This window comes from Ralstonia pickettii, from assembly GCF_001699815.1.
GTDB lineage: Bacteria > Pseudomonadota > Gammaproteobacteria > Burkholderiales > Burkholderiaceae > Ralstonia > Ralstonia thomasii.
In genome coordinates, this window is the sequence record NZ_MCGB01000057.1 from 1 (window position 1) to 225880 (window position 225880).

The 225880-nt window shown below is 63.1% G+C and carries 226 protein-coding genes, 6 tRNA genes and 2 pseudogenes; 107 read left to right on the top strand and 127 right to left on the bottom strand.

Translation table 11 applies throughout. The features are described 5' to 3' along the window. Together BEK68_RS07805 and aceE are read right to left on the bottom strand one after the other, a co-directional pair. A partial coding sequence (locus BEK68_RS07805; protein WP_283159863.1) for a biotin/lipoyl-containing protein occupies nt 1–254 on the bottom strand: 254 nt, incomplete at its 3' end. A gap of 152 nt (nt 255–406) precedes the next feature. After that, nucleotides 407–3097: a pyruvate dehydrogenase (acetyl-transferring), homodimeric type gene (gene aceE / locus BEK68_RS07810; RefSeq protein WP_004635948.1), complete on the bottom strand. Its 2691-nt coding sequence runs from the start codon at nt 3095–3097 to the stop codon at nt 407–409. A 313-nt stretch (nt 3098–3410) separates the two neighbouring features. On the opposite strand from aceE, the gene BEK68_RS07815 reads away from it, so the two are divergent. From BEK68_RS07815 to hpaR, 6 genes are all read left to right on the top strand, one after another. Continuing rightward, the gene (locus BEK68_RS07815; RefSeq protein ID WP_012435904.1) at nt 3411–5987 is read left to right on the top strand and encodes a PAS domain-containing sensor histidine kinase; all 2577 of its coding nucleotides are present in this window, start codon (nt 3411–3413) and stop codon (nt 5985–5987) included. A 40-nt stretch (nt 5988–6027) separates the two neighbouring features. Next, complete coding sequence (locus tag BEK68_RS07820) at nt 6028–6663, top strand: response regulator transcription factor (RefSeq protein WP_004635952.1); 636 nt, start codon at nt 6028–6030, stop codon at nt 6661–6663. A gap of 95 nt (nt 6664–6758) precedes the next feature. Next, nucleotides 6759–7628 (top strand): bifunctional methylenetetrahydrofolate dehydrogenase/methenyltetrahydrofolate cyclohydrolase FolD, encoded by an 870-nt coding sequence (folD, locus tag BEK68_RS07825; protein ID WP_004635954.1) that lies wholly within the window; start codon nt 6759–6761, stop codon nt 7626–7628. A 94-nt stretch (nt 7629–7722) separates the two neighbouring features. After that, nucleotides 7723–9837 (top strand): M3 family metallopeptidase, encoded by a 2115-nt coding sequence (locus BEK68_RS07830; protein ID WP_012435905.1) that lies wholly within the window; start codon nt 7723–7725, stop codon nt 9835–9837. A gap of 150 nt (nt 9838–9987) precedes the next feature. Continuing rightward, a complete protein-coding gene (xth, locus tag BEK68_RS07835) occupies nt 9988–10797 on the top strand; it encodes an exodeoxyribonuclease III (RefSeq protein ID WP_004635959.1) in 810 nt (269 codons plus the stop codon). Between the two features lie 12 nt (nt 10798–10809). Further along, nucleotides 10810–11274, top strand: a complete 465-nt coding sequence (gene hpaR, locus BEK68_RS07840) for a homoprotocatechuate degradation operon regulator HpaR (RefSeq protein WP_004635961.1) — start codon at nt 10810–10812, stop codon at nt 11272–11274. 6 nt (nt 11275–11280) lie between these two features. Here hpaR and hpaI read toward each other — a convergent pair whose 3' ends face one another. The 11 genes and pseudogenes from hpaI to BEK68_RS07895 all read right to left on the bottom strand — a co-directional run bounded on the left by hpaI (nt 11281) and on the right by BEK68_RS07895 (nt 21481). After that, nucleotides 11281–12087 carry a 4-hydroxy-2-oxoheptanedioate aldolase gene (gene hpaI / locus BEK68_RS07845; RefSeq protein WP_012435906.1) on the bottom strand — a complete coding sequence of 269 codons (807 nt, stop codon included), beginning with the start codon at nt 12085–12087 and terminating at the stop codon, nt 11281–11283. A 29-nt stretch (nt 12088–12116) separates the two neighbouring features. Beyond that, nucleotides 12117–12920 carry a 2-oxo-hept-4-ene-1,7-dioate hydratase gene (gene hpaH, locus BEK68_RS07850; RefSeq protein ID WP_012435907.1) on the bottom strand — a complete coding sequence of 268 codons (804 nt, stop codon included), beginning with the start codon at nt 12918–12920 and terminating at the stop codon, nt 12117–12119. A 3-nt stretch (nt 12921–12923) separates the two neighbouring features. Then, nucleotides 12924–13313, bottom strand: coding sequence for a 5-carboxymethyl-2-hydroxymuconate Delta-isomerase (locus BEK68_RS07855; protein ID WP_012435908.1), 390 nt, complete (start codon nt 13311–13313; stop codon nt 12924–12926). A 10-nt stretch (nt 13314–13323) separates the two neighbouring features. Then, nucleotides 13324–14193, bottom strand: a complete 870-nt coding sequence (gene hpaD / locus BEK68_RS07860; protein WP_012435909.1) for a 3,4-dihydroxyphenylacetate 2,3-dioxygenase — start codon at nt 14191–14193, stop codon at nt 13324–13326. A gap of 41 nt (nt 14194–14234) precedes the next feature. Then, nucleotides 14235–15716 carry a 5-carboxymethyl-2-hydroxymuconate semialdehyde dehydrogenase gene (hpaE, locus tag BEK68_RS07865; RefSeq protein ID WP_012435910.1) on the bottom strand — a complete coding sequence of 494 codons (1482 nt, stop codon included), beginning with the start codon at nt 15714–15716 and terminating at the stop codon, nt 14235–14237. After that, on the bottom strand, nt 15713–16483 hold the full coding sequence (locus tag BEK68_RS07870; RefSeq protein ID WP_012435911.1) for a fumarylacetoacetate hydrolase family protein: 771 nt from the start codon (nt 16481–16483) through the stop codon (nt 15713–15715). Before BEK68_RS07870 ends, hpaE begins: the two co-directional genes overlap by 4 nt. Beyond that, nucleotides 16480–17232, bottom strand: coding sequence for a fumarylacetoacetate hydrolase family protein (locus tag BEK68_RS07875; RefSeq protein ID WP_012435912.1), 753 nt, complete (start codon nt 17230–17232; stop codon nt 16480–16482). The genes BEK68_RS07870 and BEK68_RS07875 overlap by 4 nt, the downstream gene beginning before the upstream one ends. A gap of 187 nt (nt 17233–17419) precedes the next feature. Further along, complete coding sequence (locus tag BEK68_RS07880) at nt 17420–17710, bottom strand: DUF1488 family protein (protein WP_004635971.1); 291 nt, start codon at nt 17708–17710, stop codon at nt 17420–17422. 530 nt (nt 17711–18240) lie between these two features. Further along, nucleotides 18241–19671, bottom strand: a complete 1431-nt coding sequence (locus BEK68_RS07885; protein ID WP_004635973.1) for an amino acid permease — start codon at nt 19669–19671, stop codon at nt 18241–18243. A gap of 189 nt (nt 19672–19860) precedes the next feature. Then, on the bottom strand, nt 19861–20934 hold the full coding sequence (dinB, locus tag BEK68_RS07890; RefSeq protein ID WP_012435913.1) for a DNA polymerase IV: 1074 nt from the start codon (nt 20932–20934) through the stop codon (nt 19861–19863). 170 nt (nt 20935–21104) lie between these two features. Beyond that, nucleotides 21105–21481: pseudogene (locus BEK68_RS07895) on the bottom strand (hypothetical protein). 314 nt (nt 21482–21795) lie between these two features. Between BEK68_RS07895 and BEK68_RS07900 the strand changes: the two are divergent. Then, nucleotides 21796–22734, top strand: coding sequence for an aldose 1-epimerase (locus BEK68_RS07900; protein WP_012435914.1), 939 nt, complete (start codon nt 21796–21798; stop codon nt 22732–22734). Between the two features lie 9 nt (nt 22735–22743). On the opposite strand, the gene BEK68_RS07905 is transcribed toward BEK68_RS07900, so the two are convergent. Next, the gene (locus BEK68_RS07905; RefSeq protein WP_012435915.1) at nt 22744–23079 is read right to left on the bottom strand and encodes a carboxymuconolactone decarboxylase family protein; all 336 of its coding nucleotides are present in this window, start codon (nt 23077–23079) and stop codon (nt 22744–22746) included. A gap of 115 nt (nt 23080–23194) precedes the next feature. Here BEK68_RS07905 and BEK68_RS07910 point away from each other — a divergent pair, with 115 nt between their 5' ends. Continuing rightward, on the top strand, nt 23195–24109 hold the full coding sequence (locus BEK68_RS07910) for a cupin domain-containing protein (RefSeq protein WP_065851709.1): 915 nt from the start codon (nt 23195–23197) through the stop codon (nt 24107–24109). A gap of 25 nt (nt 24110–24134) precedes the next feature. On the opposite strand, the gene BEK68_RS07915 is transcribed toward BEK68_RS07910, so the two are convergent. Beyond that, on the bottom strand, nt 24135–24590 hold the full coding sequence (locus BEK68_RS07915) for a MerR family transcriptional regulator (RefSeq protein ID WP_012435917.1): 456 nt from the start codon (nt 24588–24590) through the stop codon (nt 24135–24137). Beyond that, complete coding sequence (locus BEK68_RS07920) at nt 24583–25008, bottom strand: nuclear transport factor 2 family protein (protein ID WP_012435918.1); 426 nt, start codon at nt 25006–25008, stop codon at nt 24583–24585. The genes BEK68_RS07915 and BEK68_RS07920 overlap by 8 nt, the downstream gene beginning before the upstream one ends. A gap of 164 nt (nt 25009–25172) precedes the next feature. Between BEK68_RS07920 and BEK68_RS07925 the strand changes: the two genes are divergently transcribed. Continuing rightward, a tRNA-Pro gene (locus BEK68_RS07925) sits at nt 25173–25249 on the top strand. A gap of 79 nt (nt 25250–25328) precedes the next feature. Here the strand turns inward: BEK68_RS07925 and BEK68_RS07930 are convergent. From BEK68_RS07930 to BEK68_RS08000, 15 genes are all read right to left on the bottom strand, one after another. Beyond that, the gene (locus BEK68_RS07930; protein ID WP_012435919.1) at nt 25329–25760 is read right to left on the bottom strand and encodes a MerR family transcriptional regulator; all 432 of its coding nucleotides are present in this window, start codon (nt 25758–25760) and stop codon (nt 25329–25331) included. Nucleotides 25761–25834: 74 nt separating this feature from the next. Next, a complete protein-coding gene (locus BEK68_RS07935) occupies nt 25835–26251 on the bottom strand; it encodes an integration host factor subunit alpha (protein ID WP_004635994.1) in 417 nt (138 codons plus the stop codon). A 78-nt stretch (nt 26252–26329) separates the two neighbouring features. Next, the gene (pheT, locus tag BEK68_RS07940) at nt 26330–28759 is read right to left on the bottom strand and encodes a phenylalanine--tRNA ligase subunit beta (RefSeq protein WP_012435920.1); all 2430 of its coding nucleotides are present in this window, start codon (nt 28757–28759) and stop codon (nt 26330–26332) included. A 63-nt stretch (nt 28760–28822) separates the two neighbouring features. Then, nucleotides 28823–29851 (bottom strand): phenylalanine--tRNA ligase subunit alpha, encoded by a 1029-nt coding sequence (gene pheS / locus BEK68_RS07945; RefSeq protein WP_024541701.1) that lies wholly within the window; start codon nt 29849–29851, stop codon nt 28823–28825. 147 nt (nt 29852–29998) lie between these two features. Beyond that, entirely contained in the window at nt 29999–30355 is a 357-nt protein-coding gene (gene rplT, locus BEK68_RS07950; RefSeq protein ID WP_004636001.1) for a 50S ribosomal protein L20, read from the bottom strand. Nucleotides 30356–30383: 28 nt separating this feature from the next. Then, a complete protein-coding gene (gene rpmI / locus BEK68_RS07955) occupies nt 30384–30581 on the bottom strand; it encodes a 50S ribosomal protein L35 (protein WP_004636003.1) in 198 nt (65 codons plus the stop codon). Nucleotides 30582–30748: 167 nt separating this feature from the next. Continuing rightward, nucleotides 30749–31270 carry a translation initiation factor IF-3 gene (gene infC / locus BEK68_RS07960; RefSeq protein WP_012435921.1) on the bottom strand — a complete coding sequence of 174 codons (522 nt, stop codon included), beginning with the start codon at nt 31268–31270 and terminating at the stop codon, nt 30749–30751. 42 nt (nt 31271–31312) lie between these two features. Continuing rightward, on the bottom strand, nt 31313–33220 hold the full coding sequence (gene thrS / locus BEK68_RS07965; RefSeq protein ID WP_012435922.1) for a threonine--tRNA ligase: 1908 nt from the start codon (nt 33218–33220) through the stop codon (nt 31313–31315). A 382-nt stretch (nt 33221–33602) separates the two neighbouring features. Further along, a tRNA-Val gene (locus tag BEK68_RS07970) sits at nt 33603–33679 on the bottom strand. Between the two features lie 22 nt (nt 33680–33701). Further along, complete coding sequence (locus BEK68_RS07975) at nt 33702–35927, bottom strand: RelA/SpoT family protein (protein WP_012435923.1); 2226 nt, start codon at nt 35925–35927, stop codon at nt 33702–33704. A 38-nt stretch (nt 35928–35965) separates the two neighbouring features. Next, entirely contained in the window at nt 35966–36334 is a 369-nt protein-coding gene (locus BEK68_RS07980; protein ID WP_012435924.1) for a RidA family protein, read from the bottom strand. Between the two features lie 30 nt (nt 36335–36364). Further along, on the bottom strand, nt 36365–37234 hold the full coding sequence (locus BEK68_RS07985; protein ID WP_012435925.1) for an alpha/beta fold hydrolase: 870 nt from the start codon (nt 37232–37234) through the stop codon (nt 36365–36367). Between the two features lie 144 nt (nt 37235–37378). Further along, the gene (locus BEK68_RS07990; protein ID WP_004636015.1) at nt 37379–38158 is read right to left on the bottom strand and encodes a 3-hydroxybutyrate dehydrogenase; all 780 of its coding nucleotides are present in this window, start codon (nt 38156–38158) and stop codon (nt 37379–37381) included. A 22-nt stretch (nt 38159–38180) separates the two neighbouring features. Beyond that, the gene (locus BEK68_RS07995) at nt 38181–38816 is read right to left on the bottom strand and encodes a 3-oxoacid CoA-transferase subunit B (protein ID WP_004636018.1); all 636 of its coding nucleotides are present in this window, start codon (nt 38814–38816) and stop codon (nt 38181–38183) included. Nucleotides 38817–38826: 10 nt separating this feature from the next. Further along, complete coding sequence (locus BEK68_RS08000; protein ID WP_012435926.1) at nt 38827–39528, bottom strand: CoA transferase subunit A; 702 nt, start codon at nt 39526–39528, stop codon at nt 38827–38829. 153 nt (nt 39529–39681) lie between these two features. Here BEK68_RS08000 and BEK68_RS08005 point away from each other — a divergent pair, with 153 nt between their 5' ends. After that, the gene (locus tag BEK68_RS08005) at nt 39682–40227 is read left to right on the top strand and encodes a LuxR C-terminal-related transcriptional regulator (RefSeq protein WP_004636022.1); all 546 of its coding nucleotides are present in this window, start codon (nt 39682–39684) and stop codon (nt 40225–40227) included. Nucleotides 40228–40240: 13 nt separating this feature from the next. Here the strand turns inward: BEK68_RS08005 and BEK68_RS08010 are convergent, their stop codons facing one another. Continuing rightward, nucleotides 40241–41026 (bottom strand): SDR family oxidoreductase, encoded by a 786-nt coding sequence (locus tag BEK68_RS08010; protein WP_004636023.1) that lies wholly within the window; start codon nt 41024–41026, stop codon nt 40241–40243. 210 nt (nt 41027–41236) lie between these two features. Between BEK68_RS08010 and BEK68_RS08015 the strand changes: the two genes are divergently transcribed. Further along, nucleotides 41237–42922: an electron transfer flavoprotein-ubiquinone oxidoreductase gene (locus tag BEK68_RS08015; RefSeq protein ID WP_004636026.1), complete on the top strand. Its 1686-nt coding sequence runs from the start codon at nt 41237–41239 to the stop codon at nt 42920–42922. Between the two features lie 68 nt (nt 42923–42990). On the opposite strand, the gene aroC is transcribed toward BEK68_RS08015, so the two are convergent. The 4 genes from aroC to BEK68_RS08035 all read right to left on the bottom strand — a co-directional run bounded on the left by aroC (nt 42991) and on the right by BEK68_RS08035 (nt 47131). Continuing rightward, complete coding sequence (aroC, locus tag BEK68_RS08020) at nt 42991–44091, bottom strand: chorismate synthase (RefSeq protein ID WP_004634170.1); 1101 nt, start codon at nt 44089–44091, stop codon at nt 42991–42993. An 85-nt stretch (nt 44092–44176) separates the two neighbouring features. Further along, the gene (locus tag BEK68_RS08025) at nt 44177–44590 is read right to left on the bottom strand and encodes an FKBP-type peptidyl-prolyl cis-trans isomerase (RefSeq protein ID WP_004634173.1); all 414 of its coding nucleotides are present in this window, start codon (nt 44588–44590) and stop codon (nt 44177–44179) included. Nucleotides 44591–44685: 95 nt separating this feature from the next. Next, the gene (locus BEK68_RS08030; RefSeq protein ID WP_012435927.1) at nt 44686–46593 is read right to left on the bottom strand and encodes an MFS transporter; all 1908 of its coding nucleotides are present in this window, start codon (nt 46591–46593) and stop codon (nt 44686–44688) included. Between the two features lie 82 nt (nt 46594–46675). Next, nucleotides 46676–47131 (bottom strand): CBS domain-containing protein, encoded by a 456-nt coding sequence (locus BEK68_RS08035; RefSeq protein ID WP_004634176.1) that lies wholly within the window; start codon nt 47129–47131, stop codon nt 46676–46678. A 239-nt stretch (nt 47132–47370) separates the two neighbouring features. Between BEK68_RS08035 and BEK68_RS08040 the strand changes: the two genes are divergently transcribed. From BEK68_RS08040 to BEK68_RS08050, 3 genes are read left to right on the top strand one after another with little or no spacing between them, the layout of a single operon-like run. Next, nucleotides 47371–48705 (top strand): O-acetylhomoserine aminocarboxypropyltransferase, encoded by a 1335-nt coding sequence (locus BEK68_RS08040; protein WP_024541702.1) that lies wholly within the window; start codon nt 47371–47373, stop codon nt 48703–48705. Further along, the gene (locus tag BEK68_RS08045) at nt 48705–49529 is read left to right on the top strand and encodes an alpha/beta fold hydrolase (RefSeq protein WP_012435929.1); all 825 of its coding nucleotides are present in this window, start codon (nt 48705–48707) and stop codon (nt 49527–49529) included. Before BEK68_RS08040 ends, BEK68_RS08045 begins: the two co-directional genes overlap by 1 nt. A 21-nt stretch (nt 49530–49550) precedes the next feature. Then, nucleotides 49551–49868, top strand: a complete 318-nt coding sequence (locus tag BEK68_RS08050) for an Mpo1-like protein (RefSeq protein ID WP_012435930.1) — start codon at nt 49551–49553, stop codon at nt 49866–49868. Nucleotides 49869–49872: 4 nt separating this feature from the next. On the opposite strand, the gene BEK68_RS08055 is transcribed toward BEK68_RS08050, so the two are convergent. After that, on the bottom strand, nt 49873–51204 hold the full coding sequence (locus tag BEK68_RS08055; protein WP_012435931.1) for a YihY family inner membrane protein: 1332 nt from the start codon (nt 51202–51204) through the stop codon (nt 49873–49875). A 68-nt stretch (nt 51205–51272) separates the two neighbouring features. On the opposite strand from BEK68_RS08055, the gene wrbA reads away from it, so the two are divergent. From wrbA to BEK68_RS08070, 3 genes are read left to right on the top strand one after another with little or no spacing between them, the layout of a single operon-like run. After that, nucleotides 51273–51866, top strand: a complete 594-nt coding sequence (gene wrbA / locus BEK68_RS08060) for an NAD(P)H:quinone oxidoreductase (RefSeq protein WP_012435932.1) — start codon at nt 51273–51275, stop codon at nt 51864–51866. Then, on the top strand, nt 51863–52255 hold the full coding sequence (locus tag BEK68_RS08065; protein WP_012435933.1) for a DUF2069 domain-containing protein: 393 nt from the start codon (nt 51863–51865) through the stop codon (nt 52253–52255). Before wrbA ends, BEK68_RS08065 begins: the two co-directional genes overlap by 4 nt. A gap of 6 nt (nt 52256–52261) precedes the next feature. Next, entirely contained in the window at nt 52262–53674 is a 1413-nt protein-coding gene (locus tag BEK68_RS08070) for an FAD-binding oxidoreductase (RefSeq protein WP_012435934.1), read from the top strand. Nucleotides 53675–53691: 17 nt separating this feature from the next. On the opposite strand, the gene BEK68_RS08075 is transcribed toward BEK68_RS08070, so the two are convergent. Next, nucleotides 53692–53895 carry a hypothetical protein gene (locus tag BEK68_RS08075; protein ID WP_004634192.1) on the bottom strand — a complete coding sequence of 68 codons (204 nt, stop codon included), beginning with the start codon at nt 53893–53895 and terminating at the stop codon, nt 53692–53694. Nucleotides 53896–54265: 370 nt separating this feature from the next. Here BEK68_RS08075 and BEK68_RS24780 point away from each other — a divergent pair, with 370 nt between their 5' ends. Both BEK68_RS24780 and BEK68_RS08080 read left to right on the top strand, forming a co-directional pair. Continuing rightward, entirely contained in the window at nt 54266–54463 is a 198-nt protein-coding gene (locus BEK68_RS24780; RefSeq protein WP_012435935.1) for a hypothetical protein, read from the top strand. A gap of 96 nt (nt 54464–54559) precedes the next feature. Beyond that, nucleotides 54560–54636 (top strand) — tRNA-Arg (locus BEK68_RS08080). A 170-nt stretch (nt 54637–54806) separates the two neighbouring features. Here BEK68_RS08080 and BEK68_RS08085 read toward each other — a convergent pair. Together BEK68_RS08085 and BEK68_RS08090 are read right to left on the bottom strand one after the other, a co-directional pair. After that, nucleotides 54807–55310, bottom strand: a complete 504-nt coding sequence (locus BEK68_RS08085; protein ID WP_012435936.1) for an OmpA/MotB family protein — start codon at nt 55308–55310, stop codon at nt 54807–54809. An 8-nt stretch (nt 55311–55318) separates the two neighbouring features. Beyond that, complete coding sequence (locus BEK68_RS08090) at nt 55319–55789, bottom strand: Lrp/AsnC family transcriptional regulator (protein WP_012435937.1); 471 nt, start codon at nt 55787–55789, stop codon at nt 55319–55321. Between the two features lie 145 nt (nt 55790–55934). On the opposite strand from BEK68_RS08090, the gene BEK68_RS08095 reads away from it, so the two are divergent. Beyond that, nucleotides 55935–57413, top strand: coding sequence for an aminotransferase class V-fold PLP-dependent enzyme (locus BEK68_RS08095; RefSeq protein WP_012435938.1), 1479 nt, complete (start codon nt 55935–55937; stop codon nt 57411–57413). Between the two features lie 27 nt (nt 57414–57440). Here the strand turns inward: BEK68_RS08095 and BEK68_RS08100 are convergent, their stop codons facing one another. After that, complete coding sequence (locus tag BEK68_RS08100; protein ID WP_004634206.1) at nt 57441–57962, bottom strand: Lrp/AsnC family transcriptional regulator; 522 nt, start codon at nt 57960–57962, stop codon at nt 57441–57443. A gap of 145 nt (nt 57963–58107) precedes the next feature. Between BEK68_RS08100 and BEK68_RS08105 the strand changes: the two genes are divergently transcribed. Then, complete coding sequence (locus BEK68_RS08105) at nt 58108–59124, top strand: 1-aminocyclopropane-1-carboxylate deaminase (protein ID WP_012435939.1); 1017 nt, start codon at nt 58108–58110, stop codon at nt 59122–59124. A gap of 568 nt (nt 59125–59692) precedes the next feature. After that, the gene (locus tag BEK68_RS08115) at nt 59693–60112 is read left to right on the top strand and encodes a hypothetical protein (protein WP_004634211.1); all 420 of its coding nucleotides are present in this window, start codon (nt 59693–59695) and stop codon (nt 60110–60112) included. Between the two features lie 4 nt (nt 60113–60116). On the opposite strand, the gene BEK68_RS08120 is transcribed toward BEK68_RS08115, so the two are convergent. Together BEK68_RS08120 and BEK68_RS08125 are read right to left on the bottom strand one after the other, a co-directional pair. Next, nucleotides 60117–60950: an aldo/keto reductase gene (locus BEK68_RS08120; protein WP_012435940.1), complete on the bottom strand. Its 834-nt coding sequence runs from the start codon at nt 60948–60950 to the stop codon at nt 60117–60119. A gap of 89 nt (nt 60951–61039) precedes the next feature. Then, the gene (locus BEK68_RS08125) at nt 61040–62275 is read right to left on the bottom strand and encodes an NADH:flavin oxidoreductase/NADH oxidase family protein (RefSeq protein WP_012435941.1); all 1236 of its coding nucleotides are present in this window, start codon (nt 62273–62275) and stop codon (nt 61040–61042) included. A gap of 88 nt (nt 62276–62363) precedes the next feature. Here BEK68_RS08125 and BEK68_RS08130 point away from each other — a divergent pair, with 88 nt between their 5' ends. Then, nucleotides 62364–62822, top strand: coding sequence for a MerR family transcriptional regulator (locus BEK68_RS08130; RefSeq protein WP_012435942.1), 459 nt, complete (start codon nt 62364–62366; stop codon nt 62820–62822). Between the two features lie 89 nt (nt 62823–62911). Beyond that, the gene (locus BEK68_RS08135) at nt 62912–63211 is read left to right on the top strand and encodes a hypothetical protein (protein ID WP_012435943.1); all 300 of its coding nucleotides are present in this window, start codon (nt 62912–62914) and stop codon (nt 63209–63211) included. A gap of 17 nt (nt 63212–63228) precedes the next feature. On the opposite strand, the gene BEK68_RS08140 is transcribed toward BEK68_RS08135, so the two are convergent. Continuing rightward, nucleotides 63229–63870, bottom strand: coding sequence for a LysE/ArgO family amino acid transporter (locus BEK68_RS08140; protein WP_012435944.1), 642 nt, complete (start codon nt 63868–63870; stop codon nt 63229–63231). A 74-nt stretch (nt 63871–63944) separates the two neighbouring features. On the opposite strand from BEK68_RS08140, the gene BEK68_RS08145 reads away from it, so the two are divergent. Next, complete coding sequence (locus BEK68_RS08145) at nt 63945–64841, top strand: LysR family transcriptional regulator ArgP (protein ID WP_012435945.1); 897 nt, start codon at nt 63945–63947, stop codon at nt 64839–64841. 4 nt (nt 64842–64845) lie between these two features. Here the strand turns inward: BEK68_RS08145 and BEK68_RS08150 are convergent, their stop codons facing one another. Further along, complete coding sequence (locus BEK68_RS08150) at nt 64846–65706, bottom strand: MBL fold metallo-hydrolase (RefSeq protein WP_012435946.1); 861 nt, start codon at nt 65704–65706, stop codon at nt 64846–64848. Nucleotides 65707–65807: 101 nt separating this feature from the next. Here BEK68_RS08150 and BEK68_RS08155 point away from each other — a divergent pair, with 101 nt between their 5' ends. From BEK68_RS08155 to BEK68_RS08175, 5 genes are all read left to right on the top strand, one after another. Beyond that, nucleotides 65808–66173, top strand: coding sequence for an ArsR/SmtB family transcription factor (locus BEK68_RS08155; RefSeq protein WP_012435947.1), 366 nt, complete (start codon nt 65808–65810; stop codon nt 66171–66173). Nucleotides 66174–66175: 2 nt separating this feature from the next. Continuing rightward, nucleotides 66176–66997, top strand: a complete 822-nt coding sequence (locus BEK68_RS08160; RefSeq protein ID WP_004634226.1) for a sulfite exporter TauE/SafE family protein — start codon at nt 66176–66178, stop codon at nt 66995–66997. A 35-nt stretch (nt 66998–67032) separates the two neighbouring features. Further along, nucleotides 67033–67109: transfer RNA gene (locus BEK68_RS08165), tRNA-Pro, on the top strand. Nucleotides 67110–67246: 137 nt separating this feature from the next. Further along, nucleotides 67247–67720, top strand: coding sequence for a phosphohistidine phosphatase SixA (sixA, locus tag BEK68_RS08170; RefSeq protein ID WP_004634229.1), 474 nt, complete (start codon nt 67247–67249; stop codon nt 67718–67720). Nucleotides 67721–67847: 127 nt separating this feature from the next. Next, a complete protein-coding gene (locus tag BEK68_RS08175; protein WP_004634231.1) occupies nt 67848–68681 on the top strand; it encodes a GNAT family N-acetyltransferase in 834 nt (277 codons plus the stop codon). Nucleotides 68682–68761: 80 nt separating this feature from the next. Here the strand turns inward: BEK68_RS08175 and ppx are convergent, their stop codons facing one another. Beyond that, nucleotides 68762–70300 carry an exopolyphosphatase gene (gene ppx / locus BEK68_RS08180; protein WP_004634233.1) on the bottom strand — a complete coding sequence of 513 codons (1539 nt, stop codon included), beginning with the start codon at nt 70298–70300 and terminating at the stop codon, nt 68762–68764. Between the two features lie 169 nt (nt 70301–70469). Here ppx and ppk1 point away from each other — a divergent pair, with 169 nt between their 5' ends. Further along, nucleotides 70470–72641: a polyphosphate kinase 1 gene (ppk1, locus tag BEK68_RS08185; protein ID WP_004634234.1), complete on the top strand. Its 2172-nt coding sequence runs from the start codon at nt 70470–70472 to the stop codon at nt 72639–72641. A gap of 82 nt (nt 72642–72723) precedes the next feature. On the opposite strand, the gene phoR is transcribed toward ppk1, so the two are convergent. The 11 genes from phoR to BEK68_RS08240 form a co-directional block, all read right to left on the bottom strand. After that, a complete protein-coding gene (gene phoR, locus BEK68_RS08190; protein WP_012435948.1) occupies nt 72724–74052 on the bottom strand; it encodes a phosphate regulon sensor histidine kinase PhoR in 1329 nt (442 codons plus the stop codon). A gap of 94 nt (nt 74053–74146) precedes the next feature. Beyond that, nucleotides 74147–74860 (bottom strand): phosphate regulon transcriptional regulator PhoB, encoded by a 714-nt coding sequence (phoB, locus tag BEK68_RS08195; RefSeq protein ID WP_004634238.1) that lies wholly within the window; start codon nt 74858–74860, stop codon nt 74147–74149. 24 nt (nt 74861–74884) lie between these two features. Further along, nucleotides 74885–75598, bottom strand: coding sequence for a phosphate signaling complex protein PhoU (gene phoU / locus BEK68_RS08200; protein ID WP_004634240.1), 714 nt, complete (start codon nt 75596–75598; stop codon nt 74885–74887). A gap of 40 nt (nt 75599–75638) precedes the next feature. Next, nucleotides 75639–76430 (bottom strand): phosphate ABC transporter ATP-binding protein PstB, encoded by a 792-nt coding sequence (pstB, locus tag BEK68_RS08205; protein ID WP_004634243.1) that lies wholly within the window; start codon nt 76428–76430, stop codon nt 75639–75641. Further along, nucleotides 76427–77311: a phosphate ABC transporter permease PstA gene (gene pstA / locus BEK68_RS08210; RefSeq protein ID WP_009240891.1), complete on the bottom strand. Its 885-nt coding sequence runs from the start codon at nt 77309–77311 to the stop codon at nt 76427–76429. The genes pstB and pstA overlap by 4 nt, the downstream gene beginning before the upstream one ends. Before the next feature lie 38 nt (nt 77312–77349). Then, the gene (gene pstC / locus BEK68_RS08215) at nt 77350–78324 is read right to left on the bottom strand and encodes a phosphate ABC transporter permease PstC (protein WP_009240892.1); all 975 of its coding nucleotides are present in this window, start codon (nt 78322–78324) and stop codon (nt 77350–77352) included. A 120-nt stretch (nt 78325–78444) separates the two neighbouring features. Then, the gene (gene pstS / locus BEK68_RS08220) at nt 78445–79476 is read right to left on the bottom strand and encodes a phosphate ABC transporter substrate-binding protein PstS (protein ID WP_004634249.1); all 1032 of its coding nucleotides are present in this window, start codon (nt 79474–79476) and stop codon (nt 78445–78447) included. A gap of 191 nt (nt 79477–79667) precedes the next feature. After that, nucleotides 79668–81011, bottom strand: coding sequence for a phosphoglucosamine mutase (gene glmM / locus BEK68_RS08225; RefSeq protein WP_004634251.1), 1344 nt, complete (start codon nt 81009–81011; stop codon nt 79668–79670). Between the two features lie 109 nt (nt 81012–81120). After that, a complete protein-coding gene (folP, locus tag BEK68_RS08230) occupies nt 81121–81984 on the bottom strand; it encodes a dihydropteroate synthase (RefSeq protein ID WP_137910853.1) in 864 nt (287 codons plus the stop codon). A 153-nt stretch (nt 81985–82137) separates the two neighbouring features. Further along, complete coding sequence (gene ftsH / locus BEK68_RS08235) at nt 82138–84024, bottom strand: ATP-dependent zinc metalloprotease FtsH (protein WP_004634256.1); 1887 nt, start codon at nt 84022–84024, stop codon at nt 82138–82140. Nucleotides 84025–84156: 132 nt separating this feature from the next. Beyond that, the gene (locus BEK68_RS08240) at nt 84157–84822 is read right to left on the bottom strand and encodes an RlmE family RNA methyltransferase (protein ID WP_012435950.1); all 666 of its coding nucleotides are present in this window, start codon (nt 84820–84822) and stop codon (nt 84157–84159) included. 108 nt (nt 84823–84930) lie between these two features. Here BEK68_RS08240 and BEK68_RS08245 point away from each other — a divergent pair, with 108 nt between their 5' ends. Continuing rightward, nucleotides 84931–85431, top strand: coding sequence for a YhbY family RNA-binding protein (locus BEK68_RS08245; RefSeq protein WP_004634261.1), 501 nt, complete (start codon nt 84931–84933; stop codon nt 85429–85431). 57 nt (nt 85432–85488) lie between these two features. Here BEK68_RS08245 and BEK68_RS08250 read toward each other — a convergent pair whose 3' ends face one another. The 8 genes from BEK68_RS08250 to gloB form a co-directional block, all read right to left on the bottom strand. Continuing rightward, on the bottom strand, nt 85489–85956 hold the full coding sequence (locus tag BEK68_RS08250) for a DUF4149 domain-containing protein (RefSeq protein ID WP_012435951.1): 468 nt from the start codon (nt 85954–85956) through the stop codon (nt 85489–85491). 20 nt (nt 85957–85976) lie between these two features. Beyond that, the gene (gene greA / locus BEK68_RS08255; protein ID WP_004634264.1) at nt 85977–86453 is read right to left on the bottom strand and encodes a transcription elongation factor GreA; all 477 of its coding nucleotides are present in this window, start codon (nt 86451–86453) and stop codon (nt 85977–85979) included. Nucleotides 86454–86652: 199 nt separating this feature from the next. Next, nucleotides 86653–89898 carry a carbamoyl-phosphate synthase large subunit gene (gene carB, locus BEK68_RS08260; RefSeq protein ID WP_004634266.1) on the bottom strand — a complete coding sequence of 1082 codons (3246 nt, stop codon included), beginning with the start codon at nt 89896–89898 and terminating at the stop codon, nt 86653–86655. A 16-nt stretch (nt 89899–89914) separates the two neighbouring features. Continuing rightward, nucleotides 89915–90589: a leucine efflux protein LeuE gene (gene leuE, locus BEK68_RS08265; protein WP_012435952.1), complete on the bottom strand. Its 675-nt coding sequence runs from the start codon at nt 90587–90589 to the stop codon at nt 89915–89917. 21 nt (nt 90590–90610) lie between these two features. Beyond that, complete coding sequence (gene carA, locus BEK68_RS08270; protein ID WP_012435953.1) at nt 90611–91747, bottom strand: glutamine-hydrolyzing carbamoyl-phosphate synthase small subunit; 1137 nt, start codon at nt 91745–91747, stop codon at nt 90611–90613. A gap of 345 nt (nt 91748–92092) precedes the next feature. Next, nucleotides 92093–93994, bottom strand: a complete 1902-nt coding sequence (gene prpE, locus BEK68_RS08275; RefSeq protein WP_012435954.1) for a propionate--CoA ligase — start codon at nt 93992–93994, stop codon at nt 92093–92095. Between the two features lie 144 nt (nt 93995–94138). After that, nucleotides 94139–95689: a transglycosylase SLT domain-containing protein gene (locus BEK68_RS08280; protein ID WP_012435955.1), complete on the bottom strand. Its 1551-nt coding sequence runs from the start codon at nt 95687–95689 to the stop codon at nt 94139–94141. A 138-nt stretch (nt 95690–95827) separates the two neighbouring features. Beyond that, nucleotides 95828–96667: a hydroxyacylglutathione hydrolase gene (gene gloB, locus BEK68_RS08285; RefSeq protein ID WP_012435956.1), complete on the bottom strand. Its 840-nt coding sequence runs from the start codon at nt 96665–96667 to the stop codon at nt 95828–95830. Here gloB and BEK68_RS08290 point away from each other — a divergent pair. Next, a complete protein-coding gene (locus tag BEK68_RS08290) occupies nt 96666–97571 on the top strand; it encodes a class I SAM-dependent methyltransferase (RefSeq protein WP_170816377.1) in 906 nt (301 codons plus the stop codon). The two genes, gloB and BEK68_RS08290, sit on opposite strands and share 2 nt — an antisense overlap. Nucleotides 97572–97610: 39 nt before the next feature. After that, complete coding sequence (rnhA, locus tag BEK68_RS08295) at nt 97611–98057, top strand: ribonuclease HI (RefSeq protein WP_004634278.1); 447 nt, start codon at nt 97611–97613, stop codon at nt 98055–98057. 106 nt (nt 98058–98163) lie between these two features. Here the strand turns inward: rnhA and BEK68_RS08300 are convergent, their stop codons facing one another. The 4 genes from BEK68_RS08300 to BEK68_RS08315 form a co-directional block, all read right to left on the bottom strand. Next, nucleotides 98164–98583, bottom strand: a complete 420-nt coding sequence (locus BEK68_RS08300; protein WP_249262912.1) for a hypothetical protein — start codon at nt 98581–98583, stop codon at nt 98164–98166. 41 nt (nt 98584–98624) lie between these two features. Further along, nucleotides 98625–99077 carry a lysozyme gene (locus tag BEK68_RS08305; protein ID WP_004634281.1) on the bottom strand — a complete coding sequence of 151 codons (453 nt, stop codon included), beginning with the start codon at nt 99075–99077 and terminating at the stop codon, nt 98625–98627. Then, nucleotides 99067–99819, bottom strand: coding sequence for a DUF2589 domain-containing protein (locus BEK68_RS08310; protein ID WP_012435958.1), 753 nt, complete (start codon nt 99817–99819; stop codon nt 99067–99069). The genes BEK68_RS08305 and BEK68_RS08310 overlap by 11 nt, the downstream gene beginning before the upstream one ends. 109 nt (nt 99820–99928) lie before the next feature. Then, the gene (locus BEK68_RS08315; RefSeq protein WP_004634285.1) at nt 99929–100597 is read right to left on the bottom strand and encodes a DUF2589 domain-containing protein; all 669 of its coding nucleotides are present in this window, start codon (nt 100595–100597) and stop codon (nt 99929–99931) included. A gap of 248 nt (nt 100598–100845) precedes the next feature. Between BEK68_RS08315 and BEK68_RS08320 the strand changes: the two genes are divergently transcribed. Together BEK68_RS08320 and BEK68_RS08325 are read left to right on the top strand one after the other, a co-directional pair. Beyond that, nucleotides 100846–101505, top strand: coding sequence for a response regulator transcription factor (locus tag BEK68_RS08320; protein ID WP_004634286.1), 660 nt, complete (start codon nt 100846–100848; stop codon nt 101503–101505). A gap of 172 nt (nt 101506–101677) precedes the next feature. Then, entirely contained in the window at nt 101678–101956 is a 279-nt protein-coding gene (locus tag BEK68_RS08325; protein WP_012435959.1) for a DUF1488 domain-containing protein, read from the top strand. A 90-nt stretch (nt 101957–102046) separates the two neighbouring features. Here the strand turns inward: BEK68_RS08325 and BEK68_RS08330 are convergent, their stop codons facing one another. The 4 genes from BEK68_RS08330 to BEK68_RS08345 all read right to left on the bottom strand — a co-directional run bounded on the left by BEK68_RS08330 (nt 102047) and on the right by BEK68_RS08345 (nt 108684). After that, nucleotides 102047–103555, bottom strand: coding sequence for a SpoVR family protein (locus BEK68_RS08330; RefSeq protein ID WP_004634291.1), 1509 nt, complete (start codon nt 103553–103555; stop codon nt 102047–102049). Between the two features lie 117 nt (nt 103556–103672). Then, nucleotides 103673–104935, bottom strand: a complete 1263-nt coding sequence (locus BEK68_RS08335; RefSeq protein ID WP_012435960.1) for a YeaH/YhbH family protein — start codon at nt 104933–104935, stop codon at nt 103673–103675. Nucleotides 104936–104990: 55 nt separating this feature from the next. Further along, nucleotides 104991–106913, bottom strand: a complete 1923-nt coding sequence (locus BEK68_RS08340; RefSeq protein ID WP_004634293.1) for a PrkA family serine protein kinase — start codon at nt 106911–106913, stop codon at nt 104991–104993. Between the two features lie 868 nt (nt 106914–107781). Continuing rightward, nucleotides 107782–108684 carry a LysR family transcriptional regulator gene (locus BEK68_RS08345; RefSeq protein WP_004634294.1) on the bottom strand — a complete coding sequence of 301 codons (903 nt, stop codon included), beginning with the start codon at nt 108682–108684 and terminating at the stop codon, nt 107782–107784. 278 nt (nt 108685–108962) lie between these two features. On the opposite strand from BEK68_RS08345, the gene BEK68_RS08350 reads away from it, so the two are divergent. The 8 genes from BEK68_RS08350 (at nt 108963) to BEK68_RS08380 (ending at nt 117283) form a co-directional block, all read left to right on the top strand. Continuing rightward, on the top strand, nt 108963–111998 hold the full coding sequence (locus BEK68_RS08350; RefSeq protein WP_012435961.1) for a xanthine dehydrogenase family protein molybdopterin-binding subunit: 3036 nt from the start codon (nt 108963–108965) through the stop codon (nt 111996–111998). Further along, on the top strand, nt 111995–112810 hold the full coding sequence (locus BEK68_RS08355) for an FAD binding domain-containing protein (RefSeq protein ID WP_012435962.1): 816 nt from the start codon (nt 111995–111997) through the stop codon (nt 112808–112810). The genes BEK68_RS08350 and BEK68_RS08355 overlap by 4 nt, the downstream gene beginning before the upstream one ends. Next, nucleotides 112807–113382 (top strand): (2Fe-2S)-binding protein, encoded by a 576-nt coding sequence (locus tag BEK68_RS08360; protein ID WP_012435963.1) that lies wholly within the window; start codon nt 112807–112809, stop codon nt 113380–113382. The genes BEK68_RS08355 and BEK68_RS08360 overlap by 4 nt, the downstream gene beginning before the upstream one ends. Beyond that, nucleotides 113375–114793: an AMP-binding protein gene (locus BEK68_RS08365; RefSeq protein WP_012435964.1), complete on the top strand. Its 1419-nt coding sequence runs from the start codon at nt 113375–113377 to the stop codon at nt 114791–114793. Before BEK68_RS08360 ends, BEK68_RS08365 begins: the two co-directional genes overlap by 8 nt. Beyond that, nucleotides 114763–114942: a hypothetical protein gene (locus BEK68_RS25450; RefSeq protein ID WP_024541706.1), complete on the top strand. Its 180-nt coding sequence runs from the start codon at nt 114763–114765 to the stop codon at nt 114940–114942. Before BEK68_RS08365 ends, BEK68_RS25450 begins: the two co-directional genes overlap by 31 nt. Then, complete coding sequence (locus tag BEK68_RS08370; protein WP_012435966.1) at nt 114939–115196, top strand: hypothetical protein; 258 nt, start codon at nt 114939–114941, stop codon at nt 115194–115196. Before BEK68_RS25450 ends, BEK68_RS08370 begins: the two co-directional genes overlap by 4 nt. Nucleotides 115197–115581: 385 nt before the next feature. Further along, a complete protein-coding gene (locus tag BEK68_RS08375) occupies nt 115582–116106 on the top strand; it encodes a gamma carbonic anhydrase family protein (RefSeq protein WP_012435967.1) in 525 nt (174 codons plus the stop codon). Between the two features lie 121 nt (nt 116107–116227). Beyond that, nucleotides 116228–117283, top strand: a complete 1056-nt coding sequence (locus BEK68_RS08380; protein ID WP_012435968.1) for a porin — start codon at nt 116228–116230, stop codon at nt 117281–117283. Between the two features lie 87 nt (nt 117284–117370). Here BEK68_RS08380 and BEK68_RS08385 read toward each other — a convergent pair whose 3' ends face one another. Further along, complete coding sequence (locus tag BEK68_RS08385) at nt 117371–118525, bottom strand: CaiB/BaiF CoA transferase family protein (RefSeq protein WP_012435969.1); 1155 nt, start codon at nt 118523–118525, stop codon at nt 117371–117373. Between the two features lie 5 nt (nt 118526–118530). Continuing rightward, nucleotides 118531–119502 carry a hydroxymethylglutaryl-CoA lyase gene (locus tag BEK68_RS08390; protein ID WP_024541707.1) on the bottom strand — a complete coding sequence of 324 codons (972 nt, stop codon included), beginning with the start codon at nt 119500–119502 and terminating at the stop codon, nt 118531–118533. A gap of 206 nt (nt 119503–119708) precedes the next feature. On the opposite strand from BEK68_RS08390, the gene BEK68_RS08395 reads away from it, so the two are divergent. Continuing rightward, nucleotides 119709–120677 carry a LysR family transcriptional regulator gene (locus BEK68_RS08395; RefSeq protein ID WP_012435971.1) on the top strand — a complete coding sequence of 323 codons (969 nt, stop codon included), beginning with the start codon at nt 119709–119711 and terminating at the stop codon, nt 120675–120677. 22 nt (nt 120678–120699) lie between these two features. Here BEK68_RS08395 and BEK68_RS08400 read toward each other — a convergent pair whose 3' ends face one another. Together BEK68_RS08400 and BEK68_RS08405 are read right to left on the bottom strand one after the other, a co-directional pair. Next, nucleotides 120700–122139, bottom strand: coding sequence for an MFS transporter (locus tag BEK68_RS08400; RefSeq protein ID WP_012435972.1), 1440 nt, complete (start codon nt 122137–122139; stop codon nt 120700–120702). 346 nt (nt 122140–122485) lie between these two features. Then, nucleotides 122486–124447: a DotA/TraY family protein gene (locus BEK68_RS08405; RefSeq protein WP_012435973.1), complete on the bottom strand. Its 1962-nt coding sequence runs from the start codon at nt 124445–124447 to the stop codon at nt 122486–122488. Between BEK68_RS08405 and BEK68_RS25700 the strand changes: the two genes are divergently transcribed. After that, nucleotides 124434–124571 carry a hypothetical protein gene (locus BEK68_RS25700; RefSeq protein WP_157042469.1) on the top strand — a complete coding sequence of 46 codons (138 nt, stop codon included), beginning with the start codon at nt 124434–124436 and terminating at the stop codon, nt 124569–124571. The two genes, BEK68_RS08405 and BEK68_RS25700, sit on opposite strands and share 14 nt — an antisense overlap. 9 nt (nt 124572–124580) lie before the next feature. Beyond that, complete coding sequence (locus BEK68_RS08410) at nt 124581–124832, top strand: hypothetical protein (RefSeq protein WP_012435974.1); 252 nt, start codon at nt 124581–124583, stop codon at nt 124830–124832. A 481-nt stretch (nt 124833–125313) separates the two neighbouring features. Here the strand turns inward: BEK68_RS08410 and BEK68_RS08415 are convergent. After that, nucleotides 125314–125663, bottom strand: a pseudogene (locus tag BEK68_RS08415) (transposase); the annotation flags it as partial. Nucleotides 125664–126040: 377 nt separating this feature from the next. On the opposite strand from BEK68_RS08415, the gene BEK68_RS25705 reads away from it, so the two are divergent. Next, complete coding sequence (locus BEK68_RS25705; RefSeq protein WP_157042470.1) at nt 126041–126208, top strand: hypothetical protein; 168 nt, start codon at nt 126041–126043, stop codon at nt 126206–126208. Nucleotides 126209–126356: 148 nt separating this feature from the next. On the opposite strand, the gene BEK68_RS24785 is transcribed toward BEK68_RS25705, so the two are convergent. The 7 genes from BEK68_RS24785 to BEK68_RS08445 form a co-directional block, all read right to left on the bottom strand. Next, the gene (locus BEK68_RS24785; RefSeq protein WP_012435979.1) at nt 126357–126587 is read right to left on the bottom strand and encodes a helix-turn-helix transcriptional regulator; all 231 of its coding nucleotides are present in this window, start codon (nt 126585–126587) and stop codon (nt 126357–126359) included. A gap of 83 nt (nt 126588–126670) precedes the next feature. Further along, nucleotides 126671–127465: a hypothetical protein gene (locus tag BEK68_RS08420; RefSeq protein WP_012435980.1), complete on the bottom strand. Its 795-nt coding sequence runs from the start codon at nt 127463–127465 to the stop codon at nt 126671–126673. Between the two features lie 21 nt (nt 127466–127486). After that, nucleotides 127487–128710 carry a tyrosine-type recombinase/integrase gene (locus BEK68_RS08425; RefSeq protein WP_012435981.1) on the bottom strand — a complete coding sequence of 408 codons (1224 nt, stop codon included), beginning with the start codon at nt 128708–128710 and terminating at the stop codon, nt 127487–127489. A gap of 165 nt (nt 128711–128875) precedes the next feature. Further along, nucleotides 128876–128950: transfer RNA gene (locus tag BEK68_RS08430), tRNA-Val, on the bottom strand. 71 nt (nt 128951–129021) lie between these two features. Beyond that, nucleotides 129022–129750 carry a DNA polymerase III subunit epsilon gene (gene dnaQ / locus BEK68_RS08435; RefSeq protein WP_004634302.1) on the bottom strand — a complete coding sequence of 243 codons (729 nt, stop codon included), beginning with the start codon at nt 129748–129750 and terminating at the stop codon, nt 129022–129024. 23 nt (nt 129751–129773) lie between these two features. Continuing rightward, entirely contained in the window at nt 129774–130640 is an 867-nt protein-coding gene (gene purU, locus BEK68_RS08440) for a formyltetrahydrofolate deformylase (RefSeq protein ID WP_004634303.1), read from the bottom strand. Between the two features lie 8 nt (nt 130641–130648). Beyond that, nucleotides 130649–131503, bottom strand: coding sequence for an NUDIX hydrolase (locus BEK68_RS08445; RefSeq protein ID WP_012435982.1), 855 nt, complete (start codon nt 131501–131503; stop codon nt 130649–130651). 104 nt (nt 131504–131607) lie between these two features. Here BEK68_RS08445 and BEK68_RS08450 point away from each other — a divergent pair, with 104 nt between their 5' ends. Then, complete coding sequence (locus BEK68_RS08450) at nt 131608–132003, top strand: hypothetical protein (protein ID WP_004634308.1); 396 nt, start codon at nt 131608–131610, stop codon at nt 132001–132003. 25 nt (nt 132004–132028) lie between these two features. Here the strand turns inward: BEK68_RS08450 and BEK68_RS08455 are convergent, their stop codons facing one another. Beyond that, the gene (locus tag BEK68_RS08455) at nt 132029–132589 is read right to left on the bottom strand and encodes a hypothetical protein (RefSeq protein WP_012435983.1); all 561 of its coding nucleotides are present in this window, start codon (nt 132587–132589) and stop codon (nt 132029–132031) included. 260 nt (nt 132590–132849) lie between these two features. On the opposite strand from BEK68_RS08455, the gene lpxO reads away from it, so the two are divergent. The 12 genes from lpxO to BEK68_RS08515 all read left to right on the top strand — a co-directional run bounded on the left by lpxO (nt 132850) and on the right by BEK68_RS08515 (nt 146677). Beyond that, nucleotides 132850–133752, top strand: coding sequence for a lipid A hydroxylase LpxO (gene lpxO / locus BEK68_RS08460; protein WP_012435984.1), 903 nt, complete (start codon nt 132850–132852; stop codon nt 133750–133752). Nucleotides 133753–134064: 312 nt separating this feature from the next. Then, nucleotides 134065–134682, top strand: coding sequence for a BPSL1445 family SYLF domain-containing lipoprotein (locus tag BEK68_RS08465; RefSeq protein WP_012435985.1), 618 nt, complete (start codon nt 134065–134067; stop codon nt 134680–134682). 213 nt (nt 134683–134895) lie between these two features. Further along, nucleotides 134896–136047, top strand: a complete 1152-nt coding sequence (locus BEK68_RS08470) for an ABC transporter substrate-binding protein (protein ID WP_012435986.1) — start codon at nt 134896–134898, stop codon at nt 136045–136047. A 162-nt stretch (nt 136048–136209) separates the two neighbouring features. Next, nucleotides 136210–137184 carry a LysR family transcriptional regulator gene (locus BEK68_RS08475; protein ID WP_004634317.1) on the top strand — a complete coding sequence of 325 codons (975 nt, stop codon included), beginning with the start codon at nt 136210–136212 and terminating at the stop codon, nt 137182–137184. Then, a complete protein-coding gene (locus tag BEK68_RS08480) occupies nt 137181–138680 on the top strand; it encodes a flavin-containing monooxygenase (RefSeq protein ID WP_012435987.1) in 1500 nt (499 codons plus the stop codon). The genes BEK68_RS08475 and BEK68_RS08480 overlap by 4 nt, the downstream gene beginning before the upstream one ends. Next, entirely contained in the window at nt 138677–139660 is a 984-nt protein-coding gene (locus BEK68_RS08485; protein ID WP_012435988.1) for an ABC transporter permease, read from the top strand. The genes BEK68_RS08480 and BEK68_RS08485 overlap by 4 nt, the downstream gene beginning before the upstream one ends. Beyond that, a complete protein-coding gene (locus BEK68_RS08490) occupies nt 139657–140586 on the top strand; it encodes an ABC transporter permease (protein ID WP_012435989.1) in 930 nt (309 codons plus the stop codon). The genes BEK68_RS08485 and BEK68_RS08490 overlap by 4 nt, the downstream gene beginning before the upstream one ends. Next, nucleotides 140583–141587: an ABC transporter ATP-binding protein gene (locus BEK68_RS08495; RefSeq protein ID WP_012435990.1), complete on the top strand. Its 1005-nt coding sequence runs from the start codon at nt 140583–140585 to the stop codon at nt 141585–141587. Before BEK68_RS08490 ends, BEK68_RS08495 begins: the two co-directional genes overlap by 4 nt. Then, on the top strand, nt 141584–142585 hold the full coding sequence (locus BEK68_RS08500; RefSeq protein WP_004634326.1) for an ABC transporter ATP-binding protein: 1002 nt from the start codon (nt 141584–141586) through the stop codon (nt 142583–142585). The genes BEK68_RS08495 and BEK68_RS08500 overlap by 4 nt, the downstream gene beginning before the upstream one ends. A 50-nt stretch (nt 142586–142635) precedes the next feature. Then, complete coding sequence (locus BEK68_RS08505) at nt 142636–144204, top strand: ABC transporter substrate-binding protein (RefSeq protein WP_004634329.1); 1569 nt, start codon at nt 142636–142638, stop codon at nt 144202–144204. A 5-nt stretch (nt 144205–144209) separates the two neighbouring features. Further along, nucleotides 144210–146090: a bile acid-CoA:amino acid N-acyltransferase gene (locus BEK68_RS08510; RefSeq protein ID WP_012435991.1), complete on the top strand. Its 1881-nt coding sequence runs from the start codon at nt 144210–144212 to the stop codon at nt 146088–146090. After that, nucleotides 146087–146677, top strand: coding sequence for a peroxidase-related enzyme (locus BEK68_RS08515; RefSeq protein WP_012435992.1), 591 nt, complete (start codon nt 146087–146089; stop codon nt 146675–146677). Before BEK68_RS08510 ends, BEK68_RS08515 begins: the two co-directional genes overlap by 4 nt. 72 nt (nt 146678–146749) lie before the next feature. Here the strand turns inward: BEK68_RS08515 and BEK68_RS08520 are convergent, their stop codons facing one another. Both BEK68_RS08520 and BEK68_RS08525 read right to left on the bottom strand, forming a co-directional pair. Continuing rightward, a complete protein-coding gene (locus BEK68_RS08520) occupies nt 146750–149047 on the bottom strand; it encodes a xanthine dehydrogenase family protein molybdopterin-binding subunit (protein ID WP_012435993.1) in 2298 nt (765 codons plus the stop codon). Then, complete coding sequence (locus tag BEK68_RS08525) at nt 149044–149511, bottom strand: (2Fe-2S)-binding protein (protein WP_012435994.1); 468 nt, start codon at nt 149509–149511, stop codon at nt 149044–149046. The genes BEK68_RS08520 and BEK68_RS08525 overlap by 4 nt, the downstream gene beginning before the upstream one ends. Before the next feature lie 325 nt (nt 149512–149836). Here BEK68_RS08525 and BEK68_RS08530 point away from each other — a divergent pair, with 325 nt between their 5' ends. From BEK68_RS08530 to BEK68_RS08630, 23 genes are all read left to right on the top strand, one after another. Next, nucleotides 149837–151081, top strand: coding sequence for a tyrosine-type recombinase/integrase (locus BEK68_RS08530; protein WP_024541711.1), 1245 nt, complete (start codon nt 149837–149839; stop codon nt 151079–151081). After that, nucleotides 151078–151638: a hypothetical protein gene (locus BEK68_RS08535; protein WP_024541712.1), complete on the top strand. Its 561-nt coding sequence runs from the start codon at nt 151078–151080 to the stop codon at nt 151636–151638. Before BEK68_RS08530 ends, BEK68_RS08535 begins: the two co-directional genes overlap by 4 nt. 95 nt (nt 151639–151733) lie before the next feature. Beyond that, nucleotides 151734–151937, top strand: coding sequence for a helix-turn-helix transcriptional regulator (locus BEK68_RS08540; protein ID WP_024541713.1), 204 nt, complete (start codon nt 151734–151736; stop codon nt 151935–151937). Nucleotides 151938–151947: 10 nt separating this feature from the next. Continuing rightward, nucleotides 151948–152352: a helix-turn-helix domain-containing protein gene (locus BEK68_RS08545; RefSeq protein ID WP_024541714.1), complete on the top strand. Its 405-nt coding sequence runs from the start codon at nt 151948–151950 to the stop codon at nt 152350–152352. After that, nucleotides 152349–152777: a hypothetical protein gene (locus tag BEK68_RS08550; RefSeq protein WP_024541715.1), complete on the top strand. Its 429-nt coding sequence runs from the start codon at nt 152349–152351 to the stop codon at nt 152775–152777. Before BEK68_RS08545 ends, BEK68_RS08550 begins: the two co-directional genes overlap by 4 nt. 331 nt (nt 152778–153108) lie before the next feature. Next, the gene (locus tag BEK68_RS08555) at nt 153109–153474 is read left to right on the top strand and encodes a hypothetical protein (RefSeq protein ID WP_024541716.1); all 366 of its coding nucleotides are present in this window, start codon (nt 153109–153111) and stop codon (nt 153472–153474) included. A 9-nt stretch (nt 153475–153483) separates the two neighbouring features. Next, entirely contained in the window at nt 153484–153627 is a 144-nt protein-coding gene (locus tag BEK68_RS25710; protein ID WP_170816378.1) for a hypothetical protein, read from the top strand. Nucleotide 153628: 1 nt separating this feature from the next. After that, complete coding sequence (locus BEK68_RS08560) at nt 153629–154456, top strand: hypothetical protein (RefSeq protein ID WP_024541717.1); 828 nt, start codon at nt 153629–153631, stop codon at nt 154454–154456. After that, on the top strand, nt 154453–154629 hold the full coding sequence (locus tag BEK68_RS25715; protein ID WP_170816379.1) for a hypothetical protein: 177 nt from the start codon (nt 154453–154455) through the stop codon (nt 154627–154629). Before BEK68_RS08560 ends, BEK68_RS25715 begins: the two co-directional genes overlap by 4 nt. A 127-nt stretch (nt 154630–154756) precedes the next feature. Beyond that, the gene (locus BEK68_RS08565) at nt 154757–155251 is read left to right on the top strand and encodes a hypothetical protein (RefSeq protein ID WP_065851712.1); all 495 of its coding nucleotides are present in this window, start codon (nt 154757–154759) and stop codon (nt 155249–155251) included. Between the two features lie 148 nt (nt 155252–155399). Continuing rightward, the gene (locus BEK68_RS08570; RefSeq protein WP_065851713.1) at nt 155400–155693 is read left to right on the top strand and encodes a helix-turn-helix transcriptional regulator; all 294 of its coding nucleotides are present in this window, start codon (nt 155400–155402) and stop codon (nt 155691–155693) included. Between the two features lie 131 nt (nt 155694–155824). Beyond that, complete coding sequence (locus tag BEK68_RS08575; RefSeq protein WP_139111349.1) at nt 155825–156622, top strand: gp53-like domain-containing protein; 798 nt, start codon at nt 155825–155827, stop codon at nt 156620–156622. An 8-nt stretch (nt 156623–156630) separates the two neighbouring features. Further along, a complete protein-coding gene (locus BEK68_RS26120; RefSeq protein ID WP_065851717.1) occupies nt 156631–157053 on the top strand; it encodes a hypothetical protein in 423 nt (140 codons plus the stop codon). A gap of 75 nt (nt 157054–157128) precedes the next feature. After that, the gene (locus BEK68_RS08585) at nt 157129–157749 is read left to right on the top strand and encodes a phage baseplate protein (protein WP_065851728.1); all 621 of its coding nucleotides are present in this window, start codon (nt 157129–157131) and stop codon (nt 157747–157749) included. Between the two features lie 62 nt (nt 157750–157811). Continuing rightward, nucleotides 157812–158216 carry a DUF5681 domain-containing protein gene (locus BEK68_RS08590; protein ID WP_065851719.1) on the top strand — a complete coding sequence of 135 codons (405 nt, stop codon included), beginning with the start codon at nt 157812–157814 and terminating at the stop codon, nt 158214–158216. Then, a complete protein-coding gene (locus BEK68_RS08595) occupies nt 158200–158379 on the top strand; it encodes a hypothetical protein (protein ID WP_065851722.1) in 180 nt (59 codons plus the stop codon). The genes BEK68_RS08590 and BEK68_RS08595 overlap by 17 nt, the downstream gene beginning before the upstream one ends. After that, nucleotides 158376–158729: a hypothetical protein gene (locus tag BEK68_RS08600; protein WP_024541720.1), complete on the top strand. Its 354-nt coding sequence runs from the start codon at nt 158376–158378 to the stop codon at nt 158727–158729. Before BEK68_RS08595 ends, BEK68_RS08600 begins: the two co-directional genes overlap by 4 nt. A 304-nt stretch (nt 158730–159033) precedes the next feature. Beyond that, complete coding sequence (locus tag BEK68_RS08605; RefSeq protein WP_024541721.1) at nt 159034–159894, top strand: hypothetical protein; 861 nt, start codon at nt 159034–159036, stop codon at nt 159892–159894. 89 nt (nt 159895–159983) lie between these two features. Beyond that, nucleotides 159984–160277: a helix-turn-helix transcriptional regulator gene (locus BEK68_RS08610; protein ID WP_024541722.1), complete on the top strand. Its 294-nt coding sequence runs from the start codon at nt 159984–159986 to the stop codon at nt 160275–160277. Between the two features lie 222 nt (nt 160278–160499). Then, a complete protein-coding gene (locus tag BEK68_RS08615) occupies nt 160500–160829 on the top strand; it encodes a helix-turn-helix domain-containing protein (RefSeq protein WP_081311583.1) in 330 nt (109 codons plus the stop codon). A gap of 307 nt (nt 160830–161136) precedes the next feature. Continuing rightward, complete coding sequence (locus tag BEK68_RS26560) at nt 161137–161466, top strand: helix-turn-helix domain-containing protein (RefSeq protein WP_024541725.1); 330 nt, start codon at nt 161137–161139, stop codon at nt 161464–161466. Nucleotides 161467–161723: 257 nt separating this feature from the next. After that, nucleotides 161724–162314 (top strand): recombinase family protein, encoded by a 591-nt coding sequence (locus tag BEK68_RS08625; RefSeq protein ID WP_024541726.1) that lies wholly within the window; start codon nt 161724–161726, stop codon nt 162312–162314. A 93-nt stretch (nt 162315–162407) separates the two neighbouring features. Further along, nucleotides 162408–162671 (top strand): hypothetical protein, encoded by a 264-nt coding sequence (locus BEK68_RS08630; protein ID WP_065851724.1) that lies wholly within the window; start codon nt 162408–162410, stop codon nt 162669–162671. A gap of 608 nt (nt 162672–163279) precedes the next feature. On the opposite strand, the gene BEK68_RS08635 is transcribed toward BEK68_RS08630, so the two are convergent. Together BEK68_RS08635 and BEK68_RS08640 are read right to left on the bottom strand one after the other, a co-directional pair. After that, nucleotides 163280–163370 (bottom strand) — tRNA-Ser (locus BEK68_RS08635). Nucleotides 163371–163502: 132 nt separating this feature from the next. Beyond that, the gene (locus BEK68_RS08640; protein WP_004634341.1) at nt 163503–163784 is read right to left on the bottom strand and encodes a DUF7696 family protein; all 282 of its coding nucleotides are present in this window, start codon (nt 163782–163784) and stop codon (nt 163503–163505) included. 527 nt (nt 163785–164311) lie between these two features. On the opposite strand from BEK68_RS08640, the gene BEK68_RS08645 reads away from it, so the two are divergent. The 5 genes from BEK68_RS08645 (at nt 164312) to BEK68_RS08660 (ending at nt 170559) form a co-directional block, all read left to right on the top strand. After that, nucleotides 164312–166318, top strand: a complete 2007-nt coding sequence (locus tag BEK68_RS08645; RefSeq protein ID WP_012435995.1) for a CocE/NonD family hydrolase — start codon at nt 164312–164314, stop codon at nt 166316–166318. A gap of 217 nt (nt 166319–166535) precedes the next feature. After that, nucleotides 166536–166703, top strand: a complete 168-nt coding sequence (locus BEK68_RS25720) for a hypothetical protein (RefSeq protein WP_012435996.1) — start codon at nt 166536–166538, stop codon at nt 166701–166703. 140 nt (nt 166704–166843) lie between these two features. After that, nucleotides 166844–168406, top strand: a complete 1563-nt coding sequence (locus BEK68_RS08650) for a methyl-accepting chemotaxis protein (protein ID WP_012435997.1) — start codon at nt 166844–166846, stop codon at nt 168404–168406. Between the two features lie 316 nt (nt 168407–168722). Next, nucleotides 168723–169751: a hypothetical protein gene (locus BEK68_RS08655; RefSeq protein WP_012435998.1), complete on the top strand. Its 1029-nt coding sequence runs from the start codon at nt 168723–168725 to the stop codon at nt 169749–169751. A 4-nt stretch (nt 169752–169755) separates the two neighbouring features. Next, nucleotides 169756–170559, top strand: a complete 804-nt coding sequence (locus BEK68_RS08660; RefSeq protein ID WP_012435999.1) for a DUF4239 domain-containing protein — start codon at nt 169756–169758, stop codon at nt 170557–170559. Between the two features lie 121 nt (nt 170560–170680). On the opposite strand, the gene BEK68_RS08665 is transcribed toward BEK68_RS08660, so the two are convergent. Next, complete coding sequence (locus tag BEK68_RS08665; RefSeq protein WP_012436000.1) at nt 170681–172744, bottom strand: sodium:solute symporter family protein; 2064 nt, start codon at nt 172742–172744, stop codon at nt 170681–170683. 22 nt (nt 172745–172766) lie between these two features. Continuing rightward, the gene (gene acs, locus BEK68_RS08670; RefSeq protein WP_004634351.1) at nt 172767–174749 is read right to left on the bottom strand and encodes an acetate--CoA ligase; all 1983 of its coding nucleotides are present in this window, start codon (nt 174747–174749) and stop codon (nt 172767–172769) included. Nucleotides 174750–174952: 203 nt separating this feature from the next. Here acs and BEK68_RS08675 point away from each other — a divergent pair, with 203 nt between their 5' ends. From BEK68_RS08675 to murI, 4 genes are all read left to right on the top strand, one after another. Beyond that, the gene (locus tag BEK68_RS08675) at nt 174953–175924 is read left to right on the top strand and encodes a DMT family transporter (RefSeq protein WP_080515826.1); all 972 of its coding nucleotides are present in this window, start codon (nt 174953–174955) and stop codon (nt 175922–175924) included. An 89-nt stretch (nt 175925–176013) separates the two neighbouring features. Then, a complete protein-coding gene (locus tag BEK68_RS08680) occupies nt 176014–176553 on the top strand; it encodes a TIGR00645 family protein (protein ID WP_012436002.1) in 540 nt (179 codons plus the stop codon). Between the two features lie 189 nt (nt 176554–176742). Then, nucleotides 176743–178266, top strand: coding sequence for a fumarate hydratase (locus tag BEK68_RS08685; RefSeq protein WP_004634356.1), 1524 nt, complete (start codon nt 176743–176745; stop codon nt 178264–178266). Between the two features lie 20 nt (nt 178267–178286). Then, the gene (murI, locus tag BEK68_RS08690) at nt 178287–179135 is read left to right on the top strand and encodes a glutamate racemase (RefSeq protein WP_012436003.1); all 849 of its coding nucleotides are present in this window, start codon (nt 178287–178289) and stop codon (nt 179133–179135) included. Between the two features lie 60 nt (nt 179136–179195). Here the strand turns inward: murI and BEK68_RS08695 are convergent, their stop codons facing one another. Further along, nucleotides 179196–180473: a dicarboxylate/amino acid:cation symporter gene (locus BEK68_RS08695; RefSeq protein ID WP_012436004.1), complete on the bottom strand. Its 1278-nt coding sequence runs from the start codon at nt 180471–180473 to the stop codon at nt 179196–179198. 368 nt (nt 180474–180841) lie between these two features. Here BEK68_RS08695 and BEK68_RS08700 point away from each other — a divergent pair, with 368 nt between their 5' ends. The 5 genes from BEK68_RS08700 to BEK68_RS08715 all read left to right on the top strand — a co-directional run bounded on the left by BEK68_RS08700 (nt 180842) and on the right by BEK68_RS08715 (nt 184914). Continuing rightward, nucleotides 180842–181183: a DHCW motif cupin fold protein gene (locus tag BEK68_RS08700; protein WP_012436005.1), complete on the top strand. Its 342-nt coding sequence runs from the start codon at nt 180842–180844 to the stop codon at nt 181181–181183. Nucleotides 181184–181319: 136 nt separating this feature from the next. After that, a complete protein-coding gene (locus BEK68_RS08705) occupies nt 181320–183383 on the top strand; it encodes a ribonucleoside triphosphate reductase (protein ID WP_012436006.1) in 2064 nt (687 codons plus the stop codon). After that, nucleotides 183380–183556: an anaerobic ribonucleoside-triphosphate reductase gene (nrdD, locus tag BEK68_RS25460; protein ID WP_004634363.1), complete on the top strand. Its 177-nt coding sequence runs from the start codon at nt 183380–183382 to the stop codon at nt 183554–183556. Before BEK68_RS08705 ends, nrdD begins: the two co-directional genes overlap by 4 nt. Then, entirely contained in the window at nt 183519–184232 is a 714-nt protein-coding gene (locus BEK68_RS08710; protein ID WP_012436007.1) for an anaerobic ribonucleoside-triphosphate reductase activating protein, read from the top strand. The genes nrdD and BEK68_RS08710 overlap by 38 nt, the downstream gene beginning before the upstream one ends. A 4-nt stretch (nt 184233–184236) precedes the next feature. After that, on the top strand, nt 184237–184914 hold the full coding sequence (locus BEK68_RS08715; protein ID WP_012436008.1) for a Crp/Fnr family transcriptional regulator: 678 nt from the start codon (nt 184237–184239) through the stop codon (nt 184912–184914). A 20-nt stretch (nt 184915–184934) separates the two neighbouring features. Here the strand turns inward: BEK68_RS08715 and BEK68_RS08720 are convergent, their stop codons facing one another. From BEK68_RS08720 to BEK68_RS08745, 6 genes are all read right to left on the bottom strand, one after another. Further along, nucleotides 184935–185324 (bottom strand): putative zinc-binding protein, encoded by a 390-nt coding sequence (locus tag BEK68_RS08720; RefSeq protein WP_004634366.1) that lies wholly within the window; start codon nt 185322–185324, stop codon nt 184935–184937. A 13-nt stretch (nt 185325–185337) separates the two neighbouring features. Then, the gene (gene ubiT / locus BEK68_RS08725; protein WP_004634367.1) at nt 185338–185763 is read right to left on the bottom strand and encodes a ubiquinone anaerobic biosynthesis accessory factor UbiT; all 426 of its coding nucleotides are present in this window, start codon (nt 185761–185763) and stop codon (nt 185338–185340) included. Beyond that, nucleotides 185760–186644, bottom strand: a complete 885-nt coding sequence (locus BEK68_RS08730) for a U32 family peptidase (RefSeq protein WP_012436009.1) — start codon at nt 186642–186644, stop codon at nt 185760–185762. Before BEK68_RS08730 ends, ubiT begins: the two co-directional genes overlap by 4 nt. 10 nt (nt 186645–186654) lie before the next feature. Beyond that, nucleotides 186655–187671: a ubiquinone anaerobic biosynthesis protein UbiU gene (ubiU, locus tag BEK68_RS08735; protein ID WP_004634371.1), complete on the bottom strand. Its 1017-nt coding sequence runs from the start codon at nt 187669–187671 to the stop codon at nt 186655–186657. Nucleotides 187672–187716: 45 nt separating this feature from the next. After that, on the bottom strand, nt 187717–188997 hold the full coding sequence (locus BEK68_RS08740; protein ID WP_012436010.1) for a hypothetical protein: 1281 nt from the start codon (nt 188995–188997) through the stop codon (nt 187717–187719). Nucleotides 188998–189072: 75 nt separating this feature from the next. After that, nucleotides 189073–191394 (bottom strand): AAA family ATPase, encoded by a 2322-nt coding sequence (locus BEK68_RS08745; RefSeq protein ID WP_004634374.1) that lies wholly within the window; start codon nt 191392–191394, stop codon nt 189073–189075. Between the two features lie 515 nt (nt 191395–191909). Here BEK68_RS08745 and BEK68_RS08750 point away from each other — a divergent pair. From BEK68_RS08750 to hemP, 4 genes are all read left to right on the top strand, one after another. Continuing rightward, nucleotides 191910–192566 carry an energy transducer TonB gene (locus BEK68_RS08750; protein WP_012436011.1) on the top strand — a complete coding sequence of 219 codons (657 nt, stop codon included), beginning with the start codon at nt 191910–191912 and terminating at the stop codon, nt 192564–192566. A 49-nt stretch (nt 192567–192615) separates the two neighbouring features. Beyond that, nucleotides 192616–193344: a MotA/TolQ/ExbB proton channel family protein gene (locus tag BEK68_RS08755; protein ID WP_004634378.1), complete on the top strand. Its 729-nt coding sequence runs from the start codon at nt 192616–192618 to the stop codon at nt 193342–193344. 9 nt (nt 193345–193353) lie between these two features. Beyond that, nucleotides 193354–193764 (top strand): ExbD/TolR family protein, encoded by a 411-nt coding sequence (locus BEK68_RS08760; protein WP_004634380.1) that lies wholly within the window; start codon nt 193354–193356, stop codon nt 193762–193764. A 247-nt stretch (nt 193765–194011) separates the two neighbouring features. Next, on the top strand, nt 194012–194293 hold the full coding sequence (gene hemP / locus BEK68_RS08765; RefSeq protein WP_024542459.1) for a hemin uptake protein HemP: 282 nt from the start codon (nt 194012–194014) through the stop codon (nt 194291–194293). A 257-nt stretch (nt 194294–194550) separates the two neighbouring features. Here hemP and BEK68_RS08770 read toward each other — a convergent pair whose 3' ends face one another. The 5 genes from BEK68_RS08770 to BEK68_RS08790 form a co-directional block, all read right to left on the bottom strand. Continuing rightward, the gene (locus BEK68_RS08770; protein WP_012436013.1) at nt 194551–194964 is read right to left on the bottom strand and encodes a GlcG/HbpS family heme-binding protein; all 414 of its coding nucleotides are present in this window, start codon (nt 194962–194964) and stop codon (nt 194551–194553) included. A 309-nt stretch (nt 194965–195273) separates the two neighbouring features. Beyond that, entirely contained in the window at nt 195274–195525 is a 252-nt protein-coding gene (locus tag BEK68_RS08775; protein ID WP_004634389.1) for a hypothetical protein, read from the bottom strand. A gap of 248 nt (nt 195526–195773) precedes the next feature. Further along, on the bottom strand, nt 195774–196109 hold the full coding sequence (locus BEK68_RS08780; RefSeq protein WP_024542460.1) for a hypothetical protein: 336 nt from the start codon (nt 196107–196109) through the stop codon (nt 195774–195776). A 146-nt stretch (nt 196110–196255) separates the two neighbouring features. Beyond that, the gene (locus tag BEK68_RS08785) at nt 196256–196495 is read right to left on the bottom strand and encodes a hypothetical protein (RefSeq protein ID WP_004634394.1); all 240 of its coding nucleotides are present in this window, start codon (nt 196493–196495) and stop codon (nt 196256–196258) included. Nucleotides 196496–196755: 260 nt separating this feature from the next. After that, complete coding sequence (locus BEK68_RS08790) at nt 196756–197265, bottom strand: phasin family protein (protein ID WP_012436015.1); 510 nt, start codon at nt 197263–197265, stop codon at nt 196756–196758. 189 nt (nt 197266–197454) lie between these two features. On the opposite strand from BEK68_RS08790, the gene BEK68_RS08795 reads away from it, so the two are divergent. The 4 genes from BEK68_RS08795 (at nt 197455) to BEK68_RS08810 (ending at nt 200160) form a co-directional block, all read left to right on the top strand. Then, nucleotides 197455–197865, top strand: a complete 411-nt coding sequence (locus tag BEK68_RS08795) for a PRC-barrel domain-containing protein (protein WP_012436016.1) — start codon at nt 197455–197457, stop codon at nt 197863–197865. A 139-nt stretch (nt 197866–198004) separates the two neighbouring features. Continuing rightward, the gene (locus BEK68_RS08800) at nt 198005–198205 is read left to right on the top strand and encodes a glycine zipper 2TM domain-containing protein (RefSeq protein WP_004634401.1); all 201 of its coding nucleotides are present in this window, start codon (nt 198005–198007) and stop codon (nt 198203–198205) included. 159 nt (nt 198206–198364) lie between these two features. Beyond that, the gene (nodI, locus tag BEK68_RS08805; protein ID WP_012436017.1) at nt 198365–199327 is read left to right on the top strand and encodes a nodulation factor ABC transporter ATP-binding protein NodI; all 963 of its coding nucleotides are present in this window, start codon (nt 198365–198367) and stop codon (nt 199325–199327) included. 11 nt (nt 199328–199338) lie between these two features. Then, nucleotides 199339–200160: an ABC transporter permease gene (locus BEK68_RS08810; RefSeq protein ID WP_012436018.1), complete on the top strand. Its 822-nt coding sequence runs from the start codon at nt 199339–199341 to the stop codon at nt 200158–200160. A 66-nt stretch (nt 200161–200226) separates the two neighbouring features. Here the strand turns inward: BEK68_RS08810 and purF are convergent, their stop codons facing one another. The 23 genes from purF to BEK68_RS08920 all read right to left on the bottom strand — a co-directional run bounded on the left by purF (nt 200227) and on the right by BEK68_RS08920 (nt 224451). Beyond that, nucleotides 200227–201762: an amidophosphoribosyltransferase gene (purF, locus tag BEK68_RS08815; protein ID WP_004634404.1), complete on the bottom strand. Its 1536-nt coding sequence runs from the start codon at nt 201760–201762 to the stop codon at nt 200227–200229. Nucleotides 201763–201860: 98 nt separating this feature from the next. Further along, nucleotides 201861–202358: a CvpA family protein gene (locus BEK68_RS08820; RefSeq protein WP_004634405.1), complete on the bottom strand. Its 498-nt coding sequence runs from the start codon at nt 202356–202358 to the stop codon at nt 201861–201863. 90 nt (nt 202359–202448) lie between these two features. Beyond that, entirely contained in the window at nt 202449–203309 is an 861-nt protein-coding gene (locus tag BEK68_RS08825) for an SPOR domain-containing protein (protein ID WP_012436019.1), read from the bottom strand. A gap of 13 nt (nt 203310–203322) precedes the next feature. Next, nucleotides 203323–204621 carry a bifunctional tetrahydrofolate synthase/dihydrofolate synthase gene (folC, locus tag BEK68_RS08830; protein ID WP_004634409.1) on the bottom strand — a complete coding sequence of 433 codons (1299 nt, stop codon included), beginning with the start codon at nt 204619–204621 and terminating at the stop codon, nt 203323–203325. A gap of 93 nt (nt 204622–204714) precedes the next feature. Next, entirely contained in the window at nt 204715–205587 is an 873-nt protein-coding gene (accD, locus tag BEK68_RS08835; RefSeq protein WP_004634411.1) for an acetyl-CoA carboxylase, carboxyltransferase subunit beta, read from the bottom strand. A 30-nt stretch (nt 205588–205617) separates the two neighbouring features. After that, on the bottom strand, nt 205618–206415 hold the full coding sequence (gene trpA, locus BEK68_RS08840; RefSeq protein ID WP_012436020.1) for a tryptophan synthase subunit alpha: 798 nt from the start codon (nt 206413–206415) through the stop codon (nt 205618–205620). A 14-nt stretch (nt 206416–206429) separates the two neighbouring features. Continuing rightward, nucleotides 206430–207251 (bottom strand): DNA-methyltransferase, encoded by an 822-nt coding sequence (locus BEK68_RS08845; RefSeq protein WP_012436021.1) that lies wholly within the window; start codon nt 207249–207251, stop codon nt 206430–206432. Nucleotides 207252–207267: 16 nt separating this feature from the next. Next, nucleotides 207268–208461, bottom strand: coding sequence for a tryptophan synthase subunit beta (trpB, locus tag BEK68_RS08850; protein WP_004634417.1), 1194 nt, complete (start codon nt 208459–208461; stop codon nt 207268–207270). A 96-nt stretch (nt 208462–208557) separates the two neighbouring features. Next, nucleotides 208558–209259 (bottom strand): phosphoribosylanthranilate isomerase, encoded by a 702-nt coding sequence (locus BEK68_RS08855; RefSeq protein WP_012436022.1) that lies wholly within the window; start codon nt 209257–209259, stop codon nt 208558–208560. A gap of 14 nt (nt 209260–209273) precedes the next feature. Next, on the bottom strand, nt 209274–210098 hold the full coding sequence (truA, locus tag BEK68_RS08860; protein ID WP_012436023.1) for a tRNA pseudouridine(38-40) synthase TruA: 825 nt from the start codon (nt 210096–210098) through the stop codon (nt 209274–209276). Between the two features lie 83 nt (nt 210099–210181). Next, complete coding sequence (gene tapV, locus BEK68_RS08865) at nt 210182–213088, bottom strand: FimV/HubP family polar landmark-like protein TapV (protein WP_012436024.1); 2907 nt, start codon at nt 213086–213088, stop codon at nt 210182–210184. Nucleotides 213089–213475: 387 nt separating this feature from the next. After that, nucleotides 213476–214579, bottom strand: coding sequence for an aspartate-semialdehyde dehydrogenase (asd, locus tag BEK68_RS08870; protein ID WP_004634424.1), 1104 nt, complete (start codon nt 214577–214579; stop codon nt 213476–213478). Between the two features lie 82 nt (nt 214580–214661). Further along, nucleotides 214662–214838 carry a hypothetical protein gene (locus BEK68_RS25725; protein WP_157042471.1) on the bottom strand — a complete coding sequence of 59 codons (177 nt, stop codon included), beginning with the start codon at nt 214836–214838 and terminating at the stop codon, nt 214662–214664. 81 nt (nt 214839–214919) lie between these two features. Next, entirely contained in the window at nt 214920–215990 is a 1071-nt protein-coding gene (gene leuB, locus BEK68_RS08875; protein ID WP_004634428.1) for a 3-isopropylmalate dehydrogenase, read from the bottom strand. A 29-nt stretch (nt 215991–216019) separates the two neighbouring features. Further along, nucleotides 216020–216670 (bottom strand): 3-isopropylmalate dehydratase small subunit, encoded by a 651-nt coding sequence (gene leuD / locus BEK68_RS08880; RefSeq protein WP_004634429.1) that lies wholly within the window; start codon nt 216668–216670, stop codon nt 216020–216022. 23 nt (nt 216671–216693) lie between these two features. Beyond that, nucleotides 216694–218103 (bottom strand): 3-isopropylmalate dehydratase large subunit, encoded by a 1410-nt coding sequence (leuC, locus tag BEK68_RS08885; RefSeq protein ID WP_012436026.1) that lies wholly within the window; start codon nt 218101–218103, stop codon nt 216694–216696. Between the two features lie 224 nt (nt 218104–218327). Continuing rightward, the gene (gene gltA, locus BEK68_RS08890; protein WP_004634431.1) at nt 218328–219629 is read right to left on the bottom strand and encodes a citrate synthase; all 1302 of its coding nucleotides are present in this window, start codon (nt 219627–219629) and stop codon (nt 218328–218330) included. Nucleotides 219630–219750: 121 nt separating this feature from the next. Beyond that, nucleotides 219751–220038, bottom strand: a complete 288-nt coding sequence (locus BEK68_RS08895; RefSeq protein WP_012436027.1) for a succinate dehydrogenase assembly factor 2 — start codon at nt 220036–220038, stop codon at nt 219751–219753. Between the two features lie 71 nt (nt 220039–220109). Beyond that, a complete protein-coding gene (locus BEK68_RS08900; protein WP_009241007.1) occupies nt 220110–220811 on the bottom strand; it encodes a succinate dehydrogenase iron-sulfur subunit in 702 nt (233 codons plus the stop codon). A 22-nt stretch (nt 220812–220833) separates the two neighbouring features. Then, entirely contained in the window at nt 220834–222612 is a 1779-nt protein-coding gene (gene sdhA / locus BEK68_RS08905) for a succinate dehydrogenase flavoprotein subunit (RefSeq protein WP_012430370.1), read from the bottom strand. A gap of 3 nt (nt 222613–222615) precedes the next feature. Then, a complete protein-coding gene (sdhD, locus tag BEK68_RS08910; RefSeq protein WP_004637532.1) occupies nt 222616–222981 on the bottom strand; it encodes a succinate dehydrogenase, hydrophobic membrane anchor protein in 366 nt (121 codons plus the stop codon). Nucleotides 222982–222991: 10 nt separating this feature from the next. Next, a complete protein-coding gene (gene sdhC, locus BEK68_RS08915) occupies nt 222992–223402 on the bottom strand; it encodes a succinate dehydrogenase, cytochrome b556 subunit (RefSeq protein WP_012436028.1) in 411 nt (136 codons plus the stop codon). A 272-nt stretch (nt 223403–223674) separates the two neighbouring features. Further along, nucleotides 223675–224451: a GntR family transcriptional regulator gene (locus BEK68_RS08920; protein ID WP_004636459.1), complete on the bottom strand. Its 777-nt coding sequence runs from the start codon at nt 224449–224451 to the stop codon at nt 223675–223677. Between the two features lie 385 nt (nt 224452–224836). Between BEK68_RS08920 and BEK68_RS08925 the strand changes: the two genes are divergently transcribed. After that, nucleotides 224837–225823, top strand: coding sequence for a malate dehydrogenase (locus BEK68_RS08925; RefSeq protein WP_012436029.1), 987 nt, complete (start codon nt 224837–224839; stop codon nt 225821–225823). Nucleotides 225824–225880: the final 57 nt, after the last annotated feature.

Here is a 225880-nt window from a genome sequence, read left to right on the forward strand (position 1 = left end):
GCGGCAGCAGCGCCCTGCTCTTCGAGCAACAGCACCAGCGAGCCTTCCGACACGGTGTCACCCACCTTGATCTTCACTTCCTTGACGACGCCGCTCTTGGGCGAGGGCACGTCCATGGTCGCCTTGTCCGATTCCAGCGTAACCAGCGAATCTTCGGCGTTGACGGTATCGCCCGCCTTGACCAGCACTTCGATCACCGGGACGTCTTTGTAGTCGCCGATGTCCGGCACCTTGATTTCTACGACTTGACTCATTCTTCTGTCTCCAGAGGGTCTGGCGGCGAGAGCATCCGGCGGCGGACACGCGGTGCCCGCAGGCTACCGCATCGTGCAGGCAAATGCACGTTGCGGAAAGTCTGTCAGGGCGGTGCCCAGCCGGAACGCAACCCGCGCGCCCGGCGGCTCCGTTATACGGTCATCGGGTTGGGCTTGTTCGGATCGAGGTTGTACTTCTTCAGTGCCTCGGCCACCTTCTCGCGCGGCAGCACGCCTTCATCGGCGAGCGCCTTGAGCGACGCAACCGTCACCCAGTAGCGATCCACCTCGAAGAAGTGACGCAGCTTCTCGCGGGTATCCGAGCGGCCGAAGCCGTCGGTGCCCAGCACCACATAGCGACGCGGCACGAAGGCGCGGATCTGCTCGGCGAAAGTACGGACGTAGTCGGTCGAAGCGATGACCGGACCGCGTGCGTTCTTGAGGAGCTTCTCGACGTGCGACTCGCGTTGCGGTGCCGTCGGGTTGAGCAGGTTCCAGCGCGCGATGGCGTTGCCTTCACGGGCCAGCTCGGTAAAGCTCGGGCAGCCCCACAGGTCGGATTCCACGCCCCAGTCCTTCTTGAGCAGCTCGGCGGCGGCGATCACCTCGCGGAAGATCGTGCCCGAACCCAGCAGTTGCACGCGCGGTGCGTTGCTGTTTTCGACGCCCTTCTTGAACTGGTACATCCCCTTGATGATGTCCGCCTCGACACCCGCCGGCATTTCCGGGTGCTCGTAGTTTTCGTTCATCACCGTCAGGTAGTAATAGACGTCTTCCTGCTCGACATACATGCGACGCAGGCCGTCTTGCATCACCACCGCCAGTTCGTACTGGAAGGTCGGGTCATACGAGATGCAGTTCGGGATGGCAGCGTGGTACACGTGCGAGTGGCCGTCTTCGTGCTGCAGGCCTTCGCCGTTCAGCGTGGTACGGCCAGCTGTGCCGCCCAGCAGGAAGCCGCGCGAGCGCATGTCGCCGGCGGCCCAGCAGAGGTCGCCGATACGCTGGATGCCGAACATCGAGTAGTAGATGTAGAACGGGATCATCGCCACGCCATGCGTCGAATACGACGTAGCGGCCGCGATCCAGTCGCACATGGCACCGGCTTCGTTGATGCCTTCCTGCAGCACCTGACCCGTCTGCGATTCCTTGTAGAACATCAGTTGGTCGTGATCCTGCGGCACGTACTTCTGGCCTTCCTGGTTCCAGATACCCACCTGGCGGAACAGACCTTCCATGCCGAACGTACGCGACTCATCGGGCACGATGGGCACAACATGCTTACCGATGTTCTTGTCCTTCAGCAGGATGTTCAGAATGCGCACAAAGGCCATCGTCGTGGACACTTCGCGGCCTTCACCGGTGGCTTTGAGCAACGCGTCGAACGCAGCCAGCGCGGGAATCTGCAGCGCGTCGGCCTTCTGGCGACGGGCCGGCAGGTAGCCGCCCAGGTCCATACGGGCCTTGCGCATGTATTCGAGTTCCTTCGAGCCTTCTTCGAACTTGACGTACGGCACGTGCTCGAGCTGGTCGTCGGCAACCGGAATGTTGAAGCGATCACGCAGCTTGCGGATGGCGTCCACCGGCATCTTCTTCTGCTGGTGGGCGATGTTCATCGCTTCGCCGGCCTCACCCATGCCATAGCCCTTGATGGTCTTGGCGAGAATGACGGTCGGCTGACCCTTGTGGTTGGTCGCCGACTGGAATGCCGCGTAGATCTTGTGCGGATCATGGCCGCCACGGTTCAGCGCCCAGATGTCGTCGTCGGACCAATCGGCCACCATGGCCTTGAGTTCCGGCGTGTTGAAGAAGAACTCGCGCACATAAGCGCCGCTCTTCGATTTGAAGGTCTGGTACTCGCCGTCGACGCATTCCATCATGCGGCTCATCAGCAGGCCCTTCGTGTCGCGGGCAAGCAGCTGATCCCAGCGGCTGCCCCAGATGACCTTGATGACGTTCCAGCCTGCGCCGCGGAATTCCGATTCCAGCTCCTGGATGATCTTGCCGTTGCCGCGCACCGGACCATCCAGGCGCTGCAGGTTGCAGTTGATCACGAAGACGAGGTTGTCCAGCTTTTCACGGCCGGCCATGCCAATCGCTCCCAGCGATTCCGGCTCGTCGGTTTCGCCGTCGCCCAGGAACGCCCAGACCTTGCGGTTTTCCCAGTTCTGGATCAGGCCGCGGCTGGCCAGGTACTTGGTAAAGCGCGCCTGGTAGATCGCCATGATCGGGCCCAGGCCCATCGACACGGTCGGGAATTGCCAGAAATCCGGCATCAGCCACGGGTGCGGGTACGACGAGATGCCCTTGCCGTCGACTTCCTGGCGGAAGCTGTCGAGTTGCTCCTCGCTTAGACGGCCCAGCAGGAATGCGCGCGAGTACACGCCCGGCGCCGAGTGCCCCTGCACGAAAACCATGTCGCCGCCGTGCTTGTCCGACGGGGCGTGCCAGAAGTGGTTGTAGCCGACGTCATACAGCGTGGCCGCCGAAGCGAACGACGAGATATGCCCGCCGACGTTGGTGTCCTTGTTCGCGCGCAGCACCATCGCCATGGCGTTCCAGCGCGTATACGAACGGATGCGATGCTCGATTTCCTGGTTGCCAGGAATGCGGTCCTGGTTCTCGACCGGGATCGTATTGATATAGGGGGTTTCTGCGTGCAGCGGAGACGTCACGCCGTTGATGCGCGCGTACTCGATCTGCTTGTCGAGGAGGAATGCCGCGCGCTGCGGGCCTTCCGCGCCGATGACGCCTTGCAGCGCCTCCAGCCATTCCTTGGTTTCCTGGGGATCAACGTCGCTGGCGCTCGTGGCACCCAGGACTTGTTCTGGTACGGCCGACATGGCGGTCTCCTTGGTAGCAGTAACGGTAGTTGCGTCTCTTGTGAGGCGCCCACTGGCACGCGCGTTCACACGCACGCAAGGGCCACCCCGACTTTTGCGCTGATTCTATGGGCACCCGCAAACGCAGCACAAGCGGAATTTTCAAATTGCGATATGGTTTTTTATAATGTGGAATATTGCCGCGACGCAAAACAAATCACCTTTGACATTGCAGCGCAGCATTTTCCGAGCGAACAAGACACCTCACCAAGCGGTTTCCCCAAGCGACCCGCAGGTTGATTGCCGTTACACTTAGTTTTGCGCAGTTGCACAGATGTCCACTCCTTTACCTCCGCAGAATTCCGGCGTTCGTCCGCCCATCATGCTTGCCCCCTCCCACGCTTCGCAGGACCCGGCCGCCAAGTCCGAGCCGTCAACGCCTGCGGCGCCTGCGCCCATTTCCGTGAACGCGTCCGAACAGCCGTCGGACGAGGCCGTTCGCCCGAACATGCCCCGCCGCCTGTGGCTGACCCGCCTGGGCCGGCTGTGGACGACCAACTGGTTCATGTTCATCCCGCTGGTGGCAATCGTCCTGTTTGCTGGCGCGATGATTTTCATCCTGTATCAATTGCACGCCACGGAGGTGCAGCAGCAGCGCGACGCCCTCTACCGCGATGCCGCCTGGGCCGAGCAGAAGGTTCGCCTGTCCCTGCAGAGCAACCAGGATCAGGTGGCCGCCCTGGCACGCGACATCGGTGCTGCGCAGCTTGACCCGAGCGCCTATCGCGATGCCGCCCGCCAGCTCCTGCGCGAGAACCCGGAGCTTGTCTTCATCAACTGGCTGGATGCCACGCGCCGCCCGCGCTGGGCGTTCCCGTCCACCTCCGAATTCACGGCGCGCGTGCGCGAAACACGCGACCATCCGCTCGAACCCGAAATCCAATCTGCCTACGATGCCGCGCGTGAAACGCAGCGTGCCGTCTATTCGCGCCCCATCCAGAACGAGCGCGGCGAGAGCTTCATGCTGATGGAAGTCCCGATCGTGCGCGACAACGAATTCCTCGGCACGGTGGGCGCCATGTATTCGGTCACGGGCATCCTCACGCAACTGCTGCCGGGCGAGTTGACAGACCGCTACCGCTTCTCGCTGGTCGACAAGAACAACGTGGTCCGCGCAAGCACGTCGTTGCGGCCGGTGCCCAAGGCGGCGGCGTCGTACGAGGTGCTGCTCGACCCACCGGGACATTCGCTCTCGCTGCGGGCCGAGGCGTATCCCGCTCCGTCCAACCTGCCCAACAACATGCTGATGTGGCTGGTGGCCGGCCTGTCGTGCTTCGTGATCTGGAGCCTCTGGAGCGTGTGGCGCCACACCAGCCGCCGCTCTGAAGCGCAGCGCGCGTTGCTGGCGGAAACGTCGTTCCGCCGCGCTATGGAAAACTCCATGGTGATCGGCATGCGTTCGCTCGACCTCAACGGCCGCATCACCTACGTGAACCCGGCGTTCTGCCGCATGATCGGCTGGACGGAAGCCGAGCTGGTCGGGCGCATGCCGCCCTTCCCGTATTGGCCGCCCAATGAGATCGGCGAGATGCAGAAGCACATCGAGCTGACCTTGCGTGGCAAGGCGCCCGCCAACGGCATGGAATTGCGCATGATGCGCCGCGACGGTACGAGCTTCTATGCGCGGATGTACGTCTCGCCGCTGATCGATGCGCGCGGCCGGCACACGGGGTGGATGAGTTCCATCACGGACATTACTGAGCCCAAACGCGCCCGTGAAGACTTGGCCGCCGCGCACGACCGCTTCACCACGGTGCTGGAGAGCCTGGATGCGGCCGTGTCCGTGCTCTCGACCGACAAGGCGGAGCTGCTGTTCGCCAACCGCTACTACCGCCAGCTTTTCGGCTGGGAGGCGTTCGGCCACCTGCAGCTCTCCGGCAACGACGTCAACACGGAAGACGTTTCCAGCGATGCACTCGACCTGGTGGACGCCTACGCCGGCCTGCCCGCGTCCGAGTTGACACCGCACGCGGCAGATGCGCGCGAAATCTATGTGCCATCGATGCAGAAGTGGTTTGAAGTGCGGCGCCGCTACATCCAGTGGGTCGACGGCCACCTCGCACAGATGCAGATCGCCACCGACATCACCGTGCGCAAGGCCGCCGAAGAGATGACGCGCCAGCACGAAGAGCGCCTGCAGTTCACCAGCCGCCTGACGACGATGGGCGAGATGGCCTCATCGCTGGCGCACGAGCTGAACCAGCCGCTGGCTGCCATCAACAACTACTGCATGGGCGCCGTCGGCCGCCTGAAGAGCGGACGCAGCACGCCGGAAGAGCTGATCCCGGTGCTTGAGAAGACCTCCGCCCAGGCCGTGCGTGCCGGCACCATCATCCAGCGCATCCGCGGCTTCGTGAAACGCAGCCAGCCGCAGCGGCGCGAATCCGACCTGCGCGAGATCGTTGCCGACGCCGTGGGTCTGGCCGAACTCGAAGCCACGCGGCGCGGCATCACCATTCTCACGCGCCTGCCAGGCGACTTGCCGCATCTGTATGTCGATCCGGTGCTCATCGAGCAGGTGCTCGTCAATCTGCTCAAGAACGCCGCCGAAGCCATGGCCGCCCACCCGCGCCTGCGCGCCGCCAGCGTGCTGCGCCTGCACGCCAACCTGATCAACGACCCGGAAAATTCCGTGCTGATCGAGGTGATCGACCAGGGCCCGGGCGTGGACGACAGCACTAAGGAGCGGCTGTTCGAGCCGTTCTTCAGTACAAAATCCGACGGCATGGGTATGGGACTGAATATCTGCCGCTCCATCATAGAATCCCACCTCGGCAGGCTCTGGGTAGAAAACAACGCCGATGGCATCGGCTGTACGTTTAAAATCATCTTGCCGCTGAATCCGCTGTAAATCGTTTTTAAAACATAGAACGTAGACCGAGGACTCCTCCATGAGCACAACGCCCGCCGCAGTTGCGCCGCGCAACGAAACCGTGTTCGTCGTCGATGACGATGAAGCCATGCGTGACTCGTTGACGTGGCTGCTCGAAGGCAACGGCTACACCGTCCGCACCTACCGCAGCGCAGAAGAATTCCTGGTCGACGACAAGCGCGGCGAAGGCGTCGGCTGCCTGATCCTTGACGTGCGCATGCAAGGCATGAGCGGCCCCGAGCTGCAAGACCGCCTGTTGGCAGAGAACAACCGCATGCCGATCGTCTTCGTCACGGGCCACGGCGACGTGCCGTTGGCCGTGTCGACCATGAAGAAAGGCGCGGTCGACTTCATTGAAAAGCCGTTCGACGAATCCGAACTGCGCGAGCTGGTGGAACGCATGCTCAGCAAGGCGCGCAGCGAAGACTCGGTCGCCCGCGAGCAAAAGGCCGCCAAGGACCTGCTCGGCCGCCTGACCACACGCGAGCAGCAAGTGCTGGAGCGCATCGTCGCCGGCCGCCTGAACAAGCAGATCGCCGACGATCTGGGCATTTCCATCAAGACGGTGGAAGCACACCGCGCCAACATCATGGAAAAGCTCAACGTGAATACGGTGGCAGACCTGCTGCGCCTGGCCCTGTCGCGCAACGCCTGATTCGGCTGCAGGAAAAACCAAGCGATCATCCGGGCGGCCGGAAGGGAGGCGGCGATTTATAATCGCGGTTTGCCCTCTCCCTCCTCCGCCCAGCCATGACCGCCCAACTCATTGACGGCAACGCGCTTGCCAAACAACTCCGCGCCGAGGCCGCACAGCGCGCCGCCGCCCTGACCGCGCGCGGCCACCAGCCCGGCCTCGCCGTCATCCTCGTCGGCGAAGACCCGGCCAGCCAGGTCTACGTGCGCAACAAGATCAAGGCCTGCGAAGACAACGGCTTTCTGTCCAGCTTCGACCGCTACCCCGCCGACCTGTCCGAAGCCGACTTGCTCGGCCGCATCGACGCCCTGAACCGCGACCCGCGCATCCACGGCATCCTGGTCCAGCTGCCGCTGCCCAAGCACATCGACAGCCACAAGGTGCTCGAAGCCATCGCGCCCGAGAAAGACGTGGACGGTTTCCACGTGGCCAATGCCGGCGCCCTGATGACCGGCGCCCCGCTGTTCCGCCCGTGCACGCCGTACGGCTGCATGAAGATGCTGGAATCGATCAACTACCCGGTGCGCGGCGCCAATGCGGTGGTGGTCGGCGCCTCGAACATCGTCGGCAAACCGATGGCGATGCTGCTGCTGCAATCCGGCGCCACCATCACGATCTGCAACAGCAAGACGCGTGACCTTGCCGCCCACACGCGTGAGGCCGACATCATCGTGGCCGCCGTCGGGCGCCGCAACATCATTACCGCCGACATGGTCAAGCCGGGCGCGGTCGTCATCGACGTGGGCATGAACCGCGACGACGCCGGCAAGCTGTGCGGCGACGTCGACTTTGCCGGCGTCAAGGAAGTCGCCGGCTACATCACGCCGGTGCCGGGCGGTGTCGGCCCGATGACGATCACCATGCTGCTGATCAACACCCTGGAAGCCGCCGAGCGCGCTGCTGAAGGAGCCGCGCTGGCGGCGTAAGCTTCACCCTGATCCAGTTGGAAACGGAAAAAGCGTCCCCACCTGTTGGATCGGACGCTTTTTTTGTCCCCCGAGTTTCTCTACCGAGCCCGCCATGACCGACATTTCGCCCAAGGTTGCCACTCCGGCCAACAATCCGCTGCTCGATTTTTCTGGTCTGCCGCGCTTCGCGGACATCCGCCCGGAACACATCACGCCGGCCGTCGACGTGCTGCTCGAGCGTGCCGCATCCGCGGTGGCGCAGGTCAAGGACCCCGCCACGCCTGTCAGCTGGAACACCGTCGTGACCGCACTGGAAGAGGCCACCGAGCCACTGGGCCGCGCCTGGGGCATCGTCAGCCACCTGAGCGCCGTCGCCGACACGCCAGAGCTGCGCGAAGCCCATGCCGCCAATCTGCCGCGCGTGACCGAATTCTGGTCGGGCCTCGGCCAGGATCTGGAGCTGTTCGAGAAGTACAAGGCGATTGCCGACAGCGCGGAATACGCCACGCTGTCGCCCGCGCGCAAGAAGCTGCTTGAGAACGAACTGCGCGGTTTCCGCCTGGGCGGCGCGGAGCTGCCCGAAGACCAGAAGCCGCGCTTTGCCGCCATTCAGGAACAGCAGGCGCAACTGACCAAGGCCTTCAGCGATCACGTCCTGGATGCGACCAACGCCTACGCTCTCGTCATCGACGACGAAGCCCGCCTCGCCGGCTTGCCCGACGACGCCAAGCAGGCTGCGCAGGAAGCTGCACGCCGCGACAACCCTGATGCGACGGGCTGGAAGTTCTCGCTGCACTTCCCGTCGTATTTCCCGGTGCTGCAATACGCGGATGACCGCGCGCTGCGCCGCACGCTGTACGAAGCCAACGTCACGCGTGCGTCCGAACTGGGCGCGCAGTACGGCGGCGGCAAGGCCGAGTGGGACAACACCGCCAACATGGCCGAGCAGCTCACGCTGCGCACCGAAGAAGCGCACATGCTGGGCTATCGCAATTTTGGCGAAGTGTCCCTCGTGCCCAAGATGGCCGATTCGCCCGAAGACGTGCTGCGCTTCCTAGGTGAACTGGCCGACCGCGCCCGTCCGTTTGCCGAGAAGGATTGGGAAGAGCTCCAGGCCTTCGCCAAGACCACGCTCGGCATCGACAAGCTCGAACCGTGGGACATGGCCTACGCGTCGGAAAAGCTGCGCGAGGCACGCTACGCATTCTCCGAGCAGGAGGTGAAGCAGTACTTCCCGGAACCGGCCGTGCTGGATGGCCTGTTCAATGTCGTGCAGACGCTGTTCTCGGTGAAGATCCGGCCAGAGGCAGCGGCGGTGTGGCACCCCGACGTACGCTTCTTCCGGGTCGAATCGCCCCAGGGTGAGCTGCTCGCACAGTTCTACGTCGACCTGTACGCGCGCGAAGGCAAGCGTGGCGGTGCATGGATGGACGACGCGCGCGGCCGCAAGCTGCTGGGCGATGCGGGTGTGCAAACCCCCGTGGCTTACCTCACCTGCAACTTCTCCGGCCCGGTCGGCAACAAGCCCGCGCTGTTCACCCACGACGAGGTCATCACGCTCTTCCACGAGTTCGGCCACGGCCTGCACCACATGCTCACGCAGGTGGATGAGCTGGGCGTATCGGGCATCAACGGCGTTGAATGGGATGCGGTGGAGCTGCCGTCGCAGTTCATGGAGAACTTCTGCTGGGAATGGGAAGTGCTCTCGCGCATGACCCGCCATGTGAATTCCGGCGAACCGCTGCCGCGCAAGCTGTACGACAGCATGCTGGCCGCGAAGAACTTCCAGAACGGCATGGCGACGCTGCGCCAGATCGTGTTCTCGACGTTCGACATGCACCTGCACACGGACTTCGACCCGAAGGGCGCGACGTCGGTGCTGGAGCTATCGCGCCAGATCAACAATCGCTTCCACGTGGTACCGCAGGCCGAGTTGTCGCGCTGGCCGAACACGTTCAGCCACATCTTTGCGGGCGGCTATGCGGCGGGCTACTACAGCTACAAGTGGGCCGAGGTGCTGTCCGCCGATGCCTATGCGGCGTTCGAAGAGGCCAGTAAGCTGGGCGGCTCGGTGCTCGATGCGGAAACCGGGGCACGCTATCGCCGTGAAGTACTGGCCGTTGGTGGCAGCCGCCCGGCCATCGAATCGTTCACGGCTTTCCGCGGCCGCGCTCCCAGCATCGACGCACTGCTGCGCCATGGCGGCATGATGGCGGAAGCCGCGTAACGGCCTGCTCGGCCAGCCGTGACAACGCCGCTTCGCGCCTCGTACCGAAGCGGCGTTTTCATTCGGGCCCGCAGCGCTTGATGGCACAATATCGCACCCCTGGACGGCGCCAAAGTGCGCGCCGTCGCCATTTGCAAGGACCGAGCCCTCATGCGTGTCGCCACCTGGAACGTCAACTCTTTGAAGGTCCGCCTACCGCACGTGCTGCAGTGGCTGGCTGAGCGCGAAGCCGACGCCACGCCCATCGACCTGCTCTGCCTCCAAGAGCTCAAGCTGCCCGATGACCGCTATCCGCTCGCCGAACTGGACGCAGCGGGCTATACGTCGTTGTTCACAGGCCAGAAGACCTACAACGGCGTTGCCATCCTCTCGCGCAAGGCCTCTGTGCCAGAAGGCCGCGATGTGGTGAAGAACATCCCGGGCTTTGCCGACGAGCAGCAGCGCATCGTAGCCGCCACGTATGACGTGGACGGTGGCCCGGTCCGCGTGATTTCTGCCTACATCCCAAATGGACAAGCACTCGATTCCGACAAATTCGTCTACAAGCTGCGCTGGCTGGAGGCACTGCAGGCATGGCTGACGAGCGAGTTGGCGGCAAACCCACGCCTGATGCTGCTGGGCGATTTCAACATCGCTCCCGAAGATCGCGACGTGCACGACCCGAAAAAGTGGGAAGGCCAGAACCTGGTGTCTCCGGAGGAGCGGGCGGCGTTTCGAGCGATGCAAGGCGCCGGGCTGGTCGATGCCTTCCGCATGTTCGAGCAGGAAGACAAGCTGTTCTCGTGGTGGGATTACCGCATGTTCGGCTTCAAGCGCAACGCCGGCCTGCGGATCGACCACATCATGCTGTCGCCTGAACTCGCCAAGCTGTGCGAGTCGTGCCATATCGACCGCGTGCCACGCACGTGGGAGCAGCCTTCGGACCACACACCCGTGGTCGCCGCCCTGCGCCGCGCATAAGGAGTGCCCGGCATGGCTTCCGCCTTCAAGCACCGCAATCTTCCGCATCTCCTGCTGCGCGCGCGTGAGACCTTCATGGCGCGCTTTCGGCCGATCCTGCGCGAGCATGGCATCACCGAACAGCAATGGCGCGTGTTGCGTACGCTCAACGATACCGGCGACATGGAGCCCAACCAACTCGCCGATGCATGCCTGATCCTGAGCCCAAGCCTGACGCGCATGCTGGCGGCGATGGAACAATCCGAGATGATCGTGCGGACGAAGTCGTCGGTGGACCAGCGCCGGCAGGTGATTTCACTCACGCCTAAGAGCCGCCAGTTCCTGGCCGACGTGGAACCGCAGGTGGATGCCGAGTACGCGCGCATTGAGGCGCAGCTGGGCCGCGCGCGGCTGGACGCGCTCTACGCCGCCATCGATGAGTCGATCCACGTCATGGAAACGCGCACGCCGATGGGGCGCTTCACTGGCGACGCGTAACACCCGTCAATACACGCTGCCGGCCGGCTGCGGCTTGGCACCGCCCTCTTCCTTGAATGCCTGCGCCAGCTGTTCGGCGCTGCGCGCCAGCAGGGTGACATCCGTCCCTACCGCAACAAAGGTCGCACCGAGCGACAGGTAGTGCTTCGCTTGCGCCTGATTCGCCGACAGAATGCCCGCCGCCTTGCCCGACGCGACGATGCGTTGAATCGCGCCGTCGATCGCCTGGCTGACTTCCGGATGCCCCGGCGCGCCGAGGTGCCCCATGGACGCCGCGAGATCGCCCGGGCCGATGAAGACGCCGTCCACGCCTTGCACAGCAAGAATCGCGTCGAGATGCTCCAGGCTCTCTGCAGTTTCGACCTGGACGAGCGTGCACATCTGCGCATCGGCCTGGTGGAGGTAATCGCCCACGCGGTTCCAGCGCGATGCGCGAGCCAACGCGCTGCCAACGCCGCGAACACCGTTGGGCGGATAGCGCATCGCTTCCACGGCGGCACGCGCTTCGTCGGCGTTCTGGACCATCGGCACCAGCAGGGTCTGCGCGCCGATATCCAGCAGGCGCTTGATCTCGACCGAATCGTTCCAGGCAGGCCGCACGATGGGATGCGAAGCATACGGCGCAACCGCCTGCAATTGCGCGAGCGTCGATTGCAGTTGGTTTGGCGCGTGCTCGTTGTCGATCAGCAGCCAGTCAAAGCCGGCGCCCGCGACGATCTCCGCCGGGTACGGATGCGTCATTGCCAGCCACAGGCCGATCTGCGGCCGGCGTTCGGCCAGCGCGCGCTTGAAGTTGTTCACCGGAAGTTGCATGGCGAGGCCATCCTTTGAGCGTTAGACGGTTAGGCGAAATGACAGGCGATGCTGCCAAGCGGACCGTAGTCGCAATGGAATGTATCACCGGGCCGAGCGGCCACCGGCCGCGTGAACGAGCCGCCAAGGATGACCTGCCCGGGCTCCAGCGCCACGCCGTGCGGCGCCAGCTTGTTGGCCAGCCAGACGACACCGTTGGCCGGGTGATTCAGCACGCCGGCCGCCACACCCGTCTCTTCGATGACGGCGTTGCGTGAAAAGATGGCGCTGACCCAGCGCAGATCCACATCGCGCATGCGGATGGGCCGGCCGCCCATCACGACGCCGGCATTGGCGGCGTTGTCGGCGATCGTGTCAAACACCTTGCGTGGACGCCCGCTGTCGGGATCGATCGATTGCGAGCGCGCGTCGATGATCTCCAGCGCGGGAATCACGTGATCCACCGCGTCATACACGTCGAACAGCGTCACCTCCGGCCCCTCCAGCTGCTTACCGAGCACGAAGGCGAGTTCCACTTCCACACGCGGCACGATGAAACGGCTGGCGGGGATCTCACTGCGCTCGGCAAAGAACATGTCGTCGAGCAGCGCACCGTAGTCCGGCTCGTCGATCTGTGACGACTGCTGCATCGCACGTGAGGTCAGTCCGATCTTGTGCCCCTTCAGGCGTCGCCCCTCTGCCTGCTTCATCGCGACCCATTCGCGCTGGATGGCGTAGGCGTCTTCGATGGTGATCTCGGGGTGGTCAAGCGAAACCTGGCGGATCTGCTTGCGATCGATCTCGGCCTGGTGCAAGCGGCGCGCGATGGTTTGGATGGTCGTGGTGTCGAGCATGCGTCAAGCCTTGCGAAAACGCGCGTGGATGTTGTTGTGCTTGTAGCTGCCGCCCTCGTCAAACTCGGTCAACTCCATCGACAGCGCCAGATAACGGCGCGCAAAGGCCTCGGCAAAATGTGCCTTGACTGCCTCGAACAGCGCGTCGCACGCGGCTTTCTTGACCTCGGGCGTACGGCCCGCTGCGATCTTGAGCGTGACATGGACGAAGGCGTCGTCCTCTTTTCCGTCGGCCACGCGGTAGTCGGTCAGCTTGATGGCGCGCGAACGGATCCCGCCGGTCGGAAACACACCGTTCTGCGCCATCAGCGTCTCGTTCATCGCCTGCAGCAATTGCGGGATGCGGGCGTCATCGCCCAGGTTGTCGGTGTATTCGACGATGACATGCGGCATGTCGATCTCCTCAGGCTTGAACTTGATCACGTCCGGGCAACGGAAAGATCGCGTTGATCTGGCCCGTGCCGGAACTGGCGAAATATTCGGTGACGATCTCGACCCCTTTGTCGTAGGCATCCCAACCAAGCAGGCCGAGCAGCATGGCGGTGTCGTGCATGCCGCCCTCGCCTTCACACAGCGATGCGTACTCGGGCAGCATCGCGCAGAAGGTCTTCCAGTCACCCTGCTTCCATAGCTCGACCACGCGCAAATCGACCTGCCTGAAGAACTCGCGGCTGATCTGGTGAATGGATTCTTCGGGGCTGCCGTTGTCGTTGAAACGGTGCGAGAGCGATCCGCTGGCGAGAAATGCGACGGTGCTGTCGCTGGCCTCGATGGCCTCGAGCAGCGCTGCGCCGAAGCGGTGGCTTTCTTCCAGTGTGTGCCACGCACACCACCCGGCAATCGACACGACCTTGAAGTGCTGTTCGCTGTTCATGTACCGCATCGGCACAAGCGTGCCGTATTCGAGTTCGAGGCTGTTGATCTCGTGCGCACGGGTGAACACGCCGCGCGCCGTTGCCGTCTCTGCAATCAATCGGCCCAGCGCCGGATTGCCGGGATACGCATATCGCATGTCCTTGATGAAATGCGGCAGCTCGTTGCTCGTATAGACGCCTTCGAAGCGCGCGTTGCAATTGACGTGGTAACCGGCGTTGACGAGCCAGTGCACGTCGGACACGACGATGGTGTCCACGCCCATATCGCGGCAACGCTGTCCGATGATGCGGTGGCCCTCGATGGCCGCCTCGCGGCAGCCATGATGCTTGCCCGGCAGCTCCGACAGGTACATCGACGGCACGTGGGTGATCTTCGCAGCCAAGGCCAGCTTGCCCATGGTGTCTCCTTCCGCCCTTGTTGTGGTGTGTCGGCCGCGCGTCAAACGCCCCAGCGCGGGATAGGGTGACTGCCCATTGAGATGCAGACGTTCTTGATTTCGGCAAACACCTCCAGACTGTACTCGCCGCCCTCACGCCCCGTGCCGGACGCTTTGACACCGCCGAAAGGCTGACGCAGGTCGCGCACGTTCTGGCTATTGACGAATACCATGCCGGCCTCGATACCGCGCGCCACGCGGTGCACCTTGCCGACGTCCTGCGTCCAGATGTACGAGGCCAGACCGTATTCCACGTCATTGGCCAGTTTCAGGCCATCGGCCTCATCCTTGAACGGGATCAGGCAAGCCACGGGGCCAAAGATTTCTTCCTGCGCCACCCGCATGCGGTTGTCGACGTTGGCCAGCACCGTGGGCGCCACGAAGTTGCCGTTCTGCAGGTGGCCGGGCAGGCCAGCGGGCTTCTCCGCGCCGCCGGCCAGAACCTTCGCGCCCTCCTGTTCGCCCAGACGGATGTAGCCCGTGACCTTCTCCCAATGTGCGCGCGTGATCATCGAGCCGACATGGGTTGTCTCATCCGCCGGGTCGCCCACCACAAGCCGCTTGGCACGTTCGGCAAACTTGCGTACGAAATCATCGTAGACGCTCTCTTGCACGAAGATGCGCGAGCCGGCCGTACATCGCTCACCGTTGATCGAGAAGATGGTGAACAGCGACGCATCCAGCGCGCGATCCAGGTCCGCATCGTCGAAGACCAGCACGGGCGATTTACCGCCCAGCTCCATCGAGAATTTCTTCAGGCCCGCACGCTCCATGATGCGCTTGCCGGTCGTCGTACCGCCGGTGAAGGACACCACCCGCACATCCGGATGACGCACCAGCGCATCGCCAGCCGTCGCGCCATAGCCTTGCACCACGTTCAGCACGCCCGGCGGAATGCCGGCTTCCAGCGCCAGACGGCCGAGTTGGTCCGCTGTCAGCGGCGACAACTCCGACATCTTGAGCACGGCCGTATTGCCCAGCGCCAGGCACGGTGCGACCTTCCACGTGGCGGTCATGAACGGCACGTTCCACGGCGAGATCAACGCGCAAACGCCCACCGGCTGATACAGCGTGTAGTTCAGCATCTGGTCATCGACCGGATACGTGTGACCGTTAACTTGCGTGCACACCTCGGCGAAGAAATGGAAGTTCTCGGAAGCGCGCGGAATGAGCTGCTTGCTCGTCTGCGCGATCGGCAGCCCGGTGTCCATCGTCTCTAGCGCGGCCAGGTGCGGCACGTTCTGCTCGATCAGCTCGCCCAGTCGGCGCATCAGCTTGGCGCGCTGCTTGGCTGGCGTGTTGGCCCAGGCCGGAAATGCCGCCTTGGCCGCCGCAACCGCCGCGTTGATCTCCGCCTCACCGCCCGATGCCACCTCGGTAATGGCCTCGCCCGTGGCCGGATTGGTCGTGACGAAACGCTCGACGCTGTCGACCTGGCGACCGTTGATCCAATGCTTGACAGGGTCCATGTTGACGCGACTCATGCGGGCTCCTTGTTCGATTCTTCGGCAACGATGGTGCTCACCAGCCTGCCGATGCCTTCAATTTCGGTGATGACTTCGTCGCCGGGTTGCGTGTCCGCCAAACCCTCGGGCGTGCCGGTCAGGATCATGTCGCCGGGGCTGAGCGTCATGAAACTCGAGAACCACGCGATCAACGCGGGAATGTCGAAGATCATGTCGCGCGTGCTGCCTTCTTGCGTGACACGGCCGTTGACGGTGGTGCGCAGCGCGAGGTGCATCGGATCGGGCACATCGTCACGGTCAACGAGCCATGGCCCGATGGGCGTACAGGTGTCGCGGCTTTTCACCCGCAGGTTCGGGCGGTAGTAGTTCTCGAGGTAGTCGCGGATAGCGTAATCGTTGGCCACCGTATATCCGGCCACGTAGTCATAGGCATGCTCGCGCGGCACATTGCGCGCGGTCTTGCCAATCACCATGACCAGCTCGCATTCGTAGTGCATGAACGTCACGCCATCCGGGCGTACGGTGCGGGCGCGATGGCCGATCAGCGTATTCGGCCCTTTCAGGAACGCGAGCGGCTCCTCGGGCGCCTTGAAGGCCAGTTCCTTGGCGTGGTCGGCATAGTTCAGGCCCAGTGCGAAAACCGTGCGCGGCTCGATCGGCGGCAACCAGACGACTTCGCTTTCATGCAAGACGCGGCCGTCGGCCAGTCGCAGGTGAGCGTCGTCGCCGGGCATGGCCGTGGCGTGATGGATCGCGCCGTCATAGGCAATACGCGCGTGTTTCATCGCGAAGCTTCCTGCGCGTGGCGAATCAACGCCGTCGTCAGCGTGCCAATGTGGGCGATGTCGATATCGATGCGATCACCGGCCCGCGCCAGCGGTGGATTCTCCGGCATGCCAACGAGCAGCACATCGCCAGATTCAAGCGTCATGAATGCCGTCACGTCGGCAAGCAGCTGCGCGATTGGCCGCACCAGCGTCGACGTATTTGCGCGCTGCTTGACCTCGCCGTTGATGCGCACGGTGATATCGAGTGCATCGGCGTTAGGAACATCGTCGCGGTCGACCATCCAGGGCCCCATCGGGCAAAAACCATCGCGGCACTTGTGGCGGATCGCCGGTCGGTAGTAGCTCGCATGCGGCACGGTCAGGTCGTTGACGATGGTGTAGCCGGCGATGAAATCCGCGGCGTGCTGCGCAGGCACACGCGTGGCAGTACAACTGATCGCCACGCCCAGGCAAGCTCCAGCCCAAACGCCATCGACGTCTGCCGGCAGCGCAACCTCGTGACCATGGCCGATACGCGTGTTGGCCGGCTTCAGATACAGGATGGGCGCCTTGGGCGGCGCTTGGTATGGCGGCGCAGACAGCGTGTCACTCAGCGCATCGAGTTCTCCGCGGTAGTTGAGCAAGGCCCCGACGACCGTGCCTTCGACTGGCGGCAGCCAGCGCCAAGAATCTGCGGGTTCCGTGGCAGACGCAAACAGGGTTTCCCGTACCCGGCCGTCCGGCAATGTCACTCTGGCTCGCCGCATTGCGCCTCCTCCTCTCTCATGTAATTAACATGTTAATAATCAAATCGGATTGCGTCCATGTCAAGTCAGGAAACTTCGGCGCAATGAAAAAGCCGGCCACGCGGACCGGCTTTTCAGGCGGCGGACGAAGTGTCCGCCATGCACAGGCATCGGACACGCCGATGTCTACACGAGCAATCGATCAGACTCAAGCCACGGCAATATGCGCGCGCTTGACCACGATCGGTTGCGGCAAATCTTCTAATCCATGAGATCGCTGCACGCCGTCAGCAATCAGCACGCGCGCGGCATCCTGGATCCGCTCTTGGCCAGCCTCGAAGGCTGCCTGAAGCGACAACACCTGGTCACCTTCCAGGCCTTCCCAAAGCGCCTCGCGCGTTGCCACGCAAGTCACCTTTTCACCGTCGACGAGTGCGTCGAACAGCAGGCCTTCGTTGTTGATGTCGTACGCCTCTTTCTTTTCGAACTTGATTTCCATCGTCAAAGCCCTCCGATTGCAATGGACAACAACGCACACGCTGTTGCGTGGAAACCGTGCGGGGGGGCCGGCAAGGTTTCGTCAGACATGTGTCTGACTGCACAGATCATTTTAACCACAGCTTGCAATGCACGTGCGAGCGTCATATGCGGCATCGCAGCCGTTAAGCCGTGGCTCGATGCCGCCATCCCAGGCGGCATCAGGCCTCGCGCGCCCCTCGTCGTAGCTATGCTTTTTTGTCAGGGTCGCGCATTGGCTCGTTTGAGCAAAGCGAGAGCCACATGCAAGGCGCGTGCCGGACGCGCAGCCACGGTGTGCTTGCTAATGCAACCACATAGTTTGCGACACGTTGATGTCAGCGCCAGATGCGTTGGAACCATCGCCCCAAAAAGCGCGGCGGTTGAACGCAATACATCGGCGTTGTAATAGTTGCGCGCCGACTGAGGGAAAAACCGCTCAGCCGGCGCCCTGAACGACAGTGTTCAGCCGCGTGGCAACCATGTCGTCAGGGAATGGACGCGCCTTCCTGATCAGTGCACCGTTTCGGAAACGGGTGCAGCGCCATGCTCCGACGTGTGCAGCAGCGAGCGGCGGCGCGCGTAGCCGAAGTACACCAGCAAGCCGATCGCGACCCACACCAAAAAGGCGATCCAGGTGACGGCCTGCAGGTGGCTCATCAGGAACAGGCACATGCCGATGGCCAGCAGCGGCACCACCGGCACGCCTGGGCAACGGAAGCCGCGATGAAGGTCTGGACGGGTACGGCGCAGCACCAGCACGGCAACGGCAATCAGCGAGAACGCTGCCAGCGTTCCGATGTTGATCAGCTCAGCCAACACGTTCAGCGGCACGAATGCGGCGATCACCGCGAAGACGATGCCGACCACCCAGGTGTTCAGGAACGGCGTCGCGTAGCGCGGATGAATGTGCGACAGGCGCTTGGGCAGCAGACCGTCGCGCGACATCGCGAAGATGATGCGAGTCTGGCCATACGCCATCACCAGGATCACCGTGGTCATGCCAATGATGGCGCCCAGATCAACAAAGCCTGCCACCCAGCTTTCGCCGGCCACTTGCAGCGCCAGCGACACGGGGTGATCCACGCCTGCAAACTTCGCGAACGGCACGATGCCCGTCATGATGGCGGCCACCAGTACATAGAGAATCGTGCAGACCGCCAGTGAACCGATGATGCCGATCGGCAAGTCGCGCTTGGGATTGCGCACCTCTTCGGCCGCGGACGTCACCGCATCGAAGCCGATGAAAGCGAAGAACACGATGGCCGCCGCGCCAAACACGCCTTCCATGCCGAACGGCATGAACGGCTGCCAGTTGGCCGGCTGCACATGGCGCACACCCACGACGATGAACAGCACCACCACCGTTACCTTGATCGCCACCATGATGTTGTTGGCACGCGCCGATTCGCGAATGCCAAACGACAGCAGCGTCGTGATCAGCAGCATGATCACCAGCGCCGGAAGGTTGAACAGTGTCTGCACGCCCGGGATTGCGCCCGGAGCGGCAGTGAGCGCCACCGGCAGATGAAGGCCGAAGCCCGACAGCAGCGACTGGAAATAGCCGGACCAACCCACCGAAACAGCAGATGTGGCCAAGCCATATTCGAGCATCAGATCCCAGCCGATGATCCAGGCGACCAGCTCGCCCATCGTGGCGTAGGCATACGTATAGATGGAGCCCGACACGGGAATGGTCGAGGCGAATTCGGCGTAGCACAGCGCGGCAAACCCGCATGCAAGCGCTGCGATGATGAAGGACAGCGTGAGCGCCGGCCCTGCCGTCAGCGCGCCGGTGCCGGTCAGCACGAAGATGCCGGTTCCGATGATGGCGCCGACACCCAGGAAGGTCAGGTCGAGGGGCCCGAGGACTTTCTTCAGGCCGGTGTCGCTGTGGCCCGTGCGGATCATGTGATCCACGTTTTTGGTACGAAACAAACTCATTACTGCGTCTCCTGTCTGCGTGCGGCCGAATGTGACGGCATGCACTGTCGCGCACGTTTGATGCGCGGCGGCGGATTATGCAAAAAAGCGAGCATTTTACCCGCAGGCGACATTCCGCCCTTCTATCGCCGTCGTGCAGACAGGAAAATAGGACAATTCGCACCCGATTGCCGGGTCGAGGGGGCAACCTCAGCTGGTGGCGGCCGGGTCTTCGGCAAACAGCGGTTGCTGGCGCGCGTGCGCGTCGGACTCGTACAAGCGCACGCCCACGCCGAGCAACCGCACGGGAATGCCGCGGCGCTCAAACCCCTGCGCCAGCAACTTGGAGAACACCGGCAAGGACACCTGGGGCGAGATGCACTCCACCGTCGTGCCACGAAAATCGGCAAAACGCAGCTTGACGTAGGTTTTGTGGATCATGTTGCCTGCGCGCGCACGCTCGACGCGGGCGGCAAGCTGCTCGACGAGGATGATCAGCTCACGCTGGCAGTCGTCGAGCGTGCGCAGATCGGTGGCGTACGTTTCTTCCACACTGACCGACTTGCGGATCTGCGAAGGTTGCACCTGCCGATGGTCGATGCCTCGGCAAAGGTCGTGGAGCCGGAAACCGAACACGCCGAAATGCTGCTGCAAGCGGTCGGTGCCCCAGGCGCGCAAGTCACCACAGGTTTCTGCGCCCAGGCGACGCAGCTTCGCAGCGGTCACCTTGCCCACCCCGAACAGGCGGTCCACCGGCAACTCCGCAACAAACGCGTCGATCTGCTCCGGCCGCACGACGAACAGGCCATCGGGCTTGTTCCAGTCGCTGGCAATCTTGGCGATGAACTTGTTGGGCGCAACGCCCGCCGATACGGTAATGCCGATCTCTTCGCGCACGCGGCGGCGGATGTCTTCTGCGATGCGGGTGCCGCTGCCGGCGAGCATCGGGCTGTCGGTCACATCCAGATATGCCTCGTCCAGCGAGAGCGGCTCCACCAGCGGCGTGTAGCTGTGATAGATGGCGAAGATCTGGCGCGCAACCTGGCGGTACTTCTCCATGGACGGCGGCACGATCAGCAAGTCCGGGCAGCGCTTGACGGCCTGCGCCATGGGCATCGCCGAATGAATGCCGAACTTGCGCGCTTCGTAGTTGCAAGTCGCGACCACGCCGCGCCGCTCCGGCCGTCCACCGACAGCCAGCGGCTTGCCAACGAGGCGCGGATCGTCGCGCATTTCGATGGCAGCGTAAAAACAGTCGCAGTCGCAGTGGATGATCTTTCGCACGGCACAAGGCCAGAACCGGCTGCAGGAAGCTGCGTCGGTGTCGGGCTTGCTCGTTCAGGAGGACCGCAAGCGTATCAGCTTCCGCCGGCTGCGCACGCAACGCGGCGCAACAATGCATTTCGCCGATATTGCGACGCAGCATCGGCGAATGCAGGAATCGGAAAAGCGGCTTAGCGGCCGATATCGTGCGCGACGGCGCCGAGTTCGTCGTTCAGGGCGCGCTGCTCGTCGCCAGACAAGCCGCCGCGATGCTGGCTGGCCATGTCGTTGGCTTCCTGGCGGATGCGGCGCAGGCGGTCGCGCAGGCCATCCGCGCGGTACGGATCGATGTAGCCCTCCGATTGGCGAACGTCGATACGGTGGAATTCTTCTGCGAGGCGGCCCTGCACCTGATCAAAGCGCGCGCGCGGGTCCACGGGTGCAGCGCCGCGACCGGAACCGGCTCACGCACCACCACCGTTCGCGTGGGCTGCGGCGGCGCCACGACACAGCCGGTCATGGAGGCCGCCAGTACAGCACACAGGGTCACACGCGGAAGAATCGACATGATTGGGCTCGTATTGTCGTTGTAGAAGCGCGCAGTCGCGCGGGAACTGGCGCTATCTTACGAACCGCTTCACGCAAAGCTGTGACGATTGGTAACAGCAGATTACTTCCGCGACACCTCCGGTGGCTCGACGGGCGGCGGTGGCTCATCGGGCGATGGCAGATCGGGAGGAATCCCCGGCGGCGAAGGCTCGTCGGGTGGGGGAACGGTATGTGCGGGCAGCACGCAATTGACGGACATGGTTTCCCTCCGGGCAAAACGCATTGACAATCTAGTACGCGATTCCCATGCCAACAAGTCACTCCACCCCAGCCATGCACGACCTGCCCACCGCCTGCTTCCAGGACCGCACGCTCATCCGCATCGGCGAGCCGCACACCGATGGCTCCATGCTGCTGCTCGCGCCTGAAGCCGGCGGCCGGCTGGTGCGCTGGCGCCATCGCGGCGAAGACATCCTCTTCTGGCCCGAGCCGGCCGATTGGTCCAATCCGGCCAAGGTCCGTGGCGGCAATCCGCTGCTGTTTCCCTTCATCGGCCGGCATTTCGTGGAGGGCGAAGTCGGCCGCTGGCGCGATGCGCGCGGTCGACTTTACACACTGCCGCAGCACGGCTTCGCCCGCGACTTGCCGTTCGAGGTGGAAGACGCAAGCGATGCGCACATCGTCCTGTTGCTGCGCGACAGCCCCCACACGCGCCAAGGCTATCCGTTCGCCTTTGAATTTCGCGTGACGTACCAACTGATCCACGATGGGCTGGAAGCAACCCTCTCCGTCAAGCATCTGGACGAAAGCGACGCGCATGCCCCGATGCCCTTCTACGCCGGTCATCATTTCTACCTGGCGCTCCCGCATGCATTGCGTGGCGCCACCGAGCTGCTGATGCCGCCGGCTCGGCTGTCGCGCCAACTGCCCGATGGCAGTCTAGACAGACCCGAGCCAGGGCGCCGGACCTACCAGCTCGACGACCCGGCGCTGCAAGACCGCTATCACCTGCTCGACGACACCGGCGTGGCCACGCTCGTCATCCCGCCGCATGCGCAAGCGCCGCTCGGCCGGCGCATTCGTATCGAGGTAGACGGCGCACCGGTGCCCTGGCACGCCATCACCACCTGGACAGAAAACGCCACGTCGGACTTCTACTGCGTCGAACCATGGATGGGCCTGCCGAATGCGATCCACCACGGCGAGGGCTTGCACCTGCTCGCGCCCGGTGAGACCCGACAGGCAACCTGTCGCATGCGGATCGCACGGTAGCCGACGCGGTCAGGCCTTCTCGTAGGCCTGCACGGCGTCCATCACGCGCGCCGAGTACACCAACGCTGCCCCGGCATTGAGCGAGATCGCCACGCTCAGCGCGTCGGCAATCTCCTCATGCGTTGCGCCATGCTTGATCGCCTCGGCCGTGTGCACAGTGATACAGCCATCGCAACGCGTGGTCACCGCCACGGCCAGCGCGATCAGCTCACGCGTCTTCGCGTCGAGACTGCCCGTCGTGGCAGCCGACAGCGTCTTATAGCCCTTGACGGTATCCGGCGTGATCTGACCGATCTCGCCAATGCGACCCAGCAATTCCTTCCGATACTCGACCCAGTTCAGCATGATGTGCTCCGGTGGTGTGGCGCTGGCCTGATGTCGGCGCCGTTGGAAAGAGTATTGTCTTTAAGGGCGATCCACTGAATACTTCTTTCACGCAATTTCTGTCGAAATCGTCTCAATGGACGCGCTCAGTCAATTCATACAGCTCACCCGGCCGCAGGCCAGCCTCGATTTGCGCTGCCTGTTCCAGGGACCGTTCTCGATCCCACATGATCCGGAGCCGAATGGTCAGGTGCCGTTCCACCTGGTGCTCTCGGGCAGATGCCTCGTCGACACCGGCGGCCGCACGCTCTCACTGCACGAAGGCGATTTCATCCTGTTCCCGCACGGCGAGGCACACACGATTCACGACCCCGGCGCTGCCGACGCACCCACGCGAAAACCCCGCGCATCGCACGATGGCATGCTGCCGGTTCGCCAAACTGGCCGCGGTGCCGCGGAGGTCGATCTGCTGTGCGGCCGCTTCGTCCACGAACACGGCTCGACCACGCTGCTGGTGCGTACGCTGCCCGACCCACTGCACGTGTCATTGAGTGATAGCGCGTCGTTTCCGGCGCTGCAAGCACTCATTGGGCTGATGCGCGACGAAGCCGAAACGCGCGCGCCCGGCACGCTGGCGATCGTTACCTCACTGAGCCAGGCGTTGCTCACAATGGCACTGCGCGTCTACGGCCAGCGGGAAAACGCGAGCCCCGGCACGCTGACGCTGCTATCAGACGCGCGCCTCGGCCCATCCGTACAAGCCATGCTCGGTGCGCCCGAACGCGCATGGACCATCGACAGCCTCGCCGATCTGGCGGCCATGTCCCGCGCCACCTACGCGCGACACTTCAAGGCGCGCGCCGATATGACGGTGTGGGACTTTCTCACGCGCGTGCGCATGACGCTCGCGTGCGACGCGTTGATCCATACGCGGCTCAGCGCAGGCGAAATCGGCGCGCGTGTCGGCTATCAATCGGAGGCGGCGTTCGGCAAGGCGTTCAAGCAACAACTGGGAATGACGCCAGCGCGGTATCGGCGGGCGACGAGTTGATCATCCTCCCGCGTCGCCACCTTCGCTAGCGCTCTGGCTTGCGGCGAATGCCCGTTTTCGCGGTGCCTTGCGGCAGGTTGGACTCGCGTGCAGGGCGCGTTCCGGTCGCCACCCATTCGCCGTAGAAATCGATCTTGCTGTCGATCAACGCGAGCGAGCGCGTCCACTCGGCAATCGTCTGCGTCACCTGCGCGCGGTGTGCAACCAGCAGCGCATGCCGAGCTTTCAGGGCGCTGCGGCCCTCGCACACCAGCGCCGTATATTCGCGCATCTGCGCGACCGACATCCCCGAACTGCGCAGGCGCTCCATCAACTCGAGCCAGTTGACGTGCTGCTCGGTATACACACGTCGGACCGCCGCATCGCGCGCAACGCCAGGAATCAACCCCTGCGTCTCGTACCAACGAATCGTATGAATGCTGCGGCCCGTGCGTTCAGCCAGGGCACCGATCAGCAATCGAGCCGGGTCGCGCTCAGCCATGGGACTCGATGCAGACGACCGCCGGATCGCCGAGTGCCCGGTTGACGAGATCGGTGTCGAAGTATTCGATCAGTTCGCGCATCTTGCCCTCCGGCATGTGGATGACGAAACAGTACTGATTGTTATAGGCAACACCATCGCGCGTCGTGTTGCGACCTTGCGCTTCGACGACCACGGTCTCGCCATCGGCAGTGAAGCGGCTGGCAACCGTAGTGATGCGCCCGAGCTTCGCGCGTAGCGGAGCGAACAGTTCGCCCGGCACCGCCTGCTTGCCAGCATAGCGTCGCGACCACAGCGTCGTACCGGTGCAAACCCAACAGAAATCATCCGTCATGAGATCAACGAAGGGCTTGGCGTAGCTGGTAGCGAGCTCGGCAAAAGCGGCCTGCAATATCGGCTTGTTCTCGAGCGCGTTCATGGGAGTCTCCTGGTGTGAACGCTTCGATTACAGGTGCTAGAGCGCACTCTAGCGCAAGGACTTTCTCCGTCGCTGCCATGAGCAACCCGCCCCCACGGTGCTTGCTCAAACTGCGAGCGAACTACTAGTCATCGGCGCCACGCCTCTGTTATACTTTCAGGCTTCGGGGCGTAGCGCAGCCTGGTAGCGTACCTGCATGGGGTGCAGGTGGTCGGAGGTTCAAATCCTCTCGCCCCGACCAAAACAAAAGCCCGCGTAACGGATCACGTTACGCGGGCTTTTTCGTTTCTATCTGCGCGCTTCTTGTCTGCAATATCGGCTTATGGCTTGTCGGTACGCAGCAATTCCAACACGGCCGACAACGCACGCCGCAAGCTCTGAACGTCAACCGAACCGCTTGCAGCAGCGGGCGTCGATGCCGCAACATCCATCTCCGGCTCATCGGCCTCGACCGGCGACGCAGCCGCCGTACCATGCCGCAACTCATCCAGCCGATTCCGCGCGCCATTGATCGTGAAGCCCTGCTCGTACAGCAGCTCGCGAATACGCCGGATCAGCAGCACCTCATGATGCTGGTAGTAGCGCCGATTGCCGCGCCGCTTGACGGGCTTGAGCTGAGTGAACTCCTGCTCCCAGTAGCGCAGCACGTGCGGCTTGACAGCGCACAAGTCACTGACCTCACCAATGGTGAAGTAGCGTTTGGCAGGAATCGGCGGCAGGTTGACCCGCTCCGTGTGTTTATCGGCGGCCATACAGGGCTGAGCTACAGGGCTGGCGAAAGAGGCGGATTGAACAGACGGCGGCTGAACGAAATCACGTAGCAGAATTACCCGATGTCGACCGGCAGCGGCTCGACGCGCTCTTCAACGAGCGCCTTGAGCTTTTGGCTCGCGTGGAACGTAACGACGCGACGCGCGGTGATGGGAATGATCTCGCCCGTCTTCGGATTTCGGCCCGGGCGCTGCGGCTTGTCGCGCAACTGGAAGTTGCCGAAGCCAGACAGCTTGACGCTGTCACCCTGCTCGAGCGCCTCGCGAATCACGTCGAAAAACGCTTCGACCATGTCCTTCGATTCACGCTTGTTCAAGCCGACCTGCTCGAACAGCATCTCGGCAAGCTCGGCCTTGGTAAGCGTCGGCACATCCTGACCGCGCGCATCACGCGCGTCGGCCAGAGCAGACGAAGAGGAACCGAGCGAGTCGTCCAAGGAGGCTGCCAATGCAGGCGCGTGTTGATCGTTCATAGGATTCGCTTGGCGTATTCGATCCGAATGCGGAGGTTCGTTCGAGCTGTCTCTAGCGCAGTGCGGACGTCTGCGACGTCAGCCGCGCAGGCGCGCGCCGAATGCATCGCCGGCCGCTCGAATCAGTTGCTGTGTGGCGGCCTCGACAATGTCGTCCTGAAGGGTGCTGTCAGTATCTTGCAACGTAATTCTGAAGGCAAGGCTTTTCTCCTGCGCCCCAATGGCAGCCGTGGCGGCCTTCGGACGGAATTCATCGAACAGCACAACGCCCTGCAGATAACGCTGCCACGGCGCGCCGACAGCCGCTTTCTCAAACGTGTCGACCAGATCCTGCACCGCCACATCCTGCCGCACGACCAGCGCGATGTCGCGCGTCACAGCCGGCACACGCGGCACTTCCCGATACTTCGGCAGACCCACCGCGGTGATGGCGTCGAGCTCCACTTCCCACACCACCGGCGCAGTCGGCAAATCGTACTTCTGCAGCCAACGCGGATGCAGCTCACCAATCCAGCCGACGGCGCGGCCATTCAGCACCACGCGCGCGGAGCGTCCCGGATGCAGCGCGGGATGCTCAGCGCGCTCGAAGCGCGCCTTCAGCGGCCACAGCAGTGACTCGACATCGCCTTTCACATCGAAGAAATCAACCGGGCGTGTCTGCACGCCCCACTGCTCTTCCTTGGACGGACCATACGCAATGCCGCCCGCCATCATCGGCTGTGCGTAGCCCGCGATCGACAGACCACCGTCGGCGACGTCTGCATCACGGTGGAACACACGTCCCACCTCGAACAAGCGCACGCGCGAAGCCTTGCGGTTCACGTTGTAGCGCACCTTGTCGAGCAAGCCGCCGATGAGCGTGCTGCGCAACACCGAGTACTGGCTGGCAATCGGGTTCAACAGCGGAATCGGATTGGTGTTGCCGGCAAAGTCGGCTTCCCATTCCGCCTCGACAAAGGCGAAGTTGACGACCTCGTGGTAATCGCGCGCGGCAACGGCGTGACGCACGTCGTGCATCGTCCGGCGTGCCTCGTCGGTCGGGCGCATCGCGCTCTCGGCCACGGGCGGCTTGGCGGGAATCCGCTCGAAACCATAGATACGGGCGACCTCTTCGATCAGGTCTTCCTCGATTTCCAAGTCGAAGCGGTACGACGGCGGCTCGACGATGAACACATCGCCGTCCACGCTGAACGTAAGGCCGAGGCGCTTGAACACGTCCGCCACGACGTCGTGCGACAGCGGAATACCGAGCACGCGCGCAGCACGTGCAACGCGCATGCGCACCGGCTCGCGCTTCGGCAAGTTGACGATCTGATCGTCGATCGGGCCAGCCTGGCCGCCGCAGATTTCGAGGATCAGCGCGCTGATGCGCTCGATGTGTTCAACGGTGGTCGCATAGTCAACGCCGCGCTCGAAGCGATGGCCCGCATCGGTCGAGAAGTTGTAGCGGCGCGCGCGGCCCTGGATGGCTTCCGGCCACCAGAATGCGGCTTCGACGTAGATGTTCTGCGTATCGAGCGTGACGGCCGTCTTGTCGCCGCCCATGATACCGGCGAGGCTTTCAATGGCCTGCTCGTCCGAGATCACGCCGACCTTTTCGTCGACGGTGATGGTGTCGCCGTTGAGCAGCTTCAGCTGTTCGCCAGCCTTGCCCCAGCGCACCGTCAGGCCGCCGTGGATCTTGTCCAGGTCGAACACGTGCGACGGACGGCCCAGCTCCAGCATCACGTAATTCGAAATATCGACCAGCGCCGACACGCTGCGCATGCCTGCGCGCTCGATGCGCGACACCATCCAGGCCGGCGTCTTCGCGTGTGCATTCACGCCGCGGATGATGCGACCCGAAAAGCGGCCGCACAGGTCCGGCGCCACAACCTTGACGGGCAGCCTGTCAGCCAGCGTCACCGCCACGGGCGCCATCGACGGCATCGTGATCGGCGCGCCCGTCAGCGCGGACACTTCACGCGCCACACCATGGATCGACAGGCAGTCGGCCTTGTTCGGCGTGAGCTTAATGATGAAGACCTGGTCGTCCAGATCGAGCACCTTGCGGATGTCCTCGCCCACCGGCGTGTCTTCCGGCAGGATCAGCAGTCCGCCGTGGTCTTCCGACAGCTTCAGCTCGCGCGCCGAACACAGCATGCCGTAGCTCTCCACGCCACGCAGTTTGCCGATCTTGATCTTGAACGGCTTGCCATCTTCGCCGGGCGGCAACTCGGCGCCGACCATCGCGCACGGCACCTTGATGCCCACCGACACGTTCGGCGCGCCGCAGACGATCTGCAGCAGTTCGCCCGTGCCGGCATCGACCTTACACACGTTGAGGCGATCGGCGTCCGGATGCTTGTTCACCTCGACCACATGGCCGACAACGATCTGCGAGAACGGCGGCGCAACGGGGTCGACCTCTTCCACCTCGAGGCCAGCCATCGTCAGGCGATGGGAGAGTTCATCCGTGGTGATCGACGGATTGACGAAACTGCGAAGCCAGGATTCCGGAAATTGCATGGCGCGACAGGAAAGAGAATTCGATTAACGGGGCGATGAAGTACCAGTGCGAGCGCTTGGCGCTTACGCGAACTGACGCAGGAAACGCACATCGCCCTCGAAGAACAGGCGCAGATCGTTGATGCCATAGCGCAGCATCGTCAGACGCTCCAGGCCGGAGCCGAATGCAAAGCCGATGTAGCGCTCAGGGTCCAGGCCCATGTTGCGCACCACGGTCGGATGCACCTGGCCGGAACCGGAAATCTCCAGCCATTTGCCGTTGCCGAACGCCATGTCGATCTCGGCCGACGGCTCGGTGAACGGGAAATACGATGGGCGGAAACGCACCTGGATGTCGTCGCGCTCGAAGAAGTTCCGCAGGAAATCGGTGTACACGCCCTTCAGATCGGCAAAGCTGATGTTGTCGGCAATCCAGAGGCCTTCGACCTGATGGAACATCGGCGAGTGCGTAGCATCGCTGTCGACACGGTATGTGCGGCCCGGCGCGATGACCTTGATGGGGGGGATACGGTCGAGATGCTTGTACTTCTCGACGTGCATGCGGGCATAGCGCACCTGCATCGGGCTGGTGTGCGTGCGCAGCAGCAGGAGCTTGTCTTCGCTGTCGCGACCGTCGATGTAGAACGTGTCCTGCATCGAGCGCGCCGGATGGTTGTCCGGGTTGTTCAGCGCCGTGAAGTTCATCCAGTCGGATTCGATTTCGGGGCCGTCAGCCACATCGAAACCGATCGAGCCGAAGATCTTGGCGACGCGCTCCCAGGTGTTCATCACCGGGTGCAAGCTGCCCTCGGCCACGTCGCGGCCGGGCAGCGTTACGTCGATCGCCTCGGCTGCGAGGCGTGCGTTCATCAGCGCGTCGGCCAACGCCTGGCGGCGGGCCGTCAATGCCTCTTCAACGCGGCTCTTGGCTTGGTTGATACGCGCGCCTTCGGTCTTGCGTGTCTCCGGATCGAGCTTGCCCAAGCCTTTGAGCAAGTCGGTCAGCACGCCGGACTTACCGAGAAAGCGTGCCTTCTCGTTTTCCAGCGAGGCGTTGTCCTCCACCGAGGCAAACGCATTTTGGGCATCGACGACGACTTGATCCAGATCCAGTGACATGGGAAGGCGAGCGAAAAAATTCGGGTGATTCGGGTCCGCGAAATGCGCGGAATAAAAAACGGGGCTCGGTGAGAGCCCCGTCAGGGTGATCAGCCGGCAAAGTTACTGGGCAACTCCAGCAGCCCGCCCGGCCGATCCAATTCAGGCGACGTTGGCTTTCACCTGGTTCACGATGGCAGCAAAAGCCACCTTGTCGTGAATGGCCATGTCCGACAGCACCTTGCGGTCCAGCTCGATGGACGCCTTCTTCAGGCCGTTCATGAACTTGCTGTAGGTCAGACCATGCTCGCGTGCGCCAGCGTTGATACGTGCAATCCAGAGCGCACGGAACACGCGCTTCTTGTTGCGACGATCGCGGTAGGCGTACTGGCCAGCACGCATGACCGCCTGCTTGGCGATGCGATAAACGTTATTGCGGCGGCCGCGGAAACCCTTGGCTGCGCTGATAACCTTCTTATGACGGGCCCGCGCTGTGACCCCACGTTTTACTCGAGGCATGAAATGCTCCTTTCGTAGTTAGTTAGGGTTAGGCGTACGGCATCATTGCGCGAACGGACTTCAGGTTCGTCTCATGGACGCCCTCGGTACCGCGCAGGTGACGCTTGTTCTTGGTGGTCTTCTTGGTCAGGATGTGACGCTTGAAGGCTTGGCCACGTTTGATCGTGCCACCAGGACGGGCAGTAAAGCGCTTGGACGCGCTTTTCTTCGTCTTCATCTTCGGCATGGAACAACTCCGTTTTTGACATGAAGCCAGGTGGACGGCTGGCGCCGACACTTGCAAGACCCGGGCTCACTTGTTGTATCGCGGCAGGCTTTGACATCTGCCGCGTCTTCCGACGTTTCCGTCTGGAACCTGCTCAGCGCAGCCGGAACCGCCCGGCCGCCGCTGCATTATTTTTTCTTCTTGGGCGCCAACATCATCACTGCCTGGCGACCTTCCATCTTAGGCATCTGCTCAACCTGACCGAATTCCTCCAGGTCAGACTTGATACGCTCCAGCACGCGCATGCCGAGTTCCTGGTGAGCCATTTCGCGGCCGCGGAAACGCAAGGTCACCTTTACCCTGTCGCCATCCTCCAGGAAGCGCGTCGCGTTGCGCAGCTTGACGCCGTAGTCGTTGTCGTCGGTGCCAGGGCGGAACTTGACTTCCTTCACCTGGATCACCTTCTGCTTCAGCTTGGCGTCATGGGCCTTTTTCTGCTCCTGATACTTGAACTTGCCATAGTCCATCAGGCGGCAGACGGGCGGCTGCGCGGTCGGCGCGATCTCGACCAGGTCGACGTCTTTCTCTTCTGCCAGACGCAGCGCGTCGAACAGCTTGACGATGCCGAGCGCTTCTCCCTCAACCCCGGTCAGCCGGACTTCCGGTGCGCTGATCTCGCGGTTGATGCGGTGAGATTTCTCAGTAGCGATGTTGATGTCCTCAAAGAATCAAAAAAACAGGCCGTGCCCAGCTCATGACTTGTTGGCGAGATCGTTCTTCAGTCGCTCAACGAACGCCGACAACGGCATGGAGCCTAGATCGACGTTGCCACGGGCACGCACGGCCACCTGATTTTCATCCCGTTCTTTATCGCCAACCACAACCTGGTATGGGACCTTCTGCACGGAATGCTCGCGGATTTTATACCCAATCTTCTCATTCCGCAAATCGACGACCGCCCTAAATCCTTGTTTTTGCAGGGATTGCGCAACGGATTGTGCGTATTCGGCGTGCGAATCGGTGATGCTGAGCACCACGACCTGCACCGGGGAAAGCCACGTCGGCAGCGCTCCGGCATATTGCTCGATCAAGATACCGATAAAGCGCTCGAGGCTGCCAACGATGGCTCGGTGCAGCATGATCGGGCGATGGCGCGCGCCATCTTCGCCGACAAATTCAGCATCCAGGCGCTCCGGCAGGTTCGGGTCGACTTGGATCGTGCCGCACTGCCACTGGCGACCAAGTGCATCTTTAAGCACATACTCGATCTTGGGACCGTAGAACGCCCCCTCACCCGGCAGGTACTCAAATTCGCAACCCGACGCACGCAAGCCCTCGGCCAATGCCGCTTCGGCGCGATCCCAGCTTTCTTCCGTGCCGATGCGCTTGTCCGGACGCGTCGACAGCTTGTAAAGAATCTCGGTAAAGCCGAAATCCTTGTAGACCTTCTGCAGCAACGTCGTAAACGCCGTCACCTCGGCCTGGATCATGTCTTCCGTACAAAAGATGTGGCCGTCGTCCTGCGTGAAGCCGCGCACGCGCATGATGCCGTGCAAGCCACCTGAAGGCTCGTTGCGGTGGCACGCGCCGAATTCGCCGAAGCGAAGCGGCAGGTCGCGGTAACTCTTGATGCCTTGCTTGTAGATGAGGATGTGGCCGGGGCAGTTCATCGGCTTCAGCGCGTATTCGCGCTTTTCCGATTCCGTGATGAACATGTTCTCGCGGTACTTGTCCCAGTGGCCGGTCTTCTCCCACAGGGTCTTGTCGAGAATCTGCGGCCCCTTCACTTCCTGGTAGCCGTTCTCGCGATAGACGCGGCGCATGTACTGCTCGATCTCCTGCCACAGCGTCCAGCCCTTGGGGTGCCAGAACACAGTGCCGGGCGAGTACTCGTCGATGTGGAACAGGTCGAGCTCACGGCCGAGCTTGCGGTGGTCACGCTTCTCGGCCTCTTCCAGCATGTGCAGGTAGGCGTCCTGGTCTTCCCTCTTGGCCCAGGCCGTGCCGTAGATGCGCTGGAGCATCTCGTTGTTGTGGTCGCCACGCCAGTAGGCACCGGCCACCTTCATCAGCTTGAAGACCTTGAGCTTGCCCGTGGACGGCACGTGCGGGCCACGGCAGAGGTCGACGAAATTGCCCTCGCGGTACAGGCCAATCTCCTGGTCTTCCGGAATGGAGGCGATGATCTCGGCCTTGTACTTCTCGCCCATGCCCTGGAACAGCTTGACGGCGTCGTCGCGGCTCAGCACTTCCCGCGTGACCTTCTCGTCTTTCTTGGCGAGTTCGCCCATCTTCTTTTCAATGGCAACAAGGTCATCGGGCGTGAAGGGGCGCTTGTAGGCGAAGTCGTAGTAAAAGCCGTTCTCGATGACCGGACCGATGGTGACCTGCGCGTCCGGATACAGCTCCTTGACGGCGTAGGCCAGCAAGTGCGCCGTAGAGTGACGGATCACGTCGACGCCGTCGGCGTCCTTGTCGGTGATGATGGCGAGCTTGGCATCATGATCGATCGTGTAGCTCGTGTCGACCATCTGGCCGTCCACGCGGCCCGCCAGGGCTGCCTTGGCCAGGCCTGCACCGATGCTTTGCGCCACTTCTGCGACAGTCACCGGGCCGGGAAACTCACGCCGGGAACCATCCGGCAACGTGATTGCGATCATGCTTGCTCCTGTGGAGTCACCGTCGCGCATTTCAGGTTTCAGAGATGCACAGCGGTCGTTATTCTGTCGTGCGCCGCGCCAAGTCAGCGCAGCAGGTTGTCGAATCGAATGCTTCGAAGCGCTTTCAGCTTGATCGCCACGCGTGACACGAAACTGCGGACGAAAAAAAACGCGGCCAAGGCCGCGTTTTCATTTGCGCTATCCACTGCTTGGGTGGACCGCAAAGGGCGAAAAACGCACCTTGACTACTGTCGCTCCGAAGCGGTTGTAGTTCGCGGTGCCTGAATCATATTTCGCCTTGTGTTCTGTTGTACGGGACAAACCCGGGAATTGCGAGGATGACGGCTTGGACACCCTACCCGACGCGTCCTGCCAAATGCGTTGGTAGGCTCGATTGGACTCGAACCAACGACCCCCACCATGTCAAGGTGGTGCTCTAACCAGCTGAGCTACGAGCCTGCCGAAGAACGAAACTATACCGTCACTTCCTTCGAGCTGTCAACACCCCCTGCACCTCTTCGATCAAAGTCAGCGCGCGCTGCAGCTGTGTCGCCTCTGCCACCTCCGCGGTGAACTGCATTTTTGCGACGCCTTTGCTCGACAGCGTGCGCACGCCGGTCACGTTGATCTTCTCGCGCGAGAGGATTTCCGAGATGTCACGCAACAATCCCTGCCGGTCCAGCGCCTCGACCTGGATGTCGATCGGATAGACCGAATCGCTGCGCTGGCCCCATTCCGTCTGGATTACACGGCCGGGCGCCCGGGCAGCCAGTTGCTGAAAGGTCGCGCAGCTCTGACGGTGGATCGATACGCCGCGCCCACGCGTGACAAAACCAACGATGGGGTCCGGCGGTGCCGGCTTGCAGCAACGCGACATCTGCGTGAGGAGCGAATCGACGCCCACCACGAGCACGCCGCTCTTGGCGCCACGAGCCACGCTGGTGGCGCGGCTCTTCTTGGTGATGGCCGCTTCGTCGTCGACGGGCGCGGGCGGCGGCGCCCCATCCGAGCGCAAAACGGCCTCGATGCGGCGCAGGCTCAGTTCGTCCTTGGCGACCACGGCATAGAGATCGTCCGACGTCTTGTAGCCGAGCTTGGCGGCCAGTTCTTCCAGGTTGACGGCGGTCTTGCCCTCACGCTGCAGCGTCTTGTCGATAAGCGCCCGGCCCTGCGCGAGCGTCTCTTCCAGTTCCATCGCGTTGAACCACGCGCGCACTTTCGTGCGGGCGCGCGGGCTGACAAGATAGTGCAGCTCGGTGTTCAGCCAATCACGTGACGGCCCGCCGTGCTTGACGGTAACAATCTCGACGGTCTGGCCGTTCTTGAGCGGCGTGTTCAGCGGCACCATCGTGCCGTCGACGCGCGCGCCGCGGCAGCGGTGGCCGAGATCGCTATGCAGGTAATACGCAAAATCGACGGGCGTCGCACCTTGCGGCAACGCGATCACGCGCGCCTGCGGCGTCAGCACGTAAATGTGGTCATCCAGCTCGGTGTGCTTGAGCTGCTCCCACGGCGAATCCTCGTGCGCGACGGTGTGCTCGGCGTCATCTTTCCAGGCGAGCAACTGGCGCAGCCACGCGATCTTCTCGTCGTAGCGCTCGCTGGCAGAGAACTGGCCGGCGTAGCCCTTGTTGCCCGCCTCCTTGTAGCGCCAGTGCGCAGCCACGCCGTACTCGGCAAAGTGGTGCATCTCGCGCGTGCGAATCTGCACCTCGAGCGCACGGCCGTCGTCGCCGATCACCACCGTGTGCAGCGACATGTAGCCGTTGGCCTTTGGGCGTGAGATGTAGTCGTCGAACTCTTTCGGGATCGGCTGCCACATGTGGTGCACGAAACCGAGCACCGTGTAGCAATCCTTGATGTCGTCGACGATGACACGGAAGGCGCGCACGTCGTACAGATCGGCAAAGTCCAGTTCCTTGCCTCGCATCTTCTTCCAGATGCTGTAGATGTGCTTGGGCCGACCGCTGACCTCAGCCTGAATGCCGGCATCGTGCAATGTCTTTTGGAGTTGCTCGATGGCCTGGCCGATGAACTTCTCGCGCTCGATGCGCTTTTCGTCCAGCAGGCGCGCGATGCGCTTATAGGTATCGGGATCCTCAAAGCGGAAGCCGAGGTCTTCAAGCTCCCACTTCAGCTGCCAGATGCCCAGGCGGTTTGCGAGCGGCGCGTAGATATCCAGCGTCTCGCGCGCCATGCCTTCCGGCGCCGACCGCTTCGTCTGGGCCAGCCAGCGAAGCGACTGCAACCGCGACGCCAGGCGGATCATCACCACGCGAATGTCTTGCGCGAACGCGAGCAACATCTTGCGCAACGCCTCGACTTGCGCGCGGCGTGCTTCGGCTTCGTTCTTGCGCGTAATGCTGGCATCGGTCGGGCTGACGAGGCCCGCAATCGCGCCAATGCGCAGCAGTTGCCGCACGTCGTGCACGAGCTTGACGACCTCGGCACCGAATGCAGGCTCGAGCGCCTTTTCGCTGTCCATTGCCAGCGTGGGCAACAGAAACAGCGCGGCCGCCTGCAACGACGGCGTGTCGACACGCAACCCTTCAAGGATGGCGATCGTGCCGCGCGCATGCGACTCCAGCGGCTCGCCGGTCAGCGTGACGCTGTCTGCGGCATTGGCCGCGAGGTATTCGATCGCCCGAGCGACCTGCTCTGCCGTCGATCCGGGCAACTCGGCCGGCCGTTCGGTCTTGTTCTCCATGATGCGTCCTGCTTGCGTCCTGCTGTGACGCGACGGGCTCAGCTTTTCTGCGCGGCCGTCACGACGATTTCGATACGGTACTTCGGATTGGCCAGCGCGGCCTCAACGGTGGCGCGCGGCGGCGAGTTCTTGGAATCAGCGGCGACCCACTGGTCCCACACCTTGTTCATCTCACCAATCTCGCCGATGTCTTTGAGGAAGATCTGGCACATCAGGATGCGCGTCTTGTCGCTGCCGTTGGCGGCCAGCACGCGATCGATGATGGCGAGCACTTCCGCCGTCTGCTCGGCAATGCCGGCGTCCAGCGTGGTCTCGGGCACCTGGCCGGCCACGTAGACGACGCCGTTGTAGACGGCCGCGTCGGAATAGCGATGTTCGACGTTGTAACGCTTCAGTTCAGTGCTCATCTTGCAAATCGAATGGGGTCAGACAAACGGTCATTGACCGAGGAAGAACTTGCGGGCGATCGCCACCTGATCTGGCTGGATGAAGGTCGGCGCGTGGCCCACATCTGGAATTTCCACCGTGTTCACATGTTGGCCGCGCTGCATCATGGCCTCGACGGTCTCGCGCGTGAGCAAATCTGAATGCGCGCCGCGTACGACCAGGACCTCGCCGGGAATCGCCTCGAACAGCTTCCAGAGCGTCGCTTCGCCGGCAGCAATCATCTCGGGCGTGGTGTTCTTGAACGGCTCGGCCAGGCGCGGATCGTAATGCAGAATCCACTCGCCGCCCTGCGGTTTCAGGATCGCGGTATTCAACTCACGCCATTGCTCCGGCGTGTGGGGGCCGAATGAAGCGCTGATCGTCTTGAGGTATGTCAGCCCTTCATCAAACGTCTTGAAGCGGACGTTCAGTCCGAGATACGCGCCGATGCGCGTCAACGACGATTCCGTCACGCGCGGGCCCACATCGTTGAGCAGCAGCTTGCGAATCGGCGATTTCGGCAAGCCTGCCAAGCCAATGCCGATCAGGCCACCCATCGAGGTACCGAACCAGTCGACGGACTCGGCATTCAGGCGCGCGAGTAGCGTGACCATGTCGGAGGCGTACTGCGGCAGCACATAGCCCTTCGGATCGGCCAGCCAATCGGAGCGCCCACGGCCCACCACATCGGGGCAGACGACGCGATAGTCATTGCACAGCGCCTGCGCCAGCACGTCGAAATCGCGCCCCGTGCGCGAGAGGCCGTGCACGCAAACCAGCACACGCGGATTCTGCGAATCGCCCCACTCGTGATAAGCCATCCGGTGCAAGCCGGACGGACTCAGGCACTGCACGAAGGCAAGGCGCGGCGAAACTGGCATGAACAACTCCTACATGTGAATGACGGAGACAGCGAAGCCTGATTGTACGCGGGCCCGCAGGCATGCGGCGGCGCAGCAAACATTCACGCCGGCCAAAAACAAAAAAGCCTCGCCGCAGCGAGGCTTCTTCAGAAGCAGATCGGCTTACTGCGCCACCCAGCCACCATCCATGTTCCACGCCACGCCGCGCACCTGCTCCGCCGCGTCGCTGCACAGAAACACCGCCAGCGCGCCAAGCTGATCGGGCGTCACGAACTCACGCGAAGGCTGCTTTTCCATCAGCAGATCTGTCTTGGCTTCGAGCGCGGACAGGCCATCCTTCTCGGCGCGCGCATCGATCTGCTTCTGCACCAGCGGCGTCAGCACCCAGCCCGGGCAGATCGCGTTGGACGTGATGCCCGTCTGTGCGGTCTCCAGCGCCACCGATTTGGTGAAGCCGACGATACCGTGTTTGGCCGCCACGTACGCCGATTTCTGCGCCGATGCCACCAACCCATGCACCGATGCGACGTTGATGATGCGGCCCCAGTTCTTGCGCTTCATGCCCGGCACAGCAAGCCGCGTCGTGTGGAAAGCCGAGGTGAGGTTGATGGCGATGATGGCGTCCCAGCGTTCGGTCGGGAAATCCTCGACATTGGCCACATACTGGATGCCGGCGTTGTTGACGAGGATGTCCACGCCGCCAAACTCTGCGTCGGCATAGGCGAACATCGCTTCGATCTCGGCTGGCTTGCTCATGTCGGCGCCGTGATATCCGATGCGGATGGCATTTTTGCCCGCGGCCGCGATCTGCGCCTTGGGTGCTTCCACATCGCCAAAGCCATTCATGATGATGTTGGCGCCCTGCGCGGCCAGCGAACAGGCAATACCCAGACCAATCCCGCTGGTCGAGCCCGTGACGAGGGCGGTTTTTCCTTGCAGCATGCGTATCTCCGGAGGTCAGCGATTACAACAGGTTGACGCCAGTCTTGGCCTGGATCTCTTCGCGGGAAACGCCCGGCGCGGTTTCGATCAGCTTCAGTCCCTGCTCGGTCACGTCGATCACGCCGAGGTCCGTAATGATGCGATCCACCACGCCCACACCCGTCAGCGGCAACGTGCACTTGGGCAGGATCTTCATGTCTTCGGTGCCGTCCTTTTTCTTGGCGGTGTGTTCCATCAGAACGATCACCCGCTTGACGCCGGCCACGAGGTCCATCGCGCCACCCATGCCCTTGACCATCTTGCCGGGGATCATCCAGTTGGCCAGGTCGCCCGTCTCGCTCACCTGCATCGCACCGAGAATCGACAGGTTGATCTTGCCGCCGCGAATCATCGCAAAGCTCTGATCGCTGCCGAAGATGGCGCTGCCGGGCAGCGTGGTCACGGTCTGCTTGCCTGCGTTGATCAGGTCGGCATCCACTTCGTCTTCCATGGGAAACGGACCGATGCCCAGCATGCCGTTTTCGCTTTGCAGCCAGACTTCCTTGTCGCCGGTGTGGTTGGCAACCAGCGTCGGGATACCGATGCCGAGGTTGACGTAGAAACCGTCTTGCAACTCCTGGGCAGCGCGCGCCGCCATTTGGTCTTGTGTCCAGGCCATGTCGGTCTCCTTAGTTGGCTACTCGGATGGTGCGCTTCTCGATGCGCTTCTCGGGCGTGGCATTGAGCACGATGCGGTGCACATAGATGCCGGGCAGATGGATGTCGTCGGGTGCAAGCTCGCCCACCTCGACGATCTCTTCGACCTCAACGATGCAGATCTTGCCGGCCGTTGCCGCAGCCGGATTGAAGTTGCGTGCGGTCAGGTTGAAACGCAGGTTGCCGGACTTGTCAGCCACCTGGGCTTTCACCAGCGCCACGTCGGGCACCAGCGAGCGCTCCATGACGTACGTCTCGCCGTCAAACTCGCGCAGCTCCTTGCCTTCGGCGACAAGCGTGCCGACACCGGTCTTGGTGAAGAACGCCGGGATGCCGGCGCCGCCAGCGCGCAGCTTTTCGGCCAGCGTGCCTTGCGGGGTGAATTCCAACTCGAGTTCACCGGCCAGATACTGGCGCTCGAACTCCTTGTTTTCGCCCACGTAGGACGAAATCATCTTTTTGATCTGGCGGGTTTCCAGCAGCAAGCCCAGGCCGAAACCATCGACGCCGGCATTGTTGGAAATGCAAGTGAGATTCTTGACGCCCGAATCGCGCAGCGCGGCAATCAGCGCTTCCGGAATACCGCACAGGCCGAAGCCGCCCACGGCGATGGTCTGGCCGTCCCTGACGACGCCCGCGAGCGCCTCGCTGGCGCTGGCGAAGATTTTGTTCATGCGTGCTCCTTCCTTGGTGGTCCAACGAATCCGGCTCGGTTTTGACCGCACGCACACTTGGGGTTTGTGCGGTGCAGCGCCGGAAAATAGTAACGATACAATCTGGCGAGAATACGCAAGCGTCGCGCGACGCAGCAATACGTACGAATACATATGCCCGCCCTCGACTATCAGACTGCGTTCCAGCTTGCCCCTGTCGGCATGGTGATGTCCCGCGAGCGGGTGATGCTCGACGTCAATGACGAAGCCGCTCGCATCTTCGGCCACGCGCGTACCACCATGATCGGCCAATCGTTTGAACTGCTGTATCCAACGCACGACGAATACGAGCGCACCGGCGCGCGCATCATCCCCGTCATGAATGCGCGCGGCAGCTATTCTGACGAACGCATCATGAAGCGCGCCAACGGTGAACTGTTCTGGTGCCACGTCACAGGCCGCGCGCTGGACCGTGCCAAACCGCTGGGCGAAGGCATCTGGACGTTCGAGGATCTGTCAGCGCATCGCCCCGTTACAGCAGCGCTCACGCCGCGCGAACGCGACATCGCCGCGCAGCTTGTTGAAGGCAAGACCAGCAAGCAGATCGGCAAGCAGTTGGAGATCAGCCCGCGCACGGTTGAAATCTATCGCGCGCGGCTGATGAAGAAGTACGCCGCCAACACCTCGCTCGAACTTGTGCAGCGGCTGATGGGGCATTGAGGCCGCCGAAGCGTTACACCATGCCGTCGTCGGCGTTGATGACGGCACCGTTGATGAAGTCGGACTGATCCGACGCCAACAGCAGAATCAGCCCATCGAGGTCTTCCGGCTTGCCGACGCGCTTGCGCGGCAGCATCTGCACCAGCTTCTGGCCAGGTTCGGTTTCCCAATGGTGATGATTGATTTCGGTGTCGATATAGCCCGGGCAGATCGCGTTGGTATTGATGCCGTAACGGCCCCACTCCAGCGCCATGGCCTTGGTCATGTGCACCACAGCTGCCTTGCTCATGCAATACACGCCAATCTGCGACAGCACCTTCAGCCCCGCCACAGATGCAATGTTGACGATGCGCGATTGCGGCAGCGGCGAGCCGTTCTTCTCCGCGCCCTTGGCCCGCGCAATCATGCGCTTGGCCGTTTCCTGCGCCACAAAGAAGGCGCCACGCGTGTTGGTATCAAATACGAAATCGAAGTCATCGGGCGTGACGTCCACCATGCGCTGCGTGGTCGAAACGCCAGAGTTGTTGACCAGGATGTCGATCGTGCCGGCTTCGGTTTCAGCGTGGGCGATGGCCGATCGGATGCTGTCCGGATCCGTCACGTCCAGACGTACGACGTGGGCGCTGCCGCCCTTCGATTCGATGTCGGCGCGCAGTTCTTTCAGCCGTTCGACACGGCGCGAGGCCAGCACGACTTTCGCGCCGGCGGCCGCCAGCGTGTGCGCGAAACGCGCGCCCAGGCCGCTCGACGCGCCCGTGATCAGCGCGACCTTGCCTTCCAGATTGATCGACAAACCCATGATGCGTGATCCCCGTAGATTGGTTTGGCATGCGCCGGGCTGCTCGGAAGCAACATCGGCATGTGATTTGAGCGCAGCTTAGCAAAAAATCGAACGATCGTTCAGAAAATTCCCTTGCCGCATCCGGGCGTGTCCCGGACAATGCGGAAAATTCTAATGCAGCAATCCGTCATACCAATAAGCAAACGCCCTACAAGCGAAGAGACACTTATGAACCAGCAGCAGCTCCTCGAACAATACGGCCCGCGAGAGTCCATGGAGTATGACGTCGTTATCGTCGGCGGCGGCCCCGCCGGCCTGGCGACTGCGATTCGCGTCAAGCAACTGGCTGCCGAGACGGGCAAGGACGTGTCCGTCGTCGTGCTGGAAAAGGGTTCCGAGCCGGGTGCACACATTCTTTCGGGCGCTGTGATGGACCCGCGCGCCATCAACGAACTCCTCCCGAACTGGAAGGCCGACGGCGCCCCGCTCAACCAGGCGGTCACCGGCGACGATGTGCTCTTCCTGAGCGAAACCGGCTCCAAGCGTACGCCCGACTGGCTCGTGCCGCGCAACTTCCATAACCACGGCTGCTACGTGATCTCGCTGTCGAACGTGGTCAAGTGGATGGCCACGCAGGCCGAAGCGCTGGGCGTCGAGATTTTCCCGGGCTTTGCGGCAGCCGAAGTGCTGTATGACGACAATGGTGCCGTGCGCGGCGTTGCCACCGGCAACATGGGCATCGGCAAGGACGGTGAGCCGACCGAGAACTTCCAGCTCGGCATGGAGCTGCTCGGCAAGTACACCATCTTCGCGGAAGGCGCGCGCGGGCATCTCGGCCGCCAGTTGCTGGAGAAGTTCAAGCTCAACGCCGGCAAGGACCCGCAGACCTTCGCCATCGGTATCAAGGAACTCTGGGAAATCGATCCGGCCAAGGCCAAGCCCGGCCTCGTGGTGCACACCGCGGGCTGGCCGATGGAAGATGACACCTTCGGCGGCGGCTTCCTGTATCACCTGGAAGACAACAAGATCACGCTCGGCTTCGTGATTGGGCTGGACTACAAGAACCCTTGGATGAGCCCGTTCGAAGAGATGCAGCGCTGGAAGGCCCACCCCGCCATCCGCGCGCACATCGAAGGCGGGAAGCGCATCGGCTACGGTGCACGCGCCATCAACAACGGCACGCCGCAGGCGCTGCCGAAAACGGTGTTCCCAGGCGGCGCCCTGGTCGGTTGCGATGCAGGCTACCTGAACGCGGCGCGTATCAAGGGCAGCCACGCGGCCATTAAGAGCGGCATGATGTGCGGTGAAGCCGTGTTCGAAGCCGTGACCGCTGGCCGCTGCGCAGACGAGTTGTCGGCCTACCCCGCCGCCTTCGAACAGAGCTGGCTGAAGGAAGAACTGGACCAGTCGCGCAACTTCAAGCTGTGGTTCAAGAAGAGCCCGACACTGGGCAAGATCATGACCGGCATCGAACAGTGGCTGCTGCCCAAGATTGGCGTCAGCAACCCACCTTGGACGCTGCACGGCACGAAGTCGGACAACCAGTCGCTCAAGCCGGCATCGGAATGCCCGAAGATCGAGTATCCGAAGCCGGACGGCAAGGTCACGTTCGATCGCCTGTCGTCGGTGTTCATCTCGAACACGAACCACGAAGAGAACCAGCCGGCTCACCTGACGCTGAAGGATCCGACCGTTCCGACGCGCATCAACCTGACGCAGTTTGCCGGCCCCGAGCAGCGCTACTGCCCGGCTGGCGTGTATGAGTTCGTCAAGAACGATGAGGGCACTGAGCGCCTGCAGATCAACGCGCAGAACTGCGTGCACTGCAAGACCTGCGACATCAAGGACCCGACGCAGAACATTGTGTGGGTCACCCCGGAAGGCGGTGGCGGGCCGAACTACGTCGGCATGTAAGCACCGGGCGGTCGCCCAACAAAAAAGACGGCTTGAAGCCGTCTTTTTTGTTGTCTGCGCAAATCGATTCAGGAAGCTTTTGCCGGAATGGCCGGCGTCTCCACGGACACATCGCCACATTGCGCACGATGACGCAGCGCGTGGTCGATCAGCACCAGCGCCAGCAGCGCCTCGGCGATCGGCGTGGCACGAATGCCCACGCATGGATCATGGCGGCCGAACGTTTCCACCACCGCCGGGTCACCCGCCTTGTCGATCGAACGGCGCGGCGTGCGGATGCTCGACGTCGGCTTGATCGCCAGCGACACAGAGATATCCTGCCCCGTCGAAATCCCACCCAGGATACCGCCGGCGTTGTTGCCGACGAAGCCCTCCGGCGTCAGCTCATCACCATGCTCGGAACCGCGCTGGCTGACCGCGTGGAAGCCTGCACCGATCTCAACGCCCTTGACTGCGTTCAGACCCATCATGGCGTGGGCAATGTCTGCATCCAGGCGATCGAACAGCGGCTCGCCCCAACCGACGGGCACGCCCGTGGCCACCACTTCAATGCGCGCGCCGACGGAATCGCCATCTTTGCGCAGTGCATCCATGTAGGTTTCCAGCTCGGGAACGATCTCGGCATTGGGCGCGAAGAACGGGTTGTTCGGCACCTCGTTCCAGTCCATGAACGGAATGTGGATATCGCCCAGTTGCGACATGAAGCCGTGGATTTCGATGCCGAACTTCTCACGCAGCCACTTCTTGGCGACAGCACCTGCGGCCACCGTCGGCGCCGTCAATCGTGCGGAAGAACGGCCACCACCACGCGGGTCACGGATGCCGTATTTGTGCCAGTACGTGTAATCGGCATGGCCGGGACGGAATGTCTCGGCGATGTTGCTGTAGTCCTTGCTGCGCTGATCTGTGTTGCGGATCAGCAGACAAATCGGGGTGCCCGTGGTCTTGCCTTCGTACACGCCGGAGAGGATCTCAACAAGGTCTTCCTCCTTGCGCTGCGTCACGTGCCGCGAGGTGCCGGGCTTGCGGCGATCCAGATCGGGCTGGATGTCTTCTGCCGATAGCGTCATGCCGGGTGGGCAGCCGTCGATGACAGCGCCGATGGCCGGGCCATGCGACTCGCCGAAAGTGGTGACGGAAAACAGCAGGCCCAAGGTATTGCCAGACATGATCGTGCTCAGGAAGGCGCCGCGACGGCCGCGGCGCGAAACATCAGGAAAACGCTATTGTAAGGCCGATCCACCGGCCTCCAGATCAGCCACCGATACCCAGCAGCTCGACGTCAAAGTTCAGCGTGGAGTTGGGCGGAATCGTGCCCGGCACGCCGCGCTCGCCGTAAGCAGTGGCTGCCGGGCACGTCAGCTTGGCTTTGCCGCCCACCTGGATCTTCTGCACGCCTTCGGTCCAGCACGGAATCACGCGATTCAGCGGGAAGGAGATCGGCTGGCCGCGCTTGTAGGAGCTGTCGAACTCGGTACCGTTGGTGAGCGTGCCGCGGTAGTGCACCTTGACCGTGTCGCTGGCCTTGGGCGACGGGCCGGTGCCTTTGGTCAGCGTCTGGACGATCACACCGGAAGGCAGCGTCTCGGATGCGGGCGATGCGGCTTGCGCGCTAACGGCAGCCAGGGCAAGCAACGAAGCACACAGCAGCGGGGAAACGTGTTTCATGGCAGGTAACGGGAAAGTTGGAGGTCAGAAAAAACGCATGAAGGCCGATTGCAGGCCGACCGGCAGTGTATCGAAGTCCGCAGGGGCGCCAGGCGCTAGAGCCGCTCGCCGCGCAACGCCAGCACGGCGGCCTGCATCGCTTCCAGCGACACGGCCTGCGCCGGCACCGGCGTGCCGATGCACAGTTCCAGCTTGTTGAGGAAGCCGCGACGGAACGGGCGCGACATCGCCGCCCCGCCCTTGCGCGAGAAAAAGCTGCCCCAGAGGCCGCGCAGCGCCATCGGTACCACCGGCACGGGTGTGCGTTCGATGATGCGGCGCATGCCTTCCTTGAACGGGTTCATCTCGCCCGTGCCGGTGATCTTGCCTTCGGGGAAGATGCAGACGACCTCGCCCTCCGCCAGCGCGGCGGCAATGGTGTCGTAGGCGCGGCTGAGCATCTCCGGGTCTTCGTGCATCGGCGCAATCGGAATCGCCTTGACCGTGCTGAAGAACCACGACAGCACCGGCACCTTGAAGATGCGGTGATCCATCACAAAACGCACGGGGCGGCGCACGAACGCGCCCACCACCACGGCATCGACGAAGCTCACGTGGTTGCAGACCAGCAGGCAGGGGCCTTCATCGGGAATCTGCTCCGAGCCCTCCACCTTCACGCGGTAAACGGTATGGATCAGCAGCCACATCACGAAGCGGATCAGGAATTCCGGCACCAGCGTGTAGATGTAGATCGCCACCACGGCATTGAGGATGCCGGTGACCAGAAATAACTGCGGGATCGTGAACCCGGCACGCGTGAGCACCATCGCCAGCACGGCAGAAGCGATCATGAACAGCGCGTTGAGGATGTTGTTGGCGGCAATGATGCGCGCACGATGCGTCGGTTCGCAGCGGCTCTGGATCAGCGCGTACAAGGGCACGCTGTAGAAGCCGCCGAACATCGCCAGCAGGAACAGATCGGCCAGCACGCGCCAATGGCGATGGTTCTGCAGGAACCCGGAAATGCCCGTCAGCACGTCGTGCGCGACCAATGCCTCGGCATGCGAAGCAAAGTACAGGTCCACCGCGAAGACCGTCATGCCGATCGAGCCAAACGGCACCAGGCCGATCTCCACCGTGCGGCCCGAGAGCTTTTCGCACAGCACCGAGCCCAACCCGATGCCCACCGAAAACACGGCCAGCAGTAGCGTCACGACATTCTGGTCGCCGCCGAGCACATTGCGCGCGTAGGCAAAGAACGACGTCAGGAACGTCGCGCCCACGAACCAGAGCCACGAGATGCCCAGCAGGCTGAGAAACACCGCGCGCTGGTTGCTCGCCAGCTTCAGGTTGCGCCAGGTCTCGGAGATCGGGTTCCAATTGATGCGCAGGTCCGGCTGCGACGCCGGCGAGACGGGCACACCGCGCGCGGTCAGCCACCCGGCCACGGCAATGACAATGCACGCAATACCGGTAAACAGCGGGCCGACCAGCTCGCCGTTGCGGGTGTAATTGGCCAGTTCGCCGCCGCCAATGGTGCCGATCAGGATGGCGACAAAGGTGCCCATTTCCACCAGCCCGTTGCCGCCCACCAATTCAGCCGATTGCAGATGCTGGGGCAGATAGGCGTACTTCACGGGCCCAAACAGCGTCGAGTGCACGCCCATCAAGAACGTGCAGAGGTACAGCAGTTCAACGTGGCGCAGCGCGAAACCTGCACAGCCGATCACCATGATGGCGATTTCCAATGTCTTCACCAGACGGATCAGGCGCGCCTTGTCCATGCGGTCGGCAATCTGCCCGCTGGTGGCAGACAGCAGCACAAACGGCGCGATGAAGATCGCTGAAATCAGGAACGCTGCGGACGCCGGGTCCGCATTGCCGAACAGCGCAGCGTGGTACGTGACCAACGAGGAAAACGCCACCTTGAAAACGTTATCGTTCATCGCGCCCAGGAACTGGGTCCAGAAGAACGGTGCAAAGCGAAGCTGCTTCAGCAGGGAAAACTGGCTCGATTGGCTCATCGGCAGGCGGTTCTGGGTTCAACAAAAAACCCGCTCGCAACGGCGGGCGGGTTTCAGGGATGCGGTGAGGAGATCGCGCAGGTCAGTCTTCGTTGGCCTTTTCTTCGGGCCAGTCGCGAATGTACGCCTTGAGCATCTTGTTCTCAAAACTTTGGTCTTCGAGCACGGCTTTGGCGACGTCGTAGAACGAAATCACGCCCATCAACGTGCGGCTGTCGAGCACCGGCAGGTAGCGCACATGGTGCTCCAGCATGATACGGCGTACTTCGTTGACCTCGGTTTCGGGGGTGCAGGTGACGGGATGATCGTCCATCACCTTGCGGATGGTCGTGCCCTCGCCCACGGAACCGTGATTCTTGGCAACAACCTTGATGATTTCTCGAAAGGTCAGCATGCCGACCAGTTCGCCGTACTCCATGACCACGAGCGAGCCGATGTCTTTCTCCGCCATCGTCTGCACGGCCACCTGGAGCTTGGTTTCAGGTGCCACGGTGTAGAGCGTGTTGCCCTTCACGTGGAGGATATCGCTGACTTTCATATTGCGTCTCCCAGAGTTCGGGGTGCCGGTCTGCCGGGGAGCGACCGCGCGCGGGTTGTGGTTATGGTTATGTTTCGATCCTAGCCCAAACCGGATCGCTTCGACAAGCATGCAGCGCAGAAAAAACCTGTCAAAAACCGCGCCCGCTCGGCGTTTGCCCGGAATGCGCTGCAACAGGGAGCAGTGCTAGCATGCCGCGTTCAAACCTGTTCCCGCGCCCTTTCCGGGTGCCTGAATCCATGTCCAAAGCCCGCTTCGACACGCTGGCCCTGCATGCCGGCGCCGCGCCCGACCCGGCCACCGGCGCACGCGCCACGCCGATTCACCTGAGCACGTCCTTTGTGTTCCGCGACAGCGAACATGCGGCGTCATTGTTCAATATGGAACGCGCGGGCCACGTCTACTCGCGCATCTCCAACCCGACCGTTGCCGTGTTCGAAGAGCGCATGGCCGCGCTGGAAAACGGCGTAGGCGCCATCGCCACGGCTTCGGGGCAGGCGGCGCTGCATCTGGCCATCGTCACGCTGATGGGTGCCGGCTCGCATATCGTCGCGTCCTCGGCGCTGTATGGCGGCTCGCACAACTTGCTGCACTACACGCTGCGCCGCTTCGGTATCGAGACAACCTTCGTCAAACCCGGCGACATCGATGGCTGGCGCGCTGCCATCCGCCCGAACACGCGGCTGCTGTTTGGCGAGACGCTCGGCAACCCGGGGCTGGATGTGCTCGACATCCCGACCATTGCATCGATTGCGCATGACGCGGGCGTGCCCCTGCTGGTCGACTCGACCTTCACCACGCCTTGGCTGCTGCAGGCGTTCGCGCATGGCGCAGATCTCGTCTATCACTCGGCCACCAAGTTCCTGGGCGGGCATGGCACGACCATCGGCGGCGTGCTTGTCGACGGGGGCACATTCGACTACGTGGCCGCCGGTAAGCACCCCGAACTGACCGAGCCGTACGCGGGCTTTCACGACATGGTGTTTGCCGAGGAGAGCACCGTCGCGCCCTTCCTGCTGCGAGCGCGCCGCGAGGGCCTGCGCGACTTCGGCGCCTGCATGAACCCGATGGCCGCATGGCAACTGCTGCAAGGCATCGAGACACTGCCGCTGCGCATGGCGCGACATGTGGACAACGCCCGCCGCATCGTCGCCTTCCTGGCGAGCCACCCAATGGTGGCGTCGGTCGCCTACCCGGAGCTGGAATCGCACCCCGATCACGCACTGGCCAAGCGCCTGCTGCCGCGTGGCAGCGGCGCGGTGTTCAGCTTCGATCTGCGCGGTGATCGGCGTGCCGGCCAGCAGTTCATCGAATCGCTCGGACTGTTCTCGCACCTTGCCAACGTGGGCGATGCGCGCTCGCTGGTCATCCACCCCGCGTCGACAACGCACTTCCGCATGGACGCCGACGCGCTGGCCGCAGCCGGCATCAGCGAAGGCACGATCCGCCTCTCCATCGGCCTTGAAGACGCCGACGACCTGATCGACGATCTCAAGCGCGGCCTGAAAGCTGCCGAGCGCGCGATGTCGGCCGTGCCGGGCAAAGCCGCCGTCAAAGCAACGGGAGCCCGGTGATGGAATGGACCGTACAAAGCGAGCGCGCCTACGCCTACACCGGCGGCAAACCGTTCAACGCCGAACTGCCCTGCGTCGTCTTCGTGCATGGCGCGCAGAACGACCATTCGGTCTGGGGCCTGCAGACGCGATGGTTCGCGCATCACGGCTTCAGCGTGCTGGCGGTCGATCTGCCGGGCCACGGTCGCAGCGCCGGCGCCCCTCTGCAGACCGTGGAAGCCATGGCCGACTGGGTGATGGCGCTCGTGCACGCAGCCGGCGTCACCCAGCCAGTGGTTGTGGTCGGCCACAGCATGGGCTCGCTGATTGCGCTGGAGTGCGCGTCACGGTACGCCAGTCGCGTGCGCCGCATCGCGCTGGTAGCGACGGCCTGGCCGATGAAGGTGTCGGATGCGCTGCTTGACGCCGCGCTCAACAACACGCCGGCCGCCATTGATATGGTGAATACCTGGTCGCATTCCAGCCTGGCGAACAAGCCGTCAGCGCCGGGGCCGGGCTTCTGGATGCATGGCGGCAGCCAGCGGCTGATGGAACGGATAGCGCGCGGCACGGACGCGCCCGTCTTCCACACAGATTTTGCTGCCTGCAATGCCTATGCGCGCGGCGCCGAAGCCATGGCCGCCGCGAAGTGCCCGTCACTCGTGATTGTGGGAGAAAAAGATCAGATGACGCCAGCAAAAGCCGGCCGTCAGGTTGCGGCAGGACTGGCCGGCAGCCGCGTTGTGGGGCTGCCTGGCGGGCACGCGATCATGGGAGAATGCCCCGACGGCACACTCGACGCGCTGATCGCCTTTGCACGCGAACGAGACACGGTCGCCGCATAAGTCGCCTCCTGGAGACGCATCATGGGCACCACCGACACCCGCAGCTTCGGCAGCTTCGCCGAGTTCTATCCGTACTACCTGAGTGAGCACCGGGATCGCACCTGCCGGCGCCTGCACTTTGTCGGCTCGACGGTGGCGCTGGTGTGTTTGATCCTCCTGGTGTTCACGGGCAACCTGTGGTGGTTGCTGGGGGCGGCCGTGAGCGGTTACGCGTTCGCGTGGGTCGGACATTTCGGGTTCGAGAAGAACCGGCCCGCCACCTTCCGCCACCCCTTCTACAGCTTGCTGGGTGACTGGGTGATGTATCGCGACATCTGGACGGGCAAGATCCCGTTCTGAAACGTCAGGCGCTCGCGTTGGCAGCGGCGGGCACTGCTGAAGCCGGCGCCGGTGCCATAGCAGCCTGCGCAGCCGCCGCCACCCCGCGTTCGCCAGTCGTGAAAATGCTCTCGAGCGTGGCGTCGAGCGCGGGATTCTGCAGTTGGCTGACCAGCGCGCGCGTGTCACCCAGATGGCGCGCCAAGGCAGTGCGCGGCAAGCGCGGCAGATTCAACACCAGCCTTTCATAGAGCGGCCGCAGCGTGGTCGTGTGCACATCGCACAGCAGCGCCCAGTGGGTCTCACCGCGATCCTGCTGCAGCTTGCCGATCAGGTGCAGTGCCTTCAGCTTGGTCAGCAGGTCAACCAGGTAATCGGCTTCCAACTGCAGGCGCCGGCCAATATCGCGCTCGGCGACCGTACGCGGCGCCTGTTCTCGCGCGCGATACAGCAGCAACAGAACACCCAGCGCATCAAAGAACTCGCTGCCCGGAAATGTGCGCCGCTGCCAGTAGCCCTGCCGGATGATCGGCAGCGTCGAGGCGATGGTCGCACCGAGCAGCGTCACCAGCCAGCTCACATAGATCCACGTCAGGAAGATCGGCAGCGTGGCAAACGCGCCGTAGACGGCCGTGTAGGTGGGGATATGCGCGACGTAAGCGCCAAAGACGCGCTTGGCGATTTCAAATGCCCCGGCGGCAATCAGGCCGGCAATGAACGCATCGCGCCGTTCCACGTTGGTATTCGGCACGAATACGTAGAGCATCGCAAATGCAATCGCCGACAGCAGGATCGGGACCAGGCTGACGATCACGCCCAGACCAAACGGCAGCTTGTGCACATAGCCCGCCGAAATCGACACGAGGTACGAACTGACCGACAGGCTCGCGCCAATCAGCACCGGCGCAAATGTCATCAGCGCCCAGAACACCAGGACGCGATGCGCCAGCGGCCGACGATGACGCACGCGCCAGATCGCGTTCAATGCGTTCTCGACGGTGAGCAATGTCATTACCGACGTCACGACCAGGCCGATCAGGCCCGCTGCCGTCAGCCCCTTGGCGTTGGTGGAAAACTGATTCAGATACGTCAGGATCGGCCGACTGATGCTGCCCGGCACGAGGTTGCTGAACATGTAGCCTTCGATGTCCGCCCGGAAGCTCTTGAACATCGGGAATGCCGTGAACAGCGCAAACGCCACCGTCAAAATCGGAACCAACGACAGCACCGTCGTGAATGTCAGGCTACCAGCCACTTGCGGCAGGTGGTCTTCACCGGCGCGGCGCAAGGCGTAACGCGCCAGCGCACGCAGCTTGGCGGCATTCCATTTGCGAAGCGCACGGGTGTCAAAAAGCATGAAAAATGAGGCGGGAGGCGGGGTTGGGGGGCGCAACTATAATACCGCGACGCTCTCCACGCTTTGTTATGAAAGATATCCTGGTCCTGTACTACAGCCGTCACGGCAGCACGCGCGCATTGGCCGAAGCCATTGCGCAAGGCATTGAAAGCGTCGACGGCGCCCAGGCGCGGGTGCGCACGGTGCCGGCCGTCTCCACTGTCTGCGAAGCCACGCAGCCCGACGTGCCCGACGGCGGCCCGCCCTACGTGGAAGTACGCGATCTTGAAGAATGCGTGGGCCTGGCGCTGGGCTCGCCCACACGCTTTGGCAACATGGCTGCGCCGCTCAAGTACTTCCTGGATGGCACCACGCCGCAATGGCTAGCGGGCGCACTGGCCGGCAAGCCGGCATGTGTGTTCACCTCCACGGGGAGCATGCACGGCGGGCAGGAAACCACCCTGCTCTCGATGATGCTGCCGCTGCTGCACCACGGTATGGTCGTCCTTGGCCTGCCGTATCAGCACAGCGAACTGCTTTCGACTGAAGCCGGCGGCACGCCATACGGGCCGTCTCACGTTGCGCATCGCGGCGATACTGCACCGCTGACCGCCCACGAACGCACGCTCGCCACAGCCATGGGCCGGCGGCTGGCGCAGACCGCTCTCAAGCTCGCCGCATGACCTCCCCCAACAACGTCGTCACCGAATCCCGGGCACTGGCTCTGCTCGGTGCAGCCAGCCTCATCGCGTTGATCCTCCTGTGTGCGGCGTGGGAGTTGTGGCTCGCGCCCGTGCGCCCGGGCGGCTCCTGGCTGGCGCTCAAGGCGCTGCTGCTGGCATGGCCGCTGCCCGGCGTGCTGCGCAAGAACCGCTACACGATGCAATGGGCGTCCATGTTCATCCTGCTGTTCTTTACCGAAGGCATCGTGCGGGCGACATCGGACGTCGGGCTTTCGCGCTCGCTCGCATGGGGCGAGGTGGTGCTCAGCGTGGTGTTCTTCACCGCAACCATCCTCTACCTGCGACCATTCAAGCGCGCGGCCAAAGCACGCGCCGGCCACAGATCCTGATCCGCCATGATTCACAATGCCTTTCTTCAAGCCTGCGTTGAAGCTATCGGTGCAACGCACGTCCTGACTGCACCTGAAGACCAGGCGCCTTATCTCACGGACTGGCGCAAGCGCTTTTCGGGGCGCGCACGCGCAGTGTTGCGCCCGGGGAGCGCAGACGAGGTGGCGGCGCTCGTGCGCCTATGCGGCGAACACGGCGTGCCCATCGTCCCGCAAGGCGGCAACACCGGCTTGTGCGGCGGCGCCACGCCCGACATGAAAGGCGACGCGGTGGTGATCTCGTTGCAGCGCATGCAGCGCGTGCGCGCCGTCGACCCGATCAACAACACCATCACCGTGGATGCCGGCTGCATCTTGGCCAACGTGCAGCAGGCCGCCGCAGATGCCGACCGCCTCTTCCCGCTGAGTCTGGCTGCAGAAGGCAGTTGCACAATCGGCGGCAATCTTGCGACCAATGCTGGCGGCACCGCGGTCCTGCGCTACGGCAACGCGCGCGAATTGTGCCTCGGCATCGAAGCGGTGCTGCCCAACGGCGAACTGTGGAACGGCCTGCGCGGCCTTCGCAAGGACAACACCGGCTACGACCTGCGTGACCTGCTGATCGGCGCGGAAGGCACGCTCGGCATCATCACTGGGGCGATGCTGAAGCTGTTTCCGCAACCGCGCGCCAAGGTGACTGCGCTGGCGGCCCTGCAATCGCCGCGTCAGGCGCTGGCGTTTCTATCGCTGGCGCAAGGCCATGCAGGAACGCTGCTGACGGGCTTCGAGCTGATGTCGGCGTTTTGCCTGGACCTCGTGCGCAAGCATTACCCGCAGTTGCGCGTGCCGTTCACGCAGGCGTATCCGCAATACGTGCTGCTGGAATTGTCCGATCTGGAAAGCGAAGACCACGCGCGCGCGCTGTTCGAATCGCTCATGGAAGACGCGCTCGCTCGCGGCGTGATCGACAATGCGGCGGTGGCGGAATCAGTGGCCCAGTCGCGCGACTTCTGGAACCTGCGCGAGCACATTCCGCTGGCGCAGGCCGATGAAGGCAAGAACATCAAGCACGATATTGGCGTGCCCATTTCGCGCATTGCCGACTTCATTGACGTGACCGACCGCGCGCTGGCCGCGGCCTACCCCAACATCCGCATGGTGACGTTCGGCCATCTTGGCGATGGCAATCTGCACTACAACGTGTCGCCGCCGGAAGGCCATGCGCACGATGCTTTCCTGGCCAACCAGGACGGCATCAACCGCATCGTGCACGACAGCGTGCATGCGCACGGCGGCTCCATCTCAGCCGAACACGGCATCGGCCAGCTCAAGCGCGAAGACAACGCGCGCTACAAGAGCCCCGTTGAACTGGCCGCCATGCGCGCGATCAAGCAGGCGCTGGACCCGCGCGGCCTGATGAATCCGGGGAAGGTGTTGTAAGGCGATCCGGCCTTGCTTCAGCCGAACAGCTTCAGCGTGTAGTTCGCCACTGCGAAGAGGACTGTCGCGGCCAGCAGCCACAACAGCATGCGCGGTACTCCGCTGGGCGGCAGACGATGATCGCTCGGGCTGGAACGATCGCCGATGCGCCCACTCTGGGCGCTACGGATGTAAGTGGTGCGTGACGACCCTGCCGGGCGTCGTGCATGACGCGTGCTCATTGTTTCCTCCCTGCCCCATGGCTAGCGCCTCACCTGGCCCCCCTGCAGCCATGGCGAAACACAGCAGCCTCATGGATCGCTCCATGGCTGCCCAAACAAGACTCCCTGATTTCCCGTCTGGTCGGAACCGAAAAGGCTTCGTCACGCCCGTTTGGCGTGCGTAGGCACGATGTTCCGCGTCATTGCGCGGAATTTCGAATGGAACGTTATTGTTGTGTGGCACTACCCGACGCCACGAAATGTATCAAAAATCCCCCCAATTGGGGGGTACGTATTTTAGGTATGTGGCCTTTTGGATGAGGCGCAGGAACGACGCTTGCGGGCTCGATTAGGGCAAACCCCGAATTCGACCCATGTATGGAGGCAGCCCATGCCCGCTTTGCCCGATCTGACCAAGCGCGCCCACATCACGCCGCCGCAGCCGCCCGAGCAGCCCCCGCCCCCGCCGCCCGAAATGCCGCCGCCCGATGAACCAGTGCATGACCCGGTGCACGACCCCGAACCCCAAACGCCCCCAATCGAACTACCACCCGGCGAGCTACCACCGGAAATCCCGCCCCAGCACTAGCGCTGCGCAACATCCCATCTGTTAGAATCGCGGCCTCCCAGGCACCCGGAGGCCGCGCGTTTTTGGTATGCCTGGGCAGCCTGCACATCTGCATATCTGCCCATAGCTCAGTTGGATAGAGCATCGGCCTTCTAAGCCGACGGTCGGGGGTTCGAATCCCTCTGGGCAGGCCAAAGATCCTTATGGATCAAGCACTTACGTTAAGCGTCACCGCGACGGTTGAACGAGTGAGCACGGGAAAGTCTGCTCAGATTTTATCCTTGGCACGTATCCCACAATCTCGACTGACCCTCAACGCCACTTTCCCCCCACCACTCGCCACACAGATTAGCCTCGTGCCCCCCTATTGCTGAGGGCTTGTTGGCTGCGAAGTTGGCACGCTTTCAAGAATGATCTCCACGCGTCGGTTCAACGCCCTGCCCGCGGCGGTGCGGTTGTCTCCAACGGGATCTTTCACGCCACGACCAATGATGGACAAGCGATCCGAAGCGATCCCGCGCTCTTGAAGATGTCGCGCGACCGCCGTGGCGCGTGCGGTTGACAGCGCGAGGTTCGACTCCATGCGATCGCGCGGGCCGGGGGCATCGTCGGTGTGCCCGAGGACGGTCACCTTGCCACGCGTGTCGGCAAGCACGGTGGCGAGCCGGTCGAGTTGGCGCGCGAGCATCAGCATAAGGTCTGCTCGGCCGGAGGCGAAACCTTCGTCGCTATTGAAGGAGATATAGATTCGATCGTCTTTTGTGCTGATGCCGACCGGGGCCGCCCCGGCTTCGGGAGCCAGCGCGCGCGCAATGCGTTCCGACAACGACTCACGCTGCTTGGCTAATTGCGCGGACAGTGCCTCCACCCAAGCCCTCAATCCCCCTGCCCCCCATCCCGCACCGGCAGCGCAGTCGAATACTTGATCTGCTCCATCGAAAACGATGAGCTCACATCCGACAGCGGAACGGACTTGATGAGGTGTTTGTACACGCGGTCGTAATCTTCAATGCCCGCCACCGCCACACGCAGCAGATAGTCCATCTCGCCGCTCATCCGGTAGACCTCCACCACCTCGGGCATATCGCGCACCACCTGCGTGAAACGCTGCGCCCATTTCTCGGTGTGTTGATCGGTGCGCACGGCCACGAATACCGTGGTGCCGACGCCCAGCTTGCGTGCGTCGCACAGCGCCACCTGGGCGCGGATGACGCCCGTGTCCTTGAGTCGCTGCACCCGCTTCCAGCACGGTGTTTGGGAGAGGTTCACGCGCTGCGCAAGCTCTGCGATGGGCAGCGTCGCATCGGCCTGCAACAGCCTCAGTAGTTCGCGGTCAATGGCGTCCATTTCGGTGTAAAAATTATCTTCTATAGATTCTTAATTTTAGGGAATATTTTCTGCCACATCGAGCAACTCACAGGAAACTTTGAATTATTTTTCTGGGCTGTCCGCCGTATCATTTTCCCTGCCTCCACCGCAGCACAGAAACGAAATGAGCGACAGCAACACCCTCCACTACCTCGACTACGCAGCCACCACGCCGGCCGACCCACGCGTGATTGCGGCCATGACCGCCTGCCTTGGCATGGAAGGCGCCTTCGGCAACCCTGCGTCGAGTTCACATGCGACCGGCCGCGTCGCGCGGAACAAGGTCGAGCAAGCGCGCGAGCAAGTCGCCGCGCTCATTGGCGCTGATGCCGACGAGATCATCTGGACGTCGGGCGCCACCGAATCCAACAACCTCGCGCTGAAGGGCTATGCAGACGCCGCCACAGGCAAGCGCCACCTCATCACCAGCCGCATCGAACACAAGGCCATTCTCGACACGATGGCGAACCTGTCGGCGCGCGGCCGTTCGGTGACGTATCTCACGCCAACACGCGACGGCGAAATTACGCCTGAAGCCGTGGCCGTTGCGATGACGCCCGACACCGGTCTCGTATCGCTGATGCTGGTGAACAACGAGCTGGGCACGCTGACCGACGTTGGCGCGATCGCGCAGATCGTGCATGCCGCCGGCGCGCTGTTCCACGTCGACGCCGCACAGGCACTCGGCAAGACGCCGATCGATGTGCGAGCGCTCGGCATCGACATGCTCTCGATGTCCGCCCACAAGGTGTATGGCCCCAAGGGGATCGGCGCACTGTATGTCCGCCGCGACATTGCCTCGCGCATTGCACCGCAAATCCACGGCGGCGGCCACGAGCGCGGCCTGCGCTCGGGCACGCTGGCGACGCATCAGATCGTCGGTATGGGCGTGGCGTGTGAATTGGCCGCTGAAGAGCTGGAGCACGAGACCGCCCGCATTGCTGCGCTGAGCCAGCGGCTGAAGGCAGCGGTGCTGGCCCTCGGCGACGTGGTGCAGAACGCCGATGTGGCACGCCGCATTCCCCACACCCTCAGCCTCACGGTCAACGCGCCCGGCTTCTTGCCGATGATGCTCGGCGACGACCTTGCCGTGTCGTCCACATCGGCGTGCAACTCCGCTGCGGGCACGCCCTCGCACGTGCTGACGGCCATCGGCCTGGATGCCGATGCCGCAGGCCGCACCGTGCGGATCAGCCTGGGCCGCTTTGCGACCGAGCACGACGTCGATTTTGCCGCTGTCTGTTTCCAGCGCGCGATCGAGCAATGCCGCGCCACGGCATCGAGCGGGTTGACCGCTTCGCGACAGATCATGCCGGCGGATCTCAAGGCCATCCGCAATGCAGGTTTCCGCTCGGTGATCTGCAACCGCCCAGATGGCGAGAGCAGCGACCAGCCCTCCTTTGAAGTCATTGCCGCTGCCGCCCGCGAACTCGGCCTGGAAGCGCGCTACCTGCCTGTCGAGCCAAACGGCATTGGCGATGCAGACGTCGCGGCATTCGGCGTATTGGTCGATACGCTGCCCAAGCCCATCCTCGCGTATTGCAGGAGCGGCAACCGGGCCGGCATGCTCTGGAACCGCCTGATGGACCAGCGCAAGGGCTGAACCTCCGCCCCGCCCGGCCAAGCGACGCTACGCCACTGGCAGCTCCGTCGTCGACAGCACCTGCTTGAGCACCATGAACGTCCGGATCTGCCGCACGCCCGGCAGATACAGCAGCTGTTCGGCGTGGAGCCGGTTGTAGCCTTCGTTGTCTTTCGTGCGCACGAGCATGAAGTAATCGAATTCGCCCGTCACGACGTGGCATTCCAGGCAACCGGGCACCTTCTGCACCGCTTTCTCAAATGCCGTGAACGATTCCGGCGTCGAGCGATCCAGCACGACGCCGATCATCACCAGCGACCCCAGATCCAGCGCACGAGGATCGAGCAGCGCAACAATCCCCTTGATCAGCCCCAGCTCCTTGAGCCGTTCCACGCGGCGCAGGCAGGCCGGCGGGCTGAGGTTTACCTTGGCCGCGAGGGCCACGTTGGAGATAGACGCATCGCGCTGGAGCGCCCTGAGAATCGCGCGATCAGTGCGATCCAAGGCGTGGCGCGCAGAAGCCGCCGACGCGTCAGGGCGCTCCTGCAATTTTGTTTCGCTCTTTTTCATTTTTAAGAAATAAAGAGATTATTAATCCGATCTACGATCAGCTAAGTTCTGGATAGTAGACGATCTTTGCAACCTCATTTCGTAGCGCTCTGCGTACCATTGGTTTCCGACATCCCGCCATTCGCGGCACTGAAGGAGCCCCCTCATGAACCTGCAGCGATTTCCCCGCTATCCCCTGACGTTCGGCCCGACGCCCATCCAGCCGCTGAAACGATTGAGCGCGCACCTGGGCGGCAAGGTGGAGTTGTTTGCCAAGCGCGAAGACTGCAACAGCGGCCTGGCCTTCGGCGGCAATAAAACGCGCAAGCTGGAATACCTGATCCCGGAAGCGCTGGAAGGCGGGTACGACACGCTGGTGTCCATTGGCGGCATTCAGTCGAACCAGACGCGCCAGGTGGCCGCCGTGGCGGCGCACCTCGGTCTGAAGTGCGTGCTGGTGCAGGAAAACTGGGTGAACTACTCCGACGCCGTGTACGACCGCGTCGGCAATATCGAGATGTCGCGGATCATGGGCGCCGATGTGCGCCTCGATTCTGCGGGCTTCGACATCGGCATCCGGCCCAGTTGGGAGCAGGCCATGGACGACGTGCGCAAGCGCGGCGGCAAGCCGTTCCCGATTCCGGCCGGCTGCTCCGAACACCCGCTTGGCGGACTGGGCTTTGTGGGCTTTGCTGAGGAAGTGCGCCAGCAGGAAGCGGAGCTGGGCTTCAAGTTCGACTACATCGTGGTGTGCTCGGTCACGGGCAGCACGCAGGCCGGCATGGTCGTCGGCTTTGCGGCGGATGGCCGGGCCGATAAGGTGATCGGCATCGATGCCTCGGCCAAGCCGGAACAGACGCGCGCGCAGATTCTCCGCATTGCGCAGCACACCGCCGAGCTGGTCGACCTCGGCCGCAACATCACCGAAAGGGACGTGGTGCTCGACACGCGCTATGGCGGCCCGGAATACGGCCTGCCCAACGAAGGCACGCTTGAAGCGATTCGCCTGTGCGCGCGCCAGGAAGCCATGCTGACCGACCCGGTGTACGAGGGGAAATCCATGCACGGCATGATCGACATGGTGCGCAACGGTGAATTTCCTGCGGGCTCGCGCGTGCTCTACGCACATTTAGGCGGTGTGCCGGCACTCAACGCGTACAGCTTCATCTTCCGCAACGGTTGATGCGGCGCATCCAGGCGTTGCGCGAGTTCTTCGAGGTGGAGCGCGCCTCCATCGTCATCGCCGCACTGAAGACGCTGGCCGACGGCGGTGAACTGGAGTGCCCCAGATGCGCTGAGAAACCCTCAGTCACGAGGCATTTAGCTCGACGCGCGGAGATCGGAACTCGAGGGTTGAGGCTTTTTGCTCCGCGCCTCGAGCTTTTTACTCGGCGAGTCGAGCTTTTTACTCGGCGAGTCGAGCTTTTTACTCCGCGTGCCGAGCTTTTTGCTCCGCGTGCCGAGCTTTTTGCTCGGCGCTTGAGGATCAGAGCTCGGCCCACGGGGCTTTTTGCTCGACTGTCCGAACTTTTTGCCTCGCACGTCGCGGTTTGCCGTTGGCGCGTGGCGCACTGAACCTCGGCCGGGCGCGCGGTCGATGCATCGGCGCAGCGAAATGTGAAATCGGTCGTGCGGCGGATTCAGCCCAGGGCGTTTCGTCAGCCCGCTTTTTCGTTTCCAAATGTTACGGCGTGCATCGAGGTCGACTTGGCCTAGCGCAAGCAGCGAGGCCGTGCAGTACAGTCCATGCCATGAAAAACGCCCTCACCTGTACGTCTCTCGTCCTGCTGGTCTTGCTCGGTGCTTGCGCTTCGCACCCGCAACAGCAGCCCGTCGACTCGACCAGCGCCGCCGCCGCGGCCACTGCTGCCAGCGCAGACAACGGCTGGCAGACGCTGCGTGCCAACTACATGGCGTGCGTCCAGCGCCAGGCAGATAGCGGCGTGCCGGGCACCACGCAGACGAAGGCCGTGGTCGCCTCCGCGCTCGACGCCTGCGAAGGCGACCTGCGCACCATGCACGACGGTTTCCGCGATCACCTCAGCGCGTCGATGTCGTCGTCCGGCGCGCGCAAGGCAGCCGACCGCGTCACCAAAGACACACGCGACAAAGCCCGCGTCTACCTGATGGGCTACGTCGATCACGCGCGCTACCTGGCGAAGTCGCGCTGAGCGGTTACAGCATCTCCAGCGCGCTCGGCCCCTTGGGCGGCGGGAAGATGCTGTCCAGCATCGCAAGCTGCTCAGCCGTGAGCGTGTGCGATAACGCGCCGATGTTTTCGCGCAGCCGGTCACGATGGCCGGTCTTGGGAATCGCGATGATGTCGTCGCGCGCCAGCAGCCACGCCAGCGCCACCTGTGCCGGCGTCATGCCGCACGCCTGCGCGAAGCGCACCAGCTTCGGATGCCGAATGAGCCGCGCCTGCTCGATGGGCGAATAGGCCATCACCGGCACACGGCGCTCGCGCAGCCAGGGCAACACATCCCATTCGATGCCGCGCCGGCTGAGGTTGTAGAGCAGCTGGTTGACGGCAATCTGATCGCCGCCGGGCACGTCCCACCATTCCTGCATGTCGGAGAGGTCGAGATTGCTCACGCCGTACTGGCGGATCTTGCCCTCGCGCTGCAGGGCCTGCAGGCCTTCCAGCGTGTCGTCGAACGGCACATCGCCGCGCCAGTGCAGCAGGTACAGATCGAGGCGGTCGGTGCCGAGGCGGCGCAGGCTGCGCTCGCACGCCGCAGCAATGCCGCGCCGACTGGCGTTGTGCGGATAGACCTTGCTCACCAGAAAGACTTCATCGCGCCGCCCGGCAATGGCCTCGCCAATCAGCGATTCAGAGAGGCCTTCGCCGTACATCTCGGCGGTGTCGATCAGGCGCAAACCCAGGTCGAGGCCCAGGCGCAGCGTGGCGATTTCTTCGGCGCGCGTGGCGCGGTCGTCGCCCATGTTCCAGGTGCCCATGCCGAGTGCAGGGACGCGTTCGCCGTTGGGCAGAGTGACGTGTTTCATGTCGTGCTTTCCGATCGGAGGCAAAACATGAATCTACAAGAGACGCGGCGCATCGGTAAGGCTGCGCCGGTCCGGTCAGAAAATACGCGCTAGCGCGCCTGGCGTTGCGCCGTCCATCGACGATAGCGCCGCGACTGGCACGCTGCGGCCAGTTGCTGCTGAATCAGCGCGCGCAGCGGCGACACGCGCGGGTCCGTCGTGCGCCCCTCGCTCAGCCGGTTGAGCTGAAACTTGACGACCGCCATGTTGGCCAGTGCGCCCAGCGCCTTGTTCTTCCACGTGATGGTCTGCAGCGCGGGCGCGTTGTTCTTGCCGCCAGCCCAGTCGCGCGGCAGGTTTGGTTCGATGGACAGCGCAGTCGCAATGCCCACCATATCGACACCGCTGTCGACCACCTGCTCCGCCACCGCCCGACGCCGGATGCCGCCCGTGACCATCAGCGGCATGCGTGCGATGGCGGCAATGTCGCGCGCAAATTCCAGGAAATACGCTTCGCGGGCAAGCGTGCGGCCGTCGCGCGCGTGCCCTTGCATGGCAGGCACTTCATAGCTGCCGCCGGACAGTTCGACCAGATCGACGCCCAGCGGGTTGAGCAGCTCGACCACCTGCTTCGCATCGTCAGGGCTGAAGCCGCCGCGCTGGAAATCGGCCGAGTTCAGCTTGACCGCCACCACGAACTGCGGCGACACGGCGGCACGCACGCTGCGCACGATATCGAGCAGCAGGCGCGCACGGTTTTCGATCGGGCCGCCCCACTGATCCTGCCGCCGGTTGGAAATGGGCGACAGAAACTGGCTCAGCAGATAGCCATGGGCGGCGTGGATCTGCACGCCGGTAAAGCCGCTCTGCTCGGCCAGTTGCGCGCTGCGCGTGAAGCGCTGCTGGACTTCGCCGATATCCACCTCGGTCATCTCGCGCGGCACCGGAAACTGCTTGGACAGCGCGCCCAACGCCAGCGGAACTGCCGACGGCGCCAGCGTCGGCTGCCCGAGCGATGCCGGCATCTGGCGCCCCGGATGGTTGATCTGCACCCACGCATGCGCGCCGTGCGCACGCGCCACCTGGGCCCAGCGGCGGAAGCGCTCGAGATGCGCGCCGTCTTCGAGGACGACGCCGTTCGGGCCGGTCATGGCGCGGTGGTCGATCATCACGTTGCCGGTCAGGATCAAGCCCGCGCCACCTGCCGCCCACGCCTCATACAGGCGCAGCAACGCGTCGGAAGGCGCGTGATCGGCATCGGCCATGTTTTCTTCCATGGCGGCTTTGGCAAGGCGATTTGGGATCACCGCGCCGTTGGGCAGAACGAGGGGCGTGAAGAGCTTCATGGTGGCATCCGCGTGGGATTTGACATTTGACGAGACCTCAACCCTAAGCTTAAAGTCAACTTGAATGTCAAGTCTGCGGAGCACGCACATGAAGATTGGTGAACTGGCGCGCCTGAGCGGCGTGGCCGCCTCGCGCATCCGGTTCTATGAAGCCAGCGGCCTGTTGCAGCCGGCTGAGCGGCAGTCCAATGGCTATCGGGAGTACGCGCCGGAATCCGTCACGCGGCTGCAGATCATCCTGCGCGCGCAAAGCGCGGGGTTCTCGCTGGAAGAGATTCGCGCCCTCTTGCCCGGACACCAGGGCGCGTGGCCACGCGAAGAACTTCTGCAGGCGCTGCACAGCAAGGTCGCGGAAATCGGCGTGCTTGAGCAGCGCCTGGCGCAAAACAAGCGCGACTTGCTTGCGCTCATCCGCGAAGTCGACCACGAGCCCGACGGCGAAGACTGCACCGACCGCGCCCGCCGCATGTTCGACAAGATGAACCTCCGGCCGCTCGCGCAACCTGCCGCCGAACCGCAGATGCGCCACGCACGAAAGCGCGGCTGAGGCCGCAGCCTATTCCGAGACACGCGCAAACGTGTCGGCGTTGGTCATCACCGGGTGCCTTCGCCGCTTGTGGCCCGGTCCGACAGAACGTGCCAGACGGCCTCCAACCTGCCCGCACGCAGCACGCCGGTGAATGCGCACACCATGTCGCCCTTGGGCGTGGCACCGGCGAAGGCGAAGGCGACGCACTGGTTCTGCTGTGCGGCGACTCGCAACCACGTGACCTGGTTACGCTGGATATGGAAACGCTGCTGGCGCTCCAGCTCATTACGCTGGAACGCCTGAGCCCCGGCGTGAGCGCGCCGCGCGTCACGCTGCAGGGGCATGCGCTGTTGAAGTCGCTGGGGGTCCTCCGCGCGCGCAAGGGCGTGCTGGCGGCGGTGGCGTAACGGGTAGCGGAATCGAATCAAAATCCGCGCAGGGCGTGATGCAGCAGCAAGGCGGACAGCACCAGCATCGTCACGCCAATCAACCCATCCAATACCTGCCACGCCTTGGGCCGGGCAAACCACGGTGCGAGCCAGCGCGCGCCAAACCCCAGCGATACAAACCAGAACAGGCTGGCCGACCCTGCCCCCGCCACAAACCAGCCACGCAATGCCGAGGCTTGCTGCGCGCCAATGCTGCCCACGAGCAGCACCGTGTCCAGATACACATGCGGATTGAGCAGCGTAAAAGCTGCCGCCTGCGCCAACGCTGCGCGCCGGCTGAGGCCATCTCCGCCCGCGACGGCCCGTAACTGGTTGGAATGCCGGGCCCGCCGCAGCGCCTGCACGCCATACAGCAACAGGAATGCGGCGCCCGCCAACCCGAGGAATCGCGCGAGACTGGGCCGCTCGCCCAGGGCCTGCGCCATACCAAGCACGCCCGCCAGGATCAGCACCGCATCGGCCATCGCACAGAACAGCACGACGCTGCCCACATGCTCACGGCGCAGGCCCTGACGTAGCACGAACGCGTTCTGCGCGCCGATGGCCACGATCAGGCCCAGGCTCAGGGCCAGGCCCTGCAGGAAGACGGAAGAGGAAGTCGCTATCGAGGTCGTCATGCGCGCAGCTTGCCGGCCCGATTGAATGAAGACAAACTATCTTTTCTTCATTTGATTCAGTTTTCCTAACTCACGTGCTGGATTATTCCGCCCTGGCGGCGTTGGCTGCCGTCATCCGAGAAGGCAGTTTCGAGCGGGCAGCCCGCGCACTGCATGTCACGCCGTCGGCCATTTCGCAGCGCATCCGGTTGCTGGAAGAACGCGTCGGCTGCGCGCTGGTCGTGCGCGACCAGCCGTGCCGCCCCACCGAGACCGGCCGGCGGCTTTGCCAGCACGTCGACCGCGTGCGCCTGCTCGAACAGGAACTGCAAGGCACGTTGCCGACGCTGGCGCCAGAGGACGCGGCGCGTGTTGCGCTGCCCATTGCCGTGAACGCCGACAGCCTGGCGACGTGGCTCGCGCCAGCGATCGCCACATTCGCAGCAGCCCACCCGGTGCTGATGGAGGTGGCGGTGGATGATCAGGATCACACCGGTGAATGGCTGCGCAGCGGCGCCGTGCTGGCAGCCGTTACCGCCACCGCGCGGCCGGCCACAGGGTGCAACAGCCGTCCTCTTGGAGCCATGCGTTATCTGGCTGCGGCCAGCCCCGCTTTCGTACAGCAACATTTCGCAGACGGCGTCCGCGCAGGAGAACTGGCGCAAGCGCCCTGCCTCGTGTTCAACACCAAGGATGCGTTGCAGGCCACCTGGGCCAGGCGCCTGTGCCATCGACATGTGGAACTGCCGCGCCATCTGCTGCCGTCGTCGCAGGCGTTTGTGACCGCGGCCGTGGCCGGCATGGGCTGGGGGCTGCATCCGCATGCGCTGATTGCGCAGCATCTTGAAGACGGCTCGCTGGTCGAGCTGGTGCCGGATACGCCGTTGGACGTTCCGCTGTATTGGCAGCATGCGCGGGCGGCCTCGGCGCTGCTCGATGAACTCAGCCGCCAAGTGCTGACTGCTGCGCGTGCCGCGCTGCTCGCTCCCTGAGCCGTTACAGCGCGTTCAGAGGAATCTTGAGGTACTGCACGCCGTTTGGCTCGGCCGGAGGCAACATGCCCGCGCGAATGTTCACCTGAATGGCCGGCAGCATCAGCGTCGGCATGCCGAGCGTGGCATCGCGCTTCGTGCGCATCTGCACGAACTCGGCCTCGGTCACGCCATCGCGCACATGGATGTTGGCGCGGCGCTGCTCGGCCACCGTTGTGTGGCACACGGCTTCGCGCCCACCGGGCGGATAGTCGTGGCACATGTAGAGGCGCGTGTCCGGCGGCAGATCCAGCAAGCGGCGGATCGACTGGTACAGCGTGCCCGCATTCCCTCCCGGAAAATCGCAGCGCGCGGTGCCCACGTCCGGCATGAACAGCGTGTCGCCCACAAACACCGCATCGCCCACCTGATACGCCATGTCTGCCGGCGTGTGGCCCGGCACGGCCAGTGCCTTTGCTTCCAGATTGCCGATATGGAACACCTCGTCCGGCGCAAACAGATGGTCAAACTGGGAGCCATCGAGCTGGAACGCGGGCTCGAGGTTGAAGATCGGCTTGAACACGCCCTGCACGACGCGAATGCGCTCACCGATGGCGATACGCCCGCCGTAACGCCCACGCAGACACGGCGCAGCCGACAGGTGATCGGCATGCGCGTGGGTCTCCAGTAGCCATTCGATGCGCAAGTCCTGCGCTTCGATGAACGCCGCAACGCGGTCGGCCGAGCGGGTCGTCGTGCGGCCCGATTTGGGGTCGTAGTCGAGTACCGAATCGATCACGGCACAGGGCGAGCCGGGCCCCGCGTGCACGACGTAGGTCATGGTGCAGGTATCGGGGTCGAAGAAGGATTCGATCTGGGCGTGCATGGTGGACTTTCCCGAACAATCTATATTTTTATAGAATATCGTCTGACATTCTGTCTGCCAATAGCGCAAACAGCATGAATAAACCCTCGCACCACGCCCCGATGAGCCATTCCACTGCCAGTCCCGATGTTGTGCCGCTGCCTGAGGCGGCCATTTCCATGCTGCGCGCCTCTGCGTCGCAGGCGTGTGCCGTGCTCAAGGCCATGGCCCACGAAGACCGCCTGCTGCTGCTCTGCCAGCTCACGCAGGGCGAGCGCAATGTCGGCGAGCTGGAGGCGCTGGTCGGTCTGCATCAACCCAGCCTGTCGCAGCAATTGGGCGTGTTGCGCGACGAGGGCCTTGTCGCCACGCGGCGCGAAGGCAAATACATCTACTACCGGCTCGCCAGCTTCGAGGTCATCCAGATCATGCAGACGCTGTCCGAGCTTTACTGCGGCAAGGTCATGAAGAAGATGGCGGGACGCTGACCATGTCGCCGATGGAAGCGGGTTGGATCATCAGTGCGGGGCTGGGCTCCGTGGTTGGCCTGATCCTGGCGCTGACGGGCGCAGGCGGCGCCATTGTCGCGGTGCCGCTGCTGATTTTTGGGTTGCATCTGTCGGTGCCGGAAGCTGCGCCCATTGCACTGCTGGCGGTGGGACTGTCCGCCGGGCTGGGTGCGACGCTCGGCTTGCGCGAACGCAAGGTCCGCTACAAAGCCGCTGGGCTGATGGCGCTGTGCGGCGTGGTGATCTCGCCGTTCGGCATCTGGGTTGCGCACCGCGTGCCGAACACGCCGCTCACGCTGCTGTTTGCAGTGGTGCTCGCCTACGTGGCGGTACGCATGTTCCGGCAAGCGCGCGCAGCACCGTCCACCGAGCCGCGCCCGAGGCGGACAGCACCGCCCTGCCACCTTGACAGCACCACGGCCAAGCTCGTCTGGACGCTGCCGTGCGCGCGCGCATTGGCTGCGTCGGGCGTGGGCGCAGGCTTCCTGTCCGGGTTGCTGGGCGTGGGCGGCGGCTTTGTCATCGTGCCCGCATTGCGCCGCGCGACCGATCTGCCGATGCAAACCATCGTCGCCACCTCGTTGGCGGTGATTGCGCTGGTGTCCGGTGGCGGTGTGGTCGCCTCGGCCATCGGCGGGCATGTCGATTGGCATATTGCGCTGCCGTTTGCCGCCGGCGCCTTGACCGGCATGCTAGTGGGCAGACGCTTTGCGCGGCATCTTGCAGGGCCGGCGCTCCAGCAAGGATTTGCCGCGTTTGCGGGCGTCGTGGCGCTCGGGATGATTGTCCGAACACTCATTTGACCAGCTTGTTGCGAAAGCGGTACAATCGCGGTCTTCGGGGCGTAGCGTAGTCTGGTAACGCGTCCGGTTTGGGACCGGAAGACCGCGGGTTCAAATCCTGCCGCCCCGACCAGCATTGAGCAGCAAACAAAACGGCTTACGTTCACCACGTAAGCCGTTTTGCTTTGGAGCGACACATTGCGGCGCATGGTGTCATCTGACGATGCTATAAAGACAGCATCCGCATCATGCAATGCCGCTCCCTTTTCCATGAACCTCATCCTGTGGCGCCACGCTGAAGCCGAAGACGTGGCCGCATCCTTGCGCATCCAGCGCAACACCGATCTCCAGCGAGAACTCACCAAGCGCGGTCACAAGCAGGCCGAGAAGATGGCCAATTGGCTGCGCCCTCGCCTGCCGGCAGACACGCTCGTGCTCGCGAGCCCCGCGGTCCGCACACAGCAGACCGCACGCGCCCTCACCGAACATTTCCAGACGCTGCCCGCGCTCGCGCCTGGCGCAGATGTGAGCGCGATCCTCGATGCATTGGACTGGCCGTCGAATACGAACCTGCTGCTGGTCGGCCATCAGCCGTGGCTCGGGCGCCTTGCCAGCCTGCTCATTGCGGGCACCGAAATGGACTGGAGCGTAAAGAAAGCCGGCGTGTGGTGGCTCTGCCGCCGCATGCGCGAAGACGAAGCACAGACCGTGCTGCGCGCGGTGGTGAACCCCGATCTCGCGTGACACATCACGTTGGTCACAGCATCGCCACGCAAAATTCACGCAACGGTCACGGTTGACACGCTTTTGTCGCGGATCTGTCACGCAGCGTCTCTAGAATCGCTTCGAAATCCACCCTTGGGATGCACGAATGCGAGACCTGCCGACGCCCACCCAGCCATTGATCGACGCACTGCCGAGCCTGAACCTGGGCAACGCTCGGAGGGGCCTTCCTCGCTCGCCCGACGCTGTTCCGGCGCGTGACAAGCCTGTTCTGGCCGTTTCGTGGGCGCGCCATCAGGATGAAGTGACCGAAGCGCAGCGCCTGCGCTACAAGGTGTTTGCCGAAGAAATGGGCGCCCGCCTGCCCTCGGCCCACACGGAACTGGACGTCGACATGTTCGACGCCGTGTGCGACCACCTGATCGTGCGCGACCAGAAGACGCTCCGCGTGGTCGGCACCTACCGCGTGCTGCGCCCGGACGCCGCCAAGCAGATCGGTTGCCTGTATTCCGAATCCGAATTCGACCTCGTGCGCTTGGCGCACTTGCGTCCGAAGATGGTCGAGCTTGGCCGCTCGTGCGTGCACCGCGACTACCGCTCGGGCAGCGTCATCATGGCGCTGTGGGCCGGCCTGGGCGAATACATGCAGCGCTACGGTTTCGAATCGATGCTGGGCTGCGCAAGCGTGTCGATGGGCGATGGCGGTCACTTTGCAGCCAGCCTGTATCGCAGCTTCGTTGACGATGGCTCGCTCGCACCGATCGAGTATCACGCCTTCCCGCGCGTGGCACTGCCGGTGGACGAACTGAACCAGGATCTCGAAGTCGAGCCGCCTGCGCTCGTGAAGGGCTATCTGCGCCTGGGCGCACGCATCTGCGGTGCACCGGCCTGGGACCCTGACTTCAACGTCGCCGACTTCCTCACGCTGCTGCGCCTGTCGGACATCAACCCGCGCTACGCACGCCACTTCCTGCGCGGCTGATATCGCTCCGAACAGCGCCACATCAAATAAAACGGCCCGGGTCACTCCGGGCCGTTTTGCTTGGGATGCTGCGCGACGCTTTACACGTACACCACCTTGTAGCGGCGGCCGATGCGCTGCCACTCATCGGCTTCCTTCGTCAGGCTGTATTCCACCAGCGGATTCTGCTCGATCCAGTTCTTGGGCAGCTCGACTTCGAAACCGCCTTCGTTCAGTTCGCCCTCGCTATGGCGCACGCGCAAGCCCGGCAACTGGATCGCTCCGCGCCTGCGGCACAGCACAAACGCCAGACGCAGGCTGAACAGCATCCGCCAATCCAGGAACTTGCCGCCGCCCGAAAGCTTGCCCAGCTTGCCGGCGTGGCCCAGCAGCAGCGTTGCCAGGCGCGCTTGGTCTGTCCTGGAAAAACCCGGCATATCGGCATGGCTGGCGATGTACGCCGAGTGCTTGTGGTACCCGCTGTGCGAGATGCTCATGCCGATCTCGTGCAGGTTTGCCGCCCAACCGAGCAGCGCGAGATTGTCTTCGCGGCGCTCATCGGGCGGATCGGGAAACTGCGACAACAGCGCCGTCGCCGCATCGCGTACCCGGCTTGCCTGCGCACGGTCGACGTTGTAACGGCGCATGAACTGTTCGATCGTCACCGTGCGCATGTCTTCATGATGCGTACGGCCGAGCAGGTCATACAGCACGCCCAGGCGCAAGGCGCCATCGGTCACGTCCATACGGTCGACATCGAGTTCCGCAAACACGCCCAGCATGATCGACAGGCCGCCCGGCAGCACCGGAATCCGGTCCGCCTTCAGGCCGTTGAGCTTCAGGCGGTTGGTGTTCTCTGACTTGACGAGCGCGCGCTTCAGGCGCTCCAGCCCTTCACGCGTAATACCGTGTTCGTTGCTCTTGTCATTGAAGCCGTTCAGCTCGATCAGCTCAGCCAGCGCACGCGCCGTCCCCGATGACCCGACGGCCTGCGTCCAGCCAGCCGTGCGGTACTGCTGCACGAGCACCTGGATCTCGCGACGCGCGGCCAGCTCGGCCTGCTTCATCGCGTATTCATCAACGTTGCCGTTCGGAAAGAAATGCCGGCTGTGCGAAACGCAACCGATGTACAGCGACTCCATCAGCTTGGGCTTGTAGCCGTTGCCGATAATGAACTCGGTGGAGCCGCCGCCGATGTCGACGACGAGCCGGTTGCCCTGGCACGCCGGTGCGTCATGCGATGCACCGAGATAGATCAGGCGTGCCTCTTCGCGGCCCGCAATCACCTCGATGGGAAACCCTAGCGCGGCTTCCGCCTCGATCAGGAATTCCTGCGCGTTCTTGGCCACGCGCAAGGTGTTAGTGGCCACGGCCCGGATATGCTCGGGGGAAAAATCACGCAAGCGATCGCCAAAGCGGCGCAAGGCGTCGACGCCGCGCCGGCGCGCGGGCTGATCCAGGTATTTATCTTGCGTAAGCCCGGCAGCCAAACGCACCGGTTCGCGCAGCGCATCGACCTGGAAGATCTGGGTACTGCTGGCACCGTTGGCACCAAGGGTTTCGTCGACGCGGCCGATCATCAGCCGGAAGCTGTTGGAGCCCATGTCGACAGCAGCCAGCAGACGGGGGGTGGGACTCATGAATGAAAACGGGTGAGGAGCAGAATCAGGGGCGTGGGGTATTGTCGTTCGAAACAATGCGCAACAAAATATGTCTTTATTGTGTCCCGAACGTGACAAATCCAATGTGTCACAAATTTGACACTGAACTATGAAAAAGTGGCCAGATCGTCATCCGTCAGAACACAACATGTCGACATTGCCCGCGGGCGATCTGCTCAATCGCGAACTGGGCATCCTGGAGTTCAATGCCCGTGTGCTCGCCCAGGCCGCCGACCCGGGTGTGCCGCTGATGGAGCGGCTGAAATTCATCTGCATCGTCTCGAGCAATCTCGATGAGTTCTTTGAAATCCGCATTGCCGGATTGAAGGAGCAGATGCGCGACAACCCTTCGTCGGTCACGCCCGACGGGCTGTCGGTGCAGCAGGCATTTGGCGTGGTCTCGGAGCGGGTGAGGCAACTGGTCGCGCAACAGTATGCCATGTTGCAGGAGGAGATCCTGCCGTTGCTGGAGAAGGAAGGCGTCTTCTTCCACATGACCACCAATTGGAATGAAGCCCAGCGCGCCTGGTGTCGCAGTTTCTTCCAGCGCGAGCTGGTGCCCATCCTGACCCCGATGGCTCTTGACCCAGCGCACCCGTTCCCACGCGTGCTCAACAAGAGCCTGAACTTCATCATCGAGCTGTCGGGCAAGGATGCATTCGGCCGTGAGGCTGAACTGGCCATCGTGCAGGCCCCGCGTGCCCTGCCCCGGCTTGTGCAGATGCCGCCGGAACTGTCGGGCTACCCGTATGGGTTCGTGCTGCTGTCGTCGTTCATGCAGGGCTTTGTGCATGAGCTGTTCCCGCAGATCGACGTACATGGCTGCTACCAATTCCGCGTGACGCGCAACTCCGACCTGTTTGTGTCGGAAGATGAAATCACGGACTTGCGCGAAGCGCTGCAGGGTGAACTGTCCACGCGCCACTTCGGCGACGCAGTGCGCCTGGAAATCGCACACGACACGTCGCCCGCGCTGGTGGTGCGACTGCTGCAGGAGTTCGGCCTGACCGACGCGGACTGCTACCGCGTCAAAGGGCCTGTGAACCTGGTGCGCCTGCTGCAGGTGCCCGACATGGTCGACAAACCGGTGCTGAAATACCCGCCGCACGTGCCGGCAACGGTCAGGCAGGTGGCCAACAGTTCCAACGTGTTTGACGCCATCCGCCAGGGCGACATCCTGCTGCACCATCCATACGAAAGCTTCACGCCCGTGCTGGAGCTGCTGCAGCAGGCAGCGCGCGACCCTGACGTAGTCGCAATCAAGCAGACCGTCTACCGCACCGGCAACGAATCCACGGTGATGGAAGCGCTCATCAAAGCTGCGCACAACGGTAAGGAGGTGACCGTCGTCGTCGAACTGCTCGCGCGCTTTGACGAAGAGACGAACATCAACTGGGCGGACCAGCTTGAATCGGCCGGCGCTCATGTCGTGTATGGCGTGGTCGGTCACAAGTGCCACGCGAAGATGCTGCTGGTGGTGCGCCGCGAAGTGTCCGGCAAGGGCAAGGCCGTCAGGCTGCGCCGCTACGCGCATCTGGGCACGGGCAACTACCACCCCAAGACCGCCCGCCTCTACACCGACTTCGGCCTGATGACGGCGAACGAGCAGATCTGCGAAGACGTGCATCACGTGTTCCAGTTGCTCACGGGCACGGGCGCACAGGTCAAGCTGCATCATCTGTGGCACTCGCCATTCACGATGCACGACAACCTGATCGAGCATATTCGAGCTGAAGCGCGTGCCGCTCGCGCAGGCAAACGTGCGCGCATCATCGGCAAAATGAATGCACTGCTGGAGCCGGCCATCATCGACGAGCTGTACAAGGCGTCGCGGGCGGGCGTGAAGGTCGACTTGATCGTGCGCGGTGTGTGCGCGCTCAAGCCGGGCGTGCCGGGGCTGTCGGAGAACATCAGCGTGCGCTCCATCGTCGGGCGTTTCCTGGAGCACCACCGCGTCTACTACTTTCATGCCGGCGGCGAGGAAGTCGTCTACCTCTCCAGCGCCGACTGGATGGACCGCAACCTGTTCCGTCGTGTGGAAGTAGCCTTCCCCGTGCTCGATCGCAAGCTTAAGGCACGTGTCATCAAGGAAAGCCTGCAGGTGCATCTGCGCGACAACGCATCGGCGTGGGTCATGCAGCAGGATGGACGCTACGTCCAGCGCCAGACGCGCGGCAAGCACGTGCGCGTCAGCCAGTTGGAACTCCTGAACCTCTTCTCGCCGCAGGCTGCGGCGGCGGCGGAGACGGCTGCCGCAGTGGCGGCGGCAACGGCCGCTGAGGCGCCGGTGCGCGCTCCGGTGGAGATCTCCGCAGGCTGATCCACCGGCCTGCCGGCAAACAAAAACGCACGCTCACCAGCGTGCGTTTTTCATCGGATCAATGGATCGAAAGTACGGGCGATCAGGCGACGCGCTCATCAGCAACGGAGGCGCTGCGCACGATCGTGCGCTCTGGCGGGAAGACGGCGCGGAAGGTGCTGCCCTTGCCGTGCTCGCTGGTCACCTGCAACTCTCCACCGTGGCGCGACAGCACGTGCTTGACGATAGCCAAGCCTAGGCCGGTACCCCCGGTGTCGCGTGAACGGCTGCGGTCCACGCGATAGAAACGCTCGGTCAGCCGCGGGATATGCTCGGGTGCAATGCCAATCCCCGTGTCGGTGACGGAGTACACCGCGTGCCCGTCGCGCACGCCCCAATCGAGACGGATCGTGCCGCCATCCGGCGTATAGCGCACCGCGTTGGATGCCAGGTTGCTGAACGCGGAAAGCAATTCAAGCTCGGCGCCGCACACGCTCACGGCCGGATCGCATGTCATGCTGACGGTGTGCCGGCCCGCCGACAGCGCTTCGATATCGTGCTGGAGCTGCAGCATCATGCGCTGCATCGGCACCGGCGCCAGAGACGGCGGCTCGGGATTGCCTTCGAGCGTGGCGAGCGCCAGCAAGTCTTCCACCAGATGCTGCATGCGCATGGCCTGCGTGTGCATCATGTCCAGGTAGCGCCGCTTGTCTTCTTCCGGCAGCGGGATATCGCGCACCGTCTCGAGAAAGCCCGAGAGCACGGTCAGCGGTGTCTTCAGCTCGTGCGAGACGTTGGCCACGAAATCGCGGCGCATCGCTTCGGTGTTCTCCAGCTTGGTGATGTCCTGAGACACCAGCAGCTTGCGGTCTTCGCCATACGGCAAGATCTGGGCGGAGATGATGCTTTGCTTGTGCGGGCCCACGTCATGCATGGTGAGCGGCTCCTCGAACTCGCCGCGCGCCAGGTAGCGCACGAACTCCGGTCGGCGGATCAGGTGGGTAATGCGTTGGCGCAGATCACGCTTGGCAGAGAGCCCGAAGTGCTCTTCGGCTACCGCGTTGCACCATTCGATCTGGTCTTCACCGTCAAGCATCAGCACGCCGTTGGGCGATGCCTGAATGGCCTGGATGAAGCGGCTGTGCTGTTGTTCGACTTGCAGCACCTGGGTGCGCCAGCCCTTCATCAAACGGTGCAGGCGGTAGTAGACCTCGCCCCACAGGCCGAGCGCGCTGGGGATCTCGCCATAGGCCGGCGAGTCCAGCACGCGCCACAGGCGCTGGATCTGGTAGATGTAATACAGGAGCATCGCTAACAGCATGGCGCTGAGCACCGCCAGCGCAGCGACGTGGTCGACGAAGATATACAGGCATGCCGTGACGATGCCCATGAGGGCGGCAAAGACGGCAAAGCGGGTCCAGAAGACGTTCATGAAAGCATTTTATGCGCTGGACCGCGACGGGCGTGTGAACGCGCGATGGAAAAAGAACCGGCTCGCGCGTTCGCCTGACGGATGCGTTATTGCGTTACTGCCCCGGATTGCGCGCGAGGCGATAGCCGCTGCCGCGCACGGTTTCGATCATGTTGCTGTAGCCGCCCGGAGCGAGCGCTGCGCGAAGGCGCTTGATGTGCACGTCCACCGTGCGCTCTTCCACGAAGACGTGGTCGCCCCACACCTGGTCGAGCAACTGCGAGCGGCTGTGCACGCGCTCCGGATGCGTCATCAGGAAATGCAGCAGGCGGAACTCCGTCGGTCCGAGGTCCAGCTTGATCGGGTTTTCCGCCTCGACGTTCGTGGCCGTCACGCGGTGCGTGGCCGGGTCCAGCTTCAAGCCGTTGATCGCCACCACGTCGTCGGTCAGCTGCGGCGCGCGGCGGCGCAGCACCGCTTTGATGCGTGCGAGCAGTTCCTTGGGCGAGAACGGCTTGGTGACGTAATCGTCCGCGCCGCTGTCCAGACCCATGATCTTGTCCTGCTCTTCGCTGCGGGCCGTCAGCATGATGATCGGGATCTGCCGCGTGCGCTCGTTGGCACGCAGCTCCTTGGCGAACATCACGCCCGATTTGCCCGGCAGCATCCAATCGAGCAGGACGAGGTCGGGCAACACGTCGCTCATCAGCGACAGCGCCTGCTCGGCGTTATACGCGCGGATCGGGTAGTGCCCTGCGTGCTGCAGGTTCACGGCGATCAGCTCGGCGATCGCCGGTTCGTCTTCTACGACGAGAATACTGCTCGGCATGCTCACGTCTCCAGTCCTGCCTTCTTATTCGCCTTCGCCCAGGATCTCGCGCTCCAGCGCCTCGCGCCCGGCATGCCGGACGTCGGTTCCCTTGACGATGTAGATAATAAACTCGGCGATGTTCTTGGCATGATCGCCGATACGTTCGATGGCCTTGGCAATGAACAGCAGATCCAGCGCCACCGAAATCGTGCGCGGGTTCTCCATCATGTACGTGATGAGTTCGCGCATGAAGCCGCGGAATTCCTCATCGATGGCCTTGTCTTCCTGCAGGATCGATACGGCGGCAGTGATGTCCAGGCGCGCGAAGGCGTCGAGCGCGTGGCGCAGGATGGTTGCGGCCATCTCGCCCGAGCGTTCGACGCCAGCGTAGTTCAGCGCGTGTGCGGACGGGTCCTGCATGAGGCGTTTGGTGCGCTTCGCAATCTTCGCGGCCTCGTCGCCGGCGCGCTCCAGATTGGTGATGGTCTTCGAGATAGCCATGACCAGACGCAAGTCGCGGGCGGTCGGCTGGCGGCGCGCAATGATGTTGTTGCAGTCGCCGTCGATCTCGATCTCGAGCGCATTGATCTCCTGCTCCACCGCGAGCACCTGATCACACATCGCGGTGTCGAAGTTGGCCAGCGCGCGCATCGCGCGGGCAATCTGCGCTTCCACCAGACCGCCCATCTGCAGCACCTTGGTGCTGATCGAGGTCAGGTCGGTGTCAAACTGCGATGACAGATGTTTTTCAGACATCGGTTTCTCCTTGTCGCTTCAGCTTCAGCGTTGTTGCAGGTCAGCCGAAGCGGCCGGTAATGTAGTCTTCCGTTTCTTTGCGTTGCGGCTTGATGAAGATCTTTTCGGTATCACCGAACTCGATCAGCTCGCCCAGGTACATGTACGCCGTGTAGTCGGAGCAACGCGCCGCCTGTTGCATGTTATGCGTGACGATGACGACGGTGTAGTCGTCCTTCAGCTCGGCGATCAGCTCTTCGATCTTGCCCGTGGAGATCGGGTCCAGCGCCGAGCACGGCTCGTCCAGCAACAGCACTTCGGGGCGGATGGCAATACCGCGCGCGATGCACAGACGCTGCTGCTGACCGCCCGACAGTCCGTAGCCCGACTGGTTTAGCTTGTCCTTCACTTCGTTCCACAGTGCGGCCTTGGTCAGCGCCCATTCGACGCGGTCGTCCATCTCGGAGCGCGACAGACGCTCGAACAGCTTCACGCCGAAAGCAATGTTGTCGTAGATCGACATCGGAAACGGCGTCGGCTTCTGGAACACCATGCCGACCTTGGCGCGCAGCAGGGCGATATCCATGCGCGAGGTCAGCAGGTTCTCGCCGTCCATGTTGATCTGGCCTTCGGCACGCTGCTCCGGATACAGCGCGTACATCTTGTTGAACGTACGCAGCAGTGTCGACTTGCCGCAGCCCGACGGGCCGATGAAGGCCGTCACCTGCTTCTCCGGAATCTGCAGCGAGATGTTCTTCAGGGCGTGGAACTTGCCGTAGTAGAAGTTAAGGTCGCGAACATCGATCTTCGGGCTTTGCGTGCGCACTTCGAGGGACGTAGCGGTCATGGTCATTTCTTGGTGAACAAGGCACGCGCGAGGACGTTCAGCCCCAGCACACCCAGCGTAATCAGGAACACCCCGGCCCAGGCCAATTGCTGCCATTCGGGGAACGGGCTCATCGCAAACTTGAAGATGACGGTCGGCAGCGTGGCCACCGGCTGATTCAGATCCAGGCTCCAGAACTGGTTGTTCAGCGCGGTGAAGAGCAGCGGCGCGGTTTCGCCGGCAATGCGGGCCACAGCCAGCAGCACACCGGTAATCACGCCGGCGTACGACGCCTTCAGCGTAATCGACAGGATCATCTTCCACTTGGGCGTGCCGAGCGCCATGGCGGCTTCACGCATCGCGTTGGGCACCAGGTTGAGCATGTTCTCGGTCGTGCGAACCACGATCGGAATCTGCAGCAGCGCCAGCGCGATCACACCGGCAATGCCCGAGAAGTGCTGCACGCGCGCCACCACGACGGCGTACACGAACAGGCCGATCACGATGGACGGCGCCGACAGCAGAATGTCGTTGATGAAACGCGTGGCGCTCGCCAGCATCGACGTCTTGCCGTACTCGGCCAGATAGATGCCGGCCAGGATGCCCAGCGGCGTGCCGATCAGGGTGGCCATGCCCACCAGCAACAACGAACCTGCGATGGCGTTGGCGAGGCCGCCTCCCGGCGTGTCGGGCGCCGGCGTCATCTCCGTGAAGAGCGACATCGACAGGCCGCCCACACCCAGCGAGAGCGTGGTCCACAGAATCCAAGCCAGCCACACCAGGCCGAAAGCCATGGCGGCAAGCGACAGTGCCAGCGCAATCCCGTTGACGTTGCGGCGGCGCGCCTGCAGGTGGGCCTTGATCTTTTCAGAGTCGGCGCGGACGGCAGGGATGGAAGGCATACGCATGGTATTGGGTCTCATAGCGTCAGGCAGATCGTGTTGGTTCACTTCTGACCCTCGCTCTTCTGCAGGCGCAGAAGGAGCAGCTTGGAGGCCGCCAGCACGATGAACGTGATGACAAACAGGATCAAGCCCAGCTCCATGAGCGCCGCGGTATGCAGGCCCTGGCCCGCTTCCGCAAATTCATTGGCCAGCGCCGAGGTAATGCTGTTACCCGGCGAGAACAACGAGACATCTGCCAGCAGGTTGGTGTTGCCGATCACGAACGTCACGGCCATGGTCTCGCCGAGGGCGCGGCCCAGGCCCAGCATCACACCACCGATCACGCCCGCCTTGGTGTACGGCAGCACCACGTTCCACATGACTTCCCACGTCGTGCAGCCCACCCCGTAGGCGGATTCCTTGAGCAGCGTCGGCGTGACCTCGAACACGTCGCGCATCACCGCCGAGATGTACGGGATGATCATGATCGCCAGGATCACCCCGGCACACAGGAGGCCGATGCCGATCGGCGCGCCCTGAAACAGCGCCCCGACGACAGGGATCTTGCCGACGGTCGCGGCCAGCGGCTTTTGAAAGTATTCGCCAAAAATCGGCGCAAACACGAGCAGCCCCCACATGCCGTACACGATGGATGGCACTGCGGCGAGCAGCTCAATGGCGGTACCCAGCGGTCGGCGCAGCCAGGCCGGCGACAGCTCGGTCAAGAACAGGGCAATGCCGAAGCTCACAGGCACGGCAATGATGAGCGCGATCAGCGATGTGACCAGGGTGCCGTAGATGGGCACCAGCGCGCCATAGATGTCGGAGGGCGGATCCCACTCCGAATTCCACAGGAACGACAGGCCGAATTTCTGAATCGTGGGCCAGGAGCTGATGATGAGCGAGATGATGATACCGCCCAGCAGCAGCAGCGTAACGATTGCGGCAAGGCGGGTCATACCGCCGAACACCAGGTCGCCGAGGCGGCTGGGTGCTCGCATACGGGAAGCGCCGGAGGAATCAGAGAGCGTGGCCATGAGGGAAACCGGTCAGCCGTGAAAGAAGCTTTTGAAATGATGCGGGCGGCCGATTCGTACCGACCTCCCGCACCTAGTGCTGCATCTAGTTACGAGCCGTTATGCAGCAGGCAGCGGTCACTAGTTGTAGACAACCTTGCCCGATGCATCCTTCACGCTCGACTTCCACGTTGCGCGGATCTGGTTCTTCACAGCGTCCGGCAGCGGCACGTAGTCCAGGCTCTTGGCGGCGTCGTCACCACCCTTGTAGGCCCAGTCGAAGAACTTCATGACTTCAGCGCCCTGCTCCGGCTTGGCTTGCGTCTTGTGCAGCAGGATGAACGTGGCACCAGCGATCGGCCATGCGTCCTTACCCGGTTCGTCCGTCAGGATCTGGTAGTACGACTTGCTCCACTCGGCGCCGGCGGCTGCGGCCTTGAAGGCTTCTGCGGTCGGTTTCACCACGGCGCCCGCCTTGTTCTGCAGGTTCACGTACGTCATCTTGTTCTGCTTGGCGTAGGCGTACTCAACGTAGCCCACTGCGCCACCCAGACGCTGCACGAAAGCGGCCACGCCTTCGTTGCCCTTGCCACCCGTACCCGTCGGCCAGTTCACGGTCGTGCCTTCGCCGACCTTGCTCTTCCACTCGGCATTGACCTTCGACAGGTAGTTCGTGAAGATGAACGAAGTGCCCGAACCGTCAGCACGGCGCACCACCAGGATGTCCTGGTCCGGCAGCTTGGCCTTCGGGTTCAGCTTGGCGATGGCCGGATCGTTCCACTTCTTGATCTTGCCCAGGTAGATGTCACCCAGCAATTGGCCGTTCAGCGTCAGCTCGCCCGGCTTCACGCCCGGCAGGTTGATCACGGGCACCACGCCGCCGATCACAGTCGGGAACTGGATCAGGCCATCCTTGTTCAACTCTTCGTCCTTCAGCGGCATATCCGATGCGCCGAAGTCGACGGTCTTGGCGGTGATCTGCTTGATGCCGCCCGACGAACCGATACCTTGGTAGTTCACCTTGGTTTGGGTCGCCTTGTTGTAGTCGGCCGCCCACTTGTTGTAGACGGGTGCCGGGAACGTTGCGCCTGCGCCAGTGATGTCAACAGCGAATGCGGCACCAGCGAAAGCCAGCGCAGCCACGCCAGCGATTGCGGTTTTGACCAGTTTCATGAGTTCTCCAGAGGAGCGGTTGAGCGATGACAGATTTTTGACATCCGAACTTTAGGCCGCTCAAATGACAGTTCTGTGACAACACGAAAACTTCTCATAGCCGGCCTGCACGGCAGGAAAGTCGACCCCCACGCATAAAAAAAGCGGCCCGGAGGCCGCTTTTCGACATGTTTGCTTGATCTGGCAACAACTTACTGCAACGTCGCGGCAAGACGCTCCGCATGTTGGTTGGCCAGCTCAGCGTCCTGCGCTTCCACCATGACGCGCACGACCGGCTCCGTACCCGACGGACGAATCAGCACACGCCCCTTGCCATCCAACTCGGCCTCGCTCGTCTTGAGAGCCGCCTGCAAGCCCGCGTGCGATTTCCAGTCGAAACCCTTTTCGACCCGCACGTTGATAAGCTTTTGCGGGAACAGGCGCACGCCGTCGAGCATCTCGTCCAGCGTCTGGCCGCTGCGACGCAATGCTGCAAGCACCTGCAGCGCCGAAATGATGCCGTCGCCCGTGCTGTGCTTGTCCAGGCAGAGCAAGTGGCCCGAACCTTCGCCGCCGAGCAGCCAACCATTCTTCTTCAGTTCTTCCAGCACATAGCGATCGCCCACCTTGGCGCGCACGAACTCGACCCCCTGCGCCTTGAGTGCGAGTTCCACGGCAAGATTGGTCATGAGCGTACCGACCGCGCCCGGCACCGTCTGGCCCGCCGCACGGCGCGCCTGCACCATCACGTAGAGCAGCTCGTCGCCGTTGTAGAGGCGCCCATTGCGGTCCACCACCTGCAGGCGGTCGGCATCGCCATCAAAGGCCAGGCCAATGTCAGCCCCATGCTCGCGTGTAGCCTCAACCAACTTACCCGGCGCCGTCGCGCCATAGCCGTCGTTGATGTTGCGGCCATTCGGCTGGTTGCCGATCGATACCACGTCCGCACCCAGTTCGTGGAAGACGTGCGGTGCAATGTGATAGGCCGCGCCATGCGCGCTGTCCAGCACGACCTTCATACCGAACAGGTTCAGGTCGCTCGGGAATGTGCTCTTGCAGAATTCGATGTAGCGTCCAGCGGCATCCTCGATACGACGGGCACGGCCCAGCGCATCAGAGGCCGCGTACGCCATCGGCTTTTCCAGTTCGGCTTCGATCTGCAGCTCGGTTTCATCCGGCAGCTTGTCGCCGGTGGCCGAGAAGAACTTGATACCGTTGTCGTAATACGGGTTATGTGAAGCGGAAATCACCACACCCGCCGACAACCGCAGCGCACGCGTGAGATACGCCACGCCAGGCGTTGGCAGCGGCCCGCTCATCAACACGTCCACGCCGGCTGCTGTGAAGCCTGCTTCCAACGCGGCTTCCAGCATGTAGCCCGACAGGCGCGTGTCCTTGCCGATCAGCACGGTGGGACGGCCGTGACCATGCGCTTCCCCACCATGGGCCAACACACGGCCGGCTGCATAACCAAGGCGCAACACAAAATCCGGCGTGATCGGGCTTTCACCGACACGCCCACGAATGCCGTCGGTGCCGAAATACTTCCTGGACATTGGGAGTCTCTCCTGGAGAAATGTTTCTTTCTTTGTTTGTAAGGCGCTGGCCATCGCCGGGCAATCCTCTGTTCGCTTGACCCCCAGCCGCGTGAGGCTTGGGCGGCTATCAGGCCATTGGCGGATTTACGCGTTCATGACGCATGGCCCACCAGAGTTGAATTGCCTCCAAGGTCGGCTGCACGTCGTGCACACGCACGATGAACGCGCCCCGCTCCGCCGCCAGTAGCGCTGCCGCCACACTGACGGTCACACGTTCGGCTGGCGGTTTGCCGCCCAACACCGCGCCCAGCGTCGATTTGCGCGACAAACCGGCGAGCAGCGGCAAACCGATGCGCTGAAACTCCGCCAAGCGATTGAGCATGGTGAGGTTGTGATCCGGCGTCTTGCCAAAACCAAACCCCGGATCAAGGGAGACACGCTCGGCCGCCACGCCGGCAGCCATCAGCGCCTCCGTCTGCGTGCACAGGAAGGCCTCCACCTCGCCCATCAGGTCTACATAGCTGGGCGCTTCCTGCATCGTTTCGGGATCGCGCTGCATATGCATGACACACAGGCCCGCGTTGCCCTTTGCCACCGCCTCGATCGCGCCAGGCCGGCGAAAACCCCAGATATCGTTGATCAAATCGGCGCCCGCATCCAGCGTGGCCCGCATCACCTCGGGCTTGTAGGTATCGATCGACAGCGGCTTGCCGCATTCGCGTAGCGCCTCGACGATGGGCATCACCCGGTCCAACTCGGCTTGCAGGCTCAACGGCTCGGCGCCCGGCCGGCTCGACTCTCCACCGATGTCGATCATGTCGACGCCTTCGGTGATCAGCTGCTCGGCGTGGCGCAACGCTGCATCACGCGTGGCGTGCCGCCCGCCATCGGAGAACGAATCGGGCGTGACGTTGAGAATGCCCATGACAAGCGGACGGCGATCGCGTGGGTAACGGAAGCGTCCGCACTGGAAGTGCGTTGTGGTGGGAATGGAAGCGGACAAGATAGATCGATGGAAATGCTGTGCAGGACCGGAATGCTACGCCAGGCATGCCAGAATGCGCCAACAAAAAAAGAGCCGGTGCGCTTGCACCGGCTCTTTTGCGTCGCCGCCCGGGCGACAAACTAACGGACCATCAACACATTACGCCGTGGCAGGCACGTTGCCCGGGTTCACCCCAGCCGGCGTGCCGCCACCCGGCGGGGTGCTGCCACCGCCGGTCGAGCCGTAGCGCGGCGGGCGCGGTGGCTTGCCGTCCATGATGTCATTGACCTGATCGGCGTCGATGGTTTCCCACTCGAGCAGCGCCGCAGTCATGGCTTCCACCTTCTCACGATTCGCTTCCAGCAGCCCCTTGGCCAGGGCGTACTGCTCGTCCACGATGCGGCGGATTTCCGAATCCACCTTCTGCTGCGTCGCCTCGGACACCGTCTTCGATGCCATGCGGCCGAAGAAGCCATCCTGTTCCGTATCGACGTAGACCATGGTGCCGAGCGCGTCGCTCATGCCATAGCGCGTCACCATATCGCGGGCCATCTTGGTGGCGCGCTCGAAGTCGTTGGAGGCGCCGGTACTCATCGCACCCAGGAACACCTCTTCTGCAGCACGGCCACCGAACAGAATCGCGACCTCTTCAAGCATCGTATCCTTGTAGGCGTAGTGCTTGTCGTGCTCCGGCAGCTGCCAGGTTAGGCCGCCAGCCCAGCCGCGCGGCATGATCGTGACCTTGTGCACCGGGTCAGCCTTCGGCAGCAGCTTGGCAACCACCGCATGGCCCGACTCGTGGTACGCCGTAGCGCGGCGCTCCTCTTCGCGAATCACAGCCGACTTGCGCTCCGGACCCATGTAGATCTTGTCCTTCGCGTCTTCGAAGTCCTGCATGTCCACTACGCGCTTGTTACGGCGCGCAGCAAACAGCGCAGCTTCGTTGACCAGGTTGGCCAGATCGGCGCCCGAGAAGCCCGGCGTGCCACGCGCCAGCACCGATGCATCGACGTCGTTGCCGATCGGCACCTTGCGCATGTGCACCTTGAGAATCTGCTCGCGACCACGGATATCCGGCAGACCCACGTAGACCTGACGGTCGAAGCGGCCCGGACGCAGGAGTGCCTTGTCGAGCACGTCTGCACGGTTGGTTGCCGCGATCACGATGACGCCCGAGTTTGCCTCGAAGCCATCCATCTCGACCAGCATCTGGTTCAGGGTCTGCTCGCGCTCGTCGTTGCCGCCGCCCATGCCGGCGCCACGATGGCGGCCAACCGCATCAATTTCATCGATGAACACGATGCAGGGCGCCTGCTTCTTGGCGTTTTCGAACATGTCGCGCACGCGGGCCGCGCCCACGCCGACGAACATTTCAACGAAGTCCGAACCGGAAATGCTAAAGAACGGCACCTTGGCTTCACCAGCAATAGCGCGTGCGAGCAGCGTCTTGCCAGTACCCGGAGGGCCAACAAGCAGCACGCCGCGCGGGATGCGCCCGCCGAGCTTCTGGAATTTCTGCGGATCTTTCAGGAAGTCGACCAGTTCGACGACTTCTTCTTTCGATTCGTCACAGCCTGCCACGTCAGCAAACGTGACGCTGTTGTTGTTCTCATCAATCAACCGCGCCCGCGACTTGCCGAACGAGAAGGCACCGCCTTTCCCACCACCCTGCATCTGCCGCATCATGTAGAACCAGAACACGATGATCAGCAGCGTCGGACCGAGGTAGTAAAGGGCGGTAAGGAGCACACCTTGCTCTTCTTCCGCCTTACCGGTCACCTGCACGCCGTACTTCATCAGGTCGCCGACCATCCAGATGTCGCCCGGCGAGATGATCGAATACTTGTTGCCCTCGTTGGGCGTGACCAACAGCGTACGGCCTTGGACCTCGACGCGCTTGACCTTGCCGGCCTTCGCATCGTCCATGAATTGCGAGTACGTCACACCCTCCTGGGTGCGCGGCTTGTCGAACTGCTTGAAGACGGTGAACAGCACCAAGGCAATCACCAGCCAGATGGCCGCCTTCTGAAACCAGTTGTTATTCAAGGCGAGACTCCTTTAGAAATGCCTTGACGGGATGCTTGGCATTGTAATGCACGGACACCGCCGCGGGTTGATTGCCCGCAAGACCAACGAACCACCGTGCCAGCCGAGGGGCCCCTTTTTGAGTATCGTCCGTCAGCCCGGATGCTTGAGCTGGCGGCCCAACAAGAATGTCTCGGACGATTTGTCACGGGAGGCTTTCGGCTTGCGCGGCGCCACGATCTTGAAATGACGCTTGAACATCTCGACGATCTGACTATAGCCGCTGCCGTGGAAACATTTGATCAGCAGCGCGCCTTCAGGTTTCAGGTGCGCCATGGCAAATTCCACTGCCAGCTCGGCGATGTGCTCCATGCGCGCGGCGTCTGCCGACGCCACACCTGAGAGATTGGGGGCCATATCGGACAAAACAAGGTCCACTTTGCCGCCACCGCTGACTTCCAGCACGATTTCTTCCAGTTGCCGGAATACCTCGTCCTCGCGGAAGTCACCCTGGATGAAGGTAACGTCGGCGATGGCTTCCATCGGCAGGATGTCGATGGCGACGATCGCGCCGTCGATACGTCCATCCTTGGCGCGCGGCGAGGCCGCCAGCTTGTTGCGCACGTACTGGCTCCAACTGCCCGGCGCGGCACCCAGGTCAACGATGACCTGGCCCGGCTTGATCAACTTGTCCTGCTCGTCGATCTCTTTGAGCTTGTAGGCGGCACGTGCGCGATAGCCTTCGCGCTGCGCCAGCTTGACGTACGGATCGTTGATATGGTCGTGCAGCCACGACTGGTTAAACTTGTTCTTTGCCATCGAATTGGTTGCAATTTCGCCCGAATGTAGCGCCAAACATGGCGGCCAGGACTGGTTTTGGCGGATAATACGCGCCGTTTGTCTCTTTGCGCGATCCCGCGCTTATTTATGCCCGCCCTTATCCTCACCCCTGCCCAACGATCGGAACTGCGCTCCGAAGCGCACGCGTTGAACCCGGTCGTCATCATCGGTGCGGAGGGTCTGACCAAGGCCGTTCTGGCCGAAATCGACCGCTCGCTGGCGGCACACGGGCTGATCAAGATTCGCGTCTTCGGCGATGACCGCGAAGCACGCATCGAACTCTACGACACCATCTGCGCCCGCCTGCAAGCCGCCCCCGTACAGCACATCGGCAAGCTGCTGGTGATCTGGCGCGAAGGCCCGGCGTACCTGAAGGAAAACCAGCCGCGCGATCTCAAGCCGCCGCGCAAGACGACCGTGGGCGCCGGTCCGCGCTCGGTCACCGTGCGCAAGCCGAACCCGAACAGCGCACGCCGCCCGAAGCCCGTCCGCCTGAGCGTGCTCGGCAACGAACGTGTCACGGCCGGCGGCAACGTCAAGCGCGCCAAGCCGCGTCAAACCAGCCAGAAAAAGAAGGCGCTGTCCTGATCCAATTCGGGGCTGCACACAAAACGACCGGCTTTTCAGCCGGTCTTTTTTTGGCCTTCAGGCGGCTTGTCGAACATCGGCTGCCTTCCAGATCAGCGCCAACCCCAACAGACTCTGCAGCAGATAGAACACGCTCGATACACCGTGCAGCATGCCGAACTGTGCGCGGTAAGGCGAATCTCCCACCGCCATGCCGAGTGCATCGGCCTGTTCGCGCAGTGAAGCCATGAACGGCTGCAGGCCGAAATAACCCACCAGCACGCACAGCAGCATCGCCAGCACAAGCCAGCGCAGCCGGCGGTACCCGGCCTGACCGCGACGCACCAGCGCCGTGGCAGCGAGCAAAAGGAGACACCCTGTCGCCAGGCCGATCCACGCCTCCGCATGAAACAACCGGCCGGCAATCGAGCCGGCCAACTGGCGATCATCCAGCATCGCAAACAACGTCGGCGCGACGATGTAACCGATGGTCCAGAGCGAACCGCACCATACCGTGGCAAGCAACTGGAAGAAGCGCTGCGGCATGGCGGCTGTCTCGGATCGGGTTAGAGGTACTTGACGGCCAGGACTTCGTACTCGCGCTCGCCGCCCGGGGCGACCACGGTGGCGACGTCGCCTTCCAACTTGCCGATCAACGCACGGGCGATCGGCGAGCTGATCGAGATCTTGCCGATCTCGATATCGGCTTCGTCATCGCCGACGATCTGGTACGTAACAGGCTTGCCCGAATCCAGGTCTTCCAGGTCGATGGTGGCGCCAAAGACCACACGGCCTTCAGCATCGAGCGAAGCCGGATCGATGATCTGTGCAGCCGACAACTTGCTTTCGATTTCCTGGATGCGGCCTTCGATGAAGCCCTGGCGCTCCTTGGCGGCATCATAGTCGGCGTTTTCGGACAGATCGCCCTGGGCACGCGCCTCGGCGATAGCGTTGACGACGGCCGGACGCTCCTTGGTCTTCAGACGTTGGAGTTCGTCTTTCAGCATCTCGGCACCGCGCTTGGTAATCGGAATGGTGCTCATCGTAAGTCTTTCAGAATCACAAAAAAATCAGCCGCTGCGAAGCGGGAGGGCGCGTAGCGCACACCCGCCTGACGGCGGCTGTCGTTGTTTTGACACGGACGCTCTAGTTTAGGCGAACCGTCCGGAGGCGGCAACTGCCCCCTCTCCGGGCGGTCGCCGCGACGCTATGCCGCGTCGCGGGCCCTGACGATGGGCTTACTTACAGGGTCGCGTGCAGGCCCTGCAGGTCATACACATCGAGGTGCTGCATGTGCTTCAGACCTTCCACCGCGGCACGCGCACCGGCGATGGTCGTGTAGTACGTGACACGCTGCGCCAATGCAGCCTGGCGGATCGAGCGCGAGTCAGCGATTGCGGCACGCGTCTCGTCGACGGTCGTGAAGACGAGCGCGATCTCGCTGTTCTTGATCATGTCGACAATGTGCGGACGGCCGTCCTTCACCTTGTTCACCACGCGCACCGGAATGCCCGCAGCTTCAATGGCCGAGGCCGTACCGCGCGTTGCCACGATCGGGTAGCCCAGCGTATGCAGCGCACGGGCCACTTCCACGGCTTGCGGCTTGTCGCTGTCCTTGACCGTCATCAGCACGGTACCCTTCTCGGGCAGGCGCGAACCGGCAGCCAGCTGGCTCTTGAAGAGCGCCTCGCCAAAGGTCTTGCCAACGCCCATCACTTCGCCGGTGGAGCGCATTTCCGGTCCGAGCACCGGGTCGACCCCCGGGAACTTGTTGAACGGGAACACAGCCTCCTTGACGCTGTAGTACGCCGGCACGACTTCCGTCTCGACGCCTTGCGAATCCAGCGACTGGCCAGCCATGCAGCGAGCCGCAACCTTCGCCAGCGGAATACCGGTCGCCTTCGAAACGTACGGCACCGTACGCGAAGCACGCGGGTTCACTTCCAGCACGTAGACGATGTCTTCGCCGCCCTTCTGCTGGATCGCAAACTGCACGTTCATCAGGCCGACCACGTTCAGCGCCTTGGCCATCGCGGCGGTCTGGCGCTTGAGCTCGTCGACGGTCGCCTGCGACAGCGAGTACGGCGGCAGCGAACAAGCCGAGTCGCCCGAGTGCACGCCGGCCTGTTCGATGTGCTCCATCACGCCGCCGATGAACACGCGCTTGCCGTCGGAAAGGCAATCCACGTCGCATTCAATGGCATCGTTCAGGAATCGGTCGAGCAGCACGGGGCTGTCGTTCGACACCTTCACGGCTTCGCGCATGTAGCGCTCGAGGTCGCGCGGCTCGTGCACGATTTCCATCGCGCGGCCACCCAGCACGTACGACGGACGCACCACCAGCGGGTAGCCGATTTCTTCGGCCAGCTTGAGGGCTTCGTCTTCGGCACGCGCGGTGCGGTTGGGCGGCTGGCGCAGTCCCAGCGCGTGCAGCAGCTTCTGGAAGCGCTCACGGTCTTCGGCCGCGTCGATCATGTCCGGCGACGTGCCGATGATGGGCACGCCGTTGGCTTCCAGATCCAGCGCGAGCTTCAGCGGCGTCTGGCCGCCGTATTGCACGATCACGCCGACCGGCTTTTCCTTGTCAACGATTTCGAGCACGTCTTCCAGCGTCACCGGCTCGAAGTACAGGCGGTCGGACGTGTCGTAGTCCGTCGAGACGGTTTCCGGGTTGCAGTTGACCATGATGGTCTCGTACCCGTCTTCGCGCAGTGCCAGCGCGGCGTGCACGCAGCAGTAGTCGAACTCGATACCTTGGCCGATCCGGTTCGGGCCGCCGCCCAGGACCATGATCTTCTTGTTGCTGGTCGGCTCGGCTTCGCACTCGCCGTGCTCGGCTTCGTACGTGGAGTACAGGTATGCCGTGTTTGTCGCGAATTCAGCGGCGCACGTGTCGACACGTTTGTAGACCGGACGCACCTTCTCGGCGATACGCTTCTCGCGCACGGCCTTGGCTGTCGTCTTGGTGAGCTTGGCAAGGCGGCGGTCGGAGAAACCCTTCTGCTTGAGCAGACGCAGCTCGGCAGCCGACAGGCTTTCCAGCGTGCGGGACTTCACCAGTGCTTCCGTCTTGACGATGTCTTCGATCTGCGCCAGGAACCACGGATCAACGGACGTCTCGGCATAAACCTCGTCGATCGACAGGCCCAGGCGGAATGCGTCGCCCAGATACCAGATGCGATCCGGACCGGCTTCGCCGATCTCTTCGATGATCTCGTCGCGGTCGGTGGACTTTTCGTCCAGGCCGTCCACGCCGACTTCCAGGCCACGCAGCGCCTTCTGGAACGACTCCTGGAACGTCCGGCCCATGGCCATCACCTCACCGACCGACTTCATCTGCGTGGTCAGGTGGCTGTCGGCCTGCGGGAATTTCTCGAACGCGAAACGCGGCACCTTGGTGACCACGTAGTCGATCGACGGCTCGAACGACGCCGGCGTCGCGCCGCCGGTGATCTCGTTCTTCAGCTCGTCCAGCGTGTAGCCCACGGCCAGCTTGGCCGCGACCTTGGCGATCGGGAAACCGGTGGCCTTCGACGCCAGCGCCGACGAACGCGACACACGCGGGTTCATCTCGATCACGATCATCCGGCCATCCTGCGGATTGATCGAGAACTGCACGTTCGAGCCGCCGGTATCCACGCCGATCTCGCGCAACACAGCCAGCGAGGCGTTACGCAGGATCTGGTATTCCTTGTCGGTCAGGGTCTGCGCCGGGGCCACAGTGATGGAGTCACCGGTGTGGATGCCCATCGGGTCCAGGTTCTCGATCGAGCAGACGATGATGCAGTTGTCGGCCTTGTCGCGCACGACTTCCATCTCGTACTCCTTCCAGCCGAGCAGCGATTCTTCGATCAGCAGCTCGTTGGTCGGCGAGAGGTCGAGACCGCGCTTGCAGATCTCTTCGAATTCTTCGCGGTTGTAGGCGATGCCGCCGCCCGTGCCGCCCAGCGTGAACGACGGACGGATCACGATCGGGTAGCCGCTCGTGCCGGTTTCCTTGGCGATCTGCGACTGCACAGCCACGGCTTCGTCCATCGAATGCGCGATGCCCGATTTGGCCGAACCCAGACCGATCTTGGTCATCGCGTCCTTGAACTTCTGGCGGTCTTCCGCCTTGTCGATGGCCTCGGGCGATGCGCCGATCAGCTCGACGTTGTACTTCTTCAGCACGCCGTGGCGATGCAGGTCCAGCGCGCAGTTGAGCGCGGTCTGGCCGCCCATCGTCGGCAGGATCGCGTCGGGGCGCTCCTTGGCGATGATGCGCTCGACGACTTCCCAAGTGATCGGCTCGATGTAGGTCACGTCGGCCGTGTTGGGGTCGGTCATGATCGTGGCCGGGTTGCTGTTGACCAGGACCACCTTGAAGCCTTCTTCACGGAGCGCCTTGCAAGCCTGCGCGCCGGAGTAATCGAATTCACACGCCTGGCCGATGATGATCGGACCCGCGCCGATGATCAGGATGGTTTTGATATCTGTACGTTTTGGCATAACCCGCTCGATTCGATTAATTCAGTGTGGCCGTCGCCAGCTTGGCGGAAAAGCCGATAAACATGGCGCCGACGCCGCTGCTCATACCGGCAGACAAACGTCGTCGCGCGCGGAACGCCGCGGCCAGCCGCGCGCCCACGAAGATGATGGTGGTCAGGTACAGGAAGCTGCAGATCTGGCAGACCAGCCCCAGCACGACGAACGACACCGCCGGCAGCGCGTAGTGCGGATCGACGAACTGGATGAAGAACGAGATGAAGAACAGGATCGCCTTCGGGTTCAGCAGACTGATGATCAGCGCCTTCTTGAACGGGTGCGATTCATCGGCCGGAGCCGCGTCTTGTGCGACGGACTCGCCGGCCTTGCGCACACGCCAGTTGCGAACCGCGCCACGCAGCATCTGCAGGCCGATCCACGCCAGATACGCCGCGCCGATGTACTTCACGACGTAGAACAGCGCCGGACTCGCCTTCAACAGCGAAGCCACGCCCGCTGCCGACAACACCATCAGGATGGCATCACCCAGAAACACGCCGCACGCGCCCTGGTAGCCCGCGCGCACACCGCGGCGGGCCGCCACCGACAGCACGTACATCGAATTCGGCCCCGGCAGCAGCACGATGAAAATCGTGCCGAGCAGAAAGGTCCAGAACTCGGTGATGCCGAAGTGGGCGAGCATGAAGGCGTTCATGGCAGATGCGCTCTCGTTGCTTTACTGTTTGGCTGCGTCCATCGCCGCGGTGAAGCGGTCAAACAGATACGCGATGTCATGCGGACCGGGCGACGCTTCCGGGTGGCCCTGGAAGCAGAACGCCGGACGGTCGGTCAGCTCGAAGCCCTGCAGCGTGCCGTCGAACAGCGAGACGTGCGTCACGCGCGCGTTGGCCGGCAGCGATTCCGGGTCCACTGCAAAACCGTGGTTCTGCGAGGTGATGACCACGCGGCCGTCCTGCAGATCCTTGACCGGGTGATTCGCGCCGTGGTGGCCGGTCTTCATCTTGAGCGTCTTGGCACCGACAGCCAGGCCCATGATCTGGTGGCCCAGACAGATGCCGAACGTCGGCAGGCGACGCTCCAGGAACTCCCTGGTGGCGGCGATAGCGTAGTCGCACGGCTCCGGATCGCCGGGGCCGTTGGAAAGGAAGACGCCATCCGGGTTATGCGCCAGCACGTCGGCTGCGCTGGTTTGTGCCGGCACCACCGTCACGCGGCAGCCACGCTCGGCGAGCATGCGCAGGATGTTGAACTTGACGCCAAAGTCGTACGCGACCACGTGATACTTCGGGGCGTCCTGCTTGCCGTAGCCGCGGCCCAGCGCCCATTCGGTCTGGGTCCACTCGTACGGCTGGGTCACGGACACGACTTTCGCCAGATCCATGCCCGACAGGCCCGGGAACGAGCGCGCGAGGTCGATGGCCTTCTGCACGTTGTCTTCGCCCGCGAGAATGCAACCGTTCTGGGCGCCCTTCTCGCGCAGGATTCGGGTCAGCTTGCGCGTATCGATCCCGGCAATGGCGACAACTTTCTCGCCCTTGAGGTAATGCGAGAGCGTGTGCTCCTTGCGGAAGTTCGACGCCAGGATCGGGAGATCCTTGATGATGAGACCGGCGGCATGGACTTTCGTAGCTTCGACATCCTCACGGTTCACGCCAACGTTACCGATATGCGGATACGTGAGCGTGACGATCTGGCGCGAGTAGCTCGGATCGGTAAGGATTTCCTGATAGCCGGTGATTGCGGTGTTGAACACCACTTCGCCGATCGTATGACCGGCCGCACCGATGGAATAGCCACGAAAGACCGTGCCGTCTGCAAGCGCGAGAATGGCGGGCGGGAAAGACGGCAACACGGGTAGCTCCTGCTGGATTCACCCTGTGCCGACCTGATCACCTTGGCGCCGAAGCGGAATTCCGGCTATGCGGAATCCGGGCCGTTTGCGCGCCGAGAGTCGGGGCTGGGACAGAACTCACCAGAAATCACCGAGAAACGAGGCAGACGGGGCGGTAGGCGGGAGGTAGGAAGCGGTTGGCGCTAGGGTGATGGGTTTCTGAACTCAAACCCAACAAGTATACCCGGACACCGCAAAAAACTCAATGAAAGGAAGGACTTAACGGCGCGTGCCGCCCAATTTGTGACGTCCCGCCGTGCCCACGAGCCCGTGATCGAGCTGGCGAGAACGTCACTTTCTCATCATCTAGTCACCTCGCACGGCAGCCTGCACCTGAGCCAGCGCCGTGGGGTCTTCAATGGTCGTCAGATCTCCCGGGTCACGCCCTTCCGCTACGGCCTGCATCGCCCGGCGCAGCAGCTTTCCGGAGCGCGTCTTGGGCAGCGCCCCGACAAAGAACACGCGCGAGGGCCGTGCCACTGCCCCGAGCTGCACCTCGACTGTGCGCATCAACTCACCTTCGAGGGCCAGGCGCCCCGTCGGCTCGGCAATGCGCGAAGCGTCACGCACGATGGCAAACCCCATCGCCACCTGCCCTTTGAGCTGATCGGCCACGCCCACCACCGCCACCTCGGCGATGGCGGGATGCGACGACAGGCTTTCTTCGATCTCGCGGGTGCCCAGACGGTGGCCCGCCACGTTGATGACGTCGTCGGTGCGGCCGAGGATGGTCACGTAACCCTCCTCGTCGCGCACACCCCAGTCGAAGCTCGAATAGATGTGCCGGCCCGGGAACGCAGACCAGTATGTCTGCAGAAAGCGGGCATCGTCGCCCCAGACGGTCGTCATGCAGCCCGGCGGCAGCGGCGCGGCAACGGCGAGGAGCCCCTTCTCGCCGGGGGCGCAGGGTTCGCCGGTGGCCTCGTCCAGGATGTCGAGCTTGTAGCCATAGACCGGGAAACCCGGCGAGCCGAGCTTTTGCATGGAAGGCTCAACCCCTTGCGGAATGGCCAGCATCGGCCAGCCGGTCTCTGTCTGCCAGTAGTTGTCGACGATGGGCTTGTGCAGTGCCTCGCCGATCCAGCTTGCGGTGGGCTCGTCCAGCGGCTCGCCGGCAAGGAAGAGGCGGCGCAGGCTCGACAGATCATGTCGCTGCAGCAGCGCCGGATCCTGCTTTTTGAGTACGCGAATGGCGGTCGGTGCGGTAAACATCACGTTCACCCGATATTGCTCGACGATGCGCCACCAGACCGCACCGTCGGGACGGATTGGCGTGCCTTCGTACATGACCGTCGTCAGGCCCGCGAGCAGCGGCGCGTAGACGATGTAGCTGTGTCCCACCACCCAGCCCACGTCCGAAGCGGTGAACATCGTGTCGCCGGGCTGCGTACCGAAAATGAGCGGCATCGACGCCGCGAGCGCCACCGCATAGCCGCCGGTGTCGCGCTGGACACCTTTCGGTTTGCCCGTCGTACCGGAGGTGTAGAGGATGTACGAGGGCTCGCTGGATTCCATCCACTCGCACGGCACATCGGCATTCGCGTGCTGGGCGGCGAGCGTTGCGTAGTCGACATCGCGCGGGTTGTGCTGCATGGGCGCGAGTTGGCGATTGACGAGCAGCACGCGCTCGGGCTTGTGGGCCGCCAGCGCAATCGCGGCATCGAGCAACGGTTTGTACTCGACCACCTTGCCCGCTCGCGAGCCCGCATCGGCACTGACGATCACGCGCGGCGTAGCGTCGTCGATGCGCGTGGCGAGACTGTTGGACGCGAAACCGCCGAACACCACCGAATGGATCGCGCCGATGCGCGCACAGGCCAGCATCGCAAACGCGGCTTCAGGAATCATCGGCAGGTAAATCAGCACGCGGTCGCCCCGCCTCACGCCCAGGGCCTGCAGGCTCGCCGCCATGCGGTTGACCTCGCGATGGAGCTGGCGATACGTGTACGTGGCCTCCAGACCGGTTTCAGTGGAGACATACACGAGCGCCGCCTGCTCGCCACGCGTGGCGAGATGCCGGTCGACGGCGTTGTGGCACAGGTTGGTGCGTCCGCCCACGAACCACTTTGCGAATGGCAAGCGCGAATCGTCCAGGACGGCAGAATACGGCCCCTGCCATTCGATGCGCTGGGCCTGTTCGCCCCAGAAGCCAGCGGGGTCATCAATGGAGCGCTGATACAGCGCGCGGTACGCGGCGGACATGGGCATGATGTTGTCTCCTGGCCATCGTACGCGATGGCTCAATCTTGGTTGTGCTTGATGCACCTACTTTGCGATCGCCAACTTACGCGGGTCTTACCGCCGCCCCAAAACAAAACGGCGCCCCGCAGGACGCCGTTTCTGTTGCCAGTCTCAGCGCTTCTTGCGCTTGACCGAACTGGATGAAGTTGCCACCGGCTTCGCCTTGACCACCGGCTTGCCGGCCACCTTCGCAGTTGGCACGCGCGTGGTTGCCGCTGTGGCACGCGACGTTGTGGCCGATACGCGCATCACGCGCACATGCCCGCCACGACCGCCACCGTGCGCTTGCGGCAGCATCAGCACAACGCTGTGCCCCTTGGGAATGGCGTCGCCGGGGAGCTGGTTCCACGCACGAATCTGGGCAACCGACACGCCGTAGCGTCGCGACAGACCCGCAACCGTATCGCGCTTGCCTGCGCGCACGACCACCTTTCTCAGATCCGGCATGTCGGGTTCGACCGCCATGGTGGCGTTCTCGGCCAACTCCGGGCTGATGTCGGGAGCGTTTTCCTGGGCGCCGTCGGCACGCGGCACAACCACGGTGGAGCCGGCCTTCAGCCGCATGCCCTTCGGAATGCGGTTGATCTCGCGAATGGTGTCGGGGTCAACCTTCAGCCGGGCCGCCAATGCTTCGACGCGCTCGCGGTTGCCGACCGTCACGGCCGTCCAGCTGGAGAGGCCGCCTCGATAGGTGTTCAGGTTGTACTGGAAAGTTTCCGCGTTGTCGTACGGCAGCAGGATCTGCGGGTTCGACGCGCCCAGGATCACCGGCCGGTTGAACGACGGGTTCAGCGCCTTGAACTCATCCATTGGCAGATTGGCCAGCTTGGCAGCCAGCGTCACATCAATATCGCGTGAAGTCGTGACGGTGACGAAGTACGGATGGTTGGGAATTTCCGGCAGCGTGACGCCGTAGCGCTCCGGGTTGGCGATGATGTTCTTCACCGCCTGGAGCTTGGGCACGTACATGCGCGTCTCGGCGGGCATGTTTAGGTTGACGTAATCGGTCGACAGCCCCGCGGCCTGGTTGCGTGCAATCGCCCGCGCCACCGCGCCTTCACCCCAGTTGTAGGCGGCCAGCGCGAGTTGCCAGTCGCCAAACTGGTCGTGCAGCTTGGAAAGATAGTCGAGCGCGGCGTCGGTCGAGGCAAGCACATCGCGGCGCTCGTCCTGGAAGACGTTCTGCTTGAGGTTGTAGGTTCGGCCAGTGCTCGGGATGAACTGCCACATCCCGGCAGCCTTGGCAGTCGATACTGCCTGCGGGTTGAACGCACTTTCCACGAACGGCAGGAGCGCCAGCTCGGTGGGCATGTTGCGCCGCTCCAGCTCTTCGACGATGTGGTACAGGTAGCGGTTCGAGCGATCCACCATCCGGCGGAAGGCATCCGGGCGCTGCGCATACCAGTCAGTGCGGTCGTCCACAGCCGAGCTTTGCAGGTCGGGCATGGAGAAACCTTGGCGAATGCGCGCCCAGAGATCCTTGGCAGGCCCTTTCAGGGATGCCACGGGCTGCTGATCGACATTGACGACCGGCGCGGGGGCCTGGCCGGTGGCGGTGGAGGCGCTGGTGCTGGCTGTGTCGGCGTTCGGCCCGGGGGCCGTTGCACAGGCCGCAAGGAGCAGACTGAGCACAGTTGCCGCAAGAAGTCGCACGGATCGCATCAAGTTCTATGGGGTTAGGGCTAAAAATTGCCCCAGATAGTAAGAAACGCATCCGACCGCGTCAACCCGCGTTCACCCGGCGTGCCGCTTGCCCAATGCATCACATCTGGCCGCGTTATCGCCGCGCGCCGAGCGTTCTCAACGGAAATCGTTCTTCCACTGGCGCAACGCGGCGAATACGGCAACGGGGTCATCCGCGTCGATACCTGCATGGCGTGCCACGGCCTGCGTCACATTGGCGTCATCCGACCGCATGAAGGGATTGGTCGCCCGCTCATGTCCAACGGTCGTGGGTACAGTCGAGCGGCCCTCGGCCCGCAACGCCGCTACCTCATCCTCCCAGGCTGCCAAGTCGGCGTTGCCAGGTTCGACTGCACGCGCAAAACGCACATTCGATGCCGTGTATTCATGCGCGCAATAGACACGCGTATCGGGCGCCAGTGCCGCCAGCTTGGCCAGCGACGCGCGCATCTGCGCGGGCGTCCCTTCAAAAAGCCGGCCGCAACCGGTGGCGAAGAGTGTATCGCCACAAAACAGGCTCGCCGATGCGGCATTACCCTGAAGGCGCCCTACATAGGCAACGTGACCGCTGGTATGACCCGGCACATCGATCACCCGGAATGTGGCGGCTGGCTGCGTGAGCGTCACGACGTCGCCTTCGCGCACGGCCTGCGTGCGGCACGGGATCGATTCGTCCGCTGGGCCGATGACCTGCAGCGGCGCACCCTCGGGATTCTCCGGATACGCCGCGAGCAGTTCGCGCACCCCGCCGACGTGATCGCCATGATGATGTGTGATTACAATGGCACCGAGCGCGAGCCCGCGTTCCTTCAAGAAGCGCAGCACCGGTTGCGCGTCGCCCGGGTCGACGACAGCAGCCACACGGCCATCGTGCAGTGCCCAAATATAATTGTCGGTAAACGCAGCGATCGCCTCGACCTCAAGCGCTACGACGCGCGGCACACCACCCTGGACCATGTCCGACTCCTCTAACGATCGTCGCATTATAGATTGGCACCACTGGCTCGCTTCGCCGCCCGGGCAATATGTCCTGCGGTGGGAGCAGGCCCAGTTCGATCGCACGGTGGCCGACATGTTCGGCTATCACGCGCTGCAGCTAGGCCATCCTGGCTTTGGGGCGCTGCGCGAGAACCGCATCCCGCTGATTGCCCGCGTGGTGGACGACATCGACCCGACGGCCCCCACCGAAACGCTCGACCCGATGGATGGCGACCCCGCTGAATCCGCCGATGCGGCCGACGGAGAACCCGACACCAGCACGCCACCACGCCAAGCCACGCCCCGCGTGATCTGCCGCTATGACGAACTGCCCTTCGCTTCGCAGAGCATCGACCTCGTCGCCTTGCCCCACGTGCTGGAGTTCACTGACGATCCGCACGAAGTGCTGCGCGAAGTGGCGCGCGTGCTGATGCCCGAGGGGCGCCTGATCATCACCGGCTTCAACCCGCTGAGCCTGTGGGGCATGCGCCAGGGCATGCGGCGCCTGGGCACGGAATCGTTTCTCCCTGCACAGAGCCAGATGATTGCGTTCACGCGTCTGAAAGACTGGCTCAAGCTGCTCGGATTTGATATCGTGCGCGGCCGTTTCGGCTGCTACTGCCCGCCTAATCGCTCGGACAAATGGCTGCAGCGCACCGCCTTCATGGAAAAGGCCGGCGACCGTTGGTGGCCGATCTTCGGTGCGGTTTACATGCTGCAGGCGGTCAAGCGCGTGCGCTCCATGCGACTGGTCGGTCCGGCATGGAAGACGCGCAAATCGCCGGCGCTGGTGCCGGCCGGAACGCCGGTCGCGACGCCTTCGGGATCACATTCGACCAAGGCGCCATCGGCCACGGCGCGTGACGGCAAATCGGGCGCGTGAGCGCGACCCTTCCACTCACTGATCACCCATCGTTTCTCAATGCAGGAAGTCACCGTTTATTCCGATGGCGCGTGCAAGGGCAACCCCGGCCTTGGTGGCTGGGGCACCGTGCTCGTCTCGGGCAGCCACGAAAAAGAACTCTTTGGCGGCGAAACGCTAACCACCAACAACCGCATGGAGCTGATGGCCGTGATCGAAGCATTCCGCGCGCTGAAAAGGCCATGCCGGGTGCAGGTTTATACCGATTCGCAGTACGTCCAGAAAGGCATCAGCGAATGGTTGGCCGGCTGGAAGGCGCGCGGGTGGAAGACGGCCGACAAGAAGCCGGTCAAGAACGACGACCTCTGGCGCACGCTCGACGAACTGGTCGCCGGACATGAGGTGAGCTGGCATTGGGTCAAGGGCCATGCCGGCCACCCCGGCAACGAGCGCGCCGATGCGCTGGCCAACAAAGGCGTCGAGATGGCGCGCCAGGCGAAAGCCTGACGCAGCCGGGCGCACGCTCACCTGCCCGCGCAGCGCTGCGTCGGGATCTGCGGCGCATTCGCGGCGGTGGTCGTGACGTACTGCGGCTTGCCATCCTGCGCATAGATCAGCCGCAGCGGGCCGCGCTTGGAAAGGCCATCGTCGATATCCGCCTGCAGCAGACCGGTCTGCGCCCATGCATCACCACCGATGCTGCGCTTTGCATCATGACGGGGCGATTCGCGCCCGGCTCCCAGTTGGCTTGGCGCTCCGGCACGTAACGGTTGGGCAATGTGCCGTAGGCGTAGAGCTGATTCAGCGTGTCGGCCAGGTAGCCCCCGGCTTGCTCGTTGAACGTCGGAAGATCCTGCTTGCCGAGTTCGCTGCGGATGCGCTCCGCTTCGACGGCGCATGTTGGCGCGGCATTGTCGGCCGCGCGGGCGTAGGACATGCCGATCGCAACGGCAGCGGCGACAAGCCACGTCAATACGCGATACAGGCGGCGTGGGCGGGTGGTGGGAATCACGGACATCGGTTCGGTATGCATGCGAGCTTCTCCGTTGAACGTTGAAGTAACCTGGTGGTGAATCAGGACAGGAACAGCTTGCGTTCGGCCTGACGACGCTTCGTCAGCCCTTTGAGCGGCTTGCCGCCGGCCTTGTCCCAGAGCAGGAACTGGTTGGCTGCGCCGACGTAGTCCCCGGCGTTGAGCTTGCGCAGCAGCGTCGACGAGCGCAGCCGCCCCGCTCCCAGGTTGAAGACGAAGGACGCCAGCGCGTCGAACTGCCCTTGCGTGATCGACACACGCACTGCCTTCGCAATGCCCTGCTCGGTGTCGGCCAGGTCTTTGCGCAGCAGCGCTTCGGCATGCTGCTGCGAGATCGGCCCGTTGAAGGTCTCGCCAGGCCGGATCAAATGGCCGTAGCCGATGGTCGGCTTACCGACCGCATCCAGATACGTCGACAGACGCAGCCCTTCCGATTCCTTGATCAGCGCGAGGCCTCGCTCGCCGGTGGTGCGTGGGTTGTGCTCAGTGCTCATCGCCCTTCTCCCGCGGCGTGCTGGTTGTGCCGGAGCCATCGGAGGCGGCGGCATTTGACTGCACGGGCCTTGGCACCAGCCGATTTGTGTATTCGTCGATCAGCCGCATGACGGCCTCTGGCGGCTGCAACGCGGTGAACTTCATCTCGATGTCGATGTGCTCGCTGTCGCGGCCGGTGTCACGCTTGGAATGCGGCGCGAGCGAGACGTAGAACCGGCCAACACCGCCGGTGGCAGCGCCGTGCACGGGCAAGGTCTCGGCAATGTCGCTGCGTACGGTCATGTTCACCGTCATTTCATCGAGCGCGAGGCCACGCGGCATCGCCAGCGACACCAGAGGCAGCGCCAGCCGGTGCTGACTGTCGAGCGCAAGTTCGACCTCCCGTGCCACCAGCGTGCCGGTCTCGTCGGCATCGAAAAACTGATCGAGCAGCGCGGTGTACTGCTGCGCAAGCATCTGGTTGGCGGACGCGGCGGCGTGCTGCATGCCACGCGTAATGTCGTCCAGCGTCAGGCCATTCAAGCCCGGATGACCGTGGCTGTTACTGCCGCCACCGCCGCCAGGGGGCGATGAACCCGGAGGCGACGGCGGAGGCGCATCGGACGCAGCCTCGGAAAACGGCTCGGCACCGGAAGACCCAGGTGGCGCCGACGGCGAACTGGTGGGCGGTGCCGACGGTGTGGCGGGCGCTGACGATGCACGGTCATCGTCACGCCCGCGGCGGCTGAAGAGTTTGAACATGGTGTCGGGTCGGTCAGATCGATCAGATCAATGGGCGGCGCGCGGCAGGCGCGCACCGATCAGGACGCCGACCGTGGGGAGGCCGGCCGGCGTCCATCGCCGGGGCGGCTTACGGAGTTGCCGGAGCCGGGGCCGGCGCGTTACCGCCAGCCGGCACCTTTTCGCCGATCATCGTGCCGTCGGTCGGCGTGGCGGGCAGCGGCTTGACGTCGTTCTCCTTGCCCTTGACGACCACCGGCTTGGTTGCCGCGTCAGTCAAGAACTCCATCACGCGCATCAACGCTTCCGGCGGGTTCTGACGCTTGACCTGGGTGTGGAAGGAGTACTTGGCACGCGTGTCGGTGCTACGCGTCTGCTCGGACTTGTGCGAGGCGCGGCCCGAAACCGACACGCTGAACGGGCCCCAGCCGAGCTTGGCCTGGAACGACCCTTCCGCCTCGGTGCTGGACGACGATTTCTCCGACTGCGAAATCTCCAGCTCGAAGTCGATCGTGCCTTCCTCGATGGCGATCACCGGATGCACGACCGCGCACAGCAACGGAATGCGCATCGTCTTCTGGATCGTGCCTTGCGACACCCCCTTCTCGTCGACGATGGTTTCGTCGTAGTCAAATTGCACGGCAACGGCTTTGCCGTTCTGAATACAGACCTGCAGCAGAAAATCCGCATAGGATTTTGCCGCCGAGGTTTGCGCTGCGATCATTGCCTGCAGCGGCGCAGAGATCATCTTGTCGATTGGCAGCGCATTGATAACCGACCCGATAAGTCCGTTGTCCATTTAAAACTCCTCACATTGAATTATTTGGGCGCACAGGTTTGTGTGCCCGAATCCAAAGTAAGCGTTTTTCCTGCGGGGCTCGATGCCTCGAAAGTCCCAGCCAAGGCCACGGAACAGCGGCCCAGTACGTATCGACTTGCTGCCCGTGACTTTCGGCACTGAACTTCCGTTTCAATGCAACCGGATCGATCCCGCCCTACAAAACAATCGGTTTCGCCGAAAATAATTAACTGAAGTACGAGGGGTCGATGAATATTCTGGTAATCGATAGCTTGCCGCTTTTTGCGGCAGGTGTGTCTAATGTATTGAATGCACTCGACGCACAGGGTGTGTTTATCGATACGCACTACACGGCGCAAATCGGACCGGCTTGCAGGCAAGCCGAGCCCAGCGCCGTGGTGATGGAATGGAGCGCACAGGACGACGACGCACGGCAGCGCCTGTCGGAGTTGAAAGCGGTGTTGCCGGAAGTGCCTGTGTTGCTGACGGTACAAGCTGTGGGCCGCCACGTGGTCGGCGACGCGCTGCGCTTTGGCGCGGCCGGCGTGGTTGACCGGCAGGCAACGGCCGATGTTCTGCTCGAAGCCCTGCAGCGCATTACCTCGGGCGCGGTCTACTTGCCGCCCATCAGCAATCTCTATCCCGACGATCCGCGCCAGAGCCCGGGAGAAAGCCCAGCCGAACTCTGGCGCCGGCTCACGCCGCGGCAGCATGAGGTGCTGCAACTGCTTGCAGAAGGCAAATCCAACAAGCAGATCTGTCGCGTGCTCAACGTGGCTGAGGGCACGATCAAGAACCATCTGTACGCGCTGTTCCGGCAGATTGGCGTCAACAACCGGACCGAGGCCGCGCTCTGGCTCTCGCGCTGCAAGGCAAGCCTCGTCCGCTTGCAGATGTGTGCGATGTAGCACCGCACGCCACCACTCGCCCGTAGCCTCCGGCAGCCTTGCCGGACGTTACGGGCCAGCGAGGTCGCCACCCATGAAAACACTGAGCCGGTCATTGCATTCACGCAACCACGCCATACACTGGTTGCAAGGCGGCGCACGGTGCATCGCCGTTTTTTCATGGAGGCCGCCCATGGAAAGCATCGAATTCCACACCAGCCCGCCACGCTACTGCGCCGCGGATCTCACCCTCACGTGCACCGCCAGCGTCGACGGCATCCCGGCCTGCTATGCGGTGACGGCTGAAGCGCTCGAAGAGCATTTCGGCGCCCGCTCGTGGCGGCAGGAAGATCTGCTCCAAGCCATGGAATCGCACCGCGGCACCATTGAAGACATGGCGCGCTCACTCTTCAAGCTGACGGACTCGCACAACATCGTGCTGCGTAGCGGCCATTTCCGCTTCGGCATGTAGCTGCGCCGTGAGCAGCATGGTCGACATCCGCGCCTGCGGTGGATAAGAAGAAAGCCAGCGCGAGGCTGGCCTTGTGGAAACGGACGGGTGCTAGTCAGGCCTGCACTCGTGCTTCATCTCGCGGCGCCCATCTTCGTAGACCACCTCCAGCCGGCACGTGAAGCCCCACAGGCGTACGACGTGGCGCAGCATCTCTTCGTAGTTCGACCCGAGCGGGCGACGGCTGCTCTGCAAGTGGCGCAGCGTCAATGAGCGATCTCCACCCACGTCGACGTTGGTCACCTGGATGTTGGGCTCGATGTTCGACAAGTCATACTGCCCTGCCAACAACTCTCGGATCTTGCGATAGCCATCCTCGTCGTGGATGGCGGTGACGCGCAGCTTGGCATCGCGGTCGTCATCGAGCACGGAGAACAGCTTCAACTCACGGATCACGCGCGGCGAGAGGAATTGCAAGAGGAAGCTCTCGTCCTTGAAGTTGCGCATGGCGAAGTCGAGCGTCTTCTGCCAATCGCTGCCCGCGATTTCGGGCGCCCAGCGGTAGTCTTCCTCTTCCGGCGATTCACAGATGCGCCGAATGTCCTGGAACATCAGAAAGCCCAGCGTGTACGGGTTCAGGCCGCTGTAATACGGGCTGTTGAATGGCGGCTGATAGATCACGTTGGTGTGGGCCTGCAGCAGCTCGAGCATGAAGGCGTCGTTGACGAGTTTTTCGTCGTACAGCTTGTGCAGGATGGTGTAGTGCCAGAACGTCGCCCAGCCTTCATTCATCACCTTGGTCTGCCGCTGCGGATAGAAGTACTGCGCGATCTTGCGCACGATGCGCACGATTTCTCGTTGCCATGGCTGCAACTTGGGCGCGTTCTTCTCGATGAAGTACAGCAGGTTCTCTTCCGGTTCCGGCGGGAATTGCGGATCGGGTTCCGGTATGTCGTCGGCCGTTGCGAGCGCGCGAGCGCGGTGCGTCGGCAGCGTGCGCCACAGGTCGTTCACCTGCGCTTCCAGGTATTTCTCCCGCTCCGCCTGGCGCGCCTGCTCTTCGTTGATCGACAGCTTCTTCGGCCGCCGATAACGATCGACCCCGTAGTTCTGCAATGCGTGGCAGGAGTCGAGCAGCAGTTCCACCTCCTGCTCGCCGTAGCGCTGCTCGCATTCGGCCACGTAGTTCTTGGCGAAAAGCAGGTAATCGACGATCGCGTCGGCGTTCGTCCACGTGCGGAACAGGTAATTGCCCTTGAAGAAGGAGTTGTGGCCATAGCAGGCATGTGCGATCGTCAGCGCCTGCATCGGCATCGTGTTCTCCTCCATCAGGTAGGCGATGCAGGGGTTCGAATTGATGACGATCTCGTAAGCCAGCCCCATGAGGCCGCGCTGGTAGCCGCGTTCGGACGCCAGGAAGTGCTTGCCGTATGACCAATGGTTGTAGCCCAGCGGCAAGCCGGACGACGCGTAGGCATCGAGCATCTGCTCGGCGGTAATGATTTCGATCTGGTTCGGATAGGTGTCCAGGCCGAAGTCTGCGGCAATCTGGGCGATGCTTTGGTCGTAGCGCCTGATCAGCTCGAAGGTCCACTCCGAGCCCGTAGATAGATAGGCCATGCTCGTTCCCGTTTGTCGATCACTCAGGGTCACAGGTGGCGTGCTCACCATGGCACCCGCTGCCACTGGACGGCGGCAGCGCCCGGCTGGGAGCAACCTGCTGCTGCAGATCAGCGATCAGGCGGCGCGCTTCTGAAACAGCTCGTGCAACACCGGATAGATTTCGTCCGCTTTGAGAATGCGCTGCATCGCGAAGTTGTCGTGCCCAGCCTTCAACGTAAGATACTCCTCCCACAGGTTCTGGGGCTCCGTCGAGACCACCTCAACATAGGCGTAATACTGCGTCAACGGCAGGATCGTTTCACGCAGCAGCTTCGCGCACAGCTCAGAATCGCCCGCCCAGTTGTCACCATCCGAAGCCTGCGCACAATAGATGTTCCATTGGCTTGGCGAATAGCGCTCCTGCATCACTTCCGCCATCAGCTTGAGTGCGCTCGACACAACAGTGCCACCCGACTCGCGTGAGTGGAAGAAGTCCTCTTCGTCCACCTCCTTGGCCACGGTGTGGTGACGGATGAAGACGACGTCGATGCGTTCGTAGTTCCGCTTCAGGAACAGGTAGAGCAGCATGAAGAAGCGCTTGGCCAAGTCCTTGCGCGATTCGTCCATCGAGCCGGACACGTCCATCACGCAAAACATCACCGCCTGCGCCTGCGGGCGCTTGCGCAATACGCGGTTGTTGTAGCGCAGGTCGAGCTTCTCGATGAACGGCACGCGATCCAGGCAGGAGCGCAGATGGCGCATCTCCTTCATCAGCTCTTGCGCGCGCACGCTGTAAGGGCCGTCGTTTTCCAGTTCTTCGTTGTACTCGCGTTCCAACTCGTGCAGACGACGCTGATACGGGCTGGACAACGCGATACGGCGACCGAGCGAGCTGCGCATCGTACGCAGAATCGACAGGTTGGACGGCGTGCCATCGAGCGAGAAACCCGCGCGCACCTTGCGCACCTCCGCGATCTTGGCCAGGCTGCGCTTGGCAAGATCGGGCAACGCCATGTCTTCGAAGAAGAAGTTGAGAAAGTCCTCGCGCGAGAGCGTGAAGATGAAATCGTCTTCGCCCTCGCCCGAGTCGCTGGCCTGGGAGCCGGAACCGCCGCTGCCCTGCTGCGGGCGGTCGAAGCTGTCGCCGCGAATGAACTCCTTGTTACCCGGGTGGACGCCTTCGCGGCGTCCGCCCGAGCCGTGGTGGAACATGGGCTCCGAGATGTCCTTGACGGGAATGGACACCTGCCCGCTCTGCTCGATGTCCATGATCTTGCGGCCCGTCACGGCCTTGGCCACCGCGCGGCGGATCTGGTCTCGGTAACGCTTGATGAAGCGTTGCTTGTTGACGGTGCTCTTGCCGCCACCGTTCTCCCGCCGATCAATGATCGTGCCCATGTAACTGCCCTCGATTGGAAGTTCGCTGGGGTGTCCTTGCCCTCTCCTGACCTCCTTAAGATGATTTCCTGACGCGCAGGTACCACTCCACCAGCAAGCGGACCTGCTTCTGGGTATAGCCCTTCTCCACCATGCGGTTGACGAAGTTTTCGTGCTTCTCCTTGTCGTCATGCGACGACTTGGCATTGAACGAAATGACCGGCAGGAGGTCCTCCGTGGTCGAGAACATCCGCTTCTCGATCACCGCACGCAACTTCTCGTAGCTGGTCCAGACCGGGTTCTTGCCTCCGTTCTTGGCCCGCGCACGCAGCACGAAATTGACGATCTCGTTGCGGAAGTCCTTCGGATTGGAAATGCCCGCGGGTTTTTCCACCTTCTCCAACTCGTCATTCAACGCGCTGCGATCGAGAATTTCGCCCGTGTTCGGATCGCGATATTCCTGATCCTGGATCCAGAGGTCGGCGAACACCACGTAGCGGTCGAAGATGTTTTGCCCGTACTCCGAATACGACTCCAGATACGAGGTCTGAATCTCCTTGCCGATGAACTCCACGTACGGCGACGTGAGGTATTCCTTGATGTAAGACATCAGCTTGGACTCTGTCTCCGGCGGGAACTGCTCGCGCTCGATCTGCTGCTCGAGCACGTACAGCAGATGCACCGGGTTAGCCGCCACCTCCGTCCCATCGAAGTTGAAGACCTTCGAGAGCACCTTGAAGGCAAAGCGCGTCGACAAGCCAGTCATGCCCTCGTCGATGCCGGCAAAGTCGCGGTACTCCTGGTACGACTTTGCCTTCGGGTCGACGTCCTTCAGGCTCTCGCCGTCATACACGCGCATCTTCGAGAAGATGTTGGAATTCTCGGGCTCCTTGATGCGCGTGAGCACCGCGAACTGCGCCATCATCTTTAGCGTGTTTGGCGCACAGGGCGCTGCGGCCAGCGAGCTGTTACGCAGTAGCTTGTCGTAGATCTTCACCTCATCCGACACGCGCAGGCAGTACGGCACCTTGACGATGTAGATGCGATCCAGGAAGGCCTCGTTGTTGCGGTCGGACTTGAAGCTTTGCCACTCCGCCTCGTTCGAGTGCGCCAGGATGACACCATCGAAGGGGATCGCACCAAACCCTTCCGTGCCCTTGTAGTTGCCTTCCTGCGTGGCCGTCAGCAGCGGGTGCAAGACCTTGATCGGCGCCTTGAACATCTCGACGAACTCGAGCAAGCCACGGTTGGCCAGGCACAGCCCGCCCGAATACGAATACGCATCCGGATCGTCCTGCGGATAGTCCTCCAGCTTGCGGATGTCGACCTTGCCGACCAGCGACGAAATATCCTGATTGTTTTCGTCGCCCGGCTCTGTCTTGGAGATCGCAATCTGCGACAGCACCGACGGGTGAAGCTTCACCACCCGGAAACGCGTGATATCGCCATTGAACTCGTGCAGCCGCTTGACGGCCCACGGCGAAGCGATCGAGTTCAGATAGCGCCTCGGGATACCGTAGTCTTCCTCCAGAATCTTGCCGTCTTCCTCAGGCGAGAACAGCCCGAGCGGGGACTCGTGAATCGGCGAGCCCTTCAGGGCGTAGATGGGGATCTGCTCCATCAACGACTTCAACTTCTCGGCAAGCGAGGATTTGCCGCCGCCCGGAGGTCCGAGCAGGTAAAGGATCTGTTTGCGTTCCTCAAGGCCCTGCGCGGCATGTTTGAAGAAGGAGACGATCTGCTCGATCGTGTCCTCCATGCCATAGAACTCCCGGAAGGCCGGGTAGATCTTGATGACCTTGTTGAAAAACAATCGCGACAGCCGAGGATCGTGGTGGGTGTCCACCAGTTCGGGTTGACCGATTGCGGTGAGCATGCGCTCAGCGGCGGTCGCATAGGCGGTCGAGTCTTTCTTACAGATGTCCAGGTACTCCTGGATGCTGTACTCGTCCTCTTTGCGAGCTTCAAAACGCGTTGCGTAGTGGCGGAAAATATCCATATCTCCCCCGTAGATTTCTTCCCTACTCCACACCAACAAGCGAGAGCCAGGCTAGTTCTTGCGTGCGTTGCTGATTCCACTGTAGACGAATCACCGATGATCACAAGAACGGTTGATGGCCCCGAACGGTGCACAACCAATCGCGATTGCGTTAGCGCTCGGCAGCATCAAGTGCTAAATGGACCTTGCTCGATGCATCAGCACACGCACCCCACGACGATCGGCTACCCCGAGCGCAGCAGAAAGCGTACCCATGCCGCCTTCCCGCGCTCGCAGGTTGGTACGTAACCGATCTGCGCGAGTTCCCGCGCGCACGCTGAATACAGGAGGGGGATATCCCTGCATTTCAGTGCGCCGCCAACTGTGATACCGCCGTACTGCGCATGGCGCGCACCCGCGGCGCTACGTTTGTAGCGGCAGCCTTTCTTGCGGTGACGCAACAACCCAGTGTGCAAAGCACGGGACGATATGCGTTTTATCGCCGGGCAGGCGCCCACAGCTCCTGGAGGAACGACCAAACAGATCGACCGAAGGTGTCTCTTTTTTACGCCAGAGGGAAGTTTTGCCGGACGCGATGAAGACGCTGTCCGAAAAGCCCGCACGGATGACGCGGACAAAGAAGCGACTTCTCGTCAGTTTGGTGCGTGGTGCAGGGATCGAACCCTGTAACTCAGTCGTGTGAAACGAAAATCAGCCCTTCCTAACGCCGCCTCGCCTAGACGGCGCCTCGATCCTATCTCTCAGTCGCGAGTACCGATCCCGCCACTTTTCCGCCGACGGAAGCGACCGAACACATGGCTCACGACACATCATTTCTGCCGGAGCACGCCCCCGTAGCCGAATGCGCCGCGCATCGGCCCCCACTGCGCTACGCCATCCCCGAAACGCGCTTGATTTCTTCGGTCACGATTGCAATCAACGCCTCGGTTGCCGTGCTTAACGGCCGCTGAGGATGGCTGACGCAGACCAGATGCCGCACGATGCGCGGCGCAACAATGGTATGCATGCGCAGCCGTCCCTCTTCCACGGCACGCTGCACCACGATGCGCGGCAACACAGTGGCGAAACGCGTAGCTTCAACGAACTGCACGATGGTCCCAAGGATGTCAATTTCGAACTTTGGCGCCAGCGTGACGTCGTGCGCCTGCGTGGCAGTATCCAATACCACGCGTAGGCCGTGCGACTTCGTCGGTAACACAAGCTCCAGTCCAGGCAGCTTCGCCATTTCCACCGATTCCGGCAATTCAGGGCCATTTGCGACGCTCGTCACTAGCACCATCTCTTCGTCATGCAGCGACTGCACCTGCAGCGCCAGCCGACCACGTTGGCGATGGACCACCGCTGCATCAAGCTGGCCAGCGGAAACAAGGTTGATCAGTGCCGTGCTGAAGCCATCTGCCACAGACACCTCTACATTCGGATAGCTCGCGTTAAAGCGTGCCAGGGCTCCGACCAGCACGCTCTCTGTCTCGGAAGCCACCATGCCGATCGTGATGCGGCCGGCCATATGCTCCTCGCGCTGCATCATCTGCTGCCGGGCACTCGCGAGATCGCGCACGATCGGCAGAAACAGTCGGTGCATCATCCGGCCAGCGGCAGTTGGCGCCATACCGTGCGGGATGCGTTCAAAAAGCTTCTGTCCGAACTCATCCTCGAGCTTGGCTATCTGCATGCTCAGGGCCGGCTGCACGATATTCAACCGCTTGGCTGCCCGCGTGACAGAGCCTTCTTCGAAAAGCGCGATGAAGTACTGAATTTGCTTGAGATCCATATTCGGATGGGTATGAACGGTACCGTGTGGCGGCATCAATCTTTGCGGTCCCTGCGACGATGGTCATGGCACCCCATGCCATCAATTATGAGACACAGCGGTTCCATCCCCGTCGGCGCCCGTGCTGGAAGTGCGCGAAAGCAGGTATCAGAATAAATTATTTTGTTGATCACAAAATAGTATTAGAACTTATATCTTGCTCTCACTAATCTGCGATGCACGTTACGCGGTCGCGCCGATCCTCCGGCGCAATCCCGACGCGTACAACGGAGTCGCAAATGAAGAGATTCGATGCTGGCGAGACGACCGGCACGGCGCAGGAGACACAGCAGACAACGGGGCAGCCCTACGTCGGCCGCCCGATGCAGCGCGTCGAAGATGCAGCCATCCTTACGGGCCGCGGTCGCTATGCCGACGACCTCGGCGTAAAGCCCGGCACCCTCCACGCCGCCATACTTCGCTCGCCACACGCGCACGCCGAACTCGGTGTGATTGACTTCGCCGCCGCGCTGAAGGCGCCGGGGGTTCGCGCGGTGCTGACCGGGGCCGACCTGCCAGCCTGGTCCAAGCCCTTCGTGGTGGGCGTCAAAGCGCCGATGGAGCAATGGGCACTGGCAATGGACCGCGTGCGATACGTCGGTGAGCCAGTCGCCGTGGTCGTGGCTGAGAGCCGTGCCTTGGCCGAGGACGCACTCGACCTTGTGCGGGTGGATTACCGTGTGCTGCCACCCGTGGTGTCAATCGAAGCCGCAATAGCCGACGCCGCGCCCCAACTGCACAGCGGCCTGGGTAGCAACGTCGCCAGCGATCGTCATTTCCGCTACGGTGACCCGGAGGCGGCGTTTGCCACCGCACCGCATCGCGTTTCGCTGACTGCGCACTACCCGCGCAACACATGTACGCCCATCGAGTGCGGCGTGGTCATTGCCGAGCATCTGCCGGGTAACGAGGGCTACCAGGTCACCTCGAACTTCATGGGGCCGTTCTCGCTGCACGCCGTGATGGCGATGGCCCTGCAGGTGTCGGCCAACCATCTCCGCCACATCGCTCCCCGCGATTCCGGGGGCAGCTTCGGCGTGAAGCAGGCCGTATTCCCCTACGTGGTCTTGATGTGCCTCGCCTCGCGCAAGGCCGGCGCGCCAGTGAAATGGGTGGAGGACAGACTCGAACACCTGAGTGCATCGACCTCGGCCACCGCGCGGCTGTCCACCATCGAAGCTGCCGTCGAAGCGGATGGCCGGATCGTCGCTCTTGATTACGATCAGCTCGAAGACTGCGGTGGCTACCTGCGCGCGCCGGAGCCCGCGACCTTCTACCGGATGCACGGTGTACTGACGGGCGCTTACGCGATTCCCAACCTGCGCGTGCGCAACCGCGTTGTGCTAACCAACAAGACGCCCACCGGCCTCGTACGCGGCTTCGGCGGACCGCAGGTGTATTTCGCGCTTGAGCGGCTCGTGCAGCGGATCTCGATCGAACTCAACCTCGATCCGCTCGACGTCTACCGCCGTAACTTCGTTCCGACCAACGCCTTTCCCTATCGTGCTGCAGCCGGCGCGCTGCTCGATTCCGGCAACTACCAACTGGCGATGTCTCGCGCGCTGGAAACAGGCGCCTACGACGAACTGAAGCGCCGCCGTGACATCGCGCGGGCCGAAGGGCGGCTCTACGGCATCGGCTTTGCGGCGATTGTCGAGCCCTCGGTATCGAACATGGGCTACATCACGACGGCCACGCCGGCCGAGGCGCGCCGCAAGGCCGGTCCGAAGAACGGCGCCATTGCAAGCGCCACGGTCAGTGTCGACCTGCTAGGCGGTGTGGTGGTGACGATTGCGTCCACGCCCGCCGGGCAGGGCCATATGACTGTCTGTGCGCAGGTCGTGGCCGACGTGCTTGGCATCGACCCGGCCGAGGTCATCGTCAATGTCGAATTCGATACCCACAAAGACGCATGGTCGGTGGCCGCCGGCAATTATTCCAGCCGGTTTGCGGGAGCGGTGGCCGGCACCGTCCATCTGGCCGCAACACGCGTTCGCGACAAGCTGGCGCGCATCGTGGCCTCGCATCTCGACTGCGATTCAGCCGAACTGATCTTCGCCGAGGGGCGCATCACGCGCAGAGATGCCCCCGAGACTGCCGTGGTGTTTGCCCGCGCTGCGAGCAATGCGCCGCACTGGTCGCCGCAATTGCTGCCTGCCGGTGAGGAACCGGGCCTGCGCGAAACCGTGTTCTGGTCACCGCCCAACCTTGACGCACCGGACGAGCAGGACCGTATCAACACGTCCGCATGCTATGGCTTTGCGTTCGACCTGTGCGGCCTGGAAATCGACCGTGCCACCGGCCGTGTGCGCATTGACCGCTACGTGACAGCGCACGACGCCGGCAAGCTGCTCAACCCTGCGCTCGCCGACGGCCAGATTCGCGGCGCGTTCGCGCAAGGGCTGGGCGCAGCACTGATGGAGGAGTTCCGCTACGGCCCTGATGGCAGCTTCCAGTCCGGCACGTTGGCGGACTACCTGTTGCCCACAACGTGCGAGGTGCCCGATCCGATCATCGTGCATCTGGAGACACCGAGTCCGTTCACGCCGCTCGGGGCCAAGGGGCTCGGCGAAGGCAACAACATGAGCACGCCGCCATGTATCGCCAACGCTGTAGCCGACGCCCTCGGAGTGCGGGATATCCGGTTGCCTCTGACGCCAGCCAAGGTCATGGCGATGATCGGTCTCGAAGACCCCCCGCCATCGCGCCTCGAACTGGCGGAAACGGCAACGGCTGCCGCCACCGGAGGCAAAGAAAGGTCCAAGGGCGCAAAGGCTCTGAGTGCACGCGGAACGGTTGATTTGGATGCACCGCCCGAGGCCGTATTCGCTGTCCTACTCGACCCGCAAGCCCTGGCCCAGGTCGTACCTGGTTGCCACGTGTTGGAGCCGATCGGAGACAACCGCTACCGCGCCGACGTGACCGTAGGGGTGGGCATGATCAAAGCGCGCTACGAAGCCGAGATTGCGCTGTCCGACCTGGAACCCCCGCACCGGCTGCGACTGTCGGGGGCCGGCCTGTCGTCGCTTGGCAGCGCACGTGGCTCGGGCATGGTCGAACTGGCGCCGCACGAGGGTGGCACTCGTCTCACGTACGACTATGAGGCCGAGGTATCCGGCAAGGTCGCAGCGGTCGGCGGCCGCATGCTTGAAGGCGCGGCCAAAGTGGTGCTGCGCCAGTTGTTTGAATCCCTGGGCCGGCAAGCGGGCGGCAAGCCAGTACGCAAACCAGGTTGGATCGCGCGGCTGCTCGCGCTTTTTGGAGCCCGGCGATGAAACCCCCCGCCTTTGACTATCTGCGCGCAGAGTCCACGCAGCATGCGCTGGAAGCGCTCGCCCATGCAGGTGAAGACGCCCGTGTACTTGCCGGAGGCCAGTCGCTGATGGCCGTACTGAACATGCGCCTCGCGCAGCCGCAACTGCTGGTCGATATCTCTCGCACGCATGACCTGAACGCCGTGCGAGTCGAAGACGGCCACCTGGAAGTAAGCGCTGCGGCCACACAGGGCAACGTGGAGTGGCGTCCGTCGCTCGCCAACGAGGTGCCGCTGCTGGCGCTGGCTTTCCCGCACATCTCGCATTTCCAGATTCGCAACCGCGGCACGGTGTGCGGCTCCATTGCCCACGCCGACCCGAGCGCCGAGCTGCCACTGGTGCTCACTGCGCTCGACGGACAAGTGGTGCTGCGTTCGCTGCGCCGCCGCCGCGTGATGCAGGCCACCGATTTCTTTCAGGGAATGCTGATGACCGCACGCGAGCCTGACGAGCTGGTGGAAGCCGTGCGCTTCCCGTTGCGGCAGCCCGGTGCGCGCTACGGCTTCACTGAGTTCTCGGCCCGCCATGGGGACTTTGCCCTGGTGGCGTGCGCGGCCATCGTCACCGACGATGCCATCGCCCTTGCCGTGGGCGGAGTAGCAGACCGGCCGATGCTCGAGCGTTGGCCGCGCCTGCACGGCAAGGCACTTACGGAGGCCATCAACGATTTCAGTTGGAAATTGGGCGCGCAAGACGACGCCCATGTCAGCGCGCAGTACCGCCGCCACCTCGTGCGGCAACTGGGCATGCGCGCAATCGAGGAGGCAAGATGAGTAAAACCAAGAAAGGCGGCGCGCCTTCCAGTGCGCTTTCTGTGATGCGGCGACAGGAGCACCACCGCATCGCCCTGACATTGAACGGCAGCGCGCGTACCGGCCTGTGTGCGCCGCGCGAGTTGCTATCCGACTTCCTGCGCCATGAGCTCGGCGCCACCGGCACCCACGTTGGTTGTGAGCATGGCGTATGCGGTGCGTGCACGGTGCGTGTGGACGGCGTGGCTTCCCGCTCCTGCCTGATGCTGGCCGTGCAGGCGGACGGTCGTGCAGTCGACACCGTCGAAGGCCTCGCCACGCACGAAGGTTTGAGCGATTTACAGGAGGCTTTCCGCCGCCATCACGCCCTGCAATGCGGCTTCTGCACGGCAGGCATCCTGATGTCGTGCGCAGACTATCTGGAGCGCGTGCCCGAGCCGACTGAGGCGCAAGTGCGCGAGATGTTGTCCGGTCATCTGTGCCGCTGTACCGGCTACACACCGATCGTTGCCGCCGTCCTTGACGTCGCCGCCAGCCGCGCAGGGGCACGCCCGATTTCAGCGCCGGTTTCCGAGGAGACCAGCAATGCTTGATCTCGGCCGCACATTCCTGCAGAGCGTGGAGCGCAGCCCCCACGCTCTCGCCATAGTCGACGGGGACCTGAAACTATCCTATGCGCAATGGCTAACGCGCATCCAGAGCGTGGCCGCAGGCCTGCTTGACCTTGGCCTGCGCCCTGGCGAACGCCTGCTTGCCATCCTGCAGAACCGCTGGGAGATGGCGACCCTTCACTGGGCTTGCCAGTTCACCGGGATCGTCATCGTCCCGCTGAATTGGCGCGCCAAGCCGGACGAGCTCGACTATTGCGTACGTGACGCAGACGCAAAAGCACTGATCTTCGAGCCAGTCAGTGCAGACGCCGTTCTCGGCAGTCCCGCTGCGCTGAAAATCCTCCGCATCGCACTGGACGGCGCACCACACTCTTCGCTGTCATTTGACACCCTGATGGGCGCCGCGCCGCGGCCAGACAGCGTCCTGCCCGAAGCTGATGACGTCTCGCTCATGTTGTACACCTCGGGCACAACTGGACGGCCAAAGGGCGTGCCCCGCCGCCACAGGCAGGAGCGCGCTGCTGCGTTGGCGCACGTCGCTCAGAACCTGTACCGGCGAGGCGAGCGTACGCTCGGGGTGATGCCGCTGTATCACACGATGGGCGTGCGCTCCTTGCTGGCGATGGCACTGGTGGACGGTCTTTTCGTCTGCGTGCGGCGCTGGAGTCCGTCTCAGACGCTGCAAGCTATCGCTGATCATCGCGTGAGCTGTCTCTACCTCGTCCCCACGCTCTACCACGACCTGCTGGCCGATCCGGGCTTTGACGCGTTACGCGTGCGCTCAGTCACCAAGCTCGGCTTCGCCGGTGCCGCCATGAATGATGGTCTGCTGAAGCGGCTGGAGCAGGCGTTCCACCCAGAGCTGTTCGTTAACCACTACGGCTCGTCCGAGGTCTACACGTTCAGTGTCGAACAGCGCGCGGCGGGCAAGCCTGGCAGCGCGGGTCGCGCTGGGTTCAATACACGACTGCGCCTAGTCCGCTTGGACACCAACTCGCCGGATGCGGTGGTGGCCCCTGGCGAAGAAGGGCAGATCATCGTCGAACTGCGCGGCGACGAAGCCTTTGAGGGGTACTGGAATCGCGACGATGCCAACGCGAAGTCCCTGCGCCAGGGCTGGTACTTCACCGGTGACACCGGCTACTTCGACGCAGAGGGGGATCTATTCGTCAGTGGCCGCGTGGACGACATGATCATCAGCGGAGGCGAGAACATCTCGCCTGCTGATATCGAGTCGGTCCTCTCCCTGCACCCTGCCGTGGATGAGGTCGCCGTAGCCGGTTTGCCGGACCCGCGCTGGGGCCAAAAAGTCGTCGCTTTCGTCAAGCCGCACGACGACGTAGAGCAGCGAGGAAAATCATCATGCCAGCAGACAAGCTCGGTCAGTACATGACGAGCCCAGAGTTTCTCAGGCGAGCCAACGAAGCCGTGGCTAGAGCGGTGCGCGAACTGGAGGCAAAGGGCATCAAGCCCGTCTATGTCACGCGCCAGCGCCTAGACTCGTCCCACACAAACAAATCTGGCGGCAAAGAACAGCAATGAGCAATCTCGACAATGGAGCAGCGCTTGGCCGGGCATTCGCAGCCGAACGAAACGCTCGCGACTGGAAGACCTACGCGATGGAACTGGAGCGCCAGCTTCGTACGAGTCAAGCCAACACAGCAGGCATGGAAGCCCTGAAAGATGCCGCGATCAAAGAGCTGACAAGACTCGACCCGACAAACTATCTGCACATCCAGCAGAACCGTCAGCGCATTTTTGATTCAGGGTTCACCCCCATCATCAGCGGCTTGTAACCACACTGCATCGAGAATGAAGAAGCCCGCATTGCGGGCTTCTTCTTTGGGTGTCCGCATTCTCTGGTTGATGCCCTCGTTGCACGCTGCAACGCAAGATTCGAGAAATCAAAAACACGATTTCACCGCAGGGTTGGCCGTCTCAGTTCGACCCAAAGCAGCCGCTGACAACAACGCAACGAGGGAATCTACCCCGTGGTCAGCTGGAGGCCCTGTTCGAGGAGGTGCGTTCTAGAATCAATCAACATGGGCGGCGTTGTGCAACCATCCCCATCCTCACCAGCGTTTCCCAAACGCGCGGTTTATCGTTCCAAATTACCGCGATAGCATTCGGAGGGAATCTCTAGAGTACGCAAATCGCACACGCTGCCCCAGAGATTTGCTCATGCCTCTGTACCGCCTTTCCGAACACGCCCCGCAGATTGCGGTCACCACATTTGTCGCGGCCGAAGCTACGATCATCGGCCACGCCGCGCTTGCCGAACACGTAAGCATCTGGCCCGGCGCCGTGGTGCGCGCCGACAACGAGCCGATCGTCATCGGTGCGGGCAGCAACGTTCAGGAAGGTGCGGTGCTGCATACAGACCCGGGCTGCCCCCTGCAGATCGGCAGCAACGTGACGGTGGGCCATCAAGCCATGCTGCATGGCTGCACGATCGGCGATGGCGCACTCATCGGCATTCAAGCCGTGGTGCTGAACAACGCCGTCATTGGCGAGGATTCATTGGTGGCGGCCGGTGCACTGGTCACGGAGGGCAAGACGTTTCCGCCGCGCTCGCTCATTCTAGGATCGCCTGCCAAGGCGGTGCGCGAGCTGAGCGACGACGAAGTCCGCAACCTGCGCGCCAACGCTCTGAGCTACGTCGAACGGGCCGCCACCTACCGCCGTGAGTTGACCCGGCTCGACTGAGCTTTCCCCAAAGTCCCGCATTTTTTCTGCTCCACGCAGCCCAGCGCTGCGTGGGGATTCAACACGTCCGCCAACAAGCCGCGTGCTTGCCGGACATCACAACAACCAAGATGGAGGAGATATGCATCAATTCACACGGCACCTGCTAGCGGCGGCTGCCGTAAGCCTGGTTGCCCCGGTGGCGCTGGCGCAGTCGAGCGTCACGCTCTATGGCCTGGTCGACACGGGCATCGAATACGTCAGCCATGCCGGCGCCAACGGCTCGGGGAGCGTGTATCGCGTGTCGCCTGGCAATGTCACCGGTTCGCGCTGGGGCTTACGCGGCAAGGAAGACCTGGGTGGTGGCCTGAATGCGGTGTTCGTGCTGGAAAGCGGTTTCAACAGCGACACGGGTGTGTCCGGCCAGGGTGGCCGCCTGTTCGGGCGGCAGGCTTACGTGGGCATCGAAGGCCGGTTCGGCCTGATCTCGTTCGGGCGGCAGATCAACACGTTCTACGACCTGTTCGTGCCGTTCGACCCCGTGCGCTATACGAGCTACAGCCTGCTCTCGCAGGACAGCCAGTTTGCCAACCGCGCCGACAACGCCATCAAGTACACCGGCAACTTCGGCAACCTGACACTCACGGCCATGTACAGCGCCGGGTACGACGCCACGATCGCCAACGGTGGTGAAGTCCCAGGCGCGCCGCGCGTTGGGCAGGAGATCAGCACTGGCGTGACCTACACGATCGGGCAGATCGGCATGATCGCCGCGTACGACCAGCGGCGCGGCACCTCGCTTGCCACGCAGGACATCATTGAGCGCCGCTACGCAACGGGCCTCGTGTGGAACTCGGGGCCCTATACGGTGACGGCAGGCTATCGCTACCAGCAAGGCGCGCTGACGCAGCCGTCGCTGCACGCCAACCTGTATTGGCTGGGCGGGTCTTATACCATCACGCCGGCGCTGACGTTGCGTGCGGGGGTATATCGCAGCACGGTGCGTAACTCGCCCAACGGCGCAACGAGCTATGCGGTGTCGACGCTCTACAGCCTGTCCAAGCGCACCGACCTGTATGTCAACGCCTCATACATGAACAACAAGGGGGCATCCACACTGGGCGTGGTCAATGCGACGACGGCAGCTCCGGGTGTCAGCCAGACGGGCGTGGTGGCCGGCATCAAGCACATCTTCTAAGCGTGTGGAGGCTGCGGTCGATTCGGCCGCAGCCTCATGAAAAAAGGGCAGCTTCGGCTGCCCTTTCCTATTGCGCACTCCGGTGCCTCAGGCGGCGTGTGCACCCAGCCCGGAGAGAATTTCGTCGTTGTGTTCGCCAGCCTTGGGCAGTGGATGACGCACGCCCGGTCGCTGGCCACCCATCAGCAGCGGCAGTAATACAGCGGGGCCTGTCGAGCCATCGTCCATCTGCATGGGCACCAGACCGCCGCTCGCCTTGAGGTGCGGATCATCGAGCAGTTGATCAGGCCGGACGATGGGCGCGTAGGGAATGCCCGCCGCTTCGAGCTTGGGCGCGAGCGCGGCGGCATCGTGTTCGGCCAGGATGCCGCCCAGCTCCCGCAGCAGTTGTGGACGCACCGCAACGCGCAGCGTGTTGTTCGCGTACTGCGGGTTGTCGAGTAGCTCCGGATGGCCCAGTAGTTGGCACAGCGTCGTGAATTGCTTGTCGCTCACTGCGCCAATGAAGAGCTGCTCGCCACCGGCCAGCGTGAAGATGTCATAGACGCTCCATGCCGACACGCGCGCAGGCATCGGCGGCGGGGCTTCGCCAGTCATGGCGTACTGCTGCATGTGTTGCGATGCGAGGAACACGCAGTTCTCGAACAGCCCGCTCTGAATTTCCTGCCCTTTGCCGGTACGGTCCCGCTCGCGCAGTGCCGCCAGCACGCCAATGGCGCCGAACATACCGCCCATGATGTCGTTGACGGAGGTGCCTGCGCGCAACGGACGTCCTACAGGTCCGGTCATATACGACAGCCCGCCCATCATTTGCACGACCTCATCCAACGCCAGGCGGTTCTCGTACGGCCCCGGCAGAAAGCCCTTGTGCGACACATAGATGAGGTGCGGATAGTCGGCCGACAGCGATGCGTGGTCGAGCCCGAGCTTTTCCATCAGGCCCGGGCGAAAGTTTTCGAGTACCACATCGCACTGGCCGGCAAGCTCACGCGCGGTGGCGCGACCCTCCTCCGTGGTGATGTCGAGCACCACGCTCTTCTTGTTGCGGTTGAACGCGCGGAAGAAGCCGATGCCCAGGCCGGGCAGATTGCGTGTCTTGTCGCCGCCGGGCGGCTCGACCTTGATGACTTCGGCACCGAGGTCGGCCAGGATCATCCCGCAGGTGGGGCCCATGACCATGTGCGTGAATTCCAGCACACGGATGCCGGCGAGCGGCAGCGATGAAGCGTCGTCGTGATGCATGTTTGTCAAGCCAGGATGGCGGATTGGGCAGATTGGGCCGCTTGGGGAGAATTCGGGTGGAAGGTCTTGGGCAGGCCGGCGCGCCACAGCGTGCCGTGCAGTGTCTCGCCGGGCAACCAGTCGGCCAGGTGTTCGCGCAGGGACAGCAACTGGCCAATGTCGAGCCCGGTGGCCACGCCCATGCTCTCCAGCATGAAGGCGAGGTCTTCCGTGGTGACGTTGCCGCTCGCGCCTGGGGCGTGCGGGCAGCCGCCGATGCCGCCCAGGCAGGCGTCAAAGCGCGTCACGCCCGCTTGCATGGCAGCATAGACGTTGGCCAGGCCCAGGCCCCGCGTGTCGTGGAAGTGGCCGCACCAGAACTGATCCCCGGCGATGGCAACGGCGCGCTCGAACAGGCGCGATACGGCAGCGGGGTCGGCATAGCCCACGGTGTCTGCCAGGCTGACGCGATCGGCACCGGCATCGAGGAGAGCCTGCATTAGGCGCAGGACTTCATCGGCCTCGACCTCACCCTGTAGCGTGCAACCAAACGCCGTGCCGACGCCGCCTTCGATCAAGGTCTTGGCGCCGGCGGCGTCGCGCGCCGCACGGATACGCGCCACCTCGTCCACCACCTCGTCTGGTGTCTTGCGCAGGTTGGCGAGGCTGTGTGCATGGCTGGCCGACAACGGCACGATCATGAGGTCCACGCCGCTGGCGACAGCGTTCTCTGCACCGCGCAGGTTCGGTACCAGTGCGGAGACGAACAGTTCTGGCAGCGTGCGCGCGTAGGCCACAAGCTGCGCGGTATCCGCCAGTTGCGGCAGCAGGCGCGCGGGCACGAACGAGCCGATCTCGATCTCGCGCACACCGGCAGCGTGGGCGGCCTGCACCCATGCGCGCTTGTGCTCGGTGGGCAGGATCGTCTGGATGCTTTGCAATCCGTCTCGTAAACCGACTTCGCGGATCACAGCGGTGGTGGGCACGGGGGTGTTCATGAGGGACATTGCGTCAGGCAGGCGTCAATCGATGTTCCGACTGTATGCCTTTCTGCGCGGAAGCTACAGCGATCAAGTACGCACGCTTCCGTTCCGGACGGGAAAGCCTGGAAGCGGCGTACGGGCATTCCAGAATTTCCTGCAGCACCAGCAAGCGCTACCATTTCCGCGTCTTCGTTCCCGACCGGAATGCCTCGCGGAGCCCCATGCGTGACCTCGATCTAACCACCCTACGCCTGTTCGTTGCCGTGTGCGAGACACGCAACATGGCGCGCGCCGGCGAACAGGAGAACATCGTTGCGTCGGCCATCAGCAAGCGGCTGGCGCAGCTGGAAGACACCGTGGGCACGGTCCTGCTTGAACGCGGACGGCGCGGTGTGATTCCTACGCCGGCGGGCGACATCGTGCTGGCCCACGCGCGCGCCATGTTGGCCGCTGCCGACCGGGTGGCACGCGACATGGCTGATTACGGCAGCGGCATCCGGGGGCAGGTTCGCTTGCTGGCCACCGTATCGTCGATGGCCGAATCGTTGCCCGACGATATCGCCGCATTCCTCAACCGGCCCGAGCACCGCGATATCCGCGTGACGATGGAAGAAAGCATGAGCAGCGACATCGTGCGCGCTCTGCGCGAGGGCTCCGCACCGCTGGGCATCTGCTGGGATGCGGCTGACCTGGAGGGGTTCGAGACCCGGCCGTACCGCGCCGACCACCTGGCCGTGGCCGTGCACGAAGCGCACCCGCTGGCACCGCGTGAGCATTGCCGCTTTGAAGACACGCTGGAGTTCGATCACGTGGGCTTGCCGGCGCAGACGGCCGTGCACACAATGCTTGCGCGTTATGCGGCGATCCTGGGCCACACGATCAAGTACCGCGCCGTGGTGTCGACCTTCGATGCATCGCTGCGCTGCGTGCGCGCGGGCCTCGGCCTGGCCATCGTGCCGGGTGAGATTGCCGAGCCGTTTATCCCGACCTTTGGCCTGCGTGTGGTGCCGTTGAGCGACGACTGGGCGCGTCGCCGTTTTACGGTGTGCTTTCGCAACCTGGAATCGTTGTCGCCGGCGGCGCGACTGCTCGTTGAGCATCTGGCAGCGTGCGACGCCACTGCCGCTATCGAACCGACAACACCTGCCCGGCAAAAGAAAACGACGCGGAAAACCACTTCCGCGTCGTGAGCGCTACGGTGTTCCGGTGGGGCTAGTGCGACAGCTCTTCCAGCCGCAGGCCGTTGCTCTTCGGCCCGAAGCCGCCAATCGCCAGCATCACCACCAGCATGCATACGGTGATCCCCGCAAACACGCCCGGCACGCCTAAGTGCCGCAACAGGAAGGCAATCAAAAAGCCCGAGAACATGGCGCCGATGCGGCTGGCCGAATACACGATGCCATTGGCGCGACAGCGGATGAAGGTCGGGAACAGCTCGGCCTGGTAGGCGTGATAGCACACCGAAATGGTCTGCCCAGCGAGGCTGATCAGCACGCCCAGCACGATCAACGCGAGTGGATCTTTCAGTTGCCCGAACGTCACGCCGAACACGATGACGGCAAACGCGGCACCAACGATCAGCCACTTGCGCTGGATGCGGTCGGCATAGGCCATGGCCAGCAACGGCCCGACGGGCAGCGCAATGGCGATGATGAACGAATACAGGAGGCTCTTGGTCACGGTGATGCCGTGGCCGATGAGCAGCGTCGGCACCCAGTTGGCAAAGCCGTAGTAGCCGATGGCCTGGCAGAAGTTGAAGACGATCAGCATGATCAGGCGCGAGCGATACGGCGGGCGCCACAGTTCCGCCAGCGATGCGCGGCGGTGCGGCGGCTGCACGACGGCCTGCAGCGGCGGTGGCAGGGCTTTGCCGGATTCGCGCTCGGCGGCGGCTTCCATCTGGCGGACAACGGCATCTGCCTGGTCGATATGGCCATGCATGGCCAGCCAGCGCGGGCTTTCCGGTACGGCGCGGCGGATGAACCACACCAGCACCGCGCCGGCAGAGCCCAACAGCACCACCCAGCGCCAGCCTTCGAACCCCAGCAGGGTGGTCGGCACGAGCCAGTACGACAGAATGGCCGCAGCGGGTGCGGCGGCAAACATCACCATCTGATTGAACGCCATGGCGCGGCCGCGCATATGCTGCGGCACGAGTTCGGTGACGTAGCTGTCGATGGTCACGATCTCGATGCCGACACCGATGCCGGTGAGAAAGCGCCAGATCAGCAGGCCTTCGGGGCTCTGCTGGCACGCCATGATGGCGGAGCCGATCGAGTACCACAGCAGCGATACCGTGAACACCGTGCGGCGCCCATAACGATCGGGCAGCCAGCCCAAGCCGAACGTGCCGACGAAGAGCCCCGCAAACGTGGCGGCAATGAAGCCGGCCATGCCATGCAGCCCGAAGAACGCATCGGTCGTGGCCTTGAGCAGCCCGCTTTTTTCCATACCGGGCGCGATATAGCCCGTGAAGATCAGATCGTAGACCTCGAAAAAGCCACCCAGCGAAATCAACAGCACTAGCATCCACAGGTTACGTGTGATGGGCAAGCGGTCCATCCGCGAAGAAAGCGCCGTGGCGGCGCGGGTGTCTTGATCGTGTTGAGCGATGGCAGTCGGCGCGCTGTCCGCTGTCAGGGGGCGTTGCATGGTTGTCTCCTTAACGCATGGCCGCGCTTCTATCGAGCGTTGGGCCAGGGGCGCCGGTATCGGCATCGTATTCCCGCGCAGGCAAGACCGTCGTCTCGGTCTGTGCACCACCGGATGGCACCCACTGTAGCGATTCCAGTCTGCAACTACGGAGCTATTTGGGAACCAATAATGTTCCGTTTCGGAAACGCTTGGCGTAGTTCATGGTGCCCCGGGAGGGGCTACCTGAAGAACGATGAATGACGGCTGTTGGCCGTTCGGCGCCCCTCACCTACCCGCGCCACACGATAAATTGCACCGCACAAGACAAAATCAGCCACGAGGCGCGGATACCCATTCATTTGAGCTACACCTCGCGCTTCCCGATTTGGGGCGTATCGGACGGTTTGTCTGCGTTTGCACTATGCAACAGCTCGGATGCACGACTCCGAGCACTGTTACTACCCTGCCCCACCCCTGCGCCATAATGCTGCTGGCTCCGATCGTGCATGTCTTGGCCAACACGCGCGGAGATTTGACCGCCAATCCACGAGAACACCTGATCAGGCACGACGTGGATCAGCGAGAAGGTACCTTGCACCAGCGTCTGACACATCCCCACGTACAAGACGATGAAGCCAATGATGCTCACCAGGCCGGTCAACGAGTCGTACTGGGCGTTCTGCATCGCCACGCCGAACATGGTGTTGAGCAACGTGCCGAGCACCACAATCCCGGTGCCGGCAAGGATGAATCCAATGACCATGAAAACCGGCCGAAACATGACATTCAAGAGGAAGATGTAACCGTGCGTGGTCCGCTGGCCCATGCCCTCTCCATCGCCGTCAAGGTGTGTCATCGCCCAAAGCGGAGCTGCCACCATCGCCTCGCCAACGACGGCGTACCACGACACGATGCCACCGAACCAAATGATGAACGGCAGCATCGGGATGTAGATCGACAACACCGCGCCGAAAAAAAACAGCGTGATGATCATCATGGTGATGAAAGGGCCGAGCGCATCCAGCATGCCTTTCGCCCCCTCTTTGATTGCGCCCAGCACCCCGCCGGAAAACACGTCGCCGACGGCACTAATAGCCTTTCCGGCCAGGGAGTCGGAAGCAGCTAGTCCTCCCTTCACCAGCGCGTAGCCAGAAAGCGCTGTCCACCCACCGGCAAGGATGTAGTCTCCGAGGTTCTTCATGCCGATGAGCGGGTTGGTTGCGCCGTTGGGGCCTTGACCCGAGTTCATGCCGATCGCCATCTTCACAATGGCCTGCCCTGGAAAGATCTTCGACATGATGTTCTTTGGGTCCGTGGTGCCCGTCGCCAAGCTATTCACCCTGTCCTGCGGCGTCCCTGTCGATGCGGCCTGTTGGATCTGCTGAGCGTAGGCTGCCAGCACCTTGCGATAGAGCTGGGGGTACGGAAGGTTTCCCAGGTCAGTGCTCGGCACCGCTGAAGCCGTGGCGTTGGCCAAACTGGTTAGTTGCGAGTTCGCTTGTGCAAATGTCTGGTACCACGCCCCCAGCATGACCCACCCGTCACGCTGCAAATTCGACTGGATAAGGCTCCCCAGGCTGTTGATCGTGCTGGCTGAACTAGCGATCGCCTGAGTAACCGAAGCGTGATACTGCAGAGCAGCTTTGTTGATCGTATCTTGCGGGTCCGCTGGACGACCTCCGCTCGCAACCGACGACACATAGGCTTGAGCAGCAGACGACAAAGTCGACTGGATCGTGCTCAGTGCGGTTCGGTGTGCGCTGATCATCTGTTCATACGCGGGCCCGGGGTCAGCACTGTAGACCGTCATGCCATCGTAGTTTGGCAGCGGCTGGGGCGGCTCAATGGCCACCTCTGCCCCACCGCATGACAGACCGAGCTGATTCATCAAGACAATCTTGTCGCCTTTCGCAAGCGTCGAGAATCTCTCGGCCGGATCGACACTCACACCACCGGTGTCGGTCGGCATGCTATCGATCGCAGTGTTCGCCGCCTGAGCGCACAAGTTGGCCTCGAACAGCGCTTTGGCGAGTGACGTGGCTTGGGGTGCGGCCGACGCGGAGATCATCGAGCCACCGCTCCTGAGTACAGCCAGCGCGCTATCGAGCGACAGATTGGCAATGCCAACGCCGGTCATCGTGGCCCATAGCATGATCACCTGCGCGCCGCAGTAGCCCCCAAACAGTGGCACGAGTGACGAAAAGCCAGCGCACATCCGGATGATGAACCAGGGAGATGATTTCTTCGCCCCCTTGAATTCACCTTCTTGCCCGGTAGCAATCAATGCTGCGCCGAAGTGGTACGCCGACACCGTGGTGCTGGCCATCTGCTCGCTGCTGGTCGCGCTAGATGCGTTCGTTGATCGCCTCGGAACGCCCGATGAAGCGGCCGAGGTGAAGGAACTGGTCAACGCGTACCGTCAGCTGCATGAGGAACCAGAAACCCACTGAGGAGGTTCTATGGCAACCAAGAAGGTCACCAAGAAGAAGTATTTGAGGATTCTCAACAAGCGCCTGCGTGCCGAGCCGGATGTTTCGTCCAGCGCGCTGTTCGTCTTCTACCCTCTGGGTGCGAAAGCCAAGCATGCCACCGGCGTTGTCGCCTGCGAGCCCCACAGCGGGCCTGAGTTCGCAATTATGGCCGCCATTCAGCGCAAGGCCGCAACCGAGTTCATCGTCGTCAACGAGGGAAACAAAGCGGGCAACGGCTGACCAGGGTTGGCCGCCCCGCGTCGCATAACCAACACGATTTAGTCATTTTCGTTTTTCAAAGTCGAAAATGCCCCAAGGCCTACCCTGCTACTCCGATGATGCACAGGAGACCGAGATCCTCGGCGGGCTGGTGTCTTTGCTTAGATCCATCGAAACGACAAGAGGCGGCCATGACGCCCAGGCACGACCTACGCCAGTCGCGTAAAAGAATTCTTGCAGGAGCCACCGTGCCCCCCAGGGGGGAAACCAAATCGAGGGGGGCACTGCCCTCATGGGTACGCATAGATCTTGGCCAAATTGATTGGTTAGTTGCAATTGCAAAAACCAATCAACGGAACTGCACTGGCGACGGCCTTCATCCATAGGCATGCAATTTGTCGCCCGTATGGCTGATGTCTGGCCTCATGTCCAAGTGCTTTACTCCGATGAGACAAGAACAATCTCGGAGTTGATCATGGCAACCGGTACATATCGAGTGATGATCGCACATCAGCTTGACCGGCCAGGCCACCCGGTGCTTCGCCACGAACTCGAACTTCACAGTGAGTCCTTGGCGAAGTAGGCCGCGGCTTTTTTCAGAATGTCGCGCTCCTGCTTGAGCTTCGCCACTTCCTTCTTCAGTCGCTCGATTTCAGCCTGCTCAGGCTTCATCACCCCTTTGCCGGGGAATGCCTCCTGAGGGTCTTGCGCCGCCTCCCGCACCCACTTGCGCAGCACGTTCTCGTGCACGTCCAAGTCGCGCGCTGCTTGCGACACCGACACCCCTCGCTCTTTGACCAGCCTCACGGCCTCAAGCTTGAACTCCCGGCTGAATTGCCGCCTCGTTCCCATAAACCACCTCCAGTTTCATTTTCCACCTTAACAAGGTGTCCATGAAACCGGCAGCAGCCCATTACCCGTTTTCTGCAACCGGAACTCACGTTTGCTCAGAAGCGATTCGACCTGAGACCACCTTCCGACATTTTGTCGGCCAACGGTGTCCATCTCGCTCGCGTAGCGCATAACGGCAAACGTGCGAGCCTCTCCCTGAGCGACGGCAGCTTGATTCATTTGGCACCCCCTCCGCTCACGTTTCGCAACGGCAAGAGGACCTCCATCACCTTCTCGACGGAAGGCAGTGTTTTGCCTCGCTTTGCGCGATCGCACAAGAGCGCAAAGTACACCCCTTCCGGGGTGTCAGTGCGCCACTGCCACACTGGCCCAACACCTTGAACAACGAAGCTTCGCAGTCCGGCGAATCGTGCTTCGATAATGGCGTGCCCGATAGCGTTAAGGCCGGTAGCCACTCCACCAACGTGATCTACATGATTAAGGAGCACGGGTTCCATGCCAGCGCCCAGAACGAGCGCATGACTGAACTTGCCTCCATTTTCTGAGCTCATTTTGCAGACCTCCCTTGCGACAATGCCTTGAAGTCATCCTCAGCCCATGCCACGCGGCCAATGTTGCTCAGTTCCGGCAGGCCATGAGATTTTCCATATGCCTGTCGGCTCGCACAGCCGCGAGGGTTGGTAGACGGCGGGATCATGCGCCGCCTCCATACGTGCTTTGAATGAGCTTCCGGATGTCTTCCACGCGCCAAACGGTGATGCGTGCGCCGAGTGTCTTGATGGAAGGTGGATAGCGCCCCGTTCGGACGCCCTCCCACCATGTCGACTTACTGACAGGGATGATGGCTGGGACGGGGGGGACTGCTTGAGGATCGCCAATGATCTGGCGCAGGCGCAGGTAGCCAGTTTCCGGGAGTTGGTACATGCTGTGCTGTCCGTTGGTGGTTGAAGACAGTCACAAGCGTATGACTGCGGACAGCAAATCCCTACCCCGGTAAGGCGAGCTTTTTAGTTCGCCTTAGGCTTCTTGACGAGCCGCGCAATATGCGCCGATGACAAGCTCTCGTTGAGTATTGCACTGGTGATGCTGGCGACTGTGCCATAGAGCGGCGAGCCAAACTCTTCCCTGATGTACGCCGCGAGGGCTCGCACAAAGTAGAGGCGGCGATCCGTCTTCTTGTTCTGTGAGGCGCGCTCAACGATCCGGTGCTCCTTCATTGCCTCGTCAGCTAGCTCCAGAGCGCGGTCTGCCAATTCGCGTAGCACAGTGGTTAAGGGAGGCCACTCTCGGAGCAAGTCGTGCGCTTGCCAACCTCGCTCCAATTTCGACAGTTGTCCCCTGTCGGGGAGTCCGTTTGCCGCTATCGCTTCGGTCGGAAAATATTCGAAGGTCAACCTATCCAGCGGCCCTTCTTCTATGGCGTCAGCCAGCGTCTGCGCTTGGCGGGCGATCTTCCGGCGTTGTTCGCGAACGTCTGTCCGTCGGTAGACCACTGGTCTGCGACTCCTCTGCTCAATGAATACGATTTCCCGAAAGAGCCGCATCGCGTAATCCGACGTTTTCTTGTGTCTATGAAGAGCGCGCCATGCCGACTCCATGTCAGAGTGGGTAAGCAAAGAGCGAAGGAAGTTGCTTCCTTTTCCTACGGTGAAGTCTTGATACGCCTGGATCAACGATGCCGGCGCCGAGGCGACGTGTGCCGTCAGCACGCGCTTGCGCTTTGAAGCCCCATCTTTGCCGAGAATCGTTTGAGGGGTCAGCTTGAGGGTTGCGGGGCGAGCCGCGACCTTTTTCTTTGTCATCTATCAGCCCTCCGCCCCCTCTCACGCGGCCGTCCGTGACGTAGGCATTGGCACTACGGCTGCCCCAGTCTTCAAGCGATCCAGGTAATCCGCCCACGCCTGCATCATCTGCTTGCGCACAGCCAGGAAGGCCACACGGTCATATGCCGCGCCGTTTGGGTCTTTCTTCCTGTGCGCTAGTTGCAGCTCGATTACCTCGGCCTCGAAACCCAGCACCTCACGCAGGATGGTGCGCGCAATGGGGCGCACGCCGTGGCCGGTGAACTCCTTCTGCGTATCGATACCCATGCGCTTGAGAGCCGCGTTAATGGCAGCTTCCGACATGGGTTTTTTCTTGTCTCTGGCACCGGGGAAGACGTAGTGCCCGTGGCCGGTCAACGCGTGCAGATCACGCAGGATTGCGACGGCCTGGGTGGATAGCGGCACGATGTGAGCCACGTCCCGCTTGGATGACACGAAACGCCATTCGCCTGCATCCAGATCGATGTCTGCCCATTCCGCGGCCCGCAGTTCACCTGGTCGAACGAAGAGCATTGGGGCCAGCAGCAGCGCGCACTTCACAACGAATGTTCCGGTGAAGCCGTCAAACACACGCAGCAAGCCGGCCACCTCTTTGGGGTCGGTCGGCGCGGCGTAGTGCTTCCCCTTGGCCGGCGGCAACGCGCCCCGCAGGTCACCCGACGGATCGCGCTCTGCCCGCCCAGTGGCGACAGCGTAGCGGAAGATCTGGCCGCAGGTCTGCAGCACTCGGTGTGCAGTATCCAGAGCGCCACGAGACTCGACGCGGCGACACACGGCCAGCAGATCGGGCGCCTTCAGCTCAGCGATCGGCCGGCCGCCGAGCCAGGGGAATACGTCGTTCTGCAGGCGGGCGATCACCTTGTCGGCGTTGCTCTTGGACCACCCGGGCGCGTACTTGGTGTGCCACTCGCGGGCCACAGCCTCAAAACTGTTTGCCGCCCGCTCGACCGTCGCCACCTTCCGCACCTTGCGTTCGACTGACGGGTCAACCCCCTCGCCCAGCAGCCGTTTGGCTTCCTCGCGCCGGTCCCTCGCCTCTTTCAGGCCGACTTCAGGGTACACGCCAAGGGCCAGCAGCTTCTCTTTGCCCGCGAACCGATACTTCAGCCGCCAGTAGCGCTGCCCGCCGGGCGTGATGTGGAGAAACAAGCCGCCGCCATCAAACAGCTTGATAGGCTTTTCGGCCGGCCGGGCGTTGCGGACCGCCGTGTCTGTGAGAGCCATTTGGGGGTACCTCCACACAGGGGTATCACATCTACCCCCAGAAATACCCCCGCGTACCCCCGGCTGTCAATGCACCTTATCGGACATTGACGGAATGAAAAAACCCACGAAGCCTTGAGCTATCGTGGGTTTTTGGACTTCGGCGGATGTCGCCGGAAGTGAATTTGGTGGGTGGTACAGGGATTGAACCTGTGACCCCTGCCGTGTGAAGGCAGTGCTCTACCGCTGAGCTAACCACCCGAATGCGGTGAAAACGAGATTATGGCGAAAAGGTGCAGCCGTGTAAATACCCTGACCGCACATTTTTTTGATCAGGCAGCCGGCTGCGCAGATTCCACGGGTTCACGCGTCCAAACGGTCTTGCCGCCGCTGGCCTTGTCGATCTCCTTGAGCACGCCGGCGTGCGCTTCGGCCTCCGCTTCGGTCGCCAGCAGCACCGGCAGTTGCAACGCGCTCAGGTCGACGGCAACGGCTTCGGCCGACGCGCCCTCGCCCGACTCCAGCATGTCGATCACCAGCGTGTTCTGGCCGCGCGTCATGGCGAGGTAGACCTCGGCCAGCAGTTCCGCATCCAGCAGTGCGCCGTGCAGCGTACGGTGCGCGTTGCTCACGCCCAGACGGTCGCACAGCGCATCCAGCGAGTTGCGCTTGCCAGGGAACATCTGGCGCGCCTCGCGCAGCGTGTCGATGTGGCCCGAGAGGTGCTCACGGAAGGCTGGCAGGCCCAGGCGCTGGAATTCCATGTCCAGGAAGCCCAAGTCGAACGCGGCGTTGTGGATGATCGCTTCGGCGCCCTGCACGTAGTCGCGGATCTCGTTGACGATCTCGGCGAACTTCGGCTTGTCAGCCACGAACTCGTTGGTGATGCCGTGCACAGCCATCGCGCCCGCGTCGATCTCACGCTCCGGGTTGATGTAGAAGTGCAGGTTCCGGCCGGTCAGGCGGCGGTTGACCATCTCCACGCAACCGATTTCGATCACGCGGTCGCCCGTGGCGGCATTCAGGCCGGTGGTTTCGGTATCGAGAATGATCTGTCGCATCGCGCTCCCCTACTCTGACTGGATTACTTGAAGACGACGGTCTTGTGGCCGTTGAGCAGGATGCGGTGTTCCGCATGCCACTTCACGGCGCGGGCCAGCGCCACGCACTCCACGTCGCGGCCGACGGCGGTGAGCTGCTCCGGGTCCATGCTGTGGTCCACGCGCTCGATTTCCTGTTCGATGATCGGGCCTTCGTCCAGGTCGGCCGTCACGTAATGGGCCGTTGCGCCGATCAGCTTCACACCGCGCTCGTGCGCCTGGTAATACGGCTTGGCGCCCTTAAAGCTCGGCAGGAACGAGTGGTGGATGTTGATGGCGCGGCCTTCGAGCTTGCGGCACAGATTGTCGGAAAGAATCTGCATATAGCGCGCGAGCACCACCAGGTCGATCTGCTGCTCCTGCGCGATTTCCCAGATGCGGGCTTCCTGCTGGGCCTTCTGCGCGTCCGTCGCCTGCAGCAAGGGCAGGTGCATGAACGGCACGTCGTACGACGCAGCCAGTTGGTAGAAATCGCGGTGGTTCGAGACGATGGCCGCAATCTCGATCGGAAGTTGGCCGGCGCGGGCACGGAACAGCAGGTCGTTCAGGCAGTGGCCGATCTTCGAGACGAGAATCATCACGCGCGGCTTGGCTGCGGCGTCGAACATGCCCCACTGCATGGAGAAACGTTCGCCGATGGGCGCAAAGCAGTCGCGCAGCGTAGCGAGATCAAGCGGTTGCCCCTGCGGCACAAAATGCACGCGCATGAAGAAACGGCCGGTGAATTCGTCGCCGAACTGGTCCGAATCGAGAATGTTGCAGCCTTGCTCAAACAGCAGGCCCGACACCGCGTGGACGATGCCAGGCTGGTCCGGGCACGACAGGGTAAGAATGAAACCGGAGTGACTCATGAAGCGTTTTATATAGTGTTGCCGGGCGCAAACCCCTGTGGCGCAAGGGCCGAACTCAGGCGCGCAAGGGCGTCGAGTGTAACGAGCGTGGCGTCGACCGTCATCGCGAAGTCCGCCATGATATCAAGCGCAGTGTCGGGACTGGCGCGCAGGTGACCGGCGACCTCCCCGTCCTGATTGACGGGGATGAAGCTGTCCGGCAGCGTCAGGTCGAAGGCGAACAGCGTTTCGCACTGGATGCCTTCGGGCACTTCCCGCAGCACATCCAGCGTGCCGCATGGCACCAGTTGGGCTGCCAGGTCGGCGCCGATGCCCGCCTCTTCCCAGCATTCCTTCTCCAGCGCGCCGCGTGCGTCGAAGCCATGGCCGATGCCGCCGGCGACGAGGTTGTCCCACATGCCGGGGTCGATCGGCTTGGTTTCGGCGCGGCGGGCCAGCCAGAGCGCCGGCGCGCCGCGATCTGCGCCGTCGATCAGGCCGTTCATGTGGACAGCATAGGTGCGGATGCCGAAGAAGCGCGCAGCGGCACGTTCGACCAGCGCCAGCGTGGGCGTGCCCCAGCCAGTGTTGACGGCGAAACGCTCGTCGCGCCAGCCGCGCACGTGGCCGTCTTCAGCCAGGCGCGCAATGACTTCGGCCAGCGCCCCGGTGCGCTCGGCGTCGCTGGCAAGCGTATTCCGCAGATCGACCCGCAGCGTCGACACGTCGAACCAGTGCGGCCAGCGCGCAAGCAGCGACGCGCGCTCACGGCTCAGCCAGCCGACGCGTTGTCCGGCAACAATCCATGGAACGAGCGCCTCAGCATCGAACGCTAGCCGGGCGGCCAGGCCATCCCGTATGCGCTGCATGCGCGGGTCGGTCATGTTGGCGCCCCACCATGCCGGGCGTGCATTGTGCTTTCCGTGCAGCACGGGTCGCGCGATAATGCATCGTCAATACAAGCCGTCATCAGACTGGAGAAACAAGGATGGATGAAATCGACGAGTTGTCGGATCTGCCGACCCCACGCTTTATCTGGGGCTTCGCCATTGCCGTCACACCGTCCGGCGAAGTGTCGCACGATGAATTCGAATATCTGACGCACACCCGCGTGCCGCGCTTCACCTGCCGCGTGGTCGAACTCGAAGACGCGCCTGCCGAGCCCGAAGACGAAGGCGACATCGACGGCCGCATTGTCCACTTCGACAACCCGAAGCGGATGTTTTACATCACGGATCTGGGCTTGGCCCTGATGAACTTCACGCTGTTCGACAAGGTGGATAACAAGACCAAGCTGAAAAACGCCTGCGATCAGGCCATCGCCGACTGGCTCACCCGCCGCGAGTTTCTCGACTCCGAACCAGACGACGACGAGGACGATTGAGCCTAATCGCTTGATCGCCTAATCATTAGCCCTGACCGGTGGCACCGCCATCCTCGACAAAGCGCAGGTCGGTCAGGCGCACATCGGCGTAGGAACGCCCGGCATCGAGCAAGGCCGAAATCTGCGCCTTCACCCGCTCCTTCTGCGCGCGCATCGCGCGCGGCGGCACGGTCGAATCCTGACCGGTGTGGTGCAGATACAGCATCTTGTAGGTGAGTTGGCTCACCATCCACTGCCGCAGCACGCGGCGCCGGCCGGCATGGTCGGCTTCCAGCCCATCGATCCGTCCCAACAACGCGGAAAACGCGCGCGCCAGGCTTGCCGGCTCCGCGGCCTCGCCGGCGATGCAACGCTCGGCCAAGGCGCGCGCTTCCGCCGGTGACATGGTGTCGTCCGTTTCGACGAAGCGCTCGGTGGCAGGGTCTGGCCGTGGCATCGGTGGCCGGTTTGCCAGCCGCGCCGAGACCGCAGACAGCGCTTCCTGCGCACGGCGCATGGACGCTTCCAGCGATTCCGCATTGCCCGGCACGATGCCAATGGTGGTCGGCATATCGCTGGATTCTTCGTCGCGTTTTTTGACGTCCATCGCTCCCTCCGGTGATCGTCCGTGACCAGCATACTTGGCGGACGAGAACAGAATTGTAGAACGCGACGCACATTTCGCGACAAATCGACACAGACGTTCCTTATCGCAAAGACAGCGCAAACGATAACGTGGCATCACAAACCACGGTGCACTGTTGGCGGCTGTCCACGCGGCGCGGCTCCGCCACGGGTAAAATGCCGGATTGCGCTGACAACGCATGCACTCAATTGCTGACCGCCCTGTGCGGCAAGGAAATCGCCTTGATCAAGTGGATTATCGTGGCCCTGTATCTGGGTTCCATTCTGTACGTGCACTTTCGCGGCAAGGTGCGCCTGAAATTCTGGCGCCAGATGTTCGACCACTCGGCCGTGGTCGCGCCGGTCAACTGCTTCATGTACGCCTTTTCGGGCGTGCCGCAGACGCCGTATGTGCCGGTCGAGCGCTTTCCGGATCTGGAAAAACTGCAAGCCGCGTGGCCACAGATTCGCGACGAAGGCCTTGCGCTCATCAACCTGCGCAAGATCAAGGCCGCCGAGAAGAACGACGACGCCGGCTTCAACTCGTTCTTCAAGAATGGCTGGAAGCGCTTCTACCTGAAATGGTACGAGGCGCATCACCCCTCAGCCGAACAGCTTTGCCCGCAGACCGTCGCGCTGCTGCGCGATCTGCCCAGCGTGAAGGCGGCGATGTTTGCCGAACTGCCGCCGGGCGGCAAGCTGAATCCGCACCGTGATCCGTTTGCCGGCTCGCTGCGCTATCACCTGGGCCTGTCCACGCCCAACGACGACCGATGCTTCATCGAAGTCGACGGCCAGCGCCACAGCTGGCGTGACGGCCAGGGCGTGGTCTTTGACGAGACCTATCTGCACTGGGCCGAAAACGCCTCCGACAAGGATCGTCTGATTCTTTTCTGCGATATCGAACGCCCGATGAAATTCGGCTGGGCGCAGCGCATCAACAAATGGCTCGGCCGCAAGGTCATGACTGCTGCCAGCTCGCCCAACGATGAGGGTGACCAGACCGGCGGCATCAACAAGCTGTTCCGCTATGTGTGGGTGATGGGCCAGTACCGCCGCCGCTTCAAGGCGTGGAACCGCAAGGTCTACTACGTGGTGAAGTTCGGCCTGATCATTGGCGTGGCAGCGTTGATCATCTGGATCTGACCTCCAACCCTCCCCCTCTCCTGCTCTACACAAAGAACCGGCCTGAAGCGCCGGTTTTTTGTTGCGCATGAAAAAGCTACTCGCATTGCAGTCGGCTTGCGTTTTTACAAAGCAGTGAAGCAAAAGCGCCACATGGGGCACAAATCTCGCCTAATGTCAGGAATTGAGCGCTCCGGCGCTTATGCGATATGGCGGGCACGCCGCTTGCTTTTCCTTGGCTGACACCCATGCTGATTGCACGGGACCGAGTCAGAGCGGGGACGCGTGTGCCTGTGTCCCTCGTCAACAACAAAGACAGTGAGATCGATCGCCATGAAAAAGAACCTCATTAGCCGCCAGACCATCGTCACCCGCGCCGCCGCGCTTGCTGCTGTCGCACTGCTCGGTACCCAGATCGCGGCCTGTACCACGACCAGCCCCAATGCACAGGGCTCAGATGTGATGTCGTCCACCAACAAGCACGCCACCACCAACTCGCAGGCAGATTCCGTGCTCTCGCGCCTGTACACCACGGCCAGCGGCTCGCGTGAGCTGGTGGGACGCGCCAAGGGCGTGCTGGTGTTCCCGTCGGTGCTGAACGCCGGCTTTGTGGTGGGAGGCCAATACGGTGAAGGCGTGCTGCGTACCGGCGGTGGCCGTCCGCTGGGCTACTACAACATCGCCTCGGCGTCGGTAGGCTTCCAGGCTGGCGCGCAGTCGCGTGCGCTCATCATCCTGTTCATGACGGACGAAGCGCTGCAGAAATTCCAGAACAGCCAAGGCTGGACAGCCGGCGTGGATGCCACCGTGGCCCTGGCAAAGATCGGCGTGAACGGCGCGGTCGATACCAACACCGCGCAGCAACCGATCATCGGCTTCAACCTGACCAACGCAGGTCTGATGGCCGGCGCGTCGATCGAAGGCACGAAGATCACGAAGCAGAACAACTGATCTGCACTTCGCGCAACGCGCCAATGCCGCCGTCTCGTACGGCGGTTTTTTTTGCATGGAACCCGCGCGCAGCGTTGCGGCAATGCTGCAGCCCTAGGGAAATCCGGAGGCGGCGCCTCGGGGCTTCTCCGCTAGCATCGTCCCGCCGATGTTGCGATGGGTTTCGCCGTCTCGGCACACAAAAAACAATCACCCAGAAAAAAGGGGGGAGACATGATAGGTTGCAATGCCGCCTTGCAGCGCGCCATCGGGTGCGCATGGCTGTCGGGGCTGTTGCTGGCGTCGGGTCCGGCGATGGCCGAGCCAGGCATCACCGATGGCAAGATCGTCATCGGACAGACCGCGGGCTTCACCGGGCCCGCCGGCGAGCAAGTCCAGGAGATGACGCAAGGAGCCAGGCTCTACCTCGATGCGGTGAACCGCGCTGGCGGCGTGAATGGACGCAAGATCGAACTGATCTCGGAAGACGACGGCTTTGATGCGGCCGCCTCCAAAAAACACGCACATGCGCTGCTGGTCGACAAACAGGTCTTCGCCCTCTTCCTGCCGCGCGGCACGCCAAACACCGAAGCGATCATGACCGAGGCTCGTCCGCTTGGCGCCCCGGTGGTGGCGCCGTCCACCGGTGCTTCAACCTTCTTCGATCAGCCCGACCCGCTGCTGTTCGTGGTGCGCGCGAAATACCAGGCCGAGATTGCCGAGCTGGTGCATTACTTCGACACGCTCGGCTTGCGCCGCCTGGCGCTCGTCAACGTGAATGACACCTTCGGCAAGGACACCGAGATCGGCTTCAGCAACGCCACGAAAAAGCTGCCGCCCGACGCGCACAGCATCTTCACTGTCGACCGCCTGAAACCGGATATCGCCAAGGCCACGGCAGACGTGGGCAAGTTCGCCCCGCAAGCGGTCATCCTGGCCTGCCCAGCCACGACCGCGCGCGCAATGATCGAGGCGCTCAACAAGCAAGGCACGGTGACGCAGATTGCCGCGCTTTCCAACAACGCCGGCCTGGCGTTTGCGAAATCGCTCGGGGCGCTGGGGCGCGGTGTCGTGATCTCGCAGGTGATGCCGTCGCCGGTGCGTTCGACTTCGTTGCTGGGACGGGAGCTGGCGTCCAGCGCGAAGTCTGCCGGGGTGACGCCGTCGTACGCCATGATGGAAGGCTACGCAGCCGCGCGCGTGCTGGTCGAAGGGCTCAAGCGCGCGGGCAAGTCACCCACGCGGGCCAGCTTTGTCTCGGGGCTGGAATCAGCCGGCACGATCGACCTTGGCGGGCTGGAAGTCTGCTACGGCCCGAACGTTCGCAAGGGATCGGACTATGTCGAGCTGACGGTGATCGGGCCAAACGGCACCTTCGTCAAATAGATCCGCACGGCGGTGTACCCTGCCTCGGCAATGGTTGCACCGCAGGACATAGCGGTTGCCAGCGCAAAACGCATGAGTACATAAGAAAATACTATTTTGAATTCGCATAGTGCCTCTACCAGAATGCACAAACCACATGCATGACTGGGATCAAACAGGCGGATGGAACTCCGACAACTCGAAGCCTTTGCCGCGGTCATGTCGACCGGCAGTGTCACTGCGGCGGGCAAGCTGCTGGGACGCTCGCAGCCCGCCATCAGCCGGCTCATCCAGGATCTCGAAGCCGAAATCGGCTACGCCCTGTTCACACGCGCGGGGCCGCGCGTCTCGCCAACGGAGCAGGGTTTCCTGCTGTACGAAGACGTCGAGCACACGCTGATCAGCTTACGTCAGATCCGAACCCGTGCCGAAGAAATCGCGCGCGGCGAGGCACGCCCGCTGCGCCTGGCAGCGACGTCCGCATTGGCGGCCGGCTTGCTGCCCGCTGCGTTGGCCGATGAGCCGGAACTCGCGCAACACATCCAGATTCGCAGCGCCTCGCCGGAACAGGTTGTGCACGCCGTGCTGACCGGCGCTGCCGACCTTGGCCTCAGCAGCCTGCCGCTGGAACATCGCGGCGTAACCGTGCATTGGATCGGCGAAGCCGCGTGCGTGGCTGCTGTGCAGACACACGACCCGCTGGCGGCCGGCAAGCGCGTGGTATTGGGCGATTGCGCGGGACAGCCCATCATCACGATGCACAACCCATATCGATTGCGCCGCCGTCTGGACCAGGCGCTGGCGAGGGCCGGCGTGGAACCCACCTCCCTCATCGAGACCAACGCATCGCTCAATGCACTGACCGCCGTGCGAGCGGGCCTGGGCGTCGCGTTGCTGGAGCCGGTGACGGCCTACGGCGTGCCGATCGACGGCGTGACCGTGCGCCCGATCGACGCCGACATTCCCTTCTTCTTTGGCGTGATCACCCCCGAGGCCAAGCGGCCGTCGGCGGCGGTGACCTCATTGACCGACGCCCTCGCGCGCGCGGCACAGCGCCTGCTGCCGGACTGCAAGCTGCACGCTCCGGCACGCCATGCCAGCATGCTGCAGGTGCTGTATGGCGAATCCATCAACGAAACCGAAGGCGCGTCCGCATGACCGCTGCACAGCAAGACAACGCGCTGCAAGTGACCGGGCTCGCAGCGCTCGAAGCCCGTTTGCACCAGGACCTGTCGTGGTTGGAGCTGCCCGCGAAGCACTGGACGCTGCCGCACACGTTGGAGGGCCGATCCGTGCTGGATGTGGCCGTCATCGGTGGCGGCATGGCAGGCCTGGCGGCCGCGGCATCGCTCAAGCATCTCGGTATCGGCGTGATGGTGTTCGACCGCTCGCCCGCCGGCTTCGAAGGCCCATGGGCGACGACGGCGCGCATGGAAACGTTGCGCTCGCCAAAGCAGTTGACCGGCCCTGCGCTCGGGCTGCCGGCGTTGACGTTTCGCGCATGGTTTGAAGCGCAGTTCGGCACCGATGCGTGGGAGGTGCTCGACAAGATCCCGAGACTGCAATGGATGGACTACCTGCGCTGGTACCGCCGCGTGCTGCAGCTCGACGTGCGCAACGAACACCACGTAAAGGCCATCCACCCGCGCGTGGATGGCGCCGTTGAATTGCTGATCGACGCGCCTGACCAACCGACGCAGCGCGTGTTTGCGCGCCGCGTGGTGTTGGCTACCGGCCGGGACGGGCTTGGCGGCGCATCCGTGCCGGACTTTGCGCGCCGGCTGCCGCGCCGCTGGTGGGCGCATTCGTCTGACGAGATGGATTACGGCGCGCTGGCGGGCAAGCGCGTGGGCGTGATCGGCGCCGGTGCGTCCGCCATGGATTCGGCAGCAACGGCACTGGAAGCCGGTGCCGCCAGCGTCGACATGCTGATCCGACGCGCCGACCTGCCGCGCGTGAACAAGGGCAAGGGTGCGGGCAGCCCAGGGCTCGTGCATGGCCACCTATATCTGCCCGACGCCTGGAAATGGCGCATCCGTCATTACATCAATGTCGAGCAGGTTCCCCCGCCGCGCGGCAGCACGCTGCGTGTGTCGCGGCATCCGAATGCGCGCTTCAATTTCGGCTGCGGCATTCTGGGCGTGGACGAGCACGACGGCGTGCTGCACGTGGCCACGACCAAGGGCGTATTCCAACTGGACTTCCTGATCTTCTCGACGGGCTTTCGCACCGATTGGGCCGCACGCCCCGAATTCAGCGCTCTGGCACCGCATATCCGCCAATGGCGAGACCGCTACACGCCGCGCCCCGACGAGGAAGACGCGGAACTCGCCGATTCACCCGACCTCGGGCACGCGTTCGAATTTCGCGAGAAAACGCCCGGCACGCTGCCTGGCCTGTCGCGCGTGCATTGCTTCTGCTATCCCGCGTCCGTCACGCACGGCAGCGTCTCGGGCGACATCCCGGCCATCAGCGAAGGTGCGAAGCGGCTGGCGCAGGGCATCGCCGGGTTGCTGTACCAGGAAGACATCGACGCGCACTACGCCGCCATCCAGGCCTACGCCGAGCCGGAAATCTTTGGCGATGAATGGACCCCAGCCCCACCGCCCGGCGTGGAAGCGAATGCCACTTCCAGCCAGGAGGCTGCCCGATGACAGGTTGGCTCATCCGCCGCATCGGCCAGGCGCTGCTGGTCGTGCTGGTGATGACGGTAATCGTCTTCATCGGCCTGCACGCCATCGGCAACCCGGTCGACATCCTGATCGGCCAGGACGTCGACCAGATCGACCGCGCGCGCATCATTGCCGAACTGGGCCTCGACAAACCGCTGTGGGAGCAGTACCTCGCCTTCCTGAACGGCGCGCTGCATGGCAATCTCGGCAAGAGCTTCGTCTACAACGAACCGGCCATCCAGCTGATCCTGCAACGCCTGCCGGCCACGCTGGAGCTGGCGTTTTCGGCGCTGATCATCGCGGTGGTGATCGGCGTGCCGCTTGGGCTGTTCGCGGGGCTGTATCCGCGCCATCCGGTATCGCGCCTGCTCATGACGGGCAGCGTGGTGGGATTCTCATTGCCGACGTTCTGGGTGGGCCTGATGCTGATCATGGCGTTCAGCGTGAGCCTCGGCTGGCTGCCCGCCAGCGGGCGCGGCGAAACCGCACGCCTGTTCGGCGTCGAATGGTCGTGGCTGACGGTCGATGGGCTGCGGCACCTCGTGCTGCCGGCGGTCAACCTGTCGCTGTTCAAGCTCTCGCTGGTGCTGCGGCTGACTTCTGCCGGCGTGCGCGAGGTGGTGCCGCTGGATTTCGTGAAGTTCGCGCGTGCCAAGGGCCTGTCGCCGCTGCGCGTGGTGCTGGCGCACGTGCTGCGCAACACGCTGATCCCGCTGGTGACGGTGCTGGGCCTGGAGCTGGGCTCGACCATCGCCTTTGCGGTGGTGACGGAAAGCATCTTTGCGTGGCCCGGCGCGGGCAAGCTCATTCTCGATAGCATCAACTCGCTGGACCGGCCGGTCATCGTGTCGTACCTCATCGTTGTGGTGTGCCTGTTCGTGTCGCTCAACCTGATCGTCGACATCCTGTATCGGCTGCTGGACCCGCGCGTGCGTGCGGCGGACAGCGCGGAGGCTGCATGATGAATACAACTCCGCAACCCACCACCGCAGCCGCGGTTGCCGCCCCGCGCAAGCAATCGCCGTGGCGCCGCGTGGTGTCCGATTTTCTGGCATCCCAGACCGCCGTCTTTGGGCTCGCCGTGGTCGTGATCCTGATGCTGGCCGCGCTGGCCGCACCGTGGATCACGCCGCAGAACCCATACGACCTGATGCAGCTCGACGTGCTCGACTCGCGTCTGCCGCCAGGTTCGCCGAATGGCTTGGGGACGTTCACGTACTGGCTCGGCACCGATGGCCAGGGGCGTGACCTGTACTCCGGCATCCTCTATGGCTTGCGCATCAGCCTGGGCGTGGGGATCGGTTCGGCAGCCGTGGCGGCGGTGATCGGCACGCTGCTCGGCCTCATTGCGGCGTATGCCGGTGGCCGCGTCGACAGCATCATCATGCGCACGGTCGATCTGCTGCTGTCGTTCCCGTCGGTGCTGGTGGCCATGATGATCCTCGCCTATCTGGGCAAGAGCATCACCAATGTCGTGCTGACGCTGGTGGTGCTGGAGTGGGCGTATTACGCGCGGACGGTGCGCGGGCAAGCGCTGGTCGAGCGTCGCCGCGAATACGTGGAAGCCGCCCGCTCGCTCGCCCTGCCCGGCTGGCGCATCGCGCTCAAGCACATCCTGCCGAACTGCCTGCCGCCGCTGATCGTCGTGGGCACGCTGCAGGTGGCGCGCGCGATCACGCTGGAAGCCACGCTGTCGTTCCTGGGCCTGGGCGTGCCGATTACCGAGCCGTCTCTGGGCCTGCTGATTTCCAACGGATACCAATACATGCTGTCTGGCCAGTACTGGATCAGTTTCTATCCGGGCATCGCGCTGTTGCTGGCGCTGGTGGCCATCAACCTGGTGGGCGACCGCCTGCGCGAAGTGCTGAACCCGAGGGCGCAACGATGACGGCGTCCACCAACGCGACCACACTCGAAGTCCGCAACCTGCGCACGCATTTCTTCACGCGTGAAGGCGTGCTGCCGGCGGTGGACGATGTGTCGTTCTCGCTCGCGCGCGGGCGCATCCTCGGGCTGGTCGGCGAGTCCGGCTCAGGCAAGTCCGTCACCGGTTTCTCCATCATGGGTCTGGTGGACCCGCCCGGCCGCGTGGTCGGCGGCGAGATCCTCTACCAGGGCCGCGACCTCACCAAGCTCGCCCCGCGCGAACTGCGCAAGCTGCAGGGCAATCGCATCGCCATGGTCTTCCAGGACCCGATGATGACGCTCAACCCCGTGCTGCGCATCGATGCCCAGATGATCGAGGCCGTGCGCGCGCACAGCAGCATGAGCCACAAGCAGGCGTGGGACCATGCACGCGACACGCTCGGCCTGATGGGCATTCCGAGTCCCGAAGAGCGGCTGCGGGCGTATCCGCATCAGCTTTCCGGCGGTATGCGCCAACGCGTGGCGATTGCCATTGCGATGCTGCATCGGCCCGACCTGATCATTGCCGACGAACCGACCACGGCGCTGGACGTGACCATCCAGGCGCAGATCCTGTCCGAAGTGCAAAAGCTCGCGCACATGCACGGCACGGCGCTGATCTGGATCACGCATGACCTGTCTGTCGTGGCCGGGCTGGCCGACGAGGTGGCCGTGATGTACGCCGGGCGCATCGTCGAACACGGTCCGGTTGATGCCGTGCTCGATGCCCCGCTGCACCCCTACACCATGGGCCTGATCGACAGCCTGCCCAGCGAGAACCGGCGCGGTCAGCGCCTGCGCCAGATTCCCGGGATGACACCGAACCTGCTGTCGCTACCGGCAGGCTGCGCGTTTGCAGCACGCTGCCCGCGCGCCTCCGATGTCTGCGGCGTCGCGCCGGAAATCACGCAACCGCTGCCGGGGCGCCTCGTCCGCTGCTTCCATCCCGGCGCGCAGCGCGCGTCCTCGCGGGAGGTCGCATGAGCACGCCGCTCGTCGAACTCAAGCAGGTCAGCAAACGCTTTGGCGATCGCAAAGTCGGCGCCGCTGATCGCGTTCTGCAGCGCTTCGGCCTGGCGCATCCGCCTGCAATCGTTCGTGCTGTCGATGGTGTCGACCTCGCGATCCAGCCCGGTGAAGTCGTCGGCCTCGTCGGTGAATCGGGCTGCGGCAAATCCACGCTCGGCCGCATTGCTGCGGGCCTGATGCCGCCCTCGGCCGGCGAGGTTCGCGTGGACGGCAAGGCTATCGACATGCTCACGGCAGACGAAGCCCGCGCGGCCCGCCTGAAGATCCAGATGATCTTCCAGGACCCATACGCCAGCCTCAACCCCCGCCTGCGCGTGGAAGAAATCGTTGGCGAAGCGGCGCGCGTGCATGGCCTGACCGACCGCGCCGACTTTGCCGATTATGTGGCCGCGCAGATGCAACGCGCCGGCCTGGACCCCGCCCTGCGCGACCGCTACCCGCATCAGTTCAGCGGCGGCCAGCGCCAGCGCATCGGCATTGCGCGTGCGCTGGCCGTGCAGCCCTCGATGCTGGTTTGCGACGAAGCGGTGGCAGCGTTGGACGTGTCGATCCAGGCGCAGATCCTGAACCTGTTCATGGACCTGCGCGAGCAGCTCAACCTGACCTACCTGTTCATCAGCCACGACCTGGGCGTGGTGGAGCACCTGTCCGACCGGGTGGTGATCATGTACCTCGGCCGCGTGGTGGAATCCGCCCCTGCGGAGGAAGTCTTCCGCCGCCCGAACCATCCTTACACGCAGACCTTGCTGGCGGAGATTCCGCGCCTGTCGGCCCGTCACAAGACGTTCACCGCCATTCAGGGCGAGATGCCGAGTCCGCTGCATCCGCCCACGGGCTGCCATTTCCACCCACGCTGCCCGCACGCCATGCCCCGCTGCAAGACCGAGACGCCGACGCTGCGCGGCATTGCGGTCAACCACATCAGCGCGTGCCACCTGAACGACGCGACCTGAACGACATTCAATAAGCCAACGATTCCAAAAACAGGAAAAAGGGAACCCACGTGAAACGCCTCCTAGCCTCGTCGCTTGCCGTCGCGCTGTTTGCCGCTGCCGGCGCTGCCGGCGCGCAGACGCTGAACATTGCCTTTGCCGATCCGCTGTCGTCGCTCGACCCGCAGTTGAACAATCACGCAGGCGACCGCTCCGTCGACGTGCACTTCTGGGATCTGCTGGTCGAGAACAAGTGGAACCAGCTGCAGCCCGGCCTGGCGCTGTCGTGGAGGACGCTGGACCCGAAGACGTGGGAATTCAAGCTGCGCCCGAACGTGAAATGGCACGACGGCCAGCCGTTCACGGCGGATGACGTCATCTTCTCGTACCAGCGCGCGCGCAGCGTGCCGGGCAGCGTGGCAACGTTCGCGGGCTATCTGCGCACGGTGGAGTCCGTCACGGCCAAAGACCCGCTGACGCTGATCATCAAGACGAACATCCCGAACCCGGACTTGCCGCTGAACCTCGCGTCCGTGCACATCGTCAGCAAGCATGTGGGTGAGAAGTCGTCGACTGAGGACTACAACGCGGGCCGCGCCGTGGTGGGCACCGGCCCCTACAAGTTCGTCTCGTATGTGCCGGGCGATCGCGTGGTGATGGCGCGCAACGACAACTACTGGGGCGGCAAACAGCTCTGGGAGAAGGTCAACTACCGCTACATCAACAATGCTGCCGCGCGCACGGCCAACCTGCTCTCAGGCGAGGTGGATGTCATCGACAAGGTGTCGGTGTCTGACCTGGCGCGCCTGCGCCAGTCGCCCAACGTGAAGGTGTTTTCCTATCCGGGCTTGCGTGTGATGCTGTTGCAACCGAGCTTCCGCAAGGGGCCGAACGATTACGTCACCGGCAACGACGGCAAGCCGCTGCCGAACAATCCGCTGCTGGATGTGCGCGTGCGCCGTGCGCTGTCGCTGGCCATCGACCGCAAGGCCATTGTCGACCGCATCCTGCAAGGCGCCGCCACTGTCGCCAACCAGTGGATGCCGTCGAACACGTACGGCTACAACCCCGACGTGAAGGATATCGCCTACGACCCGGCGCAGGCCAAGAAGCTGCTGGCCGATGCGGGCTTTCCGCAGGGCTTCAACCTCGTGATGCACGTGCCGAATGATCGCTACCCGCAAGGCCCCGAAACGGCGCAGGCGGTGGCGCAGTTCTGGACGCGCATCGGCGTGAAGGCGCGCGTGGAAGTGGTGCCCTGGTCGGTCTACTCGGGCCGCGCCAACAAGAATGAATATGCGATGAGCATGCTGGCGTGGGGCAACGGCACGGGCGAAGCAAGCTACGCGCTTGTCAACGTGCTGGCCACCGTCGATACCAAGAAGGGTCTGGGCGCATCCAACTGGGGCCACTACAGCAACGCGGCTGTCGACAACGCGTTGAACGCCTCCACCGAGGAATTCAACGTGGAAAAGCGCGCGGCCATTCTTCGCCACTCCGTCAAGCTGGTCTCGGATGACGTGGGCGTGATGCCGCTGTACCACTACCAGAACGTGTGGGCCGCCAAAAAAGGCCTGAAGGTGACGCCGATGACGAGCGATCGCACCGCGGCCCAGATGGTCACCAAGGACGGCAAGTAAGCGCCATGGGAACCTTCGCGCTCAGCGTGACGCCGGCGGATGACCTGATCGACGTATCGCGCGGCATCGTCGTGACGGGGCTCGCGCCTGGCACACAAGTCGGCATCGTCGCGCAAACGCGTCGCGGCAATGATGTGCTGTGGCACAGCCGCGCCGCGTTCGTCGCCGATGCGCAAGGCACCGTGGACCTGACGCGCGACGCGCCCGTCTCCGGCGACTACGCCGGCGTCAGCGCGATGGGCATCGTCTGGAGCCAGCGCCCGGAAGACGGCAAGGCACGCGAGGTGTTTCCACAGCCAGTCGCAGAGCCGTTGACGACCACGCTGACGGCCACGGCCAACGGCGAGTCGGTCCACGCGAGCTTCGTGCAACGGCTGGCCGCGCCGGGGGTGACGCGCCACGATGTGCGCGACGATGGTCTGGTCGGTACGCTATACCTGCCCGATCCGTATGCGCACCCGGGCCCGCGCCCGGCCGTGCTCATCCTCAACGGCTCGGGCGGCGGCATCAACGAGCCGCGCGCGGCGCTGTATGCCTCGCACGGTTATGCCGCCTTTGCGCTGGCGTACTTCAAGGCGCCGGGGCTGCCGGACTACATCTCGAATACGCCGCTGGAATATTTCGAGCGCGCGCTTGCCTGGCTGCGCAAACGCGTGGAGCCGCTGCACGACTTCGTTGCCGTGAGCGGCCAGTCGCGCGGGGGTGAACTGGCATTGCTGCTGGGCGCGACATTCCCTGAGGCGGTATCTGCGGTCATCGGTTACGTGCCGGGCGCCGTCGTGCACAGCGGGCAGAACGCCGCCGACCCTGCTGTGGGCCGCGAAGGCCCGACGTGGCTGTATCGCGGTCAGCCGCTGCCGCATCTGTGGGAAGGCAACCGCACCGCGAGCTGGGCACCGTTTGACGAAGGCCCTGCGCCGCATCGGCATGAACGCGCCATCCGCACCGCGCTGCAGGATACCGATGCCGTGGCACGCGCGCGCATCCGCATCGAACGCGCGCGGGGGCCGGTGCTGCTGCTCTCCGCCACCGATGACGGCTCGTGGCCCTCGAGCGACTACTCGCGCATGGTGACGACCAAATTGGCCGAGGTACGCCACCCCTACCCCGTCCAACATTTCGATTACGAAGGCGCGGGTCACGCCATCGTCTTCCCATACGTGCCGACCACGCAGCTCGTCTATGCGCACCCGGTGTCGGGCCGCATCAGCACCGGGGGCGGCGAGCCGCGCGCCAACGCCCGCGCCGACGCCCAGTCATGGGCAGCAGTGCTTCGCTTCCTCGCCAGCGCGGTAGCCGCGCGCGGCGCGTCCGTACCCGATTCCCGGAGCCTTTCATCAATGGATTTCACGCCCGCACACGATGTGGCCGACCAGGTTGCCGGCCTGGACGACGGCAGCCCCACGCATGCGCTGCGCCATGCCCGCGAAAAGGTGGCAACGGCCACGCAGGGCAGCTACAACGCATTGTTCGACGCAGGCCTGCCCGGCCTGACGTTGGGCGAACGCCTGCTCGTCGCGCTCTATGCCTGCCGCCTCACCCCGGCGCCCGAACTGGCCGAACACTACCGCGCGCGCCTCGCGAGCACGCCGGTCGACGCAGATGCGTTGCAAGCCGTCGACCACGGCGATATCGACACGCTGACCGACGCACGCCTGCGCGCCATCCTCACCTTCACGCGCACGCTCGTCGAGCGCCCCATCGAGGGCGACCGCGATGCGCTGTTGCGCCTGCCCGCCGCGGGCCTCGCCACGGCCGACGTCGTGACGCTCGCGCAGCTCATCGCTTTCCTGTCGTATCAGACGCGGCTCGTCGCCGGCTTGCGCGCCCTCCGCGAAGCCGCCGGCAGCGGCAGCGCCACCGCTTCCACGGAGACCGCAGCATGACCGAGATCATCCGCGCACACGGCTTCACCAACGAATCGCTTGAATGGCAAGCGTGGCTGGATGTGGTCGACCTCGACCGCGCCACGCCCGAGCAGATCGCCGTGCTGGAAGAAAGCCATCCGAAGGCGAAAACGTCGGACTACTACCGGTTTCTCGTTCACCAGCCCGAGATCCTGCGTCAGCGGTCGGCGGCATTCAACGCGATCATGTATGCGCCGGGCGGCCTGTCGCGTGCGGACCGCGAACTCGCCAGCGCGGTGGTGTCGCGCGTCAACGGCTGCGTGTATTGCGCATCCGTCCATGCACAGCGCTTTGAGCAATTGGCCAAGCGCAACGACGTGATCAAGCAGGTCCTTGAAGACCCGCACATCGCAGGCACGAACGCGCGTGAACGTGCCATCGTCCTGTTCTCGATCGACCTGACATTGCACCCAGGGCACTTGCGCGGCGAAGACCTGAAGCCCCTCAAGGCCGCTGGCCTGACCGACGCGGAGATTCTCGACCTGATACACGCCGTGGCCATCTTTGCGTGGGCGAATCGACTGATGCTGAATCTGGGCGAACCCGTGTTTCCGGACGCGGCCTGAGCCAGGCGGCATCGCTCCAAAGAAAAAGCCGCAGGCGCACACCTGCGGCTTTTTCATTTCAGCGCAGCGGCGTCACGCCATTGGCAACTGCCTCACCGGTTTGCCCGTCAACTGCGCCACGGCATGGGCCACGGCCGGCCCGATTGGCGGCACACCCACCTCGCCCATGCCGCTGGGTTCTGCCGTGCTGGGTACGATGTGCGTTTCGATGACGGGCGTCTCTGCCATCTTGAGCGCCGGGTAATCGGGGAAGTTCGACTGCACGACCTGGCCGTCCTTGATGTCGATCCGGCCATACAGCGCCGCCGTCAGGCCAAAGATGACCGCGCTTTCCATCTGCTGCGCAACGATGCCCGGGTTGACCACCGTGCCGCAATCGACTGCGCACACAACGCGATGCACGCGTGGCTTGCCGTCTTTCATCGACACCTCCACCACCTGCGCGACCACGGAGCCGAAGCTCGGGTGCAGCGCAATGCCGCGCGCACGCGGTGCGCCGTCAGCGGCTGGTGCCAGCGGCTGCCCCCAGCCGGCGGCCTGCGCTGCCGTGTCCAGCACCTTCAGCTCGCGCGGATGGTCCTTCAGCAAGTCACGCCGCATCGCCAACGGGTCAAGCTTGGCCGCGGCCGCCACCTCGTTGAGAAAGCCCTCCATGAAGAACCCGTTGTACGAATGCCCCACGCTGCGCCAGAAGCCTACGGGAACCGGCAGATCGACTGCCAGGTGCGCGATGTGCTCGTGCTCGATTTCGTACGGCAGGTCGAACAGGCCTTCAGCGGTGTAGCGATCGATGCCCACTGACGGCGCACCGAACAGACGGTCCAGTTCGCCCGCGAGAATCGATTGGCCGGCGCTGCGCGAGGCAATCGCGGTGACCTTGCCGTTCTCGACACGCGCCTTGAGCCGGGCGATGGCGTGCGGGCGATAGAAGTCGTGGCGGACGTCTTCTTCGCGCGACCAGATGACCTGCACGGGCTTGCCGTCGGTCTTGGTGGCGATGGTGACGGCCTGACCGATGAAATCCGATTCCAGCCGCCGCCCGAAACCGCCGCCGATGAGCGGGATATCGATCTGCACCTTGTCGCCGCTGACACCTGCCGCACGCGCCGCCACAAGCTGCGCCAGCGTGGCGACCTGCGTGGGCGCCCAGAGATGCACGCCTTCCGGCGTCACCTGCGCGGTGCAGTTAATCGGTTCCATCGTGGCGTGCGCGAGATACGGCGCGCTGTATTCGGCCTCGACGAGGGTGGCGCCATCAGCCTTGTCGAAGGCTTTCAGGCCGTCGCCCATCGATCGATACGTGAAGCCGCCCTTGTCACTGTCGAGGGCGCTGACAAGCTGCTGCCGAATGCCCGCGGAGTCGAGCTTGGCATGCGGGCCGTTGTCCCACACGGGCTCAAGCGTTGCCAGCGCCTGCCGGGCCTGCCAGTAATGGTCTGCCACCACGGCCACGCCCGGCGCACCACCGCCCGTGCCCTCGAACGGCACCACGTAACGCACGCCCGGCATGCCAAGCGCCGCTTTCGACTGGAACGTCTTGAGCTTGCCGCCAAACGCCGGACACATCACGACAGCGGCATACAACATGCCGGGCAGGCGCGTGTCGATGGAGAAGCGCGCGCTGCCATCCGTCTTCGCGGCGAGATCGTTGCGCGGCGCCGGTTTGCCGATCAACTGGAATTGCGAGGCCGGCTTGAGCGTCACGTTGGACGGCGCAGAGAGACCACGCGCCGATTTGGCCATCTCGCCAAACGTGGACTGCTTGCCGCCGGGGCCGATCAACTGGCCTTCACGGATGCTGACTTGCGCAACTGGCGCATTCCATTCGCGCGCCGCGGCTTCCACCAGCGCCGCACGCGCCGTGGCGGCGGCCTCGCGCACGGGCTGCCAGCCATCGGCGGTGCTGCTGCTGCCGCCGGTAATGATGAGGCCGATCTCGCGCGCGCTCTTGGCCATGATCCAGTGCAGTGCGCGTGCCCAGGTCTTGTCTGCGCTATCGGGATGCAGCGGCAGCGAGCTGTCGCCCATGGCGACGACGTTGCCGTAGATGCGCTCCACGGGCGCGCTTTCGATGCGCACGCGCGCGAGCGGAATGTCCAGCTCTTCGGCTGCCAGCATCGACAGCGCAGTGTGGATGCCCTGGCCCATCTCCACGCGCGGCATGGCAAGCACGACGTTGCCTTCGGGCGTGATCTTGATCCAGCCGTTGAGGGCAATCTCGCCGTTGTGCTCGGGGAAGATGCCCGGATCGCCCACGCGGCTGCGCGGCGGCATCACACCCCAACCGACTACCAGTGCGCCACCAATGCCGAGTGCGCCGAGCAGGAAACGGCGGCGTCCGCTGCGCGGTTTTGTAGTCTTCGCGTTCATGCGCGGCCCTCCCGCAACGCCTTGGCAGCGCGCTTGATAGCGGCGCGCATGCGCGGATATGTGCCACAACGGCAGATGTTGGTCATGGCCGCGTCGATGTCGGCATCCGTCGGGTCAGGGTGTTGGGCCAGCAAGTCCGCCGCGGCCATGAGCATGCCGGACTGGCAGTAGCCGCACTGGGGCACCTGCTCGTCAATCCAGGCTTGCTGCAGCGCGTGGCGTTTGCCCCCGCCGCCGGCAAGTCCTTCGATGGTGGTGATGTGCTTGCCGGCCACAGCCGCCACCGGCAGCACGCACGACCGCACGGCCGCGCCGTCCACGTGTACGGTGCATGCGCCGCACGCCGCGACGCCGCAGCCGAACTTCGTACCGGTCAGGTTCAGGTGATCACGCAGCACCCACAGTAGCGGCGTGGCCGGGTCGCAATCAACGCTGACCGGCTTGTGGTTGACGTCCAGTTCCATGGGGCGGTGGTCTCCTTGTGTTGTGATTCTTTTTTGCTGGCCAAGCGTACGTTCAAACGGCTGAGGTCAGCAATAGTGGTCCACCTCGACATGGCAACATCGGCGAATGCAAAAAGGCCCGAGCACTTGCGCACTCGGGCCTTGGATTCCTGGCGGAGAGAGGGTCCGCTAGCGCAGTGTCTCTGCATGTCTTGCATTGTCTCTGCAAACCGTTCTCACGCTTGGGTTTGCGGGATTGTATTGTCTCGGTACGTCTTGTCAGATACGATCAAATCGCCCAATTTATGGCGGGTTGGATGGCGGGTTGACGACAAGGGGGCAACAAATGCCGAAGGTAGCGAAGGAGCTGGGCGCGCTTGCGGTCTCGCGCTTATCGACGCCGGGGATGCACCCGGTAGGTAAGGTGGCCGGGCTGAATCTGCAAATCAGCAAAACCGGCGCGCGCTCTTGGATCTTGCGCGTTGTTGTCGGAGACCGCCGGCGCGAAATTGGCCTTGGCCCTTATCCAGCAGTCAGCCTGAAGGAGGCTCACGCCAAGGCCCAGGCCGAGCGCGACAAGATTCGCGACGGCATTGATCCGGTGCTTGCGCGGCGCGAGGCGGAAAGCCGCATCAAGGCCAGCCAAGCGCTGGAGATGACATTCGCAGATGCCGCAGAGCGGTTCATTGCTGCTAAGTCGGCCGAATGGAAGAACGCTAAGCATGCAGCCCAGTGGACGGCGACCATCGAGCAATATGCCAAACCAATTATCGGCAGCGTGAATGTCCGGCATATCGGCCGTGAGCATGTCATGCAAGTGTTGGAGCCGATCTGGCGCACCAAAACCGAGACGGCATCTCGCCTGCGCGGGCGCATTGAAAGCGTTCTGGACTGGGCGAGGGTGCGGGGCTACCGGTCCGGTGAGAACCCGGCCGCCTGGCGCGGTAATCTGGATCAGCTTTTGCCGGCGCCGAACAAAACAAAGACCGTCCGGAACCATCCCGCTTTGCCCATCGAGCAAATGCACAGCTTCATGGCAACCCTTCGCAAGATCGACACGACGGGGGCACATTGCCTCGAATTTGCGATCCTCACGGCCGCCCGGTCTGGCGAGGCTAGGGGCGCCACGTGGAAGGAAATCGACTTCGACAAAGGCGTGTGGGCAGTCCCAGCCGATCGCATGAAGGCAAAGAAGGAGCATCGCGTTCCGCTGTCGGATGCTGCCGTTGATCTGCTGCGCAAGATGCCTCGCGTTGATGGCTGTGAGCTTGTGTTTCCCAGCCCGCGGGGGCGGCAACTCTCCGACATGACGCTGTTGGCAATCATGCGCCGGTTGGCGTTGACCGCGACGCCGCACGGCTTTAGGTCGACATTCCGGGACTGGGCTGGCGAACATACCAATTTCCCTCGCGAGCTGGCCGAGGTTGCGCTGGCGCACGTGAAGGGGGACAAGTCGGAGGCTGCGTATTGGCGCGGAGATGTGTTAGAGCGCCGCCGCCGGATGATGAATCACTGGGCCGAAGTCATTGCCAAGCCAATGCCACAGGGCGCCGTCATTCCGATGCGCGCGGCGGTGGAGGTCGCAGCATGAAGCCAAAGAAAACGCCGGACCAAATCCGCCGGGAGTTCTGGGAGAAGCAGAAAAAGCGGACAGATGAATTAGTCGGCAATGGCCCGATCGCACAAATAGCGTATGCGCTTCACCAATCGGAAGCACCTTTGACGAGGTTCGAGGACTTGAAGCCCTATTCGGTAACGCTTGAAAAGGCGGCGAATATGGTCGACGTGGGCATGGGGGCGATGCGTGCAGCGGTTAATTCCCACAATGCCAGCAAGCCGCGCCCGAAGAAGAAACCTACGCACAAGAGCATCGTTCTAGACGCCATGCGATCTGCACAACGTGACGATAAGAGCTTCGACCAGTTCATCATCAGCGCTATTAACGCCGGTTACGACGGAATGAAGATGGAGCGCCTTACCGGGCAAGGCGAGCGCTATAGCATCTATTGTGATGCCATGATCCCGACTGACTTGGCCGAAGACGATGAACAAGCCATGGAAGGTGCCCGATTTGCTGCCACTGTAGAGCGCAGCCACAAGGCACTTGAAGGCTGGTGGACGGAGGCCAAAAAGCCGAAAAAATCCTGAGTTAGCCGGTTAGCCAAGACCCCGTTCTTAAAGTCTGTTGACAGTGGGACAGCAAATTGTCCCGCGAAACCCCGAAACATCGTGAAGGAGTTTCAATGTCAACAGAAGCACGAGGGCGCGGCTTGCGCCCGGCGAAAGCCGCCGAACATATTGGTGTCGGTGTCAGTACCTTCTGGCGCTACGCCAAAACAATCCCCGACTTCCCGAAGCCGGTAAAGCTGTCGCCGCGCTGCACGATCTTTTTCGAGTCGCAGCTTAACGATTGGCTTGCATCGCGCGCGGCCGCCCACAAGGCGTAAGGGGGCGCGCATGGACAAAAAAAGAAAAGCCCGCCGAGGGGCGGGCATTCCTGGGTTGCCTGAGATTCGTGGCGGCGAATCGACGGCAGCAATCCAAAGCAAAGTACGAGCTTATTTTAGCGCGCTCCGCGCCTTCTGGAAAGCGGCCGGGATCGAAGTCGATACGGTTGACGGGGACGCCCAGCTCGCGCGCCTGGTGGCGATCCTGAGGGTTCAAGGTTCGCGCGGTCTTGGCTCGGTCGAGGGCCGCACTGCTGGCGGAATGCTTCAGCTGCCGGCGCGCGTCTTTGACCTGAAGGCACGTGGTTACGAAATCATCTCATCCCGTGAATGGGCTTGGGGTGCTGACGGACTGCGTCACCCGAATACGGCGCGGTACACCCTGCTGAAAGAGCCGGGAGGCGCGAATGCATGACCAAAGCCTCTCGAAAGAATCGCTATGGCGCGTCGAGCCGCGATGCCGGCGGCTTTGTGCCGATTCCATGGGCCGTCCTGGACAGCTCCGCCTATCAAGGTCTATCACATCCAGCGAAAGCCCTGCTTGTCGAGATAGCGAGGCAGTTTCACGGCAACGACAACGGTCGGATGATCGTGACGCTCGCGTATCTCAAGCCGCGCGGTTGGTCGTCCTACGACACGATACAGCGGGCCAAGCAGGAGTTATTGGCCGCCGAACTCATCCACGAGACGTGCAAGGGGCACCGGCCGAATCGGGCGTCCTGGTACGCGGTGACGTGGTTGAGTCTGGACAAACTGGACGGCTACGACGCGGGAGCTGCGGCCGGCTTTGTTCGGAGTGCGTATCTGAAAACGCAGCCCTTACACCGGGAGACGGTGTAGAGGCCGACCCTATTGCACCGGGAGACGGTGTAGAGGCCGTTTCCCCTACACCGCCAGACGGTGCAATGAAGGCCATTTTCTGGGACCTCTCTACACCGCCAGACGGTGACCCTCTAGATATGCCATCTCCCAGTGGTGTTCGGGGGTGTGCTCTTGAGGGTTTGAGGGCTCTGGAGGTGCGCGCGCCCGGAAACGCAAACGCCCAGCAATCGAGCACATGGCGGAGCCACCTTCCTCGCAAACGGCCTGCTGCCAAAGGCATGGCTGTTCGTGTGGGCGGGCAACCCGCCATCCGACCCGCCAAAGGCGCGAACGTAAAGGGAGGCGACCAATGAGCGAACTCCAAACCGATTCCGACGCATGGGCGGCCATCGTGGGCACGCTGGCGAGCGCCCCACATCGCGCACGTACCGGACTGACTATGCGTGCCAAGTTGGACGCAATCGACGCGAAGGGACGAGAGGTCAAGGTCCGGCTCGTCATCCGGCGCGGCCAAGCATTCGACCAGATGGTCGACCTTCAGCCTGGAGATCGGGTGCGCGTCATTGGCAAGCTTGCTGTACCGGATGCCGGCGACGAGGAAGCGACCTCGCATCTTTGGTTGGATGTTGACAGCGCAATGCGGCTGGGCGCCGAACCCATCGCGCACCCTTCACGTATCAGCCGCTTCATCAAACGACTCTTCACGACTACCTAAGGAGCCCACATGGCATCCCCCGTTTTCAAAATCACGGCCTCGACCGGCACGGTCTTGGTCAACAACTTGCCGTACTACGCCTGCTGGCAAATTTTGCAGCTCTTGCAATACGAATGGAACTTGCAGGGGCTGACGCTCCAGGTGGGCCCGTAACATGATCGACTCTACCGATTTTCAAATCGTTGACAGCACCGGCCGCGCGCACCACACCGGACTAACTGCTGGGCAGGCTGACGGCCTGATGAAGCTCATGCTTGCGTCCGGAAAGTTCGCGGCACTCCGCATCGAGCGTATGGGCGCCGCTATCGCACCGGTGGCAGCCACGCAGGCGCCGCCCATCGTGGCGATAGCAAGCCCTACGCCGCTGCCTGGTGGCGACGTTCGGCAAGCACTACGCACAGCCATCGAGGCGCGTGACGAGGCCGCTAGAAGGCTCGCAGACGCGAGCAACGCGGTCGGCCGCGCCACCACCCATCAAGACGAGCAAAAAGCCAGCCACGCGGCCGCTACGGTCTCTCATGAGGCTGCGGTTCGAGCGGCCGGCGCAACCCTCGCCGCGACGTTCAAGGCTGGCGATGCTCTGCCGGCAAGCCGAGCTGCGATCGATCGCGCCGAACTCGCGAACGCGGAATCGCGATTGTCTGCCGCGTCTGCTGCGCTGGACATGCTGCAAGCCGAGCACGCCGAAGCAGAGCGGCAACTTGAGACGGCTGAAGCTGCCGTCACTGCCGCTGTCCTGGCTGTCAAGCGCGCCGAAGTCGAGGTGCTGGTGGGCCGTCTGGAAGGGCTGAAAGCCGAGTTCATCGAGCTGGCTGGCCGTGTTGACGGGGCCGGTTTCGCTGGCGTCGTGCTGAATGCACGCGCACAAGCGGCTCTGCACTGTGAGGCCAATGCAGGCGATGCAAGCGCCCACGCGGCGCGGTGGCACTCGTACACGCGGACTCTACGTGAAAACGCTGATGCTGCCTGGGAGGCGCAATGAAGACAGCTCGCAAATTCACGTGTGACGCACTGATCCGGCGCGCCGTAGCCAAACGGAAGGCGGCCACGCGGAAGCCCGATGCGGCCACCGTCGACGCCAAGTCCGCAACGCAGCCCGTCGACCTGAACGAGATCCATCGGCGCTTCTGGGCGAAGCTGGCCGGCAAGGAATAGCGGATGTCCACGCGGATTAGTCGGTGAGTGCCGCATCCAGAGAAAACCCCGAAAGCCGGCGGCCGCATGGAAAGCGGCGTGGCCGGCAGCCAACTTTCAATGAGAGTTACCCAAAAGCGGCAAGGCCATGGGCAAACACGGTTTCACCTCCATCGATCGCCACCATGCGCGCTTCTGGCGCGAACAGCAGAAGGCAGTTGCCAAGCTGCTGGAGGACGACTTTCTTATACGTGAAGCCCTTCTGGATATCGAAGACGAGGCAAGACGCCAAGTGCCGATTGCGTGCCGGAAATCGTTCGAGGCCGCCATGCTGGCTGCACGCGAGCGTGTGCAACGCACTATCGAGCGCCTAGAGGACGTCGACGAGGGCCCGAAGCGACTGTTTGGAGCAAGGCAACGCCGGTACGCCAGGCAATCGCGCAAGCGTGCTGAGAACCCGCTCGACCCCCTAATTCTTGAAATCCTTCGCCGATCGCCAGACATGCCCGCAAAGGAGCTGCAGCGGCTCCTGGAAAGCGACCTTTATTTCGAAGAGCGAAGAGAGGCTGATTTGAAGCTACCGCTGACCGGCATAGCGCAAAGGCGGTCACGAATACTGAAGAAACACATCCGCCCCGCCTAGGAGCCTCGGCGCCCATTTTTCCCGGATAGCCGGCTACATGAAAAAACACACGATCCAATAGCGTTCAGGTTGAGTCAACAGCGAACAATGCACAGCAGGCGCAGCAATCTCGCTCAACCGGCGCCCAGCTAGTTGCACGAGAGAGCAAATGACAAACGCAATATCGAGCGACGGCATTGCCGCGACGCTCAAGCACTTCGACGAGCTGCCGGACTCGGCGCATGTCGACACCGATGTCGTGGCGGCAATTTTTGGCTGCTCCATCTCCACCGTGCGCCGCCGCGTGAAGGCCGGCGAGTTGCCGGCACCTCAGAAGGTTGGGCACCTGACGCGATTCCGCGTTGGCGACGTCCGCTTCGCCACGCAGAAGCTAACCCCGTTCACACTCGACGATCCCGAACGTGGATTTGACGCGGGCGCCCTTCATCGAGACGAGGAGTAACAATGGCAACGAATGATTTCCTCCCGTTCGCATATGGCGGCGGCGCAAACGTCCTTTCTCAAGCCGCATACGCTGCGCTCACGACGCTTCTGTCTGGCGGCTATCAGTCGGGCGTCGCGCAATCGAGCCAGATGAACAAGACCTTGCGCCAGAGTTCGATCATGGCGGCTGTGCTGGGCCAATTCGCCGCGGACTACTCCGGCAACAACTCGACCGATGACGGCACAACGGCAACGCTCGAGGCCAACCTTGTTGCCGCCATCCGTAGCGCGACGAAAACGAGCGTGATCCTCGCCGATACCGGTGCAGCGAATGCGTACACGGCCGTCAACGCGCCCCCGCTCGTCGCCGGCACATGGGTGGACGGCGTGGTTCAGCAGGTCAAGATCGCGCATGCCAACACTGGCGCATCGACATATGCACCAGATGGCCTGACGGCGATTCCGATCTACGGCCTCGGCCTGCAACCTCTGCAAGGCGGCGAACTTGCGCTCAACGGCACTGCAGTGCTCATGCGCGCGACCATCGCCGGCGTGAACAGTGGCAATCCTATCGCGGTGCTCATGGAATGCGCAGGAGGGGCACAGCAAGTCGCCCCCGCCACGGCCAGCCAGCATGCGGTGAATCTGGGCCAGTTCGGCGCCTCGATCGGTGCCAACGGTTATCAGAAATTGCCGAACGGTCTGATCGTGCAATGGGGGGCTGGCACAGGATCGACTTCAGGCGCTGTTTCTGTGGCCTACCCAATTGCGTTTCCCAGTGCCGTGTATTCCGTCGTCGCACTTGACACCAACAGCGCGTCCGCCTCCGGTTCGGCGCGCGTCGGTGCGATTTCAACGACCGGATTTTCCATTTCCACTTCCTACTACAACGGAAGCGGACTCACCTATTACGCGGACGGCTTCAACTGGATCGCAATCGGCAAGTAAGGAACATCATGGCCCAAAAATTCGCAGCATACGACGCACAAGGCGTCATCACCGCCTTTTACGACAGCGTAGACAGCCCTGTGCCGGCGGGCATTACCAACACCCTTGCGATCACCGATGCGCAGTGGCAGGCGTGTATCAGCACTTCTGGGTACAAGGTAGTGAGCGGTGCGCTGGTGGCGCCCCCGGCTACGACTGCCGCGCAACTCGCAGGTCAAGCGACGGCGGCCGCATGGTCAGCATTCCAGGTCAAAGCCCAGGCCGCGCTTGATAAGTCGGACATCACCATCCTGAGATGCACCGAGAACGCTGTTGCGGTGCCTGCGGCATGGGCTACTTATCGTAAGGCATTGCGCGCGATCGTGGGCGCATCGTCTGGCGACGCGACTCAGCCTCTGCCGACGCAGCCAGCATATCCGGCTGGCACCTGAGCGACTTACGCAGGCCCGCCTCAGGCGGGCTTTTTCACGGCGGCAACCGTACAAAACCTGACATCAAGGATGTTCATGAGCAACTTTCTGCAAACCGGCGTCGCGATCGGGGCATCGATCGGCGGTGAACTCATCAGCGCCTTTTTCAGCCCGAAGCGGTCCATCAATTCTCAGCTCGGCTCGTTTCATCTGTATGTGACTCTGGAAGAGCGGCATCACGACGAACTAGTGATTACCGATCATCCAGTCGAGCAGGGTGCCGCGATCACGGATCACTCATACAAGAAGCCTGCCGAACTGACGATGACGATCGGCTGGTCGAATAGCAACCTTGCTTCGATCGCATCGCTTCAGTTCGGCAACTACTCGCGCAGTACGTACAACGATCTGTTGACGCTTCAGAAGTCTCGCATCCCATTCAATATTTCGACCGGGAAACGGAAGTACAGCAACATGCTGATCCAGTCGTTGAGCACGACGACGGATGCGAAGACGGAAAACTCGCTGATCGTCACGCTGAACTGTCGTGAGGTCATCATCGTCCAGACGACGACCACGCAGTTGCAGCCGGCGGCGAATATGACCAATCCGCAAAAGACGGCACCGATCGTAAACACTGGAGTGAAGCAACCGCAGGCCACGACAACTAGCCTGGCCTATCGAGTGGCGAAAGTCATCACCGGACAAACGCAATGAGACTGCGAGCTATCAGCGCCGTACCTGAGGTCATCATCGGCTGATAAAACAAGGAAAGAACAGTGGCGTTTCAGAAAGGAAAGTCGGGTAATCCGAAGGGCCGCCCGCGCGGCACAGGCAAAGTCGCAGCGCTGCGCGAGCAGATAGCGGAACATGTGCCGAGCATTGTTAAGGGCTTGATCGACGCCGCACTGGCTGGCGACATGCAGGCCGCAAGGCTGCTGCTGGACCGTGCTCTGCCTCCACTGCGTGCGGAAGATGGCGCGGTCACGATCAACATGCCTGCCGGTGGCTCGCTGTCCGACCAAGGTGATGCAATCGTGAAGGCCGCTGCTGACGGGCGAATCACGCCCGCCCAGGCTAATGCCATGACGACCGCGCTTAGTTCGCTGGCACGCATCCGCGAGGTGACCGAGCTCGAATCGCGAATCGAAGCACTGGAGGCGGCAAATGCGCAATCTCAGTAACCGGGTGGCGAAGCTGGAGCAATCCAGCACAGGTGACTATGTGGAGGTCATGCCGATCGAGTGGTTCTACGGCGATCGGGACGCCAAGCCGATACGGATGACGCGCCAGGAATTTCAGGGCCGGACGCTGGACGACTTTTATCGCGAGGAGGGTCAGTCATGACGACCGCGCTGCGGAAACGGCTGGCCGCGCTGGAAGTCGCGAAGCCGGCTCAGGCCAGTTCTTGCCTAGAGGAAGCTATCAGACGCATCCACGATGCGCTGTATGCCTCGCTGCGGTCCGACCCTGGTATGCAGGTGCCGAGCCCGATTTACTCACACGCCTACGGCACGGTCGGCTACGTCTCGTCTCGTACGAAGGTACTGGAGCTTGGCCAGCGGCTGCGCGAAGGGACCGAGACAGCCGACGATATCGCCGTACTCGACGCGCTGCCCGCCGATGCTCTCGCCGTTGCTCGAATCGATGCGAGGGGCTTCGTGGAGATGATTCTTAGCTTGGAAGAGCGATTCTAGCCGCGGGCGTTGCTCGCGCTGCCTAAAGGGGGCTAACTGGCCCGCCTCTTTGATACTTCGCAATACGTCCTGCGAAGCAACCCGCGAAGTGACGCCTATCGCCCGCCGATGCCGTGGCCATCATCGGCGCCCAAGCTTGCTCTGGCTGTACGAAACTGAGGTACGAAGGTTCGCCCATGTACAAAAGCTGCTTGGCCTAGTTTCGTACACAGCTGCCGGATGGGTCCGTAACCGGTCGGTTTCGTACATCATCAATTCATACAAACTTGCACAGGGCCGCGCCGCCCAAGAACGGGAGAAGAACATGAAGAAGTTTGCGGTTCTAGCTGCGATCTCGGTCTCTCTGTCTGCCGGCGCCGGTCAGTTCGCTGCCGATCCGGTAGGCATGGAATATCTGCACCGGGTTATCCGTGACGACATTGATGTGTTTCAGAGTGGCGGCAGATCGATGTTCACTTGGGCGGCACTGACAGATGGCCCGTTCACGCCATCTGCGCAGAAAGAAGCCGACAGGGCAATTGACGCTTGGTTCGCGGGAGAGAGGCCACCCCCAGGCTTCACGTCTGCCGTCGATCACGGTGACATCCTTCTATTTCAGATGTATTGGGTCGGGACCAAGTTACCGAAAAACTGCACCAAAGATTCAACTGCAAGCGGATGTGAAGAGCAAATGCAGGCGGCAATGCGCAAGGCTCAATTCGGCGATGCGGATTTCATGACGGCATACAACGACGCGCGCGGGCCGTTGCATCTATCGACTTTCTTTCCTGAGGTCGAGAGGAGCGCCGACGTCGGCCATCCGCAGCGCTCGCCGCTACCGCTCCCTCATCCCCAAGCACTCGCAAACTCTGATCGCCGATGCGACGACCTCGCATTTTCCTCCGGCGATAAACGGCTTGGCGAAACATGCAAACGCCGTAACCACCGCGGCCTCGATGAATTGTCGGGAATGCAGAACGACCCTGAGATCCGGGTCGAATTTTGGTCGGCCTGTAATCAGGCAGTTGGGTTTAGCGTATCGACAGAGTACTCAGGCTGGGCAAAGTGCGTTCGGTTCGTGCGAAAGTCATGCCCTGCTTCGAAGATTCATTCTGACGATGATATACGTCGCTGCCTACGTGCAATCCAAAGCGACGGCTGGATCTTGAACTCATCGTCAAATTAAGGCGAACGGGCGGCGCCGGCTAGTCGAGTTGCCACGAGAGGCTCGGGCAATGCTCGCGTTGCTTCGGGGCGACTGACTGGAGATGCGATATGAAATCCTGCCTACTCCTGCTGGCCGCCCAGTTCGACGGCCGAGTGCTGTTGACCCTGGAGGAGGTGTGCGACGCTATCGCCATCCAGAAGCAGACGGCCTATAACCGGCTGTCGATGGGTTCATTCCCGATCCCGATGCGCAAGGAGGGCCGCAACCTCGTTGGCGACATCCGGGACGTGGCCGACTACCTCGACGCGCAGCGCGAGGCGGCCAGGCAGGAGCACGAGAAGATGAAAAACCTGATCCGGCGCGATGAGACGGCGCCGCAGATGAAGGCGCGCGCGACATGAGGACCCCTCCGACCGTGTCGGCCTGTCACTAGGAGGGATTGTAGATCCCGATATCGTACTTGTGGTGCAAAGGACTGCCTTTCTGGAAGGCGTCCGAGGTGATTGCTTGGACCGAGGGGCACCGGGATAAGGTCATTGGGCGCCCACGGAAGACGGATTGAGGAGCCAAGTCATTTTCTGGCTGAACCACAGCGTCAGCGCTGGACAACGGAGGTAGGGCAAATGAAAGCAAGGAAGGCGGTCCTTGATTCAATGACACCGATCTATGTCGATCCCTCGGCGTCCTCCGACGTCTCAAACCTCTCCCCAGCTGGCCTGACGGTCGGCATCAAGGGGGCGGCGGAAATTCTTCACATTCACCCCAATACGGTTGTGGACCTGATCACGAATGGCCAGATCCCGGCGGCAAAGGTTGGTCGCGCCTGGGTGATGATGACGCGCGACGTGCTTGCTTACGTTGAAAGGCTCATCATCGCGCAGACGGCCGAGCGCTTGGTTGCCACTGGTCGCCCGCAGCCCACCAGCGTGTCACGGCGACGTCGGCGTTTCTAGGGTTCGGAGCCGCTCTCTTGTGCTCGGGAGAGCCGTAAGAGAAAGCCGCGCCGGACTGGGAGCGCATTGAGGCGGAATACCGGGCCGGCGTTTTGTCGATCCGGGAAATTGCCGCTCAGCACGGAATTACCGATACTGCGATCCGCAAGCGCGCAGCCCGAGATGGTTGGGCACGGGATCTCAGCAAACGCATACAGGACAAGGCCGAAGCGCTGGTTCGCACGGCTGAGGTTCGCAGTCAGGTTCGCACGGAAAGCGCGAACTCGGATCGCCTCATTGTTGAGGCTAACGGCGAGGGGTACGCGCAATGCTGATCGCAGTTTTGACCGCCGACCAGGTGGCGGAAGCTCTGGGATGCACGCCGGAGCATGTCAATGCGCTCGCCGCCTCCCGCAACCTTCCGGCCGTGAAGTTCGGAAGATCATGGAGATTTCCAGCCGCCGCCCTTGCGCGTTTCCTGGATGAGCAGGCTACGGCCAACCTGACTTTACCTGTTCAGCATATACAGGCCGTCCAGCCCATAAAGGCGACGAAGCGAGGCAAGCCCCTCCCCGACCTTATGCGCGCTGCGCGTGAGGCAGGTCTACCCATAAGCGATCAGCTAAGTCTGAGCCACGGGGTGACACGTACCACATGAACGCTCGGGGGCTCTTATGCCCTGGGACGTGTTGGGCTATGCAGAGAAGCTCATCATCGATTAGACCGATGAGCGGCTAGCCACCCCGTGGGGCAGCTCCATTGCCAAAGAGCGCTGCGTGCTGATGGGCGGCACATGTACGAAAACGAACGATTGCGGCCCCGTGTGGCTAGATGTGTACGAAATTTGTGATTGACTTATTTCGTACGTATCGTATTATCCGTACATCGTCTACGTACATCCAAGGAGGTCCAGGCATGTCCCGCATCTTCGCTTACTGCCGCGTGAGCACCACTGATCAGACAACCGAAAACCAGCGTCGTGAGATCGAAGCGGCAGGCTTCTCCGTCGACAAGCGGCGCATCGTCGAAGAGTCGATTAGCGGATCTGTCGGAGCAATGGACCGCCCGGGCTTTGCGAAGCTGGTGGACCGACTGGAATCTGGTGACGTGCTGATAGTCACGAAGATGGACCGGCTGGGGCGCAATGCGATGGACGTGCGAGCAACGGTCGAGCGACTGGCGGGCATCGGCGTACGCGTTCACTGTCTTGCGCTTGGTGGAGTCGACCTGACCAGTCCAGCCGGCAAGATGACCATGGGCGTGATCTGTGCCGTTGCCGAGTTTGAGCGTGATCTCTTGATTGAGCGCACGCAATCTGGCTTGGCTCGAGTGAAGGCTGCAGGAAAGGTTTTGGGCCGAAAGCCGTCACTTTCTGATGACCAGCAGCGGGACGTCCTTAAGAAGCTCGCGGCCGGCGTCAGCGTGGCGCAGGTAGCCCGAGACATGAAAACGACGCGCCAGACCATCATGCGCGTGCGCGCAGCCGCCGAGGTCGATACGAAATAACCCGACGCCTGACGGTATCAGGCAAAGCGGCGGCCAAGGTGCTGCAACACCAAAGCCGCCTAATCACAACCCAAGCTACAAAGGAGCTGGACCATGACTAACATCAATCTTACCCCCCGCGCTATCGGTGCCGATGAAGGCGAGGCGCCAGAGATTAAGCTAAGACAGCTCGCCAGCGACTATGAGGCTGGGGAGATTGAGGGGCTCCTCGTCGCGTACGTGATGGGTGACGGGGAAGTGAAGTACAAGTTGATGGGGGCGCTCGCCGAGAAGGAGAACCTCCTCAACGCAGCGGCCATCGCCGGCGAACTCAAGAAGAGGACCGAGATTCTCTGGGTACTGGAAGGGGGGGTGTGAGATGTACCCAGAGAAAATGATCGACTTCCACAAGTACGCCTACCTGTACGCATCCAAGCATGTCCTGCTTGGCGCCTTGGCTGTCCCACGGGACAGGCGCAGGACAGGTGCGGGACAGTCACGCAGTGTCACGACCTGTCACGCGGGACGGGTGCGCGCCGTGTCCGCTTTTTGTCCGCATCGTCTGCGGACTGATTGCGGACATCCAAAGGCTATGCGGATGCCTTCCAGGAGGGCTTGAGGGAAGGTCGCGCCGTGCTCTAACGGTGTCCTAACTGTTAGGGCACGGTGCCTACAGGGTATAGAAGGCTCGCGAACATTCGCGAACCTTCTGCGGCGCGTCTGGAAATCCGATGGAAGCCCCTTGCTAGCACCTTGCTAGCCCCCCGGTAGTCCCTAGGCAGTCCCCGCGGACACCGAAGATCGGAAGAGCTTCATCCAAAATCGGAAGCACTCGATCCTGCCTGAATGGAAACCGTGTGGAAACCCAGTGGGTTTTTCTTGGGATTGGCCTATCGTTGCGCCTTGGCAACATTTGGCGTGATGGTGGGTTGTATGGCGGGTTGATCTTGTCGATCGACCGCAAACCCTTACTATATAAGGAAGACTGGCGGAGAGAGGGGGATTCGAACCCCCGATAGGTTATTAACCTATACACGCTTTCCAGGCGTGCGACTTAAACCACTCATCCATCTCTCCGAAGCCCGCGATTGTAGCACACTGCACGGTCTCGCCAAGTTTCCCTCACGAACAAAAGGCCCGGTCTCCCGACAAGGCCTTTTGCATCCCACCGCCGACTCAACTTACCTGGTCGGCATCCCCTCTCGTAACTCAATGCAGCGTGGCTTGTGTCTCATTCGTCATCAGCGTCTGCGCAACCTGATCGCGAATCGACTGCGCTTTCAGCAGCAGGCGCAGGGCGATATCGGCACCACGGCTATTGGCAACGTGCTCGATAAACGCGTTGCGTGCGCGTTCATTCAATGTGGCAACGTGCGCGGCCTCCGACCAGACCCGCCACGCGGCGGGCTGACCGGCAAACTGCTCGCGGCGGCGGAGCAGGTCCGAGTCGATGGCAGCGGCAATCTCGACGTCTTGAATGTTGCGATTCATGATGGCCCCCTTGCGGTCTGTGCTGTTGTTGCGCTCTTCGTATGGCGCCCTGCGCCGGGCGTGCAGCCTGAATATGCAACGTCCATGCCAACACCCATGAGCCGCTCAATTCGCGCGTGTTGCATGCGTGCGTTGTTGTTTTGATCTGTTTGAAACACCCTGTTGGCGGCGCTTTGCGGGGAGCATCCCTACGTCGGTGGGGTGCGAAATTCTCATCTGAAAACCGCTGCGTCAGGCGGCTCGTTACGCGGAACGTTACGTAACGCGGGCGGTGTTCCGGGCCCCAACACACGTGCCATATCGCCGTACAACGCCATCTGCGTGGTGACGGGCGGTGGGCATGCTTGGTGCTTTATCCGTGCGCCCAAGCCCGCTGGCGCGCGGTCGGTCGTGTCACCCACCCCTCTTCTGCGCCGGCCTCTTCGCTTGCTTCGCTTCTGAACCGGAAGCGATCGGCCGCATGCCGCCACCCTCGGCGCGCTGGCCATTCCCCCCACACAACAAAAGCATTCAAGAGGAGACACCCCATGCAAATGGGCACCCCACGTGTGCGGCGCGGCCGCATGCTGATGTCGGCACTGCTGTGCGCGGCGCTTTCGCTCTCGGGCTGCGGCGGCAATGATGGCTCGACTGTCGCCAACAGCATCCGCGCAGATTCAAACACCACCACGCAGCCAACACCGCCGGTACAGCCGGCCGCAGTCAACTGGACCACGCTCGGTACGCGCGCCACGCCCGCGCAGCCGGGCACGTCCATCACGAGCAACGCTGGCGCCAAGTGGGTCGACTACAACCCGCCCGTGCTCTACGCGGGCGTCGCCCGGCAAGCCACGCAATACATCTCGATGCCCGACGGCACGAAGCTCGCCGCATATGTGACGCTGCCCGCCGACGCATCCGGCAACGCCGCAACGGGCTCCTTTCCGACGGTGCTCGTGCAAACCTCGTACAACGGCGGCAACGCGCAATACGAAGCCTCGATCGGTGCTGCGCTGGGCGCGGCCGATCCGTACATCGTCCAGCACGGCTACGCGACGGTGGTGGTGGACGTGCGCGGCACCGGCCAGTCGCAAGGCACATGGGACGCCTTCGGCGCCGATGAGCAAAGCGACTATGGCCACGTGGTCGACTGGGTGACGCAACAAGCGTGGAGCAACGGCGCCATCGGCCTGTACGGCGTGTCGTACCTCGGCATCACGACGGTCATCACGGCGGCGCAGAACCATCCGGCGGTCAAGGCGGCCTTCCCCATCGTGCCGATTGGCGATGGCTACCGCGACATCGTCTTCACCGGCGGGCAGACCAATCTGACGTTCATCCCGGCGTGGTTCGGGCTGGTGTCGGTGCTGAGCCTGACCGATCCGACGCTGGTGACAGACCCGTCCATCGGTCTGCCAGCCGTGCTGCAACATCTGGTGTCTGCGGTCACGACGTTCCAGCTGCCGACCATGTTGCAGGCACTGCTTGGCACACCGGCCACCGCCTATGACGGCGCGTTCTGGGCGACGCGCTCGCCACTGGAAAACGACGACAGGATCAGGGTGCCGACCTTCGTGGTGGGCGGCTTGCACGATCTCTTCCAGCGCAGCGAGCCGCTCACGTACGAGAGCATCAAGACGCAGGCGCCGGCCAAGTTGCTGATCGGCCCGTGGACGCATCTGCAGGCCGCGTTGGGCAGCGGTTTGCCGGTCGATGGCGTGCCGCCGCTGAACCACATTCAGTTGCAATGGTTCGACCAGTACGTCAAAGGCATGAACGTGGGCGCCGATGCGCTGCCCAACGTCACGCAATACGTGACCGGCCTCGGCCACTACGCTACCGCCACAGACTGGCCGCATCCGCAGGTGCAGGCGCAGCAGCTCTTCCTGCGCGGCGACAAAAGTCTGTCGACCACCGCGCCGGCCGCCAACGAAGCGTCGAACAAGGTCGCACAGCAGCCGCTGAATGGCGCGTGCTCCATCAGCCTGTCGCAATGGACGGCCGGTTTGACGGGCTTCATCCCGCTACCGTGCCAGACCGACGACACCCTTGCCGAAGCCGCCGATGTGAAGTTCGAAACGCCGCCCATGCCGGCCGATGTCTACCTCAACGGGCCGATTGAAGCGGATATGTGGATCTCCACCACCGCGCTGGACGCCGGCGTCTCGGTACGCATTGACGACGTGGACGCGGCAGGCAACGTCACGCCACTCACCGATGGCCTCCAGACGGCCTCGCTGCGCGCGGTGGACGCCAGCCGTTCGCGCACGATGAACGGCCTGTCGATCCAGCCATGGCATCCGTTCACCCCAGGCTCCGTTCAGGCGCTCATGCCGGGCCAGGCCGTGATGGTGCCGGTCGAGGTGTTCCCGACCAGCGCGCTCATCGCCAAGGGCCACAAGCTGCGGGTGGCCGTGGGCGCGAGCAACCTGCCGCAAGGTGTGCCGCCACTACCTACGCTGCTCAACTCGCTCGTCGGCGTCCTGACGGTCTATAGCGATGCGGCGCATCCGTCCACGGTGGTCCTGCCCGTGGTACCAGCCACCGCGCTGTAGCGACACCCCGCTTCGTGGCAATCGTACGGCCCGCTTCGGCGGGCCGTTTTCTTTAGACACCCGACACCACAAAAATAGGTAGCCAGCTAAATACATAGGTAAAACCACGCATGGCAAACGATGCAGAGAAAATAGCGATAGCTGACTCCAGGTAACGCGAATAGGGTAGGAAAACCTTGGCGCCACACATTTTGCATAACCGCCCACGCCATTCGGAATGATGGCGGCCCAACCCTTTCCAGATAAGGTTTCACTGGCAAAACAAGGCCCCTCAATTGCATTAAGTGAAAACGCGCATAAGAAAGTTATTCAGGATTATCTTTTTAATGCCGATAACCCTGTGGAGACCGGAAAATTCAACGAAGACAAATCGGTCACGCCATGACATAACCTGCATCTTTCTCAAGTAAGCAGCACCTTGCATATAACAAACGTGGTCGTCGACCGTCTTTCTCAAGCCGCTCCGGTGCGCGACCACATCTCAAGTCATTCAGCAAACCGGAGAACGCTGTGAACCTTTCTCAGATGACCATCAAAGCCAAGCTGACCACGGGTTTTGGCGTGCTGGCAGCCATTGTTGTCGTCGTGTCGGGCATGTCGCTGCGGGCGCTGTCCGAATCGACCGAAGGATTCTCGAACTACGTGCACGGCATCAGCGCCCGCGCAGACGTCGCGAACGACGTGCGCACGGCGGTGGATCGCCGCGCCATTGCCGCACGCAACCTGGTACTCGTGGTCACCCAAAAAGACCTGGATCTGGAGAAGGCTGACGTCTTCCGTGCGCACGACGATGTGAAGAACAAGCTCAAGCAGCTCAACGACATGATTGCGGGCGCCAAGGACGTAACCGACCGCGCCCGTACGCTGGTGGAAGACATCAACCGCGTGGAAGCACAGTACGGCCCTGTGGCGACCGACATCGTCGGGCTGGCACTGGCCGGCAAACGCGACGAAGCCGTCCAGAAGATGGACAACGAGTGCCGCCCGCTGCTGGCAGCGCTCATCAAGACCACCGACGCGTACGCCACCTACACGCACGAGCGCCAGGAACAGCTCGTGCAGGCATATGAGGCGCAGTACGTCATGCAGCGCAACCTGCTGGCCGGCCTGTCGATCGGCGCGGTGCTGCTGGCAGTGATCGCCGGCATGGTCATCACGCGCTCGATCACGCAGCCGATCCGCACCGCCGTGAACGTCGCCCAGACGGTGGCACGCGGCGATCTGAGCAGCCGCATCGAGGTGCGCGGCAAGGATGAGACGAGCCGCCTGCTCTCCGCCCTGCGTGACATGAATGACCGCCTGACCGAGATCGTGGACAAGGTGCGCGACAGCAGCAGCAGCGTTGCCGGTGCAGCCAAGCAGATTGCCGCCGGCAATGCCGACCTGAGCCAGCGCACGGAAGCCCAGGCGTCGTCGCTGCAGGAAACAGCCGCCAGCATGGAAGAGCTGACGTCCACCGTGAAGCAGAACGCCGAGAACGCCCAGCACGCCACCGCGCTCGCCTCCACCGCGTCGGAGGTGGCGCTCAAGGGCAGCACGGTCGTCAGCCAGGTCGTGTCCACCATGCAGGACATCAGCGACCGTTCGAGCAAGATCGCCGACATCACGGGCATCATCGAAGGCATTGCGTTTCAGACCAACATCCTCGCGTTGAACGCCGCCGTGGAAGCCGCACGTGCAGGCGAGCAGGGCCGCGGCTTTGCGGTGGTCGCCAGCGAAGTGCGCAGCCTGGCGCAGCGTTCGTCAACGGCCGCCAAGGAGATCAAGGAACTGATCGCCTCGTCGGTGGAGCGCATTCACGACGGCTCCACGCTGGCCGGAGAAGCCGGCGAGACGATGACGGAGGTCACGCAAGCCGTGGCCCGCGTCACGCACATCATGGAAGAGATTGCCGCTGCATCGGTCGAGCAGAAGCGCGGCATCGAACAGGTCAATCAGGCGATCTCGCAAATGGATGAAGTCACGCAGCGCAATGCAGCGCTGGTGGAAGAGGCCGCCGCCGCATCGCAATCGCTGCAGGACCAGGGGCAGGAGCTGAACGCCACGATGTCGTTCTTCCGAGTCGATCCGCACGCCGTACACGCCTGATCGCAGCACAGTCACCGTAGCAACCGCCATCTCCAAGCTGTCATTGCGCCCGCTGCCGAAAGGCCGCGGGCGTTTTCTCTTTTATTTCCTGTGTCTTTCGTTAGGCCGTCGTTCGTGACTTCCGCTGCATTGGCGGACCTGCACGCGCGACGCAAAGTGAACTTGCCCCGTTCAACACCCGCGACGGAGCAAGCCGGGGCCGCGCACGGCCCGCCCTGCCGACGAAGGTCACCATGCAAGCAAAGACCTCAGACTTGCGGCGCAGCCTGTTCGGCGCCGCCATGCCACACAAGCCAGTCAGTAGCGGAAGGCCCGCATGATCCCGCTCGCCCTCTCTCACTGGCTGCGGCCGCGCGCGGTGCCGCAACCGCAAGCGCAGCCGCAACCCGCTCCGGCCCTCGCTGAACAACTGCGTGAAGAGTGCGAGGCCATGGCGCGCTATGCCCTGCACCACGGCCTGCCGGTCGCGCCGGAACTCATCGCTCAGCTCGGCGCGCTCATCGACGGCCAGATGCCGGCGCATGCTGCGCCGCACCACGCGTTGGCGGCCATCCACCGCAAGCTTGCAGCCGCCATTGCACCGGCCACGCCGCAGGCCGTCACGCTGCTCGACGCGCAGCATCGCAGCGCTCATCCATTCGCGTGGCTTGGTCCTGTACCGTTGATCCGGCTGCTGACCGGCGCCGCGATCGTCTTCCTGGTCGCAGTGATTGCCACCGGCATGTCGCCCGACGTGTCGAGCGCGAACATCGACCGGGGCTTCCTGGATTCGGACGGCGCGCCCCTGCTATGGAACACGCTGTTCCTGCTGTTCTGCGCGGGGTTGGGCGCGTCGTTTGCCACGCTGTTTCAGGCGCATCGCTATGTGGCCGCGTCCACGTACGACCCGAAGTACGACGCCTCTTACGGCGCACGGTTGATCCTCGGCGTGATTGCCGGGCTGATCCTCGTCGAAATGCTGCCGGCGCAGTTGTTCGACCAGGGCAGCATGCACAGCTTCGGCAAACCGGCGCTTGCCATGCTGGGCGGCTTCTCTGCCACCGCTGTGCACCGGCTGCTTCAGCGGCTGGTGGACGCGCTCGAAACACTCGTACGCGGCGATCGATCGGCCGATGCCGACGCCGCCATGCAGGCCTACCGCGCCCGCGCCGCCAGCGAGCGCACGCAGTGGCAAAGCGAACTCGCCGCCAACCTGATCGATCTGCAGCAATCGCTCGACGGCACTGCCTCTCCCGAGGCGATGCGCAAACGCCTGGCCGACTTCACGCGCGCCATGCTCGCCGCCAGCGACCCCGCGGCCGCCCCGCCGCCCTCTCTCTCGGCCGGCGGCACTTCCAAGGAGTGACCTCATGCTGTTCCTCTACAACATCCCCGCATGGGCAATGGGCACAGTCATCGTGTTCGCGACGCTCCTCGTGGCGTTGGCCGGCTACGCGCTGTTCCGCCGCATTTTTCCGGTCACGCTCGACGCCGAACAACGCAACATGACCATCGCCATGATGACGGCCGTCACCACCATCAACTCGTTGCTGGTCGCGTTCTCGGCCATCTCGGTGTGGGGCGCCTATCAAGCCGCCGCGGACATCGTGGCCGCCGAAGCTGCGTGCGCCACGGAACTTGCCCGCGACCTTTCGGCGTTCTCGCACCCGAGCGCTGCTGCCGCGCGGCGCGAGTTGATCATGTATCTGGACCGCGTCGTCCACGACGAATGGCCGAGCATGCAGCAGCAAGCGCGCCCGGATGCCGGTACGGAAGTCGCATTCAACAGCATGTTCGCCACGGCCAACCGCATCACGCCGCGTGACGACCGCGAGCGCGTGTTGCTGATCGAAGTGCTCGCCCGCGTCAACGAGATGGTGAAGTACCGCGAGAAACGCCTGCAGAACCTGGAAGCCGCCATGCCCGGCACGCTGTGGGGCGTGATGTTGATCGCCAGCGGCTTGTCGCTGGTGCTGCTCTATGCGCTGCCGGCCACGCGCTTTTACATGGCGCTGGTGGTGGTGTGGGCGGCCACGCTGGGCCTGGCGTTCTTTTTTGTGCTGGCCGTGGACCGGCCCTTTGCAGGCGAAGTCAGCGTCAGTGCGGCGCCGCTTGAGCGGGCCATCCAGACGCTATCGAACGACAAGCCGCAAATGAATCCGTTACCGGACTGAGGCGCGCCACTTCGCCGCGCTGCCTCCACTCGCGATGTGGGCTGGCGGGAGAGGCCAGCCCCGGGGCCGAAGCCCCACACTTCGGCCCTGCCCTTTGCCGGCTCGTCGGGAGCCGGTTTTTTTACAGCGGATCGCGAAGGTAGCCGACGAGTTTGTCGACCACCGGCCGGTTCGGCTTGGTCAGCAGGCTCACGACAATCGCCGCGACAAACCCCGCCGGCACGCCGAACGCACCCGAGGCAATGGGGTCGACACCAAACCACGGCTGGCCAAGCAGGCCCGTCATGCGCGTGAAGAACGGGTAATTGGCGATGATGTAGTAAACGCTCACGGCCAGCCCCGTCAGCATGCCCGCGATGGCCCCGGCACGATTGGTGCGCTTCCAGAACACGCCCAGCACCAATACCGGAAAGAAGCACGACGCCGCCAGCGAGAAGGCCGCCCCTACCAGGAAGAGGATGTTGCCCGGCTTCAATGACGTCACATAGGCGGCCAGCAAAGCCACGCCCAGCAACACTACCTTGGCGCTCGTCACGCGCCGCTGGTGGCTGGCCGTGTTGTCGATCATGTGGAAGTACACATCGTGCGAGAGCGCATTGGCGATGGTCAGCAGCAGGCCATCGGCAGTCGACAGCGCCGCCGCCAGCGCACCGGCCGCGATCAGGCCCGACAACACGTACGGCAACCCGGCAATCTCGGGCGCGGCCAGCACGATCATGTCCGGCTGCATCATCACCTCGGCCCACTGCACGATGCCGTCGCCGTTGATGTCATGCAGCGCAAACACGGGCGGGTCGACCTTGCGCCAAGGCACAATCCATTGCGGCAGATCCGCAAACGGCGCACCCACGAGGTGCTGCAGCAGATCGAGCTTGACGAGCGCCGCCAGCGCCGGTGCCGACACATACAGCAGCACCACGAAGACGAGTGTCCAGCTCACCGAGTTGCGCGTCTCACGCACCGACGGCGTGGTGTGAAAGCGCGTGAGGATGTGCGGCAGGCTCGCCGTGCCAACCATCAGGCAAAACACCAGCAGCACGAAGTTCAGCCGCTCGGTGCCGCGCTCGTTTTCCGACGCCGACGGGAATGGCTCGGTGGATGGCGGCCCTATACGGCTGCGCGCCAGCGCGTCTTCGCGCTGCTCGTTCCAGAGGATCGACGCGGTGGCCGCATCGGGCGGAAACTCTTCGCGCTGGCGCTCCAGCGCCTTGATCTCGCGCAGTGGCGCATTGCGTTCGCGTGCAAGCTTGAGCTGCGCATTCAGCGCTTCGCGGGCATGGTCAAACGACTGCGGCAGCTGCGAGATACGCTCCTGCAGCCCCTGAGCTTCGTTCAGGAAGTGGTCACGCACGTGCTGCTCGGCAGGGTCATGCGCGATGCGCCGCTCCTCTTTCTCGATCTGCACCAGCAGGCGACCCGTCGATAACTGCGGCACCGGATCGTGATACCGATGCCAGCCGATGATCGACACCACGCCCAGGAACGACACGATCATGATGATGTACTGCGCCACCTGGGTCCAGGTCACGGCGCGCATGCCCCCCAGGAACGAGCACACCAGTATGCCCGCCAGCCCGAAGAACACGCCCACCGAAAACTCCACGCCGATAAAGCGCGTGACCACCAGCCCCACACCCTGGATCTGCGCGACGAGGTAGACGAACGAACACAGCGTCGCCCCCAGCACCGCAATGCCACGCACGACAGAACTGCCGCCCCGCTCCCCGTTGCCGTAGCGGTTGGCGAGAAAATCCGGCACCGTGTAGCCGCCAAACTTGCGCAGGTACGGCGCCAGCAGGAAAGCGACGAGGCAGTAGCCGCCCGTCCAGCCCATCACATAGGCGAGGCCTTCATAGCCCGAGGCGAACACGATGCCCGCCAGGCCGATGAAGGATGCCGCGCTCATCCAGTCAGCCGCGGTGGCCATGCCGTTGAAGAACGCCGGCACACGGCGCCCTGCCACGTAGTACTCGGTCAGATCGGCCGTGCGGCAGATCAGCCCGATGCACGCATAGATGGCAATCGTGACGAACAGAAACACGTAGCCGAGCCACACGCCCGGCCCGCGCACGTGCTCGATCGCGCCCATCATCACGATGAAGAGCAGCAGCCCTACGGTATAGAGCCCGTAATACAGAAACAGCCGCTTGCGAAAGCGGCTGTCTTGTTGGGAGTCGGTGGCCAAGGTTGGCGGCCAGCGCTGGCGGTTAGCGCGTTTCCTTCAGTTGATCGAGGATGGCCGGGTTCTCAAGCGTGGACGTGTCCTGCGTGATGTCCTCGCCCTTGGCCAGCGAGCGCAACAGGCGGCGCATGATCTTGCCCGAGCGCGTCTTGGGCAGGTTGTCGCCAAAGCGGATGTCCTTCGGCTTGGCGATCGGCCCGATCTCCTTGCCGACCCAGTTGCGCAGCTCGTTGGCGATCTGCTTGGCTTCGTCGCCATCGGGGCGCGAGCGCTTGAGCACCACGAACGCGCAGATGGCTTCGCCCGTCATGTCGTCGGGGCGGCCCACCACGGCGGCTTCGGCCACGATCGGGTTCGCCACCAGCGCCGACTCGATCTCCATCGTGCCCATGCGGTGGCCCGAGACGTTCAGCACGTCATCGATGCGGCCCATGATGGTGAAGTAGCCGGTGTCCTTGTCGCGGATGGAGCCATCGCCCGCCAGATACAGCTTGCCGCCCAGCTCTTCCGGGAAGTAGCTCTTCTTGAAGCGCTCCGGGTCACCCCAGATCGTGCGGATCATCGACGGCCACGGACGCTTGACGACCAGGATGCCGCCCTGCCCGTTCGGCACGTCGTGCCCGGTTTCATCGACGACGGCAGCCATGATGCCCGGCAGCGGCAGCGTGCACGAGCCCGGCACCAGCGGCGTGGCACCCGGCAGCGGCGTCATCATGTGACCGCCGGTCTCGGTCTGCCAGAAGGTGTCGACGATCGGGCAACGGCCCCCGCCAATATTCGTGTGGTACCACATCCAGGCTTCCGGGTTGATCGGCTCGCCCACGGTGCCGAGCAGGCGCAGGCTGGAGAGGTCGTACTGCTTGGGGTGGACCTTCTCGTCCGCTTCGGCGGCCTTGATCAACGAGCGGATCGCGGTCGGTGCGGTGTAGAAAGTGTTGACCTTGTGGCGCTGGATCATGTCCCAGAAGCGGCCGGCATTGGGATACGTCGGCACACCTTCGAAGACGACCTGCGTGGCGCCGGCCGCGAGCGGGCCGTACGCAATGTAGCTGTGCCCCGTCACCCAGCCGATGTCGGCCGTGCACCAAAAGATGTCGTCAGGTTTCAGGTCGAACGTCCACTGCATGGTGAGCAATGCCCACAGCAGGTAGCCGCCCGTGCTGTGCTGCACGCCCTTTGGCTTGCCGGTCGAACCTGAGGTGTAGAGGATGAACAGCGGGTGCTCCGCGCTCACCGGCGTCACTTCGCAGGTGTCGGGCTGGCCGGCTTCGACCTCGTCCATCGCGCGGTCGCGGCCTTCCACCCAGTTCACATTGCCGTTGGTGCGGCGATAGACGATCACGTGCTTGACAGCGTCCGTGCCTTCCATGGCGAGCGCTTCATCGGCGATGGCCTTGAGCGGCAGCGCCTTGCCGCCGCGCATCTGTTCGTCCGCCGTGATGAGCGCCACGGCGCCCACGTCGACGATGCGTTCCTGCAGCGACTTGGCCGAGAACCCGCCGAACACCACCGAGTGCGTCGCACCGATACGCGCACACGCCTGCATGGCGACGATGCCTTCCACCGACATCGGCATGTAGATCACCACGCGATCGCCCTTCTTGATGCCCAGCGCCTTCAGGCCGTTGGCGAAGCGGCAGACGCGTGCGTGGAGTTCGCGATACGTGGTGCGCGAGACCTTGCCGTCATCGGTTTCGAAAATGATGGCGACCTTGTCGGCGTTGCCGTTCTCAAGGTTGCGCTCGAGGCAGTTGTACGAGGCGTTGAGCTCGCCGTCTTCAAACCACTTGTAGAACGGTGCGTTGGACTCGTCCAACACCTTGCTGAAGGGCTTGTGCCACAGCAGGTGCTCGTGTGCGAGGCGCGCCCAGAAGCCTTCGTAATCATGCTCGGCTTCGGCACACAGCGCACGGTACGCATCCATGCCGGCGATGTTTGCCTGTTTGACAAAGGATTCGGGCGGGTTGAACACGCGCGTTTCCTGCAGGACAGATTCAATGCCAGCCATGGTGTCTCCTGATAGCGATGTCTGTAGTCGTTTTGCGGCGAATCTAAGGGGCTGACCTGACTCCAGCCTTACGCATTTCTGCGCCGCAAGCCGACGCGAAGGGCACTACTATAATGCGTCACTTCCTGTTACGGCACGCATCGCAGCGCAACATGGCCGGCAAGAGAGCCGCGTCCCGTGCCGGTTTCCACTGATTCCTCATTGTGCCCGTCCACGCCCTTTTCCTGATTGCTGCCATGGCATTGGTCGGCAGCAACGTCGGTTTCGGCAAGTCGATCGTCGCCGTCATGCCGGTGATGCTGTTTGCGTTGCTGCGCTTTCTGATTGCCATCGTCTGCATGGCGCCGTGGTACAAGCCGGCGCGCATGCGCCGCGTGACGCGCGGCGAGTGGACTAACCTGTTCCTCCAGGCCTTCTTTGGTACGTTCGGTTTTACGCTGCTGATGCTGAACGGCGTACGACTGACCTCGGCGCTGGCCGCGGGCATCATCACCAGTACGATTCCAGCCGCGGTGGCACTGCTGTCGTGGCTGGTGCTGCGCGAAAAGCCTTCGGGGCGGACGCTGGCGTCGGTGGTGCTGGCGGTGGCCGGCGTCGCCATTCTCAATGCCTACCGTGGGGGCGAATCCTCGGGCGCTGCCCCTGCCGATGCGGCGCAGGCGCTGCTGGGCAATGCGCTGGTGATGGGCGCGGTGCTATGCGAATCGATCTACGTGATCCTGTCGCGGCGGCTGACGCAAACCTTGCCCGCTATCGAGATCTGCGCGTACACGCACCTGATCGGCGGCCTGCTGATGCTGCCACTGGGGCTGATGCCGCTGCTCACCTTCGATGTCTCGAGTGTGCCCCTGCCCATCTGGGGCCTGGTGCTTTGGTATGCGCTGTCGGCCAGCATCTTCTCGTTCTGGCTATGGATGAAGGGCATTCGGCACGTGCCGGCGCACCTTGCAGGCGTGTTCACCTCGGTGCTGCCGATAGCGGCGGCCACCTACGGCGTCGTCGCGCTGGGCGAGACGCCGGGCTGGCCGCATGGCGTGGCGCTGGCTTGCGTGGTGGCGGGCATTCTCGTGGCCAGTCGGCCGGCCCGGCCACGCCAGCCGATACAGCGGGGGCGACAGCGCGGCCGTGTGGCCGATCCGCTGGACCCGCTCGATCCGTCGTTGGATCGGGAATGAAGCGCGTCACTCGCGTTTTCCAGTAAGCGATTCCGCAATCACGGACCGTTACAATCGCGCGGTTTTTCGACCACTCGCCCGTCCTACCCATGAAGTCGCCCATCGCCCCGCTGCGCCCGATTCCGCGCCTGATTTTCTTTTCCCGCTGGCTGCAACTGCCGCTTTACCTGGGGCTGATCATCGCCCAGGCAGCGTATGTGTACCTCTTCGTCGTCGAGGTGTGGCACCTGGTTTCGCACCTGGGCGACCTGGACGAAACCAAGATCATGCTGGCCGTGCTGGGCCTGATCGACGTGGTCATGATCTCCAACCTGCTGATCATGGTGATCATCGGGGGGTACGACATCTTCGTTTCCAAGCTCGGCATCGAGGGCCATGAAGACGAGCCCGAGTGGCTGGACCACGTCAACGCGGGGGTGCTGAAGGTGAAGCTGTCGATGGCGCTGATCAGCATCTCGTCGATCCACCTGCTCAAGACGTTCATCGACGCTGCCCAGAAAGATACGCACACGATCCTGTGGCAGGTGGTGATCCACGTAGCGTTCCTGGTGTCTGCGCTGGTGATGGCCTGGGTGGACCGCATCGTTTCGCACGCGCATCCGCACGGCGAGGCTGCCGACGCACATTGACGCTGTGCCCTTGTTGGCGCAGCGATTCCGACGAACGCGCTCGGACAATCCGCGCCCGACATTGGGTGTATGATCTTAGGCTGTTTTGAGCCTGCGGCGCCCGCCGTCCAGGTCACAGGCAGGGAGTGAAGGTCACCGACCACTGCCCTGCCGCACCGGCTTTTCATTCCTATACGTTGGTCCCCCACCATGACCGTCATTCGTCAAGAAGACCTCATCCAGAGCGTCGCCGACGCGCTGCAGTACATCAGCTACTACCACCCGATGGACTACATCACTGCTCTGGGCCGCGCCTATGAGCAGGAGCAGAGCCCGGCGGCCAAGGATGCCATCGCGCAGATCCTGACCAACAGCCGCATGTGCGCCGAAGGCAAGCGCCCGATCTGTCAGGACACCGGCATCGTCACCGTGTTCCTGAAGGTCGGCATGAACGTGCGCTGGGACGGCGCCACGATGAGCCTGGAAGACATGGTCAACGAAGGCGTGCGCCGCGCGTACAACGACGTCGACAACAAGCTGCGTGCAAGCGTGCTGGCTGATCCCGCTGGCAAACGCACCAACACGAAGGACAACACCCCGGCCGTGATCAACATGTCGATCGTGCCGGGCGACACAGTGGACGTGATCGTCGCGGCCAAGGGCGGCGGCTCCGAAGCCAAGTCGAAGTTCGTGATGCTGAATCCGTCGGATTCGATCGTCGACTGGGTGCTCAAGACCGTGCCGACCATGGGCGCCGGCTGGTGCCCGCCGGGCATGCTGGGCATCGGCATTGGCGGCACGGCTGAAAAGGCCATGCTGCTGGCCAAGGAAGCCCTGATGGAGCCGATCGACATTCAAGACCTGATCGCCCGCGGCCCCAGCAACCGCGCAGAAGAACTGCGCATCGAGCTGTATGAGAAGGTCAACGCGCTGGGCATTGGCGCGCAAGGCCTGGGCGGCCTGGCCACCGTGCTCGACGTGAAGATCCTGGACTACCCGACGCACGCAGCCAACCTGCCGGTTGCCATGATCCCGAACTGCGCCGCCACGCGCCACGCGCACTTCACCCTGGACGGCAGCGGCGTTGCCAAACTGGAAGCGCCGGACCTGTCGCAATGGCCGAAGGTCGAGTGGGCACCGAACACGGAAACGTCGAAGCGCGTCGACCTGAATACGCTCACGCCGGAAGAAGTTGCCTCGTGGAAGCCCGGCCAGACGCTGCTGCTGAACGGCAAGATGCTGACGGGTCGCGACGCCGCACACAAGCGCATCGCCGACATGCTCGCCAAGGGCGAAAAGCTGCCGATCGACTTCACCAACCGCGTGATCTATTACGTCGGCCCGGTCGACCCGGTGCGCGATGAGGTTGTCGGCCCGGCAGGCCCGACCACGGCCACGCGCATGGACAAGTTCACCGAGACGATGCTCGCCCAGACGGGTCTGATCGCCATGGTGGGCAAGGCCGAGCGCGGCCCGGTCGCCATCGAGTCCATCAAGAAGCACAAGTCGGCTTACTTGATGGCCGTGGGCGGCGCGGCGTACCTGGTGTCGAAGGCCATCCGCGGCTCGAAGGTGCTGGCGTTCGAAGACCTTGGCATGGAAGCCATCTATGAGTTTGACGTGAAGGACATGCCTGTCACCGTGGCCGTGGACAGCTCGGGCACGTCGGTCCACAAGACCGGCCCGGCGGAATGGCAAGCGAAGATCGGCAAGATTCCGGTCGCAGCGGGCTGATCCGTTCATTCACATTCAATATGACGACACGCGCGCAGGCACCGGTCGGGGTCTTTGATTCCGGCCTCGGAGGGCTCTCCGTCCTGCGCGCGATTCGCGCCGAACTGCCGGCCGAATCGCTTCTCTACCTGGCGGATTCCCGCCATGCCCCGTACGGGGAAAAATCTCCCGAGTACATTGCCGATCGCACGCTGCGTGTGTGCGAATGGCTGGTCGACCAGGGCTGCAAGGCACTGGTGATCGCGTGCAACACCGCCACAGCGCAGGCCGTGCACGTGCTGCGCGAAAAGCTCGCGGTGCCGGTGATTGGCGTCGAGCCGGGCTTAAAGCCGGCAGTTGCGACGTCGAAGAGCCGTGTGGTCGGCGTGCTCGCGACCGAAAGCACGCTGCGTAGCGAGAAATTTGCGCGCCTGCTGGCGGGTGCCTCTGGCGATTGCAAGGTGCTGAGCCAGCCCGGCTACGGCCTCGTCCCTCTGATCGAACGCGGCGATACCCACTCGCCCGCGGTGCTGGAACTGCTGCGCGCCTATCTGCAACCGATGCTCGATGCGAATGCCGACACGTTGGTGCTCGGCTGCACGCACTACCCCTTCCTGGAAGATGCCATCCATGAGATTGCGGGCGACCGGTTGACATTGATCGACACCGGACACGCCGTCGCGCGCCATCTGGGCCGCACGCTCGCGGCAGCGGGATTGCAGGCATCGGGCCAAGCCGCAACGCCATGCTTCATGAGCACCGGCGATGTGCTTCCGCTGCAAGCCATGGTGGCTGCGTTGCTCGGAGAGGCGCCAATGGCCCAGCGGGTCGACATTGGCGACGCGCCCCTGAGCCCCGTCGCGGTGTCGCTCGCTTCCCAGCCCGAATAACGCCGCCCGAATAGGACAACGCCGCCCTGAAAGGCGGCGCATTGTCATCTTGGCTGAATGTCAGCCAACCGTCGGTTGCACTGCCGGTTCGGCAACGTCCGCCGCCACTTCGTCTTCTGCCGGCTCGTACTTTGCCACCACGGCCGTGGCCAGGCTGTTGCCGATCACGTTGGTTGCCGTGCGGCCCATGTCGAAGAACTGGTCGATCCCGATGATCAGCAGCAGACCGGCTTCGGGCAGATGGAACATCGGCAGCGTGGCCGCCACCACCACCAGCGATGCACGCGCCACGCCGGCCATCCCCTTGCTCGTGAGCATCAGCACCAGCAGCAGCGTGACCTGTTGCGTGAAGCTCATCTCGATGTTGTAGGCCTGCGCGATAAACAGCACCGCAAACGCCTGGTACATCATCGAGCCATCCAGGTTGAACGAGTAGCCCAGCGGCAGGACGAAGCTGGAGATGCGCTTGGGCACGCCAAACCGGTCCAGCGCCTCGATCGTCTTCGGGTAAGCGGATTCGCTGCTTGCGGTGGCGAACGCCAGCAGCGTCGGCTCGCGAATCAGCCCAAGCAGACGGCCCAGCGAGCGGCCCAGCAACACATAGCCCACCAGGAACAGGATCGCCCACAGCAGTGCCAGGCCCAGGTAGAACTCGCCGATCAGCTTGCCGTAGGTCCACAGCACGCCCACGCCTTCCACCGTGATCGCAGCGGCCATGGCGGCAAATACGCCCAGCGGTGCAAAGCGCATCACGTAGTCGGTAATGCGGAACATCAGCTTGGTCAGTTCTTCCAGGCCACGGCCGATCACACTGTCCATCGGATTCTTCATCGTCGACAGCGCGGCGCCGAAGAACAGCGAAAACACCAAGATCTGCAGGATTTCGTTGGTGGCCATGGCCTCCACGATGCTGCGCGGAAACACGTGCGTGATGAAGGCCTTGAGGGTGAAGTCACCCGTCTTCAGGCCCGACGTGGCCGACACATCCGGCAGCGCCAGGTTCATGTGCATGCCGGGTTGGAAGAAGTTGACCAGCAGCATGCCCAGCGCCAGCGACGTGGCCGACGCGCACACAAACCAGATCATCGCGCGCAGGCCCACGCGGCCCACCGAACGGCCGCCACTCATGCTTGCCAGGCCCGTCACCAGGGTCGAGAACACCAGCGGCGCAATGATCATCTTGATCATGCGCAGGAAGATGTCGGTGATGATGCTGAAGTACGAAGCGATGTCCTTGGCCGCCGCAGCGTCCTTGGCGTATTCGTGGCAACCCCAGCCGACGGCAATGCCCAGCAGCATTGCCAGCCCAATGTGGGAGGTCAGACGTTTGGTGTTCAAGACTTTCTCCAAGGAATACCGTGGCCGGAAGGCGGCGCGCGACAGACGCGGATCTCATGGGGCCAAGGGCTGGCCCAAGTTCATCACGCTTTGTAAAAAGCGACGATATTAGAGAAGCGCATGGCGATCGTTATGTCGATGTTGCATAGCACCATGCAATTTCTGCATACATCGATATGGCGCCGTTGACACCCTGCTGCGACGCCGCATGAGCATTGGAATTGGGCAGTGCGAAGCGGATTATTGAGCGACACGCAATGCCGTCGGGGCATACCAACAAGCGCTGTTTCGAGCACATGAAAAGCGACGCCTGTACCACGTATGCCGCTGATAGCATCATGGGCTTATGTCACCACCGGAGCCCTGCAATGAAAATGGCGCTCTTCGCCTTCGGCACAACCGACTGGTCTGCCGTTGAACCTACCGAACATGCCGGCGAAACCGGCATGGCGATCTGGCGCACGCGCTACTTTGGCGACGAGTCGGACCGCATCCGCGTGCGCATGGTGGAGTACACGCCTGGCTACCTGGCCGACCATTGGTGCAAGAAGGGCCACATCCTGTTCTGCCTTGACGGCGAACTGGAAACCACACTGGAAGACGGCCGCACGTTCACGCTCACGCCCGGTATGAGCTATCAGGTGGGCGACGATGCCGAAGCCCATCAGTCGACCACCAAAAAGGGCGCTCGACTATTCATCGTTGACTGACCGGGACACCCGGCTAGTGCATCGGCCCCGGCCCCGGTTGACCGGGGTCAAGCGATTCAAAGATCCAGGTCTTTAAGGCTCACAGACCACAATATGTAGTGCTAGTCTGACTCCATACCACTATATGGAGTACCTCATGACGGGCACACAGGTCACTGGGCAAGTCACCAAGCGCGACGGTTCATTGGCGCCGTTCGATGCGCAGAAGATCCGACAGGCCATCGCCGCAGCCGGCCAGGCCACCGGCGAATTCGACACCATCGAGGCGCAGCACCTGACCTCAGGCGTGGTTGCACATCTTGCGCCGCTCCCCTGCCCAGGTATCGAAATCATCCAGAACTGCGTGGAAGAGGTGCTGGTGGACGCCGGCTATTGGCGCACCGCGCGCGCCTACATCGTCTACCGCGAACAGCACGCCCGGCTGCGTTCGCTCAAGCACACGCTGGTCGATGTCGAAAGCACGATGGAGGAGTACCTCGAGCAGCGCGACTGGCGCGTCAACGCCAACGCCAATCAGGGCTATAGCCTGGGCGGCCTGATCCTGAACGTGGCGGGCAAGGTCACGGCCAACTACTGGCTTTCGCACGTCTACAGCCCCGAAGCGGGCACGGCGCACCGCGAGGGCGACCTCCACATCCACGATCTCGACATGCTCTCGGGCTACTGCGCAGGCTGGTCGTTGCGGCAGTTGCTGACGGAGGGATTCAACGGCGTGCCGGGCAAGGTGGAGGCAACGCCGCCGCGGCATATGTCCGCAGCCATCGGGCAGATCGTCAACTTTCTGGGCACGCTGCAGAACGAGTGGGCCGGCGCGCAGGCGTTCAGTTCGTTCGATACCTACATGGCGCCGTTCATCCGCCGCGACGCGATGTCGTATGCCGCGGTCAAGCAGTCCATGCAGGAACTGATCTACAACCTGAACGTACCCAGCCGCTGGGGCACGCAAACGCCGTTCACCAACCTCACGTTCGACTGGACTTGCCCGGCCGACCTGCGCGAACAGGTTCCTTACATCGGCGGCGAAGAGATGCCCTTCACCTATGGCGATCTCCAGCCCGAGATGGACATGATCAACCGCGCGTATATCGAGGTCATGATGGCCGGCGATGCGAAAGACCGCGCGTTCACGTTCCCGATACCGACCTACAACATCACGTCGGACTTCGATTGGGAGCACCCAAACACAACGTTGCTGTTCGAGATGACGGCGCGCTACGGGCTGCCCTACTTCCAGAACTTCCTCAACTCCGATCTGGAGCCGCACATGGTGCGCTCGATGTGCTGCCGCCTGCAGCTTGACCTGCGCGAACTGCTCAAGCGCGGCAACGGGTTGTTTGGCTCGGCTGAGCAGACCGGGTCCATCGGCGTCGTGACCGTCAACTGCGCACGACTGGGGTATCTCTACGCGGGCGATGAGGCAGCGCTGCTGGCGCGGCTGGACACGCTGCTCGCCCTCGGCCGCGATGTGCTGGAGGTCAAGCGCAAGTTCGTGCAGCGGCTGATCGATCAGGGGCTGTATCCATACACGCGCCGCTACCTGGGCACGCTGCGCAACCACTTCAGTACGCTGGGCGTGAACGGCATCAACGAAATGGTGCGCAACTTCACACACGATGCCGACGACATCACCACGCCATTCGGCCATGCCATGGCGGTGCGCCTGCTCGACCACGTACGTCAGCGCATGACGGAATTCCAGGAGGCGACGGGGCACCTGTACAACCTTGAAGCCACACCCGCAGAGGGCACTACCTACCGCTTCGCCCGCGAAGACCGCAAGCGCTGGCCTGGCATCCTGCAGGCCGGCACGGCAGCGCAGCCGTATTACACCAACTCAAGCCAGTTGCCCGTCGGCTACACCGACGATCCGTTTGAAGCGCTGGCGCGCCAGGAAGCACTGCAGAGCAAGTACACGGGCGGCACGGTCCTGCACCTGTACATGAACGAAGCGATCTCATCGCCGCAGGCATGCAAGGAACTCGTGCGCCGCGCGCTGGCCAACTTCCGCCTGCCGTACATCACCATCACCCCGACGTTTTCGATCTGCCCGAAGCACGGCTATCTGTCCGGCCATCACACGTTCTGTCCGAAATGCGATGCAGATCTGCTGGCCCAGCAGCCCCACGGCAAGTGCGGCTGCACAGGGGCCGGCACCCCAGGTTCTTCCACCCACCTCCATCACGAAGGAGCCTCCGTATGACCACCGTTGCACAAACCACCAACCGCACCGTTGCACTCGACGACAGCCAGCGCACGCGCTGCGAAGTCTGGACCCGCGTGATGGGCTATCACCGGCCCGTCAGCTCATTCAATATCGGCAAGCAAGGGGAATTCCGTGAACGCCGCTTCTTCGTTGAAGACCGCGCCCGCTGAGCAACCGCACTGCCCGCCGCCGGCCATCGGCGGCCTGGCACCTTTTTCCAGCGTCGACTGGCCCGGGCAGCTTGCGGCGGTGGTGTTCGTGGCCGGCTGCCCGTGGCGCTGTCATTACTGCCACAACCCGCACTTACAGACCCGGACACGCACGCTGGATTGGGACGACGTCTTCGCCTTTCTGCAGCGTCGCAAGGGCCTGCTCGATGCGGTGGTCTTCTCGGGCGGTGAACCGCTGAGCGAGCCGCACCTGCCGCAACTGATACGCGACGTGCGGGCGCTCGGCTACAAGATTGGCCTGCACACCGGCGGTATCTATCCGGCGCGCCTGGCCGACGTACTGCCGCAGGTGGACTGGGTGGGGCTCGACATCAAGACCAGCGCACCGCACTACGACGCGCTCACGGGCCGCCGCGGCAGCGCAGCGCCGGTCGATGCGTGCCTGGATCTTCTGCTGCAGAACGGCGGCGCATTCGAATGCCGCACGACATGGCACCCCGACTGGTTGCCGGAACCGCAACTTCTTGCGCTGGCGCAAAACCTCAGCCGGCGCGGCGTGAAACACTACGCACTACAAGCCTACCGAAGTGCCCCCGGAACCCCGGCCATCACGCTGCCCAGCGAGAGCACTCAGCGCGCATTGGCTGCCAGCTTTTCTTCTTTCTGTTGCCGGTGACACCATGCAAGACCCCCTCAATGTGGGCGATCTGCTCAAGCACAGCCCACTGTTCCTGGACTTCGACAACGATGACATTGCCTTGCTCGCGCGCGACAGCCACGCAGTGCGCGTGTCGCGGCACGACTTCGCGTTTCGCCGTGGCGACCACGCCGATGGCTTCTATGTCGTGGTGGTCGGTGCGATCAAACTCGTATTGCCGGGGGCGCACGGCCAATGCAAGGTCATCGAGTTCTTCGGGCCCGGCGAGTGGTTTGGTGAGCCCTTCATGTTTCTGAACCGCCCCCACGCGGCAGATGCGCAAGCCATGGAAGACAGCCTGCTTGTCTGGATCGGTAAGCGCGGCGTCGACGATGCACTCCACGTGCATCCGCGCCTGGCGCGGCAGATGTTGACGGGGCTGTCCACCCGCCTGCACACGCTGATGTGCGACATCGAAACCGTGAACCTGCAAAGCGCCAATGAACGGCTGATCGGGTATTTGCTCTCGCTGCCGCGCAAGTTTGATCGCACGCGGTTTCCATGCAGCAAGAGTCTGGTCGCGTCCAAGCTTGGGCTGGCACCGGCCACGCTTTCCCGCACGCTGCGACAGTTGATTCGCGACGGGTTGATCCGCGTGGAAGGCCGCGAGGTCGTGATCCAAAACACCACGGCGTTGCAGCGTCAGCTCATCGCGGGATAACAGTAGAAGCTCGACGCAGGTCAATCGCCTGCGGTGTCGAGCCGATGCTTGAGCGTGTTGACGGCATCATCCACCAGCGCGGCGGCAGCACTCAATTCATCGTCGCTGCAATCAGCGTGATAACGCTTCTTGGCGCCGCACTGGTTGAGCACGAGGTGAACGTCCGGTGCCACGCCCGCCGTTGCCAGACAGGCCTTGACGCACGCCAGTGCACAACCGTCGAGCGCGAGAATAGGCCGCCCGCTGCGTGCTGTCTTGACGAGCGCGCGAACCCCGCCGCCGACACCGCTGATGCAAGACATCTCTGCCCTGCCTGCACGGTCCAAATCCACGGCCAGGCGGTTTGCCGCTTGCGCCACGCTCGAACAACCCGAGCAGGCATAGACGAGGGGCAACGCGCGTGATGACATGGCGCCCCTCTCCCTACCGCGATTGCCAGCGTGCAAGCCACGCCGGGCGTGCGGCCGCATCGAGCCAGTTCTTGACGATCAGCCCAAGCTCCGTGTCGCCCGCAATCTTGAGGCGGCGCTGGAAGAACAGCGTGTCCGCGTCGGCAGTGCCGCGAATGAGCGCAACGAAATCGCCCATGCCTGCACGCAACTCCAACTCAGGTTCGGAGCTTGACGCAGAAAACATGTGGAACGCTCCACCGCGGCAGCAAAAACAGGCGCGCAAGCCCAGGTCCTCCACGGTGATGGCAAAGCGCCGCCCGTCCAACTCCGGTGGCGGCGTCAGCCAAGACAGGCGGCGGGCCAGATCGAGCCCCATCACAAAGGGGAACGATGTGAGCGGCACCGGTAGGCTGCGCGCCATGCGAACGAAGACTTCGGGTGGGCGCAGGCGCGTCATTGCGGCATCTCCAGCCATTCAATACCGGACTGCCCATGCCAGTAGCCATTGCAGCGCCCAATGCCCTCCGGCGGCTGCACGTCCCGCACAGGCAGGCCCAGGCGCAGGGCATCCAGTGCTGCCACGGCGTCCAGCGTGCCTCGCGATTGCGGGCTGACACGCAACACCTTCACACCCAGCGCAGACAGCGCGGGCGCCTGATCGAGAATGTCGAGGCATTGCCCTGATTGCGTCTGGATACCGTTGATGGCGAGAAACTCCTGCCCTTCGCGCGTGCGCACCGCCAGGCCATCGGGATGCTCGATGCAGCGGAATCCGCAGTCGTCCTTGTTGAGGCGAAAGTGCCGCGCCGTAAAGCAGCGTGCGGAAAATGCCAGCGGCAAGCGTCCCCACACCATCGCTTCGATCCCCAACTCGGCCGGCTTCTCGCGCATCAGATCGGCCAGAGTGGCCTGGCTCATCTCCAGCGGCATGACCGCACGCACCGCGCCCAGCCCAGCCAGCCACGCCAGGGTCGCGCCGTGATACGCGTTGCAATGCGGCCCGGCAACGAATGGCCGACCGTTCAGCAACCGCACGGCGCCAAGCTCGCCGGCTTCGACCATCCAGACGTCCTGCTGACACTGCTTGCGCAACGCCTGCGCCTCGGCACTGGTTTCGATGAGCGTGCGCGTCGACAGCACAACCGACTTGCCAGCCTCGCGCAGCATGGCGGCGATATCGAGCCAGTCGTCCGCGCGCAATTCGTGGCGGCGGCTGCAAACCGTCTCGCCCACATAGACGATGTCGACAGGGCTAGCGGCCACTTCTGCGTAAAAGTCGAACGTCTGTAGCCGCGGCCAGTAGTACAGCAGCGGACCAAGCGAAATTTCGTAGGACATGATGTGCCTTCTATTTCCAGGGCCGATCAAACGCACCTTGCGTGACGTGCGCGCCTTCTGCGTGGCGCACGAGTGCGGCCTGCCAATCGGGCTTGACCGAGAAGCGCGCCGGGTCCGCCTGTGCAGCATCCAATGCGGCGCGCAATGTGGCCACCACCTGCGCAACGTACGCCGGACTGCGCTGGCGCCCCTCGATCTTGATCGCCGACACACCCATGGCGAGCAGCCTGGGCAACAGACTGAGCGCATTGAGGCTCGTGGGTTCTTCGAGCGCGTGATCGACCTCACCGTCGACGAGAAAGCGCCCCTTGCACAGCGTCGGATATCCAGCCGGTTCGCCGGGTGCGTATTGGTCGATCATGATGTTGTTCAGGCGTGCATCCAGGTTGCCGTCGCGCTCCACCCAGCGCACCGCATGCGCGGGCGAACACACGCCCTTGTTATTGGGAGAATCGCCCGTGGCATACGACGACAGCAGGCAACGCCCTTCAGCCATCACGCACAGGCTGCCAAAGCCGAACACCTCAATCTGCGCCGAGGTCTGCTGGATTACACGTTCGACTTCGGTCAAGGTCAGCACGCGTGGCAGGACGGCGCGGTGGATGCCGAACTGCTCACGCATCAGCTCGATGGCATCGGCATGCGTTGCCGAACCCTGCACGGATAGATGCAGCCGAAGGTTGGGATAGCGCTCGCATGCATAGGCCATCAGCCCGGGGTCGGCCAGGATCACGGCATCGGCGCCCAGCATGTAGGCAGCATCGATTGCCATGCGCCACTCGATGGCACGGCCAGGCTGCGGAAACGTGTTGATGGCAAACAGCACCTGGCGCCCTTTCCGATGCGCAAATTCGACGCCGGCGCGGATGTCGCTCTCGGTAAAGTTCAGGCCGGCGAAGTTGCGCGCGTTGGTCGCATTCTTCAAGCCGAGGTAGACGGAGTCGGCCCCGGCTTCCACCGCGGCCTTGAGCGCGGCCAGGCTGCCGGCGGGCGCCACGAGTTCAATGGGGGAAGCGTTCTGTGTCATGGCGGCCAGTCTGCGACTTGTCAGCCAATGTGGTTTTGCGTTCCGTCAAGCGGGCGCAAACGCTCGCGAGACACGGCGAAACGTCAGCAGCGCCCGGCACAGCATCGCACCCAGCCACACGTGCGACAGCGCGAACAGCAGGCCCGCGACCACCGCCATCCGCTCAGGATGCAGCGGCACCAGCAACAACGCCAACAATACGAGCAGCAGCAGGCGTGCATGCCAATGCTGTTGCCGCTCACCGATCAACGTTTGCATGGCCGGCAGCCGCACATGCCGCGGCACCCGCCTGCGCAGGTGCATCCAGATCATGAACGGGATGATCTTGCCAAGCATCGCATTGACAGGCAGCACCCCACCGCCCACGACGGCCAGCGCGCCGATCTCCCACGTGATGGGCCAGTCTGACGGCAGCCAGGATGCGGTCAGCCCCAGCATGGCAACGACCAGCCAGGCGACGGCAGCGGCCAGCCACAACCGCCAGCCCGGATCGTGCCGGCGACGCGCGCTGCACACTGCACGCACGCCCACCAGCGCCAGCGCTGCCAGGGCGAGCCATCCCCATGTCTGCCAGAACACCGCGCCACCCACACCGCTGCATAGACTGCCAACGGTCAGTGGCGCCCACAGCCACCACGGCATCAGCCGATGCCAAGGCTCAGGTAGACGCCGCGTCTGCCAGAACATCGGCAACACCGTCGACGCCACGCCCGCGACCAACGTTGCCAGCCAGCCGCCGAGGCCCCAACCGACATGCAGGTTCAACAGCACGGGCGATGGCGCAAACCATCCGCTAGCCAATGCCGTGCCAAGCGTTGCGCCGCTCGCCAGCGTGACCAACAAGGGCCAACCGATGCGGCGCAGTGTCCGCACCGTCGCATGCGTTGCGCGTGTCTGCCCCACGCGCATGCCAGCAAGGATGATCAACGCAGCAGGGACCGCCAACAGCGGCGCACCCAACCAAGCAGCCAGCACGAACGCACGATGGTCCGCGCCCAGGAAACCCGTTGCAAGCGCAGATGCCGTTGCCACGCATGAGAGCGCAACCCAAGGCGACGCCCATTTCGCGCCGCGCACAGGCACACCGGCCACCACGGGAAGCAATTGAAATAGCGCACCAAGCATCGCCGGCAATAACATGCCGACGACCAAGGCGTGAACCAGCGCGAGCGACAGCGGAGCAAATCGGTCAGGCAAACCCGCAGACGGGCCCAGCGCCAGCAGAAGACCGGCCGCCGCGCCCACCCACGGCACTGGCAGCAGGCAGCCGAACACCACGCCGGCAGGCGGCATGCGTTCGTAGAACAGCGTGGGGGCGGTTGGCATCGGGTCGGCTGAAGATCTGTCCAGCCGACCACGTTAGCGCAGCGGCCTCTGCATGCGCTTGATGTGCGTTAAGCGTCAGCGCGGTGTGAATCCAATGGAGCGCCGCTCGCGCAGTTCCGGCTTGATGGAATGCTCCTGCCGCAATTGTGCGAGGAAGGCCTCGGGTTCAAGCGTCTCGCCCAGCAGCACAGACTGCTGCTTGACCACCGCAAAATCACCCGGCGTGAGCATGTCGAGAGACGCCAACATCTCGCGCCAGACAGGCTTGAGTGCCTCCGCCTTGCCCCCCAGCGCCTCGGCAATGAACATCTGCTCGCGCTGCGCACGCACCAGCGGCTTGAAGCGGATCTTGAATGCAAACCGCCGCAGCGCCGCCTCGTCAATCCGATCAAACAAATTGGTCGTGCAGATGAAGATGCCGTCAAAGCGCTCCATGCCCTGCAGCATCTCGTTGACTTCCGACACCTCGTAATTGCGCACCGCGCCCTGGCGGCTCTGCATGAAGCTGTCCGCCTCGTCGAGCAAGAGCAGTGCGCGTTCCTCTTCGGCACGCGAGAACATCGCCGCGATCTGCTGCTCGGTTTCGCCGACGTACTTGCTCATCAAGTCGGACGCGCGGCGAATCAGCAACGGCATGTCGAGCTGCGCCGCGATATGCTCGGCCAGCACCGTCTTGCCCGTACCCGGCGGCCCATAGAAACACAATGTGCCGCGTCGCCGCGCGCGCAGCGCCTCGATGATGCGCTCGACGGAAAACCGTGTCTCAAGGTTCAGATAGTCCAGCTTGTATTCGGTCACGACGCGGTGCGCTTGCACCTCCGGTCGCAAGCCCATCGCCTGATCGGCGTGGTCGAGCTGACGCTCGATCAGGGATTCGGCAGGCTCTTCCATTGCCGGCTGCGTCAGGCGCGCAAAGCGTGCGGCAGAATCGATCTGCGCAGGCGTGAGGGTCTTACGCGCCGCCAGCTTGGCCATGAAAGCGTCCGACACCTCCAGCCCTTCCAGATGCTTGCGGATGATGCTCTCGCGCACCGTGGGCGGAGGCACCTTCAGCTCAAGGTGGAACTGGAAGCGGCGCAGATACGCCGGGTCAATCTGACGAATGGAATTCGACACCCAGATCACCGGCACCGGGTTCTGCTCCAGCGTCTGGTTCACCCACGCCTTGCCGTTGACGGAGCCACGCGGCTCCTCATGGCCGAAGAGGCTCATCAGCTCGCGCGTCGGGCCGGGGAAGACGTCCTCCACCTCGTCGAACAGCAGCACCGCGCCGGGCCGCCCGCGCAGGAACGCCTGCGACACCTGCAGCGAGCGATAGCGGTCTTTGCCCGTGAGGCTGTTGCCGTCCTTGTCGAGGCAATCCACCTCGTACAGTTCGCAACCAGCGTCGCGCGCCAGCACGCGGGCCAGTTCCGTCTTACCAGTGCCAGGCGCGCCATACAGCAGGATGTTCACGCCGGCCGCGCGCTGCTGCGAGGCGTTCTCCAACAGCGCCGTGAGGTAGCGCGCATCGGTTTCCACATGCGGATAGTCGGACTGCGACAGCGTGGTCGACGGCGCGGGGCGCGTGAAGACGGCCATCATGTCGGCCTCGCAGGCGTAGTCGCCCAGCAGCACGTGCAGGAGGCGGTCGGAGATACGCATCAGATCGCCCAGGTCGGTGACGCTGTTTTCGGGCAGCGGCGGCTCGATCAGCCCCAGCGTCTCCAGCCGCGAACCTGGCCGCAATGACGCAGCAACTTCGGCCGTGCTGGCTCCCGCCAGGCTCGCGAGCAACTGGAACGCTTCCTGGCTGTGCGCGACCTTGCAGTCGACCATCACCGCGCGCAGGTCGCGCTTGTACTTCACCAGGGAAGCAAACAGCAGCAGCGCGCGTTCGTGTGGTGGCAGGCCGAGCACGCGGGCCAGCATGTCGATGTTGCCGACCAGCAGGACACGCTCGCTGGCGAGCCGCTCGCCCAGCGCATCGCACGACGCGCCGAACACCGTGAACATGTCCTTGGCGTGATGCTTGACGTACTCGTCCAGGTAATAGAACAGCGAGCTTTCATCGAAGGCGCTGCTCCACTGGCCGTGGCGGTCCATGAAGGTGGGCAGGTCAAGCTTGCCGACCGCGCGCCAGCCCGGCATGTCGGCGCAGCGCGCAGACAAAAAGCGCTGCAGGCGCTGGATGACCGTGACGGGCCAGATCAGCTCCGGCGCGCAAACGGTGAGGATGTCGTTGATATTGGTGCGCAGGTTGAAGCGCAGTCCCATCGTGCAGACCGTGCGCAACGCAAACTGTGCGCACATGGAATCGAGCGAGGACAACAGCAGCGCCTGCGGCTGCCTGCCGCCCGTGGGGACGAACGTGCCATCGTCGTCAGCGTCGTCCATGTTGAGGTTGGCTTCATCCATGGTCGCCCCCTTCTTCCCCGTTTCACGGTTGGCCGGCCGGTCACCGTGTTTGAATGCTTTTCATCCTAGCGCGTTTGCGCACACAGCGTACCCCGGGAGGACCCGTGTCTTTGCAAGTTGCGAGCCAACCGCGCCCGGAATCGCCAACCGCCTGCACAGGCAGTTTCATGCCATCAGTCGTCTGGACGTGATTTGTACCCCACGAAAGACAGGCAATTTTCATGCAAATAGGAATCATTATCGTTTATACTTCACCTATCGACACAATAGGCTGAACGCTAACCGTGCTCGGTTGTCGCAACACTGTTGCAGTTGCGGGCCTACAATACCTATCACGCTGGCGGCGACCCCGCCGGCTTCAACGCTAGGCGCCATGGAATTGCTCCTGAGTCTGCTCATCAGCATTGGGATTTCACTGATCGTCTTCGGCAAGCGCTGACGCTGCGCCGCTTTCGTTGGTCATCCCACCACCATCGCATCGCATTCCTTTTTCTGCTTTCGATTCCCGGTCGTTGATGATTCACCCTCGTACTCTCAAGATTCTCGTGGTCGTGCTGTTGATGCACGCGGGCGTGCTGATGCTGATTCACCTTGGCCTGATCGCACCGCGCCCGACTGTCGAAGAACCGCTGGAAATCCAGGCGCACATCATTCCGGCCGCGCCTCAGCCGATCAGGCAGCCGGAGCCGCCCAAGCAGCAGCCGGTCAAGCAAGAGGCGCCCAAGCCTGTCAACATCGTCAGGCCGGTCGCGCAACCCAAGCCCACGCCGATGCCGACGCCCACGCTCCCGCCATCGGACAACGCCCCCGTGGTGCCCGCCGCACCGCCCGCGCCGCCGGCACCGGCCCCTGAACAAGCGCCCGCGCCGGCCCCCGTTTCGTCCGGTCCGATCAGCGTCGGCATCAACGACATCCAGTGCAGCGAGCCGCCGCTCGTCTATCCCAGCATGTCGCAGAAAATGGGCGAGGAAGGCCGCGCCATGGTCAAGATTTCCATCGGCACGGCCGGTGAGGTCACCAATGTTGCGGTCACGTCGTCGTCCGGCTCGCCTCGCCTGGACCGCGCCGCCACCGATGCCGCGCGTGCCATCAAGTGCAGCCCCTACAAGCAGAACGGCCGCGCCGTGCCCGTGGTGGCCAGCAAGCCGTTCGTCTTCAAGCTCGATAACTAATTCGATTCCGCCTCTCGCTTAGCCTCTCGCTCAATTCAGGACATTCATCATGCAGGAACTCGGCCTTTCCCACCTCTGGACCCAAGGCGATATCGTCACCCGCGCCACGGCGATTCTGCTGCTCATCATGTCGCTCGCCTCGTGGATCGTCATCTTCACCAAGGCGTGGGACATCGTGCGTCTGAAGTCGATGGCACAAGGCGCTGAAAAGCGTTTCTGGCACTCGGACGATTTCGATCACGCCATACAGACGCTCGGCTCGCCCAAGGACAACCCGTTCCACGCGCTCGCGCAAACGGGCCGGGAAGCCGCGCAGCACCACCGCGCCAGCCAGCCGCAGTTGCATGATGTGATGGACATCTCCGACTGGATCACGCGCTCGCTCAAGAGCGCCATCGATGAGGCCGTGGGGCAAATGCAATCGGGCCTAGCCGTGCTGGCATCGGTCGGCTCGACCGCACCGTTCGTCGGTCTGTTCGGCACGGTGTGGGGCATCTATCACGCCCTGCTCGGGATCGGCGCCGTCGGCGTGCCCACCATCGACAAAGTCGCCGGCCCCGTGGGTGAGTCGCTCATCATGACGGCCTTCGGTCTGGCCGTGGCCATTCCGGCGGTGCTGGGCTACAACGCGCTCACGCGCGGCAACAAGGCCATCATCGCCAAGCTCAACCGGTTCGCGCACGACCTGCACGCCTATTTCGTGACGGGCGCGCGTCTGCGCCCAGGCGCCTCGCGTGATGACGCCGGCGTGCGCCTAACTGCGGTCAAGCAGCAGTAAGGAGAGACCATGTCCTTCGGATCTTTCGACAACGATGACGAGGTGATGAGCGAAATCAACATGACGCCGCTGGTCGACGTCATGCTGGTGCTGCTGATCATCTTCATCATCACCATTCCGGTGATCAACCACGCGGTCAAGATTGACCTGCCGCGCGCGTCCAACAAACCCGACGACGCCAAGCCGCAAAGCGTGAACGTCGAGATCAACGCGGACGGCCAGGTGTTCTGGAACAACCAGCCGGTCGACGAGGCCACGCTGCAAGCCGACATCGCCCAGGCCGCGCAGCAGCAGCCGCAACCGGAAATGCATCTGCGCGCTGACCGCAACGTGCGCTACGAGCGTGTGGCGCAGGTGATGGCTTCCATCCAGCGCGGTGGCCTCTCGCGCATCGGCTTTGTCACGGAGCCACAGCACTAACGCCCCACACACCTCGTAGCCCTGGTCGCCCGTTCTCGTACGGTTTTTTTCGCACCAGCGCATCCAGACTCACAGCACCTCCACGCAACCGGGCTACGCGCCCGGTTTTGTTTTTCGGGCCGAACCTGCACGTCGTCAGATCACACTTGTAATGATAACTATTCTCATTTAATCTACCTGGCATTCGCTGGAGGCACTCTGCCAGCCAACACCTCAGCCCATGTTTCCCGCCCGCCAGGACATCGCCATGAATGCTGCCGAACACCAAGACGCAGGACGTACTGTGACCCGTCGCCGCCACGTCATCGTGGCGCGCAAGCGCCCCGCCGGCCTGGATGCCGCGCCCGCAACGTCGTCTGCGTCGACAGCATCCGACGCCGCTTCGGATGCCGCCGCCACCATCAGCGACACGCGCGTGATGGCGTCCGAACAACTCTTTGCCGGTCAGAACGCCGTAGCCATCCGCCACAACGGCGCGATCTACACGCTGCGCGTGACGCGCTTCGGCAAGCTGATCCTGACCAAGTAACACTGCAGCACGCACCGGCTTTTGTGGGGACGGCTCTCTCAGGAGACTTTCGGCCGTAGCCAGCCATCGTCATTTCGCATTGGCAAACGAGGGCTTGCTACCCGATGAAACGCGCGCGTTCATTGGTGAGCGGCGGCTTCCGTCTGCCAGACAACAGCCAGCCAAGTCGCTCTTTTCTTCGACCGTGTGCCCAAAGCAAAAAGGGCGCGACCTCCGCCGCGCCCTCCCTGTTTTGATTCTTTTTGCGTGACTGCGTATCAGCAGATCACGTTCACCGCGGCAATACCCGCCTTGGCGATCACGACATCTTCCGTCGACTTCACGCCAGACACACCCACCGCGCCGGCACAGACGCCCTCTACCATCACCGGCACGCCGCCCTCAAGCATCCCTTGCAGATGCGGCGCCGACAGGAACGAGATGCGACCGTTGTTGACGATGTCTTCGTAGATCTTCGACTCGCGACGGCCCAGCGCTGCCGTACGCGCCTTTTCCGGGGCGATGTACGCCGAGATGGTGGCGCAGCCGTCCATGCGGCGCAGACCCATCAGATGGCCGCCATCGTCCACCACGGCAATCGTCACGTTCCATTGGTGCGCGCGCGCTTCTTTCTCGGCAGCGTCCAGGATTTTGGTGACATCGTCCTGGCACAGGCACGGTTTCGTTTTCATGGTGTTCTCCTTGGTGGTTGTAATGAAAAGGCGCAAGGGCTGCGTAAAGCCCGTATCAGGCAAAAGTATGCCATCGGTAACGACCGCTTCCATCGCATGATCCTGCACCAAAGACGCAAAAGAGCCGATACATTCCTGCTTTGCAGTATCGTTGAGTATCGTTCCGCCTGCGTGGTACGCCAGCGTTGGCTGCGCCCCAGCGCAGCCAACCTTAACCCGCGGCGTGCGTCAGAAAGATGCGCAAAGAAAAAGCCCGGGTATCGCCCGGGCTTGATGTTGCGATGCGGCAGCGATTCTGCCGCCGACCCTTTACGGTTGACGGTCCGAGCAGGCGCCGTCCGTATATGGATCGGCACGCCCCATCTTGGCGCCGTCGGTATAGGGGTCTGTGCGGCTTACCTTGGCACCGTCGGTATAGGGATCGGCGCGGCTCACCTTGTGGGCGGGCTGATACGGATCGATCGAGCCGGCGTGCGCGACCGCCGCGCTCAGCGCCAGCGTCAAGCCGCTTGCGGCTGCAACCAGGGTGCGCGTTGCAAAGCGTTGCGTGGTGATTTGCATGAGGACTCCTTCGGTCATGACACTGCGAACATGACGTGCACCGCTGCGGCACACGTGTCCACGTTGTTCACGCGGACGTCATAGCGACCAGGTGAGCGAGCCACCAGTTCTGCACCGCGGTGCTTTGTCACGGGGCTGGTTGCGCGCGTACCCGTCATCCAGACAGACGCAGATGCCGTGCCACGGCGTATACGTACCGCCAAAGAAAAAAGCTCCCGAAGGAGCCTTTCTCTTGGCCGGCATGCCGCTTACCGCCAGTGGCCCCAGTGACGGCCGTCGTACCAGCGATAGCGCGGTCCCCAACGGTACCAGCCAGCGCCCACCACAATCGGCGCCGGGCCATAAGCGGGCGGACCGTAATACACGGGCGCCGGGGCGTAGTACACCGGGGGCGGGGGCGGCGCGTAATAAACCGGCGGCGGCGGTGGGTAATACACCGGCGCGGGTGCCACATACACAGGCGCCACCGGCACGCCAAACCCAATGCCGACGCTCACGTGCGCCGACGCCATCTGCGGCACGGCCAGCACTGCCAGTGCGGCTGCACCTGCAATCCACAGCACATTGCGTCGAATCATCGTCATCACCTGCTGCATGAGCGCCGGGCGAGTCCATAGCCGGCGCGGAATACGGTATCTGTATTGTATTCAGAGCCACTGACACAGGTGATACGGCGCTGGCGATTTCGTAACAGAACGTAACGCCACATCGCACGCAAGCGTCCCCGCCTCTAGCCCACGGCGGAACTGCAGTCGAACTGGCCCGAGGCGATCATCGCTTCGGCATACGCTCGCGCGGCTTCCAGAGCGCTGGCGGCACTCCGATATGTGTTCGCCGATTCGCGCACCGTTGTACGGGCTAACAGGGTCTCACCGTTGCTGGCGCGAAGGATGCTCACTTCGGCGCGCCACGCTTGCGGCGAGAGTTCATAGGCAGATACCTCGATTTTGCAGTCGTCTCGGAACGTCATATGTCCTCCGGGTCGTATTGGATAGGCCCAGCCCCGTGTCAATGCACGAAGAGCCAGATCACCAGCAACACAAGCGCGGGAACACCCAAGAGCCACGCAACGAGATAGGACATGACAACCTCCCACATGTTGATAGGCATGCAGGAAGTGTAGAAAAGCGCGCACGGACGGAGTATCGACCTCCGTCCGTGCCGTTTTGTAGGACTGTGCCGAAATGACTGTCGGCCCACGCCGACGCATCTCACCCGTATAGAGGAGCCTCAGCGTGCGGTGCCGTTCCTGGCGGCAACGTCACTTGGGGTCAGGATTCGGCCCGCGCCCGCATCCTCGGCCGCCTCTGCAGCAGCGACTTCCAGACCGACCGATGCCTTGAAGAAGTTCACGGCAGCCTCGGCGCCAGGAGGCGCGGCGTCCACAAGGTTTTCTGCGACGAAGCCCCATTGGCGGCGCACTTCGTCACCGTGGCGCTGCAATGCGCGAGCAATCCCGTTCTGCGTCTCGACGCCGATTTCAACAAAATTGCGCGTGTAGCCGGAGACGCGTTCGCCGGACGGTTGCAGATAGCGGGCTTGTGCGTTCCACCATTCGCCTGCGTCCTGCGCACCGGTGGCGTCGTGCAGGCAGTGTTCAGTCTCGTCAAGGCCGGCCTTGATGGCCTGCAAATTGAGCCCGATCAGGCGGTTGACGCCGTTCACCGCCTCTTCGGTGACAGCCATCCAGGTTTCAAGCTGTGATCGTTGCAGAACGCCAAGTTGCTCCAGAGTCATCATGTCGGTTACTCCCTCTGAGATCGGTGAACACGTCCAGCATATGCCGGGCGTTTCAGTGTAGCCGGGCGCGATGCCGATTTCCCTGACATCACCCGTTTGTCCTACAGGCGTTTCGGACACCCTCGCCTGCGGCACCAGCCATGTGCGCGTTAGAGTGAACCGCATCCTTCACCAGACCACGGAGTCACGATGAAACGTCTCACCGCTGCCTTGATCGCTACCGCATCCATTGCCACCGCGCCGCTGGCCTTCGCGCAAGTCGCTGGCCATGCCGCGCTAGGTGTATCCGTTACCGAACTCGATGCCGTCATCAAGGGCGTGAGTGTGAAGAAGCAGGTGCTCGGCAAGGCTGTCTATAACGAGGCCAACGAGAAGATCGGCAATGTGCAGGACTTGATCGTGGCACCGGAGAACGCCGTCTCGTTCGCTATCGTCGGCGCGGGCGGCTTTGTTGGCGTGGGCCGTCATGACGTGGCCATTCCTGTGAATCAGTTCCACTATGATCAGGGGAGGATCGTGCTGCCCAGCGCTACCAAGGACGCCATCAAGGCACTACCGGAGTTCAAGTACGAGCGTCAGCCAAAGCCTGCCAAGGCCTGATCACCGGCGGGAACTTTGTCTTCCCAAGGCGCGCTGAAGGTGTGGGAATCGGCTGACAAACCTTTCAGGCAACCTGACCTGCACATACCGGCATGCGTGACCTTGAATGCAGGTACACAGACGACAAAAGGAGTTTGTTATGCGTGCCTTCGTATCCTTGATTCTGGCGGCCGCATTGGCATCCGTCAGCGGATGCGCGGACATGACGCCAAAGCAGCGCAATACCGCGCTAGGCGCAGCCGCAGGTGGTGTCGCCGGGGCGGCCATCTGGGGCGGTCCGGGCGCCACGCTGGGTGGTGCCGCACTGGGTGGCGTGGTCGGTAACGCCGTCACCAAGTAACCCCCAAGCGCGCAGCGATGCGCGTGCTGCAAGCTCGGGCCAGGCCATTGTTTGCCTGGCCCTTTTTGTTGCCTGAGAGCGGCGCTATACGACTGCACATTCCCCTCATACGCATATGCGAATGCCGGCGCATAATCGGCGTTTTGCAACGGAGGCAATGTGCGATACGAGCAAGAGGGTTTTGGCGTGGGCAGCACACCGATCCTGAGCGTCGAAGGCCTGCGCAAACGTTACGGCGAACAGACTGTCGTCGACAACCTCAGCTTCAGCGTTCGGCGCGGCCAGTGCTTCGGCCTGCTGGGCCCCAACGGCGCCGGCAAGACCACCACGCTGCGCATGCTGCTCGGCATGACGATGCCCGATGCGGGTAGCCTGAGACTGTGCGACGAGCCTGTCCCGGAAGCCGCACATCGTGCACGCATGCGCGTGGGCGTGGTGCCGCAGTTCGACAATCTCGATCCAGACTTCTCCGTCTCCGAAAACCTGCGCATCTTCGGTCGCTACTTTGGCCTGTCTTCCGCGACCATCCGCGAGCGCATCCCCACCTTGCTGGAGTTCGCGCGTCTCGAACAGAAAGCCGATGCTCCTGTACGCGCCCTCTCGGGCGGCATGAAACGGCGGCTGACGGTAGCGCGCGCCCTGATCAACGATCCCGACATCCTCGTCATGGACGAGCCCACCACGGGGCTCGACCCGCAGGCTCGACACCTGATCTGGGAACGCCTGCGCTCACTGCTCGCCGCCGGCAAGACCATCCTGCTGACCACGCATTTCATGGAAGAAGCCGAGCGCCTGTGCGATGAACTTTGCGTGATCGACAACGGCCGCAAGATCGCGCAAGGCAAGCCGCAAGACCTCATCGCACGCGAAATCGGCTGCGACGTTGTTGAGGTCTACGGCGACGATCTCAACGCCCTTCGCACGCTGCTCACGCCGCTGGCCGACCGCGTGGAAATCAGCGGCGAGACGCTCTTCTGCTACGCACGCGATCCGCAGCCGCTGGTGGCTGCGCTGCGCGCACAGGCAGAAACGCACACCATGCCCGGCCTGCGCTATCTGCACCGCCCGGCCAATCTCGAAGATGTGTTCCTGCGCCTGACTGGCCGCGAAATGCGCGACTGAGAGAACCATCCATGTCCACTGAAACCGCACTCACTCCAACGCTGCAGCGGGCCTTTCCGCAGCCGCTGCTGCCGCTCAACTTCCGCAACTGGCAGTACGTCTGGCTCCGCAACTTCATGGTGTGGCGCAAGCTGGCCATTCCGTCGATGGCCGGCAACCTCGCCGACCCGATGATCTATCTGTTCGGGCTCGGGCTCGGCCTTGGCCTGCTGGTCGGGCGCGTCGACGGCGTGTCGTACATCGCATTCCTGGCGGCCGGCACGGTGGCGTCCAGCACAATGATGTCGGCGAGCTTCGAAGCGATGTATTCCGCGTTCTCGCGCATGCACGTGCAACGTACATGGGAGGCGATCCTGTACGCACCGCTCAGCCTGGGCGACGTGGTCCTTGGTGAGCTGTTCTGGGCCGCCAGCAAGTCGGTGCTCTCGGGCCTGGCGATCATGCTGGTCGCGGGCGCACTCGGCTATGCGTCGATGCCGCAGGCACTGCTGGCCCTGCCCGTCATCGTCTTGACCGGCTTCACCTTTGCCTGCCTGGCGATGAACATGACGGCGCTTGCGCCCAACTACGACTTCTTCATGTTCTACCAGACGCTGGTGATCACGCCGATGATGCTGCTCTCGGGCGTGTTCTTCCCGCTATCGCAACTGCCGGCGCCCGTGCGCGCGGCGACGAGCGTACTGCCATTGCCGCACGCGGTGGATCTGATCCGCCCGCTCATGCTGGGCCGCACGCCCGAGAACATCCTGCTGCACCTGGGCGTACTGCTGCTGTACGCCGTTGCCGCGCTGCTCTCGTGTCTCTGGCTGCTGCGCCGTCGCATGCTCAAGTAGCGCGATCCCGACGTCCAACAAAAAAGCCCGTCGCGATGACGGGCTTTCTTTTACGGCGCTCGAGAATTACTCGTTCACGGCGGAGCGCTGCAGATGCAGTTGCGTGCGCGGATCATCGTTCTGCGCGTTCTCACGATCCGCCTTGGCCGAATTGTTACGCGCGGCCTCCAGGCGATCGAGGTACGCCTCGTCAATGTCGCCCGTCACGTACTTGCCGTCAAAGCATGACGCATCGAAATCCTTCAGTGCCGGATTGACATCGCGCACCGCGCGCTTCATGTCCTCCACATCCTGGTACACAAGCTGGTCTGCGCCGATGATCTTGGCAATCTCCTCGTGCGTGCGGCCATAAGCCACCAGTTCGCCGCGCGTCGGCATGTCGATACCGTACACGTTGGGGAACTTCACCGGCGGCGCGGCCGAAGCGAAGATCACCTTCTTGGCACCGGCATCGCGTGCCATCTGCACGATCTCCGACGACGTCGTGCCGCGCACGATGGAGTCATCGACGATCAGCACGTTCTTGTCCTTGAACTCGATTGCCATGGCGTTGAGCTTCTGGCGCACAGATTTCTTGCGTACCGCCTGACCCGGCATGATGAAGGTACGGCCCACGTATCGGTTCTTGAAGAAACCTTCGCGATACGGCACGCCCAGGTGGTTAGCCACCTGCATGGCAGCTGGGCGGGACGAATCCGGAATCGGCATCACCACGTCGATCCTGTCGGTCACCTCGCGCTTGATCTTCTCAGCCAGGTAGTCGCCCATGCGCAGTCGCGCGTCGTACACCGACACACCATCCATGCGGGAGTCCGGACGGGCGAGGTACACGTATTCGAAAATGCATGGCGAAAGTACCGGGTTCGCAGCGCATTGCTTGGTGTGCAGCTTGCCCTCAAGGTCAATGAAGATGGCTTCGCCGGGGGCCACATCGCGCTCGAACTTGAAGCCGATGCCTTCCAGCGCCACCGACTCCGAAGCAACCATATATTCGATGCCGCCATCCGGCGTTTCCTGGGTGCCCAGCGCGAGCGGGCGGATGCCGAACGGATCGCGCACAGCCAGCACGCCGTAGCCCGAGATCTCGGCAGCGATGGCATACGAACCACGCACGCGGCGATGCAGGCCTTCTACCGCGGTGAAGATGGAATCGCGATTCAGCGGAATGTCGTTGCTGGCGCGTTGCAGCTCGTCGGCCAGCACATTGAGCAGCACTTCGGAATCAGACTGCGTGTTGATGTGGCGGCGATCGCGCCGGAACATCTCGTCGCGCAGTTGATCCGAGTTCGTCAGGTTGCCGTTGTGTGCCAACACGATGCCGAACGGCGCGTTGACATAGAACGGTTGGGCCTCCTCTTCGCTGGAGGAACCTGCAGTCGGATAGCGCACCTGACCGATACCGCTCGTACCCGGCAGGCCGCGCATATTGCGCGTGCGGAACACGTCACGCACCATGCCGTTGGCCTTGTGCATGTGGAACGTGCTGCCTGATGCGGTGGCAATGCCCGCAGCGTCTTGCCCGCGGTGTTGCAGGAGCAACAGACTGTCGTAGATCAGCTGATTGACGGGCGTGGCTGAGACCACCCCAACGATACCGCACATGTCGAACTCCAGCGAGAACGTATTTGGTGGCGCCCACACCCGTTGCGGGCGCCGAAAAAGCTTCCCGGATCGCCTAGCTTGTGGCCAGGCGCTCCAGATCAATAGTGAACATACTTAGCGACATCTGGGGGCAACAAGGGCTTGGCCGCCTGTGCTGCCTGCTCCGCATAGGGTCGCGTAATCGCATCGTGCCAGAACGGTTGCTCAGGCAGGCTGGTAAAGCCGGCCACCGTCATCAACACGAGGATGATCACGCCTCCGCGCGCCAACCCGAACACCATACCCAGACCGCGATCCGCCGGCTTGAGCCCCGCGCTCGCCAGCGCCGCCGAAAGCAGTGCCCCCACCAGCGAAGTCGCAATCACCGTCACGATAAACAGTAGGACGAAACCGAGAATGGTGCGTGCGACCGGTCCACCGGGCAGCGATTCCGGCATCCAGCCCGCCGCCACACCGGAAAACGTGTACGCCACCCATGCGGCAAACAGCCACCCGAGCAGCGCCAGCACCTCACGGATCAGCCCGCGAAATAACCCAATCAGCGCCGACGTGACGATGATGAACAGCACACCGTAGTCAAAGAACGTCGGTTGCATCGGGCTGCGGCTTGGATTGACTGTGGCGGAATGCAGCGTGAACCGTCAGCAAATCCGACGAGCGCGCTGGGTACACGGTCGGCCGCATCGTCATTGCTGCACGAGTTTAGGCGTCAGGCCAATCTGCTCGGCACGCTTCTGCGCCGCTTCCGCCGATGCACGATCGTTGAACGGGCCTGCACGCAGCAAGGCGAGATCGCCCTTTTCAGGCACCTTCTTGTGTTCGATGTAACCCGGAATCTTCTCGCTCTTGAGCTTGCCCAGCCAATTTCGGGCACGGTCTTCGGAAGCGAAGGCGCCGATCAGCAGGATGAACTTGCCGCCATTGGCATCGGTGCTCGTTGCAGCCGCTTGCTGTGCAGGCTGGGCAGCCGGTTGCGCAGGTTTCGTTGCGGGCTTGGATTCAGCGGGTGGCGTCAGACTGGCGACAGGCTTGGGCGGTGTCGCCGGCTTGACTGCGGCCGGCGCGTTCTGAGCTGCTGGCGGCGCATCGTTGCTCGCGACCACCTCTTCGCCCTGGTCAAGCGCCTGCGCCTGATCCGTCGACGAAACCGCAGGACGCGACGCAGAACGCCGGCTGGCGACCTTCGGCTCATCGGTGGAGGCCTTGGCGCCACGATCGACCGGCTGATCCTGGATCTGCACGGCCACGGCATCGGTCACGGGGCGCGGCTTGGCGTCAAACACGAGGGGCAGCACGATCACAGCGGCGCCAACCAGCACCACCGCGCCGATCAGGCGGCGGCGAGCGCGTTGTTTTTGCGGGAGTTCGGGGTCAAGGCCGTCGTCATCATCGTCGGTTCGACGGGAGGCGCGGCTGCGAGCATTCGACGATGCGCGCGAACCACGCACCGCATCGCGAGCCACATCGGCAGCGCTGCCGGCGGCTGCGCTGCGTGTGCGTTCGCCTTCAGCGTTCTTGCGGGAGGAAAAGATGGAAAACAGTCCCATGAGGGCCCCGGTTTTAGTGCGCGCGACTCTTGCGCTCCGCCAGCACGCCGGCAACGGTGTAGAACGATCCGAAGACCACGATTCTATCATCCTCGGTCGCCCGCTCCATGGCGTTGCGATAGGCTGTGGCGGGATCGCTGAATGTGCTCATGCTCGATTCCTTGCCTGCCCGGAAACCGGCTTCGGTGAGCGCCTGCGCCAAGCTGGAAGCGCTCGCGGCACGCGGCGTCGGCAAATCGGTCAGGCACCAGTGGTCGACCTTGTCGAGCATGTGCGCGAGCACACCGGCGATATCTTTGTCCTGCATCGCACCGAACACCGCGTAGGTGTAACGGTAGAAGCCCATGTTCTCGAGATTCTGGCCCAGCGCCGCCGACGCGTGCGGGTTGTGTGCGACGTCCAGGATGACGGACGGACGGCCCGGCAGAACCTGGAAGCGCCCCGGCAGTACCACCTGCGACAGGCCCAGACGCACGTCCTGCGCCGAGATCGGCAACCGATCGCGCACCGATTCCAGCGCAGCCAGCGCGGCCGATGCGTTCAGCAGTTGGTTCGCCCCGCGCAATGCGGGATAGCCCAGGCTCGGCCAACGGCGGCCGCGGCCGCTAAAGCCCCACTGCTGCTTGTCGCCCTGGAAGTTGAAATCGCGGCCGATCAGCCAGAGATCTGCGCCAATGGCTTCAGCGTGCTTCACCAGCGAGATTGGCGGCACCGGGTCAGAGCAGATCGCCGGCTTGCCTGCGCGGAAGATGCCGGCCTTCTCGAAGCCGATCGCCTCGCGGGTATCGCCCAGGTAAGCCATGTGATCGAGATCGACGCTGGTGATGATGGCGCAATCGGTATCGACGATGTTGACCGCATCCAGCCGGCCGCCGAGCCCGACCTCCAGGATCACAGCATCAAGGCCTGCATTGGCGAACAGATGCATGATCGCCAATGTGGTGAATTCGAAGTACGTCAGGCTGACGGGTTCGGGAAAGCTGCAGCGCGCACGCTCCACTGCCTCGAAGTGCGGCAGCAACATGGCGTCGGTGGCGATCTCGCCATTCACGCGAGCACGCTCGTTGAAGTCGATCAGGTGCGGTGATGTATGGCAGCCAACCTTATAGCCCGCGGCCAGCAGGATCGCCTCCAGCATCGCGCAGGTCGAGCCCTTGCCATTGGTGCCGCCCACCGTGAAGACGACGGACTTGAATTCCAGCCCGAGCGCATCGCGCACGCGACTGATGCGGGCCAAGCCCATGTCGATGCCGACAGGGTGTGCGGTTTCCAGGTGTGCCAGCCAGTTGGGCAGCGTGTCGAATGTAGGCATGCGAAGTATGTGGCGCGGCTTCAGGGAAACGGGCCGCGCAAAAACAAGAAGCGCGGACTCTCGCCCGCGCTTCGGTTCAACAGATGTGCCGCATCAGGCCAGTGCGTCTGCCGGCTGCTTCTGCAGGAGCGCCAGAAGCTCGGCGATCTCGCGGCGCATGTTGCGGCGGTCGACAATCATGTCGATGGCCCCCTTCTGCAGCAGGAACTCGGCGCGCTGGAAGCCTTCCGGCAGCTTCTCGCGCACGGTCTGCTCAATCACACGCGGGCCAGCAAAGCCAATCAGGGCCTTCGGCTCGGCAATCACCACGTCGCCCATGAAGGCGAAGCTGGCGGACACGCCGCCCATGGTTGGATCGGTCAGCACGCTGATGAACGGCAGCTTGGCTTCCGCCAGCTTCTGGATCATCGACGTCGTCTTGGCCATCTGCATGAGCGACAGCAGGCTTTCCTGCATGCGCGCACCGCCAGTGGCCGACACGCAGATGAACGGCACCTTTTGCTCCAGGGCCATCTGCGCGCCGCGCGTGAAGCGCTCGCCCACCACGGAGCCCATCGAGCCACCCATGAATTCGAACTCGAAGCAGGCCACGACCACGGGCAGCGCGTGAATGGCGCCGCCCATCACAACCATGGCGTCGGTTTCACCCGTGTCGTCCATCGCCGCCTTGATGCGGTCGGGGTATTTCTTCGTGTCCTTGAACTTCAGCGCATCGACCGGGACGATCTCCTGGCCCAGTTCATATCGGCCTTCGGCGTCCAGCAGCGCGTCCAGACGGGCACGCGCGCCAATGCGCATGTGATGATCGCACTTCGGGCAGACGTGCAGATTGGCTTCGACGTCGGTCCGATACAGCACCGACTCGCAAGCCGGGCATTTGACCCACAGGCCTTCGGGAATGCCCTTGCGCTGCGACGGGTCGGTCTGTTGGATCTTGGGCGGCAGCAGTTTGTCCAGCCAGCTCATGCGTGCTCCTTGAATGCAGTTTCGCCGAGATCAGGCGTCGAGCGCCTGGCGAATCTCCGCGATGAAATCAGTCAAGTATTGTACCGCTTGTTCGCGAGGTGCTTCTTCAAGCAATTGCACAATGCGGGATCCGATCACCACCGCATCCGCCACACCGCTGATCGCACGTGCCGTTGCCGCATCACGGATACCGAAACCGACACCTACCGGCAGCCGCGCGTGCTGGCGGATTTGCGGGATCCGTGCAGCCACCGCATCCAGGTCGATGGTGGCCGCGCCAGTCACGCCTTTGAGCGACACGTAGTAGATGTAGCCGCTCGCCACACGGGCGATCTGCGCGATGCGTGCTTCGGTGGACGTGGGCGCCAGCAGGAAGATCGGATCGATACCGGCGGCGCGCATGGTCTTGGCAAAGGCCTCGCATTCTTCGGGCGGGTAGTCGACCACGAGCACGCCGTCCACGCCCGCTTCGGATGCAGCCTTGGCAAAGGCATCAACGCCCATGCGCTCGATCGGATTGGCGTAACCCATGAGCACCACGGGCGTCGTCAAATCGGTGGCGCGGAATGCGCGCACATATTCGAGCACCGTGCGCAGGCCCACCTTCTTGGCCAATGCACGCTCGGACGCACGTTGGATCACCGGGCCATCGGCCATCGGGTCCGAGAACGGCACGCCGAGTTCGATGACGTTGGAGCCGCCCTTGACCAGCGCGTGCATCAGGTCGACCGTCATCTCGGGGTACGGATCGCCGGCCGTGATGAACGGAATCAGGCCCTTGCGGCCCTGCGCAGACAGTTGTGAGAAGGTTTGAGCGATGCGGGACATAGGAGGATCAGGTTTCAGGCGACCTTGATGGTCTCAGGCGCCTGCGATTCAATCGGTTGGGCGTTGGTGGCAGCGGCGGCATGCACAGCGGCCACGCGTTCACGTGCCACGCGGCAATAGTCGGCGTTGATCTCGAAGCCGGCGAAGCGGCGGCCAAGCCTTGCACACGCGGCCGCCGTGGTGCCGCTGCCCAGAAACGGGTCCAGCACGAGGCCGCCCGGCGGGCAGCTTGCCAGGATCATGCGTTCGACCAGCTCCAGCGGTTTCTGCGTCGGATGCTCGGCGCGCTCCGGGTCTTGCCGGTGCAGGCGCGACACGCTCCACACGTCCTTCGGGTTGTAGCCGACTTCCAGCCACTTCTTGCCCTCGAAACGCTTGCGGCTGCGCGCCTTCTTTGTTTCGGCGTCGTACGGAATGCGCACGGCGTCGACATCGAAGTAGTAATCGCGTGAAGCGGCAAAAAAACCGATGTTGTCGTGCACCGACGAGAACTTGCGCGTGCTGCCGCCCATGCTGGGGACGCGGCGGTCCCAGATGATCTCGTTGACCATCGTGAGGCGTCGCTTGAGCATCACGAACAGTTCCGGCGCGTATTGCCACGTGCAGAACAGGTAGAGCGATCCGTTGCGCGCCAGCTTCGGCCGCACCGCATCGATCCAGCGTTCGGACCAGGCGAGGTAGGCATCGCCCGACAGCTTGTCGGAGTCGTTGCCGTAATCCTTGCCCAGCCCGTACGGCGGATCGGCGATGACGAGGTCCACACTGCCGTCGGCCAGATGCTCGACCCCGGTAATGCAGTCCTCGTTGAAGATGCCGTCGATGGCGCGCTCGGTCATGCGGGTGCCAGTGCCGTTAGAGTTGGATGCCGGAGAGTTCAGCGACAGTATGCATATCCTTGTCGCCTCGGCCCGAGAGGTTCACCAGCAGGATCTTGTCCTTGGGCAGTGTCGGCGCCAGCTTGCACGCATACGCCAGTGCGTGGCTCGATTCCAGCGCCGGGATGATGCCCTCCATGCGGCACAGGTCATGGAAAGACTGCAGCGCCTCCTTGTCGGTAATGCCGACGTATTCCGCGCGCTGCACATCCTTCAACCAGGCGTGTTCTGGACCGACGCCCGGATAGTCCAGCCCCGCCGAAATCGAATGCGTCTCGATGATCTGGCCGTCCTCATCCTGCAGCAGATAGGTGCGGTTACCGTGCAGCACGCCCGGTGAGCCCCCCATGAGCGACGCGGCGTGGCGGCCGGTCTCGATGCCCTCGCCCGCTGCTTCCACGCCGATCAGCTTGACGTCGGCATGATCGATGTACGGATAGAAGATGCCCATGGCGTTGGAGCCGCCGCCCACGCAGGCGATCACGGCGTCCGGCTGGCGTCCGGTCATCTCGGGCATCTGCACCTTGCATTCCTCGCCGATCACGGCCTGGAAGTCGCGCACCATCATCGGATACGGGTGCGGGCCCGCCACCGTGCCGATGATGTAGAAGGTGTCGGCCACGTTGGTCACCCAGTCGCGCATCGCTTCGTTCAGCGCGTCCTTGAGCGTGCGCGAGCCCGACTCCACGGGCACCACGGTCGCGCCCAGCAGCTTCATGCGGTAGACGTTGGCGGCCTGGCGGCGCACGTCTTCGCTGCCCATGTAGACGACGCACTCCATGCCGTAACGCGCCGCGATCGTGGCGGTGGCCACGCCGTGCTGGCCGGCCCCCGTTTCCGCAATCACGCGTGGCTTGCCCATGCGGCGTGCCAGCAGCGCCTGGCCAATCACGTTGTTCACCTTGTGCGCGCCGGTGTGGTTCAGGTCTTCGCGCTTGAGGTAGATCTGCGCGCCGCCGCAGTGTTCGGTCAGGCGGCGTGCGTGATAGATGGGCGACGGACGGCCGACGAAGTGCTTCAGCTCGTATTCGTATTCCTTGATGAACTCGGGATCGTGCTGGTAGCGCGCATAGGCGTCGCGCAATTCATCCAGCGCGTGGGACAGCGTTTCCGCAACGAAGGTGCCGCCGTAGGGGCCAAAATGGCCGTGGGCGTCGGGCAGGTTGTACATGGCAGTCTCTCGAGGCGTCCGCCGAGGTCAGGATGGAAGACCCGTCAGCGGAGATATTCAGGAAGGCGTGCGTCGCGAGAGACCAGCCAGATCGGCTCAGGCTTGAACCGATGCGCCCAGGGCAGCATCGGCCTCGCGGACCGCACGCACAAATGCGGTCATCCGGGCGTGGTCTTTCACGCCCCGTGCAGCCTCGATCCCGCTGCTGACATCAACAGCGTATGGCCGCACGCGTTCAATCGCGCCAGCGACGTTTTGCGCGCTCAACCCACCACTCAAAACGAGCCGAGGAGCGGCGCTTGTGGTTGGCAAGGATGGCGATTGCGGGAGCCATTGCGGAGGAATGAGGGTCCAGTCGAAAACATGGCCGCCGCCGCCATAACCCTCGACAAATGCGTCGAGCAGCAGGCCTTGGGCAGTGGCAAACCGATCCGCGAATTCTACCAAATCGGCCCCGGGCTGAACACGCAGGGCGCGCAACCAGGGCAGCCCTACCTTTCCGGCGATCTCGGCGCACAGCTCTGCCGGCTCATCACCGTGGAACTGAAGCAACGTCAGCGGCACTTGGTCGAGCACGCGCGCCACATCATCGGCGCTGGCGTTGACGAACAGGCCCGTTACGGTGACGAACGGACCGGCGCGGTGCGCCAGCTCTGCCGCACGTTCGATCGCGACGTAACGCGGGCTGGGTGGATAGAAAACAAGCCCGATCGCATCGGCGCCGATTGCGACGGCGTGATCGACATCGGCAGGCTGGGTCAGGCCACACAGCTTGATACGGGTACGGTGCAACGGCATGGCGGAAGCGGGATTCACAGGCCGGCGTGCTCGTCGAACACGCCGCGAAACAGGCTGGACGATGCCGGAGACGCCGGCAACGAGAAAGCATCAGGATAGCCGACCTCGGCGAGATACAGGCCGTCGGGCATGAAAGTTGGCGCGGCGGCCACGCGGCTGCGGGCGGCCAGCACATCGCCCATCCAGGACACCGGCTGGCGGCCGCGCCCGATCGCCACGAGGCAGCCCATGATGTTGCGCACCATGTGGTGCAGGAACGCGCTGCCGCGAATGCGCACGAACACCCATTCGCCCTCGCCTCGCACCTCGATCGAATACATCGTTTTGACGGGCGACTTGGCTTGGCATTCGGCCGCGCGGAACGACGAGAAATCGTGCTCGCCTACCAGAACCTGGGCCGCCTCGTTCATGGCTGCCACGTCAAGGGATTGGCCGGGCGGCAGCATCACGTAGCCGGCCTTGTCCTCCAGCAGCGGCGCGCGCGTCGGCCCGAAGGTCAGCGCGTAGTAATACGTGCGGCGATGCGCGGAGAAACGCGCATGAAAATCCTCCGGCATCTCCTGCGCCCATCGCACGGCCACCGTCGGCGGCAGAAAGGCATTGGTGCCGCGCACCCACGAAAACGGCTCGCGCACGAGGTCGGTATCCAGGTGGACCACCTGGCCCAGCGCATGCACACCAGCATCGGTTCGCCCGGCCACCGTGGTCGGCAGCGCCACGCCGGCAAACTGCCGCAGCGCCGACTCCAGCGCGTCCTGAACGGTATTGCCGTGCGGCTGCGATTGCCACCCTGAAAACGCGGCACCGTCGTACTGGATGCCGAGCGCGATGCGCGTCATGCCTTGTGAGTCCCCATGCGGAAAGAAAAACGCCGGCAGGATACCACCCTGCCGGCGCTGTCGATGGCGTAGAGCCCAGTGCGTCAGCCGATCTGGCGCATCAAGGCCTGGGCCTCGGCGTGGAAAGACGGATCGCCCAGGTCCAGCACTTCCTGCAGCAGTTCGCGAGCGCCTTCCTTGTCCCCGATCTCGATATAGGCCTTGGCCAGATCGAACTTGATCTGCAGATCGCGCACACCGTCGGCACCATGCTCGCCGGACAGCGTGTGCGGCAGGTTAGTGTCCAGGCGGATGGCCGATTGCGGCTCGTCGTTCGCGACCTCGGCGTGCTCTGGGTGATGCGGCTCGGATTCGAAGTGCATCGGGGCCTGTGACAGGTCGGTCGGCTGGGCCCAGCTCGGCAGGCCTTCCTCCGCTGCAACCGAGGCTGCAGGAGCAACCGTTTCTGCGGCAGGCGGCGTCGGGTTCAGATCCAGCGACAAGTCCGAAAGATCCATATGCAGCGGGGGCGCGGCAACGGGCTGATAGGCCTCGCCAGCGTGCGCGTTGAACTGCGGCAGATCCGCTTCAGGTTCGGCATGCACCTTGAAGATGTCCGATGCCTCTTCCGGCGCGGTGATCGGCTCGCCTGCCGCCGGCGCGGGGAATGACTCCAGCGGCAGATCGAAATCGGCCAGTTGCGGTGCCTTGGTCGACGGCGCGGACGGGTCCAGATCCGGAGACAGCGTAGTCCAGTCGTCCCCACGACGGGTGGTCTGGCCCGTCACCGTCGGGCTGAAGGCCTCGGCGGCCACCGCGGCACCCACACCTGCCAGCGCAGCTGCACCTGCGACTGCGGCACCTGAGTGGCTCGGTTCAGCATGCGCTTCGGCGCCGGGATGGTGTCCATCACCCTGCACCGTCAGATACAGCGGGTTGGCCGGATCGAACTTGCGGCCCATCGCCGCAGCGTCTGCCCATTCCGGCGACGCAGCGCCAACTTGCGCCAGCATCTCTTCAGCAATGGTCTGGAAGCCATGGGCGTCCTGACGATTGGCGTAAATTTCCATCAACTTCAGTCGAATGGCTTGGCGCTCCGGATGTTGCTCCAGTGCCTCGCGCAGGATTTCTTCGGCTTGCACGTCGCGACCGTAGGCGATGTAGACATCGGCCTCTGCGATCGGGTCGACTTCATTGCTCTCGTTGCCGCCGCCAATGCGGAAATCCGCACCGAACACGCTGTGCTGCGAGGTGTCGACGCTTTGACCGCCGGCCGCACCGAACAGAGAGTTGGCACCCGCCATCACAGTGCTTTCCTGTGACAACAGGCTGTCCTGGAAGCCATGTGCCTGCTCAGGTTTCTGCTGGCGACGGCGATACACCACCAGACCACCCAGCAGCGCGACCACCAAGCCGCCCAGGCCCAGGGCCATCGGGTTGCCCAGCAGCGACGAGAGGAACGATTCTTCTTGAATCGGGGGAGGCGGGGCCACAACCACCGGCGCCTTCTTCGGCGCGGCAGCCGGAGCCGACGCAGCAGCAACCGGTGCACTGGCAGCCGCTTGCGGAGCCGAGGCTGCAGCCACAGTCGCCGATGCGGCCTCCGGTGCGGAAGCCGCCGCAGCAGCCGTCGCCGACGAAGCCGGGGCAGCAGCAGCCGTTTCCGCCGGAACTGCTGCAACAGGAGCCGGGGCAGACGCAGCCGCCGGTGCCGGCGCATTGGCCGCGGCCACTGCCGGCGCGGCCGTCGACGGCGCAGCACCAGCGGCCGGCTTGGCACCACTGGCTGCCTTGGCCAGTTCAGCGTTCTTCAATTCAACCAGGCGCTGCATGTCGGAGAGATTCTTCTCCAACTGTGCAACGCGTGATTCCATTTCCTTGAGCGCACGCTCCTTGGCGACGAGTTCCTCATCGCGAGCCGCGGCCGCACCGGCCTTGCCTGCGCGGTCGGCCTTGGAGAGACGCAGTTCGTCACGGCCGCTGGCAGCCGGCGTGGCTTGATCTTGCACGCGGGCCGACACACTGCCGCTCTGTTGGCGGGCGGAGTCGGTATCCGTCGCTGCGTTGGCCTCAGCCGCCGTTGCGAGGCGGTTGCGGTAGCCGGCAAAGCCGGACGTCTGCGCGATGACTTCGCGGCGGGCTTCGCGCGCAGGCGTTTTCTGCGCCTCCACCTGTGACGGTACTTTCAGCACCGAGCCAGTACGCAGCCGGTTGATGTTGCCGCCAATGAAAGCATTGGGATTGTTGCGATACAGCGCCAGCAGCATCTGGTCGAGCGACACGGCGTCCTGACCTTGCGCGGCCGTCGACGCTACGTCGTACAGGCTATCGCCGCGTTGCACGGTGTATGAGCCACCGGGTGTAGCGTCCGGCGCAGCGGCAGCAGGAGCAGCTTGCTGGGCACGCGCGGTTTGGCGAGCGGCGCGAGGCTGGCGCGACGGTGCCGGCGCGGCAGCGGCCGGAGCAGCCGCTTGCGGTTGGGCAGCCGAAGCAACCGGCGCCGACTCAACGGCGCCCGGCGTCGTCGCCTGCACAACCGGCGTCGGCGCGAAATTCTGTGCGGTATTGCTGGAGCCCACCGGGTCCAGCAGGAACGTATAGGCACGCGAAACGTGACCGCTCGCCCAGTTCAGGTCAACCAGAACATCAACGAACGGCTCGGCGACGGGCTGGGTCGAGCGCAGACGCACCACGTAGTTGCCATTCGACTGGCGCTCAAGCGAGGCACGCAGCGAGGAGACGATCGGGTTGTAGGTCAGCCCGGCACGCGAATAGGCTTCCGGCGCAGCCAATTTGGCGACCAGATTTTGCGCCTCTTCGGGCGTCACGCCCGCCAGATCGATTTCGGCCTGCAGCGGCTGGCCGAGGCTGGAACGCACGTGCAGCGCGCCGAAACCGGCCGCGTGCACAGCGGGCTGAATCAGCAGCAGGCTCGCCGCAGCAAACGCGACGGCCGACCAGCGAGGACTGCGATGGGACGATTCTCTCCGGCGGTATTGGCTCACCCTCACCTTCGACTCCGTTATCTTTTAATGTGCAAACGAACTTAACATCAACGAGTTAGCGCAGCAAGTTCACCCAGAAAGTGAACTGCTGGATAAGAATCACCGTCAATCTTTATGAAAACGACACAATTGGCGAGATTCTGAAGCACCCGACGTACCCCCCGGAATGCGCGTGCTTCATGTGGCGCTAACCCTTCCCCGTGCCCCGTCCACCCCACGAATGGGCGGACAGCGTTCCGGCCGCTATTGTGTACCAACGTTACAGACCGTGGGCGCCCAGATGGCACAACGCCGCGCAGGCCGCGCGGCGTTGGTTGAAAAAGCACACTTTCTGTTGTCAGACCGCAACGACACCGTCGGATGCGCGGCCCGAAAACGAAAGCAAAGCCTTGATCACTTGCCCAGCAGGATACGGAGCGTGCGGCGCAGCGGCTCAGCGGCACCCCACAGAAGCTGGTCGCCGATCACAAAGGCGCTCACATATTCCGGCCCCATATTGAGCTTGCGCACGCGACCCACGCCAATTTCCAGGCCACCCGTGATGGATGCCGGCGTCAGTTCCTTCTCGGTGATGCTGCGATCGTTCGGGACCCACTTCACCCAGGGGTTGCCCGAGCGGATGATCTGCTCGATTTCGTCCAGCGGCAGGTCGCGCTTGAGCTTGAGCGTCAGGCCCAGGCTGTGGCAGCGCATTGCGCCAATCCGCACACACAGGCCATCGACTGGAATCGTCTGCGCCGTGCCCAGGATCTTGTTCACTTCGGCCTGGCCCTTCCACTCTTCCTTCGACTGGCCGTTGTCGAGCTGCTTGTCGATCCAGGGGATCAGGCCACCCGCCAGTGGCGCCGGGAAGAACTCAGTCGGCACATCTTCGCGGATGGTCTTGGCAACCTTGCGGTCGATGTCCAGGATGGCGGATGCCGGGTTGGCCAACTCATCGGCCACGGCACCGTGAATCACGCCCATGCCCTTGAGCAGTTCGCGCATGTGGTTCGCACCACCGCCCGAAGCCGCCTGATAGGTCATCGAGCTGACCCATTCGACCAGGCCTTCGCGGAACAGGCCACCCACGCCCATCAGCAGGATGGAGTTGGTGCAGTTGCCGCCGATGAAGTTCTTGGTGCCAGCCGCCACCGCATTCTTGATAAGCGACAGGTTGACCGGGTCCAGCACGATCACGGCATCGTCTTCCATGCGCAGCGTCGAGGCGGCGTCGATCCAGTAGCCGTTCCAGCCGGCAGCGCGCAGCTTCGGGAAGACTTCGGTCGTGTAGTCACCGCCCTGGCACGTGATGATCGTGTCGCAGGCCTTCAGTGCTTCGATGTCGTTGGCGTCGGCCAGCGGCGCATCCGTCTTGGCGAATGCGGGTGCCTTGCCGCCGGCGTTGCTGGTGCTGAAAAACACGGTGTCGATCAGGTCGAAATCCTTTTCTTCCTGCATGCGCTGCATCAGCACGCTGCCGACCATGCCGCGCCAACCGACGAGACCTACCTTCATGATTGTGAACCTCTAGTGATTTTCCCCGCCTCGGTCGCCCGGCGTGACCGCGCGGGGAAGGCGAACGGACACGACGGACGATCTACGAGATCGTTTTTTTGGTAATGATTTTGGTGGTCGTGCGAATCTCGACAGGCGTCATGCGAGCGCGCGCGGCGGTGCCCTTGGCGACGATAGCCAGGGTGCCCAGAAAGCCCAGTACGAGGACGGGGAGCGCGATCGAGATCATCTGCAAAAATATACACGATTTGGCGGTCACACAATGCACTGCAGCATGTGTCCACCGAAAAAACGACGATTGCTGCACCGGATGTGACGGCACCGCAACGCGCGTTTTGAGTTACAAGACAGCGACCACCGCGTCGCCCATCTCCACAGTGCCCACCTGTTTGCAGCCCGGCGTCAGGATGTCGCCGGTCCGGTAGCCCTGCGCCAGTACCTTCTTGACAGCCGTTTCGATGCGATCAGCCTGCTCGGCCTTGTTCAGCGAATAGCGCAGCATCATCGCCGCCGACAGGATCGTCGCCAGCGGGTTGGCAACGCCCTTGCCCGCGATGTCCGGCGCGGAGCCGTGCGACGGCTCATACAGGCCCTTGTTATTCGCATCGAGCGACGCCGACGGCAGCATGCCGATCGAGCCCGTCAGCATGGCGGCCTCGTCCGAGAGGATGTCGCCGAACATGTTGCCGGTGACGATCACGTCGAAGTTCTTCGGCGCCTTCACGAGCTGCATGGCCGCGTTGTCCACGTACATGTGCGACAACTCGACTTCCGGATATTCCTTGTGCACGTCGGTGACGATGTCCTTCCAGAACTGGAACGTCTCGAGCACGTTGGCCTTGTCGACGCTGCAGAGCTTCTTGCCGCGCTTGGCGGCGGCCTGGAAGGCGACGTGCGCGATGCGGCGGATTTCCGGCTCGGCGTAGCGCATGGTGTCGAAACCTTCGCGCGCGCCGGCGAACAGCCCGTCGGGCGCCGCGCGCACGCCGCGCGGTTGGCCGAAGTAAATGTCGCCATTCAACTCACGCACGATCAGGATATCCAGACCGGCAACGATTTCCGGCTTGAGGCTCGATGCGCCGGTCAACTCGGGATAGCAGATCGCCGGACGGAAATTGGCGAACAGCTGCAGGTGCTTGCGCAGGCCCAGAATGGCCTGCTCCGGGCGCAGTTCGCGCGCCAGCGTGTCGTACTTCCAGTCGCCCACGGCGCCAAACAGGATCGCGTCAGCTTCCTTGGCGAGCTTGAGCGTGTCTTCCGGCAGCGGATGGCCCTTGGCCTCGTAGCCCGCGCCGCCCACCGGGGCGAATTCCATCTCGAACGACTCGCCCAGCACCTTGAGCACCTTCACGGCCTCGGCGACGATTTCCTTACCAATGCCGTCACCCGGCAACACTGCAATCTTGGTCATGTGGTTATCCTTGTTGTTCTGGTGTCCGCTCAGCCGACGAGCTTGTGGGCGAGCCACGGCATCCTGGCCAGGCGCTGCGCTTCGTAAGCCTTGATCTGGTCGGCGTAGCGCAAGGTCAGACCGATGTCGTCGAAACCGTTGAGCAGGCAGTATTTGCGGAACGCGGTGATGTCGAACGGATACGCCGTACCGCCCGGCGTGACGACGACCTGCTTGTCCAGATCGACGGTCAGCTGGTAGCCGGTAAAGGCTTGGGTCTCGTTGAACAGGTGGTCGACCTGCGACTCCGTCAGCACGATCGGCAGCAGGCCGTTCTTGAAGCAGTTGTTGAAGAAGATGTCGGCAAAGCTCGGCGCGATGATGGCGCGGAAGCCGTACTGCTGCAGTGCCCACGGTGCGTGCTCACGCGAGCTGCCGCAGCCGAAGTTCTTGCGCGCCAGCAACACCGAGGCGCCCTTGTAACGCGGCTGGTTCAGCACGAAATCCGGGTTCAGCGGACGCTTGCTGTTGTCCTGGCCGGGCTCGCCCACGTCCTTGTAGCGCCACTCGTCGAACAGGTTCGGGCCAAAGCCGGTGCGCTTGATCGACTTGAGGAACTGCTTCGGGATGATGGCGTCGGTGTCGACATTCTCGCGGTCGAGCGGCGCCACGAGGCCGGTGTGGATGGTGAATTGTTCCATGATTGCTCTCTCTATCCTGCCGCTCAAGCGAGCTTGCGCACGTCGACGAAGTGGCCTTCCAGCGCGGCCGCAGCGGCCATCGCCGGGCTTACCAGGTGGGTGCGTCCGCCCGCGCCCTGACGGCCTTCGAAGTTGCGGTTGGACGTGGACGCGCAGCGTTCGCCCGGCTCGAGGCGGTCAGCGTTCATGGCGAGACACATCGAGCAACCCGGCTCGCGCCACTCAAAGCCCGCCGCCTTGAAGATCTTGTCGAGCCCTTCGCGCTCGGCCTGCTCCTTCACGAGGCCCGAGCCCGGCACGACCATCGCCAGCTTCACGTTCGACGCAATGCGCTTGCCCAGCTTCTGCACGACCCACGCCGCGGCGCGCATGTCTTCGATGCGGCTGTTGGTGCACGAGCCGATGAACACCTTGTCGATGTTGATGTCGCTGATGGCGACGTTCGGCTGCAGGCCCATGTACTCGAGCGCGCGCTCCATGGCGTTGCGCTTGTTCGGGTCTTTCTCTTTGTCGGGATCCGGCACGCGGTCTTCAATGCTGACCACCATTTCCGGCGATGTCCCCCAGCTCACCTGCGGGCGAATGTCTTCAGCACGCAGTTCGATCACCTGGTCGAAGTGCGCACCCTCGTCGGAATGCAGCGTGCGCCAGTAGGCGACGGCCTGCTCCCACTCCACGCCTTGCGGCGCGAACGGACGGCCCTTGATGTACTCCAGCGTGACATCGTCCACGGCGACGATGCCGGCGCGGGCGCCTGCCTCGATTGCCATGTTGCACACCGTCATGCGGCCTTCCATCGACAGCGCGCGGATGGCCGAGCCGCCGAATTCCATGGCGTAGCCCGTGCCACCGGCCGTACCGATCTTGCCGATGATGGCGAGCACGATGTCCTTGGCCGTGCAGCCGCGAGGCAGCGTACCTTCCACCTTCACCAGCATGTTCTTGCTCTTCTTGGTGAGCAGCGTTTGCGTGGCCAGCACGTGCTCGACTTCCGAGGTGCCGATGCCGTGCGCGAGCGCGCCGAACGCACCGTGCGTGCTGGTGTGCGAATCACCGCAGACCACCGTCATGCCCGGCAGCGTCGCGCCCTGCTCCGGCCCGATCACGTGCACGATGCCCTGGCGCTTGTCGTTCATCTTGAATTGCGTGATGCCGTAGCTGTCGCAGTTGGCATCAAGCGTATCGACTTGCAGCTTCGAAACCGGATCGGCAATGCCGTGCGAACGATCGGTGGTCGGCACGTTGTGATCCGACACGGCCAGGTTTGCGCTGATGCGCCACACCGGACGCTCGGCTAACTTCAGGCCCTCGAATGCCTGCGGGCTCGTCACTTCATGCAGCAGTTGACGATCGATGTAGAGGACGGTCGTGCCGTCTTCTTCGGTATGAACGACGTGATCGTCCCAAAGTTTGTCGTAGAGCGTCTTGGCCATGATGCGATCCGTACACAACGCGCCATCTGAAATCAGGGCCGTTGCGCGAGCAGTTTCGTGGGGGAGTGATCGATTATGCCACCCGGTGCATCGGGCACCGGACGTGACTGACGAAAGGGGGTTTCGCCATTTCGCGAAGGCCCTTTCCGGGCACCTCCGGCGACGTGCAACAAAAAACCCCGCCGGTTTCCCGAGCGGGGTTTCTTCAAGGCGAACAGCGTGGCTTAGCGCTTGTCGATCGACGGCACTTCGCGGGTGGCTGCACCGTTGAACAGCTGGCGCGGACGGCCGATCTTGTATTCCGGATCGGTGATCATCTCTTCCCATTGCGAGATCCAGCCCACCGAGCGGGCCAGCGCGAAGATACAGGTGAACATCGAAGTCGGGATGCCCAGCGCGCGTTGCACGATACCCGAGTAGAAATCGACGTTCGGATACAGCTTGCGGCTGACGAAGTACTCGTCTTCCAGGGCAATCTTTTCCAGCTCCATCGCCAGCTTGAACAGCGGGTCGTTATGCAGACCCAGCTCATTCAGCACTTCGTGGCAGGTTTCCCGCATCAGCTTGGCGCGCGGATCGTAGTTCTTGTACACGCGGTGACCAAAGCCCATCAGGCGCACGCCGCTGTTCTTGTCCTTCACCTGCTTGATGAACTCGGGCACCTTGTCCACGGTACCGATTTCTTCCAGCATGTTCAGCGCAGCTTCGTTCGCGCCACCGTGCGCCGGGCCCCACAGGCAGGCGATACCGGCAGCGATGGCTGCGATCGGGTTGGTGCCCGACGAGCCCGCCAGACGCACCGTCGACGTCGAGGCGTTCTGCTCGTGGTCTGCGTGCAGGATGAAGATGCGGTCCAGTGCCTTCTCCAGCACCGGGTTCACCTTGTAGTCCTCGCACGGCGTGGCAAACATCATGCGCATGAAATTGCCCGTGTACGACAGGTTGTTCTGCGGGTAGATGAGCGGCTGGCCGATGTTGTACTTGTATGCCATGGCCACCAGCGTCGGCAGCTTGGCGATCAAGCGGATCTGCGAGATTTCACGCTCGCGCGGATCATTGATGTTGGCAGCGTCCGGATAGAACGCGCTCATGGCACCAACCAAACCCGTCAGCACGGCCATCGGGTGGGCGTCACGACGGAAACCGCGCAGGAAGAACTGCATCTGCTCGTGGACCATGGTGTGATTCGTCACCACATGGTTGAACTCTTCCTTCTGCTTGGCGTTGGGCAGCTCGCCCTTCAGCAGCAGATAGCAGATTTCCATGAAATCGCACTTGCTGGCCAAATCGTCGATGGCGTAGCCGCGGTACAGCAGCTCACCTTTGTCACCATCGATGTAGGTGATCTTGGAATTGCACGACGCAGTCGACATGAAGCCGGGGTCGTACGTGAACTTGCCCGTCTGACCGTACAGCTTGCGGATGTCGATCACGTCCGGGCCAACCGTGCCCTTGTAGATCGGCAGCTCGACGCTGGGCGAGCCATCGGAAAACGATAGGGTGGCTTTCACTTCGGACGGCGTCATGTCGGTTTCCTTCTCTGCTGTTTATAAAAATGAAGTCGGGAGACTCCCGCCAGACGGATCGAGGTCGCCGGCCGGGGGCGGCTGGACCGATTCGTCTTGCGGCAACCTCTCGCGCGCCGGTTCAGACCGAGCGCAGCAAGGTCAGGACGTGCTGAATGGGGGGCACGTCGAGTTCGCCCTCCGGCTCCTTGCGTGCAAGCAGGAGATCCATCAGGTCGTTGTCGGGTAGCTCGAACAACTGCGAGAGTGCGGCAACGTCGTCATCCGACAGTTCCGTCTCGTAGCGATTGAAAAAGCGCTCGACGATGATGTCGTTCTCAAGCAGGCCGCGTCGGGCACGCCAGCGCAAACGGGCACGCTTGTGCGGATCGGACTGATGGGAGAACGTCGGAGTGTTCACAGCAACCATACTTTCTAGAAATGTGTCGCCGGAGAAACCGCTCCGGCGACACACAATGCCAAAGTGCCCTGACTCGCGCCTTACACCGCGCGGCGCACCATCAATTCCTTGATCTTGCCGATGGCCTTGGTCGGGTTCAGCCCCTTCGGGCACACATCGACGCAATTCATGATGGTGTGGCAGCGGAACAGGCGGTACGGATCTTCCAGATTGTCCAGACGTTCGCTGGTGGCCTGGTCGCGGCTGTCGGCGATGAAACGATATGCCTGCAGCAGACCGGCCGGGCCGACGAACTTGTCCGGGTTCCACCAGAACGACGGGCACGACGTCGAGCAGCTCGCGCACAGAATGCACTCGTACAGGCCGTCAAGCTCTTCGCGCTCTTCCGGCGACTGCAGACGCTCCTTCTCGGGCGGCGGCTCGTCGTTGATCAGGTACGGCTTGATCGAGTGGTACTGGTTGAAGAACTGCGTCATGTCGACGATCAGGTCGCGCACCACCGGCAGCCCCGGCAGCGGGCGCAGCACGATCTTCTCGGGCAGCTCACGCATGTTGGTCAGGCACGCCAGACCATTCTTGCCGTTGATGTTCATGGCGTCGGAGCCGCACACGCCTTCGCGGCACGAACGACGGAACGCGATCGACTCGTCGAGCTTCTTCAGCTTGACCAGCGCGTCGAGCAGCATGCGCTCGTGACCGTCAAGTTCAACCTCGTAGGTCTGCATGCGGGGCGCTGCGTCCTTGTCCGGATCGTAGCGATAGACTTCAAAAATACGCTTCATTTTTGCGGGTCCTTCTTATCCGTTAGAACGTACGCGCCTTGGGCGGCACCGATTCCACCGACAGCGGCTTCAACTGCACGGGCTTGTAGTCCAGGCGGTTGCCTTCGGAATACCACAGCGAGTGCTTCATCCAGTTTTCATCGTCGCGGTTCGGGAAGTCGCTGTGGGCGTGTGCGCCGCGCGATTCCTTGCGGGCGGCAGCCGACACCATCGTCGCCTTCGCCACTTCCACCAGGTTGGCCACTTCCAGCGCTTCGACGCGCGCGGTGTTGAACACCTTGGACTTGTCCTTCAGGTGGATGTTGCCAGCACGCTCGGCCACTTCCAGGATGCGCTCGACGCCTTCATCCATGAGCTTCTGCGTACGGAACACGCCAGCGTGCGACTGCATGTTGCGGCGGATGTCGTTGGCGACGTCCTGCGCGTACTCGCCCGAGCTCGACGAATCGAGCTTGGCCAGGCGCGACAGCGCGCGGTCGGCGGCGTCGGCCGGCAGCGGCTTGTGCTCGCGGTTCTTCAGGTTCTGCGCAATGATGTGGTTACCCGCCGAACGGCCGAACACCACCAGGTCGAGCAGCGAGTTCGTGCCCAGGCGGTTGGCGCCGTGCACCGACACGCACGAGCATTCGCCGATCGCGTAGAAGCCGTTGATGACCTCGTTCGGGTTGCCGTTCTTCGGCACCACCACCTGGCCGTGATAGTTCGTCGGAATGCCACCCATCTGGTAGTGGATGGTCGGCACCACGGGAATCGGTTCCTTGATGGCGTCGACGTTGGCGAACTTCAGGCCGATCTCGCGAATCGACGGCAGGCGCTTCATGATGGTCTCGGCGCCGACGTGCGTCAGGTCGAGCAGCACGTAGTCGCCGTTCGGACCGCAGCCGCGGCCTTCCTTGATTTCCTGGTCCATCGAGCGCGACACGAAGTCACGCGGCGCCAGATCCTTCAGCGTCGGGGCATAGCGCTCCATGAAGCGCTCGCCATCCTTGTTACGCAGGATGCCGCCTTCGCCGCGCACGCCTTCCGTGATCAGCACGCCCGCGCCGGCCACGCCAGTCGGGTGGAACTGCCAGAACTCCATGTCTTCCAGCGGCACGCCTGCGCGTGCCGCCATGCCCAGGCCGTCACCCGTGTTGATGAAGGCGTTGGTGGAAGCCGCGTAGATCCGGCCTGCACCGCCCGTGGCGAACAGCGTCGTCTTGGCTTCGAGGATGTAGACCTCGCCGGTTTCCATCTCCAGCGCGGTCACGCCCAGCACGTCGCCGTCCTGATCGCGGATCAGATCCAGCGCCATCCATTCGACGAAGAAGTGGGTCTTGGCCTTGACGTTGCGCTGATACAGCGTGTGCAGCAACGCGTGACCGGTACGGTCGGCGGCGGCGCAAGCGCGTTGCACCGGCTTCTCGCCGTAGTTCGACGTATGGCCGCCAAACGGACGCTGGTAGATGGTGCCGTCGGCGTTGCGGTCGAACGGCATGCCGAAGTGTTCCAGTTCATAGACCACGTTCGGCGCCTGGCGGCACATGAATTCGATCGCGTCCTGGTCGCCGAGCCAGTCGGAACCCTTGACGGTGTCGTAGAAGTGATAGTGCCAATTGTCTTCGCTCATGTTGCCCAGCGAAGCACCGATACCACCCTGCGCCGCAACGGTGTGCGAGCGGGTGGGGAACACCTTGGACAGCACGGCCACGGAGAGGCCGGCTTCTGCCAGCTGCAGCGATGCGCGCATGCCCGAACCGCCCGCACCGACGATCACGACGTCGAATTTGCGGCGCGGCAGCCCAGTCTTGACTGCGACCATGTCTTAAACCCTCCAGAGAATCTGAGCTGCGTAGCCCGCACAACCGACGAGCCACAGAATCGTCAACACTTGCAGCGTCAAACGCACTGCCACGGGCTTCACGTAGTCCATCCAGATGTCACGCACACCGATCCAGGCGTGATACGTGAGCGACACGAACGCCAGGAACGTCAGCATCTTCATCCACTGGTTGGAGAACAGCCCCGCCCAGCTTTGGTACGACGTGTCTTTCGAGAGCAGGAACGCCGCCAGCAGCACGACGGTGTAGACCGCCATGATCACGGCGGTGACGCGCTGCGCGAGGAAGTCCTTCAGGCCGTAGTGCGCGCCCACAACGAGGCGCTTGGGACCAATATTGTTATTTGCCATCAGGGGCTCCTCAGAACAGGCCGAACAGCTTGGCGCCGAACACGACGGTCAGCAGCAGGCTGACGATCAGCACGCTCACAGCCGACTTGGAGGCCGAAGCCTTGTCGATGCCAATATGCAGATCGAGGATCAGGTAACGGACGCCAGCGCAGAAATGGTGCAGATAAGCCCAGATGAGCGCGAGGACGACGACCTTGGCAAAACCGTTGGACAGAAGCGCCGAGAACTTGGCGAAACTGATTTCCGACGTGAGACTTTGTTCGAACAAGTACAGCACGAACGGAAGAAGAAGGAACATCAGCGCACCGCTGGCACGGTGCAGGATGGACACCTTACCGGCCCAGGGCAAGCGGTAGCGGGCGATGTCGCCCAAACCGATGTTCCTGTATACCGGCCTGGCTTTCTTGATGGCTTCTGCCATGGTCAGACCCCAATTGGCTAATCAACAAACAAAACAGCTTTGCACAAATCCGCGAGATTTTAGCGCGCTTTTGTTGCGCAGCGCACCATAAATTCCATGCGATGCGCTCCACTTTTGTGCTTCCTGCCCTCGCCAGCCAGTGGCGTGATACGGGGGCCGATTGTCCTCTCTACACCGCCTTCATGACGCGCAATACGCTGTTGCGCGCCGCACAAATCAAGACGCAGCCGAAGCGGCGACGGCCCGCATGAATCGGGCCCGGCGACGCGTCATTAATTCAATTCGTTCTGGTAGTAGTGCCGCGTCGTGACGTACAGGCCACGGCGTATCTCCACCGGTTTGTCGCCGAACGTATGCGACACGCGCTCCACTGACAGCAGCGGCGATTCAGCGGCCACCGACAGCAACTCCGCCGTGGTCGGGTCAGCGGCCACCGCACGGATGCGCTCGGTGGCACGCAACATGCGCACGCCAAACTCCGCCTCGAAAAATGCGTACATCGGACCCTTCCACTCGGTCAGCTTTTCAGCCGTCAGCCCTTTGAAGCTCGCCCCCGGCAACCAGATTTCCTCCAGCACGGTCGGCTCACCCGAAAAGAACAGGATGCGGCGGATCTGCACGACGCTGTCACCGGCCTTGAGCTCGAGCAGACGGGCGATCTCAGCCGGGGCGCGCATGCGCTTGCACTCCAGCACACGGCTGCTGGGATAGTGCTGCTCGCCCTGCTCCGGCATCAGACGCAAGAAACGGAACTGCACCCCTTCTTCGTAATGCGTGGTAACGAAGGTGCCCTTGCCCTGGCGCCGCGCGACCAGGTTTTCTGCCGCCAATTCGTCGATCGCCTTGCGCACGGTCCCCTGGCTGACCTTGTAGCGGGCCGCCAACTCCATCTCACTGGGGATCATCTCGCCGGGCTTCCACTCGCCGGCCTGCAAGCTTTGCAGGATCAGCGTCTTGATCTGCTGATACAGCGGGCTGAACGTGGGAGAGCCGCCTGCGCCGCCCGCAGAAGCGGGCGATGCGCCGCCTTCGCCGCCTGAAGGCGGCATCGCAGCGGATAGAGGGCTTGGCGTGCTCGACATAACCGCCGATTTCACCACAAAAGCGACAAAGGCGTCCAGCCCGTTTATAGAATGTCTTATGTCTTATATAAGACAGAAGATTCATTGACTTTCTAGCAAGGCCCGACCTACACTCGCGCCTGTTCCGGGCGACGGCCCACACACACGCCACGACGACGCCAAGGTCAATCGCACGTGTGTTTCCACATCGTCATGCGGACGCAGTAAACTGCGAGGCTCTTGCCGATTCTGAGCCGACCGCCCACGAGGCGCCGACCGTTGCCGGCAATGCCTGCGAAGCTGCACGGACATCCCGCCCGGATGCCCGCCGCACGCAGTGCGATCCGCTTTCACTACCGTTTGGAGAGTTCTCATGGCAAAAGCACCCATGCGCGTCGCAGTGACCGGCGCTGCTGGACAGATCGGTTACGCCCTACTGTTCCGCATCGCCGCCGGCGAAATGCTGGGCAAGGATCAGCCCGTCATCCTGCAACTGCTGGAAATCCCCGATGAGAAGGCCCAGAAGGCGCTCAAGGGTGTGATGATGGAGATCGAAGACTGCGCCTTCCCGCTGCTGGCTGGCATGCAAGCGCATTCCGACCCGATGACCGCGTTCAAGGACGTCGACGTGGCCCTGCTGGTGGGCGCCCGCCCCCGCGGCCCGGGCATGGAGCGCGCGGACCTGCTGTCGGCCAACGCCCAGATCTTCACGGCGCAAGGCAGGGCACTCAACGCCGTTGCCTCGCGCAACGTGAAGGTGCTGGTGGTCGGCAACCCGGCCAACACCAACGCCTACATCGCCATGAAGTCGGCGCCGGACCTGCCGCGCGAGAACTTCACCGCCATGCTGCGCCTGGACCACAACCGCGCCCTGTCGCAGATCGCCGCCAAGACCGGCAAGCCCGTGTCGAGCATCGAAAAGCTGTTCGTGTGGGGCAACCACAGCCCGACGATGTACGCCGACTACCGCTACGCCACCATCGACGGCAAGAGCGTCAAGGACATGATCAACGACCCGGTGTGGAACAACGACGTGTTCCTGCCGACCGTTGGCAAGCGCGGCGCCGCCATCATCGAAGCGCGCGGGCTGTCGTCGGCGGCTTCGGCTGCCAATGCCGCCATCGACCACGTGCGTGACTGGGTGCTCGGTACCAACGGCAAGATCGTCACGATGGGCATCCCGTCGAACGGCGAATACGGCATTCCGAAGGACGTGATGTTCGGCTTCCCGGTCACCACCGAGAACGGCAAGTACAAGATCGTCGAAGGCCTGGAAATCGACGAGTACAGCCAAGGCAAGATCAAGATCACGCTCGACGAGCTGGAAGGCGAGCGTGCAGGCGTGCAGCATCTGCTGTAATCCGCATGATCTAAGAAAAAACCGGAGCGGATCGGCAGCGAACCCTCCGGTTTTTTT

Coding starts and splice junctions, on each gene's coding strand:
- aceE (WP_004635948.1), bottom strand. CDS start 3,097: ATGTCGGCCGTACCAGAACAAGTCCTGGGTGCCACGAGCGCCAGCGAC.
- BEK68_RS07815 (WP_012435904.1), top strand. CDS start 3,411: ATGTCCACTCCTTTACCTCCGCAGAATTCCGGCGTTCGTCCGCCCATC.
- BEK68_RS07820 (WP_004635952.1), top strand. CDS start 6,028: ATGAGCACAACGCCCGCCGCAGTTGCGCCGCGCAACGAAACCGTGTTC.
- folD (WP_004635954.1), top strand. CDS start 6,759: ATGACCGCCCAACTCATTGACGGCAACGCGCTTGCCAAACAACTCCGC.
- BEK68_RS07830 (WP_012435905.1), top strand. CDS start 7,723: ATGACCGACATTTCGCCCAAGGTTGCCACTCCGGCCAACAATCCGCTG.
- xth (WP_004635959.1), top strand. CDS start 9,988: ATGCGTGTCGCCACCTGGAACGTCAACTCTTTGAAGGTCCGCCTACCG.
- hpaR (WP_004635961.1), top strand. CDS start 10,810: ATGGCTTCCGCCTTCAAGCACCGCAATCTTCCGCATCTCCTGCTGCGC.
- hpaI (WP_012435906.1), bottom strand. CDS start 12,087: ATGCAACTTCCGGTGAACAACTTCAAGCGCGCGCTGGCCGAACGCCGG.
- hpaH (WP_012435907.1), bottom strand. CDS start 12,920: ATGCTCGACACCACGACCATCCAAACCATCGCGCGCCGCTTGCACCAG.
- BEK68_RS07855 (WP_012435908.1), bottom strand. CDS start 13,313: ATGCCGCATGTCATCGTCGAATACACCGACAACCTGGGCGATGACGCC.
- hpaD (WP_012435909.1), bottom strand. CDS start 14,193: ATGGGCAAGCTGGCCTTGGCTGCGAAGATCACCCACGTGCCGTCGATG.
- hpaE (WP_012435910.1), bottom strand. CDS start 15,716: ATGAGTCGCGTCAACATGGACCCTGTCAAGCATTGGATCAACGGTCGC.
- BEK68_RS07870 (WP_012435911.1), bottom strand. CDS start 16,483: ATGAAACACGCGCGTATTGCCTATGACGGCGCGATCCATCACGCCACG.
- BEK68_RS07875 (WP_012435912.1), bottom strand. CDS start 17,232: ATGCGGCGAGCCAGAGTGACATTGCCGGACGGCCGGGTACGGGAAACC.
- BEK68_RS07880 (WP_004635971.1), bottom strand. CDS start 17,710: ATGGAAATCAAGTTCGAAAAGAAAGAGGCGTACGACATCAACAACGAA.
- BEK68_RS07885 (WP_004635973.1), bottom strand. CDS start 19,671: ATGAGTTTGTTTCGTACCAAAAACGTGGATCACATGATCCGCACGGGC.
- BEK68_RS07900 (WP_012435914.1), top strand. CDS start 21,796: ATGCACGACCTGCCCACCGCCTGCTTCCAGGACCGCACGCTCATCCGC.
- BEK68_RS07905 (WP_012435915.1), bottom strand. CDS start 23,079: ATGCTGAACTGGGTCGAGTATCGGAAGGAATTGCTGGGTCGCATTGGC.
- BEK68_RS07910 (WP_065851709.1), top strand. CDS start 23,195: ATGGACGCGCTCAGTCAATTCATACAGCTCACCCGGCCGCAGGCCAGC.
- BEK68_RS07915 (WP_012435917.1), bottom strand. CDS start 24,590: ATGGCTGAGCGCGACCCGGCTCGATTGCTGATCGGTGCCCTGGCTGAA.
- BEK68_RS07920 (WP_012435918.1), bottom strand. CDS start 25,008: ATGAACGCGCTCGAGAACAAGCCGATATTGCAGGCCGCTTTTGCCGAG.
- BEK68_RS07930 (WP_012435919.1), bottom strand. CDS start 25,760: ATGGCCGCCGATAAACACACGGAGCGGGTCAACCTGCCGCCGATTCCT.
- BEK68_RS07935 (WP_004635994.1), bottom strand. CDS start 26,251: ATGAACGATCAACACGCGCCTGCATTGGCAGCCTCCTTGGACGACTCG.
- pheT (WP_012435920.1), bottom strand. CDS start 28,759: ATGCAATTTCCGGAATCCTGGCTTCGCAGTTTCGTCAATCCGTCGATC.
- rplT (WP_004636001.1), bottom strand. CDS start 30,355: ATGCCTCGAGTAAAACGTGGGGTCACAGCGCGGGCCCGTCATAAGAAG.
- rpmI (WP_004636003.1), bottom strand. CDS start 30,581: ATGCCGAAGATGAAGACGAAGAAAAGCGCGTCCAAGCGCTTTACTGCC.
- thrS (WP_012435922.1), bottom strand. CDS start 33,220: ATGATCGCAATCACGTTGCCGGATGGTTCCCGGCGTGAGTTTCCCGGC.
- BEK68_RS07975 (WP_012435923.1), bottom strand. CDS start 35,927: ATGGAGAACAAGACCGAACGGCCGGCCGAGTTGCCCGGATCGACGGCA.
- BEK68_RS07980 (WP_012435924.1), bottom strand. CDS start 36,334: ATGAGCACTGAACTGAAGCGTTACAACGTCGAACATCGCTATTCCGAC.
- BEK68_RS07985 (WP_012435925.1), bottom strand. CDS start 37,234: ATGCCAGTTTCGCCGCGCCTTGCCTTCGTGCAGTGCCTGAGTCCGTCC.
- BEK68_RS07990 (WP_004636015.1), bottom strand. CDS start 38,158: ATGCTGCAAGGAAAAACCGCCCTCGTCACGGGCTCGACCAGCGGGATT.
- BEK68_RS07995 (WP_004636018.1), bottom strand. CDS start 38,816: ATGGCCTGGACACAAGACCAAATGGCGGCGCGCGCTGCCCAGGAGTTG.
- BEK68_RS08000 (WP_012435926.1), bottom strand. CDS start 39,528: ATGAACAAAATCTTCGCCAGCGCCAGCGAGGCGCTCGCGGGCGTCGTC.
- BEK68_RS08005 (WP_004636022.1), top strand. CDS start 39,682: ATGCCCGCCCTCGACTATCAGACTGCGTTCCAGCTTGCCCCTGTCGGC.
- BEK68_RS08010 (WP_004636023.1), bottom strand. CDS start 41,026: ATGGGTTTGTCGATCAATCTGGAAGGCAAGGTCGCGCTGATCACGGGC.
- BEK68_RS08015 (WP_004636026.1), top strand. CDS start 41,237: ATGAACCAGCAGCAGCTCCTCGAACAATACGGCCCGCGAGAGTCCATG.
- aroC (WP_004634170.1), bottom strand. CDS start 44,091: ATGTCTGGCAATACCTTGGGCCTGCTGTTTTCCGTCACCACTTTCGGC.
- BEK68_RS08025 (WP_004634173.1), bottom strand. CDS start 44,590: ATGAAACACGTTTCCCCGCTGCTGTGTGCTTCGTTGCTTGCCCTGGCT.
- BEK68_RS08030 (WP_012435927.1), bottom strand. CDS start 46,593: ATGAGCCAATCGAGCCAGTTTTCCCTGCTGAAGCAGCTTCGCTTTGCA.
- BEK68_RS08035 (WP_004634176.1), bottom strand. CDS start 47,131: ATGAAAGTCAGCGATATCCTCCACGTGAAGGGCAACACGCTCTACACC.
- BEK68_RS08040 (WP_024541702.1), top strand. CDS start 47,371: ATGTCCAAAGCCCGCTTCGACACGCTGGCCCTGCATGCCGGCGCCGCG.
- BEK68_RS08045 (WP_012435929.1), top strand. CDS start 48,705: ATGGAATGGACCGTACAAAGCGAGCGCGCCTACGCCTACACCGGCGGC.
- BEK68_RS08050 (WP_012435930.1), top strand. CDS start 49,551: ATGGGCACCACCGACACCCGCAGCTTCGGCAGCTTCGCCGAGTTCTAT.
- BEK68_RS08055 (WP_012435931.1), bottom strand. CDS start 51,204: ATGCTTTTTGACACCCGTGCGCTTCGCAAATGGAATGCCGCCAAGCTG.
- wrbA (WP_012435932.1), top strand. CDS start 51,273: ATGAAAGATATCCTGGTCCTGTACTACAGCCGTCACGGCAGCACGCGC.
- BEK68_RS08065 (WP_012435933.1), top strand. CDS start 51,863: ATGACCTCCCCCAACAACGTCGTCACCGAATCCCGGGCACTGGCTCTG.
- BEK68_RS08070 (WP_012435934.1), top strand. CDS start 52,262: ATGATTCACAATGCCTTTCTTCAAGCCTGCGTTGAAGCTATCGGTGCA.
- BEK68_RS08075 (WP_004634192.1), bottom strand. CDS start 53,895: ATGAGCACGCGTCATGCACGACGCCCGGCAGGGTCGTCACGCACCACT.
- BEK68_RS24780 (WP_012435935.1), top strand. CDS start 54,266: ATGCCCGCTTTGCCCGATCTGACCAAGCGCGCCCACATCACGCCGCCG.
- BEK68_RS08090 (WP_012435937.1), bottom strand. CDS start 55,789: ATGGACGCCATTGACCGCGAACTACTGAGGCTGTTGCAGGCCGATGCG.
- BEK68_RS08095 (WP_012435938.1), top strand. CDS start 55,935: ATGAGCGACAGCAACACCCTCCACTACCTCGACTACGCAGCCACCACG.
- BEK68_RS08100 (WP_004634206.1), bottom strand. CDS start 57,962: ATGAAAAAGAGCGAAACAAAATTGCAGGAGCGCCCTGACGCGTCGGCG.
- BEK68_RS08105 (WP_012435939.1), top strand. CDS start 58,108: ATGAACCTGCAGCGATTTCCCCGCTATCCCCTGACGTTCGGCCCGACG.
- BEK68_RS08115 (WP_004634211.1), top strand. CDS start 59,693: ATGAAAAACGCCCTCACCTGTACGTCTCTCGTCCTGCTGGTCTTGCTC.
- BEK68_RS08120 (WP_012435940.1), bottom strand. CDS start 60,950: ATGAAACACGTCACTCTGCCCAACGGCGAACGCGTCCCTGCACTCGGC.
- BEK68_RS08125 (WP_012435941.1), bottom strand. CDS start 62,275: ATGAAGCTCTTCACGCCCCTCGTTCTGCCCAACGGCGCGGTGATCCCA.
- BEK68_RS08130 (WP_012435942.1), top strand. CDS start 62,364: ATGAAGATTGGTGAACTGGCGCGCCTGAGCGGCGTGGCCGCCTCGCGC.
- BEK68_RS08140 (WP_012435944.1), bottom strand. CDS start 63,870: ATGACGACCTCGATAGCGACTTCCTCTTCCGTCTTCCTGCAGGGCCTG.
- BEK68_RS08150 (WP_012435946.1), bottom strand. CDS start 65,706: ATGCACGCCCAGATCGAATCCTTCTTCGACCCCGATACCTGCACCATG.
- BEK68_RS08155 (WP_012435947.1), top strand. CDS start 65,808: ATGAGCCATTCCACTGCCAGTCCCGATGTTGTGCCGCTGCCTGAGGCG.
- BEK68_RS08160 (WP_004634226.1), top strand. CDS start 66,176: ATGTCGCCGATGGAAGCGGGTTGGATCATCAGTGCGGGGCTGGGCTCC.
- sixA (WP_004634229.1), top strand. CDS start 67,247: ATGAACCTCATCCTGTGGCGCCACGCTGAAGCCGAAGACGTGGCCGCA.
- BEK68_RS08175 (WP_004634231.1), top strand. CDS start 67,848: ATGCGAGACCTGCCGACGCCCACCCAGCCATTGATCGACGCACTGCCG.
- ppx (WP_004634233.1), bottom strand. CDS start 70,300: ATGAGTCCCACCCCCCGTCTGCTGGCTGCTGTCGACATGGGCTCCAAC.
- ppk1 (WP_004634234.1), top strand. CDS start 70,470: ATGTCGACATTGCCCGCGGGCGATCTGCTCAATCGCGAACTGGGCATC.
- phoR (WP_012435948.1), bottom strand. CDS start 74,052: ATGAACGTCTTCTGGACCCGCTTTGCCGTCTTTGCCGCCCTCATGGGC.
- phoB (WP_004634238.1), bottom strand. CDS start 74,860: ATGCCGAGCAGTATTCTCGTCGTAGAAGACGAACCGGCGATCGCCGAG.
- phoU (WP_004634240.1), bottom strand. CDS start 75,598: ATGTCTGAAAAACATCTGTCATCGCAGTTTGACACCGACCTGACCTCG.
- pstB (WP_004634243.1), bottom strand. CDS start 76,430: ATGACCATGACCGCTACGTCCCTCGAAGTGCGCACGCAAAGCCCGAAG.
- pstA (WP_009240891.1), bottom strand. CDS start 77,311: ATGCGTATGCCTTCCATCCCTGCCGTCCGCGCCGACTCTGAAAAGATC.
- pstC (WP_009240892.1), bottom strand. CDS start 78,324: ATGGCCACGCTCTCTGATTCCTCCGGCGCTTCCCGTATGCGAGCACCC.
- pstS (WP_004634249.1), bottom strand. CDS start 79,476: ATGAAACTGGTCAAAACCGCAATCGCTGGCGTGGCTGCGCTGGCTTTC.
- glmM (WP_004634251.1), bottom strand. CDS start 81,011: ATGTCCAGGAAGTATTTCGGCACCGACGGCATTCGTGGGCGTGTCGGT.
- BEK68_RS08240 (WP_012435950.1), bottom strand. CDS start 84,822: ATGGCAAAGAACAAGTTTAACCAGTCGTGGCTGCACGACCATATCAAC.
- BEK68_RS08245 (WP_004634261.1), top strand. CDS start 84,931: ATGCCCGCCCTTATCCTCACCCCTGCCCAACGATCGGAACTGCGCTCC.
- BEK68_RS08250 (WP_012435951.1), bottom strand. CDS start 85,956: ATGCCGCAGCGCTTCTTCCAGTTGCTTGCCACGGTATGGTGCGGTTCG.
- greA (WP_004634264.1), bottom strand. CDS start 86,453: ATGAGCACCATTCCGATTACCAAGCGCGGTGCCGAGATGCTGAAAGAC.
- carB (WP_004634266.1), bottom strand. CDS start 89,898: ATGCCAAAACGTACAGATATCAAAACCATCCTGATCATCGGCGCGGGT.
- leuE (WP_012435952.1), bottom strand. CDS start 90,589: ATGAACGCCTTCATGCTCGCCCACTTCGGCATCACCGAGTTCTGGACC.
- prpE (WP_012435954.1), bottom strand. CDS start 93,994: ATGCCCATGTCCGCCGCGTACCGCGCGCTGTATCAGCGCTCCATTGAT.
- BEK68_RS08280 (WP_012435955.1), bottom strand. CDS start 95,689: ATGCGATCCGTGCGACTTCTTGCGGCAACTGTGCTCAGTCTGCTCCTT.
- BEK68_RS08290 (WP_170816377.1), top strand. CDS start 96,666: ATGTCCGACTCCTCTAACGATCGTCGCATTATAGATTGGCACCACTGG.
- gloB (WP_012435956.1), bottom strand. CDS start 96,667: ATGGTCCAGGGTGGTGTGCCGCGCGTCGTAGCGCTTGAGGTCGAGGCG.
- rnhA (WP_004634278.1), top strand. CDS start 97,611: ATGCAGGAAGTCACCGTTTATTCCGATGGCGCGTGCAAGGGCAACCCC.
- BEK68_RS08300 (WP_249262912.1), bottom strand. CDS start 98,583: ATGCATACCGAACCGATGTCCGTGATTCCCACCACCCGCCCACGCCGC.
- BEK68_RS08305 (WP_004634281.1), bottom strand. CDS start 99,077: ATGAGCACTGAGCACAACCCACGCACCACCGGCGAGCGAGGCCTCGCG.
- BEK68_RS08310 (WP_012435958.1), bottom strand. CDS start 99,819: ATGTTCAAACTCTTCAGCCGCCGCGGGCGTGACGATGACCGTGCATCG.
- BEK68_RS08315 (WP_004634285.1), bottom strand. CDS start 100,597: ATGGACAACGGACTTATCGGGTCGGTTATCAATGCGCTGCCAATCGAC.
- BEK68_RS08320 (WP_004634286.1), top strand. CDS start 100,846: ATGAATATTCTGGTAATCGATAGCTTGCCGCTTTTTGCGGCAGGTGTG.
- BEK68_RS08325 (WP_012435959.1), top strand. CDS start 101,678: ATGGAAAGCATCGAATTCCACACCAGCCCGCCACGCTACTGCGCCGCG.
- BEK68_RS08330 (WP_004634291.1), bottom strand. CDS start 103,555: ATGGCCTATCTATCTACGGGCTCGGAGTGGACCTTCGAGCTGATCAGG.
- BEK68_RS08335 (WP_012435960.1), bottom strand. CDS start 104,935: ATGGGCACGATCATTGATCGGCGGGAGAACGGTGGCGGCAAGAGCACC.
- BEK68_RS08340 (WP_004634293.1), bottom strand. CDS start 106,913: ATGGATATTTTCCGCCACTACGCAACGCGTTTTGAAGCTCGCAAAGAG.
- BEK68_RS08345 (WP_004634294.1), bottom strand. CDS start 108,684: ATGGATCTCAAGCAAATTCAGTACTTCATCGCGCTTTTCGAAGAAGGC.
- BEK68_RS08350 (WP_012435961.1), top strand. CDS start 108,963: ATGAAGAGATTCGATGCTGGCGAGACGACCGGCACGGCGCAGGAGACA.
- BEK68_RS08355 (WP_012435962.1), top strand. CDS start 111,995: ATGAAACCCCCCGCCTTTGACTATCTGCGCGCAGAGTCCACGCAGCAT.
- BEK68_RS08360 (WP_012435963.1), top strand. CDS start 112,807: ATGAGTAAAACCAAGAAAGGCGGCGCGCCTTCCAGTGCGCTTTCTGTG.
- BEK68_RS08365 (WP_012435964.1), top strand. CDS start 113,375: ATGCTTGATCTCGGCCGCACATTCCTGCAGAGCGTGGAGCGCAGCCCC.
- BEK68_RS25450 (WP_024541706.1), top strand. CDS start 114,763: ATGCCAGCAGACAAGCTCGGTCAGTACATGACGAGCCCAGAGTTTCTC.
- BEK68_RS08370 (WP_012435966.1), top strand. CDS start 114,939: ATGAGCAATCTCGACAATGGAGCAGCGCTTGGCCGGGCATTCGCAGCC.
- BEK68_RS08375 (WP_012435967.1), top strand. CDS start 115,582: ATGCCTCTGTACCGCCTTTCCGAACACGCCCCGCAGATTGCGGTCACC.
- BEK68_RS08380 (WP_012435968.1), top strand. CDS start 116,228: ATGCATCAATTCACACGGCACCTGCTAGCGGCGGCTGCCGTAAGCCTG.
- BEK68_RS08385 (WP_012435969.1), bottom strand. CDS start 118,525: ATGCATCACGACGACGCTTCATCGCTGCCGCTCGCCGGCATCCGTGTG.
- BEK68_RS08390 (WP_024541707.1), bottom strand. CDS start 119,502: ATGAACACCCCCGTGCCCACCACCGCTGTGATCCGCGAAGTCGGTTTA.
- BEK68_RS08395 (WP_012435971.1), top strand. CDS start 119,709: ATGCGTGACCTCGATCTAACCACCCTACGCCTGTTCGTTGCCGTGTGC.
- BEK68_RS08400 (WP_012435972.1), bottom strand. CDS start 122,139: ATGCAACGCCCCCTGACAGCGGACAGCGCGCCGACTGCCATCGCTCAA.
- BEK68_RS08405 (WP_012435973.1), bottom strand. CDS start 124,447: ATGGCCAGCACCACGGTGTCGGCGTACCACTTCGGCGCAGCATTGATT.
- BEK68_RS08410 (WP_012435974.1), top strand. CDS start 124,581: ATGGCAACCAAGAAGGTCACCAAGAAGAAGTATTTGAGGATTCTCAAC.
- BEK68_RS24785 (WP_012435979.1), bottom strand. CDS start 126,587: ATGTACCAACTCCCGGAAACTGGCTACCTGCGCCTGCGCCAGATCATT.
- BEK68_RS08420 (WP_012435980.1), bottom strand. CDS start 127,465: ATGACAAAGAAAAAGGTCGCGGCTCGCCCCGCAACCCTCAAGCTGACC.
- BEK68_RS08425 (WP_012435981.1), bottom strand. CDS start 128,710: ATGGCTCTCACAGACACGGCGGTCCGCAACGCCCGGCCGGCCGAAAAG.
- dnaQ (WP_004634302.1), bottom strand. CDS start 129,750: ATGCGACAGATCATTCTCGATACCGAAACCACCGGCCTGAATGCCGCC.
- purU (WP_004634303.1), bottom strand. CDS start 130,640: ATGAGTCACTCCGGTTTCATTCTTACCCTGTCGTGCCCGGACCAGCCT.
- BEK68_RS08445 (WP_012435982.1), bottom strand. CDS start 131,503: ATGACCGACCCGCGCATGCAGCGCATACGGGATGGCCTGGCCGCCCGG.
- BEK68_RS08450 (WP_004634308.1), top strand. CDS start 131,608: ATGGATGAAATCGACGAGTTGTCGGATCTGCCGACCCCACGCTTTATC.
- BEK68_RS08455 (WP_012435983.1), bottom strand. CDS start 132,589: ATGGACGTCAAAAAACGCGACGAAGAATCCAGCGATATGCCGACCACC.
- BEK68_RS08465 (WP_012435985.1), top strand. CDS start 134,065: ATGAAAAAGAACCTCATTAGCCGCCAGACCATCGTCACCCGCGCCGCC.
- BEK68_RS08470 (WP_012435986.1), top strand. CDS start 134,896: ATGATAGGTTGCAATGCCGCCTTGCAGCGCGCCATCGGGTGCGCATGG.
- BEK68_RS08475 (WP_004634317.1), top strand. CDS start 136,210: ATGGAACTCCGACAACTCGAAGCCTTTGCCGCGGTCATGTCGACCGGC.
- BEK68_RS08480 (WP_012435987.1), top strand. CDS start 137,181: ATGACCGCTGCACAGCAAGACAACGCGCTGCAAGTGACCGGGCTCGCA.
- BEK68_RS08485 (WP_012435988.1), top strand. CDS start 138,677: ATGACAGGTTGGCTCATCCGCCGCATCGGCCAGGCGCTGCTGGTCGTG.
- BEK68_RS08490 (WP_012435989.1), top strand. CDS start 139,657: ATGATGAATACAACTCCGCAACCCACCACCGCAGCCGCGGTTGCCGCC.
- BEK68_RS08495 (WP_012435990.1), top strand. CDS start 140,583: ATGACGGCGTCCACCAACGCGACCACACTCGAAGTCCGCAACCTGCGC.
- BEK68_RS08500 (WP_004634326.1), top strand. CDS start 141,584: ATGAGCACGCCGCTCGTCGAACTCAAGCAGGTCAGCAAACGCTTTGGC.
- BEK68_RS08510 (WP_012435991.1), top strand. CDS start 144,210: ATGGGAACCTTCGCGCTCAGCGTGACGCCGGCGGATGACCTGATCGAC.
- BEK68_RS08515 (WP_012435992.1), top strand. CDS start 146,087: ATGACCGAGATCATCCGCGCACACGGCTTCACCAACGAATCGCTTGAA.
- BEK68_RS08520 (WP_012435993.1), bottom strand. CDS start 149,047: ATGAACGCGAAGACTACAAAACCGCGCAGCGGACGCCGCCGTTTCCTG.
- BEK68_RS08525 (WP_012435994.1), bottom strand. CDS start 149,511: ATGGAACTGGACGTCAACCACAAGCCGGTCAGCGTTGATTGCGACCCG.
- BEK68_RS08530 (WP_024541711.1), top strand. CDS start 149,837: ATGCCGAAGGTAGCGAAGGAGCTGGGCGCGCTTGCGGTCTCGCGCTTA.
- BEK68_RS08535 (WP_024541712.1), top strand. CDS start 151,078: ATGAAGCCAAAGAAAACGCCGGACCAAATCCGCCGGGAGTTCTGGGAG.
- BEK68_RS08540 (WP_024541713.1), top strand. CDS start 151,734: ATGTCAACAGAAGCACGAGGGCGCGGCTTGCGCCCGGCGAAAGCCGCC.
- BEK68_RS08545 (WP_024541714.1), top strand. CDS start 151,948: ATGGACAAAAAAAGAAAAGCCCGCCGAGGGGCGGGCATTCCTGGGTTG.
- BEK68_RS08550 (WP_024541715.1), top strand. CDS start 152,349: ATGACCAAAGCCTCTCGAAAGAATCGCTATGGCGCGTCGAGCCGCGAT.
- BEK68_RS08555 (WP_024541716.1), top strand. CDS start 153,109: ATGAGCGAACTCCAAACCGATTCCGACGCATGGGCGGCCATCGTGGGC.
- BEK68_RS25710 (WP_170816378.1), top strand. CDS start 153,484: ATGGCATCCCCCGTTTTCAAAATCACGGCCTCGACCGGCACGGTCTTG.
- BEK68_RS08560 (WP_024541717.1), top strand. CDS start 153,629: ATGATCGACTCTACCGATTTTCAAATCGTTGACAGCACCGGCCGCGCG.
- BEK68_RS25715 (WP_170816379.1), top strand. CDS start 154,453: ATGAAGACAGCTCGCAAATTCACGTGTGACGCACTGATCCGGCGCGCC.
- BEK68_RS08565 (WP_065851712.1), top strand. CDS start 154,757: ATGGGCAAACACGGTTTCACCTCCATCGATCGCCACCATGCGCGCTTC.
- BEK68_RS08570 (WP_065851713.1), top strand. CDS start 155,400: ATGACAAACGCAATATCGAGCGACGGCATTGCCGCGACGCTCAAGCAC.
- BEK68_RS08575 (WP_139111349.1), top strand. CDS start 155,825: ATGAACAAGACCTTGCGCCAGAGTTCGATCATGGCGGCTGTGCTGGGC.
- BEK68_RS26120 (WP_065851717.1), top strand. CDS start 156,631: ATGGCCCAAAAATTCGCAGCATACGACGCACAAGGCGTCATCACCGCC.
- BEK68_RS08585 (WP_065851728.1), top strand. CDS start 157,129: ATGAGCAACTTTCTGCAAACCGGCGTCGCGATCGGGGCATCGATCGGC.
- BEK68_RS08595 (WP_065851722.1), top strand. CDS start 158,200: ATGCGCAATCTCAGTAACCGGGTGGCGAAGCTGGAGCAATCCAGCACA.
- BEK68_RS08600 (WP_024541720.1), top strand. CDS start 158,376: ATGACGACCGCGCTGCGGAAACGGCTGGCCGCGCTGGAAGTCGCGAAG.
- BEK68_RS08605 (WP_024541721.1), top strand. CDS start 159,034: ATGAAGAAGTTTGCGGTTCTAGCTGCGATCTCGGTCTCTCTGTCTGCC.
- BEK68_RS08610 (WP_024541722.1), top strand. CDS start 159,984: ATGAAATCCTGCCTACTCCTGCTGGCCGCCCAGTTCGACGGCCGAGTG.
- BEK68_RS08615 (WP_081311583.1), top strand. CDS start 160,500: ATGAAAGCAAGGAAGGCGGTCCTTGATTCAATGACACCGATCTATGTC.
- BEK68_RS26560 (WP_024541725.1), top strand. CDS start 161,137: ATGCTGATCGCAGTTTTGACCGCCGACCAGGTGGCGGAAGCTCTGGGA.
- BEK68_RS08625 (WP_024541726.1), top strand. CDS start 161,724: ATGTCCCGCATCTTCGCTTACTGCCGCGTGAGCACCACTGATCAGACA.
- BEK68_RS08630 (WP_065851724.1), top strand. CDS start 162,408: ATGACTAACATCAATCTTACCCCCCGCGCTATCGGTGCCGATGAAGGC.
- BEK68_RS08640 (WP_004634341.1), bottom strand. CDS start 163,784: ATGAATCGCAACATTCAAGACGTCGAGATTGCCGCTGCCATCGACTCG.
- BEK68_RS08645 (WP_012435995.1), top strand. CDS start 164,312: ATGCAAATGGGCACCCCACGTGTGCGGCGCGGCCGCATGCTGATGTCG.
- BEK68_RS25720 (WP_012435996.1), top strand. CDS start 166,536: ATGATGGCGGCCCAACCCTTTCCAGATAAGGTTTCACTGGCAAAACAA.
- BEK68_RS08650 (WP_012435997.1), top strand. CDS start 166,844: ATGACCATCAAAGCCAAGCTGACCACGGGTTTTGGCGTGCTGGCAGCC.
- BEK68_RS08655 (WP_012435998.1), top strand. CDS start 168,723: ATGATCCCGCTCGCCCTCTCTCACTGGCTGCGGCCGCGCGCGGTGCCG.
- BEK68_RS08660 (WP_012435999.1), top strand. CDS start 169,756: ATGCTGTTCCTCTACAACATCCCCGCATGGGCAATGGGCACAGTCATC.
- acs (WP_004634351.1), bottom strand. CDS start 174,749: ATGGCTGGCATTGAATCTGTCCTGCAGGAAACGCGCGTGTTCAACCCG.
- BEK68_RS08680 (WP_012436002.1), top strand. CDS start 176,014: ATGAAGTCGCCCATCGCCCCGCTGCGCCCGATTCCGCGCCTGATTTTC.
- BEK68_RS08685 (WP_004634356.1), top strand. CDS start 176,743: ATGACCGTCATTCGTCAAGAAGACCTCATCCAGAGCGTCGCCGACGCG.
- murI (WP_012436003.1), top strand. CDS start 178,287: ATGACGACACGCGCGCAGGCACCGGTCGGGGTCTTTGATTCCGGCCTC.
- BEK68_RS08700 (WP_012436005.1), top strand. CDS start 180,842: ATGAAAATGGCGCTCTTCGCCTTCGGCACAACCGACTGGTCTGCCGTT.
- BEK68_RS08705 (WP_012436006.1), top strand. CDS start 181,320: ATGACGGGCACACAGGTCACTGGGCAAGTCACCAAGCGCGACGGTTCA.
- nrdD (WP_004634363.1), top strand. CDS start 183,380: ATGACCACCGTTGCACAAACCACCAACCGCACCGTTGCACTCGACGAC.
- BEK68_RS08715 (WP_012436008.1), top strand. CDS start 184,237: ATGCAAGACCCCCTCAATGTGGGCGATCTGCTCAAGCACAGCCCACTG.
- BEK68_RS08720 (WP_004634366.1), bottom strand. CDS start 185,324: ATGTCATCACGCGCGTTGCCCCTCGTCTATGCCTGCTCGGGTTGTTCG.
- ubiT (WP_004634367.1), bottom strand. CDS start 185,763: ATGACGCGCCTGCGCCCACCCGAAGTCTTCGTTCGCATGGCGCGCAGC.
- BEK68_RS08730 (WP_012436009.1), bottom strand. CDS start 186,644: ATGTCCTACGAAATTTCGCTTGGTCCGCTGCTGTACTACTGGCCGCGG.
- ubiU (WP_004634371.1), bottom strand. CDS start 187,671: ATGACACAGAACGCTTCCCCCATTGAACTCGTGGCGCCCGCCGGCAGC.
- BEK68_RS08740 (WP_012436010.1), bottom strand. CDS start 188,997: ATGCCAACCGCCCCCACGCTGTTCTACGAACGCATGCCGCCTGCCGGC.
- BEK68_RS08745 (WP_004634374.1), bottom strand. CDS start 191,394: ATGGATGAAGCCAACCTCAACATGGACGACGCTGACGACGATGGCACG.
- BEK68_RS08750 (WP_012436011.1), top strand. CDS start 191,910: ATGATTCACCCTCGTACTCTCAAGATTCTCGTGGTCGTGCTGTTGATG.
- BEK68_RS08755 (WP_004634378.1), top strand. CDS start 192,616: ATGCAGGAACTCGGCCTTTCCCACCTCTGGACCCAAGGCGATATCGTC.
- BEK68_RS08760 (WP_004634380.1), top strand. CDS start 193,354: ATGTCCTTCGGATCTTTCGACAACGATGACGAGGTGATGAGCGAAATC.
- hemP (WP_024542459.1), top strand. CDS start 194,012: ATGAATGCTGCCGAACACCAAGACGCAGGACGTACTGTGACCCGTCGC.
- BEK68_RS08770 (WP_012436013.1), bottom strand. CDS start 194,964: ATGAAAACGAAACCGTGCCTGTGCCAGGACGATGTCACCAAAATCCTG.
- BEK68_RS08775 (WP_004634389.1), bottom strand. CDS start 195,525: ATGCAAATCACCACGCAACGCTTTGCAACGCGCACCCTGGTTGCAGCC.
- BEK68_RS08780 (WP_024542460.1), bottom strand. CDS start 196,109: ATGACGATGATTCGACGCAATGTGCTGTGGATTGCAGGTGCAGCCGCA.
- BEK68_RS08785 (WP_004634394.1), bottom strand. CDS start 196,495: ATGACGTTCCGAGACGACTGCAAAATCGAGGTATCTGCCTATGAACTC.
- BEK68_RS08790 (WP_012436015.1), bottom strand. CDS start 197,265: ATGATGACTCTGGAGCAACTTGGCGTTCTGCAACGATCACAGCTTGAA.
- BEK68_RS08795 (WP_012436016.1), top strand. CDS start 197,455: ATGAAACGTCTCACCGCTGCCTTGATCGCTACCGCATCCATTGCCACC.
- BEK68_RS08800 (WP_004634401.1), top strand. CDS start 198,005: ATGCGTGCCTTCGTATCCTTGATTCTGGCGGCCGCATTGGCATCCGTC.
- BEK68_RS08810 (WP_012436018.1), top strand. CDS start 199,339: ATGTCCACTGAAACCGCACTCACTCCAACGCTGCAGCGGGCCTTTCCG.
- purF (WP_004634404.1), bottom strand. CDS start 201,762: ATGTGCGGTATCGTTGGGGTGGTCTCAGCCACGCCCGTCAATCAGCTG.
- BEK68_RS08820 (WP_004634405.1), bottom strand. CDS start 202,358: ATGCAACCGACGTTCTTTGACTACGGTGTGCTGTTCATCATCGTCACG.
- BEK68_RS08825 (WP_012436019.1), bottom strand. CDS start 203,309: ATGGGACTGTTTTCCATCTTTTCCTCCCGCAAGAACGCTGAAGGCGAA.
- folC (WP_004634409.1), bottom strand. CDS start 204,621: ATGCCTACATTCGACACGCTGCCCAACTGGCTGGCACACCTGGAAACC.
- accD (WP_004634411.1), bottom strand. CDS start 205,587: ATGAGCTGGCTGGACAAACTGCTGCCGCCCAAGATCCAACAGACCGAC.
- trpA (WP_012436020.1), bottom strand. CDS start 206,415: ATGTCCCGCATCGCTCAAACCTTCTCACAACTGTCTGCGCAGGGCCGC.
- BEK68_RS08845 (WP_012436021.1), bottom strand. CDS start 207,251: ATGACCGAGCGCGCCATCGACGGCATCTTCAACGAGGACTGCATTACC.
- trpB (WP_004634417.1), bottom strand. CDS start 208,461: ATGTACAACCTGCCCGACGCCCACGGCCATTTTGGCCCCTACGGCGGC.
- BEK68_RS08855 (WP_012436022.1), bottom strand. CDS start 209,259: ATGCCGTTGCACCGTACCCGTATCAAGCTGTGTGGCCTGACCCAGCCT.
- truA (WP_012436023.1), bottom strand. CDS start 210,098: ATGACGCGCATCGCGCTCGGCATCCAGTACGACGGTGCCGCGTTTTCA.
- asd (WP_004634424.1), bottom strand. CDS start 214,579: ATGAAGGTAGGTCTCGTCGGTTGGCGCGGCATGGTCGGCAGCGTGCTG.
- leuB (WP_004634428.1), bottom strand. CDS start 215,990: ATGACCAAGATTGCAGTGTTGCCGGGTGACGGCATTGGTAAGGAAATC.
- leuD (WP_004634429.1), bottom strand. CDS start 216,670: ATGGAACAATTCACCATCCACACCGGCCTCGTGGCGCCGCTCGACCGC.
- leuC (WP_012436026.1), bottom strand. CDS start 218,103: ATGGCCAAGACGCTCTACGACAAACTTTGGGACGATCACGTCGTTCAT.
- gltA (WP_004634431.1), bottom strand. CDS start 219,629: ATGACGCCGTCCGAAGTGAAAGCCACCCTATCGTTTTCCGATGGCTCG.
- BEK68_RS08895 (WP_012436027.1), bottom strand. CDS start 220,038: ATGGTTGCTGTGAACACTCCGACGTTCTCCCATCAGTCCGATCCGCAC.
- BEK68_RS08900 (WP_009241007.1), bottom strand. CDS start 220,811: ATGAAGCGTATTTTTGAAGTCTATCGCTACGATCCGGACAAGGACGCA.
- sdhA (WP_012430370.1), bottom strand. CDS start 222,612: ATGGTCGCAGTCAAGACTGGGCTGCCGCGCCGCAAATTCGACGTCGTG.
- sdhD (WP_004637532.1), bottom strand. CDS start 222,981: ATGGCAAATAACAATATTGGTCCCAAGCGCCTCGTTGTGGGCGCGCAC.
- sdhC (WP_012436028.1), bottom strand. CDS start 223,402: ATGGCAGAAGCCATCAAGAAAGCCAGGCCGGTATACAGGAACATCGGT.
- BEK68_RS08920 (WP_004636459.1), bottom strand. CDS start 224,451: ATGCCGCCTTCAGGCGGCGAAGGCGGCGCATCGCCCGCTTCTGCGGGC.
- BEK68_RS08925 (WP_012436029.1), top strand. CDS start 224,837: ATGGCAAAAGCACCCATGCGCGTCGCAGTGACCGGCGCTGCTGGACAG.